The organism is Bacteroides uniformis (assembly GCF_025147485.1).
Classification (GTDB): domain Bacteria; phylum Bacteroidota; class Bacteroidia; order Bacteroidales; family Bacteroidaceae; genus Bacteroides; species Bacteroides uniformis.
Window position 1 is genome coordinate 3,158,061 of sequence record NZ_CP102263.1, and the last position, 230,686, is coordinate 3,388,746.

General features: G+C 46.9%; 194 protein-coding genes, 1 tRNA gene, 2 pseudogenes and 3 riboswitches (2 of these 200 only partly in view). Of the genes and pseudogenes, 116 read left to right on the forward strand and 81 right to left on the reverse strand.

Annotated features, from left to right (window positions below):
- On the forward strand, positions 1-241 hold the 3' portion of the coding sequence (locus NQ510_RS12520) for a hypothetical protein (protein ID WP_005824667.1). The gene continues 215 nt to the left of window position 1, outside the view; 241 of the gene's 456 nt are visible here — the last part of the coding sequence; its start codon lies beyond the left edge, outside the window; it ends in the stop codon at positions 239-241.
- A 13-nt stretch (positions 242-254) separates the two neighbouring features.
- A complete protein-coding gene (locus tag NQ510_RS12525; protein WP_005824666.1) occupies positions 255-791 on the forward strand; it encodes a GNAT family N-acetyltransferase in 537 nt (178 codons plus the stop codon).
- Here NQ510_RS12525 and NQ510_RS12530 read toward each other — a convergent pair.
- Positions 784-1,377: a YqgE/AlgH family protein gene (locus tag NQ510_RS12530; protein WP_008663291.1), complete on the reverse strand. Its 594-nt coding sequence runs from the start codon at positions 1,375-1,377 to the stop codon at positions 784-786. The genes NQ510_RS12525 and NQ510_RS12530 overlap by 8 nt on opposite strands.
- Positions 1,378-1,517: 140 nt before the next feature.
- On the opposite strand from NQ510_RS12530, the gene NQ510_RS12535 reads away from it, so the two are divergent.
- Together NQ510_RS12535 and NQ510_RS12540 are read left to right on the forward strand one after the other, a co-directional pair.
- Positions 1,518-4,625 (forward strand): SusC/RagA family TonB-linked outer membrane protein, encoded by a 3,108-nt coding sequence (locus NQ510_RS12535; RefSeq protein WP_005824660.1) that lies wholly within the window; start codon positions 1,518-1,520, stop codon positions 4,623-4,625.
- A 20-nt stretch (positions 4,626-4,645) separates the two neighbouring features.
- A complete protein-coding gene (locus NQ510_RS12540; protein ID WP_005824658.1) occupies positions 4,646-6,226 on the forward strand; it encodes a SusD/RagB family nutrient-binding outer membrane lipoprotein in 1,581 nt (526 codons plus the stop codon).
- Positions 6,227-6,253: 27 nt separating this feature from the next.
- On the opposite strand, the gene NQ510_RS12545 is transcribed toward NQ510_RS12540, so the two are convergent.
- Complete coding sequence (locus tag NQ510_RS12545; protein WP_005836540.1) at positions 6,254-7,570, reverse strand: aminotransferase class I/II-fold pyridoxal phosphate-dependent enzyme; 1,317 nt, start codon at positions 7,568-7,570, stop codon at positions 6,254-6,256.
- Positions 7,571-7,735: 165 nt separating this feature from the next.
- Between NQ510_RS12545 and NQ510_RS12550 the strand changes: the two genes are divergently transcribed.
- From NQ510_RS12550 to NQ510_RS12575, 6 genes are all read left to right on the forward strand, one after another.
- Positions 7,736-7,809: transfer RNA gene (locus NQ510_RS12550), tRNA-Asp, on the forward strand.
- A 404-nt stretch (positions 7,810-8,213) separates the two neighbouring features.
- Positions 8,214-9,434, forward strand: a complete 1,221-nt coding sequence (locus NQ510_RS12555; protein WP_005824651.1) for a site-specific integrase — start codon at positions 8,214-8,216, stop codon at positions 9,432-9,434.
- Between the two features lie 14 nt (positions 9,435-9,448).
- Positions 9,449-10,042 (forward strand): site-specific integrase, encoded by a 594-nt coding sequence (locus NQ510_RS12560; protein WP_005824649.1) that lies wholly within the window; start codon positions 9,449-9,451, stop codon positions 10,040-10,042.
- Positions 10,043-10,086: 44 nt separating this feature from the next.
- Positions 10,087-10,518 carry a virulence RhuM family protein gene (locus NQ510_RS12565; protein WP_005824647.1) on the forward strand — a complete coding sequence of 144 codons (432 nt, stop codon included), beginning with the start codon at positions 10,087-10,089 and terminating at the stop codon, positions 10,516-10,518.
- Between the two features lie 99 nt (positions 10,519-10,617).
- The gene (locus tag NQ510_RS12570; RefSeq protein WP_005824645.1) at positions 10,618-11,523 is read left to right on the forward strand and encodes a phosphoribosyltransferase; all 906 of its coding nucleotides are present in this window, start codon (positions 10,618-10,620) and stop codon (positions 11,521-11,523) included.
- A 21-nt stretch (positions 11,524-11,544) separates the two neighbouring features.
- Complete coding sequence (locus tag NQ510_RS12575) at positions 11,545-12,378, forward strand: hypothetical protein (protein WP_005824643.1); 834 nt, start codon at positions 11,545-11,547, stop codon at positions 12,376-12,378.
- Positions 12,379-12,706: 328 nt separating this feature from the next.
- On the opposite strand, the gene NQ510_RS12580 is transcribed toward NQ510_RS12575, so the two are convergent.
- The gene (locus tag NQ510_RS12580) at positions 12,707-12,991 is read right to left on the reverse strand and encodes a hypothetical protein (RefSeq protein WP_005805442.1); all 285 of its coding nucleotides are present in this window, start codon (positions 12,989-12,991) and stop codon (positions 12,707-12,709) included.
- Between the two features lie 577 nt (positions 12,992-13,568).
- Between NQ510_RS12580 and NQ510_RS12585 the strand changes: the two genes are divergently transcribed.
- Both NQ510_RS12585 and NQ510_RS12590 read left to right on the forward strand, forming a co-directional pair.
- The gene (locus tag NQ510_RS12585) at positions 13,569-13,799 is read left to right on the forward strand and encodes a hypothetical protein (RefSeq protein WP_005824632.1); all 231 of its coding nucleotides are present in this window, start codon (positions 13,569-13,571) and stop codon (positions 13,797-13,799) included.
- Positions 13,800-13,818: 19 nt separating this feature from the next.
- Entirely contained in the window at positions 13,819-14,412 is a 594-nt protein-coding gene (locus tag NQ510_RS12590; protein WP_005824631.1) for a hypothetical protein, read from the forward strand.
- A 178-nt stretch (positions 14,413-14,590) separates the two neighbouring features.
- Here NQ510_RS12590 and NQ510_RS12595 read toward each other — a convergent pair whose 3' ends face one another.
- The 17 genes from NQ510_RS12595 to NQ510_RS12675 form a co-directional block, all read right to left on the reverse strand.
- The gene (locus tag NQ510_RS12595) at positions 14,591-15,157 is read right to left on the reverse strand and encodes a hypothetical protein (protein ID WP_005824627.1); all 567 of its coding nucleotides are present in this window, start codon (positions 15,155-15,157) and stop codon (positions 14,591-14,593) included.
- The gene (locus tag NQ510_RS12600) at positions 15,154-15,597 is read right to left on the reverse strand and encodes a DUF3872 domain-containing protein (protein WP_005824625.1); all 444 of its coding nucleotides are present in this window, start codon (positions 15,595-15,597) and stop codon (positions 15,154-15,156) included. Before NQ510_RS12600 ends, NQ510_RS12595 begins: the two co-directional genes overlap by 4 nt.
- Before the next feature lie 9 nt (positions 15,598-15,606).
- Complete coding sequence (locus NQ510_RS12605; RefSeq protein WP_005824623.1) at positions 15,607-16,191, reverse strand: conjugal transfer protein TraO; 585 nt, start codon at positions 16,189-16,191, stop codon at positions 15,607-15,609.
- Position 16,192: 1 nt separating this feature from the next.
- The gene (gene traN / locus NQ510_RS12610) at positions 16,193-17,197 is read right to left on the reverse strand and encodes a conjugative transposon protein TraN (protein ID WP_005824621.1); all 1,005 of its coding nucleotides are present in this window, start codon (positions 17,195-17,197) and stop codon (positions 16,193-16,195) included.
- Between the two features lie 50 nt (positions 17,198-17,247).
- Positions 17,248-18,672 carry a conjugative transposon protein TraM gene (gene traM / locus NQ510_RS12615; protein ID WP_005824619.1) on the reverse strand — a complete coding sequence of 475 codons (1,425 nt, stop codon included), beginning with the start codon at positions 18,670-18,672 and terminating at the stop codon, positions 17,248-17,250.
- A 5-nt stretch (positions 18,673-18,677) separates the two neighbouring features.
- Positions 18,678-18,968, reverse strand: a complete 291-nt coding sequence (locus NQ510_RS12620) for a TraL conjugative transposon family protein (RefSeq protein WP_005824617.1) — start codon at positions 18,966-18,968, stop codon at positions 18,678-18,680.
- Between the two features lie 2 nt (positions 18,969-18,970).
- Entirely contained in the window at positions 18,971-19,594 is a 624-nt protein-coding gene (gene traK / locus NQ510_RS12625; RefSeq protein WP_005824615.1) for a conjugative transposon protein TraK, read from the reverse strand.
- Positions 19,595-19,623: 29 nt separating this feature from the next.
- Positions 19,624-20,625 carry a conjugative transposon protein TraJ gene (traJ, locus tag NQ510_RS12630; protein ID WP_005824613.1) on the reverse strand — a complete coding sequence of 334 codons (1,002 nt, stop codon included), beginning with the start codon at positions 20,623-20,625 and terminating at the stop codon, positions 19,624-19,626.
- A 6-nt stretch (positions 20,626-20,631) separates the two neighbouring features.
- Positions 20,632-21,261: a DUF4141 domain-containing protein gene (locus NQ510_RS12635; RefSeq protein WP_005805469.1), complete on the reverse strand. Its 630-nt coding sequence runs from the start codon at positions 21,259-21,261 to the stop codon at positions 20,632-20,634.
- Between the two features lie 58 nt (positions 21,262-21,319).
- Positions 21,320-21,592: a DUF3876 domain-containing protein gene (locus tag NQ510_RS12640; protein ID WP_005805471.1), complete on the reverse strand. Its 273-nt coding sequence runs from the start codon at positions 21,590-21,592 to the stop codon at positions 21,320-21,322.
- 6 nt (positions 21,593-21,598) lie between these two features.
- Positions 21,599-21,958, reverse strand: a complete 360-nt coding sequence (locus NQ510_RS12645; protein ID WP_005824611.1) for a DUF3876 domain-containing protein — start codon at positions 21,956-21,958, stop codon at positions 21,599-21,601.
- Between the two features lies 1 nt (position 21,959).
- On the reverse strand, positions 21,960-24,464 hold the full coding sequence (locus NQ510_RS12650) for a TraG family conjugative transposon ATPase (protein WP_005824609.1): 2,505 nt from the start codon (positions 24,462-24,464) through the stop codon (positions 21,960-21,962).
- Positions 24,461-24,778 (reverse strand): DUF4133 domain-containing protein, encoded by a 318-nt coding sequence (locus tag NQ510_RS12655; RefSeq protein ID WP_005805476.1) that lies wholly within the window; start codon positions 24,776-24,778, stop codon positions 24,461-24,463. The genes NQ510_RS12650 and NQ510_RS12655 overlap by 4 nt, the downstream gene beginning before the upstream one ends.
- 38 nt (positions 24,779-24,816) lie before the next feature.
- The gene (locus tag NQ510_RS12660; protein WP_005805478.1) at positions 24,817-25,119 is read right to left on the reverse strand and encodes a DUF4134 domain-containing protein; all 303 of its coding nucleotides are present in this window, start codon (positions 25,117-25,119) and stop codon (positions 24,817-24,819) included.
- A gap of 61 nt (positions 25,120-25,180) precedes the next feature.
- A complete protein-coding gene (locus NQ510_RS12665; protein WP_005824604.1) occupies positions 25,181-25,921 on the reverse strand; it encodes a hypothetical protein in 741 nt (246 codons plus the stop codon).
- Entirely contained in the window at positions 25,918-26,313 is a 396-nt protein-coding gene (locus NQ510_RS12670; RefSeq protein ID WP_005824601.1) for a DUF3408 domain-containing protein, read from the reverse strand. The genes NQ510_RS12665 and NQ510_RS12670 overlap by 4 nt, the downstream gene beginning before the upstream one ends.
- Positions 26,314-26,315: 2 nt before the next feature.
- Positions 26,316-27,065 (reverse strand): ParA family protein, encoded by a 750-nt coding sequence (locus NQ510_RS12675; RefSeq protein ID WP_074668527.1) that lies wholly within the window; start codon positions 27,063-27,065, stop codon positions 26,316-26,318.
- A 659-nt stretch (positions 27,066-27,724) separates the two neighbouring features.
- Here NQ510_RS12675 and mobA point away from each other — a divergent pair.
- From mobA to mobC, 3 genes are read left to right on the forward strand one after another with little or no spacing between them, the layout of a single operon-like run.
- On the forward strand, positions 27,725-28,156 hold the full coding sequence (gene mobA / locus NQ510_RS12680; protein ID WP_034525451.1) for a conjugal transfer protein MobA: 432 nt from the start codon (positions 27,725-27,727) through the stop codon (positions 28,154-28,156).
- On the forward strand, positions 28,141-29,397 hold the full coding sequence (mobB, locus tag NQ510_RS12685) for a conjugal transfer protein MobB (RefSeq protein ID WP_005825460.1): 1,257 nt from the start codon (positions 28,141-28,143) through the stop codon (positions 29,395-29,397). The genes mobA and mobB overlap by 16 nt, the downstream gene beginning before the upstream one ends.
- Before the next feature lie 42 nt (positions 29,398-29,439).
- Positions 29,440-31,455 carry a conjugal transfer protein MobC gene (gene mobC / locus NQ510_RS12690; protein WP_005825459.1) on the forward strand — a complete coding sequence of 672 codons (2,016 nt, stop codon included), beginning with the start codon at positions 29,440-29,442 and terminating at the stop codon, positions 31,453-31,455.
- A 32-nt stretch (positions 31,456-31,487) separates the two neighbouring features.
- Here the strand turns inward: mobC and NQ510_RS12695 are convergent, their stop codons facing one another.
- The 13 genes from NQ510_RS12695 to NQ510_RS12755 all read right to left on the reverse strand — a co-directional run bounded on the left by NQ510_RS12695 (position 31,488) and on the right by NQ510_RS12755 (position 46,466).
- Positions 31,488-32,090 (reverse strand): RteC domain-containing protein, encoded by a 603-nt coding sequence (locus NQ510_RS12695; protein WP_005805496.1) that lies wholly within the window; start codon positions 32,088-32,090, stop codon positions 31,488-31,490.
- Positions 32,091-32,191: 101 nt separating this feature from the next.
- Positions 32,192-33,049 carry a helix-turn-helix domain-containing protein gene (locus NQ510_RS12700; RefSeq protein WP_005825458.1) on the reverse strand — a complete coding sequence of 286 codons (858 nt, stop codon included), beginning with the start codon at positions 33,047-33,049 and terminating at the stop codon, positions 32,192-32,194.
- Positions 33,050-33,072: 23 nt separating this feature from the next.
- Positions 33,073-33,531 (reverse strand): MutS N-terminal domain-containing protein, encoded by a 459-nt coding sequence (locus NQ510_RS12705; protein ID WP_005825457.1) that lies wholly within the window; start codon positions 33,529-33,531, stop codon positions 33,073-33,075.
- Positions 33,528-34,817: an RNA-directed DNA polymerase gene (locus NQ510_RS12710; RefSeq protein ID WP_175522678.1), complete on the reverse strand. Its 1,290-nt coding sequence runs from the start codon at positions 34,815-34,817 to the stop codon at positions 33,528-33,530. Before NQ510_RS12710 ends, NQ510_RS12705 begins: the two co-directional genes overlap by 4 nt.
- A 269-nt stretch (positions 34,818-35,086) precedes the next feature.
- Positions 35,087-35,461 (reverse strand): four helix bundle protein, encoded by a 375-nt coding sequence (locus NQ510_RS12715; protein WP_005825454.1) that lies wholly within the window; start codon positions 35,459-35,461, stop codon positions 35,087-35,089.
- A 69-nt stretch (positions 35,462-35,530) separates the two neighbouring features.
- Complete coding sequence (locus tag NQ510_RS12720) at positions 35,531-37,084, reverse strand: fimbrillin family protein (RefSeq protein WP_005825453.1); 1,554 nt, start codon at positions 37,082-37,084, stop codon at positions 35,531-35,533.
- Positions 37,085-37,095: 11 nt separating this feature from the next.
- Positions 37,096-39,012: a fimbrillin family protein gene (locus NQ510_RS12725; RefSeq protein ID WP_034525450.1), complete on the reverse strand. Its 1,917-nt coding sequence runs from the start codon at positions 39,010-39,012 to the stop codon at positions 37,096-37,098.
- Positions 39,013-39,168: 156 nt separating this feature from the next.
- Positions 39,169-39,624: an HU family DNA-binding protein gene (locus tag NQ510_RS12730; protein WP_005825449.1), complete on the reverse strand. Its 456-nt coding sequence runs from the start codon at positions 39,622-39,624 to the stop codon at positions 39,169-39,171.
- Between the two features lie 167 nt (positions 39,625-39,791).
- Positions 39,792-40,796 carry a fimbrillin family protein gene (locus tag NQ510_RS12735; protein WP_034525449.1) on the reverse strand — a complete coding sequence of 335 codons (1,005 nt, stop codon included), beginning with the start codon at positions 40,794-40,796 and terminating at the stop codon, positions 39,792-39,794.
- Positions 40,797-40,996: 200 nt separating this feature from the next.
- On the reverse strand, positions 40,997-41,908 hold the full coding sequence (locus NQ510_RS12740; RefSeq protein ID WP_005825443.1) for a fimbrillin family protein: 912 nt from the start codon (positions 41,906-41,908) through the stop codon (positions 40,997-40,999).
- Positions 41,909-41,965: 57 nt separating this feature from the next.
- The gene (locus tag NQ510_RS12745) at positions 41,966-42,892 is read right to left on the reverse strand and encodes a FimB/Mfa2 family fimbrial subunit (RefSeq protein WP_005825441.1); all 927 of its coding nucleotides are present in this window, start codon (positions 42,890-42,892) and stop codon (positions 41,966-41,968) included.
- A gap of 73 nt (positions 42,893-42,965) precedes the next feature.
- The gene (locus NQ510_RS12750) at positions 42,966-44,144 is read right to left on the reverse strand and encodes a DUF3575 domain-containing protein (RefSeq protein ID WP_034525448.1); all 1,179 of its coding nucleotides are present in this window, start codon (positions 44,142-44,144) and stop codon (positions 42,966-42,968) included.
- Positions 44,145-44,609: 465 nt separating this feature from the next.
- Positions 44,610-46,466, reverse strand: a complete 1,857-nt coding sequence (locus NQ510_RS12755) for a helix-turn-helix domain-containing protein (protein WP_005825435.1) — start codon at positions 46,464-46,466, stop codon at positions 44,610-44,612.
- Positions 46,467-46,698: 232 nt separating this feature from the next.
- Between NQ510_RS12755 and NQ510_RS12760 the strand changes: the two genes are divergently transcribed.
- The 8 genes and pseudogenes from NQ510_RS12760 to NQ510_RS12795 all read left to right on the forward strand — a co-directional run bounded on the left by NQ510_RS12760 (position 46,699) and on the right by NQ510_RS12795 (position 60,694).
- Positions 46,699-48,180, forward strand: coding sequence for a DUF3945 domain-containing protein (locus tag NQ510_RS12760; protein WP_034525456.1), 1,482 nt, complete (start codon positions 46,699-46,701; stop codon positions 48,178-48,180).
- Positions 48,181-48,207: 27 nt separating this feature from the next.
- The gene (topB, locus tag NQ510_RS12765; protein ID WP_005825426.1) at positions 48,208-50,289 is read left to right on the forward strand and encodes a type IA DNA topoisomerase; all 2,082 of its coding nucleotides are present in this window, start codon (positions 48,208-48,210) and stop codon (positions 50,287-50,289) included.
- On the forward strand, positions 50,289-50,810 hold the full coding sequence (locus tag NQ510_RS12770) for a DUF1896 domain-containing protein (protein ID WP_005825425.1): 522 nt from the start codon (positions 50,289-50,291) through the stop codon (positions 50,808-50,810). The genes topB and NQ510_RS12770 overlap by 1 nt, the downstream gene beginning before the upstream one ends.
- The gene (locus NQ510_RS12775) at positions 50,797-56,739 is read left to right on the forward strand and encodes an N-6 DNA methylase (RefSeq protein WP_005825422.1); all 5,943 of its coding nucleotides are present in this window, start codon (positions 50,797-50,799) and stop codon (positions 56,737-56,739) included. Before NQ510_RS12770 ends, NQ510_RS12775 begins: the two co-directional genes overlap by 14 nt.
- A gap of 173 nt (positions 56,740-56,912) precedes the next feature.
- A pseudogene (locus tag NQ510_RS12780) lies at positions 56,913-58,015 on the forward strand (ATP-dependent nuclease); the annotation flags it as partial.
- A 78-nt stretch (positions 58,016-58,093) separates the two neighbouring features.
- A complete protein-coding gene (locus tag NQ510_RS12785; protein ID WP_259818289.1) occupies positions 58,094-58,987 on the forward strand; it encodes an ATP-dependent endonuclease in 894 nt (297 codons plus the stop codon).
- Between the two features lie 2 nt (positions 58,988-58,989).
- Complete coding sequence (locus NQ510_RS12790; protein ID WP_259816785.1) at positions 58,990-60,450, forward strand: UvrD-helicase domain-containing protein; 1,461 nt, start codon at positions 58,990-58,992, stop codon at positions 60,448-60,450.
- An 82-nt stretch (positions 60,451-60,532) separates the two neighbouring features.
- Positions 60,533-60,694, forward strand: coding sequence for a 3'-5' exonuclease (locus NQ510_RS12795; RefSeq protein WP_259818259.1), 162 nt, complete (start codon positions 60,533-60,535; stop codon positions 60,692-60,694).
- A 179-nt stretch (positions 60,695-60,873) separates the two neighbouring features.
- Here NQ510_RS12795 and NQ510_RS12800 read toward each other — a convergent pair whose 3' ends face one another.
- The gene (locus NQ510_RS12800) at positions 60,874-61,152 is read right to left on the reverse strand and encodes a hypothetical protein (RefSeq protein ID WP_005825417.1); all 279 of its coding nucleotides are present in this window, start codon (positions 61,150-61,152) and stop codon (positions 60,874-60,876) included.
- Between the two features lie 193 nt (positions 61,153-61,345).
- Between NQ510_RS12800 and NQ510_RS12805 the strand changes: the two genes are divergently transcribed.
- The 3 genes from NQ510_RS12805 to NQ510_RS12815 all read left to right on the forward strand — a co-directional run bounded on the left by NQ510_RS12805 (position 61,346) and on the right by NQ510_RS12815 (position 63,944).
- A complete protein-coding gene (locus tag NQ510_RS12805; protein ID WP_005825416.1) occupies positions 61,346-61,612 on the forward strand; it encodes a hypothetical protein in 267 nt (88 codons plus the stop codon).
- Between the two features lie 213 nt (positions 61,613-61,825).
- The gene (locus NQ510_RS12810; RefSeq protein WP_259816789.1) at positions 61,826-62,839 is read left to right on the forward strand and encodes an ATP-binding protein; all 1,014 of its coding nucleotides are present in this window, start codon (positions 61,826-61,828) and stop codon (positions 62,837-62,839) included.
- 64 nt (positions 62,840-62,903) lie between these two features.
- On the forward strand, positions 62,904-63,944 hold the full coding sequence (locus NQ510_RS12815) for a hypothetical protein (RefSeq protein WP_259816791.1): 1,041 nt from the start codon (positions 62,904-62,906) through the stop codon (positions 63,942-63,944).
- 204 nt (positions 63,945-64,148) lie between these two features.
- Here the strand turns inward: NQ510_RS12815 and NQ510_RS12820 are convergent, their stop codons facing one another.
- The 5 genes from NQ510_RS12820 to NQ510_RS12840 all read right to left on the reverse strand — a co-directional run bounded on the left by NQ510_RS12820 (position 64,149) and on the right by NQ510_RS12840 (position 69,481).
- Positions 64,149-65,234 carry an RloB family protein gene (locus tag NQ510_RS12820; protein ID WP_005825413.1) on the reverse strand — a complete coding sequence of 362 codons (1,086 nt, stop codon included), beginning with the start codon at positions 65,232-65,234 and terminating at the stop codon, positions 64,149-64,151.
- The gene (locus NQ510_RS12825) at positions 65,218-66,579 is read right to left on the reverse strand and encodes an AAA family ATPase (RefSeq protein ID WP_005825412.1); all 1,362 of its coding nucleotides are present in this window, start codon (positions 66,577-66,579) and stop codon (positions 65,218-65,220) included. The genes NQ510_RS12820 and NQ510_RS12825 overlap by 17 nt, the downstream gene beginning before the upstream one ends.
- A gap of 133 nt (positions 66,580-66,712) precedes the next feature.
- Positions 66,713-67,093, reverse strand: coding sequence for a helix-turn-helix domain-containing protein (locus tag NQ510_RS12830; RefSeq protein WP_005825411.1), 381 nt, complete (start codon positions 67,091-67,093; stop codon positions 66,713-66,715).
- Complete coding sequence (locus NQ510_RS12835; RefSeq protein WP_005825410.1) at positions 67,090-69,162, reverse strand: toprim domain-containing protein; 2,073 nt, start codon at positions 69,160-69,162, stop codon at positions 67,090-67,092. The genes NQ510_RS12830 and NQ510_RS12835 overlap by 4 nt, the downstream gene beginning before the upstream one ends.
- Positions 69,152-69,481, reverse strand: coding sequence for a helix-turn-helix domain-containing protein (locus tag NQ510_RS12840; RefSeq protein WP_005805547.1), 330 nt, complete (start codon positions 69,479-69,481; stop codon positions 69,152-69,154). The genes NQ510_RS12835 and NQ510_RS12840 overlap by 11 nt, the downstream gene beginning before the upstream one ends.
- 708 nt (positions 69,482-70,189) lie before the next feature.
- Between NQ510_RS12840 and NQ510_RS12845 the strand changes: the two genes are divergently transcribed.
- The 7 genes from NQ510_RS12845 to NQ510_RS12875 all read left to right on the forward strand — a co-directional run bounded on the left by NQ510_RS12845 (position 70,190) and on the right by NQ510_RS12875 (position 76,832).
- Positions 70,190-71,185: a flavin reductase gene (locus tag NQ510_RS12845; RefSeq protein WP_005825407.1), complete on the forward strand. Its 996-nt coding sequence runs from the start codon at positions 70,190-70,192 to the stop codon at positions 71,183-71,185.
- Positions 71,186-71,196: 11 nt separating this feature from the next.
- The gene (locus NQ510_RS12850) at positions 71,197-72,012 is read left to right on the forward strand and encodes a carboxymuconolactone decarboxylase family protein (RefSeq protein WP_005825406.1); all 816 of its coding nucleotides are present in this window, start codon (positions 71,197-71,199) and stop codon (positions 72,010-72,012) included.
- 129 nt (positions 72,013-72,141) lie between these two features.
- Positions 72,142-72,732, forward strand: coding sequence for a cyclophilin-like fold protein (locus NQ510_RS12855; RefSeq protein WP_005825404.1), 591 nt, complete (start codon positions 72,142-72,144; stop codon positions 72,730-72,732).
- Between the two features lie 21 nt (positions 72,733-72,753).
- Complete coding sequence (locus tag NQ510_RS12860; RefSeq protein ID WP_005825403.1) at positions 72,754-73,317, forward strand: sugar O-acetyltransferase; 564 nt, start codon at positions 72,754-72,756, stop codon at positions 73,315-73,317.
- A gap of 22 nt (positions 73,318-73,339) precedes the next feature.
- Positions 73,340-74,206: a DUF3737 family protein gene (locus tag NQ510_RS12865; protein WP_005825401.1), complete on the forward strand. Its 867-nt coding sequence runs from the start codon at positions 73,340-73,342 to the stop codon at positions 74,204-74,206.
- A gap of 19 nt (positions 74,207-74,225) precedes the next feature.
- Positions 74,226-75,659 (forward strand): MATE family efflux transporter, encoded by a 1,434-nt coding sequence (locus NQ510_RS12870; protein ID WP_005825399.1) that lies wholly within the window; start codon positions 74,226-74,228, stop codon positions 75,657-75,659.
- 3 nt (positions 75,660-75,662) lie between these two features.
- Entirely contained in the window at positions 75,663-76,832 is a 1,170-nt protein-coding gene (locus NQ510_RS12875; RefSeq protein WP_005825397.1) for a MalY/PatB family protein, read from the forward strand.
- Here the strand turns inward: NQ510_RS12875 and NQ510_RS12880 are convergent.
- Both NQ510_RS12880 and NQ510_RS12885 read right to left on the reverse strand, forming a co-directional pair.
- A complete protein-coding gene (locus NQ510_RS12880) occupies positions 76,809-77,228 on the reverse strand; it encodes a pyridoxamine 5'-phosphate oxidase family protein (RefSeq protein ID WP_005825395.1) in 420 nt (139 codons plus the stop codon). The two genes, NQ510_RS12875 and NQ510_RS12880, sit on opposite strands and share 24 nt — an antisense overlap.
- Before the next feature lie 94 nt (positions 77,229-77,322).
- A complete protein-coding gene (locus NQ510_RS12885; protein ID WP_005825393.1) occupies positions 77,323-78,207 on the reverse strand; it encodes an AraC family transcriptional regulator in 885 nt (294 codons plus the stop codon).
- 153 nt (positions 78,208-78,360) lie between these two features.
- Here NQ510_RS12885 and NQ510_RS12890 point away from each other — a divergent pair, with 153 nt between their 5' ends.
- Positions 78,361-79,578 carry a sugar MFS transporter gene (locus tag NQ510_RS12890; protein ID WP_005825389.1) on the forward strand — a complete coding sequence of 406 codons (1,218 nt, stop codon included), beginning with the start codon at positions 78,361-78,363 and terminating at the stop codon, positions 79,576-79,578.
- Here NQ510_RS12890 and NQ510_RS12895 read toward each other — a convergent pair.
- The gene (locus tag NQ510_RS12895; protein ID WP_005825387.1) at positions 79,570-80,094 is read right to left on the reverse strand and encodes a chromate transporter; all 525 of its coding nucleotides are present in this window, start codon (positions 80,092-80,094) and stop codon (positions 79,570-79,572) included. The genes NQ510_RS12890 and NQ510_RS12895 overlap by 9 nt on opposite strands.
- Positions 80,091-80,642 carry a chromate transporter gene (locus NQ510_RS12900; RefSeq protein WP_005825383.1) on the reverse strand — a complete coding sequence of 184 codons (552 nt, stop codon included), beginning with the start codon at positions 80,640-80,642 and terminating at the stop codon, positions 80,091-80,093. Before NQ510_RS12900 ends, NQ510_RS12895 begins: the two co-directional genes overlap by 4 nt.
- Positions 80,643-80,834: 192 nt before the next feature.
- On the opposite strand from NQ510_RS12900, the gene NQ510_RS12905 reads away from it, so the two are divergent.
- The 5 genes from NQ510_RS12905 (at position 80,835) to NQ510_RS12925 (ending at position 85,322) form a co-directional block, all read left to right on the forward strand.
- Positions 80,835-81,230, forward strand: a complete 396-nt coding sequence (locus NQ510_RS12905; RefSeq protein ID WP_005825381.1) for a hypothetical protein — start codon at positions 80,835-80,837, stop codon at positions 81,228-81,230.
- A gap of 2 nt (positions 81,231-81,232) precedes the next feature.
- Positions 81,233-82,522, forward strand: coding sequence for a DUF3440 domain-containing protein (locus NQ510_RS12910; RefSeq protein ID WP_008663311.1), 1,290 nt, complete (start codon positions 81,233-81,235; stop codon positions 82,520-82,522).
- Positions 82,519-83,052, forward strand: coding sequence for an IbrB-like domain-containing protein (locus NQ510_RS12915; protein WP_005825377.1), 534 nt, complete (start codon positions 82,519-82,521; stop codon positions 83,050-83,052). Before NQ510_RS12910 ends, NQ510_RS12915 begins: the two co-directional genes overlap by 4 nt.
- 165 nt (positions 83,053-83,217) lie before the next feature.
- Positions 83,218-84,153: a UDP-glucuronic acid decarboxylase family protein gene (locus tag NQ510_RS12920; RefSeq protein ID WP_005825375.1), complete on the forward strand. Its 936-nt coding sequence runs from the start codon at positions 83,218-83,220 to the stop codon at positions 84,151-84,153.
- A gap of 41 nt (positions 84,154-84,194) precedes the next feature.
- Positions 84,195-85,322 carry an ATP-binding response regulator gene (locus NQ510_RS12925; RefSeq protein WP_005825374.1) on the forward strand — a complete coding sequence of 376 codons (1,128 nt, stop codon included), beginning with the start codon at positions 84,195-84,197 and terminating at the stop codon, positions 85,320-85,322.
- A 121-nt stretch (positions 85,323-85,443) separates the two neighbouring features.
- Here NQ510_RS12925 and NQ510_RS12930 read toward each other — a convergent pair whose 3' ends face one another.
- The 4 genes from NQ510_RS12930 to uvrB form a co-directional block, all read right to left on the reverse strand.
- Entirely contained in the window at positions 85,444-88,335 is a 2,892-nt protein-coding gene (locus tag NQ510_RS12930; RefSeq protein ID WP_034525445.1) for a PD-(D/E)XK nuclease family protein, read from the reverse strand.
- A gap of 43 nt (positions 88,336-88,378) precedes the next feature.
- Entirely contained in the window at positions 88,379-91,678 is a 3,300-nt protein-coding gene (locus NQ510_RS12935; protein ID WP_005825370.1) for a UvrD-helicase domain-containing protein, read from the reverse strand.
- A 132-nt stretch (positions 91,679-91,810) separates the two neighbouring features.
- Positions 91,811-92,866: a linear amide C-N hydrolase gene (locus NQ510_RS12940; protein ID WP_005825365.1), complete on the reverse strand. Its 1,056-nt coding sequence runs from the start codon at positions 92,864-92,866 to the stop codon at positions 91,811-91,813.
- Positions 92,867-92,953: 87 nt separating this feature from the next.
- Complete coding sequence (gene uvrB / locus NQ510_RS12945; RefSeq protein ID WP_005825363.1) at positions 92,954-95,014, reverse strand: excinuclease ABC subunit UvrB; 2,061 nt, start codon at positions 95,012-95,014, stop codon at positions 92,954-92,956.
- A 116-nt stretch (positions 95,015-95,130) separates the two neighbouring features.
- Here uvrB and NQ510_RS12950 point away from each other — a divergent pair, with 116 nt between their 5' ends.
- The 5 genes from NQ510_RS12950 (at position 95,131) to NQ510_RS12970 (ending at position 98,736) form a co-directional block, all read left to right on the forward strand.
- On the forward strand, positions 95,131-96,429 hold the full coding sequence (locus tag NQ510_RS12950) for a phenylacetate--CoA ligase family protein (RefSeq protein ID WP_005825361.1): 1,299 nt from the start codon (positions 95,131-95,133) through the stop codon (positions 96,427-96,429).
- Positions 96,430-96,481: 52 nt separating this feature from the next.
- A complete protein-coding gene (locus NQ510_RS12955; RefSeq protein WP_005825359.1) occupies positions 96,482-96,907 on the forward strand; it encodes an amino acid-binding protein in 426 nt (141 codons plus the stop codon).
- 189 nt (positions 96,908-97,096) lie between these two features.
- Positions 97,097-97,915, forward strand: coding sequence for an outer membrane protein assembly factor BamD (locus NQ510_RS12960; RefSeq protein ID WP_005825357.1), 819 nt, complete (start codon positions 97,097-97,099; stop codon positions 97,913-97,915).
- A 24-nt stretch (positions 97,916-97,939) separates the two neighbouring features.
- On the forward strand, positions 97,940-98,275 hold the full coding sequence (locus NQ510_RS12965) for a DNA-directed RNA polymerase subunit omega (RefSeq protein WP_005825356.1): 336 nt from the start codon (positions 97,940-97,942) through the stop codon (positions 98,273-98,275).
- Entirely contained in the window at positions 98,275-98,736 is a 462-nt protein-coding gene (locus NQ510_RS12970; protein ID WP_005825355.1) for a DUF4293 domain-containing protein, read from the forward strand. Before NQ510_RS12965 ends, NQ510_RS12970 begins: the two co-directional genes overlap by 1 nt.
- 169 nt (positions 98,737-98,905) lie before the next feature.
- Here the strand turns inward: NQ510_RS12970 and NQ510_RS12975 are convergent, their stop codons facing one another.
- The gene (locus tag NQ510_RS12975) at positions 98,906-99,607 is read right to left on the reverse strand and encodes a porin family protein (RefSeq protein ID WP_005825354.1); all 702 of its coding nucleotides are present in this window, start codon (positions 99,605-99,607) and stop codon (positions 98,906-98,908) included.
- A gap of 80 nt (positions 99,608-99,687) precedes the next feature.
- The gene (locus NQ510_RS12980; RefSeq protein ID WP_005825353.1) at positions 99,688-101,478 is read right to left on the reverse strand and encodes a LysM peptidoglycan-binding domain-containing protein; all 1,791 of its coding nucleotides are present in this window, start codon (positions 101,476-101,478) and stop codon (positions 99,688-99,690) included.
- 189 nt (positions 101,479-101,667) lie between these two features.
- Here NQ510_RS12980 and uvrA point away from each other — a divergent pair, with 189 nt between their 5' ends.
- The 3 genes from uvrA to NQ510_RS12995 all read left to right on the forward strand — a co-directional run bounded on the left by uvrA (position 101,668) and on the right by NQ510_RS12995 (position 106,642).
- A complete protein-coding gene (uvrA, locus tag NQ510_RS12985) occupies positions 101,668-104,499 on the forward strand; it encodes an excinuclease ABC subunit UvrA (RefSeq protein ID WP_005825352.1) in 2,832 nt (943 codons plus the stop codon).
- 25 nt (positions 104,500-104,524) lie between these two features.
- Positions 104,525-105,004 carry a Cys-tRNA(Pro) deacylase gene (gene ybaK / locus NQ510_RS12990; protein WP_005825350.1) on the forward strand — a complete coding sequence of 160 codons (480 nt, stop codon included), beginning with the start codon at positions 104,525-104,527 and terminating at the stop codon, positions 105,002-105,004.
- Positions 105,005-105,121: 117 nt separating this feature from the next.
- Positions 105,122-106,642: a peptide MFS transporter gene (locus NQ510_RS12995; RefSeq protein WP_005825349.1), complete on the forward strand. Its 1,521-nt coding sequence runs from the start codon at positions 105,122-105,124 to the stop codon at positions 106,640-106,642.
- Positions 106,643-106,731: 89 nt separating this feature from the next.
- On the opposite strand, the gene NQ510_RS13000 is transcribed toward NQ510_RS12995, so the two are convergent.
- Positions 106,732-107,229 (reverse strand): GNAT family N-acetyltransferase, encoded by a 498-nt coding sequence (locus NQ510_RS13000; RefSeq protein WP_005825348.1) that lies wholly within the window; start codon positions 107,227-107,229, stop codon positions 106,732-106,734.
- A 107-nt stretch (positions 107,230-107,336) separates the two neighbouring features.
- On the opposite strand from NQ510_RS13000, the gene NQ510_RS13005 reads away from it, so the two are divergent.
- From NQ510_RS13005 to pseI, 15 genes are all read left to right on the forward strand, one after another.
- A complete protein-coding gene (locus tag NQ510_RS13005; protein WP_005825346.1) occupies positions 107,337-108,797 on the forward strand; it encodes a monomeric [FeFe] hydrogenase in 1,461 nt (486 codons plus the stop codon).
- Between the two features lie 16 nt (positions 108,798-108,813).
- Positions 108,814-109,872, forward strand: a complete 1,059-nt coding sequence (gene hydE / locus NQ510_RS13010; protein ID WP_005825345.1) for a [FeFe] hydrogenase H-cluster radical SAM maturase HydE — start codon at positions 108,814-108,816, stop codon at positions 109,870-109,872.
- A gap of 52 nt (positions 109,873-109,924) precedes the next feature.
- The gene (gene hydG, locus NQ510_RS13015) at positions 109,925-111,343 is read left to right on the forward strand and encodes a [FeFe] hydrogenase H-cluster radical SAM maturase HydG (RefSeq protein WP_034525452.1); all 1,419 of its coding nucleotides are present in this window, start codon (positions 109,925-109,927) and stop codon (positions 111,341-111,343) included.
- An 11-nt stretch (positions 111,344-111,354) separates the two neighbouring features.
- Positions 111,355-112,545, forward strand: a complete 1,191-nt coding sequence (gene hydF, locus NQ510_RS13020) for a [FeFe] hydrogenase H-cluster maturation GTPase HydF (protein WP_005825342.1) — start codon at positions 111,355-111,357, stop codon at positions 112,543-112,545.
- A gap of 215 nt (positions 112,546-112,760) precedes the next feature.
- Positions 112,761-113,087, forward strand: coding sequence for a PadR family transcriptional regulator (locus tag NQ510_RS13025; RefSeq protein WP_005825341.1), 327 nt, complete (start codon positions 112,761-112,763; stop codon positions 113,085-113,087).
- A 76-nt stretch (positions 113,088-113,163) separates the two neighbouring features.
- Positions 113,164-114,273: a PspC domain-containing protein gene (locus tag NQ510_RS13030; protein WP_005825340.1), complete on the forward strand. Its 1,110-nt coding sequence runs from the start codon at positions 113,164-113,166 to the stop codon at positions 114,271-114,273.
- Between the two features lie 542 nt (positions 114,274-114,815).
- On the forward strand, positions 114,816-115,352 hold the full coding sequence (locus tag NQ510_RS13035; RefSeq protein WP_005825336.1) for a UpxY family transcription antiterminator: 537 nt from the start codon (positions 114,816-114,818) through the stop codon (positions 115,350-115,352).
- Between the two features lie 35 nt (positions 115,353-115,387).
- Positions 115,388-115,876 carry a UpxZ family transcription anti-terminator antagonist gene (locus NQ510_RS13040; RefSeq protein ID WP_005829506.1) on the forward strand — a complete coding sequence of 163 codons (489 nt, stop codon included), beginning with the start codon at positions 115,388-115,390 and terminating at the stop codon, positions 115,874-115,876.
- Between the two features lie 13 nt (positions 115,877-115,889).
- Complete coding sequence (pseB, locus tag NQ510_RS13045; RefSeq protein ID WP_005836599.1) at positions 115,890-116,912, forward strand: UDP-N-acetylglucosamine 4,6-dehydratase (inverting); 1,023 nt, start codon at positions 115,890-115,892, stop codon at positions 116,910-116,912.
- Positions 116,909-118,072, forward strand: a complete 1,164-nt coding sequence (gene pseC / locus NQ510_RS13050; RefSeq protein ID WP_005829502.1) for a UDP-4-amino-4,6-dideoxy-N-acetyl-beta-L-altrosamine transaminase — start codon at positions 116,909-116,911, stop codon at positions 118,070-118,072. The genes pseB and pseC overlap by 4 nt, the downstream gene beginning before the upstream one ends.
- Entirely contained in the window at positions 118,069-118,752 is a 684-nt protein-coding gene (gene pseF, locus NQ510_RS13055; protein WP_005829500.1) for a pseudaminic acid cytidylyltransferase, read from the forward strand. Before pseC ends, pseF begins: the two co-directional genes overlap by 4 nt.
- Before the next feature lie 4 nt (positions 118,753-118,756).
- Complete coding sequence (pseG, locus tag NQ510_RS13060; RefSeq protein WP_034525825.1) at positions 118,757-119,734, forward strand: UDP-2,4-diacetamido-2,4,6-trideoxy-beta-L-altropyranose hydrolase; 978 nt, start codon at positions 118,757-118,759, stop codon at positions 119,732-119,734.
- Between the two features lie 23 nt (positions 119,735-119,757).
- On the forward strand, positions 119,758-120,660 hold the full coding sequence (locus tag NQ510_RS13065; protein ID WP_254782586.1) for a hypothetical protein: 903 nt from the start codon (positions 119,758-119,760) through the stop codon (positions 120,658-120,660).
- Positions 120,657-121,796, forward strand: a complete 1,140-nt coding sequence (locus tag NQ510_RS13070; RefSeq protein ID WP_005829494.1) for an ATP-grasp domain-containing protein — start codon at positions 120,657-120,659, stop codon at positions 121,794-121,796. The genes NQ510_RS13065 and NQ510_RS13070 overlap by 4 nt, the downstream gene beginning before the upstream one ends.
- A 7-nt stretch (positions 121,797-121,803) precedes the next feature.
- The gene (gene pseI, locus NQ510_RS13075; protein ID WP_005829491.1) at positions 121,804-122,820 is read left to right on the forward strand and encodes a pseudaminic acid synthase; all 1,017 of its coding nucleotides are present in this window, start codon (positions 121,804-121,806) and stop codon (positions 122,818-122,820) included.
- Between the two features lie 137 nt (positions 122,821-122,957).
- On the opposite strand, the gene NQ510_RS13080 is transcribed toward pseI, so the two are convergent.
- Genes NQ510_RS13080 through NQ510_RS13090 form a run of 3 tightly spaced genes read right to left on the reverse strand, consistent with a single transcriptional unit; the run spans position 122,958 to position 124,013 of the window.
- Complete coding sequence (locus NQ510_RS13080) at positions 122,958-123,371, reverse strand: N-acetylmuramoyl-L-alanine amidase (protein WP_034525799.1); 414 nt, start codon at positions 123,369-123,371, stop codon at positions 122,958-122,960.
- 2 nt (positions 123,372-123,373) lie between these two features.
- On the reverse strand, positions 123,374-123,481 hold the full coding sequence (locus NQ510_RS18910) for a smalltalk protein (protein ID WP_005829485.1): 108 nt from the start codon (positions 123,479-123,481) through the stop codon (positions 123,374-123,376).
- 46 nt (positions 123,482-123,527) lie between these two features.
- The gene (locus NQ510_RS13090) at positions 123,528-124,013 is read right to left on the reverse strand and encodes an HU family DNA-binding protein (RefSeq protein ID WP_005829481.1); all 486 of its coding nucleotides are present in this window, start codon (positions 124,011-124,013) and stop codon (positions 123,528-123,530) included.
- Between the two features lie 208 nt (positions 124,014-124,221).
- Between NQ510_RS13090 and NQ510_RS13095 the strand changes: the two genes are divergently transcribed.
- Positions 124,222-124,440: a DUF4248 domain-containing protein gene (locus NQ510_RS13095; RefSeq protein WP_005829478.1), complete on the forward strand. Its 219-nt coding sequence runs from the start codon at positions 124,222-124,224 to the stop codon at positions 124,438-124,440.
- A 124-nt stretch (positions 124,441-124,564) separates the two neighbouring features.
- Here NQ510_RS13095 and NQ510_RS13100 read toward each other — a convergent pair whose 3' ends face one another.
- Together NQ510_RS13100 and NQ510_RS13105 are read right to left on the reverse strand one after the other, a co-directional pair.
- Positions 124,565-126,340, reverse strand: a complete 1,776-nt coding sequence (locus NQ510_RS13100; protein WP_005829475.1) for a DUF3987 domain-containing protein — start codon at positions 126,338-126,340, stop codon at positions 124,565-124,567.
- A 51-nt stretch (positions 126,341-126,391) separates the two neighbouring features.
- Positions 126,392-127,024 (reverse strand): BT4734/BF3469 family protein, encoded by a 633-nt coding sequence (locus NQ510_RS13105; protein WP_005829473.1) that lies wholly within the window; start codon positions 127,022-127,024, stop codon positions 126,392-126,394.
- A gap of 566 nt (positions 127,025-127,590) precedes the next feature.
- On the opposite strand from NQ510_RS13105, the gene NQ510_RS13110 reads away from it, so the two are divergent.
- The 19 genes and pseudogenes from NQ510_RS13110 (at position 127,591) to NQ510_RS13200 (ending at position 147,893) form a co-directional block, all read left to right on the forward strand.
- Positions 127,591-128,343 carry a pyridoxal-phosphate-dependent aminotransferase family protein gene (locus NQ510_RS13110; protein ID WP_005829465.1) on the forward strand — a complete coding sequence of 251 codons (753 nt, stop codon included), beginning with the start codon at positions 127,591-127,593 and terminating at the stop codon, positions 128,341-128,343.
- Positions 128,340-128,714 carry a hypothetical protein gene (locus tag NQ510_RS13115; RefSeq protein WP_005829463.1) on the forward strand — a complete coding sequence of 125 codons (375 nt, stop codon included), beginning with the start codon at positions 128,340-128,342 and terminating at the stop codon, positions 128,712-128,714. The genes NQ510_RS13110 and NQ510_RS13115 overlap by 4 nt, the downstream gene beginning before the upstream one ends.
- Before the next feature lie 24 nt (positions 128,715-128,738).
- Positions 128,739-130,049 (forward strand): phosphoenolpyruvate mutase, encoded by a 1,311-nt coding sequence (aepX, locus tag NQ510_RS13120; protein ID WP_005829461.1) that lies wholly within the window; start codon positions 128,739-128,741, stop codon positions 130,047-130,049.
- Positions 130,050-130,083: 34 nt separating this feature from the next.
- The gene (aepY, locus tag NQ510_RS13125) at positions 130,084-131,211 is read left to right on the forward strand and encodes a phosphonopyruvate decarboxylase (RefSeq protein WP_005829459.1); all 1,128 of its coding nucleotides are present in this window, start codon (positions 130,084-130,086) and stop codon (positions 131,209-131,211) included.
- 3 nt (positions 131,212-131,214) lie between these two features.
- Positions 131,215-131,943 carry a metallophosphoesterase family protein gene (locus tag NQ510_RS13130; RefSeq protein WP_005829457.1) on the forward strand — a complete coding sequence of 243 codons (729 nt, stop codon included), beginning with the start codon at positions 131,215-131,217 and terminating at the stop codon, positions 131,941-131,943.
- Positions 131,944-132,939 carry an NAD-dependent epimerase/dehydratase family protein gene (locus tag NQ510_RS13135; RefSeq protein WP_005829455.1) on the forward strand — a complete coding sequence of 332 codons (996 nt, stop codon included), beginning with the start codon at positions 131,944-131,946 and terminating at the stop codon, positions 132,937-132,939. It abuts the gene before it with no gap.
- Positions 132,936-133,676, forward strand: a complete 741-nt coding sequence (locus NQ510_RS13140; protein ID WP_005836616.1) for a DUF6564 domain-containing protein — start codon at positions 132,936-132,938, stop codon at positions 133,674-133,676. The genes NQ510_RS13135 and NQ510_RS13140 overlap by 4 nt, the downstream gene beginning before the upstream one ends.
- 8 nt (positions 133,677-133,684) lie before the next feature.
- On the forward strand, positions 133,685-134,158 hold the full coding sequence (locus NQ510_RS13145; protein ID WP_234129825.1) for an acyltransferase family protein: 474 nt from the start codon (positions 133,685-133,687) through the stop codon (positions 134,156-134,158).
- Between the two features lie 522 nt (positions 134,159-134,680).
- Positions 134,681-135,868 (forward strand): Rossmann-fold NAD(P)-binding domain-containing protein, encoded by a 1,188-nt coding sequence (locus NQ510_RS13150; RefSeq protein WP_005829450.1) that lies wholly within the window; start codon positions 134,681-134,683, stop codon positions 135,866-135,868.
- A gap of 642 nt (positions 135,869-136,510) precedes the next feature.
- Positions 136,511-137,817, forward strand: a pseudogene (locus NQ510_RS13155) (Gfo/Idh/MocA family oxidoreductase).
- A gap of 44 nt (positions 137,818-137,861) precedes the next feature.
- The gene (locus tag NQ510_RS13160; protein ID WP_005829445.1) at positions 137,862-138,938 is read left to right on the forward strand and encodes an EpsG family protein; all 1,077 of its coding nucleotides are present in this window, start codon (positions 137,862-137,864) and stop codon (positions 138,936-138,938) included.
- Between the two features lie 22 nt (positions 138,939-138,960).
- Positions 138,961-139,935, forward strand: a complete 975-nt coding sequence (locus NQ510_RS13165) for a hypothetical protein (RefSeq protein WP_034525798.1) — start codon at positions 138,961-138,963, stop codon at positions 139,933-139,935.
- A 19-nt stretch (positions 139,936-139,954) separates the two neighbouring features.
- Positions 139,955-141,205, forward strand: a complete 1,251-nt coding sequence (locus NQ510_RS13170; protein WP_005829442.1) for an oligosaccharide flippase family protein — start codon at positions 139,955-139,957, stop codon at positions 141,203-141,205.
- Positions 141,205-142,041: a LicD family protein gene (locus NQ510_RS13175; protein ID WP_005829440.1), complete on the forward strand. Its 837-nt coding sequence runs from the start codon at positions 141,205-141,207 to the stop codon at positions 142,039-142,041. The genes NQ510_RS13170 and NQ510_RS13175 overlap by 1 nt, the downstream gene beginning before the upstream one ends.
- A 13-nt stretch (positions 142,042-142,054) precedes the next feature.
- The gene (locus NQ510_RS13180; protein WP_229031910.1) at positions 142,055-143,242 is read left to right on the forward strand and encodes a glycosyltransferase family 4 protein; all 1,188 of its coding nucleotides are present in this window, start codon (positions 142,055-142,057) and stop codon (positions 143,240-143,242) included.
- Positions 143,243-143,280: 38 nt separating this feature from the next.
- Positions 143,281-144,111 carry a glycosyltransferase gene (locus NQ510_RS13185; RefSeq protein WP_005829436.1) on the forward strand — a complete coding sequence of 277 codons (831 nt, stop codon included), beginning with the start codon at positions 143,281-143,283 and terminating at the stop codon, positions 144,109-144,111.
- A 121-nt stretch (positions 144,112-144,232) separates the two neighbouring features.
- Positions 144,233-145,228 carry an NAD-dependent epimerase/dehydratase family protein gene (locus NQ510_RS13190; protein WP_005829435.1) on the forward strand — a complete coding sequence of 332 codons (996 nt, stop codon included), beginning with the start codon at positions 144,233-144,235 and terminating at the stop codon, positions 145,226-145,228.
- 23 nt (positions 145,229-145,251) lie between these two features.
- Positions 145,252-146,202: an MraY family glycosyltransferase gene (locus NQ510_RS13195; RefSeq protein WP_005829433.1), complete on the forward strand. Its 951-nt coding sequence runs from the start codon at positions 145,252-145,254 to the stop codon at positions 146,200-146,202.
- 128 nt (positions 146,203-146,330) lie between these two features.
- Positions 146,331-147,893: an ATP-binding protein gene (locus NQ510_RS13200; RefSeq protein WP_005829431.1), complete on the forward strand. Its 1,563-nt coding sequence runs from the start codon at positions 146,331-146,333 to the stop codon at positions 147,891-147,893.
- A gap of 78 nt (positions 147,894-147,971) precedes the next feature.
- Here NQ510_RS13200 and NQ510_RS13205 read toward each other — a convergent pair whose 3' ends face one another.
- The 6 genes from NQ510_RS13205 to NQ510_RS13230 all read right to left on the reverse strand — a co-directional run bounded on the left by NQ510_RS13205 (position 147,972) and on the right by NQ510_RS13230 (position 156,277).
- Positions 147,972-148,760 (reverse strand): N-acetylmuramoyl-L-alanine amidase-like domain-containing protein, encoded by a 789-nt coding sequence (locus NQ510_RS13205; RefSeq protein WP_005829430.1) that lies wholly within the window; start codon positions 148,758-148,760, stop codon positions 147,972-147,974.
- 97 nt (positions 148,761-148,857) lie between these two features.
- The gene (locus NQ510_RS13210) at positions 148,858-152,079 is read right to left on the reverse strand and encodes a glycoside hydrolase family 2 TIM barrel-domain containing protein (protein WP_005829426.1); all 3,222 of its coding nucleotides are present in this window, start codon (positions 152,077-152,079) and stop codon (positions 148,858-148,860) included.
- An 8-nt stretch (positions 152,080-152,087) separates the two neighbouring features.
- Positions 152,088-152,975, reverse strand: coding sequence for an alpha/beta hydrolase (locus NQ510_RS13215; RefSeq protein ID WP_005829424.1), 888 nt, complete (start codon positions 152,973-152,975; stop codon positions 152,088-152,090).
- An 18-nt stretch (positions 152,976-152,993) separates the two neighbouring features.
- Positions 152,994-154,985, reverse strand: a complete 1,992-nt coding sequence (locus tag NQ510_RS13220; RefSeq protein WP_005829422.1) for an OPT family oligopeptide transporter — start codon at positions 154,983-154,985, stop codon at positions 152,994-152,996.
- Between the two features lie 97 nt (positions 154,986-155,082).
- Positions 155,083-155,478, reverse strand: a complete 396-nt coding sequence (locus NQ510_RS13225; protein ID WP_005836647.1) for a DUF1573 domain-containing protein — start codon at positions 155,476-155,478, stop codon at positions 155,083-155,085.
- 91 nt (positions 155,479-155,569) lie between these two features.
- A complete protein-coding gene (locus NQ510_RS13230; protein ID WP_172681014.1) occupies positions 155,570-156,277 on the reverse strand; it encodes a precorrin-2 C(20)-methyltransferase in 708 nt (235 codons plus the stop codon).
- A 122-nt stretch (positions 156,278-156,399) separates the two neighbouring features.
- On the opposite strand from NQ510_RS13230, the gene NQ510_RS13235 reads away from it, so the two are divergent.
- From NQ510_RS13235 to NQ510_RS13265, 7 genes are all read left to right on the forward strand, one after another.
- Entirely contained in the window at positions 156,400-157,257 is an 858-nt protein-coding gene (locus NQ510_RS13235; RefSeq protein ID WP_008663399.1) for an AraC family transcriptional regulator, read from the forward strand.
- 90 nt (positions 157,258-157,347) lie between these two features.
- Positions 157,348-157,938, forward strand: coding sequence for a DUF417 family protein (locus NQ510_RS13240; protein ID WP_005829413.1), 591 nt, complete (start codon positions 157,348-157,350; stop codon positions 157,936-157,938).
- A 4-nt stretch (positions 157,939-157,942) separates the two neighbouring features.
- Positions 157,943-159,298 (forward strand): FAD-dependent oxidoreductase, encoded by a 1,356-nt coding sequence (locus NQ510_RS13245; RefSeq protein ID WP_005829411.1) that lies wholly within the window; start codon positions 157,943-157,945, stop codon positions 159,296-159,298.
- Positions 159,299-159,400: 102 nt separating this feature from the next.
- Positions 159,401-160,570: an ABC transporter substrate-binding protein gene (locus tag NQ510_RS13250; RefSeq protein WP_008663401.1), complete on the forward strand. Its 1,170-nt coding sequence runs from the start codon at positions 159,401-159,403 to the stop codon at positions 160,568-160,570.
- A complete protein-coding gene (locus NQ510_RS13255) occupies positions 160,570-161,607 on the forward strand; it encodes an iron ABC transporter permease (protein WP_034525821.1) in 1,038 nt (345 codons plus the stop codon). The genes NQ510_RS13250 and NQ510_RS13255 overlap by 1 nt, the downstream gene beginning before the upstream one ends.
- Complete coding sequence (locus tag NQ510_RS13260; RefSeq protein ID WP_005829404.1) at positions 161,600-162,619, forward strand: ABC transporter ATP-binding protein; 1,020 nt, start codon at positions 161,600-161,602, stop codon at positions 162,617-162,619. Before NQ510_RS13255 ends, NQ510_RS13260 begins: the two co-directional genes overlap by 8 nt.
- On the forward strand, positions 162,616-163,995 hold the full coding sequence (locus NQ510_RS13265) for an MATE family efflux transporter (protein WP_005829402.1): 1,380 nt from the start codon (positions 162,616-162,618) through the stop codon (positions 163,993-163,995). Before NQ510_RS13260 ends, NQ510_RS13265 begins: the two co-directional genes overlap by 4 nt.
- Positions 163,996-164,008: 13 nt before the next feature.
- Here the strand turns inward: NQ510_RS13265 and NQ510_RS13270 are convergent, their stop codons facing one another.
- The 17 genes from NQ510_RS13270 to NQ510_RS13350 form a co-directional block, all read right to left on the reverse strand.
- The gene (locus NQ510_RS13270) at positions 164,009-165,094 is read right to left on the reverse strand and encodes a linear amide C-N hydrolase (RefSeq protein WP_005829400.1); all 1,086 of its coding nucleotides are present in this window, start codon (positions 165,092-165,094) and stop codon (positions 164,009-164,011) included.
- Between the two features lie 67 nt (positions 165,095-165,161).
- On the reverse strand, positions 165,162-165,833 hold the full coding sequence (locus NQ510_RS13275; RefSeq protein WP_005829398.1) for an outer membrane beta-barrel protein: 672 nt from the start codon (positions 165,831-165,833) through the stop codon (positions 165,162-165,164).
- Entirely contained in the window at positions 165,830-167,725 is a 1,896-nt protein-coding gene (gene cbiD / locus NQ510_RS13280; protein ID WP_005829395.1) for a cobalt-precorrin-5B (C(1))-methyltransferase CbiD, read from the reverse strand. Before cbiD ends, NQ510_RS13275 begins: the two co-directional genes overlap by 4 nt.
- 32 nt (positions 167,726-167,757) lie before the next feature.
- Positions 167,758-169,611 carry a precorrin-4 C(11)-methyltransferase gene (gene cobM, locus NQ510_RS13285; protein ID WP_005829394.1) on the reverse strand — a complete coding sequence of 618 codons (1,854 nt, stop codon included), beginning with the start codon at positions 169,609-169,611 and terminating at the stop codon, positions 167,758-167,760.
- A gap of 11 nt (positions 169,612-169,622) precedes the next feature.
- Entirely contained in the window at positions 169,623-170,888 is a 1,266-nt protein-coding gene (locus NQ510_RS13290) for a bifunctional cobalt-precorrin-7 (C(5))-methyltransferase/cobalt-precorrin-6B (C(15))-methyltransferase (protein ID WP_008663405.1), read from the reverse strand.
- Between the two features lie 99 nt (positions 170,889-170,987).
- Complete coding sequence (cobJ, locus tag NQ510_RS13295; RefSeq protein ID WP_034525814.1) at positions 170,988-172,397, reverse strand: precorrin-3B C(17)-methyltransferase; 1,410 nt, start codon at positions 172,395-172,397, stop codon at positions 170,988-170,990.
- Between the two features lie 99 nt (positions 172,398-172,496).
- Positions 172,497-173,396: a helix-turn-helix domain-containing protein gene (locus NQ510_RS13300; protein WP_005829381.1), complete on the reverse strand. Its 900-nt coding sequence runs from the start codon at positions 173,394-173,396 to the stop codon at positions 172,497-172,499.
- Between the two features lie 209 nt (positions 173,397-173,605).
- Positions 173,606-174,430, reverse strand: coding sequence for a sirohydrochlorin cobaltochelatase (locus NQ510_RS13305; protein ID WP_005829379.1), 825 nt, complete (start codon positions 174,428-174,430; stop codon positions 173,606-173,608).
- Between the two features lie 34 nt (positions 174,431-174,464).
- Positions 174,465-176,534, reverse strand: a complete 2,070-nt coding sequence (locus NQ510_RS13310; protein ID WP_034525790.1) for a TonB-dependent receptor plug domain-containing protein — start codon at positions 176,532-176,534, stop codon at positions 174,465-174,467.
- 115 nt (positions 176,535-176,649) lie between these two features.
- Positions 176,650-176,982, reverse strand: a complete 333-nt coding sequence (locus NQ510_RS13315) for a DUF2149 domain-containing protein (protein WP_005829376.1) — start codon at positions 176,980-176,982, stop codon at positions 176,650-176,652.
- Between the two features lie 21 nt (positions 176,983-177,003).
- The gene (locus NQ510_RS13320) at positions 177,004-177,609 is read right to left on the reverse strand and encodes a MotA/TolQ/ExbB proton channel family protein (protein WP_005829373.1); all 606 of its coding nucleotides are present in this window, start codon (positions 177,607-177,609) and stop codon (positions 177,004-177,006) included.
- Between the two features lie 33 nt (positions 177,610-177,642).
- Positions 177,643-178,200, reverse strand: coding sequence for a hypothetical protein (locus tag NQ510_RS13325; protein ID WP_005829371.1), 558 nt, complete (start codon positions 178,198-178,200; stop codon positions 177,643-177,645).
- A 12-nt stretch (positions 178,201-178,212) separates the two neighbouring features.
- The gene (locus tag NQ510_RS13330; protein WP_005829370.1) at positions 178,213-182,127 is read right to left on the reverse strand and encodes a cobaltochelatase subunit CobN; all 3,915 of its coding nucleotides are present in this window, start codon (positions 182,125-182,127) and stop codon (positions 178,213-178,215) included.
- Between the two features lie 15 nt (positions 182,128-182,142).
- Complete coding sequence (locus NQ510_RS13335) at positions 182,143-183,657, reverse strand: PepSY domain-containing protein (protein ID WP_005829369.1); 1,515 nt, start codon at positions 183,655-183,657, stop codon at positions 182,143-182,145.
- 69 nt (positions 183,658-183,726) lie between these two features.
- Positions 183,727-184,674 (reverse strand): sirohydrochlorin cobaltochelatase, encoded by a 948-nt coding sequence (locus NQ510_RS13340; protein WP_005829367.1) that lies wholly within the window; start codon positions 184,672-184,674, stop codon positions 183,727-183,729.
- Between the two features lie 17 nt (positions 184,675-184,691).
- Complete coding sequence (locus NQ510_RS13345; RefSeq protein ID WP_005829365.1) at positions 184,692-185,996, reverse strand: hypothetical protein; 1,305 nt, start codon at positions 185,994-185,996, stop codon at positions 184,692-184,694.
- Between the two features lie 21 nt (positions 185,997-186,017).
- Entirely contained in the window at positions 186,018-188,378 is a 2,361-nt protein-coding gene (locus NQ510_RS13350; RefSeq protein ID WP_005829363.1) for a TonB-dependent receptor, read from the reverse strand.
- A 122-nt stretch (positions 188,379-188,500) separates the two neighbouring features.
- Positions 188,501-188,708, reverse strand: a riboswitch (cobalamin riboswitch).
- 42 nt (positions 188,709-188,750) lie between these two features.
- Positions 188,751-188,955, forward strand: a riboswitch (cobalamin riboswitch).
- A gap of 135 nt (positions 188,956-189,090) precedes the next feature.
- On the opposite strand from NQ510_RS13350, the gene accC reads away from it, so the two are divergent.
- From accC to NQ510_RS13370, 4 genes are all read left to right on the forward strand, one after another.
- A complete protein-coding gene (accC, locus tag NQ510_RS13355; RefSeq protein ID WP_005829359.1) occupies positions 189,091-190,602 on the forward strand; it encodes an acetyl-CoA carboxylase biotin carboxylase subunit in 1,512 nt (503 codons plus the stop codon).
- A gap of 31 nt (positions 190,603-190,633) precedes the next feature.
- Positions 190,634-191,149, forward strand: a complete 516-nt coding sequence (locus NQ510_RS13360) for a biotin/lipoyl-containing protein (protein ID WP_005829357.1) — start codon at positions 190,634-190,636, stop codon at positions 191,147-191,149.
- 54 nt (positions 191,150-191,203) lie between these two features.
- Complete coding sequence (locus NQ510_RS13365) at positions 191,204-192,736, forward strand: acyl-CoA carboxylase subunit beta (protein WP_005829355.1); 1,533 nt, start codon at positions 191,204-191,206, stop codon at positions 192,734-192,736.
- 127 nt (positions 192,737-192,863) lie between these two features.
- On the forward strand, positions 192,864-194,549 hold the full coding sequence (locus NQ510_RS13370) for a putative transporter (RefSeq protein WP_005829353.1): 1,686 nt from the start codon (positions 192,864-192,866) through the stop codon (positions 194,547-194,549).
- A gap of 95 nt (positions 194,550-194,644) precedes the next feature.
- Here NQ510_RS13370 and NQ510_RS13375 read toward each other — a convergent pair whose 3' ends face one another.
- Both NQ510_RS13375 and NQ510_RS13380 read right to left on the reverse strand, forming a co-directional pair.
- The gene (locus tag NQ510_RS13375; RefSeq protein ID WP_005829351.1) at positions 194,645-195,385 is read right to left on the reverse strand and encodes a nucleotidyltransferase family protein; all 741 of its coding nucleotides are present in this window, start codon (positions 195,383-195,385) and stop codon (positions 194,645-194,647) included.
- Between the two features lie 25 nt (positions 195,386-195,410).
- A complete protein-coding gene (locus tag NQ510_RS13380; RefSeq protein ID WP_034525811.1) occupies positions 195,411-196,841 on the reverse strand; it encodes a RapZ C-terminal domain-containing protein in 1,431 nt (476 codons plus the stop codon).
- A gap of 185 nt (positions 196,842-197,026) precedes the next feature.
- On the opposite strand from NQ510_RS13380, the gene NQ510_RS13385 reads away from it, so the two are divergent.
- From NQ510_RS13385 to NQ510_RS13445, 13 genes are all read left to right on the forward strand, one after another.
- Positions 197,027-198,415, forward strand: coding sequence for a cobyrinate a,c-diamide synthase (locus NQ510_RS13385; RefSeq protein ID WP_005829348.1), 1,389 nt, complete (start codon positions 197,027-197,029; stop codon positions 198,413-198,415).
- A 168-nt stretch (positions 198,416-198,583) separates the two neighbouring features.
- On the forward strand, positions 198,584-199,465 hold the full coding sequence (locus tag NQ510_RS13390) for a tyrosine-type recombinase/integrase (RefSeq protein ID WP_005829346.1): 882 nt from the start codon (positions 198,584-198,586) through the stop codon (positions 199,463-199,465).
- A 429-nt stretch (positions 199,466-199,894) separates the two neighbouring features.
- On the forward strand, positions 199,895-200,788 hold the full coding sequence (locus NQ510_RS13395) for a phage integrase SAM-like domain-containing protein (protein WP_004289225.1): 894 nt from the start codon (positions 199,895-199,897) through the stop codon (positions 200,786-200,788).
- Positions 200,789-200,834: 46 nt separating this feature from the next.
- On the forward strand, positions 200,835-201,164 hold the full coding sequence (locus NQ510_RS13400) for a site-specific integrase (protein WP_004289226.1): 330 nt from the start codon (positions 200,835-200,837) through the stop codon (positions 201,162-201,164).
- Between the two features lie 386 nt (positions 201,165-201,550).
- Positions 201,551-201,742: riboswitch (cobalamin riboswitch) on the forward strand.
- Positions 201,743-201,885: 143 nt separating this feature from the next.
- Positions 201,886-202,803, forward strand: coding sequence for a DUF4465 domain-containing protein (locus NQ510_RS13405; RefSeq protein ID WP_004289228.1), 918 nt, complete (start codon positions 201,886-201,888; stop codon positions 202,801-202,803).
- 64 nt (positions 202,804-202,867) lie between these two features.
- Positions 202,868-204,649, forward strand: a complete 1,782-nt coding sequence (locus NQ510_RS13410; protein WP_004293827.1) for a PKD-like domain-containing protein — start codon at positions 202,868-202,870, stop codon at positions 204,647-204,649.
- Between the two features lie 14 nt (positions 204,650-204,663).
- Positions 204,664-206,754, forward strand: coding sequence for a receptor L domain-containing protein (locus tag NQ510_RS13415; RefSeq protein WP_004311297.1), 2,091 nt, complete (start codon positions 204,664-204,666; stop codon positions 206,752-206,754).
- A gap of 28 nt (positions 206,755-206,782) precedes the next feature.
- Positions 206,783-207,883, forward strand: coding sequence for a YncE family protein (locus NQ510_RS13420; RefSeq protein ID WP_004293828.1), 1,101 nt, complete (start codon positions 206,783-206,785; stop codon positions 207,881-207,883).
- Between the two features lie 18 nt (positions 207,884-207,901).
- Complete coding sequence (locus NQ510_RS13425; RefSeq protein WP_004311295.1) at positions 207,902-209,980, forward strand: TonB-dependent receptor plug domain-containing protein; 2,079 nt, start codon at positions 207,902-207,904, stop codon at positions 209,978-209,980.
- A gap of 11 nt (positions 209,981-209,991) precedes the next feature.
- Positions 209,992-211,131, forward strand: a complete 1,140-nt coding sequence (locus NQ510_RS13430) for an ABC transporter substrate-binding protein (RefSeq protein ID WP_004289233.1) — start codon at positions 209,992-209,994, stop codon at positions 211,129-211,131.
- Positions 211,132-212,112, forward strand: a complete 981-nt coding sequence (locus tag NQ510_RS13435; RefSeq protein ID WP_004311292.1) for a FecCD family ABC transporter permease — start codon at positions 211,132-211,134, stop codon at positions 212,110-212,112. It abuts the gene before it with no gap.
- Positions 212,109-212,867, forward strand: coding sequence for an ABC transporter ATP-binding protein (locus NQ510_RS13440; protein WP_004289235.1), 759 nt, complete (start codon positions 212,109-212,111; stop codon positions 212,865-212,867). Before NQ510_RS13435 ends, NQ510_RS13440 begins: the two co-directional genes overlap by 4 nt.
- The gene (locus tag NQ510_RS13445; RefSeq protein WP_004289236.1) at positions 212,864-213,430 is read left to right on the forward strand and encodes a DUF2284 domain-containing protein; all 567 of its coding nucleotides are present in this window, start codon (positions 212,864-212,866) and stop codon (positions 213,428-213,430) included. The genes NQ510_RS13440 and NQ510_RS13445 overlap by 4 nt, the downstream gene beginning before the upstream one ends.
- A 583-nt stretch (positions 213,431-214,013) precedes the next feature.
- On the opposite strand, the gene NQ510_RS13450 is transcribed toward NQ510_RS13445, so the two are convergent.
- Positions 214,014-214,223 carry a hypothetical protein gene (locus NQ510_RS13450; RefSeq protein ID WP_005829337.1) on the reverse strand — a complete coding sequence of 70 codons (210 nt, stop codon included), beginning with the start codon at positions 214,221-214,223 and terminating at the stop codon, positions 214,014-214,016.
- A 121-nt stretch (positions 214,224-214,344) separates the two neighbouring features.
- Here NQ510_RS13450 and NQ510_RS13455 point away from each other — a divergent pair, with 121 nt between their 5' ends.
- The 10 genes from NQ510_RS13455 to NQ510_RS13500 all read left to right on the forward strand — a co-directional run.
- Complete coding sequence (locus NQ510_RS13455; RefSeq protein ID WP_004327094.1) at positions 214,345-214,761, forward strand: DUF3408 domain-containing protein; 417 nt, start codon at positions 214,345-214,347, stop codon at positions 214,759-214,761.
- 29 nt (positions 214,762-214,790) lie between these two features.
- Entirely contained in the window at positions 214,791-215,195 is a 405-nt protein-coding gene (locus tag NQ510_RS13460) for a DUF3408 domain-containing protein (RefSeq protein WP_004315818.1), read from the forward strand.
- Positions 215,196-215,270: 75 nt separating this feature from the next.
- On the forward strand, positions 215,271-216,059 hold the full coding sequence (locus tag NQ510_RS13465) for a ParA family protein (protein WP_004311277.1): 789 nt from the start codon (positions 215,271-215,273) through the stop codon (positions 216,057-216,059).
- Positions 216,060-217,316: 1,257 nt separating this feature from the next.
- The gene (locus tag NQ510_RS13470; protein ID WP_034525778.1) at positions 217,317-219,197 is read left to right on the forward strand and encodes a carboxypeptidase-like regulatory domain-containing protein; all 1,881 of its coding nucleotides are present in this window, start codon (positions 217,317-217,319) and stop codon (positions 219,195-219,197) included.
- Positions 219,198-220,107: 910 nt separating this feature from the next.
- Positions 220,108-222,978, forward strand: coding sequence for a TonB-dependent receptor (locus NQ510_RS13475; RefSeq protein ID WP_004311273.1), 2,871 nt, complete (start codon positions 220,108-220,110; stop codon positions 222,976-222,978).
- Between the two features lie 13 nt (positions 222,979-222,991).
- A complete protein-coding gene (locus NQ510_RS13480; RefSeq protein ID WP_004312956.1) occupies positions 222,992-224,263 on the forward strand; it encodes a DUF4876 domain-containing protein in 1,272 nt (423 codons plus the stop codon).
- A gap of 23 nt (positions 224,264-224,286) precedes the next feature.
- Positions 224,287-225,849, forward strand: a complete 1,563-nt coding sequence (locus tag NQ510_RS13485; RefSeq protein WP_005829321.1) for a DUF6850 family outer membrane beta-barrel protein — start codon at positions 224,287-224,289, stop codon at positions 225,847-225,849.
- A gap of 30 nt (positions 225,850-225,879) precedes the next feature.
- On the forward strand, positions 225,880-228,054 hold the full coding sequence (locus tag NQ510_RS13490; RefSeq protein WP_005829319.1) for a HEAT repeat domain-containing protein: 2,175 nt from the start codon (positions 225,880-225,882) through the stop codon (positions 228,052-228,054).
- A 6-nt stretch (positions 228,055-228,060) separates the two neighbouring features.
- A complete protein-coding gene (locus tag NQ510_RS13495) occupies positions 228,061-230,262 on the forward strand; it encodes a HEAT repeat domain-containing protein (protein ID WP_004311266.1) in 2,202 nt (733 codons plus the stop codon).
- A gap of 2 nt (positions 230,263-230,264) precedes the next feature.
- Positions 230,265-230,686, forward strand: the start of a protein-coding gene (locus tag NQ510_RS13500; protein ID WP_004311265.1) for a hypothetical protein. It continues 1,771 nt past the right edge of the window; 422 of the gene's 2,193 nt are visible here — the first part of the coding sequence; it begins with the start codon at positions 230,265-230,267; the stop codon falls past the right edge of the window.

Here is a 230,686-nt window from a genome sequence, read left to right on the forward strand (position 1 = left end):
ATTGATCAGGAAAATAGATGTAGTGACGCTTCCCGAAGCCCTCCGCCTCTATGCGTTGTGGAGTGGCGTGCGGCTGGCATTGCTTGCCATACCGGTGCTTGCAGGCTTTTTCACCTATTATATAGTGTTGAGCAGTACGGGTGTACTGTGCGCACTGATAGGACTGACGGCTTCTCTGTTCTGCCTGCCGGGTGAGGGACGCCTGCGTAAAGAACTGCATATCAATAAAGAAGAAATGTAACCGACTGGAAAATATGAATAAATCCTATTTCTGCAATGAAAGGGTGCGTCTCCGTGCTATGGAGCCGGAAGACCTGGAAGTGATGTATGCCATGGAGAATGATTCCCAGACTTGGGATGTGACGAACTTCACCGTGCCCTATTCCAGATTTGTCTTGAAACAATATATTGAGAATTCCGAATGCGATATGTTTGCCGACCGCCAGCTGCGTATGATGATTATACGTGTAGAGGATGATGCGGTGATAGGCACTATCGATATTACAGAGTTTTCTCCCATGCATGCCCGGGGAGAGGTGGGTATTGCCATACGGAAGGAGTATCAGGGCAATGGTTATGCCAAGGAAGCGCTGCGTTTGCTGTGCGACTATGTTTTCAGTTTCTTGTATCTGAAACAGTTGATAGTCCATATCTCGGTGGATAATGAGGCAAGTATCCGCCTTTTTGAATCCTGCGGTTTTGTGCGTTGTGGGCTTTTGAGGGAGTGGTGGCGCGTAGGAGGGTGCTATAAGGATGTCGTACTGTTGCAACTTCTCCGCAGCACTAATTGAACGTTGGAATCTGGGGGAAGCGCGACCATATTTCATATTTTGCTCCCAGCTTGCACAATGCCTTCTTCCAGAGTGTGCCGCTGGCCGCCTCGTCCATTAGCGAACTGATGTTTTCTTTGCCTACCAGCCAGGTGTTTTCTTCAATTTCCCGGCCCAGCTGTTCGTACTCCCAGCCGGAGTACCCCAAAAAAAATCTGATTCTGCCTTTAACGGGATTTCCCTGCATGATGTAGTCTTTAATGGCTTCAAAATCACCGTTCAGGTAGAAGCCTTTGCCGATGGGCAATGCTCTGGTAATGCCCTTGAGCGTGTGTAGATAGAACAACGTATCTGTGCTGAGCGGTCCTCCTTTATAGATAGGTATGTTTTCCGGGCAGTCGAAGTCTTTCAGCACATCATTCAAGAATAGGGGGAGCGGTTTGTTCAGAACCAGTCCCATTGTGCCGTCATGTGTATGGTCCACCAGTAGAATGACGGATCGCCCAAACATATGGTCACACAAAAAGGGTTCGGAAATCAAGACCTTTCCCCGGGCAGGAACCACATGGTTTGTTTCTATCTTGAATAGATCTATATTGCTATACATGCCCCTAATATACATAATATTCCACAATAAACAAAAGTTCTTCGCTGTTTTTCATTTTAAAAGTTTCTTTTCTCAGATTTTATGGCTTTTTTTATTCGGAGAAAATACTTAAGTTTGCAAGTAATTGGCAATTTAATGCAATGAAATATACTACATTATATACGTTAATTTTAGGGCTGTTTTCTATAGGATGGACGGATTGCCCGGAGGATTTTATGGAGCGTATGCAGCGTCCGGGACATTCTGAAATACAGCTTTCTAAAGTGACGATAAGTGGCCGTGTGCTGGATGAAAGCGGGTTTCCGCTGGCCGGTGCCACTATTCAAGAGAAAGAAACTGCCAATGGTGCGATAGCGGATTCGGAAGGAAAATTCACTCTGGTGGTTGCCGATAATGCAGTGCTTCGTGTTTCGTTTATCGGCTACATTTCCCAGGATATTGAGGTGGAAGGACGTTCGACCTTTCATATCACGCTAAGAGAAGATATGATAGAGCTGGATAACGTTATTGTTACCGCTTTGGGTATCGAAAAGAAAGAAAATTCTCTTTCTTACGCCACAGATTTAATAAAAAACGAGGAGTTGACGCGAGTAAAAATGCCCAACTTAATTACTTCGTTGACCGGCAAGTCGGCAGGTGTGCGTGTTAATCAGGTTTCTTCCGGTCTGGGAGCCTCAGCCAAAGTCAGTATCCGTGGAATCCGCTCGGTGGCGAGTGACAACCAACCGCTGTATGTGATAGACGGTGTTCCCATTCTGAACTCCACTTCCGAGCAAGCATACTCTGCCATAGGTGGAACGGCCAATGCCGGCAACCGTGACGGAGGAGATGGCATTTCCAATCTGAATCCTGAGGATATAGAGAGTATCAGTATCCTGAAAGGAGCTCCAGCGGCAGCTTTGTATGGTAGTCAGGCCGCCAATGGGGTGATACTGATTACTACAAAGAAGGGGCAGTCGCACGGGCAGCGCAGTGTTTCTTTCTCGACGAGCCTAATGTTCGACAATGCTTTTGCGCTACCCAAGATGCAGAACCGCTATGGAGTAAGTGACGGTGTGGACAGTTGGGGAGAACGGGCAAACCTTCCCGAATACGATAATCTGAGAGACTTCTTCTCTACTGGTGTCACCTCCATAACTTCCATCTCCTTGAGTCACGGCAATGAGAAGTTGCAGAACTATTTCTCCTATGCTAATACTACGGGGCATGGCATCATTGGGAAACATAACCTTTCGAAGCACAACCTCACTTTCAGAGAGACTTCCGTTCTATTGAATTCCCGTCTGAAGTTAGATGGCAGTATGAACCTGATGCGCCAGGTGGTGAAGAACAAGCCTACCGTGGGTGGTTTCTACATGAATCCTTTGGTGGGGCTCTACCGTTTTCCACGGGGTGAGGATATTGCTTATTATAAGGAGAACTTCGAGGTTTATGATGAGGGTAGAAACTTGAACATACAGAATTGGCATACCTCCTACGAGGATTTTGAGCAGAATCCCTACTGGATTACCAATCGCATATTGAGCAAGGAGAACCGCATGCATGTCATAGTCTCCTTATCCGCCAATCTGAAGATAAACGATTGGTTAAGCCTGCAGGCCCGTGGCAATGTAGACTATATTAACGACAAGGTGCGCCAGCAGTTCTATGCCTCTACCGCTCCGGCGTTGGCGGGAGCCAATGGGCGTTATATCGAGATGGACTATCAGGAAACCCAATATTACGGAGACGCCATACTGATGATGAAAAAGCAGTGGGATGCATTCTCTCTCAACGCGGCGCTCGGTGTCAGTATCAATGACAAGACTGTGAACTCCACCCGCTATGACTCTAAAACAGCTTCGCTGAAATATGCCAATGTGTTCAATCTGGCCAATATCATCATGAATGGTTCTGCCGGGCTGGACCAGAAGATTGATGCGCGGCGCCAATTGCAGTCCTTGTTTGCGACGGCACAACTGGGCTACAACGAGTTTGTCTATCTTGATTTGTCGGCCCGTAATGACTGGTCTTCCACGCTGGCTTATACATCTCATGAGAAAAGCGGGTTCTTCTATCCCTCCGTGGGATTTTCGCTGATATTCAATAAGCTGATGACTTTACCCCAATGGGTGTCACTGGCAAAGATAAGGGGGGCATACAGCATGGTGGGCAATGATATTCCCATGTTCATCACAAATCCTTCCTCGCATATCACGGCGGGCGGAGAGTTCCTGGCAAGTGATGCCGCGCCGTTCAAGGATATGGAACCGGAGATGACGCACTCCTTTGAGGCGGGTATAGAAGCGCGTTTTTTAAAGAACCGCATTGGTTTGAATGCCACTTTCTATAAGACGAATACCCGGAACCAGTTCTTCAAGCTTCCTACTCTGTCGGGCGATAAATATGCCTACCGTTATGTCAATGCGGGTGATATACAGAATGTGGGGTGGGAGATTTCATTGGATGCCGTTCCTTTGCTGACAAACCATTTCAAGTGGAAAACAGAGGTGAACTTCTCCACCAACCGCAACAAGATAATTTCACTGCACGAAGCGCTGAAGGAGTTTCTTTACGGTCCTACCAGCTTCTCGTCCAGTTATGCCATGAAATTGGTGAAAGGGGGCTCTATCGGTGACATCTACGGAAAAGCTTTTGTACGTGACGATGCGGGCAATATCGTTTACGGCACGGAAGGAGACAATACCGGCATGCCTTTGGTGGAAGGTGATGGCAATACGGTGAAAGTGGGCAATGCCAATCCAAAACTGATGCTGGGCTGGAATCATATGCTGTCTTACAAGAATTTTTCTTTCTATTTTCTGGTGGATTGTCGCTTTGGAGGCGATATTTTGTCCCAGACGCAGGCGGATATGGATATGTATGGCGTTTCTGAAGTCACGGCCCGGGCCAGAGACAAAGGTTATGTAATGCTTGAAGGTAACCGGATAGATAATGTGAAAGGATTTTATAAGAATGTTGTAGGCGGACGGGCCGGGGTGACGGAATATTATATGTATGATGCCACGAACATCAGGCTGCGTGAGCTGTCCGTGGGCTACCAACTGCCTGCTGCCTGGATGGAAAAGACCAAAGTCCTCAAGCGGGCACAACTGTCCTTTTCGGGACGCAACTTGTTCTTCTTCTACAAAAAGGCGCCTTTCGACCCTGACCTGGTACTCTCTACGGGCAACGATAACCAGGGAATTGAAGTCTACGGTATGCCTACCACGCGTAGTTGGGGATTTTCTTTGAAGTGTGAATTTTAAGAGGGGGAGGGAGACTTGATATGAAGAGGATTATAGTACTGATTGGCATGGTTTTCGTGTTTCTGGCTTGTACGGGAGACTTTAAGGAAATCAATACGGACAAGTCCGGCGTGACGGACGAGGACTTGCAGGCCGACTATAACGAACATGGCATCCGTCTTGGAATCATCCAGCAAGGCATCTATTTCAATTACGACTACGGAAAGGGGAAGAACTGGCCTTTTCAGTTGACCCAGAATTTGAATGCCGATATGTTCAGCGGTTACATGCACGATGCCAAGCCTCTGAATGGAGGTTCGCACAATTCGGACTACAACTTGCAGGATGGATGGAACAGCGCCATGTGGGGACATACCTATGAGTATGTTTTCCCGCAGATATATCAGTCGGAGAATGCCACACGTGATCGCATGCCTGCCTTTTTCGGCATTACCAAGATACTGAAGGTGGAAGTGATGCACCGTGTCACGGACTATTACGGCCCTATTGTGTATAGTCATTTTGCCGATCTCGAAGCCCGTTATATGCCCGACACGCAGAAAGAGGTCTATAATGCATTTTTCTGTGAACTCGATACGGCTGTAGCTGTACTTTCCGATTATATTGTCGAGCATCCGGGAGCTTCGGAGTTTGCGCGTTTCGATATGTTGTTGGACGGTGATTATGACTCTTGGATAAAGTTTGCCAACTCGTTGAGGATGCGGCTTGCCATGCGCATTGCGGTAGCCAGTCCGGAGAAGGCAAAAACGGAATTCCGTAAAGCGATGGATAATGAATACGGAGTCATTCGGGAGGCGGACGAGTCGGTGGCGGTTTCCACGGCGAGTGGATATACCAATCCGTTGGGCGAGATAAACCTTGTTTGGAATGAAGCTTATATGGGAGCGCCGATGGAGTCCATACTGAACGGATATGAAGATCCCCGTCGTGAAATCTATTTTGCCACTTGCCAGGATGAACAGTTTGCAGGCGAGTATCGCGGCATTCGTCAGGGTACATGCTTTGCACATAACTATTATAATACACTCTCAAAATTGAAAGTTACCCAGCAGACTGATGCAGTGTTGATGCCGGCAGCAGAAGTCTGGTTCCTGCGTGCCGAGGCTGCCCTACGGGGATGGACCGATGAGTCGGTGAAAACCTGCTATGAAGAAGGGGTAATGGCTTCTTTCCGTCAGTATGGCATCTTGCAGTCCGATGCTTATCTGGAGAGCGACTTGTTGCCTGCCGATTTTGTGGATACCTACGATATGGAGAATGATATTACCGCCCGTTGTCAGGTTTCGCCACGCTGGCTGGAGTCAGCGGATAGGGATACGAAACTGGAGAAGATTATTACCCAAAAATGGATTGCCATGTTTCCCGAAGGGTGTGAAGCTTGGGCGGAACAGCGCCGGACGGGGTATCCCCGGCTATTCCCCGTGCGCTTTAATCACAGTAAAGACGGGTGTATAGATACTGAGACAATGATTCGCCGTCTGAACTTTCCCGGCGGACTGAAGACGGAGAATGCCGAGCAGTATGCCGCTTTGGTAGAGGCACTGGGTGGAGATGACAATGCCGGTACCCGATTGTGGTGGGATACCGGCATCAACTGGTAGAGATACCTTATTATATAGGGATATTTTTTATTGGATGGGGTGATTCTCGGCAAAAATTGCCATACGTTCGTCCAACTGGTCGTACTGATGGTCTTGGATAAAGGAAGTGCAGGCACGTAATCCTTCCTGATGGCTTCCGGTGGTCACCAGTGAAATGGCGCTTACACCGTAGTACATTAGTTCCCGCGCAAGTTCTCCGCTACTCATGCCCGGGTAACCGATGGTGAAATAGAAACCGTCGGCAACGGGATCACCCAAATCATTGTCGTATACCAAGTGGAAACCGTGGCGCAAGAAGATTTCTTTCAGGCGGCGGGCACGTTCACCGTATACTTTCACTTCATCAAGAAAGTTGTATTGATCTTCATTAGCTGCTTTAAGCATGGCGGCAAGAGCATACTGAGCAGAGTGGCTGGTGCCGGAGGAGAGTGCATAGAGTACGCGGTGGATGAATACTGTGCCGAAGGTGCCGCCGCCGTAGCGTTGTGTCAGCCCGGGATAGGCCCGGTGATACAGTTTGTCCGAAATGCAGCTGACACCGATACGTTGACCGGCATAGCTGAAAGCTTTGGAACCGGAAATGAGCAGCACGTAATAGTCCGTATAGTGTGCCACAGAAGGTTGGTAAGGCGCTTGGAACGGTTTGCTCAAGTCTTGGCGGAAGTCCATGGCAAAGTAGGCGAGGTCTTCCAACACAATGACGTCATATTGGGTTGCCAGTTCGCCGATGATGCGCAACTCTTCTTCTTTCAGGCAAATCCAGCTGGGGTTGTTGGGATTGGAATAGACGATGGCAGAGATATTGCCTTTGCTGAGGTAACTTTCCAGCTTCGCTTTCAACTTGTCGCCACGGTAGTCATATACGTCAAAGGTTTCATATTTCTGTCCCATCACGACCAGCTGCTGCTTCTGTACCGGGAAACCGGGATCGATGAAGAGAATGGTATCCTTTTTCTCATCGCACTGGCTACATGTGAGGAATGAAGCGAAAGTTCCTTGCATGGAGCCGGTAACTGGTACACAACCTTCGGGGGCTACATCTACATTGATAAAGGCTTTGATAAAACGTGATGCTTCCTCTTTCAAGGCGGGAAGTCCGTTAATGTCCGGGTAGAGGCTGGCAATACCATTCTGCAATGCCTCCACCTCGGCCTTTACGCCGACGGCTGAGGGGGGGAGTCCGGGTACACCCATTTCCATTTTTATGAATTCCACACCCGATGCCGCTTCGGCATTGGCTGCAATGGCTTTTACTTCACGGATGGTTGCTTTGGCAAAGTCTGTGATATGAAAATCTGCGATAGTTTCATCTATCAACTTACGTTCAATAGGAGTATTTCTCATGATTTCAATATTAATTTAGTTTTGCAAAGGTAACATAAATCTCTTATAATCAAGCTATGTTAAAAAAAAGATGATTTTTTTTCTTTCAAGCTATTGCAGATATAAGAATTTTGTCTACCTTTGCAACCGCAATCGAGAGAGATAGCAACGAAAGAATGAAATAATGGTGCGTTAGTTCAGTTGGTTAGAATACATGCCTGTCACGCATGGGGTCACGGGTTCGAGTCCCGTACGCACCGCAGATACACTAAGACAACAAAGTGTCAAAAGTAAGTAAATCAGCTCTAAATCATGGATTTAGGGCTGTTTTTTTGTTGTCCCTACGACAACCCAATACTCCCCTAAAAGCCATCTTGCAGACAAAAAGCGTTTCTAAATCGTTACCCAAAAAATAAACGCCAAAAAAAGTAACGATTTCATAGATATGTCGCTGATTTGTCGCAATTTAGACCTTCAAAAACGTATCTAAGAAAAGTAACGATTTGAATATAAACCAATAGCGATGGCAACCGATATATATTCACTAAGACGTTTTTTCAATATTTCCTTTAAAAGTCTCCGATAATACCGTTAAGTGTCTTGGCATAAATAATTCATTTGCAACACGTTGAGATTAATTTTGCAACCCAAAAAAACAAAAGTTATGCGAAGTACATTCAGAGTTTTATTTTATTTAAAGAAAGGTGCTCCATTAAAGAATGGAATGTTACCTATTATGGTTCGTATCACCATTGACGGTGAGAAAGTCGAGTTCAGTACCAAACTGGAAATAGAAGAGAAGAAATGGGATATAAAATCTGCTAAAGCGGCAGGACGTACCCCGGCAGCTAATGAAATCAATTTGAAACTGGATAAAATGCGCGTGGAGTTCAACAACCACTACGAGAAAATCCGTTCAGTAGGAAGTTTCCCCACCCCCTTAATGTTGAAGAACGCCTATTTGGGCATCAAGGCAAAGAGTCACACGATGCTTACCGTATTCAAGAAGATAGTAGATGAAAAGGGCAAACAGCTCGGCGTGTCCATATCCAAATCCACTTACAGCAAATACGAATTAGTCTATCGCCGTTTGCAGGAGTACATCAAGCAAGAATACAAAAACACCGACCTTCCCCTTTACAGCATCGATGACGATTTTGTGAACGGTTTTGAAATCTTCCTCCGTGTAGATAAGAAAGTCGGTCATAACGCCACCGCCAAGATGATGCAGAAGTTAAAGACCTCGACTACCTATGCAAAATCCCACGGCATGATGCAGGAAGATCCCTTCTACGATAAGAAAATCACGTTTGAAGACGTGGATGTTCCCTATCTGACAATGGAAGAACTCCAAGCCGTCATGGAAAAAGACATTCAGAACGCCCGTTTGCGTCGTGTCCGTGACATCTTCGTCTTTTCCTGTTTCACCGGTTTGGCGTATTCAGACACCTATTATCTGACCGAAGAACACCTGTACAAAGCCAATGACGGGAAAATGTGGATTAAGAAACCCCGTCAGAAAACAAAGGTCATAGCAGATATACCTTTATTGGAAGTCCCCCTTCAAATATTAGACAAATATCGTGGACAACAGACCGGCGGACGCCTGCTTCCCGTATGCAGCAATCAGAAAGTCAACCAATACCTGAAAGAACTCGCCACCGTGTGCGGCATCAACAAAGAGTTGACCTATCACGTTGCAAGATACACATTTGCCACCTCGCTTACCCTGCTGCATGACGTACCGATGGCAAGTATCGCGAAGATGTTGGGACACACCAATATCCGCCAGACACAGCACTACGCCAAAGCCACCAACATACTACTCAGCCGTAGTATGCAGAATCTTTCAGAACAGTTGAATTTACGCATGGAAATAAAATAAAGGAGAAAAAACAAATGTATATAGATTATCTAAGTAACAGCCGTACAAACGGGATGAATACCGGTCGTGAATACCTGACGATGGAAGAACTTGCAGCAATTATAAAACGGGAATTTGACAGTTCCCGTTTAGAAAAAGTCCGCGACCTGTACCTGTTCGCCTGCTATACCGGTCTGGTTTATCAAGACATCAAGAACTTGCAGCCATACAACATCATTACGGCAAAGGACGGTACACGCTGGTTATCAATCCGCCGACAGATGCACAGCAGTTCGTGGCAAATCCCCCTATTGGAAAACGCCTGTCAAATCATCGACAAGTACAAAGACAATGGAACAGAGAATCTTTTGCCCGTTCCGAGCATCCAAAAGGTCAACGCCTACTTGAAAGAGATAGCCTCACAGTGCGGTTTAGACCGGAATCTAAGTTTCCAGTCCGCCCGTTCCACCTTTGCCGTGACGATTGGCATAGCCAACAAAGTCTCCCCCGTGACCATTTCCAAACTGTTCGGCTTCCGGGACTACACCACCCGTTCCTCCCGTGTCTCCGACAAGCAAATCAGCAAAGAAATGCTTGAACTGTCCAAGAAACTTGCAACTAACAAATAAATTCAAGATATAAATAACTAATTTTACCCCCAAACAAAATCATTATGGAAAGAGGATACATACAAATCACAGAAGAAGAAATCGGCAAACCCATTGTCGAAGTCAAAATAGTAAACGGAACCGTGTGGATGTTCAAGCACGAAATCGCTCGTCTTTTCGACGTATACCTCCAGACGGTGGGCAACAACTTCCGTTCCATCTTTAAGTCCGGCGTGCTTCGTGAAGACGACGTAACGATGGAGCGCAAGATGAAGAACGAGAAAGGTCAGGACATCTACGTCACCTTTTACAATCTCGAAGCCATCATCTTCCTTAGTTACCGTATAGACTCCCGCTATGCCAAAGCCTTCAGGGAATGGGTGATGAACGCCCTTTGCGAATACAACCGCATGGACAAGAAGGCAACCGAGGTAATTGTCGTGTTCAATGCCGACACCCGCCATGCCTCCATCCAGTACCCGCAGATACCCAACTAAAATCCCCTAACACGGTAAATCAAAGCCTGATGCACAAATAAATGTATCAGGCTTTTTTCATATCCCCAAAAACCTCTACCTTTGAACAAACTATTGATTATGATTGAAAATCTTGTTGTTTCCGTCCCGTTTGAGGATTTAGACGACGCACCCATATACAACTATTTCCGGCTTTCAGAAATGCCCGGCGAGTTCCTGGTCATACAGAAAGAGAACGGCATGTTCTACTTCCTCTGTTCCCACGACTGCCCGATTGAGAAGATAAGCCGTTCCTTCGACTGGTACATTGTTTCCAAAGACAAATTCAACGACCACCTGACAATCGGCATCGGGTTGGCAGACAAAGAACCGATAGAGGGCGAACTCTACCGCCTTCAAGACGAAACCACCCTGAACCTTTGGCGTGACATACTCCGTTTTACATTCGAGGGTGACTTCGTCCGCCAGTTCTTTCCCTACGATACCTATTTCAAAGGCAAGGTGCGCTATGACGAAGCCTTGTGCTTCTATATTCACGATTATTACCCGACCCGGACAAAAGACCTGACCCCACATCAAAAAAAGGTCAGCAACTTAGTGTTCCGCTTTAAAGAAGGAACCGAGAACGCCGCCCCCTTGCTTGCCAAGATTTTCTCCCTCTGCATCGGTCGTATGCCCTTCTTCAAAGAAATGAAATCTCCCGTCCTGATACCTATCCCAGCCGCCACGCGCGAGCGCAATATTGCCCGCTTTGCCCGTTTTTGCAGCCTTCTGTCCCGCCGCCTGAAAATAGCGGACGGATTCCGTGCCATCTGGATTAAAGAAGACCGGGAACAACTCAAAGGAACTACCGGACACAATAAACTTTCCAATCTCATTTTCCACTCTGAATACATCAGGGGGAAAGATGTAATTTTGGTGGACGACATCGCCACCACCGGTCAGAGCTTCATCCAGATGAAACGTAAATGTATGCAGTTGGGTGCCAATTCGGTGGTGGGAGTATTTTTAGGAAAAACGGTTTAATTAATATAAAATATTATCTTTATGGCTAATAATGAAATCTGTGATTGTAAGACAGTTATCAAAGAATTATCTTCTTTGGATTTATTAAATTGTAGTGATAAAGACGTTCAGGCGATATTACAGAAATTATATGCCAAACCTATTGCTGCACCACTTTGTGATTATCCGGCTGATACTGTAATTGTTCGTGGAAGACCTATTACTTCAGCGGAACAAATAAAATATAAACATGAACTTTCCTACGTTCCTGCGGATAAAAACAAAAAATACCAGAGAGGGAGTACCCCTAACCAAACAATGTTTTATGGTATTCTTAGTGATACTAATGATACTCAATTAGTTGGATGCTTAGGAGAGATATGTGACTGCTTAAGAGAACCAAATCCACAAGATGGTGAATATTATGCTATTATTAGTTTTTGGATTGCTCGCGAAACTATATCGTTGTTTACAATTATAAATCCAGAATCACCAAGTAACAAATCTGATAATTTAAAGAGAATGGCAGAAGAACTTAATTTATTCATGGAAGAATACAAAGATTATTTTGATAAGGAAGATGTAATATCTTTGCAAAAATTTATGTATCACCAATATAATAAGAAAGCTCTTACAGAAAACGATTATTGGATACCAGCTCTTTTTACAATGGATTTAATAAAGTCGGAAAATATAGATGGCATTTTATATGAAAGTGCGCAAGTTGCTGATGAACAATTAGACAATGTATTATGCTTGGCAATAAAGCCGGAAAGCGCAGATAAAAAATTAAGTTTTCTATCGGCTGTAAAAGTAACAATTACAATAAAAGATGGAAAAGCAACGGTAAAAGGTGAACCCATTGACATTCAATAGATACCCATTGAAAGACAAGATAAATCCCGAAATCGTTACTCAAAATATATCCGAATTGAAAAGTAACGATTTAGTATATAATCAACTAATTAACAGATAGTTTACAACTCTTCCAGCGGTATAAAAGCCGTTTATCCGTCAAAAAGCCATTCCCCGTACTTTGTACTGGAAATCCCATTTTGCCTACCCATAACCGCAGAAAAGTATTCCGTTGGCCATCTGAATATGAATCTTCATCAGCCACCGGAACACCTTTCTTTTTTCGGTTATGCCAAAAGGTTGTTTTTATGATTGTTTTTATCCCATCCGGATAACAGCCGGAGCGGAATTATTTCTTTTCCAGCTTCCTCATAGCGTCAGCAAGAGCGACATCCATCGCTTCGTAATGATCGCTATCGTACTTCATTAGTCCGGCAAGCAGTCCGTTCAGCGTGTTTATGGCACTTGTCCCTTCTTCTGAACTTCCAGTCTTTGAAATCAGGTCGATAGCCGCACTCAAATCCCCCCGTAACTTTACGAGGTCACTAACTTTCTCAATTGGTAAGAGGTAGAACAGTTCTCCTTTATCTGTTCCTACAATCCCCTGCAACGGGGTTTCATGTAAATGTTCCATTATCATATGTATTAAAAAACGTGACACTGCCAATCACAGTTCCAAAGGCATCGCCAAACGCCCAACACAAAAGCAACTGACAGGTCACGTTAGTATATGACCGAGCTAGTTTACTTACCTTTGTGTTTTGAAATTGGCGATTTCTTGGAACGGTAAATAAACTTACTAAAAAGCGGAGGACTATTTATCCTCTCGTTGCAAAAGTAGGAAAATAATAGGATATTCCTTTGTGATTAAGATAAAAAGATAAAGCCAATATCTTATAAGATAACGGATAGCTCCCGGCGAGCTATCTTTTTAATGGTTATCACATGGCTTTTTTCTTCATTTTTCTCTCTATAATTTCTTCCTCGATTGCTCCTGCCAATCTAAAGGAAGCCAACTGTTAAGCTATGTTTCTTGTGCGAAGATAAACGGCAGTCTATTGCCGTTCAAATTTTTATTTGCAAAATCTCCAGCCCTACGGGTAGTATTTTACAAAAAAAATTTGCCCGTTCATATCCAGCCATCTTCCGATGCACACGAAACACAGCTCAACAGCCGGCTCCGATAAGGCATAAAAAAAAAGTCAGAAATTATGAAAAATGAAGAAAAAAATAGGAAACAGCAGCTTACGAGCCTTCCAATCAGCATAAATATTTTGAAAGTCGTTTTGATGGCGGCTGGTGTCTATTACTTCGGAGTGAAGTTCCTTTTTGCCATCCTTTTGTGGTGGGCAGTCCGTCAGATACTCCGTTTGTTCTTCATTACCCTTAAACTTCTGTTTTGGGGACTGATAGCCCTGTTCATTCTATACGCAATTATTTAATCACTAAACAACATATAATATGAAAGCCATATCCCAAATGACACAAGGAGAAAAGTTACAGACGATTTCAGAGTATACCCCATGCAAGATAGAACGTGAAATAGTGCTCCGTTACCTTTTGGCGGTACGCCATAACGATATACAGCAGATAGAATATTTTGAGAAATTCGGTAAAAGCATACGCCAGATTATCCTTAATGTCCATACCTACGAAAGAGCATTGCTTTTCGGTTATACAAGCAAGGATTTAAACGAACACGGTTGGTTAATTGGTATGTTACCCATCGTTGAGAAAATCGAAGTGGATAACTTTAACTGCATCCACATCGGTAAATCCCAAAACGGAACGTATGCCGTAGCTGTAGATTGGTGTACGGGAAGTGCCGGAGGTGGAAGCCATCCATCCGTATTTGACGAACCCATCAAAGACTACAAAGAGGCCGTCAGACAGGGTATTTGCCAGTTGGAACAGCAATACAGCAAGGCAGAACGCTATTCTGTTACCGATAGAAGCAATTATAATCCCAAAGTGATAAGCAAACTCAAAAATAAACTATTGGAACTGAAATCCCGGTACACCCAGCCCCAACAACTTACATTGGCGCTATTCTAAAAACAAAACCCTCTTGCCCATTATCAGGCAGGAGGATTTTTATTTTTATATAAGGGAAAAGCCTATTCAACCTCTTCTCCCCATAACTCCATATCAGTCGGCGCATGATATAAATCCCATCCGATGCACCCCCATATAGCAATAAGGAAGCCACAATAAACAAGCAAAGCAGTCATTACTACCTCAATTTAGTTAAAGGTTCAATCAACCTCTTCATGTCCTCACTCATCCGGCTTTGCTCATATTTGGATCGGCTTAAATTCTCAAAGACAATTTGTTTAGGCAGAACCTTATAACAAAAATAACTTGAACCGAAATAAGCCGCATTTTTCTCCGTAAACTGGATACGTTTGTCAAACAAAAGCATTTGCATCTCTTTATCCTTGAACAGACGTGCCGGAGCACTGCTGTTCAACCATAAATTAGATAAAATCAGTGCAAAAGGCTTTCCGAAAGATAAGCAACGTTCCACTACTTGCTGCTTTTTGCTGAAAGGAGGATTTGATACAATCATATCCCATTTCATTGGCTCATAATTAAAAAAGTCTTGCCCGGTGCAAATATGGGAATGGACAGTATTTATACCGGCAGCTTTCAGAGCAAGTATAAATTCGCTGTTTTCCGTATCAAACGGACACCATACGGTTTTATCCTTTGGTATGTACTTTATAATAGGAGCAACCGCATAAGCAGGAGTATATTGCTCATCACTGCTAAAGCGTGGATTATACCCGGCATAAATCATTCTTCCTCCTCCTTATCCTGACTTTCATTATTGAAGCTGAAAGATTTCTGTATCATTTGTCCGAAAGAATCGACCACATAAATATCAATCGTCTGCTGGTCAGTACTCATAGATTTATAATACAGACGGAATGTTTCCCTTTCCAGCGGATAGAGGTCATTCGGGAGAAGAACCGTCCCGTCTTCCAAGCGTAACTGCCCCTTGCCATCCGGTTGGAAGTAACGGATAAAATACTTCGTTTCCACATACGTGCCGCCTCTAACCAACTCACAACGTATTTCCGCTTCCTCGCCTATTACGATTTTATTCTGTACCGGCAGTGTCGCCATATCAAACTCATACACCTGCTGCACGTCCAACTTGTCGCTACAGGCTACTACACACACGATACCCGTCAACACAAGACCGAGCACGAATATTGTTTCAAACATCTTCTTCATATACCTTTATTAATTGATTAAGAATTTAAGCCCCAGACCGAACTGAAAATGAAACTTACCCGTATCACTTCCCCACAAGCACCGCTCGCGGGCGTTCAGTAGCAGCACCACCCGGTTACTCAGATAACTTTCCAGTTCCAGCGATACAGCACCCCCATAGACAAAATTATCACCGCTTCGCAGGGTAGAACCGTCATAGAGCAGCTTTTCTCCCCAATTATTGGTTTCATATCCCGCCAATGCCGATCCGCCCAGCGAAAGCAGAAATACCTTGTTCGCATCCGAAAGAAAAGTATAGTAATACCCACCCTCCGCAGTAAATTGCGAGGTAGGTATGCGGATAGCCTTATACGGATGATACTTTTGCAGATACTCCGCACCGAACACCCACCGGTTGCAATGTCTGGTATAAGTATCCAGCGACAACCCGAAAGAATACCCCAGCTCATTACGTTTATCGGGCGAATGGAAACCGTCCGCCATTCCTCCCGTAACCCGGATGCCACGCATACCAGGCAGGCAGCGTTGGGCGTATGCCTTGTCCGTCAGGACAAAGCACACTACCATACACAATAAAAATAGAACCTTCTTCATCTTATTTCATTTTCAGTTCGTTAATCACTCTTGCACGGATTAGTTCCGCATTTCCGATTACAAATTTCTGATGGCGTCCGCCCGCCTGCTCATTCATTTCCACCACCAGCTCCTTATCGTCCGGCAACGTAAATTTAGGCAATGTAAAGACCGTTCTCTCCCTGCTCTTCCCGTTGACCACCGTTACATAATTGTACGCACGCAGCGGAACAATCACCTGTTCCTGAATGGCTGTACGTTTCGCAATCTTTCTGTCCACCACCTTAAAAGTGATATAGTCCACATGAAAAGGCACGTTGGACGAGTTTTTCAACTCCGTATGGAAATACAGTAACCCGTTGTGCGTATAAATCCCTTTCAACGTATATTGAATACCGAACCTTTTACAGCCGATATGCTTCACCAGTCTGTCATTGTTGGCATGGATAGACTTCATTATCAGCCGTACCAACAACGGCGATTCGCTGCCCAATTCTTTCAGATAAACCTCCATCGAGTTATTCGGTCGGTTCACCGCTTCGCCGTCATGGATAAAGTCCTTCATCTCGATATTCAACTTCGTAGGCTCATCCGCATACTTGACATTAAACGTGTAATAACTGCCATCCTCCGTAATCACCGCAAGATTGGTTTCCCGTGAGAAATCACGCAGTGCCGCTTTCACACGCAGCACATTTTCCGAACCGTCCGCTTTTCCGGCGATAATGTCCGCAGAACCCAAATCCACATAACGGATAGCCGCAGGAAAAATCAGATGTACCGTTTTACTGAAAGTCACTTCTAACCCATAGGGAGGAACCATCCGGTCAAAAGTCACCGTCCGGGTAAGTCCTTCGTACAAATCCCCCGTAGAAGGACTTTTGCGCACCTCTTCCTCGCTTGCATCTTCCTCTTCAGCGGCAACCGCTTCCGTTTCCTGTTGCACCTTTTCCACTTTCACTGTCTTTTGTGCGTATGCACCCGATACACTTGCACAAAAGGCAAGCATCAAAATCAACTTTTTCATAAATACTTCTTTTTAATTTGTTTATAATTGGATTTTTTAGTGGTATATCTCTACTGTCCCGGCAGAAGATAAAACTCATGGTTAGCTTTGAGCGTCACCTTTACCGTTCGGAACTTCTTCGCCAGATATTGCGACGCCCCCTGAATGACACCCTTTCCCAAGTCCGCAGCCAGTTGTGCTCCGGCATCTTCCGTGATGGTGATACTCGTTCCGAGTGACGACCCCATGTTCGCCGCCATCTCCTTCACCGCGTTCAGTTCCTCCGATTCAGGCACAAACACCCCCTTCATACCTTTTGTATCATATACATCCAGATTGATGGGCGTCACACTCTCCCCGTAACTGACCGAACTCACCTTTATCTCCATCCGTTCACCGTTGACTTTTGCTGTACCGGTAACCATTGTTCCCGATGGCACATACTGTTCTCCCGCCATCATCGGCTCCAACAACCGGAGTTGCACTTCCTTCCCGTCCGTCAGCGTGACGGTCTGGTACACACAGGCACGGATAGTATTCTTCGCAAGACCCTCCACCTCCGTTTGTACCGTATTGAATCCCAGATTACGAGGCTTACTGTACACCCTCACAAAATCCGCATCACTCATCGGCGGAGCCAGTAGCGACACCACTCTCTCCTTTACCTGTCCCACCGGCACAGTGACAGTTCGGGCATTTCCCGTGCCCTTGTTCCCGGCGGTGGCAACCTCTGCCTTTTCCGGTTGCCCGTTACCGTTCTGTCCCGGCATATACTTTGCCGCCAGTTGGTACGACTTCTCCATCAGTTCCAGTTGTTCATCCGCAGCCGTTTTTCTCTGCTGTTCTTCCTCCTTCATCCGTTCCAGTTCCTGAATCCGCCATTCCAGTTCCAACTGCTTCTGGTCATCTTCCGGCTCCTTCTGTTCCTGGTAGAAAGTACCCAACTGCTTGTTTATATCCTTATAAGCAACCGCCGAAGAACGGATCGGCGAATTACCCGTGCGTAGTGCAGGTTCCGGCGGCAGTTCTTCCATTGAATCCCCGATAGGGGCTTCCTCCGTCTGCCCGATGGCAATCTCAAAGTCCTGCAAAGTCCCCATTTTCGACTTCTGCTGTTTCTCGAAGGCATCCCGCTCGTATGCTTCCTTCTTGTCATCCAGCAATCCCTTTTCTTTGGGGAGCGGCACGTCGATATTGAATCCCTGCTGCTCTTCCTTTTCCTCTCCACCCGAAGAAGGAGCGAAAATCAGCCACATGGCACCCGCGAACACGAGAAACATCAGCGGATACACCAGCATCTTCTTTCTCCGTTGGGCTTCCGCCGGTGTCAACTCCTTGCGTTCCTTCTCTTTCGGCTTCTCCTTTTTCTCTGCCGGTTGTCGGGCTGCATCCTCTCCGGCAGTTTCCCGGACTTCCTCCGTCACCGTTTCCTCTTCTATCTGTACGATACCTTCCTCCAGTACCGTACCTTCCTCATTGATATGATTATCTTCCATTTTTTTTACTTTATCATATTATTACTCCCTGAACTCTCCCGAACGGGATAAGGGACACTATCCGCCTGCTGATGCAGTTTCATTTGTTCGATATGCTCGATCTGCAACCGTTCGCCTTCCTCTTTTCCCATCCGGTAAATACCCGAAACCGTGAAATAGATAGACAACGCACTGAATCCTAACAACATCGTGAGCGTGACTGCCAACTGCTTTCCCGGCGTCAGCCTTCCGCACATACGGCGCAGACCATCATCCATCCGGTCTTGCCATTCATTGATTTTCTTCCGTATCATCATGCCTATCTTTCCAGTACCCGTACATCCTTGTTTTCCAGAATCTCGAACCGCTCCATCGTGAACCCGTGCGGGTTATTGTCCGACCGTACCGAATTGATTAATCCGCACCGGGTAACAAGGCTTCGTTCCGTCACATTACTTGCACGGATAATCATCTGCCGCGCGTACATCGTCACCTGATAAGGATAGCGGTCAAAGTCGCACGCCATGCTGTCCACCTGCAAAGTCTGGTTGATATTCGCCGAGATAATCCGGTTATAATATCCCTTCTCGCTCCAATCCTTGTAGTACCTGAAAGCACTCTCATCGCAGAGGAACAGCGCCCTTCTGATATTTCCCTCTATCGCATCCTTGTCCGGCGAAAGCGTGAAGAACAACTCATGAAACCGCTTCACGTGCTCTTTCGCCTCCACCGGTCTGTTTTGCGAAAGGTCTTGTGACAGAGCCAGCATCAGCGACTTACCGTTATCCAATACATAAATCTTCTCCCTCTGCTTTTGCGCAAAGCTGTACGAACTCCAGATGCTGTACCCCGCCACCAGCGTACACAGCACGAGGAATACCAAAGCAATCATCCGGATTTGCCGGAAACTGCTCTCTATATTCTTTAAACTCTTAAATTCCATCTTAATAAGATTATTTGATTTTCAACTGATTATTTACCTCTTAACTTTCCCGAAACATGACCGACGGCAGCTCCCGTCACTGCCGCAGCCCCTTTGCCGCCTTTCAGTCCCCACGAATTGACCTGCTTCCCGTAACTTCCCGCACCACCGTTCTGAATGATCCATCCCGATACGGTCGGAATCGTGAAATACCCGATAATCCCTATCAACATGAATATTATGTAAGCCGCATTCGAAGCATCCGGTATAAAATTCGGGTCTTCCAGTGCCACAATATCCTTTTCCAGCATCAATACCTGAATACGGGCAAGCACCGCACTGAACAAGTCCGAAACCGGCAGCCACAAATAAATCCCGATATACCGGGTGAGCCATTGCGTCAGCGTCGCCTGAAATCCGTCATAGACGGAAAGAGCGAAGGCGAGCGGCCCCAAAATGCTCAACACGATTAAGAAAAATGTCCGTATCGTGTCCAGTATCAGCGAAGCAGCCTGAAAGAGCAGCTCCATCACCCAGCGGAAAGCATCCCGGATATTCTTCTTCAGTTCATACCCCGTTCTTTTCATTTGCATCCCCATCATGATACCCAGCGATTCCGGCGACCATCCCAGCTCGTCGATCTTCTTGTCAAATTCAGCGTCCGAAACGAGATACGCCGTTTCCGGATTCCTCACCATCGCCTCATATTCCAGTTTCTCCCGTTGCTGGCTGTACTTCTCTATATTGAGCGTCTGCCCTTGCAGGATATTGTTGCAGCCCTTGACCACCGGACTCAGCACCGTATTGATAGTCCCCAATACAAAAGTGGGAAAGAACATGATGCACAGCCCCACCGCAAACGGACGCAACAGTGGATATACATCCACCGGTTCCGCCCTCGCCAGAGCCTGCCATACTTTGGCAGCGATAAAGAACAAGGCACCCAGCCCGGCAACGCCCTTTGCCACCCCAATCATATCACCGCAGAGCGGCAACATCTCCGCGTACAGATTCCGCAGAATCTGGTGCAAGTTTTCAAATTCAGCATCCATGACCGTTTACCAATATCTTTCGTTAGCACTTCCATACAAGGACAAAATCCTTTTGGTATCATTTTTCTCTTTCGCACGCAGGTAAGAAACCGAGATGTTCCGGTTCGTGTAGTACGCCACCAGATTGCGGTAATCCTTCACATCCCTGTACACCCGGTCTATCACGTCCATGCGTTCCTTGTCGCTCATCGACAGCCCGTTTGCGTTGACTACCGTTTTCAGTTCCTCCAACAGTCCGCTGCTTTCTTCCAGCAACTTCGTATATCCGAAAGCGATGGCGTTCAGTTCCCCCGGTGTAAAATTCGGGTCGGATAGCATCTTCTGATAGTTCGTCACATACATTTCCGAAATATCCCCGACGAGCAATACCGTCTGTTGCACCTTCCGGGCATCCTTCACTAAATTGTGTACAGATTTCAGTGCGTCGTAATATTTTTTTCCCTGTTCAAACACCTTTGCCGTTTCCTTGAAACCGTTCAGCGTATTGTTGGCAGTCGTCGAAGTCTGTATAATCTGCTTGGCAGAATTGATGATACCTTGCGCCAGATTTCCGGGATCGGTAACCACCCATTGCGCTTTCGCCTCATGGCAGAAGCACGCTGCACTGATGCAGAGCACAAATAAGATTCTTCTCATAAATACATCTTTTTAATTGTTCGTAATTGGATTTTTTAGTGGTAACGGCAGAAGAGCATCACAGCTCGTCCGCCCGGACATATTCCCCTTCCGTAGAGAGGTATAACAGATCCTTTTCCTCGTCATAGCCTAACAGTATTTCCCCAAACAGATCAACGGATAGTCCCCGCCCGGTTTGTTCTATTTTGTTTACTATCACCGTATCGGGATTATAGACTATGGCAAGGCAGAAATTCCTGCCGTCGTGGAACACCTGCACCGGTGGGGAGTGCAGGTTACTTTTCCATGCGCCACAGATATTTCTGACCGGAAACCTACGGTTAGCTTTCATGGCTTCCTACTGTTTCCGGACATACTCCCCATTGGTTGAAAAGGTCAATATATCCCTTTCCTGATGGTAAGTCATATCAATATGAAACCCCGTGTCGATAAACATAGCCCCACCTTTCTGTTGGATCACATACGTTTCCGGCACCGTTCTTCCCGTCATTCCCCTTTTGGCAAAAAGGGTCAGCTTGTAGCACTTCCCGTCTTTGGCAATCCGTATATCCGGTTTCCCGATGGCACTTTTCCATTCCCCGCACAACCGGTTCATATCCGTTTGCGGTTCGGTGCAGGCTTCCGTCAGCAGGCACATGACCCCGGCGAGCAGCACCGACAATGTTCTCATCTGTTTCTCATTAAATAGATACTTCATTTCAATCCTGTTTTTTTTGTTTTTTACTTTCCGCCAGTTGCTTGATAGCCAGTTCGATATTCCCCCCTAATTTCTCCGCCAACTGCATCACTTCCAGTTTCTCCGTTTCCTCCGTCGTATAAGTCAAATACTCCTGCATCGACACCTCCGTGGCATAGACCGCCGACTGCACGCCGCCCAGCCCGAACCACACCTCCTTATACTTCCTCGATGCCGCATTTGCCATATTGATAGAGAGGATTTGCGCCTTCTCCTTGTCCGTCAGCCCCAGCAACTCCTGAATTTTCGAGAACTTGTTCATGTACTTGCGTTGGTCGAGCAGAATCTTGCAATCCGAGTTATTGATAATACTCTCCTTGACAATAGGCGAAGAAATAATATCGTCCACCTCTTGCGTTACCGTCACCGCCTCCCCGAAAAACTTTCGGACAGTCTTGTACAGATAGCGCATATATTCCGCCATCCCTTCCCGTGTCAGTGCCTTCCATGCCTCCTCGATGATTATCATCTTTCTTACCCCTTTCAACCGGCGTAACTTATTGATAAACATCTCCATAATAATGATAGTAGTCACCGGAAAAAGGATGGGATGATCCTTGATAGAATCGATTTCGAATACCACGAACCGCTTGTCCAGCAAGTCCAGCTGCTTGTCCGAGTTCAGCAGAAAATCATACTCGCCGCCCTTGTGGTAAGGTTCCAGTACATTCAGGAAATTGGTGATGTCGAACTCCTTGTCGCGTACCCCCTTCGCATCCAGTATCGCCCGGTAGTCCGTGTCCACAAACTCGTAGAAAGTGTCGAAAGACGGCACAAGGCTGTCATCATACTTGATCCGGTCAATGAACAAGGCAACCGCATTGGACAGCGCTACCTCTTCCGAGCGCGACGCCGGTTCATTGTCCTTCTTCCAGAGCGTCAGGAGCAATGTCTTGATAGATTCCTTTTTCTCCACGTCAAACACCTTGTCCTGCGTAAAGAAGGGGTTGAAACTGATCGGGCTTTCCTCCGTATAGGTGAAATACACCCCGTCGTCCCCGTGCGTCTTTCTCCGTATCATCTCGCACAGCCCCGAATACGAATTACCCGTATCCACCAGCACGATGTGCGCCCCCTGTTCCCAATACTGCCTCACTAAATGATTCATAAAGAATGACTTCCCACTACCCGAACCGCCCAGCACGAATTTATTGCGGTTCGTAATGATCCCCGTCTTCATCGGCAAGTCCGAAATATCCACATGAATCGGCTTCCCGCTAATCCGGTCAGCCATCTTTATCCCGAACGCACTCGGCGAACTCTTGTAATTTGTTTCCTCGATAAAGAAACAGAGAGCCGGTTCGATGAATGTATAGAAACTTTCCTCCTCCGGAAAGTCCCCCGCATTTCCCGGCATCGCCGCCCAATACAGCGTAGCCGCGTCCACCGTGTTATGCCTTGGCTTACATTCCATCAGCGCCAACTGGCTGCCCACATCGTTGCGAATATTCTTCAGTTCCTCCGCATCATCCGACCACGCCATCACATTGCAGTGGCAGCGTACCGACGTCAGCGAATAACTGTGCGCCTCGTTCAGATAGAGGTCTATCCATTCCTTGTTAATCTGGTTCGACCGGCTGTAGCGGGAGAGCGACTGCATGTTTCGTGCCGTCTTCTCGAACTTCTTCAGGTTCTCGTTGCTGTCATCAATGAAAATATATTGGTTCACAATATGGTTGCACGACAACAGCAGCCCGATGGGAGCCGCAAAGCACAACCGGCAGTCCGAGCGGTCAGTCGATAACTTCTCGTACCGCATATCCGTGCCCACCTTTCCCGGCACATCGTCCACGTCCGAGAGCGTATGCACGCACAGCTTCTTGTCGCCGATGCGCAGCCCGTCCGTTCCTAACTCCATATCTTCCAGTGTCGTCGTATCTTCCAGCGAGAGCGAGAAATATTTCTCGATCAGTCCCGCACCCTTGTCCGTACCTACGATTTCATCCGTGCCCAACCGTACCAGCCGGACAAGTCCCGAATCGTTCACGATCTGTTCGAACTGTCCCACCGCTTCCAGAAAGCGCGTAGTCATCTCCTTGTTCACCTCTTTCGGCACGATAAACCCGCGGCACAGCGATGAAAAATTACTTTGCATCCTTGCCCGTTCCTTCGTCGTTTTCGTCAGGAACAGATAACACCCGTGATTGAGGAACGGACGTTCATTGAAGTGCATCTCGTAACAACGGGAGAGGAAACTAAGGCTATCCTTATCCGTTTTCGGCTGGTAATTCTCCTTGATAAACCAGTCCTGCTTGTGTACCACCGAATAGTTCGGCAATACCTTGATTGCTTTCGCCCATGTGGAATGTATCGTTTCATATTCCGGTGTGGTGACCGTGAACAACTCCGGCAGTTCCACCCGGAAGGCGACGGTAATATCCGCATCCTTGCTGATGATGCAGTCCCGTTCCACCGCAAGCAACGGGAATTTGCTTTCTATCGTGGCAGCTTTTAGTACATTTCTCATTTTCTTCTCTTTTTGAATAATTTTCGGGGAGTGATCCTGTTAATCAGGAAGCGGGGATGCTGCCGGGACGAGAGCAGTTTCATCAGTCCGTGTTCGCCGTATTTCTCATTCAGCGCAAATGTAGCCCATACCAGTACCGAAGCCGTGACAACACCGAACCCGATGCAAATCCACTGGTTGATACCCACCATATACAGGATGATGAACACTACAAATACCGCGAGCAATCCGGCAGCGAACAGGAACAGATATTGCGCTTTCAGTCCTTTAAATTCAGCACTTTTCCCAATCCCCTTGTTTAGTTCAAATTCCATTCTCTATTTTCATATATTGTACGCGTACATTATATAAATTACAAGAAGAACGACCTCAAAATAGTAGCCGCCACAATCAGGAAAATACAAGCTCCAAACCAACTTGCGGCAACTTTACTCGTGTCGGGATCGCCCGATGAAAATTTGTTATAGACTTTTACCCCGCCAATCAATCCGCAGACCGCTCCGATAGCGTACACTAACTTCGTCCCCGGGTCAAAATATCCCGTTATCAGGTTCGTTGCCTCCGTTATCCCTGCTTGTCCGTTACCCTGTGCATAAGTAGCGCCCACAGCCACAAACAGAGCGGCGGCAGCTAAAAGAAATTTCTTTGTATTCATAAACACTTGTTTTTTATGGATGCAGGGCTGGATAACCCCGCATCCGGTTATTAATAATTGGTTACACAATGTCATATATATTGAAGTCTTCCGGAACCTCCCCGTCAGCCTCATTGCCGTTATCATCCGTTCCGTCGGACTGTTCCTGCCGGTAGTTCTCCATGTGCAGGTTTATCAGTTCCGTCACCCTTTCCGCCCGTTGCGGGTGGCTGGCAACCAACTGCTCGAACATGTCCGTATGTTGCAGTTCCGTCAGTGTCCTTCCGGCTTCCTGTTCCTCCTGTTCGCTCACCGTTTCCTTTGCCTTTCCCAGCACTTTCACGGCGGCGCACATATCCTCAAAACTCACCCCCGAAGCCATTGCCCCCGGCTCGCTGCATCCTTGCAGTTCCTCGTCTTCCTCCTCATAATCCAGCGACACATCAATGTCCATCGGTTCATTGTCTGCCCCCTCCGGTAGTGCATCGTTGAATATCCCATCCAGTTCTTCGTCAGGCACTTGCAACGGGTGTTTTTCCGGTTCGGCGACAAAAGTATCATCTTTTTCAACTCCTTTTTCGCTTTCATTTTCCGTGGCTTTGAGTGGCTTCAAAGTGGCATCGAGTGGCACCGTTACCGGAAGTACAAAATGGCTTTTCCCCAGAATCCCGGCTACCGGCGCATCCTTTCGGGGCAATATCGCCGCAGCGTTTCGCGCCGCCTTCCGTCGCTTCCATTTCTCATAGTGCAGATAGACCGCAGCCCATAGCACATACAGGATGGCAAGCCCGAACAGCAGTATAAGTTCCACATCCTTGCTCATATCAGATCCTCCCTCTTTTGCCGGTACAGTTCGTTAATCTCTTCCTTGTGCCTTTCCAGATGTTCCGCCAGTACCGTATCTATATAGCCGCCCACCGTTATATCCTTGTCCGCTATCACATGCACCAGTCGGGAGATGACCGCATGAATCTGCCCGCTGATATACACGCACTGCCGTGTTTTCAGCTCGTTCCGTTTCAGGAACTTTTCGCCGTACTCCGACAGTCCCCGTTTCTTTCCCTTTCCCGCTTCCCGGTTCTCCTTCGCCCGTTCCACCGCTTGCAGTGTTCCGCCCGTTTGTTGCGGTTCCGTCGTCTTGAACGACGAGATGATGAAGTTCTCGTCAATCTCATCCAGATTGACGTCCTCTTTCAGTTTCTTCGCCATACGCATCCCTATTGAATCAGTTCCAGTATCTCATCAATAATCTCGTTCAGGTTGCTGCCCCTCACCAGTGCCTTGTCCGCCGGAAAGATAGTCGAGCGGAACAGCGCCTTGTGCCCGGCGGACAACTCCCGCCGGAACCGCTTGCTGTCCGGCAGGAAAGTCTTCAGTACCGACAACCCCAAGTCACGGATCACCTCCTCATACACATCGTACAGTTCCGACTTCTCCCGTCCGTCCACCATGTTCCAGAGCAGGTGCATCCCTTGGATTTTCGACTTCCCCGTAGTAATCAGCGTATCGTTCAGCACCACCACGAAGCGGAGCGTGCTCTCCATCACCACCCGGTCAGCCGATATAGGGGAGAAGATATAGTCCATCCGTGCCAGTGTGCGCACCACGCCGCCGTTGTTGATAGTTCCCGGCAGGTCAAAGAAGATAAAGTCAAAGTCCGTGTCCGCCAGTTCTGCAGCTCTCGTCACCGCATCCTCCGGTGTGCTCTCGATCACCGGATACGCCTTCTTTTTCAGTCGTTGCACCTGCTCGTATGCCATCCGCTTGTAGTACGGATCGTCCATTGCCATTTTCAGGTCACGTTCCCGCATCTCCACGATGCTGTGTTGCGGATAGTCACAGTCCACCACGGCAACATTATAATCCATTACATAGTGCAGGTAACTTGCCACCAATACGGTCAGCGTTGTTTTACCGGCTCCTCCCTTTTGGGTGGAGAAAGCGATGTACTTCGGTTCCTTTTTCATACGTTCAATTTTTAAATCGTTCATTATTCAATTCATTATCTCAATATTTCCTTATCTCTTTACGTCATCCTTTCCCTGTTTCCGTGTAGCATTGCATCACCACTGTACCGTTTCATCATGGAAGAACTTCTCCGTTTCACCACTGACGAACTTCATCATTTCCATACGTCAGTACGACAATGCTTCACTACAACAGCACGTCAGTACATCACCATTGGAGAACATCACCGCCTCACTGTTTCCGTGCCTCAAAAGAATGGCAGCGCAAATAAACGACTAATTGAACTCCCCTGTATCACTTTGAAAATCAGTGGCATCAACTGGCACCAAAGTGGCACCGAGTGGCACCGTTACGGGTTCTTCCGCCCGTTTCCGTCCCCCTAACTTTGCATCGTTAAGCAGTCCGGGTTGCAACCGCCGCCCTTGCCGTCTGTCGCTAACCCTAATCTGACCGGGTACGGTCAGATTTTTATGTTCACCCGAACATAGCAAGCTGTGTTTTTTGCTGCACGAAACAAGTTCTGCCGCAAAAAACGCTTGCCCCTTTTCCGATGGAGAAAGGGGAACAATTACCTCCGAAGTCGGTAATTGTGGGGAGAGAGTGGCAGGGCGTAGCTACTCCGCCGGGCTGTCATTGTACCACTAAAAAAATCGTATGTATGAATGATGAAAAAGAAAAAAGCCGCCGCAAGGGTGGCAGAAATCACAAGACCAACCCCGCCGTTTACCGCTACACGGTCAACTTCGATGCCGTCGAACACGCCCGTTTCCTTACACTTTTCGAGCAGTCCGGCTTGCGCTCTATGGCACAGTTCATTGCCGCCCGTGTCTTCTCCGAAGAATTTCGGGTAGTCCGTACCGACCGTGCCGCGCTCGAATACGTCGCCAAGCTCACCGCATTGTACCAGCAGTTCCGTGCCGTGGGCGTCAATTACAATCAGGCGGTGAAGGAACTCCACGTCCATTTCTCCGAGAAAAAAGCCCTCGCCATGCTTTACCGATTGGAGAAATCCACACTGGAACTGATAGAGTTGAGCCGTAAGATTGTCGAACTGTCCAATACCTTTGAGAGCCGATGGTTGCGAAAATAAGTACCGGACAATCCCTTTACGGTGCCCTTGCCTACAACCAGGACAAGGTGGACGAAGGTCATGCCCGTGTGCTTGCCGCCAATCTCGTCCTGCAACCCGAAGACGGGCAGTTCCGCATCGGCGACTGCATGGACGACTTCCGGCGGTGGATGCCGTCCCACTACCGGACGGAGAAGCCCGTTATCCACATCTCCCTCAATCCGCACCCCGACGACGTGCTCACCGACGAACAGCTCACGGCCATCGGCGAAGAATACATGCGTAAATTGGGATATGGCGACCAGCCCTATCTGATTTTCAAGCACGAGGACATCGAGCGCAGGCACATCCATATCGTCAGCCTCCGGGTGGACAGCACCGGCAGGAAGATCAACGACAGCAACGAGTACCGCCGCAGCAAGGCAATCACCGAAGAACTGGAACAGAAGTACAACCTCCATCCGGCGGAAGGACAGAAACAGGGCGACGACTGGCAGCTCACCGCCGTGGACAGCAGCAAAGGCAACCTGAAAAAACAGATCGCCAATGTAGTGAAACCCCTCTTGAAGATGTACCGCTTCCAGTCCGTGGGCGAGTTCCGAGCCTTGCTTTCCCTGTACAACATAAGTATGGACGAAGTCAAAGGCGAAGTCGACGGCCGCCCTTACCACGGCATCGTGTACTCCGCATTGGACAAGGACGGCGAAAAGACCGGCACACCGATCAAGTCCTCCGTCCTCGGCAAGACCACCGGCATTGCCGCCATCGAAAAACAGATGCAGCAGTCCGCCACGGCAATCCGGGACAAGCAGCTCAAAGAGCGTACCCGCCGCATCGTTTCCGCCGCCATGCAGCGCACCCGGACAGAGTCCGCTTTCCGCAGGGAACTCTCCGCACAGGGCATCGACCTCGTATTGCGTCGCAACGAAGACCACCGTATCTATGGCGTTACCTTCATCGACCACCATAGCCGGGTAGTCCTGAACGGCTCCCGTCTGGGCAAAGACTTCTCCGCGAATGTCTTCAACGAATATTTCAGCAGCGGAGAGGAACCGCAACCGCAGCAGGAACAGCCAACCGTCACCGGCAACCATACCGGACAGCGACCATCAGCAGATACTCGCACCGGTACGACTGCCGCAACATCCGCCGACGGCGGTCTGCTTTCCCTTTTCTCTCCCGACCCCGTACTGCCCGACCGCGAGCCTCCGCTTCCCCGGAAGCGCAGGAAGAAGCGTCGCCGTTACGGACGTCAGGACTAACCCCATAACATATTGTATCACACTATTAAAATTCAAAATATTATGTCACAAGAAGATGATTTAAGAGGATTGGCACGGGTGATGGATTTCATGCGTGCGTTGAGTATTCTGTTTGTAATAATCAATATCTATTGGTACTGTTACCCCGCCATCAAGGAATGGGGGATAAACATCGGAGTGGTGGACAAGATACTGCTCAACTTCCACCGCACCGCCGGGCTGTTCACCTGGTCGCTCTACACCAAACTCTTTTGTGTGGTGTTCCTTGCCCTTTCCTGCATCGGCACCAAAGGAGTGAAAGAAGAAAAGATAAAATGGGTACATATAGGAGCAGTCCTTTCCGTGGGCTTTGTACTGTTCTTTTTCAACTGGTGGTTACTGGACATGCCCGTGTCGTTTGTCGTCCGCACCGCGTTCTATATCCTCACCCTTACCGTCGGCTACCTCTGCCTTTTGGCGGCAGGCATCTGGATCAGCCGCTTGCTGAAGAACAACCTGCTCGATGACGTTTTCAATAATGAAAACGAGAGCTTCATGCAGGAAACCCGGCTCATGGAAAATGAATATTCCGTCAATCTCCGCACCCGTTTCTTCTACAAGAAGAAATGGAACGACGGATGGATCAATGTTGTCAACGTTTTTCGTGCGAGCATCGTATTAGGAACACCGGGCAGCGGCAAATCCTTCGCCGTGGTCAATTCCTACATCAAACAGCAGATTGAAAAAGGCTTCGCGATGTTCATCTACGACTTCAAGTTTCCCGACCTTACCACCATTGCCTACAACCACCTGCTCACCCATCAGGACGGCTACAAGGTCAAGCCGCAGTTCTACATCATCAACTTCGACGACCCCAGCCGCAGCCACCGGTGCAATCCGCTGAACGCCCGGTTCATGACCGACATCTCCGATGCCTACGAAAGTTCGTACAATATCATGTTGAACCTCAACCGTTCATGGGCGGCAAAGCAGGGCGACTTCTTCGTCGAATCGCCCACCATCCTGTTTGCCGCCATCATCTGGTTCCTCCGCATCTACAAGGACGGACGGTACTGCACTTTCCCCCATGCCGTCGAGTTTCTCAACAAGCCCTACGAGCAGATTTTCCCCATCATGTCCTCTTATCCTGAATTGGAGAACTACCTCAGTCCCTTCCTCGACGCATGGCTCGCCGGAGCCGCCGACCAGCTCATGGGGCAGATTGCATCCGCCAAAATTCCCTTGTCCCGTATGATTTCCCCCGCCTTGTATTGGGTCATGTCCGCCGACGAGTTCACCCTTGACATCAACAACCCCGATGCACCCAAAGTCCTCTGCATCGGCAACAACCCCAACCGGCAGGCAATTTACGGTGCCGCTTTGGGACTTTACAACAGCCGTATCATTAAGTTGGTCAATAAGAAAGGAATGTTGAAGAGTTCCATCATCATCGACGAGCTTCCCACCATTTTCATCAAAGGGTTGGACAATCTGATAGCCACCGCCCGAAGCAACAAAGTCGCCGTACTTTTGGGCTTTCAGGACTTCTCCCAGCTCATCCGCGACTATACCGACAAGGAGGCGAAAGTAATCATCAATACCGTCGGCAATCTCTTTTCCGGGCAGGTTGTCGGTGAAACCGCCAAGACGTTAAGTGAGCGTTTCGGCAAGATATTACAGAAACGGCAGAGCATGACCATCAACCGCAATGACAAGTCCACCTCCATCTCCACCCAGATGGACAGCATGATACCGCCCAGCAAGATTTCCGGGCTGACGCAGGGCATGTTTGTCGGTTCCGTCGCCGACAACTTCTCCGAGCGCATCGAGCAGAAGATTTTCCATTGCGAGATAGTGGTGGATGCCGCTAAGATAGCCGAGGAAGAGAAGAGTTATCAGAAAATCCCCGTTATCACCAACTTCGTGGATGACAACGGAGTCGATCACATGCAGGAGATGGTACAGGCTAATTACAACCAAATCAAAGAAGATGTCCGGCAGATTGTCGCCGATGAATTGGAGCGTATCAAGAACGATCCCGCCCTCTGCCATCTGTTGGAATTGGGTAAGAAGGACTAAACCCCTCAAAACAGGCAGGAGGAAAAAGCAAGTTACTTTTTCCTCCTGTACAGTTTCTCGTCGTCCTTGTCCATCCTTTCCAGCAGGGCGTCCCTCATGCTGTCTATATAGGTGGTTCGGCTCTCCTGCACCCGTTCCCGCATGTTCACATAACAGCCCGACGGGTCTTTGATTTCTATCCCTAACATCTTGCCGAAGTGCGCCGCCACCTCCTTGATGGTCACCTTGCCGTCATTGAAATTCTTCAGTGTGTCCGAGCCGTAGATAAACTCCATCAGATGGATGACCTTTCCCGTCCATACAATCGGCGGCAGTGTTTCTTCTCCTTCTTCTTCCTCCGTTCCTTCCGCGTTCCCTTGCGTGCCGCCCTTTGCCCATTCGATGGCGGCGTCCACAAATGCGATGCCCCCGTTGGCGGACAGCTTGCCGCCCGTTTCCGTCCTCCTGTCCTCGATATGGATCAGCAGTGTCCGCAAATGATGCAGGGAAAAGTAGATGAATGTCACATTCTTTTCCTTCATGCAGAACTCATAAATCCGGTGGGTAAAATCACCTAACGCTTCTTCTAATTCCTCGCTTGTGGCATCCCCTTGGGAGAGTAGCCGTATATAGGGTGTTGTCTTAAATTCCTCCATGTATGAAAATATCCGTAAATACCTATTTTGCTTTAAATTGGCTGCAAAGGTACGGATATTCCCGTTTCGGCATGTTACCGAAAATAATCATAAATTCATCATTATTGCCCATGTTTTTTCCGCAGGTTCGTTGGGCTGTCGCCGAGGTTCGCCTTGCAGAAACGGTAGAATTGCTGGGGCGAGGCGAAGTTGAACTCCTCTATGATGTCATGGAAGGGGATATAGGGGAAAGAGAGCCGGTACAGGATATGTTCCGAGCGTTTCTTCAGCAGCCATTGATAGACCGCCGTTCCGAACTCCTCCTTGAAGATACGCCGGAAGGTCGTTATTCCGTAGCCGCATAGGTCGGCAAGTTCCTGCGTGTCGTTGGCTTTCATGTAGTGCGCCAGTACGAGGCTCTTGAACGGCACCTCTTCCCCCGTCATCGGGTGGAAGAAGGCTTGCAGCTCTTCCGGTGTATAGTAGCGGCTGAACAGCCGGATCAGTTCCTTATGTTTCAGGTGCCATAGCTGTATATCCTCCGTGCCGTCCGTCAGATAATGGCGGATGCTTTCCATGAACAGCACGATAGCCTCGTGTGCCGGTAGCTTGCAGCAATAGGTGGTGGGGTTGCCGCCCTCTTCCTTCTTTTTGTGCGTGTACAGGTAGTTCAGTATGCAGTTTTCCGGACGGCAGACCGTGTTGTTGAAGGTATGGATCACCGCATGGGTATCTTCCAGTATCTCTCCCTGGCAGTCAGCCATGCGGGGTAGGAACAGGATGTCGCCCCCGTGCAGCATTTCTTTGCGGAACAGGCTGCTTGTCAGCCGTACTTCACCTTTCTGGCAGAATACGATGTAATTCATACCCTTGTCCGTATTGCTGAATGTTTCCCCTTTCCGGAAACTTCTCAATAGGAAATTACAGTTGTCCGGCGTTTCGTTGCAGGGCAGGTGATGATAGGTTTTCGTTTCATTCATAAATTGGATAGATGGATAAGGTATTATTTGTTTTTCAGTTCTTTCTGGATGCCTGCCAGAAAGTTCAGTGCATCCAGTGGAGTGGTACACGACAAGTCGTAGTCCATTATTTTCCGTTCCCATTCACGGGTGGGATTCTCCGGGACGGTTTTCTTCGTGTCTGCCGGTATGTCGTCTATCAGCGTGGCGTCTTCCGTGGCGTCCAGCCCCGCAAACTCCACCCATGTGTCCGTTTTCGCCAGTACCTTGCCGCCAGCCGCCGCAATGCGTTCCGCCACCGTCGGCAGGCTGTCCGCCGGGAATCCGGCGACCAGCACCTCCCGTCCGCCTTTCCTTGCCTTGCGCTTCACCCGGTAGTGCATCAGCCGTGCCAGTGCAAATGCGCCCGCATCGTAGGCATGGAAGAACATGCCCACTTTCATCAGATAGAGGGTTTCGTTGCCGCCCTCTTCCTGCTTCCTTATCAGTTCTTGTTCCGTCATACGGCTTCTTTCCTTATCAATTGATAACTTACGATTTCCCGCCGCATCTCCCGGCGCAGGCGGGCACGTGCGGTATATCGCTTTTTCAGCACCGTCTTTTCCAGATGTCCAGACACATACATCACCTTCCACCATTGCGGGGCGATGCCGCCTTCCAATAACAGCTTTTTCCGGATGTTATAGGTGGCGAAGTGCTTCATCTGTCCTAAGTACGAATTTACCGACGCCACGAACTGCTCGCCGTGCGTTTCCACATATCCCGGTTCTTGTGCCAGATGGTTGTAGTGCGCCAGCGTGTCACGGAAATACCCCACCGTGCGGTTGCTGATGTACGTCCGTCCCGGTTTCACCACGCCGCCGATATATGGGATGCCCTTACTGTAATGTTGCAGGTACATCTTCCGGGGATGCAGGGTCAGCCCGTTTGCCGCCAGCCATTCGCGGATGCGCTTACGCCTCTCCAGCAGGTATTCCTTGCTGGTATGCACCAGTGCCATGTCGTCCACATACCGCCCGTAGAACGGTATGCCCCACAGCTCCGTAATCAGGTGGTCGAGCGGGCTCAGGAAGAAATTCCCCGACATCTGGCTCGTCAGGTTGCCGATGGGCAGCCCGTGCATCCCGTCCGAATGGAACAGGCTCTTGTCCCGTGGCAACCCTTTCCAGTGGCTCGCGGGACAGCGGCGGATGCAGTTCTTCTCCGGCCGGTTGAAGATCGTTTCGCGCAGCAGGTAGAGTAGCATCTCCAGGTCGTTCGCCCGGTAGGTTTCCCGCAGAAACTTCTCCATCCGCTCGTAAAGTAGCTTCTTGTGTATATCCATGAAGAACGAGCGGACGTCGAGCTTCATCACGTAGCAGTCCTTGGTGTAGTTCTCCGAACATTCCCGGACAAATTCCTCTACCCGGCGGATGCCGTACAGTGTCCCTTTTTCTTTGCGGGTGCTGTAGCTGTCGTCTATAAATTCCGCTTCCAGCAGCGGCTCTATCTTGCGGGCGATCAGGTGGTGTACCACCCGGTCGCGGAAGTCGGCGGCGAATACTTCCCGCTGCACCGGCTTGAATACAATGAAGGCGACAGAGCGGGAAGGCTTGTAGGTTCCGGCGTTGATTTCACGCCACAACCGGATGCACTTCCGCTCATAGTCCGCCTCGAAGGCAAGGGCGTTATGCGTCCCCCGTTTCTTGCGACGGCAGGCGAAGTAAGCCTCAAAGACTTCCTCCAACGAGATGCCGCCCGTTTCTTCGGGAGCGAATAAGCTGTTTGTTTCCATTTTTTTTTGTTTCATAGGTTTTAATGTAAAAGCCAAAGAAGAACGAACCCTATTGTTGTTGTCGTTGTTCTTATTGTCGTTGTTCACGTTGCCGTTGTTGAAATTCACGTACCACGCGTTGTTCGCCGGATTGTTGTTGTTCTCCGAACTCGACCAATTATTGTTATCAGTTTTGTCTTTACAAGAAGTCCACTTCCTGTCGATAACCCTTTTTCATTTTAAAACCGGCTCTCTCCGGTAAGCCTTGACCGACCGGACTCACGCCACAAAAAATATGCTTGCCTTTATCTTCTGTTCTGTTCATTGTTTTGTTTTCCTTTCTCATTATATTGTTTCCATCCCGTGGCTTGTTTCCCTATCTTTTCCATTTCAAGGGCAAACACTGCCACCTTTTTGGTATCTATCACCTTTTGTTCGGCACACACCCGGAGCAGCATCTGCAACATACCGAATTTTCCGAGAAATTCCCGAAGCGGTTCCGTTTTCTCGTAGCTGCTGTTCGCTTTATAGAGCAACATCGACATATCCAGACACACATCTACCATCCTTGTCCCCAAACTATATTTATAGAATCGGGGAAAGTCCTGCGTGGCACGGATCAGCATGTTCAATAACCGGTACGTGGCGCGGTAAATAGGTAATTCTTCGGTCAGAGCCATAAAAAAATAGTGCGACCCGCTTCGCGGGATTGATTTTAATAGATAAATAGTCTAAATTGATAAATAAGATCAAAAAGCCAAAGAAGAACGAACCCTACGGTTGTTGCGGTCGCGCTTACGGTCGTCGTACACGTAGCCGCCGTCGAAACCCACGTACCACGCGTAGCCCGCCGGATAGTAGTCGCTCTCCGAACTCGACCAATAGTAGCTCTGCCATCCATTTCCTCCGACTTTCTGCATACTTGTCAATAATAGGTCTCTATTTTTATACCAATACCAGCACTGACCGGCAGAAGGCAAAAACCAACCACTACTATTGCTGGGAGAAGGATAACTCTGTTCGTAACCTTCCGAGGCATAATAAGCGGCAGGGAAATCTTTCTGTAGAGTTTTACCGGCATTTGCAGCGACATACTCTTTTATCTTCTGCGTATTGCTGTAACCACAAAAAAGGGTGTACTGCGCTTGGTCAGTATGTATTTCTTCACCGTAAGAACCCCACGCACAAGTATTTCCACTATTACCATCTTTTAAGGCAAGAACATAACCATGAATGATACCCATCTCTGTTGTTCCGTCTTTTAGCTTGTAGATGTCTTCATCTTTCCAATCACCGCTATCATCTTTACCGACTTTCAGCACGATACCAAGGCAAGCTGCCTGCTGGTCTGCGGTAAGGGAAGCGATCTCACCGGGAATCAGATAACCTTCGTTACTATTGTTCTTGCAATAAAAATCGCCCACTTGAGCATTGGCAAGGCTATACGATCCGGCATTTACCCTCTGCGTGGAGCTGTATCGGGTATTTGCACCTGCCAATGATACCGTCAAATCCTTACTGTATGTCTTATTATCACAGGTATAGAAACAACGTACGCTACTATTCGTTAAGCCGGAACGAAGAATACACCGGTAACTACCGTCGGCCGCCTTATATGGATAGACAATTTCATCATCCATTAAGAAGTTCACATCAGAGATGGCTGGAGACGGATGAACAAAATCATCACCGTTATCCAATGTATAATGCACTTCCGGCAAAAGGGAAACAGAATTATAGGCATGGGTCAGGGTGGCGGCAAGTGTCTTTTGCGGAGCAATACCGGCTGTAGATTGCCATATCATCAGGTCGGAAGCACGGTAGTCGGCTTCTGACTGCTGGTCTGCTTTGGGAATGAATTTACTCTTCAAACCGCCATCGCCTTCAATAGAGGTAACATCGTTGGCATCGGTGCTATACGGGAAATAAACGATATAGGTGACATTCGTTGCCTTGTTGTCGTAATAATATACGCTCTTGCCGGTGCCTTCGCTGTTTACCGTAGCTGCATCGAAAGACCAACTGCCGCCATTGTATTTATAGGGAAGGTTGTTGCCTTTCAACGTACCGTCCTCCAATACGATGACGCCTACACGGTCACCGTTCTCGAAAGTGGTGGCTGCGCCATTATCGGTGGCACGGGTGCCGGAAGCGCTACTATCGGTTATAAAGCCTCCTGCGCTCACTGTCAGTTCCAAAGCAGGGCAGGGCTGCTGCGCTACGGCAGGCAACTCTTCGTCACTGCTGCAAGCGCAAAGCAGGGCGAGGGAAAGAAAGAGATATATTTGTTTCATCTTCATCATGGATGCGGAGTTTAAAAGGTTAATATGGCACGGACATAAGATACTCGCAGATAGCCATTATCACTTTTTGCATAACTGCCGGAACCGCTGCCGTTAAATTGATAATACCATGCGTCATATTCGTTCTTTTCCGTCGAAGACCAATAACGGCCGTTGTTATCCGTGGTCTTGAAATCAGTACCTCCGGCTCCTTGAAACAAACCGGTACGGTTATTCATGCTATAAATGTCATTGAGCTGACCGATGGAAGGCAGGTACCAGCCACTGGTATTGGCAGGAGAAATCGCGCTGTACCCGGATGCAACCTTAAATGCCCAATACTGACCATCGGCTGTAGGGCTGTTTACATCGGTACTCTTATATGCTTTCAGCAAACGGACAATGGCGGTATTGCTGTAACCGTCATACTTATTGACATAAGACCCCTCATCAGTCAATCCGTCCACATTGGTCAATCGTATTCCCCAGGCACCTGCATTGTCATTCGCATCGTTCAATGCAACCACATAGCCGTGAATGGTATTATCCATAAAGAAGAAATTATAGTTGCCTACATTATCTCCTGCTCCGGCACCCACCTTGAAGACAATGCCGATGCAGGGATTGGAGGTATTTGAGGAATATGTACTTGACCATGTACCGTTCGCATAAAAATAATCACCTACATTCGGAGAGGCAGGGCTCGTGCCGGCTGCTCCGGCTTCCGCCTGTATGTTGTCCAGCCACAAATCTGAATGGATGTCATAGAATGTATAGGTATAAGTGCGTGTATCGGCTGTGTATGCTACTTTCTGTTTGCAGATACCGGCAGTTACCTTAGTCAGAAACTTCCTTAGGGTATAACCGTCGTCAGCCGACAAGGAAATGTTTATTGCACTGGAAGAAGTTGTATATATGTTATCGTTGGCTGTCAAGGTGGTGCCGTTAGCATCCGTCACTTTATAATCCGATGTATTTGTCGGTGCAGAGAAATCTGCCAGATGTATTCTGAAAGTGGCTTTCTCCGCATCACCGTCTTTTGCGCTATCATCCTTCCACGAAGCGGTAACCGACTCTACTTGCAGTCCCGTTTTCTTCACGGTGATGGTATAGGTATATTGCTTCCCGGCTTCGAGGTTGGCATCGGTGCTGCCTGCGGGGGTATAGAAGTAATTACGGGCAGCACCATCTGCGCCGATAGTTACTTTGATAAACTTCTTGCTCTGCATCTGCTGCGGGATAACGAGGGCGGTGTAGGTGGGGGCGCCTCCGCTGGCTGTTTCCGTTTTCGGGGTGATGTCGCCGTTGCTGCCGCTGCCCGTCATGCCGTTGTAGCCCAAAGAGCCGGCGGTATAGCCCGTAAAGGTGACGGTGGCGGCGGACAAGTCGTCGTCTGTAATGCCGTCGCCTTTCTTTAGCGTGACCTTCACCTTTGCCAGCGCGTGGCGGAAAGTGAAGGCGACGGGATTGCTGCTACTGTATGTATAATCCTGTGCCGGGGCATGAAGGATATTCTCCAAAGCCCCGAAACCGGTATTCTGGTCGGTGATGTCCACTTCACCGCTACCGGTGTTACTGCCGACGGTGTAACTCACCGGATACCATGCCGCAAGGGTTTCCTGCCGCTTGCTCCAATAGAGGATGTTTCCATCGCCATCGGGAATCATCGCACCGGTGTTGGCATCGCTTATCTTATACTGTTTATGGTTCGCTCCGCCGTCCATGCTGATGGCTACGGGGTCTTCCGCTTGCCACGTGGTTTTGCCGTTGTTATCCGTCGTGGCACGCGTAGCGGTCAGCCCGTCCACGCTGGCGGTGAAGGTCATGGGGCATGCGCCGTCGGGCAAGCGGCTGCCGTCGTCAGTATCGTCCGTACAGCTTGCCGCCGTCAGTGCTGCCATGCAGGCAAAGCACAGGCCGATACCCAAATTCATCATTTTTCTGTTCATATTCTTATCATTTTTATTTCTTGTCTTTCGTCTTTTTCTGTCTCTGTTTATTCTTATCTGCGCCACCGGCAGCGGCGAGGCTGCCAGCGTGCTACCTTATAGGCGGCTCGTTCCGGACGTTAACGCTTGCGGTGTCCGGCAGTGGCTGTGCGGCGGTTATGCCGTCGGGTCTATGACATCTCCTCCGTCACCGGCGGGGTCCTGGTCCTCGGTTTCGGGCGAAAGCTCTATCCATTCCAGCTCGTCGCTATCCACGAGGGCGCGGGTGTAGGCACCGCTGCTCAGCCGGGTGCGTTCGGGCACGAACTCCACACGCACGGCCTGCACCTGCTTGTCGAAGTTGAAATCATCAAGGTTTTTCACTCCACGGGTGTCCAGCACGTAGCGGAAGTAGCCCAGCCCCTTGATGTGGACGCTCTTGCCCTGGGACATGCGGGTGTGCATCACGCCTGCTATGTCGCCCAGTACGGCCTGGACGTCGGAGTTACTGACGGTGGAAATCTTCGCCAAATCCTTGGCGATGGTTTCCGTTTCCACGGGTTTGCCCTGCACGATGGCGCGGGGGTAGTAAACCGCTTGTTGTTTGTTAAACATCTTTTTCCAGAATGGCATAATTCTTTTGTTTTTAATTGTTATTATGGAATGCCGCCGGGGGCTGTTTCTCTTGTCGCCGACTCGGGGCGGTCGAGTCGCTGACTCGACGTCGTCTTGTCGCCGACAAGTGAAAAGGACTTCGGAACGGCTGTTTTCACTCTGTCGGGATGGCTGCCGCCAAAGGGTTAATCCATTACGGCATCGCCGGTCTTTGCACTGACCGGTGTCCAGTCGCTGATCTCGGAGGTTACCGTCAAGCCACTCTGGTTGACGGTGATTTTGTATTGGTACTTTTTGCCGCTTTCAAACGTAATACCCTCCGCATCGGGGATGCTGTAGTAGAATTCGCCGCCGGTCGTGAGTGCTACTTTGATGAATTTGGTATTCTGCGTTACTTTTTGCGGCACGATGATGGCGGCGGCATAGGTGGTTCCGGTGGAGAAATTGTCCGTAGTTATGCTCGTGGCGATGGTAATCGGAGCCGGGTCGTTACTGGACGTTGAGCAAGTGACCAACCCGGCACGGGCAGTTTGTGCGGTTCCCAGGGTTGAGCTGTTGATTTCAGCAGTCTTGCTGGGGGTAAACTCGGCTTTCAGCTTGGTGTTTTCGATGGTAACGGTCGCATCGGTCAGGTCGGGATTTCCTGCACCCGACTTCAGAGCCACTTCCACCTTCGACAGCAGATGGTAGAAAGTCAGGTTCACCGCACTTGCGCTGCGGGTCACATCTTTCTTTAATCCATACAGCAGGTCGGATTTCAGGTAATTGTCGCCAAGGTTTTCGCTTTGGTCAGCGTTCACGGCATGGGTAATTGCTGATGCGGGGAAGGTGCTGGTATTCTCGGTGAAGGCAGCGAAGTTGCCGTGCATCGCGTAGAAGTTGAGGTTTGCGTTGTCGGTAGGATAATACTGGGAACTGCCGGTAAAAGTGCCGTCGCCCTGGGCGGTGAGTGTCCATGCCTGGATGTATCCCTCGGAGCCGCCGACTTTGTCCGCCCAGGCGTAAACCGTCTGGCTGTTGGCTATCTGCTTGTCGGGCACGTCGCTGCTGTTGGCGCGTGTCTGCACGGTTACTCCGCTCGTGAGGCGTATCTCGCCGTTCCAGTTGTCTGTTACCTCGTTCTCGTCGTTGCTGCAACCTGCCAGTATCATCGTGGCGGCTGCCATTGTCATAAATAACTTTGCTTTCATTTTTAATTTCTTGTTTATAATACAATACATACGTTTTGGTTATTTCTTATTGAGTCTGCTTCGCATCCTCCATAATCCTCATGTTCGGCATATCCGAAGCAAGCTTCGTCTCTGCCTCGCTTAATCGGATATTCCCTTCGGGCATAATCCTCACGCTCGGCATAATTCAAGCAAGCTTGATTCTGCCTCGCTTAATCGGATTATTCAGCGTTACCCGTTTCGCCGCCGCCGTTGCCCGGTGTCCAGTCCTCCACTTTGGAACTGACTTCCACACCGGCTTTACTGATGGTGATGGTGTACAGGTATTTGCTTCCGGCTACAAACGCCTTTGACTGCGCGGCGCTGTTCACGTCCCAGTGGAACGCTTGACCTTCCAGCCCGGGCACGGTAAACGTCAACGCCATGCCTGCCGTACTCGCCGCGGGCAGCACGATGCCTTCGGCTTTCAGTCCGTCGGTATGCAGGACGATCTCCTTTGTGGTGCCAGTGGTTACGGTCGCGTCTCCGCCCGTCACCACGTTGTAGGTGGCAGCCGTCTGCTGGTTGCTGATGCTGACAGTGGTGCCTGCCAAGTCAGCATCCGTCAATGATGTCCCGTCCGCCTTGATGGTGATGTCTAACTTCACTAACTTATGGGTAAAGACGAACGCTACTTTCGGGTCAGTCTTGTCCTTGCCCTCCACTTTGGCGGCGCCCATCAGGTCGATGTCCTTCTGCGGGGTCTGAACACTCACATCGACGGTGTACACGTTGCCGTCCGCCAATGTTTCCCGGTAGGGGTAATAGGCGACAAAGTCGCGCTGTGAGGCATCCACCGGGAAGTAAATGGTTTGTCCTTCGGCAGCGGTGAAACTTCCGTTTTCCGCCGTCTGGGCGGTGGTGTACTTGCGGTTGCCGTTTCCGTCCGTCGCATCGCCGTTCAGCATATAGATGCCGATGGCGTCGCCCGCTTCCCAAGTTTTGTCGTAGGCGCGGGTGTTCATCCGGATGCCGCTGGTGGCTTCGAGGGCAACCCGTCCGTCGGTGGGTTGCGGTGTGTTTTCTCCGTCTTCGCTGCATCCCGGCAACAGGACGGTTGCCAGCAGTGCGCAGATTAATGCTTGCTTTTTCATACTCTTATCTTGTTTTTAAATTCAATTATTCGCTTTTTCTAATTGTTGTCACCCGCTTTAATGGATAGTGATATCGCCGTTGTCCACTTCCGTCCAGCCGGTGATGGTGCCGCCCATGCTGCTTGCCGTGGGCAGGTTGAGCAGGGCATCCAGCGTCAGGGGTTTCCTGTCCGTTCCGCCGAAATCCTTCAGCATTTCAGTCAGGTCTGTACGGATGGTCTGCACGCTGCCGTCCGTCAGGGTGACGGCGAGGGTGAGCGTCTGCCGTTCGCTGGTTATCACGCCCATCAGCCGGAGCATGGCGGCAAGCGCCGGTTTGCCCTCCGCACGGGTGGGCGTCACGGTGCCGAACCTGAACTCCGGCGCAACCGTCCGTCCCGTCTGTCCGGCGGTCTGTTCGCCCGTTGTCAGGTCAAGGCTGTGCGCGATGCCTGTCAACGTGGCGGCGGTTCCGGCGATGCGTTCCTTGTCGCCCTCCGCCAGTTGCAGTGTCAGTGTCAGGCAGCGGATATACTGTTGCATCGGCAGGGTTATTTTCAATGTATCGTCAGCCGCCACGTCCAGTTCCTTTCCGGCGGAAAACAGATACCCCGGTTGCGGAGTGAGTGTGCCGTCGTCTTTCGTGTCCACCGTGGCGGTATTCCCTGTCACGGAAACACCTTCGGGGGTATTGTACGCTAACAACCGGTACGTGCCCGGCGCCAGCAGGCTTTTGAAGGTGTTGGTTTCCGCCGTCACCTCCTGGCTCTCTTCTCCGATGCGCAGCAGGTAGTTTTCGGGCTGCACGGCTTCTTCCGAGCGTCCCGTCCAGTCGGTGGTTACCCGCACCGCGCCCTTGTCCGGATGCGGGGTGTTGTGCAGGTCATCTTTCACGCAACTGCCGAATGACTGGCATACGGCTGCAAATATCAGCAGCTTGCAGATGCCGGACAAATTTATTTTTCGGTTGCCCCTTATCATTTTATGAATGGCTGTTTTCTTCATCTGTCTCTCAATTTTTAATTAACTTCGTTCAAAACCTTATTTGATTTTCAACATTAAAGTATAGTCTCAACTCTCAATTTACCGACCATACCAGCGTGACGCCAAGTTGGTTGATGCCCCAATGGTTTTTCGTTTGGTTCTCTCCGCGTACACGCACCCCGTCCGTCACCCGGTATTTGTCATACTCCGCATGGGTATAGCCGATGCCTGCATGGAAATCCAGCGACAGCCGGCTGTTCAGTGGCAGCGTATAGCCGCCCGTGATGCCACCGCCCTGATAGTCGCCCTGCTTGCCCGTTTCGCCGAGCTTGTAGTTGAACTCGCCGATGTGGTACATCACGCCGAGATAGCCCCGTTTCTCCTTATCTATATAATAGCGCACTTCGGGCGATACTTTCCAGAGGGCATATCTTCTGTCTTTGTCGCTCCACGACCACGAAGTCCACGAGCCGTTTACGAGGATGCCCACGTGACGGTTGACGCGCCATTCGATGCCGAGGTCGGGAGTGAGCGTAGCCCAGCGCAGCAGGTTGGCACGCAGGGCAAAGGTGTAGGGCTTGGCTTCGGCTGACAGACGTGCCTGCTCTTCGGCTTCAAGGCGTCGGCGTTCGTCCTCTGTCCGGCGTTGTTCCTCCGCTTCGGCAGCCTTCCGGAGTGCAGCTTCCGCTTCACGGCTCGCGGCGGCTTCGCGGGCGGCAAGTTCCTGTTGTTTCTGTTGTTCGGCGGCAAGCCGGGCATGGGCTTCGGTTTGTTGCTGTTCCTCAATCTCGCGGTAATAGCTCCGCACCGTCTCGGCGGCTTTCGTTCCGGCAATCCGTTCTATCTTTTCCACACCGGCGGGGAAGGCAACCACCACCACTTCCCGCAGGCTGTCGGCGTAGGGAGTGGCAATGCGGCGGTCGGTGACGAACATCTGCTCGGTGATGCCCATGCGCTGTATCAGTTCCGATTTCACCCGGCTGCTACGCAGGTAAGCCATCCGTTGTGCCGTTGTCTCATCGTTGCCCGTGGCGGCATAACTGCTCACCGAGATGTACATCCGCCCTGCACGCAGGTGGTCGATGTGGGCTTGCAGCACGGCGCAAAGGCGGTTCAACTCCGTCTGGTTGCCGGCGTAGGGCACATAGAACACGTCTTTCCGCGGCACAAAGCGGAACACAAAGGCGGTATCCGCTGTTGCTGCCGCTTTGTCCTGTGCCTTGCCTGCCAACGCAAGCAATGCGAGCAAGAGGGTAAATCCTGTTCGTTTCATTCTTCTTATCATAGTCTCTTTATGGATTGATTTCACATACTCCGGAAGGAGGGATAGGAACATAAAAAAGCCACAAAAAGAAAAGATATTCTCTTTGTGGATATATATTGTATTTTGTTGATTTTTAGATATACTACGCGCGCACGAACTTTGTTTATATGCGTCTGCTCCTGTGTGTGTGTGTGTGTGTGTGTGTGTGTGTGTGTGTGTGTGTGTTAGAAAATTATTTCTAACAGCCAAATAAAAAGAGTTAAATATATCCGCACACCTTTGTTTCATTACCTTTGCTTCGTTTGAACAATACCGGCTAAAATTAATAGTCAGTTCAAAGGTAGCCCTTATGGAAATATCATCCAAGAAAAAAAGGATTCGGCATGTATCACTTTGGCACAAATATATACCACTTTGGCACAAGCCATTTTCGTTTTGTCCGGTTTTCTTTTTATCTTCCTTATTTCCAGTTATTTACATTATTTTTCGATATTCACTGGGTGTCATGCCGAATTTGCTCCGGAACAGCCGGTTGAAGGTAGGGACATTGGGCAATCCACATTTTTCGGCGATAGTCGGTATGGTGTAATCAGGATTGTTTTTTAATAACTTTGCCGCAAATTCCAGCCGTTTTTTATTGATATATCCCGTTGTGTTCAGCCCCGTATTCTGTTGTACCATCTTTCCCACTCTGGTTTTGTTCACCCCCGTGAGCTTTACAAAATCCTCCCGTGACAAGTCCGGGTTCAGATATAGTTTGCCACGTGTGACCGTATCGTCCAGCTTTTCAAACAGCATCCGGTTTTTCTCTTCCTCTTCCGTGTCGGTTACCGTTTCTTCACATGCCTCCGGGCACGGTTCATCTGTCCGTCCGTCCGCTTCTTCTGCATCGTCCGCACCCGTTATTTTCTCCTTATCCGCTATCGCATCGTTATCCGGTACGATGCGAGTATCCGGCAAGTCGGCAGTACCGTTATTTTCTGTCACTTTGCGCAGTTTCTCCTTGGTTTCTTCCAACTCATCCTTATAACTTAGCAGGTCATCAATCGTTTTCACCATGGCCGTATTCTTCCGGTGGATGGTACGGGTATGCCGCACATAGAATACGAACAGCATCACTAAGATAACAAGAACCACCCCGGAAGAGAGCAGCAGCGTGGTGCGCCTTTTCACCCGTTCCGTCTGTTCCTGTAGTGCCGCTTCCTTTTCGTGCGTTTCATAGATGGTCGCCAGTTCGATGGCGGAGCTTTGCTGTTCCCGTGCCTTCAGGCTGTCCGTCAGGATGGCGAGGGCTTCATAGTAGCGCGATGCTAACTTATGGTTCCCTTTGCCCTCGTAGGCTTTCGCCAGCGAGCGTTTCGCCGTCATCATGTGGTAGTTGATGGTATCTTTGTTGGCATAGAGGAAGGCTTCGCGCGGTGTGTACATCTCTATCACCTTGTCATAGCGTTTCCTGTCCATCAGATAAGGGATAATCAGGTAATCGTCTTTGGTATATGCCTCACCGATGGCTTCCCATTTCCGGTAGGCTTCGTCCGCTTCGCTGATCCGTCCCATCCGGGAGAACACCACCGCACGGTGCGCATACAGCGTTTTCTTCTCCTTCTCCGCCAGATTGCCGATGCCCGGTTCCCCGTCGGTTGCCTCCGTCACCACCTTTTCCAGCTCTTCCAGTGTTTGCAGCGCATCCTTGTAGTGCTTGTCCCGTTGCTGCATGATGAACAGCGAATTGTAATCGTACCGCAAGTTGTCATATTTATAGGTATAGTCCGTCTGCTTCATCAGGGCGATGGCTTCCTTTATCATTTCGTAGCCCCGTAGCTTGTCCTCCTGGTAATAGATCATCTTTCCCATATTGAACAGGGCGATGGACTTCATTTCCATATTGCCGCACTGCTCCGCCTTCTGCAACAGCAGCCGTACATAGCCCGCTTTCTTTGCCTCGTCGTGCAGGCAGTCGTAGCAGGAAATCATGCGGTGTACCTGCTCCATATATTCCTTGTCGCTGTTTCGCACCGTGTCGCTTTCCAGTACCCGTTTGTAGTATTTCAGTGCTTGCAGGTAGCGTCCCGTATTGAAATACAGGTCGCCTTCGGTCACGTCCAGCCGGTAGGATGAATAGCTGTTCCGCTTGCGCAGTTCCTTGATGATCCGCACCGCCTTGTCGAAGTCCGAGAAGGTATATTCATAAACGTAGTCGTCGGTCAGCAGGCTGTCCGGCAACACTTCCGTTTTTTCGGTTCCTCTTTCCGCTGCCATCGTGCCGGTGGGCAGGTTGCCCGCTAATACGAAGCAGGCAAAACAGAGGATATAGTAATAAATTTTATTCATAATTCGTGTTTTAGTATCATGCCACGCGACACAACCTTTGGCAAAATTAAGATAAAATTAATCACGGGAGAAATAAATGCCCGGTGAAAATCAATTTTATTCCGCCGGTGCCACTTGCTTCCACTTGGGTGCCACTCAATGCCACCCCTGCAAGAATCCATTGTATTACAACTGCTTGCATCTACTTTCGCCCCGCATTGCAATTGATGCAAGTTACATAAAACAAAAGACAATGGAAGAAAACCAGAATGAAGAAGAAGTATTGCTCGTGGCCGACAAGAACGACGATGGCAAACTCAAGGCAGTGGACAAGTCCGCTGCAAAGGAAGGGATATGGCGTTTATTGCTGCCCTCGATGGAAAATCTCGATGACTTTCTGAAAGTGAACAAGCAGTCCTCCATCTTAGAGGACTTTTTTCTCAATTTCAGGCATCAGTACCAACAACCCACCGACTTTCCTTTCTACCGTATTCCCGCCTCCCTGCTGGATACGCTGGACGTGTTTACCGACATGCTCCGACATCCCGAAGACAACAAGGCTTTCATCGACCTGTACAAGATCAATCCGAATGATTATCCGATACTGGCACAGGAGCAGGAATCTCCCTCCGAAACGGAACAGCAGGCGCAGCCGTTGGCTTTTGAGAGCCGCGTGGATTGGGAACAGCTCGCCCGTCTGGGCATCACGCGCCAGTCGTTGGAACAGGGCGGCGACTTGTCAGCCGTCCTCTCCGGCGGCAAGTCCGGTCTGGTCACCATCTCCACCGAGATAGAGGGCATCCCCATCACCACGCAGGGACGCATCCATTTTCAGGAAGGCGCGGACGGCAAACTGGACTTGAAGATCGACTGCTACCGTCGCGAAGCCGCCCTCGACCTGCCGTTCCACGGCGTACTGTTGGACAAGGAAACAAGGGACAATATCCTCGCCACCGGCAACGCCGGTCATCCCGTCCTTCTCCCGTTGGACGGCGGCGACCCCAAGCCCTGCCTCGTTTCACTGGACAAGTTGACCAACAACCTCGTCGCCGTTCCGGTGGACGACATCCTTATCCCGATGGAGATCAAGGGCGTCACCCTCACCCCGGAGCAACACCGCCAGCTCTCCGAAGGCGGCAAAGTACTGATAGAGGGCATGGACTCGCAGTGGAAAAGCAAGTTCGACGCCTACATGCAGTACAACGTAGCCAAAGAAAAGTTCGACTACAACTTCGACGGGCTGGACAGGAACCGCTACAAGAAAATGGAACAGCAGCAAAAGGCATCCGACGCACAGTCGCAGGGCAACGTACCGTCCCAGGACAATGCACAGACCGCCGCCGCCAAATTCTTTGTCCCCAAAAGGCTGCTCGGCAAGGAACTCACCCCCGAACAGCAGGAGAAATTCGGCAAGATGGAGACTATCTACGTCACCGGCATGAAAGACCGCGACGGGCAACCGTTCAATGCCTATGTCCGCATGAACCTCGACCGGGGCAAGCCCGACTTCTTCCGCTACAATCCCGACAAAGCCAAAAGTCAGGCAAGGGAAATCACCCCCACAGCCGACCACAAGACACAGGTAGCGGTGAACAACGGTGCAACCGACGAAGCCACCAGGCATGTGCAACGACCGCTGAAACCGGCGGCGGCACAACCGGCGCAAGTCGAAGCCGCCAAGCAGGAGGAAAAGAAAGAAGTGAAGAAAAAGAGCGGCAAAGGAAGAAAATTATAAAAACGTAAAACCTAAAAAAGTAAAGTTATGAAAGTCATTATTGCAGAGAAACCGAGTGTGGCACGGGATATTGCCCTCATTGTGGGCGCTAAAGAGCGCAAGGACGGATACATGGAAGGTAACGGCTACACCGTTACATGGGGATTCGGTCATCTGGTGGGATTGGCAATGCCCGAAGCCTACGGCTTCGAAGGCTTCCGCCGGGAGAATCTCCCCATCTTTCCGGAGCGTTTCCAGCTTGTCCCCCGTCAGGTGAAGGACGGCAAGCAGTACAAGGACGACCCCGGAGCAGTCAAACAACTGGCCGTTATCCGGTCACTGTTTGACAAGTCCGAGAGCATCATCGTAGCCACCGATGCCGGGCGCGAAGGCGAGTTGATCTTCCGCTACATCTACCATTACCTCGGTTGTACCAAGCCCTTCTCCCGTCTTTGGATCAGCAGCCTTACCGACAAGGCGATCCGTCAGGGCATGGACAACCTGAAAGACGGCAGAGAATATGACAACCTCTACCGCAGTGCCAAGGCACGCAGCGAAGCCGACTGGCTCGTCGGCATCAATGCTTCCCAAGCCCTTTGCCTCTCCGCCGGGCGTGGTGTCTTCTCCCTCGGCAGGGTGCAGACACCCACCCTGATGATGATATGCAACCGCTACATGGAGAACAAGAATTTCACCCCGCAGAAATACTGGCAGCTACGGGTGCAGTCCGGCACCGGCAGCATCACCTTTTCCGCCCTCTCCGCCGCTAAGTATGACCGTCAGGACGAAGCCGCCGCACACTTGCAGCAAATCCAGTCCTCCGGCACCCTGCAAGTGACCGCCGCCGAGAAAAAGGAAGCGTCGCAGGAGCCTCCATTACTCTACGACTTGACTGCCCTCCAGAAAGAAGCCAACGTCCGGCACGGCTTTTCCGCCGACAAGACCCTCTCCATAGCACAGAGCCTATACGAGAAGAAAGTCACCTCGTACCCCCGTACCGGCAGCCGCTATATCTCCGACGATGTATTTGAGATTATCCCGGATCGCATCCGCCTCTTGACCTCATACCCCCGTTTTGCAGCCTATGCCGCTACATTGGACGGTCAGCCGCTCAACTCCCGCAGCGTCAATGCCGCCAAGGTCACCGACCACCATGCGTTGCTCGTCACCGAGAATCTCCCCGGCGACCTCTCACCGGACGAGCGCACCATCTACGAGATGATAGCCGCCCGCGTGCTCGAATCCTTCTCCGCCAAATGCCTGATGGAGCGGACAGCCGTCACCTTGCAGTCTGCCGGTGTCACCTTCTCCGTGCGTGGCAGCATCATCCGGGTTCCCGGCTGGCGTTCCGTGCTCAACCTTCCCGATGAAGACGAAGAGGACAATGCCACTCTGCCCGAACTTCACCAGGGCGACTCCCTACCTATATATAATAGCGAAGCATTGGAGAAACAGACCAAGCCCCGCCCGCTGCATACCGAAAGCACCCTGCTTGCCGCAATGGAAAGCGCAGGCAGGGAGTTGGAGAACGAAGAAGAACGTCAGGCAATGAAAGAGGCGGGCATCGGCACGCCTGCAACCCGTGCCGCCATTATCGAGACATTGTTTAGCCGTGACTACATCCGCCGTGAGAAAAAATCCCTCGTCCCGACTGAAAAAGGGCTGGCCGTCCATTCCATTGTCCGGGACAAGAAGATAGCCGACATCTCCATGACCGGCAGTTGGGAGAGTGCCCTTGCCAAGATCGAAACCGGCGGGATGGATTCCGACACCTTCCACCGCGGGATAGAAGTCTATACCGCACAGATAACCACCGAATTGCTCAATGCCACTATCTCCATAGCGTCCGCAACGGACAGTCCCGTTTGCCCCAAATGCAAGCAGGGGCATGTGCTGTTCTTCAACAAGATAGCCAAATGCAGCAATGTGGACTGCACCCTGAAAGTGTTCCGCGGCATCTGTAACAAGCAACTGACCGACAAACAGATCACCGAACTCGTAACCAAAGGCAAAACCGGTGTTATCAAAGGCTTGCAGGGTAAGAGCGGCAAATCATTCGATGCCGCCCTTGCCTTCGATGCACAGTTCAATGTTACCTTTTCCTTTCCAACCTCTAAAAAATCCAAGTAATGAATAAGAATAAGAATAAGAAAAATAAGAACAGACAACAGTTCCAGCAACAAGGAAAGCAGCAGCAACAGCAGCAGAAACACCCCGGACAACAACCGCAGGAATTGTCCTATTACCGTTTATTATTGCTTTCTTTCCTCAAAGAATCCCATCCCGAATTAGCCGGTGACAGCGACTTTATCGCCGCCCGTGCCGACAGTGCCGCCGAAGAGTATAGCGAATCTGTCCGTTCCGGCTCTACCCACGATGCCGCCGCCGAAGCCGCCAATCAGGTTTTGTTTGCCGGTCTTCACTTTTCAAAGTACGATGTGATCGTCACCGTCCTTTGGAACGAGTTCAGCGATGAAGTGCCGCAGGGCAGTGCCAAGACCCTTGCCGTGCAGCTCCTTCCGGTTTGTGAAGAAGTGTTTGCCAAATACCCCCTTTCCGATGATTTTCAGTTCGAGCCTGCTTTCGACAACCTCTATACGGAAATCACAGGTACCATCTTAATCTGGTTGGACGAGAATGGCATACAATAAGAAAGCGCACCTGAAAGACAATATCGAAGCAATCAAACTGGCATTTGCGTTGGAGCGTGAAGGGCGCACCGCCACCCCCGAAGAACAGGCAGTCTTGCGTGCCTATTCCGGTTTCGGTGGGATCAAGGCAGTGCTCAATCCCGCTTCCAGCCTTGCCGACGTTGCCCGTTGGACAAAGAGCGACCGCGAGTTGTTCCCACTTGTTTCCCAGCTCCACAGCGTCATCCGCAGCCATTCAAAAGACGAAGCGGAATACAAGCGTTACTTTTCCAGTTTGAAAAACTCTGTCCTGACGGCGTTCTACACGCCGCAGGACATTGTATCAGTTCTTGCTTCCGAATTGGGCAACTACGGAATTGCCCCGTCCCGTTTCCTCGACCCGTCGAGCGGAACCGGAGTATTTGTCGATGCTTTCCAACAACATTCCGCACAACAACAGCTATCTGAACAGCAGTCCGCCAAACAGCAGTCATCTGAACAGCAGTCATCTGAACAACACTCATCCGAACAGCAGCCCTCTCGCACCGGATTATCCCCAGCCGGATTATCCCGTCCCGAAATAGTCTGCTTTGAAAAAGACCTCCTGACCGGCAAAATTCTCTCTCACCTTCACCCCGAAGCCAAAGTAGAAATTACCGGTTTCGAGGATAGCGGGCTTCGTTACCTGAACCGTTTCGACATCACCGCTTCCAACATTCCCTTTGGCGATGTGGCGGTTTTCGACCCCTCATTCACCAAGAGCAAGAGCCTTGTCCGTCAGCACGCCGCCAAGAGCCTGCACAACTATTTCTTCCTGAAGGGACTGGACAACATTCGCGAAGGGGGCATATTAGCTTTTATCACCTCGCAGGGCGTACTGGACTCCCCGGCGAATGAAAACATCCGCTACCAGCTCATGCAACATTCCCATTTGGTGTCCGCCATCCGTCTGCCCAACAACCTCTTTACAGACGGTGCAGGCACCGAAGTAGGCAGTGACCTGATTATCCTTCAAAAGAAATCCGATAAGACAGAGCCGCTTACCGATGACGAACATGCGTTCATCGCTTCCAGCCCGCGACCGGAGGGGTTCAGTACGAATGACTACATCTTCCGGAATATCCCCATCATCCATACCAAAGCCTGTGTAGATACCGACCCCTACGGGCATCCCGCAATGGTTTACATCCACGAAGGAGGTTTGCCCGGTATCACTTCCCAGCTCCGGAGCTTGCTTCGCAATGACTTCTACCGCCGGTTGAACGTCCCCCTCTATCAACAATTCCTCCCGTTGGAAGAACAGCAGAGCAGGGTACAGATGCAACATACCCAACCCACACGGTTGAATGAAGCACCGGAACAGAGCAAAGAAGCGGAACAAGTACCGGCACCGAAACCAGTACCAGAGCAAACTAAAGCTCCCGAACCGGAAAATAGATCCGAACCGACAACCGCTACCGTGGAAAAACCGTTGCCCGAACCGAAAGAAGAAATCGAACTTTCCCTTTTCTCTCCACCGGTATTGAGCCTGTACGACCTCTTTGAGTTCACAGCAGAAGAGCGTACCCAGATAACCCCGAAACGCGGCAAACGCCGTTCCGCATCCTCCTCCCGAAAACAGCCCGTACAAGGCAACCTTTTCGGCGAACCGGCTACCGGTACAGCCCAACCCACCGGCAAGAAGCCCAAAGGAAAGTCCGTAGTGAAACCCACCGTTACCCCGGCAGCCTCCGGTGTCCCCAGCGATGATAACAAAATCCTGCTTCGGACAGAAACCAAAATCGAAGACCAGGCAGCAACAGAAGCAGCAAGAATCGCCGCCGAAGAGGAACGCAAACAGCGGATGCAGCCCCGTCCATACCCCAACGAAATCCCGTCCCATTACAAAGACGGCTCATTGGTAGTTCTGGGCAACGGCATCGGCTATATCCGCGACACCCAAATTGCCCCGATGTTCCACCCCCTCGAACTGCCCGACCGACAGCTCCGCAAACTCTCGCTCTATGTCGAAATCCGTGATACCTATCACGACCTCTACAACAGCGAAGCCACCGAACGCAAAGAAAACACCGTCCGGCGCGACCAGCTCAACGCCCTGTACGATGATTTTGTCCGTCAGTTCGGCAACCTTAACAGCCCGAAGAACATAGACCTGATCCGTATGGACAACGACAACCGGACAATCCTCTCACTGGAACGCTACAAAGACGGTCAGGCACTCAAAGCCGACATCTTCGACCATCCCGTAGCCTTCAACAAGAACGAACTGACCCACGTCGATACCTCGGACGAAGCCCTTTCCGCCTCACTCAACAAATACGGCGAAGTCAACCTCGAATACATGGCAAGGCTCACCGACAAGACCGAAGACGCCCTGCTCGATGACCTCAAAGGGCGTGTATTCTTCAATCCTCTCATCAAAGGTTACGAGATAGCCGACAAATTCATTGCCGGTAACGTCATTTCCAAAGCCGAAATGATAGAGGACTACATCGCGAACCACCCCGGCAACGACCGTGCCTCACAGTCGCTCGATGCCCTGCGTGCCGCCTTTCCCGTACCCATCCCGTTTGAAGAACTCGACTTCAATTTCGGCGAACGCTGGATACCAATGGGCATCTACGAGAAATACGCCTCCCGTCTTTTCGATACCGACGTCAAGATTACCTACGCCGCCAGCCGCGACGAGTTCAGCGTCAGCGCATCCGCCCGTGGCAACGTCCGCATCCGCGAACAATATTGCGTCAAGGCCGAGAGCCGCCGTTACGACGGACTCAACCTGATGAAACACGCCATTCAGAACACCTCGCCCGACATCACCAAAAAAGTATTGGTAGGCGACGATGTAGTCAAAGTCCGCGACACCGAAGCCATCCAGCTTGCCAATAGCAAGATAGACGAAATCCGCAACGGCTTCAGCGATTGGTTGAAAGAACAGTCCCCGGAGTTCAAACAGCGGCTCACCGACATGTACAACCGCAAGTTCAACAACTCCGTCAAACCCAAGTACGACGGCTCCATGCAGTCCTTTCCCGACCTTGACCTCAAAGCATTGGGCATCCCTGACCTCTACGGCAGTCAGAAAGATGCCATCTGGATGACCAAAATCAACGGCGGTGGCATCATTGACCACGAAGTAGGCGGCGGCAAAACCCTGATTATGTGTGCCGCCGCCTACGAAATGAAGCGTTTGGGATTGGCAAACAAACCGATGATTATCGGTCTGAAAGCCAATATCCACGAGATAGCCCAGACCTTCAAGACCGCCTATCCCAATGCCCGTGTCCTCTATCCCGGCAAAGAAGATTTCACCCCCGAAAACCGTGTCCGCATCATGCGTGAGATGCAGAACAACGATTGGGACGCCATCATCCTGTCTCACGAACAGTTCGGCATGATCCCCCAATCCCCGGAGATACAGAAACAAATCTTGCAGCAGGAACTGGACAGCGTAGAAGAGAACCTCGAAGTCCTCACCCAGCAAGGCGAAGACGTTTCCAACGGTATGCTCAAAGGCGTAGAGAAACGCAAGGCGAACCTCGAAGCCAAAATCAAGGCACTCACTTTCGACATCGAGAACCGCAAAGACGACGTCGTGGACTTCAAGCTCATGGGCATCGACCACCTGCTCGTGGACGAGAGCCACAAATTCAAGAACTTGATGTTCACCACCCGCCACGACCGTGTAGCCGGTCTGGGCAACAGCGAAGGCAGCCAGCGTGCCCTGAACATGCTTTTCGCCCTCCGCACCATTCAGGAGCGTACCGGCAAGGATTTGGGAGCCACTTTCCTGTCCGGCACCACCATCTCCAACAGCCTGACCGAGTTATATCTGCTTTTTAAATACCTCCGTCCCAAGGAACTGGAACGTCAGGGCATCAACACCTTCGACGCATGGGCGGCGGTCTTTGCCAAAAAGTCCATCGACTACGAGTTCTCCGTCACCAACGAAATCATCCAGAAAGAGCGGTTCCGTTACTTCATCAAAGTCCCGGAGCTTGCCGCCATGTACAACGAAATCACCGATTTCCGTACCGCCGAAGACATCGGCATCGACCGCCCCAAGAAGAACGAGATATTGCACAATATCCCGCCTACGCCCGACCAGCAGGACTTCATCCAGCGATTGGTTGCATTTGCCAAGTCCGGCAACGCCACCGTCCTCGGACGTCCCCCGTTAAGCCGCCGGGAAGAAAAAGCCAAGATGCTCATTGCCACCAACTATGCCCGCAAGATGTCCCTCGACATGCGCCTTATCGACGAGGACAAATACGACGACCACATAGATAACAAAGCCACCCATTGCGCCGCCCTGATAAACCAATACTACCAGAAGTACGACGAGCACAAAGGCACCCAGTTCGTCTTTTCGGACTTGGGCACCTACAAGCCCGGTCAGTGGAACACATATAGCGAAATCAAGCGCAAATTGGTGGACGACTACGGCATCCCGGCAGACCAGGTACGCTTCATTCAGGAAGCCAAGACCGAAAAGTCGCGCATGGCAATGATTAATGCCATGAAAGAAGGCAAAATCCGTGTCCTCTTCGGTTCCACCGACATGCTCGGCACCGGCGTAAATGCCCAGCACAAGTGTGTCGCCATCCATCAGCTCGACATTCCCTGGACGCCCAAAGATTTGGAGCAACGCAACGGCCGTGGCGTAAGAAAAGGCAACGAGATAGCCAAACTCTTTGCCGACAACAAAGTCGATATTATCAACTACGCCGTCGAGAAATCCCTCGACAGCTACAAATTCAACCTGCTTCACAACAAGCAGTTGTTCATCACCCAGCTCAAAAAAGGCACGATGGGTGCCCGTACCATCGACGAGGGCAGCATGGACGAGCAGGGCGGCATGAACTTCTCCGAGTACGTTGCCATCCTCTCCGGCAACACCGACCTGTTGGACAAAGCCAAGTTGGAGAAACAGATTGCCTCCCTCGAAAGCGAGCGCAAATCCTTCCACCGTGGCAAATCCTCCGCCGAAGCCAAACTGGAAAACATAATGCAAACCGTCACCAAAAACGGCGACCTGATCACCCGTATCAGCACGGACATACAGCACTTCCAGCAGCGCGTCCAGCGCGACGGCCAGGGCAACCCTCTCAATCTCATCGAACTGGACGGTGTCAAAGGCAACGACCCCAAACTCATCGCCAAAAAGCTCGCCGAGATAGAGGACAAATCCCGTACCCACGGCACATCCCAGCCCATCGGCAAGCTCTACGGCTTCGACCTTTTAGTAAAGACCGAAGCCAGCATGAAAGACGGCTTCGACTTCATCGAAAACCGCTTCTTCGTCCGTGGCGAAGGCAACATCCTGTACAACTTCAACGGCGGCAGACTGGCAAAAGACCCCAACATTGCCGCCCAGATGTTCCTCCGCACCTTCGAAACCGTTCCCCCTCTTCTGGAGAAATACCAAAAAGAAGTGGAACAGATTTCCAAGGACATCCCCATCCTTCAGGAAGTCGTCAAAGAAACATGGAAAAAGGAAGACCAGCTCAAACAGCTCAAATCCGACCTTGCCGCCCTTGACCGCAAAATCCAGCTCTCCCTCAAACCCGTCAAACAGAATGAAGACAGCAACAGCAAGGACGAGAGCCAAACCGAGAACCAAGGTCACGGCACAAATGAAACCGCAGGCACCATCCAGCCGCTATCGGCAACCATCCAGCCCCCGGCATCGGGAACATCTCCGGCATCACCGATAACGTCCCCCGCATCCGACGGCAAGCCCTACGTCCATCAGCCGCCCGACTTCCTTTCCGCCCCTCCGGAAAAGAAGCCCCCGCACCTGAACCAGCCCCCTGTCAGTTTCAGCATCAAAGATGCCATGAACTCGTTAGGCAGCAAACTCGTCATCGGCGGCATCCCCAAGCCCGGCAACAAGGACGACCCGAACACCGCCCATATCCCCAAGTCCCCAAAAGGTTTCAAAATCTAACTAACAAGTCACTACTGCTGTAATAATGCAGTGTAGTGACTTGTTTTTTAACAATAACTATCCTACAAAAATATAAAAGTTACTCCCCTGATTATTTCTTAAAAATTCAATGGTAAAAAATTATATAATTGCTATATTTGTAAGCAGTAGTAATAAAAAGGAGGACACCAATAATGTATATATCAAAAGTTTCACTAGTCAATTATCGCAATTTTGAAAATGCTTTTTTCCTTTTCAATAAAGGGATAAATACTATAATAGGAGAAAACGCATCTGGTAAAACTAATTTATTTCGAGCTATTCGTCTAATTTTAGATGACAGCTTGTTATCTTCAGCATATAAACTAAATGAAAACGATTTTAATCGCAATTTGAAAAGTTGGAAAGGAAAATGGATTATTATTAGTTTAGAGTTTAATGAAATATCTAATGATGAAGCAATCCAATCTTTATTTATTTACGGAAGTGGAGTTGTAGAAGGAGACATTACAAAGAAAGCAACATATAATTTGTTTTTTAGGCCCAAACCTGAAATAAGGAAACAGCTTGCAGAATTGGAGACTGGCGATAAAGATGGTTTGAATGGCATATTAGATAAAATAACGATTGAGGATTATGAAACATTTTTCACAGGGAAAAGTACTGCTGACTTCAATGATAAAAATGTTCAGCGTGAATTAATGGGGGATTTTGATAATGTTATTTTTAATTTTGATATGGATGAATCAAAATATGGAGGTCGTATTCCACATCAATTATCTATAAGTCGAGAAGTTTCATTTACTTTTATTAAAGCATTAAGAGATGTCGTGTCAGACTTCCAAGACAATAGAAAAAATCCATTATTAACATTGCTTAAAAATAAAAGTGAAGATATAAAGGAGGAAGATTTTAAACCTATATCAATAAAAGTTGATGATTTAAATAAATCCATAGAGGAATTGGATGATATACAGATGATTACAAATAATATATCTGAAACTATAAAGGAGGCTGTAGGTACTACATATTCTCCATCTTCACTATCTATTAAATCCAACTTACCTAGTGAAGCTGAAAAATTACTTCAGTCATTAAAATTATTTATAGGAGAACCAGAAGAAGACTATGAAGGTGGTATTCATGAATTGAGTTTAGGGGGAGCAAATCTTATATTTCTAACTTTAAAACTACTTGAATATAAGTATAGAAAAAAAAAGATAAAATTGCAAATTTTCTTTTAATAGAAGAACCAGAAGCTCATATTCATACACATATACAGAAAGCATTATTTGATAAGCTAAATTATACTGATACACAAATTATTTATTCGACACATTCTACCCATATTTCTGAAGTATCAAATATTTCCAGCATGAATATATTAGGAAAATATCGTAATTATTCAGAAGTATATCAGCCATTTATAGGACTAGGCGAAGAAGAAATAATGAAAGTGCAAAGGTTCCTAGATGCTATAAGAAGTAATTTATTATTTGCAAAAAGCGTTATATTAGTGGAAGGAGATGCTGAAGAAATACTCATACCTATTATGGTGAAGCAAACCTTAGGCGTTAGCTTAGATGAATTGGGAATAAGTCTGATAAATGTACGAAGTACTGGATTTGAAAATTTAGCACAGCTCTTTCATAATCATAGAATAAAGAAAAGATGCGCAATTATTACAGATTTAGATGTCTCGATTACAGGAGAAAAGACGGAAGCTTCGAAAAGAGGAAAGACTCGAAAAGAAAACTTGGATGCTTTAAAAAAGAAAAATAAGTGGATAGGAGCATTTTATGCACCTCATACATTTGAAATAGATTTTTTGGAAGCTGGTAATAAAAAAGCTGTTTTGTCAACAATAAAAAAGGTGTATATTGATGAACAAGCTATTCAAAAATCTAAAGAAGAGATAGAATCAGAAGACATAAAAAAATACGGAAAAAGAATTTTAACAATGGCTAATAAAATGGGAAAAGGATGGTATGCTATACTTTTGGGTAAGTATATAACATCATCCACTCATATTCCTAATTATATATTGGATGCCATTATCTTTGCTAAACCTGAATTTTCCAAGGAGCTATTATTACAGATTTTCACATATGTATTAAGCACATACAAACAAAGTGAAGAAATTGACAAACTGAAAAACGATCTGCTTACATATAAAAAAGATGAAATTACCTTAGGTGAATTAAAAGAGTGTTTAGGAAAAGGGATACAAAAGACAGAACCTATTTTATATATATTAAATCGACTTTAAATATGTTTGTGTGGAAAAATGGAGATCTGAATCCAGAGCAAGAGAATGCTATATTTTATGAAGATAGTGTTTTATTAGTAGCATGTCCAGGTAGTGGTAAAACAAGAACTCTAACCTATAAAATTGCTTATGAATTATCTAAATTGAATTCAAATAAACAATATATAATAGCCATTACATATACAAATCGTGCAGCAGATGAGATAAAAGAACGAATCGAATTGTTAGGAATAGATACTAAACAATTATGGATTGGTACTATTCATTCATTTTGTGTTGAATGGATACTCAAACCTTATCATATGTATATTGAAGAACTTAAATATGGATATACTATTATTAACGCACACGATACGGAATCCTATTTAACTTCTTTATGTGTTCCATATGCATCTACAAAGCCTAAAATTACATATTGGGATTGCCAGTGTTTTTATTTTACATCACGTGGATTGGTTGTAAAATGTACAAATTCTCAGAAAAAAGAATCAGTAGTGTCTATAATTAAAAGCTATTTTCAAAATCTAAAAGAAAATAAAGAAATTGATTTTGAACTGATCCTATATTATTCATATCTCCTTTTAAGAGATAATAAAGGCATTTGTAAAACATTGTCACATATTTTCCCTTTTGTATTAGTTGATGAATATCAGGATACAAAAGAATTACAATATATGATTCTAGGTGCCATTTTAAAGATTGGAAAGAATAATAAGGCTTTCATTGTAGGAGATCCCAATCAATCTATATTTAGTAATTTAGGTGGATTTCCTATGACTAAAGTTGATTTAGAGAAAACAACTGGATTACATTTTAATGAATTATCACTAACTAAGAATTATAGGTCATCATCTCTTCTTGTATCGTACTTTGATTATTTCAAGACCTATGATAACACGATAGAAGCGGTTGGAAAATATAAAGATTATCAAAGCATTATTCGTTATAACAAAATAGTTTCAATTAATGATTTAGAGGATGAAATAATTCGCATAATTCAATTCAATATTGATGAATGTGGTATTTCTCCAAATGAAATATGCGTTCTTGCACCATGGTGGATTCACTTATCTGGGTTGACAAGAAATCTAATGGCTCGTTTACCTCAATACAGTTTTGATGGTCCTGGTATGGCGCCTTTTGCACGAGATATAGATAACTTTTGGTATAAATTATCACGTATTATATTAACAGATGCAACACCATCTTTATATATAAGAAGGCTTCGTTGGGCTAATGAAATAAAAACAGATCTAATATCAATAGGAATTGATAGAAATCTATCTGCTAAAAAGATATTATATATTTGCAACAGTATATCTGTAAATGAACAAGAAGGCTTAGAGTATTTAAGAAAGTTTTTCTTTCAGTTTCTCCGTGAATTAGATGTCGATTTACATCAATATAACTATTTAGAATTGCATTATAATGCTTTTTTTGATAGCTCTGCTAAAAAAGAATAGAAAAGTTAAGAAAAGATGGTTCAGAATTTATTTCGCATGTTGATACTTTTAGAAAGGTATTTCGTCAAAAGAAGGAATTACTATTTCAACTAATCATGGAGTAAAAGGAGCTGAGTTTGATACAGTAATAGCATTTGGACTTTTAGAAGATTATGTTCCCCATTTTAGTGATGTTAATAAAATAGAGAATGCAAAACGTATTTTATATGTTATAGCTTCGAGGGCTAGAAAAATTTATATTTAATATCTGAACAAGATAGAGGAAAAATTCCTACGATCATACTAAATGAATACAAATACAAATATTAGTAATATATGCGAATCAGAGGGGGAGGTAGACACTGATTCGCATTATTACAGTCTCTAGAAATTATAAAAAAGTTAGGCTGAATGGCTTCAAGTCTAATCTTTTTTATTTGTTCATTATCCCACTGCCTTTTGAATGATACGTTGAGTTTCCTTTTTATAACTCAGCCGATTGTAACGTTCACCCTGACAAATCATACAACTACAAGGAGTACCAGTAGTTTTATAGACTTTCCAACATCTCAATTTTGCCAATTCAAACCAGTGAGGTGAATGAATCAAATTACCTTCATCATCAATAACATCATGTTCAAAAGATGCATAATAAATCATTCTCGCCTTAAAGACACGCTTGCATTGTTGTTCTCTCCAAAGTTTGTTTCTTTTTTGTTCCATCGTCTCTTTCTATTAAAATTAAGATGGATGATGATTTTACTTTTTTGAAACAATATGTATCCATAACGATATTTTTTATGATTATGGTAATGCTACTACAAATAACACTCCAATAATAGACTTTATTTTACGAAATGATAGAAAGGCATACAAACAGACATTTTAGACTATCGCCCGACATTACTAAAAAATAATGGTAGGTGAAGACGTCATGTACAACCGCAAGTTCAACAACTCTGTCAAGCCCAAGTACGACGGCTCCATGCACCCCTTACGTCCACCAGATGCCCAACTTCATGAAGAATGCGTAGCACCCAAACGTGCTGTCCTACCACCCTCCATCAGCATCAAAGCTGTCCTAAATCGCATCCCCATTGCCGACATAGGAGCCATCCCCCACAAGGACGCCCCCAATGCCCTCAATCAGGTCAACAAACTCTCCAAAGGCTTTAAACTCTAAATGAACAGCCGCTACACTGTGATTGGCAGTTGTAGCGGCTATTATATTTAGAAGTGGGGACATCATTTAAAATCTTTAAATGATTATCAACTTAGCTTCTTGAGAGAAAAATCCCTAAATCTTCTTTCCTTTATTTTATTTCTATTCTGTTCATATAGGAATCCAATACTTTTGCTAATTTTGCATATCCTTCAATCCTTAAACATTTTGAATATGTATGAGATTTTAAAAAACGGACATTTTGTAAAACAAGATATTGCATACAAATCTTTAATGAAGCGGCATATTAAAAAACATACTTCATATCTTCAACCTATATTTGAGGCAATAAGTAATGCTCTTGAGGCAACTTCTGGCTCTAAAGACACCATTACCATTCGATTGAAGTTCTCTAAAATGCTTATGAAAGATATTTTAGAGTTTAACTCCATTGAAATTTCTGATACAGGGATAGGGTTCAATGAGGAAAATTTAAAGAGACTAAGAAGTATTTATGATGAATCTAAGAGTTTCAATAATTTAGGTACAGGAAGGATACAATATTTGCATTTTTTTGATAAGACAGATATATATAGTACGTATCAGGAAAATGGAGTCTTAAAAAAGAGAAGGATTGTTTTATCTGCTAATTTCTGGGATAAGGAAAACGCTGTTATTTGGGAAGGCGATCCTATTGTTACCTCAGATGAACAAACTGGTACTAATATATCTTTTTACTTTCCTTTATATGAAGAAGATAAGATTAGATATACAGAATTGTCAACATCTGAATTATATGACAAAATATTTCTTCGCTATCTTAGCCGTTTTTGTTTAAACAAGAAAAATCTTCAAAAAATAAAAATTCAAAGATATATTAATGACATACATGATGAAGTTAATGATAAAGAAATTACTGGGGATAAAATTCCCTCTTCGGATTATGAGGACTCATTTACATTAAAATATCAGTCATACGATAAAGATAAAAAAACATTTGTAGACCATAAAAGGACAGAAACTTTTAATATAAGATCATATTTACTTGATCCCAAAATACAAAAGAAAAATGATGTAAAATTGACTAGTAAGAATGAAACTGTAGATATATGTGGTATGGATTTTTCATTCATGGATAACTCTTCGAAGATAGATAAGCGTTATATGCTTTGTTTAATATCCAGTGATTTCATTACAAATCAGGATAGTGATCTTCGAGGTAAATTAAGAATTTTATCCAAAAAATGAATTCTTAAAAAAGAATGATATTTTGAAATGGAAAAGGAACACATATTCATAGATAATATACAGAATGAGGTTGTTAATAAAATTGTTTGCTAAATACCCTCAAATAAAGAAGGTAAAAGAAGATTTGGATAAAAATATAAACGAATTAATTGAATTATTTGCTTTAGATCGAAGTATAGTTGAAAAAATAGGTTATACATTAGGAGAAGATACAGCCACTTTTTTGAGAAGATATAAAGACTATAATGCGGAATTATCTTCTAAAAAGGAAGCGAAAATAAAATCCGTAATAGACTCGTTGAAGCATCTTAATCCAAGTGATGGAAATTTTAGAGAACATTTTAAAACAAAAGTCAACGAAGTAAGCAAGTTAATTCCTCAAAAGAATCGGGCAGATATTGTAAATTATATATCTGCTCGGAAATCTGCTATTTCTATTCTAAATTTTATATTAAAAAAACAAATGGAAATACAGAATTTGCAGGTCGTTGGGAAGAGGAAGAATAATGAGCGTTTAATTCATGATTTACTTTTTAAACAACATACTGACAACACTCTTGATAGTAACTTGTGGATACTAAATGAAGATTTTATTCATTATAAGGGTATTTCTGAATGCGAATTACGAAACGCAAAGATTAATGGAGAACTATTTTTGAGAGAAGATTTGACAGAAGAAGAAGTTAATAAATTGAAAGCATACAATCGGGATCAGTTAGGTAAACGTACAGATGTTTTGTTATTTCCCGAAGAACATAAATGTATTATAGTTGAATTGAAAAGCACAGATGCAGATGTTGGAAAATACTTAAATCAAGTGATAGACTATGCAGGCTTGATTAGGCAATATGCAAAAGATAAATTTGAGATAACAAACTTCTATGCTTACCTAATTGGTGAGAGTTTCGATTTTGATGCTATTATTAACGCAAATCCTAATTTTATAGAACCTCCATATTCTGACTATGTTTATATTCCAGACCAGAAAATTAATGGTGGTAAGAAACGTGAGAAAGGAACTATGTATTTTGAAGTGCTAAAGTACTCAACTCTATTGCAAAAGGCCGCACTTCGTAATAGTGTCTTTTTCAATAAGCTGTTTTGACAGAATGCTGTCTTTTATTTCAATGGTAAGTAACTTAAGACCTCTCATTAAGAAGACAGACTTCCTAAATTGTGTAAACAAGCCCTCTTAAGAAATAACCGCTACATTCCAAGGCATAAGAAAACTTTCAAAAGCCCTTAAATTCTAAATGAAAATAGCCGCCATACTTCAATAAATGAAGTTAGGGTGGCTATTAGATATATGTCAATAAGGGAAAAAGATATATTCGGGATGTGTCTTCTTTTTCTCAATCAATATGACTTCTGGTTCCTTAAGAGTGAATATCCAAAACGTATATTCATTTGCTGGTAAAATACATCGGTCATTTAAGCTTTCATATTTATCTATTTCCCAGTTATATTTTTTTAGCAATCCTTCAGGAATGACGACCGTGTGTGACGACTTGTTACAAACGATAATAACGTTTTTGTGCACTCTGATAAACAACTCATCTCCGGAATCCTTGAATAGACATTCCTCATGGTAGGGTATAATTTCTGTATGAATTAGCCTGCATACTAATTTATCCACATTTGTATAAGGGTTTCTATCATAAATAGGACAGTTCTCTTTACTATTGCTCTCTATTCTTAGCCTCTTGGCATTGATGATACCTGCCTTTAAACGTTTTTCAATTAATGGAAATGTTGATTGGGAGGTTTTGGTCTCATTCCAGTATTTTTTCAATCTTGCATAACCATTAATGCACTTTTCTCCATGACAGGCATTTTCTTTGGATTTTTCCGTCATGCAGTTATAATTGACCTTTTTACCATCTATCCGTTCACCACATTCGGTAGCGTGGAACGGGTGATATAAGTACTCAAAATGCAGAAGCAGATAATATTCAAAACTACGGCTGGAAAATGCAATATTCACTTTCTTGTCGTCAATAAGTTTTTCTGCTTCTTCAAAAGCGTCCTTTCTTGCCGGATGTTCATCTTTATCAAAGACAGCCCATGCCTCATCAACGCCTTCATTGAGCTTCTTACGTGAAAGACGAATCCAGCTGAGAGGAGGTTGTCCCTGTACTTCTGGTTGCAGTTTGTCTTTTTTCCCCTTAACTCTTTTCTTTTTGTTCTTGTATAAACCTCGGTCTGCCATTGACGGCTTTTCCTCTGGTATGTCAGGTTGAGGGATAGTCTTGACATCCCATTCTTCCTCACCACCATTTTCATCAAGTAGTTTGTCGCATAGGGATGTAAAAAAAAGGGGTTCGGTCTTTTCTCCCTCACAGATAATACGAATTACGTATTTGCTATGTCTGCTGTCTTCACTTTGACGTGCCATCTGTCATAAATAATTTTTCTAACGATCTTAATGTCGGAACAGCTCCGAACTTGTTGTTCATATACCATTTTGCGAAAGGAGTGTCTTCTCTTACATCTCCAAAGTCCGATAGGGAGAATAATTCAGAGGAACCGAACTCGTTTTTTTCTACGAACCATATTTGGTCCCGGCGAATATTCTCTTGATCCAGCAGGTTCACGTCATGTGTAGTGAATATCAATTGGGCATTCTTTTTGTTTATGCGTGTGTTCTTGAATATATCTACAATCAACCGGGTAATATATGTATGAAGCCCAGAGTCTATTTCATCCACCAGTAAAGGGCTTCCGCTTTTAAGCGATTGCAGGATATAGCAGCCAAGCAGAAAAAGTGCCCGGGTACCAAAGGATTCTTCCGTGAACGGCAAATCTGTTTTTCCAACGAACTGTCCATTATTATACCGACGATGTAGACTTTTAACTTCATAAGACTTGTCAGAGTGCCGTTTTTCCAGTTCGAAATCTTTCACTCCAGTATCAGCGAAGGCCAGCAACTCACCTAATTTCTTTTTATCTTCAGGATGTTGAGCAATCCATTCCATCATATCATTATAAAGACCTAATTTAATATCTTCATGGTATCCATTGGAAACGACTAAATCCGCCAGATATTTGGCAGCTTCAGTGATATTTTCTCCTGGAGTGTCTATAATGAACTTGGACAATATTAACTGGTTTGGGAAGACAGTGAAAGGTTTGATACCAGTCACTTTGGAACCGAATCTGACAGTATGTGTCAATGCTTTAGAACCGGATCGTACTCTTTCAAACAAAGAAGCAGTTTTTCCGTTTGGAAAATAACTGAGGCTTTCAGACAACACCTCCCTGCGGCCGAATTTTAATTGATAATTATAACGCAAATTATTCGTTATAAACTCAATGAAGAATTCAATGGGAGCATTCGTTGTTTCATCGTCAAACTTGAAAGGATCATATAGAGGGATATTTTCTCCCATACGGTTATCCAAATTCTGCACCCAACGTTTTAGCCCGTATAAGAATCTCATGACATTCGTTTTTCCAGATGCATTAGCACCGAATACTATCGAAACTTTAAGTGCCTGCTTGATTCCTTCACCTTGTGTCCTACTGTCACATAAGTTCGCCGTTTTTGCTTTGGACTTTCCTGGCTCAGTAGTAAATATACAATCATTCTTGAATGAACGATAATTGCTGAATTTTAAATTTAAAATCATTTTCTTGAGTGTTTTATGCAAAAAAACGCATTTAAATCGAAAAAAGCAAATTAAATAATCGCTATTTTCATATTTCACGTAAATCGTGATATATTTTTGCAGGCTTTTCATTGTCTTTAGTGGATATTTAGTAATAATTGATAAAAAATGATTTAATGTTTATTTTCTGCATGTTTTTTGCAAGAAAATAGATTTGAGTGAAAAAACACTGCTTTTAAATTCTACATGGGATATTTTAACAACGTCAGGTTATCGCAGGCTCGCTCTCGTCATCAGATAGTATACCTCCCTCTGCCTGTCCATCTTCTTCGCATTCTTCCGTCTTATCTTTCCCTACATTCTCCCCGTCGAAATATCTCCGTATAAACTCATGCAAGTCTTTCTCCCTATAATACGTCTTATGCAAGATCGTGTAATACTTCAGCCCGTTGTCTCTGTACCGTTGTAGTGTTCGTTTGCTGATGTTCAGCAGCAGGCAAACGTCCTGGTTATCGTACAGCCGTTCCCCGTTCAGGTAATTTTGCGGCTTCTTGTTCTTCTTGTCCAGTGCGCCTACAACCCTTTCCACTTGTTCGAGCAACCGTTCCATATACGCCTCGAATGTTTCTTTATCCAATGGTATCATAAGCCCGCCTGTTTTAAGTTCCCGATGATATAATAACTCTGGTTCGACGGGTCTTTCCGTATGATTTCCTTCTCCCGCATGAACTTGATATAACTTTTCGCCGTGCGTTCCTTCACGTCCAGTATCGCTTGAATCTGCTCTGCCAAATCCACATAAGTGATAAAGTCCTGCCGTCCGAAAATATCCCGTGCCACTGCCACGAGTTCATCCTCTTTCCGCTTCTCCTTTTCCTCTTTCGGCTTTTCTCCCAGATACACGTGCATCCCGGCATCCTTATCCCATGCAAACTGCATGATAGGCACATCCAGCGGACTGCCGTCGCGTACCTTCAGCGCTTTCACCACCGACACCGACGGATCAGTATCTTTCTCGATAGAAAGAATTGCTGCCGCCTTTCGTTGCAACTCACTGCCCAGATGCCCGCGCAACTTCAACCCCGAAGGAATAAAATGTAGGATAGTAACGATACAAGTATTGTAAATCCCCGCCAGCCGGTACAATTCCTCCACCACGGCAATACTTTCCGTTTCATCATTCGCACCCTTTATCAAGTCCGCAATCCCGTCAATCACCACCATGTGAATCCCCCGGAACTGATAATGAAACTTATCCATGCTTTGGATAATCGCCTGCAAACGCTCTTTCCGGCTCATTCCCGTCAGGCAATACGCTTTCAGGTATTCCGGCATCGTTTCCCGTCCGCAACGTCTTAAAAGGTTTGTAATGTTCTTGTACGTCTGCACCTCCGACTGTTCTGTATCATAAAACAGAATCGCCTTTCGCTTGCTGTTTTCACAGACCGACACCCCCAACGTATCCATCACCTTATTCTTATCGGATTGTCCGATGGCACCGGCTATCAACGCCGTCACATAATTACTTTTTCCGGTTCCCTCGCCACCGGTAATACAGAGGATATTCCCTTGCGTGCCTAACGGCACATCATTCACCGACACAACCATTTGTGCCACGGGCGGCGGATTATTAAAATCCACCTCACAAGATTTCAGAGCAGACATAGTTTCGCTGTATATTGTATCCAGATAATCCAGAAATAGTTTAATCAAATCCTCCCGGCTATTTCCCAAACGGAAAAAGTCCGAAATATCCTTTTCCACCTTCGTTCCCGCCAGTGGCAGCAACAATCGTTTCACCCCGTAGTTCTTCAACGCCAGTTCTTGTTTTGCCGAACTGTCCAGCCCCGCTTTATCGACATCATAGAGCAGGACTATATGCTTGAACCGGAAAGAGAGCCTATGAATAATCCCCACGGGAATAGTCACCGTTTCCGAATTGAAGCAGATAGCATGGAACCCGTGAGCCGTCAGGCTCATCACATCCTTCTCACCACCCGTAATAAAGAGCAAATCCCCCTTAGCAGGCAACTGTTCCAACCCGAAGCAATAATTCTCCCCAAAATCCCCGGCATATAAAAAGCGCATCTCCGAGTGCGGGCGGTACACCTTCACATATTGCTTTGCCGTATATCCGAACACCGGTTCTTTATCCGTCGCTGCGATACTGAACGGTTTCCCTTCGTTATTCTCGCTGCTGAACTTCATCAGCGAAACCACCCGGAACAATTTCAGCACCTCTTGCGTGATACCGCTTTCTCCCCAAAAGGCAAGTTCCGCAGCCGTAAAGCTCTTTTGCGCTAACGTATAAGGTCTTGCTTTCTTTACCTTTTGTGCAAGTATCGTTTCTGAAACTACCGGAATAGGAGCAGGAGGTAAATTCACCTCATAGCTATCCATCAGCCCCAGATGCAAATCCCGGTCAATGACAGCCATAATCTCCACAAACTCCTTTGCCCTCTTGCAATCCAGTCCGTGTAGCTTCCCGACCAGTGCAAAGCAGTCTCCCGAATAATCATCATTCCCGAAATCCTTCAACTTGTACACACTACTTTTCCGCTCATAATACACGTTGCACGAAGCCCGTTTATCCTGATAGAACGGATTAAGGAAATTCTTTCCCAACCGGAAAGCCACCGGTATATAATGCTTGAATACGGACAGACCTCTATCCGTCAAGCGGAGAATATCCTCCTTATCAATTTTATTCTCCACGTAGCAATACATTTTTGCGGAACTCGTCAATCAGATGCGGTTCACAATTAATAATTTTCTCGTTCACCTTCCGTTCAATTTCCGAGAATCGGTATTTGCATTTCCCTCGTTCAAACGTATAATCAATCAGATTATCTGTTCTCAGCCGTTGTAAGGTTCGTGTGCTGATATGCAGCATATCCGCCACTTCTTGGCTATCCAGCCAAATATCTTCCTCCACATCAGGAGCATTTCCTTTTCGGAAAACATATTCCGCAATCTTCTCAATTTTGGTCACCAGACCTTGATAAGCGGCGGATTCCATTGTAATAACTTCCATAACTTATTATTTTTGAATATGCCGCAAAGTTCATCTAATCGCACCGGAGCATTTGCCAACTTGTTACCAACTTGGCATAACTTTTTTTATAGGTAGGTTGATTGTCAACGCAATAGGGCAGTGAGGTAGGGCAGCCAGAGGTCGGTGCAAGGTGCAAGCCTATCTCTATATATAGGCTCGCACCTTGCACTGAAGAAAAAAATATATCAAATTAATAATCAAATATTTGGTAGTCTCGGAAAAAGTGTATAATTTTGAACCCGAAATCAAAGAGAGACACAACGGTGTCACGAAAGACAAAATTGAAATTTTGAAAATCGTTTCTAAATCGTTACTTTTAGAAATTTTTACAGTGTTTTTGCTGTATGTAAGTAACTGATTTAGAGCTGATATAAAGAAATAGCGGTGTAGTCCCGTACGCACCGCGAAAGCAAATAGCAAATTAAAGCAAAGCTCTGAAATTCAAGGATTTCAGAGCTTTTTTTGTTTTCTGTATCGGCAAGAATAACGATTAAAAACAAATCATGCGTGGGATTATTCGTGGGATTTCTGCCAGTCTTACTATACTCATCTGATGAACTTGAACTTTCTTGCGGTATAATCGGGAATTCGGGTACAAATATCCGTAAATCATATACACCTTCGCTTGTGCTATCGCGGTACCTTTGTCATCAGAAGTTTAGCAAGAAAAATAGAGTAATATAACGTATGACAAAAACAATTTTAGGAGTTCTGTCACTGCTTGTCATAATGTCGTGCAGTATTCCCGTAAAGGAGAACACCGTTCAACCCAATATAATGGAAACGAACAAGAAAAATCTCGGAAATCTGTTGGCGCTCTATCCCAAGCCGATGACGGTTGTCGGGGCAGAGGTTGAAGGGAAAGTAAACTGGCTAGTGGTAGGGCATACGGGTGTTATTGGACATGACCGGATACTCATCAGCATGAGTAAAAGCCATTACACTAATCAAGGGATAAAGGACTCAAAACGACTTTCCGTCAATCTAGTGAGTCGTGAAATATTGCCGAAAGCTGACTATGTGGGAAGTGTAAGCGGTGCGACGGTCGATAAGTCGGAGGTGTTTGCCTACCATATTGGCGAAAACGGTACCCCCGTTATAGACGCATCACCCCTCACCATGGAGTGTGAGGTGGTAGACATCTATGAAACTGAAGGTTTCGACAATTTCATTTGTGCGATAGTCAATACATACGCTGCTCCTGAAGTGCTTGATAATAACGGGAAACTTGACTATACGAAGCTGAAACCCGTATTGTTTGAATTTCCGACCTATTCCTACCTTGCCACGGGAGAGATTATCGGCAAATGCCTGAATCTGGATAAGCGGCCGGGTATGTGCGCCAAAGAGCCGATGAGTGCTGACGGTATCGTGCGGTTGTCGAAAATCGAGGTTTATCCGCAGTATCTCGACGAGTATATGAAATACGCAACCGAAGTAGGCGAAATCTCTCTGCGTACCGAATCGGGCGTGCTGACTATGTATGCGGTCGGCGAGAAGGAGAATCCCTGCAAGGTGACTATTCTCGAAACCTATGCGAGCCATGCGGCTTATGTAAAACATATTGCATCAGAACACTTTCAGAAATACAAGCAAGGAACGTTGCGCATGGTCAAATCATTGGTCTTGTCTGACCAGACGCCACTAAATCCGGCTAACAAGCTCAATAACTTCATGCAATAAATAGAACGACTATGAACAAGATTTTTTTAATTTCAGTATTCAGCATTTTAACACTCAATGTTATGGCACAAGAAAAGATAGTACAGACAGCAGGACGCACCCAGTTGGGTGAGTTTGCTCCTAAATTTGCGGAACTAAACGACGATGTCCTCTTTGGCGAGGTCTGGAGCCGCACCGACAAACTCGGTCTGCGTGACCGTAGTTTAGTAACCATTACCTCTCTTATCAGTCAGGGTATCACGGATAATTCGCTCGTGTTCCACCTTCAGTCGGCAAAGAAGAACGGTATTACCCGTACGGAGATTGCCGAAATCATCACCCATATCGGTTTTTATGCCGGTTGGCCCAAAGCGTGGGCAGCGTTTAATCTGGCCAAAGGTGTATGGGCAGAGGACACTGCCGGTGAAGATGCCAAAGCCGCATTCCAGCGTGAAATGATTTTCCCCATTGGGGAACCGAACGCTGCATATGCACAGTACTTCATAGGCAACAGTTATCTTGTTCCCGTTTCACGCGAGCAGGTTTCCATCTCTAACGTCACTTTCGAGCCTCGTTGTCGCAATAACTGGCACATACACCGCGCTACTAAAGGCGGTGGGCAGATGCTTATCGGTGTTGCCGGTCGTGGATGGTATCAAGAAGAAGGCAAGCAGGCAGTAGAGATTCTACCCGGTACGGTTATCCATATCCCTGCAAATGTGAAGCATTGGCACGGTGCCGCTTCTGATGGTTGGTTTGCCCATCTTGCTTTCGAAGTTCCCGGTGAGGATACTTCTAATGAGTGGCTGGAACCGGTGACGGATGAAGAATACGATAAACTTAAGTAATACCATCCAAACTCCTGTAATTTAAACGATTGCGGGAGTTTTTGCTTTATAGGACCATGATTTAGTAGCCGGAGGAAAAGCATAATCCGTAATTTGGGTATAGATACCGGGGATTTGTCTACACGGCATATGACGGATACTGCCTATTTTTGCATCATCATTAATAATCCTAAAGATAATTATAAAATCAACAGAAAGATGAATATGAAAAAATTACTATTAATTTCTATGATGCTGATGACCGTTCTGGCAATGGCAGCCTGCGAAGATTCAGGTGATGAACCGTTTACACCCGAACATCCTGAACTTTCCGGACCATCGGGTGGGGAAGATGAGAATGAATCCGAAGTTCCGGATGTATCTTCATTGCAGGTAAATATCATGGTTAGCAATCGTACCATTACTGCCACTATGGAGGACAATGCCGCCACACAGGATTTTCTTGCTCGTCTGCCATTGGAGGTTACGTTGAATGATTACAATAATACTACAGAAAAAATCTTCTATCCCTCTCCGGCTCTGGCAATTGAAGGTGTTACGCGTGGCTGTGCTCCTATTGCCGGTGATATAACCATCTATGCCCCATGGGGAAATGTGGCAATTTTTTGTAAGAATGGGTCTTATAGTGATACTTTGATTAAAATCGGTCGTGTTGATGGCAATGGCATTGAAATGTTGAGTGTGCCCAGAGATATACTTGTGAGATTTGAAAGAAGATAAGAATGGATTAATAAGGGCACTATGACTACGAACGAATTCAAGGAATATGTAAAGACGCGTCAAGCGCTTGATACGGAGGAGATACATCGCTTTATGGACAAAATGAGCAATGAAGCCAGACGCATCACTTTCCGGCTGAACACGGCATATCATACACCGGACGAGGTACGTGGGTTACTCTCCGAATTGTTCGGTTATCAAGTCCCGTCATCGTTCCGGGTATTCCCACCGTTCTATACCGATTTCGGGAAGAATATTACAGTGGGCGAAGGCGTATTTATTAATGCCTGCTGTCATTTTCAGGACCATGGTGGTGTGATAATCGGTGACGGATGCCAAATCGGGCATAATGTAGTCTTTGCAACGCTCAATCATGGTTTGCCTCCGGAAGAACGCCAAACTACCTATCCGGCACCGATTGTATTGGGTAGGAATGTCTGGGTAGGTTCTAATGCGACGATTCTTCCAGGAATGACAATCGGTGACAATGCTGTGGTGGGAGCTGGAGCGGTTGTGACGAAAGATGTGGAAGCGAATACAATAGTAGGCGGTGTCCCCGCGAAATTGATAAAGAGAATAGAGTAATAATTATAACATTGAAAACAAGATGAGAATAATATCAAATACAGCATTCGGTGGAGAAAGACCTTTGTTTGAATCACATGACTTACGTTTGGAGAATGTAATTATCCATGCCGGAGAATCAGCCATCAAGGAATGCAGCAACATCGAAGCTGTCAATTGTCGATTCGAAGGGAATTACCCCTTCTGGCATGTTCACGGGTTTGTAATCGACCGTTGTTTTTTCGATGTCGGCGGGCGTTCGGCACTGTGGTATTCCGACCATCTGAAAATGACCGATACGCGTATCGACGCACCCAAAATGTTCCGCGAGATGCACGACATCGAAATTGAGAATGTAGAGATGAACGATGCCGATGAAGTATTCTGGCGTTGCCAGAATCTGAACATCAGAAATCTGAAGTTGCATGGAGGAACTTATCCGTTCATGTTCAGTAGCGACATCCGCATAGACGGATTGGAGAGCGACAGCAAATACGTTTTCCAGTATGTGAAGAATGTAGAGTTGCGCAATGCCAAAGTCACTACAAAGGATGCTTTCTGGGAGGTGGAGAATGTGACAATCTACGATTCCGAACTCAATGGCGAATATCTCGGCTGGCATTCGCACAATCTCCGGTTGGTGAACTGCCATATAACCGGTGAGCAACCGCTCTGCTATGCCCACGACCTCGTATTGGAGAATTGTACCTTTGGTCCCGACTGCGACCGGGCTTTCGAATACAGTTCGGTGCAGGCAACCATCAAGGGGGCGATAGGTGGGGTGAAGAATCCACGGACAGGCAGTATCACTGCCGAAAGCTATGGGGAAATCATTCTCGATGAAAATATAAAGGCACCTGCCGACTGTGAGTTGAAGCTTGGGGACGAGAAAACTTGTTTCACCGACTGATGCCTTTGCAAATAGCCTGATGGGAATAAAAAAGGGAAAGACCGATTACTTGTTGTCGCTTATCCGCGAAGGGAAGAGTATGACGCTGGGGCAGCAGTTACGCCTGACTGCATACCTCAGTGTCCCTGCTATTATGGCGCAGGTGTCCTCCATCGCCATGCAGTATATCGATGCTTCGATGGTTGGTAGCCTGGGTGCGAATGCAGCGGCTTCCATCGGATTGGTTTCAACCACGACATGGCTGTTCTGGGGATTGTGTGCCGCCGCTGCAACGGGATTTTCTGTCCAAGTGGCACACCGGATTGGGGCCGGAGATTTTGCAGGAGCGAAAAAAATACTCCGCCAATCGGTTACGGCTACACTTGTTTTCAGTTCTTTGTTGGCGGTTGTCGGCATTTCTATCAGTGGTGTGCTTCCCGGCTGGCTGGGTGGTGATGAAATGATACGGAGCGATTCATCCTTCTATTTCCGGATATTTTCACTTTTCTTACCCGCCTTGCAGTTGAATTTCCTTGCGGGCGGCATGTTGCGGTGTAGTGGGAATATGCGTGTACCCAGTATGCTAAATGTACTGATGTGTTTTTGGGATGTCGTGTTCAACTTCTTCCTTATTTTCCCGACACGGCAGGTAGACTGGTGGGGATGGGAGTTCATCGTTCCCGGCGTAGGTTTAGGTGTGGAAGGTGCGGTATTGGGAACCGTGTTGGCCGAACTTATCACTGCCGGTGGGATGATGTGGTATCTTTGCCGTCGCTCGTCCATGTTGAGACTATCCGGGGGGCAGGGCAGTTTTCTTCCCCGGAAAGAGACGCTGCGCCAGGCTGTCCGCATCTCCCTGCCAATGGGATTCGAGCATATTGCCATTTGCGGAGCGCAGATTATGACGACGGTTATCGTCGCACCGCTCGGCATCGTCGCCATTGCCGCCAACTCATTTGCCATCATCGCTGAAAGCCTTTGTTATATGCCCGGCTACGGTATATCGGAGGCTGCCACGACGTTGGTAGGCCAGAGTCTTGGAGCAAACCGTATCCGGTTACTCAAGCGTTTTGCCAACATTACCGTTTGGTCAGGGATGCTGATTATGGGAGTCATGGGAGTGCTGATGTATGTGGCGGCCCCTCAGATCATCGGAGTGATGACGCCTGTGGAGGAAATCCGCATGTTGGGAATCGGGATTCTGCGGATAGAAGCTTTTGCGGAGCCGATGTTTGCGGCATCTATCGTCGCCTACGGTGTATTTGTGGGTGCGGGCAATACATTTGTTCCCAGTCTGATGAATTTTGGCAGTATCTGGGGTGTCCGGCTGACACTGGCAGCATGGCTTGCCCCTACGATGGGGCTACGGGGCGTATGGCTTGCCATGTGTATTGAGCTTTGTTTCCGGGGAGCGATTTTTCTTGTCAGGCTTTGGAGTGGTAACTGGATTTATAAGTTGCGAATAAAAAGATAAATTATGAAATACGATTTCGATACAATCATCCCGCGTCGCGGGACGAATTCTTATAAATGGGATACTCCCGAAGAGGAGAATGTACTGCCCATGTGGGTGGCAGATATGGATTTCCGTACAGCACCCGCTATTATCGATGCCTTACAAAAGCGGGTGGCGCACGGTATTTTCGGTTATACAAAAGTACCCGAAGCCTATTATGATGCGGTCGTCCGGTGGTTCGATGACCGGCATCGCTGGCAGGTTGATTCCCGGTGGATTATCTATACGAGTGGTGTCGTGCCGGCTCTGTCAGCCATTATCAAAGCCTTGGCCATGCCGGGTGATAAAGTCATCGTTCAGACTCCTGCCTATAATTGTTTCTACTCATCTATCCGTAATGACGGATGCGAGTTGTTTGCCAATAATCTCGTTTATCAGGATGGCCGCTACGTAATCGACTTTGCCGATCTTGAAAGGAAAGCTTCCGATCCGAAAGCAAAAATCCTGCTGCTGTGCAATCCTCACAATCCGGTCGGACGGGTCTGGACTCCGGAAGAACTGCAGCATATAGGTGATATTTGTTTACGGAATGAGGTGTTTGTCGTGGCGGATGAGATTCATTGTGAACTGACTTACGAAGGATATGACTACACACCCTTTGCCTCCTTGTCCGAACGCTTTTTGCAAAATTCCGTCACTTGCGTTTCGCCGAGTAAGGCGTTCAACCTTGCCGGGTTGCAAATCGCCAATATCATCGCAGCCGATGAAGAGGTGCGCCGCCGTATTGACAGAGCCATTAACATCAACGAGGTATGCGACGTCAATCCGTTCGGCGTAATCGCCACAATGGCAGCTTACAACGAAGGTGGGGAATGGCTCGATGCCTTGCGGAAATATCTGCGGGGGAATTACGAATACCTCTGCTGCTTTTTCAAGGAACGGTTACCACAATATCCCGTGCTGCCACTCGAAGGAACTTATTTGGTTTGGATAGACTGCCGTGCTTCCGGTATCAGCTCAGATGTTGTCGCCTTGCGTTTGCAAGAACAACAGCATCTGATGGTCAATTCCGGTACGATGTACGGTCCCGGTGGAGAGGGCTTTATCCGGCTGAATATCGCTTGTCCCCGGGCTCTGCTTGCTGATGGACTGGAACGGATGGCCCGTTTATTCTATCGTGAAGTCTTCTGATTTAAATCCGCTGTAATACCTACCGGAGAAGGCGGTGAACTTCAGGACACAATAATCGGGATCAGTCACTCCTTCGGGATAGTACATAGTGTCGCCTTCCTGCCATATCATTTCCTTACTGGTGCTGTCCGTCAGTATCTCCATCGTGCCGCGCAGCATTACGCCCTTGAAGAAGCGTGTGTTGCAGACGTAAAGGCATGCCCGGTTATTTTTGAGAAATTGCGAAACGCGCATCGACGAGGTGTTCGTTGATAGGTAAATGTGTTTGATCCCTTCCCTTTTGCGGGTTTGCAACATGGCCTTGATGTTGGGAAAGCCTTCGGCATCCACCGAACCGACAAAGATGGTTTTTTCCTTGTCAATCATGTTTCCTACTGTTTTTTCTGCATCTCTCATTGTTTGTTTTTTTTATGGGTTATTGTTTCAAGGGCAAAGATAGCCGGTAAGTGGAACTTTTGTACAATAAAAAAGAAGGAGGATATGTCACTTTTCACGGTTTCTCCATTTTCCGGTAGGCGAGGGGAGTATACCCTATACATTGTCGGAAACTACGTACAAAGTAGGAGACGGTTGAGAAATGGAGTTCGGAGGCTATTTCTGAAATGGGGAGGTCGGTGTAGGTGAGCAGACGCTGGGCTTCGTCTGTAACCTTGTTGAGTATGTACTGCTTGGCGTTGATGTTTATGGCCGAAGAGAGGATTTCGTTCAGATAGTTGGGAGTGATGCATAGTTTATCGGCATAGAATTGTACAGAATGCTGCTCCCGGAAGTGCTCCCCAACCAATTCGAAGAATCGGCTGAGGTGGAAGCTGCTGATATCTTTATGTGGCTCCTTACCCGTCTCCGGAGGGATAGAGGTGCGGTAGGCACGGTTGAGTAGCATGAGGACTTCGTAAAGTAAGGCGCGTAATATGCCCGTATCGTGTGGGTGGAAAGAGTCGATTTCGATTTTTATGTCGTGCAGAAGTTGGAGTATTCGTGCATAGAGCCCGTTCGGCAGTTGGAGTTTGTCTACCATTTTTCCCATTCGGAAGAACGGGAGGTGCTGCACGAATAGTGGGTCTTTGAAGAAAGAGGTCAAAAAGGTATCCTCAAAAATTAGAGCATGACCGTTGCCGATACGGTCTGTGTCCCAACTGCGCACCTCACCTGGTTTGGAGAAGAATACATCACCGGGAGCTGCCAAGTGTGTCCGGTTACCGATAGTGAATTCTCCTTCTCCTTCTGTGATGAAGGTGATGTCATAGTAGGTCAGAATATGTACTTTTCCCTGGGTCAAGAATTTCCGGGTATACTGCAAATCAACGACATCTATCAGAAGTTCGCTTCCGTACTTAGTTTTGTAGAAATTGTATCGTGGGATGGCATTTTTCATGGCTTAACATTGTATGATGGCAGTAAAGTTAGAGAAAAAGCTGCTCCGTACAATAGCGAATAGGAAAATGTTGGGTAAAGACCGGGAGTTTTGTTTATCTTTGCACCCGCAATTATCAATCGCCTTGCAACGATTGTCTGGAATTATCATATTATGAAACAGAAACGAATACCATTGGTGGGCAGACAATACCTTGTGCCCTTCATTTTGATTACCTCTCTTTTCTTTTTGTGGGGATTTGCCCATGCCATTCTGAATGTACTGAACAAGCACTTTCAAGAGATACTGGATATCACGAAGACACATTCGGCCTTTATACAGATGACGATGTATATGGGATACTTCATTATGGCCATTCCTGCAGGATTTTTCATCAGTCGCTTCGGATACCGCCGGGGTGTGGTATTCGGTCTGTTGCTTTACGGCGTCGGTTCGCTGCTCTTTATCCCCGGGCAGCATTATCTGTCTTTTAATCTTTTCTTGTTTGCATTGTTCGTGATAGGCTGTGGACTGACGTTTCTTGAAACTGCCGCCAATCCTTATGCCACAGAATTGGGCGCAAAGGAAACTGCTGCCAGCCGGCTGAATTTCGCGCAATCCTTCAACGGTCTGGGATGTATCTGTGCACCGGTACTGGCTGGACTGCTGCTCTTCTCGAAGGATGGGCAGACGGGCTCGGGTAATGTCGCATTGCCCTATATCTGCATGGGGGTAATTGTGTTGCTGGTAGCGTTGGTCTTTTCAAGAATCAAGTTGCCCGAGATTGAACATAGTGTGGAGGTGGACGAAGCTGGTAATAAGGTCGGATTGTGGTCACACCGGCTTTTCATTTTCGGGCTGATAGCCTTGTTTGCCTATGAGGTCGGCGAGATTTCCATCAACAGCTTCTTCATCAACTACGTGGTGGAGCAGAATTGGATGAATGCCCGCGAAGCTTCCGTAGTGCTTTCTTTCGGTGGACTGGGATTATTTATGTTAGGACGTTTTGCCGGTAGCTGGATTATGGGACGTGTGCGTGCCGAGAAGATGTTGCTGGTTTGTGCTACGGGCACTGTGATGACTACCTTGTTGGTGTTGCTGGATGTAGGAATGGTGTCGCTTGCAGCTCTGTTGTGCGGATATGCATTTGAGGCTATTATGTTTCCCACGATTTTTGCACTTTCCTTGCGCGGGCTGGGCAACCATACCAAGAGGGCTTCCTCTTTCCTGATGATGTCTCCCGTGGGAGGCGTGGTAGGTCCGCTGTTGATGGGACTGGTGGCAGACCATACGACGATGGTGTGGGCGTTCATCGTACCGCTGGTTGCCTATTGCGTGGTGTGGGCATATGCCCGCAAGATGGTGTCCGTCTCTACCGCTTCTTCAATATAGAAGGAAGCCTGCGACTCCGGCAAGGATTATCAGTAAGATAGGGTGGAGGTTCCACTTCCACGTCACGCCGAAAGCGGCTGCAAAGATAAGTATGCTTTTGTAATCTATGAAATTTTCCTTGTTCATCAGCAATAGGGCAGCAGCAGCTATCAATGATACGGACATGGGCAGCAGTCCCGACATTGCCGCCTTGATGTATTTGTTGTCCTTGCATTTCACGAAGAAGTAAGAGATGAGCAATACCAGGATGAACGAGGGAAGACATACTGCAATGGTGGTCACGACAGCTCCCCACACGCTTTGAGTAACTGCATAGCCCACATAGGTGGCACTGTTGATGCCTATCGGACCAGGCGTCATCTGCGAGATGGCCACTACGTCCGTGAATTGTTGCAGGGTGAGCCAGTGATGGTGGTCCACCACCTCATATTGGATGAGGGACAACATGGCGTAACCGCCTCCGAAACCGAACATTCCGATTTTTAGATATACCAATATCAGCTGCCAATAAATCATATCTGTAATTTTCTCAGTTTATCTTTTAACCATAATGTATAGAGCATTCCTCCTGCAATTCCTGCAAGGACAATGTATACGGGGGATAGCCCGAATTGCCAGATGAGTATGGTGGCGATGGCTGGAAGCACCAGTTGCCAATACTTCAGCTTCAGTGCCCGTGCAGCCGAAATGCAGGGTATCACAATCAGTGCGACTACTGCCGGACGGATACCGTTAAAGATGCGTATCATCACCTGGTTGTCCTGAAAATGAGCGAAGAACATGGCTATCAGCATCATGATGACAAAAGAGGGGAGGATTGTGGCAAGTGCACACACCAGGCTACCTTTTACTTTATGCAGCTTGTAGCCGACGAATATGGATATATTGACAGCAAAAACACCGGGAAGTGACTGGGTCAACGCAAACATTTCCATGAAATCTTCTTTACTCATCCATCTCTTTTTTACGATTTCCCGTTCAATGAGAGGTATCATAGCGTATCCGCCACCGATAGTGAACATTCCTATCTTGGCAAAGGTCATAAAAAGCAGTAAATATTTCATTATTTCTCTTCGGGTGACTTTCTTTTGCAAAGAAACCCAAATTAATCAACATATACAAATTAGGGGGATAATATTTATTTATTAATATTTTATATTACAGGGCTATATTCTTAAATCTATTTAAAAGGAGAATATTCCGTCGTAAATAAGCTTTATCTTTAACACGTAATTACAAATAATATAAATGTAGATATGATACAGATAGTGCAATTACATGGTACGGATAAAAAGCTGTACGAGCTTGTAGCCCCTTTGGTTATGAGCCCGGAAGTGCTGAAACAGAACTACAATTACCCTTTCCGGACATCGGAAGAGTACGAGTGGTTTGTTGCTCTGGATAATAAACATGTTGTAGGTTTTGTGCCGGTGGAGCACAAGAAGTATGAATGTGTCATCAACAACTATTATATTAAGGAAAGGAATGTTGACACGCTAAAATTGCTTCTGGAAAAGGTACTTGAGAAGCAGGGCGAGGAGAGTAGTCTGACGGCTGTTAGCTTTGTTGAAGATAGGGATGTCTTCAGCGAGCTGGGCTTTTTGGAAGACAAGGTATGGACCCGTTATGTGAAAATGAAGAAAAACAGATAATTATGGCTACACCCAAAAATGTGTATGAACTGGCGCAAGAACGTCTTGATGTGATTTTTAGGGAATTTGACACGATATGCGTCTCTTTTTCGGGAGGAAAAGATAGTGGAGTGTTGCTGAATTTGTGCATAGACTATATCCGCCGGAACCGGCTGAACCGTAAACTGTGTGTATTCCATATGGACTATGAGATACAGTACAGCATGACCATTGATTATGTGGACCGGGTATTGGAGGCGAATAAGGATATATTGGAGGTGTATCGTGTTTGTGTGCCTTTCCGTGTAACGACTTGTACGTCGATGTACCAGAGTTACTGGCGTCCGTGGCAGGAGGATTTGGAGGACATTTGGGTAAGGAAGATGCCGAAAGGCTGCCTCACTAAAGAGACGTTTCCTTTCTACACTCCCGAAATGTGGGATTATGAGTTCCAGATGCACTTTGCCAAATGGCTGCATGAGAAGAAGGATGGAGTGCGTGCCTGCTTTCTCATAGGCATCCGTACGCAAGAGAGTTTTAACCGCTGGCGCAGCATCCATCTGAACCGGAAGTATCAGATGTACCACAATTACCGCTGGACCTCGAAGATAGGCAATGACATTTTCAATGCTTATCCCATTTATGATTGGAAGACGACGGATATCTGGACGGCCAATGGCAAATTCGGCTTTGACTATAACCATTTGTATGACCTATATTATAAAGCCGGAGTCAATATCGAACGCCAGCGTGTGGCAAGCCCTTTTCTTTGTGAGGCACAAGAGAGCCTGAAGCTGTATCGTGTCATCGACCCGAATACTTGGGGAAGAATGATAGGGCGGGTCAACGGGGTGAACTTTACCGGTATTTACGGAGGGACGCGTGCTATGGGGTGGCAGACGGTCCGACTGCCCGAAGGGTATACGTGGAAAGGCTTTATGCAGTTCCTGCTTTCCACCTTGCCGGAAGAGACCCGGAGGAACTACTTGAAAAAGCTTACCGTCAGCATTGAATTCTGGCGTACAAAAGGGGGGTGTCTGGCTGACGAGACCATCCAGAAGCTGAGGGATGCAGGAGTGTCCATTGAAGTGATAAATACCACGAATTACAAGACAAACAAGAAGCCGGTGCGCATGGATTATCTGGATGATATTGACATCGCGGAATTCCGGGAAATTCCCACTTATAAGCGGATGTGCATATGCATCCTGAAGAATGACCATGCCTGCAAGTACATGGGTTTTGCCTTGAACAAGGAAGAGGCATACAAAAGAGACAAGATAATGGAACAATTCAAAAATATGATGTTATGAGCGTAGATAAAAGTCCGGTATATAACGTAAGGGCAATTCCAATAGAGAAAATACAAGCAAACGATTACAATCCGAATGTAGTGGCACCGCCCGAAATGAAGCTTCTGGAGCTTTCCATCTGGGAAGATGGTTTCACCATGCCTTGTGTCTGTTACTATGATGAGGAAGAGGATAACTACATCCTGGTGGACGGTTACCACCGTTATCAGGTGTTGAAGACATCCAAAAGAATTTATCAGCGCGAAAACGGGTTGCTTCCCGTGGTCGTGATTGACAAGGAACTTTCCAACCGTATGGCGTCCACTATCCGTCATAATCGTGCCCGTGGTACGCATAATATCGAGTTGATGTGCCATATTGTTGCGGAATTGGACAGAGCCGGTATGTCTGATGAATGGATAATGAAGAATATCGGAATGGATCGCGACGAAGTGTTGCGTTTAAAGCAAATTTCGGGTCTGGCAGACTTGTTTGCGAACAAGAACTTCAGCATTCCGGATAAGAAAGAAGAGTATGTGGCGGATAAATAAATGAATATTTCAGGGGTGGATTTTTTAATCTGCCTCTTTATATTCATTAACAAGTGAAATATTTCGTTGCAAACTTGCATAATTTAGTCAAATCGCCTACATTTGTCAGCATCAAAACAAACAGAATAGGTCCTATGTGCTTTAAGGCACTATAAAAAACATTACATGAAGAAAATTTTGGTTAGTGGCGGTGCTGGTTTTATAGGTTCTCATCTTTGTACCCGATTGATAAACGACGGGCATCAGGTGATTTGTCTGGATAATCTTTTCACCGGTTCGGAAGGAAATATCACTCATCTGAAGAGCAATCCCCGCTTTGAATTTGTACTGCATGATGTGGAAACCCCTTATGAGGCAGATGTGGACGAAATCTATAATCTGGCTTGTCCTGCTTCTCCCATCCACTACCAATATGATGCCATTAAAACCATCAAGACTTCTGTATTGGGCGCCATCAATATGCTGGGACTGGCCAAAAAGACGAATGCCAAGATATTGCAGGCTTCTACCAGCGAAGTGTACGGTGACCCCGTTATTCATCCCCAAGTGGAAAGTTATTGGGGAAATGTAAATCCAATTGGCCTCCGTTCTTGTTATGATGAAGGGAAGCGTTGTGCCGAGACATTGTTTATGGACTATCACCGCCAGAATGGAGTGCGGATCAAGATTATCCGTATATTCAATACGTACGGTCCTCGGATGTTGCCGAATGACGGACGGGTGGTTTCCAATTTCGTGGTTCAAGCATTGCAGAACCAGGATATTACAATATACGGTTCGGGTAATCAGACGCGAAGTTTCCAATATGTAGATGACTGTATAGAAGGTATGGTGCGGATGATGAACACGGAGGACGATTTTATCGGTCCGGTAAACTTGGGAAATCCGAATGAATTCTCCATATTGGAACTGGCGGAAAAGGTCATTAGGCTGACGAATTCCAAGTCGAAACTGATTTTCAAGCCACTGCCTCATGATGATCCCAAACAGCGTCAGCCGGACATCACTCTGGCAAAGGAAAAGTTGGGCTGGGAACCGACTATAGAGCTGGAAGAGGGTTTACAGTATATAATAGAGTATTTTAAGGAATATCGTTCCTAACTAAATAGTAATTTTGATAACGGGAAAAACAATATAGAAAGATGAACATGGAAATAAATCCTTCCGAATACAAGATTCTCATCGTTGACGATGTGATGTCAAACGTTTTATTGTTGAAAGTGCTTTTGACAAATGAGAAATTCGCGATTGCTACTGCAAGTAACGGGCGGCAAGCGTTGGAACAGGTGGAAAAGGAAAATCCTGATTTGGTTTTGCTTGACGTAATGATGCCGGACATGAGTGGTTTTGAAGTAGCTCAACATTTAAAGTCAAATCCGAATACAGCTGATATTCCAATCATCTTTCTGACCGCACTGAATAGTACGGCAGATATTGTGAAGGGGTTTCAGGTTGGCGCGAATGACTTCATCTCTAAGCCTTTCAATAAGGAGGAATTGATTATCCGTGTTACCCACCAAATATCTTTGGTAGCTGCCAAACGGTTGATTTTGAGTAAGACGGAAGAACTGCAACGTACTATTGCCGGGCGTGACAAGCTTTATTCGGTGATTGCCCATGACTTACGTTCTCCGATGGGATCCATCAAAATGGTGCTGAATATGCTGATATTGAACTTGCCATCTGAGAAAATTGGCGCCGAAATGTACGAGCTTCTGACGATGGCTAATCAGACTACGGAGGATGTGTTTTCATTGCTGGATAACCTGCTGAAATGGACAAAGAGTCAAATCGGTAAGTTGAACGTGGTTTATCAGGATGTGGACCTCGTCGAAGTGACAGACGGTGTCATTGAGATTTTCAGTATGGTGGCAAGCCTGAAGAAGATAAGAATCCACGAGATGAAACCGGAAAAAATGATGGTCAACGCTGATATTGACATGCTGAAGACAGTGGTCCGTAACTTGTTGAGTAATGCCATTAAGTTCAGTAAGGAGAACTCAGAGGTACTGGTGAAGATGGAGGAAGTAGATGGTATGGCAGTTGTCAGCGTTCAGGATTATGGCTGTGGCATCAGCGAGGAGGGGCAGAAGAAGTTGTTGCATACTGATACGCATTTCAGCACGTTCGGCACGAACAACGAAGAAGGCTCGGGACTGGGCTTGTTGCTATGCAAGGATTTTGTCGTGAAGAATGGCGGTAAACTGTGGTTTACTTCCAAGGAAGGCGAAGGCTCCATATTCAGCTTCTCTATTCCGGTGAAGAAGTGATAACGAAGAAAATAGAACGGATGGTCCGTTGAAGTAAAACAGACCATCCGTCAGACTCAAATAGACCGTCTGTTACGGTCGTGCAGACCATCTGTTTCTTATGAACGGATGGTCTGTTTTTTTATCTCTTACACAGACTGCGGAAATCGCAATATTCACATTTCCGGGTATCCTCTGTTTGGCTGAATGTTTCTTCTTGGCTGAATATCTCCTGCAGGAGTCCGTGCAGCCGTTCGCGAAACTCGTCTTCGAAGAAAGCGAAGTTGTTGACCGGTACCTTGGGTTGTCGCGGCGCTCCCATTTCGATGACCGGGGAGTAGCTTTCGGAAGCTGCCCGGTGGATGTAAAGTAGGGAAGGGGCTACCTTCAGCGATTGCTTGCGGCAGAGGATGGCGGCGTACAGAAACGTCTGGAAAATATAGTTGGGACGGTTGTCGGCGGGAGTAAACAGTTGTTCTATATTTTCAGGAGTCTTGGGAGTACCGCCTGTCTTGTAGTCCACGATACGTAGCGTGTCTCCTTTGCTGTCCAGGCGGTCGATGGTACCGCCTATCTGTAAGGCAAGCTTTCCTTGCGGAGTATCTATTTCCATCATTTCTCTGACGTCCTGTTCCATACCCTCCATACGGAACGGGGCATATTGCAGGTCATTGCGCAGAAGCTGGCGCAGGTAAGAGGCAATGACTTTGGAATGGATAAGCTGCGTACCGTTATATTCCGGTTGCTCCGTAAGGGGCACATGGAAGAACTTTTCTTTAAAAGCATTGTCCACATAGGCTTGCAGGCGAACATCGTCTTTCAGTAATTGTTCCAGGTCGTCTTTACGTATCTCCCGTCCGTTGGCTGTCAGTTCGTTGTACACCAGTTCGGCGGAACGGTGGAAGATGGTGCCGAAGAGGGTGGAGTCTATCTCGGCGCTTACTTCATCGGGAGCTTTCAGGCCGGCTACGTATCGGTAGTAGAATTTCAGGCGGCAGTCCAGATAGGCATTGAGGGCAGAGGGGGAGAAGAACGCTTTGGGACGTTGGTGGATGTTGTAGGCGTCGAACATCTGTTGCAACATCTCCGGTGTCTTGTGAATCTCAATTTCCCGGGCTTGCTGTGGAGATTGTCCGGCTTCAAGGTACTCAAGGGAGATGTTGTGCGGCGACTCTACCTGGAATTGCAGCATGAAGCGGGACATCTCCCCGCGGTTCAGTCCGTCCGAAGAGATGTTATATAATAAGGTGACGTTTTCTGCCCGTTGGATGAGGCGGTAGAAGTAGTAGGCATAGACGGCATTCTTGTGTTCTATGGTGGTCATGCCGAAGGCCTTCCTCAGGTTGTAGGGAATGAAGGAGGAGTCGCCTCCGGCTTTGGGCAATTGCCCTTCGTTGAGGGAGAGCATGATGAGGTTGCGGAAATCGAGGTTACGCGTTTCCAGCACCCCCATTACTTGCATGCCGATGGCGGGTTCTCCGTGGAAGGGAATGTTGGCAGAGGTAAGCAAGCGGTTCAGCAGTCGCTTCAGCGTGTCTGTGCGCACACTACTCAATTCGCCGGTCTCTATCAGGCTGAGCAGGCGGTTGACGAGGGTGTAGCTTTTGAACAGAGACTCGCGGTACAGCTGGTTGAAGATGTCTTCCACGTCTTTTTCCTGGCGGTAGAGGACGGCCACTTCGCGAAGCAGTTCGGTGAGGTAGCTGCATAGGGCGGCGATGCCGTTCTGTGGTGTAAAGACTTGTTCAAGGAATGCGTCCTGCTTCAGCTCCGAGGGAAGGGGATAGAAGCGGTTGTCCCGGGTAAGCTGTTTTTCCAGTGTTTCGGCATTGGGGGAAAGTTGCCGGGTGTAAGGGTGTTTCAGCAGCGTGATTACGGTTTCGTAGATGTATCGTCCGGTACCTGCATGGTAGCCGGTAGTCTGTAGCTCTACAAGGGCGTTGATAAAACTGTACACCGGAGTTTGGGCAAGGGGAAATCCCATTGTGATGTTGACGTTCTTTACCTCTGCCGGAATGGAGTGGAGGACGGGAAGCAGTAGGGATTCGTTGCAAAGGACAACGGCAGTGTCTTTGAATGAAGAAGGGGTTCTTAATTCTTCATTCCCCCTAATCCATTGCGGCAAGTAGCGGGCTTGTGCATTTTCGGTAGAAGCGGAGATAAAGCGTACGTTCTTGGGTTTCCGCAGTACATCAAAAGAAGTTTCGGGCAGTTGGTTGGGAAACAGCTTTAGGTTGCGGAGGATGAATTCGCCTGCTTCGTGGGTATAGGGCGGCTTTTGCTCAAGGGGAAGACGGGTGTAGAACACGTCGTAATCCCAATAGAACATTGCTTTTCCGGCATCCTGCAAGAGCTGGAAGAAACGGGTTTCTACTCTATTCAGCACGTTGAAGCCGACAAATACATAGCGGTCGTAGCGCAGTCGGTCGGTGTCGAGTTGCTCCATGACATTGCGGTACATCATGCCTTCGTAGGCGATGCCCAGTTCTGTAAGATTGCGGCGGTAGTGGCGGTAGATGTCGCCCAGTTTATCCCAGAGGGAGATGAATTTGGCTTTCAGCTCCGTGCGCTTTTCTATGGAAAAGTTCTGGAAGAACTGGCGGATGGCTTCTTCTTGTTCTTGGTCGAGGAAGTCGTAATTGTCCATAATGTTCTTCAGTTCTTGCAGGTTGCTGAAGAGTTTGTCGGCATCTACAAGGTTTTTGTCTACGTCATCGAAATCGCTGATGAGCAGTTCTCCCCAGAAGTAGAAGTCATCCAGAGTTTCTTCGCTGCGGGTCTCTTCGCGGAACACCTTATACAGTTCGCATACCAGGCGGATAGGGTCACCGGACTTCAATGGAGAGAGTTGCCGGAACAGTTCGCTGATGCTGACGTAGGCAGGCGACCACAAAGGGCGGTCCGTTTCAGCTGCCAGATATTCGTTGAAGAACAGACTGGCACGTTTGTTGGGGAAAACGATGGCGGTGCGCGAGAGGTCGTTTCCTATTTTGGCGTAAAGGTCGCGGGCGACCAGTTGGAGGAATGTTTCCATGATTTAGTTGATAATTGATAATTAATAGTGGATGGGGAGTGAGTTATACCGGTTCTATGTTGTTCTCCTCTACATACCACAAGTAACCCCGTATATTTTCTGCGACATACCCCATGCGGACCAGCAGTTGCATGTATCCCTGCACCTGCTTGTTGTACTTCTTGTTTGGCTTTCCGAACTTGAAGTCCACCACTACGATTTCTTCGCCACGCATCATCACGCGGTCCGGGCGGCGTGTCCGCAGTTCACCGTTTTCCTGCCAGATGATGTCGCATTCATTGAATAGCTGCCACGTTCCTGAATACCAGTCCTTGACTTGAGGCAGGGAGAAAGCGCGTTGGGTGAGATTGCGTATTTCTTCTTCCGTCTCACTCCGTCCAATCACACCTTCAAAGACGAGCTGGCTGATGGCATTGTCAATGTCTTCTTCGGTTTCGATAGCGGAGAATAGGGTATGCAGCAAACGTCCCCGGTTGATGAAACGCCAGCTGGACTCTGCTTCGTCTACTCCTGCTATGAAGTCTGCCGAACGGTTGGATTGCCGGAACTCGATGTCGTGGAGCATACTCTCCATGTGGACGGGCAGTTTGACCGGCTTTTGCGAAAGTCTGTTGACCGGTTGCTGTTCATAAACCTCAGGTTTACGTTCGCAGTATAGAGGTTTACGTTCGCAGCATAGAGGTTTGGCTTCGTCATCAGCAGGGTTGTCTGCGTCATGCTGTGAGACGGGGACGGAGGAGGGACAAATCCTGCCGTTCTCGTATATGGCAGCCTCTTCGTCCCAACTGCCTGCTCCGTCTTTGGCTATGCGGGGCAGGGTGTTGGCAAGGAGTTCGGACATGGTTCCCTTCTGTTCCTTCCGGCTCCAGAGGATGAGGTTCTTGCCGGCACGGGTAAAGGCCACGTACAGCAGATTCAGATTGTCCACCCACAGCTGAAGACGTTCGTGCAGATAGTCCTGCCGGTATATGGATTCCGCCATGGTGGTGGAATAGTTCACCGGCACTAAGCTGATGGCATTATAAGGCTCTTCCGGTGGGACGCACCACACCAGCTGGTTGTTGGTTTCGTTCTCCAGCTTCCAGTCGCAGAAGGGAATCAGTACGGTATGGAATTCCAGTCCTTTGGACTTGTGGATGGAGAAGATGCGTATGCCGTCCATCTCACCGCTGGGGATGGTTTTGCTGCAAAGGGTTTCGTCCCAGTAGCGGATGAAGCTGTCCAGTTCGGAAGAATTGCTTTGCAGATACTCCGTCACAGCATCGAAGAAGGAGAAGAGGTAGGCATCCTGCTTTTCAATGCGGCTCATGCCGAAGATGCTGAACAGTTCTTCCAGTAACTCATACAAAGGCATCAAGCGCAGCGTTTCCCGTCGGGAGGTAAAGGTTTCGGGCAGGGGAGTGGCTATGATGAATCCCGACTGCTCGTCATTTGTCATTTGTAATTTGTAATTCTCCATCAGCGCAGCCTCCGCAATCTTGTTCTCCGGATTCGATAGGCAGCGCAGGGCATCCATCAGCATGCAGATGGCAAGGGAGGCATCCAGACGGAAAGCTTCGTCGGACACGACAGAAAGATGCAGTTCTTTGTCAAAATAGTCGGCTATCGGCGGGATATTCTTGTTCTTGCGGACAAGGATGGTGATATCATTCAGTGTTACGCCCTCTTCCAGCAGCCGTTGCACCTCTTCTCCTAAAGCGAGAAGGGTCTGCTCTGTATAGTTGTGTTCATCGTCCGGTTCAAGGAAGGTGGCTTTTACGTAGCCGTACTCCGTGCTCTTGGGCGATTCCTGCACTACGTCGGCATAAGCGCGTTTCAGGGGTAGGCAATCCTCTTTCAGTTCGTTCAGGTGTAATGCATTGAGGTAGTCTATGGCAGCGGTAAATACCTGGTTGTTGAAACGGATAATGTTGGTTTCGCTACGCCGGTTTGTTTTTAGGGTTTCCACACGGACGGGGAAGGAGTTTAAGTTTAATTCTTTATTTCCCAAGCTGTTCAGTATTCCCCAGTCCCCGTTCCGCCAGCGGTAGATGGACTGCTTCACATCTCCCACAATCAGACTGTCAGCTCCTTGCGAAAGTCCTTCGAGCAACAGCAGACGGAAGTTGTCCCATTGCATGCGGCTGGTGTCCTGGAATTCGTCAATCATGACGTTGCGTATGTTGGCGCCGATTTTCTCGAAGACGAACGAAGAGTCACCCTCGCGCACCAATTTGTGCAGCAGGGCGTTGGTGTCCGAAAGTAGAAAGCGGTTATGTTCTCGGTTCAGTGTACGTACCTCTTCGTCAATATGGTTGAGGAGTTGTAGTTTGTTGAGATGCTGGAGCGAGAGACGGCAACTGTTCAGGGTGCGGTTGCGTTGCGGACGCATTCTTTCGGCTTCCTGCAGTAGAGGTATCAGGCTGGTTTTTGCCAGACAGATGATGTCGTCCTTCCGTGAGGATGTTTTCGTTGCCCAGTTTTTTGCATCTGCCAGGCTGTTTTGCAGGGTGGCGTTCAGCACATCTTTGTCAGACAGTCTGCCGTCGCGCAGTTTGCGGAAGTAACTGCCGATGCCTCGGGCACCTCCTTTCAAGTCTTCGGGAGTGAGGGCATGCCCTTCCAGTTCGCCTTCAAACTGGTCGTAGAAACTTTTCATCTGTTCCAGAGCCTCGGTTTCCATATCGCGCAGCACATCCCGGTAGAGTTTCAACGTGTTCGGAGTACGAAGGCATTGCCGTAGTTTTTCGCCGCGTTCTATGTAGCTTTCATCGAAGATGTTTCGTCCGAAACTTTTCACCTCATTCGATACGTTCCAGCGTTTGTCGTCGCGGATGCGCTCGTCGATGTAGTCCAGCAGCCATGCCAGCACGGGAGAAGTGGGGGTAAGCTTCTCGATGAGGCTGTCTACGGCATCACTCAGCACTTCACTGTTGTTCAGCTCTATGTTCAGGTTAGGACTCAGTTCCAGTTCGCGGGCAAGGTTGCGCATCACAGATTGAAAAAAGGAGTCGATGGTTTCCACGCGGAAACGGCTGTAGTCATGCAGCATGTATTGCAGTGCCATGCCGGCCCGTTGACGAATCTCCCCGTCCGTCAATCCGTCCCCGCCTTCTTCTTTAATTTTTAATTTATAATTTTTAATTCTCTCCAAGTATGCTTCGGAAGAAGGTGCTCCCTTCCAGATACCGTAAAGCTGTGTCAGTATGCGCTCCTTCATCTCTGCCGTAGCCTTGTTGGTGAAGGTTACGGCAAGTATCTGCCGGTAGGCGCGTGGATTGATTATCAAATGCTTGATGTATTCCACAGCCAGCGTAAAGGTCTTGCCTGAGCCGGCAGAGGCTTTGTATACTAATAATTCCATGTAAATTGCTGCATTGAGTATGTATCTGCAAACGTACACAAAAATAATGAGAAAAATAAATGCTTCCCTGCTTTCTCTTATAGAAAGAAGTGGGAAGCATCCATTATTGAGGGGCTATGTGTAGGGGCTGTGCTACATTACCGGCGTCTGGAAAAGAAATACAAATCCTTTGCTGTCTTTCAAATCCTTTATGGCATCTCCGGCATAGATTTCTCCGTTTGTCAGTGAGAGTTTCTTGATTCCTGCATTCGGGCTAAAATCGATTTTTTTCAGGTCGAGCCAGAACAAGTTAGGGGTCAGTGTGGACTCAAAATAATATACTTTGTTCTTCTGGTCGGATACAGAACGCCAACGGGTGGAGGAGATATGGGGCTTGTCCGGTGTGGTGATACCGAACGGTACAGAAACATTGCGCATTACGCTCAATACACTGGGTACGGCAATCTTTGCATCCGCTGTTTGCGGAATGGCATTGATGTAGAACGATGCGCGTACAAAGCGGTCACTGGAGCGGTTGGTTCCCGGCAACATATTCAGCCCGCCTACCTCTTTCCAATAGTCGTTGATAGCCAGCTGGAGTTCATATTTGGGAGAGTTGGTCATTACTTGATACTGCTTGCCTTCATGTATCTCAAGGTTTCCGTCTATGTATTCCAGGACAGCCGTGTTTCCGGTTTCATCTGTGATGGCCAGATGCAGGGTGGAAGCGGCTCCGTTGGGCAGGTCTGGTGCATCAATGCGGAAGGATTCTTTTTTCAGTTCATCCACAGCTTCGCGTACGGTTGCAAAATTGTCGAGTACGTATTGCGTCCAGATACTGATGCCCATAATCGGGCGGTTGTCTCCCGGGCGGTGGTAAACGGACTCCGGAAGGAAGAGCAGGCTGGCAACCAGACCTTTCTCGTTCATACCGTCGCAGGTACCTATGTCATAACCGGCGGCAATGACGCTACCGTACTTGGAAGTCCAGTTCACTGTATTCCCTTTGTTGTAGCCTGCCCTTTGCATGCCTCTTGGGAATACATAGATGTTACTCATAAGGTCTTCTTTCCAGTCCATCGTACGTCCTGTAATGACTGTATTGTCAGGACCGATGTAGGTGGCTCGGGTACACGCTTCTGTTTGTTGCACACTCATGGAGGCTATGGCAGCCAGTGCAACAGCTATTGTCTTTATTGGTTTATTCATCTCGCTTTTGTCTTTATGAATTAATACTCTGTTTCATAGAATAACAAAAGGAGGGGAGTATAGTTTGAGAAAAAGAGGGGAAATCCCTTACTCGTCTTTTTCTTTCAGCAATTCCTCCATCTTCAGCACCTCGTCCCGATACTGTGCGGCTTCGATAAAATCGAGTTTCTTGGCAGCCTCCTGCATAAGCTTCTTGGTACGTTCGATACTCTTTTCCAGTTGCTTGCGGCTCATGTACTGTACTATAGGGTCGGCAGCCATCGTAGATGTACTTTCTTGTTCCACATAGGGGCGGGGAGTGCTGGAAGTGAACTTCTCGCTGCTGAGGACGGCTTCGCCGGAAGCCTCGTTGGTGGCAAACACATTGAGGTTCTTGGCTTTCTTGATTTGCTGTGGTGTGATGCCGTGCTCTTCGTTGTACTTCAACTGCTTCTCGCGACGGCGGTTGGTCTCGTCGATGGTCAGTTGCATGCTGTCCGTTATTTTGTCGGCATACATGATGACCATACCGTTCACGTTACGGGCGGCACGTCCGGCAGTCTGTGTCAGTGAGCGGTGGGAACGAAGGAAACCTTCCTTGTCTGCATCGAGAATGGCAACGAGAGAGACTTCAGGCAGGTCGAGTCCTTCACGCAGCAGGTTGACACCAACAAGTACATCGTAAACGCCCTCGCGCAAGTCACCCATAATCTTCACACGTTCCAAAGTGTCTACGTCGCTGTGGATATAATTACACTTCACGTTGTTGTTCAGCAGATATTCCGTCAGTTCTTCAGCCATTCGTTTGGTGAGGGTGGTGACGAGGGTACGCTCGTTCTTCTCGATGCGTACTTGGATTTCTTCCATCAGGTCGTCTATTTGGTTGTGGCTGGGACGCACCTCAATAATGGGGTCTAACAGTCCCGTCGGGCGGATGACTTGTTCTACTACGATGCCTTCGGATTTCATCAGCTCATAGTCTGCCGGTGTGGCGCTGACGTAAATCACTTGTTTGGCCATCTCTTCGAATTCATCGAATTTCAGCGGGCGGTTGTCCATGGCAGCCGGCAGGCGGAATCCGTACTCCACTAGGTTTATCTTGCGGGCGCGGTCACCTCCGTACATGGCACGTATCTGCGGGACGCTGACGTGGCTTTCGTCAATGACTATCAGGAAATCTTCGGGGAAGAAGTCCAGCAGGCAGTAGGGGCGGGTACCGGCAGCACGTCCGTCAAAGTAGCGAGAATAATTCTCAATGCCGGAGCAATGTCCCAATTCGCGTATCATTTCCATATCATAGGTTACCCGTTCCTGCAAGCGTTTGGCCTCGAATGGGCGGCCTTCGTTTTCAAACCATTGCACCTGCTTGTGAAGGTCATCCTCTATTTCGTGTATGGCACGCAACGTGGCTTCCTTGGTGGTCATGAAGAGGTTGGCGGGATAAATCTTGTAGGCATCGAACTTGGCGACGGTAACGCCGCTCATAGGGTCCACTTCCTCAATACTGTCTACCTCGTCTCCCCAAAAGGTGACGCGCAGCAAGTTGTCGGCGTAAGCCAGATAAATGTCCACCGTATCGCCTTTCACGCGGAAATTGCCGCGGTTCAGGTCAATGTCGTTGCGTACATAAAGACTGTCCACCAAGCGTCGCAGGAAGACATTGCGACTGAAATTCTTGCCTTGCTGTACTTCGATGACGTTGTTGTAGAAGTCTGCCGGATTCCCCATGCCGTATATGCACGAAACGGAGGATACCACCACTACATCTTTCCTGCCCGAAAGCAGGGCAGAGGTGGCGGCAAGGCGCAACTTGTCTATCTCGTCGTTGATGGCGAGGTCTTTTTCTATATAGGTGTCCGATGATGGCAGGTAGGCTTCGGGCTGATAGTAGTCGTAGTAGGACACATAGTATTCTACGGCATTGTTCGGGAAGAATCCCTTGAACTCGCTGTATAACTGGGCAGCCAGCGTCTTGTTGTGGCTCAATATCAGCGTTGGCTTGTTGATGTTGGCAATGACGTTGGCTATGGTGAATGTCTTTCCGGACCCGGTGACACCAAGCAGTGTCTGTGCGGGAAGTCCCTCGCGCACGCCCTCGGTCAGCTGTGCGATGGCCTCCGGCTGGTCACCGGTGGGCTGGTAAGCGGATGTCAGTTCGAATTTGTTCATTTTCTCTTCTTAGGAGCGGCAATATTCGGTAAAATCTTTGAGATAAACAAAATTTTTTTGTTTACTTTGCAGCTATATTGATAACAACCATTAATAATTGTAATACAACGAAGAACATGATTTGGAATGAAAGCATCGAATGCATGGATCGCGAAAGCCTTCGTAAAATCCAGAGCATTCGTCTCAAAAAGACTGTGGAGCGTGTGTATCATGACACTCCTTTTTATCGTAAGAAAATGCAGGAACTGGGAGTTACTCCCGATGACATAAACAGTATAGATGATATTGTAAAACTGCCTTTTACTACCAAGTACGACTTGCGGGACAATTATCCCTTCGGCCTCTGTGCCGTACCTATGAGCCAGATTGTGCGTATTCATGCCTCTTCCGGCACAACCGGAAAACCCACTGTGGTAGGCTATACCCGAAAAGACCTTTCAGCATGGTCCGAATGCCTTTCACGGGCCTTTACCGCCTATGGTGCCGGTAGCTCGGATATTTTCCAGGTGTCCTACGGTTACGGACTTTTTACCGGCGGACTGGGTGCGCATGCCGGTGCCGAGAATATCGGCGCTTCCGTCATCCCGATGTCCAGCGGCAATACGGAGAAGCAGATTACACTGATGCATGATTTCGGTTCTACCGTACTTTGCTGCACGCCCTCATACGCCCTCTATCTGGCAGATGCCATCAAAGACTCCGGTCTTCCCCGTGAAGAGTTTAAGTTGAAAGTGGGAGCTTTCGGCGCCGAGCCGTGGACCGAAAGTATGCGTCGGGATATTGAAACCAAGCTGGGTATCAAGGCATTTGATATTTATGGGCTTAGTGAGATTGCCGGTCCCGGTGTAGGTTACGAATGCGAGTGCCAGCACGGTACCCACCTCAATGAAGACCATTACTTCCCCGAGATTGTAGACCCGAAGACCCTCGAACCGGTTGCCCCTGGAGAAACCGGCGAATTGGTGTTCACTCACCTTACCAAAGAGGGGATGCCGCTGTTGCGCTACCGTACCAAGGACCTCACCGCCCTGCACTACGATAAGTGCTCCTGCGGACGTACACTGGTTCGTATGGACCGCATCTTGGGACGTAGTGATGACATGCTGATTATCCGTGGTGTCAACGTGTTCCCCACGCAGATAGAGTCCGTTATCCTCGAAATGCCGGAGTTCGAGCCTCACTACCTCTTGCTGGTAGACCGCAAGAACAATACCGACACCATGGAGTTGCAGGTTGAGGTTCGTCCCGAATACTATTCCGATGAAATCAACAAGATGCTGGCTCTGAAGAAGAAGCTTGTGGCCCGCCTGCAGAGCGTACTCGGTCTCGGCGTAGATGTCCGTTTGGTAGAACCGCGCAGTATTGAGCGCAGCGTAGGCAAAGCCAAGCGCGTCATCGACAACCGCAAATTGTAAATCGCCAAATTGTACATGGTAAATCGTAAATCGTCAAATAGTAAATAAACCTATGGTAGCAAAACAACTTTCCATTTTTCTGGAGAACAAGTCCGGTCGCCTCACAGAGGTGACTGAAGTTCTTGCAAAAGAAGGTGTCAACCTTTCTGCTCTATGTATTGCAGAGAATGCCGATTTCGGTATCCTTCGTGGCATTGTTTCCGAACCGGATAAAGCATATAAGGCTTTGAAAGATAATCACTTCGCAGTGAACGTAACGGATGTAGTAGGCATCAGTTGTCCCAATATCCCCGGCTCATTGGCGAAAGTGCTCCGTTTCCTCTCCGATGAAGGCGTGTTCATCGAGTACATGTATTCCTTTGCCAATGGTGAAACGGCCAATGTCATCATCCGTCCCAACGACATGGATAACTGTATCCGTGTATTGACAGAAAAAAAGGTCGATTTGCTGGCGGCAAGCGAACTCTATAAACTGTGAAAACGAAGGATTAGGGAGGAAGGATTAGGGATGAGGACTATGCAGTTGATAGCACAGTCACTAATCCCTAATCCTTCACCATTCATCCCTAATTCCTGCCCGTTCGTCTGGTTTTTGAAAAATTAAGGCTCGTATCGTTGCTTTATTCGATGCGAACCTCTATCTTTGCGCATTATTTGAACAAAAGTAATGAAGAAGAACATCCTAATAACTCTGCTTGCAGCATTGCTGCTCTCCTCGTGTGGAGAATACAACAAATTGCTGAAAAGCACAGATTACGAATACAAGTACGAAGCGGCAAAAAATTACTTCGCAAAAGGCCAGTACAACCGTGCTGCTACTTTGCTCAATGAATTGATTGCCATTCTCAAAGGTACTGATAAGGCGGAGGAATCCCTCTATATGCTGGGCATGAGTTACTATAACCAAAAGGATTATCAGACTGCTGCGCAGACTTTCATTCAATACTACAACGTTTATCCCCGCGGCACATTCACTGAACTGGCACGTTTCCATGCCGGTAAAGCTCTATATTTGGATACTCCGGAGCCGCGTTTGGACCAATCCGGTACGTATAGCGCCATCCAGCAGTTGCAGATGTTTATGGAATACTTCCCGCAAAGCTCCAAGAAAGAAGAAGCGCAGAACATGATATTTGCCTTGCAGGACAAGCTGGTGATGAAGGAGTATCTGTCTGCAAAACTTTATTATAATATGGGTAATTATCTGGGCAACAACTATCAGGCTTGCGTTATCACTGCGCAGAATGCTTTGAAGGATTATCCCTATACCAACCTACGTGAAGATTTATCCATTCTTATCTTGCGTGCCAAGTATGAGTTGGCTGTGTATAGTGTGGAAGATAGAAGAGCCGAACGTTACCGTGAAGCGGTGGATGAATGTTATGCCTTTAAAAATGAGTTCCCCGAAAGTAAGTATATGAAGGAAGTCGACCGAATCTTTAAGGAAGCACAGAAAATGCTGGGAGAAGGAAGTGAAGAGCAATAATATAATAATACAATAGATAAATTTATGGATTACAGAAAGACAAATGCTCCTACTACTACGGTGACCCGTGATATGATGGAGTTGTGTGAGGATACCGGTAATGTATACGAAAGCGTAGCGATTATCGGAAAACGTGCCAACCAGATTAGTGTGGAAATCAAGAATGACCTTTCCAAAAAGCTTGCTGAGTTTGCCTCTTACAATGATAATTTGGAAGAAGTGTTCGAAAACCGGGAACAGATTGAGATTTCCCGCTATTACGAAAAACTGCCGAAGCCGACATTGATTGCAACGCAAGAGTATGTGGAGGGTAAGATTTACTATCGTAACCCGGCTAAGGAAAAAGAAAAATTACAGTAATGATACAACGTATTCAATCTGTTTATTTGTTGTTGGTAACTATCCTGTTGGTTGTGGCAATTTGCATGCCTGTAGGACAGTTCATCGGAGCGGACGGAGTGACAGCACATGTTTTCAAACCTCTGGGAGTGGCTTTGGCCGACGGAGGATTTCAGTCTACTTGGGGCTTGTTCGGGATATTGTTGCTCAGTGCACTTGTTGCCTTCTGTACGATATTCCTTTTCCGTAACCGTATGTTGCAAATACGCATGACGATTTTCAGCAGCATTCTGCTGATAGGCTACTACATAGCCTTCTGTGTATTTATGTTTATTTTGAAGGGTGATTTGGATGCAATGACTTTCCAGTTGGGATGGGCGCTTTGCCTTCCGGTGGTAGCCATCATCCTCAACTATCTGGCCTTCCGTGCCATCTACAAAGATGAGGTGATGGTGAAGGCGGCAGACCGTTTAAGAAGATAAGAAGGTTTATCTACTTGATAATAACAAAAGGCAGACCACGTATTTCATTCGGAATACGTGGTCTGCCTTTTTTATCGTTTCCTCTTGAGGTTACAGTCGTTCCATTATACTGTTCCCATTAGAGGAAATTGTCGTTCCTACGTGTGGAAACGGGTGTTTCCTATAAGCATTACTTCTTCAAGTCGAAGAGATAAGTTATCTTGGCCGTAATGACTCCGTGTGCGGAGCGTGAGAAAAAGTCCTTCTTGGTGCTACCATAGAAATCGGATAAAGCATAGTAGTATCTTCCTTCTACGATGAAATTGCCTGCCTTGGTGCGCAGCTCTATGCCTGCTCCACCTGCAATGCCGTAGTCGAATTTGTTGTCTATGGCCTTGCCGTGCTGTTCCACGGTGATGTTGGTGTAGGATTCTGCTACAGTGCCGTCCCAGTCGCCGTCTATCTTTTCGCTGTCGCCAAGCAGGAAACCTATCTGCGGACCGGCATGGATGAAGAATTGCAAACCGCGGTCCTTGCCGAATGCCAGATGCGCCAGGAACGGTATTTCCACATAGTTCATGGTGCGGGTGTAGCTCAGTGTGGGATAGTCCTCGTAATACTCGTCCCAACCGTGTTGTGAGAAGTTCAGCTCGATTTGTGCACCGCAAATCATACTGAAGTATTTTTCGGAAATGTATCGGGTTGTTACACCGCCGTTGATACCCATCAGATTCTTCTGCTTGACAGAGGGAGAGAAGCTTACGCTATTCAGATTGATGCCTCCATTGACGCCCACAGCGAAGTTGTGGCGTTGCTCGCCCACCTGCGCATGCAGGGGCAATATACATGCACACACCAGCAGGGCGAATATGATGATTGTTCTCAGGTTCATGTTATAAGTTATAAGTTACGAGTTACAGGCTACAAGTTGATAGTTATATAGTGGATTATCAGATGATTAATCCTTAATCCCTAATCAAAGTCCAATTTCACCAGCTCAAAGTTCTTGGTGAAGTGCACGAAGAACACCTTCTTGTTGATGAAGCCTCCCCAGTTGTTTACCCGTTGGAACTTGAAGCCGGTCTGGATGGGAATCAAATCCAGTCCCTGCATGTTCTTCTCGAAAGAAGAGCCATAGCGCGCAAGTCCTTTCAGGAAGAAATAACCGGTATCGAAGCCCAACATGCCGAATTTGGGATAGCGTTCGTCCATCTCCTTGCCATACCATCTGCGGTAGCTCTTGGTGAAGTTGATGGCGGCAGGAAGCAGGTTGTTGGTATAGAAAGAGGAATAGAAATAGGTGTCCAGTTCGAAGAAGGCTTCCAGGTGGTCTTTGGTGTAGGTCTGCCACTCCGGATAGCCGAACAGATGGACACGGCTTTCGGGTTGCTCGCGTACCAACAGCGTCAATTGGGGAAGTATCTTAATCAATGTCAGGTTACTGCCGGATGTGGGGATAAAGATATTCTCACGGTCCGTGCGTAATACTGTTTTCAGGGATTCTACGGTGACATCCTCTTTCAGGCTCTTCATCGGGATGGAACGGTTGCGCAGTTCATCTTTCAGTCCCTTGATGAATTCTGCCTTGTCCTTGGTGCCCTGGCTGGCTTCAATGAAGATGACGTTGGCATTGGGGAACTGGCGCACAAAGTGGTCGTACACCTCGGAGTACAGATAGGATTGGGGGGTATTTATCTGATAGACCGCCGGATTCTGGAATACCGTGTTGTCTTTCGATGTGAATGGTATCACCAGGCGTGTGTCTTGTTTCTTGGCAAACTCGGCCAGCGGTTTGATGTGCTGTTGGTACAGAGGCCCGAAGATGATGTCCATGTCCTTCATCTCGCTTTTGCCCAGGATGGAGTTCAGCGAGGCACTTTCGGGACCAGAATTGTAAGTGTACAAGTCAATGGAAGTGCCAGTACGTTTCAAGCTGTCTACGGCCATCAGCAGGCCTTCGTAGTATTCCACCATACGGGAAGACTCGCTCTTTGATACCCCGTCCAGGAAGGGAAGGATGACGGCAGCCTTGATGGTGCTGAAGCGTTCTGTCTTTTTCCGGTTTTCACGGAACAGTTCGCTGTCGGTAGGTATTGCCTGCGACTGGATATTTTGCTCCGTCTGTGCTTTGGGATAGGGAATGCAGAGGAAGGTTCCCTTCTTTATTTTGTTTTCGCCTTTTAATTCCGGGTTGGCGGCTATCAGTTCGGCTTCGCTGATGCCGTATTCACGGCTGATGCTGAATACGGTTTCTTTCCGCTTCACTTTATGCATGTCACGGCATCGTGACTCTACGGGGCCGAGAATATTGTTGTTGGCAACCACAGTGCTGCTTTGTGTCTCAACCGGGACCATGGTTTGGGGCTCGGTTGTGGAAGGGATACGGATTACTTGTCCGATACGGAAATTCTCGGCGCTCAGTCCCGGGTTGGCGTCACAGATGGCTTTGGCAGATACATTGTATTTCACGGTCAGTCGGTAAAGGGTCTCACCGGTTTCGATGGTATGGTATGTTTCTTTTTGTATGTTGGCAGCGCTGCGTGGAATACGCAATGTGCGTCCGATGAATATTTTCTCGTCACTGCCGGGGTTCAGTTTGATGATGTCCGACTGGCTGACGCCGTACATGCTGGCGATGGAGTAGAGACTTTGTCCTTTTTCGATAGTATGCAGAAAATAAGATTGATTCTCTTGTGCTATTGCACCGATACTGCATGCACTGGCAAGCAGCAGGGAGCAGATAATGCGGTTAATCGTTTTCATTCAGTAATCGTTGGTTTATGTTTACAATTTCCCAAAGTAGCTGCAAAGGTACGAATATTGTGGCATTCAAACCAAAGGATTGCGTTAAGAAATAATATTGTGCATTTCAAAACTGAAAAATAGCGCTTTTCGGCTGATATTCGGGGGGAAACAGTTATTTTTGCAGTTAAAACGATAGGATAAATCAACATGCAAGAAGAAACAGAATATATCAATGTATATGGTGCGCGCGTGCACAACCTCAAGAATATCGATGCCGAGATTCCCCGTAACAGCCTGACTGTGATTACAGGCCTGAGCGGAAGCGGCAAGTCCTCTTTGGCATTCGATACTATTTTTGCCGAAGGGCAGCGCCGCTATATCGAGACCTTTTCAACCTATGCCCGTAACTTCCTGGGAAATTTGGAACGTCCGGACGTGGATAAGATAACGGGACTGAGTCCGGTTATCTCCATCGAGCAGAAAACCACGAATAAGAATCCACGTTCCACGGTGGGTACAACGACAGAGGTTTATGATTACCTTCGTTTGTTGTATGCCCGTGCGGGAGAGGCTTATTCTTATCTCTCCGGCGAGAAGATGGTGAAGTATACCGAGGAACAGATACTTGATCTTATCCTGAAGGATTACAAAGGAAAACGCATTTATATCCTTGCTCCGCTGGTGCGCAGCCGTAAGGGGCATTACAAGGAGCTCTTCGAGCAGGTGCGTAAGAAAGGCTATCTCTACGTACGTGTGGATGGTGAGGTGTGCGAAGCCTTGCCAGGCATGAAGCTGGACCGCTATAAGAACCATGATGTGGAGGTGGTGATAGACAAGCTGGTGGTGACGGACAAGGATGACACACGCCTGAAGAACAGCGTGGCCACTGCCATGCGTCAAGGTGACGGATTGCTGATGATACTCGATGCGCAGACGGATAGCGTGCGTCATTACAGCAAACGGCTGATGTGTCCCGTGACGGGGTTGTCCTATCGGGAACCGGCGCCGCACAACTTTTCCTTCAATTCGCCGCAAGGTGCATGCCCTAAGTGTAAGGGATTGGGGGTGGTCAGCCAGATTGATATTGACAAGGTGATTCCCGACCGTGAGCTCTCCATTGCCGGAGGTGCCATCGCACCGTTGGGGAAAGCCAAGAACAGCATGATCTTCTGGCAGATTACTGCCTTGCTGGAGAAATATGAAGCAACGCTGAAAACACCGGTCAAAGACTTACCGGAGGATGCCATCGACGAGATTCTCTACGGCTCGGACGAGCGTATCAAGATAAAGAGTTCACTGATAGGCACCTCTTCCGATTATTTTGTGACGTTTGAGGGGGTTGTAAAGTATATCCAGATGTTGCAGGAGAAGGATGCTTCTGCCACGGCACAGAAGTGGGCGGACCAGTTTGCCAAGACTGCCGTTTGTCCGGAGTGTCATGGCGCCAAGTTGAATAAGGAAGCGCTTTCATTCCGCATTCACGACAAGAACATCTACGAATTGTCTACGATGGACATCAATGAACTGTATGACTGGCTGGTAAACGTAGACCCGTATCTTAGTAGCAAACAACAGCAGATTGCCGGTGAAATCCTGAAGGAAATCCGTACACGGCTCAAATTTCTGCTTGATGTAGGTCTGGATTATCTTTCGCTGAACCGTAGTTCCGTCAGCCTTTCCGGTGGTGAAAGCCAGCGTATCCGCCTGGCTACGCAGATAGGTTCACAGCTGGTGAATGTGCTGTATATATTGGATGAGCCGAGTATCGGCCTGCACCAACGCGACAACCAGCGCTTGATACACTCTTTGAAGGAACTGCGTGACATTGGCAACTCCGTCATTGTGGTGGAGCATGACAAGGATATGATGCTTGCCGCCGATTATGTCATTGATATGGGGCCGAAAGCTGGTAGGCTGGGAGGGGATGTTGTCTTTGCCGGTACTCCCCGTGAAATGCTCCGGACGCATACGCTGACTTCCCAATACTTGAATGGTGAGCGTGCCATTGAGGTGCCTGCCAAGCGTCGCGAGGGCAATGGACACAGTCTGTGGCTGCGTGGCGCCAAGGGTAATAATCTGAAGAATGTGGATGTGGAGTTCCCGCTGGGCAAGCTGATTTGCGTTACCGGTGTTTCCGGCAGTGGCAAGTCCACGCTTATCAACGAGACGTTGCAGCCTATTCTTTCGCAGAAGTTCTATCGTTCACTGCAGGATCCTTTGGACTATGACAGTATTGAAGGGCTGGAATATATAGACAAGGTGGTGAATGTGGACCAGTCTCCTTTGGGACGAACGCCGCGTTCCAATCCTGCCACTTATACCGGTGTGTTTTCCGATATCCGCAATCTGTTTGTCGGCTTGCCCGAAGCGAAGATACGTGGATATAAGGCGGGACGCTTTTCCTTCAACGTCAGTGGCGGACGCTGCGAAGCTTGCCAAGGCAATGGGTACAAGTGCATTGAGATGAATTTCTTGCCGGATGTGTATGTGCCTTGCGAGGTATGTCACGGCAAGCGTTACAACCGAGAGACGCTGGAAGTGCGTTTTAAGGGAAAATCCATTGCCGATGTGCTGGATATGACCATCAACCGTGCGGTGGAGTTTTTCGAGAATGTGCCTCAGATATTGAACAAAATTAAGGTTATCCAGGAAGTGGGATTGGGTTATATCAAGTTGGGCCAGTCTTCCACCACGCTCTCCGGAGGTGAGAGCCAGCGCGTGAAGTTGGCTACGGAACTTTCCAAACGTGATACGGGCAAGACTCTGTATATCCTTGACGAACCTACTACCGGACTTCATTTCGAAGATATCCGCGTTTTGATGAACGTGTTGAACAAACTTGTAGACAAAGGGAATACCGTCATCGTCATAGAGCATAATCTCGATGTCATCAAGATGGCGGACTATATCATCGATATGGGGCCAGAAGGCGGTAAGGGAGGGGGAGAACTCCTTTCCTGCGGAACCCCGGAAGAGGTTGCTAAAAGCAAGAAAGGCTATACGCCTAAGTTCCTGCGTGAAGAATTGAATATCAAGTGATAATTATCTCATCATAGAGAATATTATGAAAATCAATAAGACGAATGCAGCAAGGCTTCTCGACAAGGCCAAGATTGCGTATGAGCTCATTCCCTACGAGGTGGATGAGAACGACTTAAGTGCAGTGCATGTAGCTGCCAGTTTGGGTGAGGACATCAATTGCGTGTTCAAGACGCTGATTCTTCACGGTGATAAATCCGGTTATTTTGTCTGTGTCATCCCGGGTGAGCACGAAGTGGATTTGAAGCTGGCGGCAAAAGCGTCAGGAAACAAAAAATGTGACCTTATCCCGGTTAAGGAACTTTTACCTCTGACTGGCTATATCCGGGGTGGGTGTTCACCCATCGGCATGAAGAAACCTTTCCCTACCTATATCCATGAAACGTGCCTGCGGTTTCCGTATATCTATATCAGTGCCGGACAACGCGGTTTGCAGCTTAAGTTGGATCCGAAGGATTTGGTAAGGGAAGTGCATGCAGAGGTTTGTATTCTTTTTAATGAATAAATCTTCTATTTCTGCCGAGATATTTTAATTTTATAAGGAAATCTTCAATAGAATTTATATATTTGCAGGAATTATTCAAGAAATCAATCCAATTACTAATTCTAAAAACTAATTTTTATGTTCAACAAACACCCTAAAGGTCTGATTGCCGCATCTTTTGCTAATTTGGGCGAGCGTTTCGGCTTTTATACCATGATGGCCATTCTTGTACTTTTTCTGCAAGCCAAGTTCGGACTGGATGGAAAAGAGGCAGGTTTGATCTACTCAACATTTTATTTTTCTATTTACATTCTAGCATTGATAGGTGGTATTATTGCCGACAGAACCCGTAATTACAAAGGTACCATCTTTGCCGGTATTGTTTTGATGGCGGTAGGTTACTTGATGCTGGCCATCCCGTCTCCTACACCGGTTGCCAATAAGACCTTGTTTCTGGTGATTACTTGTGCAGCCTTGTTTGTCATTGCTTTCGGAAATGGTCTTTTCAAGGGAAATCTTCAAGCGCTCGTAGGGCAGATGTACGACAATCCTCAGTACTCCAGCATGCGCGATTCCGGTTTCTCCTTATTCTATATGTTCATCAATGTAGGTGCCATCTTTGCCCCGTTTGCCGCAGTAGGCGTGCGTAACTGGTGGTTGTCCACATTCGGCTACAATTATGATGCCGACCTGCCTGCCCTTTGCCACGGACATCTGGCAGGAACGCTGACTCCCGAGGCTGTGGACACTTATAGCGCATTGGCAGCCAAAGCCACTATTTCCGGAACACCCGTAACGGATATGACGGTATTTGCCAATGAATATCTGAACGTGTTCACCACTGGTTTCCATTATGCATTCGGTGTAGCTATCCTGGCTATGGTTCTCTCTTTGGTAATTTTCGTCATCAACAGAAAGAAATTCCCCGATCCCAGCAAGAAGGTTGCTGCAAAAGCGGGCGATGCCACTGCAGTGGAGATGAATGCACAAGAGGTAAGACAGCGCATGTATGCATTGTTTGCCGTATTCGGTGTGGTAATTTTCTTCTGGTTCTCGTTCCATCAGAATGGATTGACACTGACTTATTTTGCCAAGGAATATACAGATTTGAATTTGTTCGGCATGGCTATTTCAGCTGAGCTGTTCCAGTCTTTGAACCCGATTTTCGTTGTGTCTCTCACTCCGGTCATCATGGCTGTCTTTGCAGCACAGCGTGCCAAGGGTAAAGAGCCTTCCACTCCGCGGAAGATTGCCATCGGTATGGGTATTGCTGCCACTGGCTTCCTTATAATGGCTATCGGTTCTTATGTAAGCAACTTGCCGATGCACAAGGATATTATCGCTTTGGGTACCTCTCCGGTGAAGGTGACTCCGCTGTTGCTGATGGTTACCTATCTGATATTGACTGTTGCCGAGTTGTACATTTCTCCGTTGGGCATTTCATTCGTATCCAAGGTGGCTCCTCCCAAATATCAGGGTATCATGCAGGGCGGTTGGCTCGGTGCTACTGCCATTGGTAATCAGTTGCTCGTTATCGGTGCTATCCTCTACGAAAGTATTCCTATCTGGATGACGTGGACGGTATTTGTAGTAGCGTGCTGCATTTCCATGTTCACCATGCTGTTCATGCTGAAATGGCTTGAAAAGGTGGCGAAGTAATCGGAAACGAAAGATAAAACTAAAGGCTGCGCAATGTTCGTAATGAACTGCGCAGCCTTTAGTTTTTGGAGGGCTTTTAATGCCGGGACTCAGATTTCCAGTCCCATGATGTAGTCATTCATGTAATATCCGTTTCCTATCGGGAAATCCCCTTCACGGAGTTTTCGCATTCCCATATGTTCGTAAAACTGCAGTGCCTTGTTGTTGCGGTTTACATTCAATTCCATCAGACAAGGGCCGGGATGTACTTCCTTGATGTACTTGATGGCTTCTCGAAAGAGGAAACTGCCGCAATGTGCACCCTGGTAATAGGGGAGCACATAAATCTTTTGCAGGTGGAATAAATCTTCTCCTTGCTGCTGTACGGACACATAGCCCGCCGCTTCACATTCTTCGTAGGCCAGGAAGTAGACGTGGCCTTCCTCTTCCATTTGCTTGCGGATATTGTCCAATGAATACATCCATTCCATCATGTAGTCGGTCTGTTCGGGAGTAAGGATATCCTTATACGTGACGGGGAATATTTGCTGCGCAAGTTTCTGAATCAGTGCGCAGTCTGCTGTCGTTGCTTTTCTTATGGTAAACATATCGGTTGTATTTATACTGTTTGGGGTGTAAAGTTAAGCCTTTTTTGTGAAACAATCGTTATCTTTGCAGACCGTTACCGAACTAACTAATTTTGATTTTAAAAATTATGGCATTTACGAGCAACATTATGATTGTCCGCCACAGATTACTGAAGGAACTGGTAAAGCTGTGGAATAACAACGAACTTGTGGATAAAATAGACCGGCTGCCCATCGAGCTGAGTCCGAAGAGGTCCAAGCACGCGGGACGCTGCTGTGTGCACAAAGAGCGCGCGGTGTGGAAGTACAAGTCATTGCCGCTTCTGGGACTCGATATGGAGGACGAGACGGATGAGCTGACCCCCTTGTCGGAGTACGCTGCCCGTGCACTGGACAGAGCGGAAAATGGCAGGCCGAAAGACAACATCATGTGTGTGATTGACGAAGCTTGTTCGGCATGTGTGCAGATTAACTACGAGATTACGAACCTCTGCCGCGGATGTACGGCACGCAGTTGCCAGGTGAATTGTCCCAAGAAGGCAGTGCATGTCAAGGAGAGCGGTCAGGCATGGATTGACCATGATGCATGTATCAGTTGCGGCATCTGCCATAAGAGTTGTCCCTACCATGCCATTGTTTATATTCCCGTACCTTGTGAGGAAGCTTGTCCCGTGAAAGCCATCAGTAAGGATGAGAAGGGGATAGAGCATATTGACGAAAGCAAATGTATCTATTGCGGAAAGTGTCTCAATGCATGTCCATTCGGAGCAATTTTCGAAATATCGCAGGTGTTCGACGTGTTGCACAGAATCCGCAAGGGTGAGCAGGTGGTGGCTATCGTGGCTCCGTCCATCCTGGGGCAGTTCAAGACGACTATTGAACAAGTATATGGCGCATTGAAACAAGTCGGTTTTACGGATGTCATTGAGGTGGCTCAGGGTGCGATGGATACCGTCAGCAACGAGGCGCACGAGCTGATTGAGAAGCTGGAGGAGGGTCAGAAGTTTATGACGACTTCCTGTTGTCCGTCTTATATAGAGTTGGTGAACAAGCATATTCCTGCCATGAAGCCTTACGTGTCGGGCACCGGTTCGCCAATGTATTATGCTGCCCGCATTGCTAAAGAGAAGTATCCGGATGCGAAGGTGGTCTTCATAGGTCCTTGCGTTGCCAAGCGCAAAGAGGCGCAGCGCGACGAGGCGGTGGACTTTATCATGACTTTCGAGGAGGTGGCTTCCGTGCTTGCCGGGCTGGATATTCAGATGGAGCAGGCAAAGCCCTATTCCATGAGTTTCACTTCCGTGCGCGAGGCGCATGGTTTTGCGCAGGCAGGAGGCGTGATGGGTGCCGTGAAAGCCTATCTGAAGGAAGAGGCAGATAAAATCAATGCCGTACAAGTGGCTAATCTGGATAAGAAGGCTATCGGTGCGTTGCGTGCTTACGCCAAGTCGGGCAAGGCTCCGGGGCAATTTATTGAAGTGATGGCTTGCGAGGGCGGTTGTATTACCGGGCCATGTTCGCACAATGAAATAACTGCCGGAAAGCGCCAGCTGACGCAGGAGTTGGCAAAGAGGAAAGAGACGTATTAGCCCTTTGTCCGTTTATATGAAGCATTTGATTGACAAACTGCGGAGCAACCGCAGGCTGGATGCCGAAGAGTATAAAGCCATGCTTCTTTGCCGGGACACAGAACTTGCAGCCTACCTGCAGGAGCTTGCTCGGGAAGAAGCGCTTGCCCGCTTTGGCAATAAAATCTTCATTCGCGGACTGATTGAGATAACCAACCGTTGCCGCAATAACTGCTACTATTGCGGCATACGGAAGGAGAACCGGAACATAACCCGTTATGAGCTGACGCAGGAGGAGATTCTTTCGTGTTGCCATGAAGGCTATCGGTTGGGCTTCCGTACCTTTGTGCTGCAAGGGGGCGAAGCGCCGGCGGTGAAGGATGAGGGGATGGTGGAGGCAGTTGCCGCTATCCGGCAATCCTTCCCGGATTGTGCCATTACCTTATCCTTGGGCGAGAAATCGCGGGAAGCCTACGAACGTTTCTTCCTGGCAGGTGCCAACCGCTATCTGTTGCGGCACGAAACCTGCAACGAAGGGCATTATCACCGGCTTCATCCTGCGGAGATGTCCCTTTCCCATCGGTTGCAATGCTTGGACTGGCTGAAAGAGATAGGCTATCAAGTGGGAACCGGAATCATGGTGGGCAGTCCTTACCAGACGGTGGACCATTTGGTAGAAGACATTCTCTTCATCGAACGGTTTCAGCCGGAGATGATAGGCATGGGACCTTTTCTTCCGCATCACGATACTCCGTTTTCCTCTTTTCCGCCGGGAGATATGGAGTTGACGTTGAAGTTGCTTTCTATCTTCCGGTTGATGCATCCCGCGGCACTGATACCTGCTACCACTGCCCTGGCCACACTTGCTCCGGACGGACGGGAACGGGGAATATTGGCTGGCGCCAATGTCGTGATGCCTAATCTTTCGCCTTCTCATCAGCGGGCGAAGTACTCCCTCTATGATAACAAAGCTTCTGCGGGTGCCGAAGCGGCAGAAGGTTTGCTAAAATTGGAGGAACAACTGAAAGGGATAGGCTACGAGGTATCAAGAGAGAGAGGAGATTATGAGAATGGAGAATTGACCGTTGATAATTGATAATTTTCAAATCTTCATTCTTTATTTTAATTACCAATTATCAATTTACGAAGTGTATAACATAAAGTCAAGACAAGCAGAAGAATTCATCAATCACCAGGAGATATTGGATACATTGGAGTATGCGCAGGCAAACCGCAACAACCGTCCGCTCATTGAAAGTTTGATTGACAAGGCTGCTTTGTGCCAGGGGCTTTCCCATCGGGAGGCGGCCCTGCTGCTGGAATGTGACGAGCCGGAACTGGTGCAGCGCATCTATCATCTGGCACGTGAAATCAAACGGAAATTCTATGGCAACCGCATTGTGATGTTTGCCCCGCTTTACCTTTCCAACTATTGCGTGAACGGTTGCGTCTATTGCCCGTATCATGCCAAGAACCGTACCATCCCCCGCAAGAAACTCTCGCAAGAGGAGATACGCCGCGAGGTTATCGCCTTGCAGGACATGGGGCATAAACGCCTGGCGCTGGAAGCCGGAGAAGACCCTCGAAACAACCCTATCGACTATATCTTAGAGTCTATCCGCACCATCTACAGCATCCATCACAAGAACGGGGCCATCCGCCGGGTGAATGTCAACATAGCCGCCACTACAGTGGAAAACTATCGGTTGCTGAAAGAGGCAGGTATCGGCACTTATATCCTTTTTCAGGAGACTTACAGCAAAGAGCATTACGAAGCCTTGCATCCCACGGGACCGAAAAGTAATTATGCCTACCACACCGAAGCGATGGACCGCGCTATGGAGGGTGGCATCGACGATGTAGGTATCGGTGTATTGTTCGGTCTGAATACCTATCGCTATGACTTTGTAGGACTGCTGATGCATGCCGAACATCTGGAAGCTACCTTTGGCGTGGGTCCGCATACCATCAGCGTGCCGCGCATCTGTCCGGCAGATGATATTTCGACCGAGGATTTTCCCGATGCCATCTCGGATGAGATGTTCTGCCGTATTGTGGCGGTTACCCGCATTGCGGTGCCTTATACGGGAATGATTATTTCCACCCGTGAGTCGGAAGCCGTACGCCGTCGGGTGCTCGAACTGGGCGTTTCGCAGATAAGCGGCGGTTCGCGCACCAGCGTGGGAGGCTATGCCGTGCCGGAAGCCAAAGAGGAAGATTCCTCCCAATTCGATGTGAGCGATCGGCGCACGCTGGATGAAGTGGTGAGCTGGCTGCTCGATCTGGGACATATCCCCAGCTTCTGCACCGCCTGCTATCGCGAGGGACGTACCGGAGACCGCTTCATGTCGCTCGTTAAGCGCGGACAGATAGCAAACTGCTGCCAGCCCAATGCACTGATGACATTAAAAGAATATCTGGAGGACTATGCCTCCTCCGAAACCAAGGAGAAGGGCATACAGCTGATTCGTGAGGAGATGGAGCATATCCCGAACCCCAAGATACGGGCGATAGCCGAACGTAATCTTCAGGAGATAGGGGAGGGGAAAAGAGACTTTAGATTTTAGATTTCGGATTTATGAATAATACACCTCGTTCCAACCGCCTGCACATTGCCGTCTTTGGACGACGGAACAGCGGAAAGTCCAGCCTTGTCAATGCCTTGACCGGGCAAGACACGGCATTGGTATCCGCAACGCCCGGCACTACTACCGACCCCGTGACCAAAGCCATGGAAGTATATCCTTTGGGCCCGTGCCTCTTTATCGATACCCCCGGTTTTGATGACGACGAAGGCGAACTGGGCGGTATGCGCGTGGAGCGTACCTTAAAGACGGTGGAGAAAGCAGACATCGCCCTCTTGCTTTATGAAGCTGACGGAACGCTGGAACAGCAATGGCTAAAGCTACTGGCTGCGCGCGAAATCCCCGTGATACTGATACTGAATAAAGCCGATTCCCGTCAAGACACCGCTTCCGTGGTTCTTCGGATTGAAAAGGAGTGCGGGCAGGCTCCCGTTGTGGTCAGTGCCAAAGAGGGTACCGGCATTCAAGGCATTTTCGATACTATCCTCGAAAAGCTTCCCGAGAATTTTGGTGAGCAGACTATCACGGGCAATTTGGTAAGTGAAGGAGATGTCGTCCTGCTGGTGATGCCCCAGGATATACAAGCCCCCAAAGGTCGTCTCATTCTTCCGCAAGTGCAGACCATCCGCGAACTGTTGGATAAAAAGTGCTTAGTGATGAGTTGCACCACCGATAAGCTGCAAGCCTCCCTGCAAGCCCTTGTCCGTCCGCCTAAGCTGATAATCACCGATTCACAAGTATTCCCCATCGTCTATCAACAAAAGCCTGCCGAAAGTAGTCTTACTTCCTTCTCGGTTCTTTTTGCCGGTTACAAAGGAGACATCAATGTCTTTGTAGAGGGAGCTGCCGCTATTCATAGTCTGACACCCCAATCGCGTGTACTGATAGCCGAAGCCTGCACCCACGCCCCGCTGACCGAGGACATCGGCACCGTCAAAATTCCCCGCCTGTTACGAAAGCGCATCGGCGAGGAATTGCAGATAGACTTTGTATCTGGAAATGACTTTCCCAAAGACTTGTCCCGATATGATTTAATTATCCATTGCGGCGCTTGCATGTTCAACCGGAAGTACGTTCTCAATCGTATAGTCCATGCCCGCGCACAGCACATCCCCATAACCAACTACGGAGTAGCAATTGCGAGTCTGACCGGTATATTGGATAAAATTGTTATCTATCGGTAAATATCCCTTTCCCTCTCTGTTCACGTTACTGATGTTATAGAGTAGTGTGAACTACTTTTCTTGTTAATAATGTTTAATATAAAGTACTTTGTAATGCAAGGTACTGGTATAATACATATATTTGTGCCATACAAGGAACAACAATAGAATTAATAAGGACACTCATTACTCTATTGCGCAGCCAAATAGTAAATTGTCAAATAGTAAATACCATTATGGATGTAAACAATGTAAAGTCGCAAATGCGCAAGGGCATGCTTGAATATTGCATCATGCTGCTGCTTCACAAAGAGCCGGCTTATGCTTCGGATATCATTCAGAAGTTGAAAGAAGCCAGACTGATTGTGGTGGAAGGTACACTTTATCCGTTGCTCACCCGTTTGAAGAACGACGACCTTTTGGGGTATGAATGGATTGAGTCTACACAAGGGCCTCCCCGTAAATATTACCGGTTGACGGAAAAAGGAGAAGTCTTTCTCGGTGAACTGGAAACATCCTGGAAAGAGTTGAACGAGACGGTGAATCACATCAGCAATTCTTGAAATAGCTGAAGAGAATATACCGTAATTCGCCGGATGGTAAATCGTAAATAGTAAAATTGTAAATAAATAATGTGTTATGAAAAAGACATTAACTGTAAATTTAGGTGGAACCGTTTTCAATATTGATGATGACGCATACCGTCTTTTGGATAATTATCTGAGTAATCTCAAGATGCACTTCCGCAAGGAAGCCGGTGCCGACGAGATTGTAGATGATATTGAACGCCGTATTTCCGAACTCTTTGCCGAGAAATTGTCGGCCGGTTCACAAGTAATCACGATAGCCGACGTGGAAGAGGTGATTGCCCGCATGGGAAAGCCGGAAGATATGGAGGCAGAAGGAGAGAGTGCTAGTGCCGATTCCGGCAGCACGAGTGCCGGGGGCGGCTATGGTGCCGGTGCTTGGAACAGCAATACCGCTTATGGCACTACACGCCGTCGTCTATACCGCAATCCGGATGACAAAATGCTGGGTGGTGTCATCAGTGGAATGGCTGCCTACCTGGGATGGGATGTAACTTTACTTCGACTGTTACTGCTTGTCATCTTGATTTGTGGGGTAGGGACATTGATACCGGTCTATATCGTGTGTTGGCTGGTTATACCGGAAGCCCGCACAGCAGCCGAGAAGTTGAGTATGCGTGGCGAGGCCGTTACGGTAGAGAATATCGGAAAGACGGTGACGGACGGTTTTGAGAAGGTTGCCAATGGGGTGAATGATTATATGAGGTCGGACAAACCCCGTACTTTCTTGCAGAAGTTGGGAGATGCATTGGTGATGATTGTCGGCTGGTTCTTGAAAATCTGTCTGGTGATATTTGCCATTATCTGCAGTCCGGTACTGTTTGTATTTGGAGTGGTATTTGTGGCGTTGTTGTTTGCTGCGATAGCGGTGGCTGTTGGTGGCGGTGCGGCTCTCATTTCCTTTTTCCCGATGGCTGATGTGGTACTGCCTACTTCTCCGTTGTCTGCCATTGTGATGTACATTGCAGGAATCTTGCTGGTAGGAATTCCTTTGGTCAGTCTTGTATGGGCCATCTTCAGTCAGATATTCAAATGGCAGCCGATGAATTCCGGTTTGAAGTGGACGCTGGTTATTCTTTGGATTGTAAGTGCGGCTTGCTTCGGAATCTGTTTTGCAGTGCAAGGGGCTACTTTCCCGGAATTGGGTATCTTTAACTTCTGAGAATAGTAATTTCTTTTTTAATTGATATCGTGTTTGTAGGAATCTGATTTCTATAAACACGATATTTTTTATTTCAATGTAATTATTTGTTATACAGTGGAATATTTCGTTTGGAAAAGGTGTTTTTTAAACGTTCGTTTAATGAACGCAAAGATAACGTGTATTTTTGAATCTCGCAAAATGTTTAATAAAAATATTCTATAAATTTCTTTTTAGTGAGTATAATACTTTGTCAGTAAGCCTATTGCATTGTATTTCTCTAACTTCTTCCTTTTACTAATTTTTAAGTAATCTTCCCTCTTTAGTTTTCTTAAATATTGACGTTCAAAAAACGAACGTCTATTGAACGCTTTTTGCTTGCAATAGATTCGTTTACAGCATTTTACCTGACAGGTAATGAATGACTGCAAAAAATCTGTTGACAAGAAGGGCATAAAGCTTGTCGTATTCTACATAAAGTGTCCGCAAGTAATTGAATTTCAAGTGTATGCAAGAGGTTCAAAGCCCCAGGAGAACACCCTTGTCTGAACAAAAGCATAAAAATGGGAATAGAGAAAGAGGTCGAAATCTGGTATGCTATGCGTGCCACCTACCGCAGAGAACCGGATGCCATGCATCTGCTCAAGAAAGAAAATTTGGGCTGTTTCATTCCTATGCAATACAAGATATGTATAAAAAAAGGGAAAAAAGTCCGTGCTCTGGTTCCGGTCGTTCATAATCTGCTTTTTGTCCATGCCCGTCCTTCCGATGTGCAGCGTGTAAAATCTCAAGTCACTTATCTGCAATATATCACCGATACCCGCAGTGGGCAGAAGATTATTGTCCCAGACGGTCAGATGCAGCGTTTCATTGCCGTATCCGGCACTTACGATGATCATCTTCTTTATTTTCAACCGGATGAATTGAACTTGTCCAAAGGCACCAAAGTCCGGATTACCGGCGGTGAATTTGAGGGGCAAGAGGGTGTGTTTCTGAAGGTGAAAGGCGCACGTGACCGTCGCGTGGTTATCGAAATACAAGGTGTCATAGCTGTTGCCATGGCCACTATCCATCCCGATCTTATAGAAGTAATCGGCTGAACTTTAATTTTTAATTCTTAATTCTATAATTGCTTATGTCTCTTTCCGAAGAAGCAATCACTCTTCAGCGTGCTGCGCACGAACTGATGTATTTGGGTATGGACGGCAGTCCCGTCTATAGCGATGACTTGTCACGGCGGAACGGTGAGGTCTACCGTCTTACCATGGCTTTATACCGGTCGGGTGTAAAAGGCACTACCATCGAAGAGCAGGCAAATGTCTGTCTTGCCCTTCTTATGGGTTACAGCGCCTCTTTTGTGGACCATGGCGAAAAGCAGCAGCATGTCCAGGAAGTGCTGGACTGTTGTTGGGATGTGCTCGACGCCCTTCCCGCTTCCTTACTGAAGCTCCGTCTGCTTACCGCCTGCTACGGTGAAGTGTTCGACGAGTCTTTGGCCGACGAAGGCCGTTCCATCATCGCCTCCTGGGATTCCTTATCACTTACTCCCGAACAGCAGGAAGCGGTTGATGAATTTCAGAATGTGACAGACAATCCCTATCCATGGGAATATATCGATGAATAAAACTTTTCATATAATGCTTAACAATAAATCCGTATTGATTACCGGAGGAACGGGTTCCTTCGGAAAGAAGTTTGTGGAAACCATTCTCCGTGATTATCCGCAAGTAAAGAAAATTATTATTTACTCCCGCGATGAGCTGAAGCAATTTGAGCTGAAACAGAAATATCCCGGTCATAAGTATCCGCAACTGCGTTTCTTTATCGGTGATGTCCGTGACCTCGAACGCCTGACGCGGGCTTGCGAAGGAGTGGACGTGATTATCCATGCAGCCGCCATCAAGCAGGTGGATACCGCTGAATACAATCCCGAAGAGTGCATCAAAACCAATGTACACGGTGCGCAGAATGTGATAAAGGCTGCTCTTGCCACCGGTGTACAGCATGTGGTGGCCCTTTCTACTGACAAGGCTTGTGCCCCCATTAATCTTTATGGCGCCACCAAGCTCACTTCCGACAAGCTGTTTACTGCCGCCAACAATATCAGCGGTTCCAAGGACATCAGGTTCTCCGTAGTCCGTTATGGCAATGTGATGGGTTCCCGCGGTTCCGTAATCCCTTTCTTTATCAACAAGCGTGACAACGGGGCGAAGGAACTTCCCATAACCGATATGCGCATGACCCGTTTCAACATTTCACTGGAAGCCGGTGTCGCTTTGGTCATGTATGCCATCGGACATCACCTGGGTGGTGAAATCTTTATTCCTAAGATTCCTTCCTATCATATCCAGGACGTGGCTACTGCCATTGCACCCAATCTGCCGCAGGTGGAAGTGGGCATCCGTCCGGGAGAGAAACTGCACGAGGAGATGATTACTGTAACCGATGCTCTTGATACAATCGATTTGGGCAGATATTATGTCATTCTTCCTTCCGTATCTTTCAAGCACAGTCGCGAAGAGTTCATCAGACATCACAATGCAGTACCCGTTCCCGACGGTTTCCACTACAGCAGTGACAACAATACGGAGTGGGAGACAGTAGAGACTATGCGCGAGAATATCAAGAAATACGTTGACCCTAATTTCGAGGTGAAATGATAAGCAAGCCTATTCCATACGGTCGTCAGCATATCACAGATGAGGACATCCGGGCAGTCATCGATACCCTGAAAAGCGATTACCTGACACAAGGTCCCAAAATCAGGGAATTTGAAACGAAATTTGCCGAATATGTAGGTGCACAATATGCCGTAGCGGTGAACAATGCTACTTCGGGGCTTCATCTTGCAGCTACCGCACTGAATGTAAAGCCGGGTGACAAGGTGATTGTCACTCCCATGACCTTTGCTGCCAGTGCCAACTGCATTCGCTATTGTGGCGGCGAGGTGGTATTCTGTGATATTGACAAGGATACTTACCTCATGGATATCCGTAAACTCGAAGCCATGCTTAAAGCTTCTCCTCGCGGTACTTACAAAGGTATTGTTCCGGTTGATTTTGCAGGCTATCCTTTGGATCTGGAAGAGTTCAGAAAGCTTGCCGACGAGTACGGTTTGTGGATTATCGAGGATGCCTGCCATGCTCCCGGCGGCTATTTCATGGACAGTAAAGGCAAGAAACAACATTGTGGTAACGGTTGTTTTGCCGACTGTGCCGTATTCTCTTTCCATCCCGTGAAACATATCGCTACGGGTGAGGGAGGCATGGTGACCACCAACAGCAAGGAGCTCTATGACAAGCTTTGTCTTTACCGTACGCATGGCATTACGAAAGACCCTGCTTTATTGCACGAGCATCATGGTGGCTGGTATTACGAGATGCAGGAGTTAGGGTATAATTACCGTCTGACTGATTTTCAGGCTGCCTTGGGTATTTCTCAGCTGGAGCGTGCGAAAGCAGGTCTTGAACGTCGTCATGAAATCGTAAGACGCTATAATGAAGCGTTTTCCGGAATAGATGGTATCAAGACTCCGTTCAATACTGCCGATGTCTATCATGCTTATCACCTTTATATCATTCAAGTAGCTGACCGCTTGGGTCTTTATAATTATCTGCACGAGAACAATGTCTATGCGCAGGTTCATTATGCTCCGCTTCATCTGATGCCTTACTATCAGCAGTGGGGCAATAGGAAAGGCGATTTACCTATAGTAGAAGAGTATTACGAACATTGTCTGAGTCTTCCGATGTATCCCACGCTGACGGACGAGGAACAGGAGTATGTGATTGAAAAGGTTATAGAATTTGTAGCGAAATGAAAAATATAGCAATCATTCCTGCACGTGGCGGCAGTAAACGTATTCCGCGTAAGAATATCAAGCCCTTTATGGGTAAACCTATCATTGCATATTCCATAGAGGCAGCTTTACAAAGCGGTCTTTTTGAGGAGGTGATGGTTTCTACCGATGATGAGGAGATTGCCGGAATAGCTTGTAAGTATGGTGCCAAAGTTCCTTTTATGCGGAGTGCCGAGATGTCAAATGACTATGCCGGTACTGATGATGTAATTCTTGAAGTACTGAGGAAGTATAAAGAGCAAGGCAGGGAGTTTGAAACGGTTTGTTGCATTTACTCAACGGCTCCTTTTGTCACTCCCGAAAGACTCCGGGAAGCATACGGAAAAATGAATTCGGAGATAGATTCCGTTTTCACTTGTGTGGCTTATTCCTATCCTATACAGCGCAGCCTTCACATCGTGGATGGAAAAATTAGTATGGTTTATCCCGAATACAAAAATGCACGTTCCCAAGATTTAGAACCGATTTATCACGATGCCGGTCAGTTCTATTTCTCTCGCACTGCTCCCTTTGTGGAGAGCCGGACTTTTTGGGGTGAGAATACAGCCGGGTTGGTGCTTTCCGAACTTGAAGTGCAGGACCTTGATACACAGACTGACTGGGCATTGGCAGAGATGAAGTATGAGTTGCTTCATAAATGATGTAATGCAGAAAATCTATCTCCGTGCCGATGCAAGTGCTGCCATCGGCTACGGTCACTTTATTCGTACTCTGGCTTTGGCCGATATGCTGAAGGACGATTTTGATTGTACCTTCTTTACTTGCCATCCTACCCCTTATCAGGTGAGTGAGATGGAGAAGGTATGTCCTTTCATCCCCTTACAGGAAGAATCACATTATGATGAGTTCCTTTCCCTTTTACAAGGTGACGAAATTGTGGTACTTGACAACTATTTCTTTACTACTGATTACCAGCGTGCCATCAAGCAAAAAGGTTGCTGTCTGGTGTGTGTGGATGATATGCACGACAAGCACTATGTGGCTGATCTTATAGTCAATCAGGGATTGGGTTACACGCGTGATGACTATTCGTGTGAACCATATACTCAATTTGCCTTTGGGCTTCAATTTTCATTGTTGAGGAGGCCTTTCTTCAATGTTGCGCTGCAGAATCAACGGAACAATTATTCAGGAGGTTTATATGTATTGGTGGCTTTTGGTGGTTCTGATTTCTTGAATTTGACGTATCAGACCATTCATGCAATTAAAGCCAAGGACAATGTGAAGAAGATAACGGCAATTGTCGGTGATTCGTATGCAGCCGAGAATATGGTTGATGACCCCAAAGTAACCTATCAGAAGAATTTGTCTGCCGGTTCCATTGCAGACTTGTTTAGTACTGTAGATGTCGCCATATTGCCTGCCTCTACGATGATGAATGAGGCATTGGCCTGTGGAACTCCTGTTATAGGAGGGTATTATGTTGATAATCAGGAGCACGACTATTATATGTTTTTGCGTGAAGGGCTGATTCAGGGGGCGGGTGATTATACCGATGCCGCTGCCTTTACTCTTGTTGCTGAGAATTTGGATAAGATGGCCATTCGTAAAAGACATGCCATCACTCCGGATATTCCCAAACGGTTTGTCAATTTGTTTAAAAGTCTGTTGATATGCAAGTAACTTCACAAAGAGCTTCGGCCATATTGTATAATTATCTGTCTGGCAACCATTTTGATAAACCGTTCTTATTGCCGGCAAATGTGTGTCCTGTAGTGCCCCTGTCGTTTATGAAAGCAGGTGTCGGTTTTGAGTTTATAGACATAGATGAAAGCCATGCCATGTCAACCGAGAAATGTTTGACAGCTATAGAGGCGGGAAAATATTCCGGTCTTGTATTTGTGCATGCCTACGGGAAAAAGTATGACAACAAAGAATTTTACCGGGCAGTGAAAAGTCTCGATCCAAATCTTTGTATCATTGATGATTGTTGCTTGTGCATTCCCGAATTGGCAGATTCCTTGCCTGAAAATGTGGATCTCTGCCTTTACAGTACCGGATATGCCAAATTCATAGAACTTTCCTATGGTGGCTATGCAAGTTTTAGGGGGGGGTACGAAGTTGTTGATTATCAGTATGATAGCATTAGTGAACAAAAGCATTCGGTATATATAAGGAAATGTCTCCTGGAGAATGTCAGATATATGCTTCCGGCTGACTATCCTTGGCTGGACGCCTCAAATTTGCAAATGACCGATGAGGAATATTTTGACATCATTGAAAGAAAGCTCCCAAAAGTGATTGCGGAAAAAGAGAAAATAAACAAGATATACAGGAATCTGCTTCCTGAATCGATTCAGATGGGAGATGATTTCCAGAACTGGAGGTTCATGATTGTCATCGAGAACCGGCAGAAGGTTCTTGACGCAATATTCAAGGCCGGTCTGTTTGCCGGGACTAATTTCCCTTCGGTTTCATACATGTTCAAAGGTGTTTCTTCTCCTGTTGCGGAAGTGGAGGCGAAGCATATCGTCAATTTGTTTAATGATTTCCGGTTCAGTGAAGCACAGGCAAGAAAGATCTGTGATGTGATAAATTCGGTTATATGAATAAAAGATTATTGATACTGGGCGCAGGTGAAATGCAGGTTCCTGTCATCCGAAAGGCGAACGATATGGGATTGCATACCATAGTCGCAGATATGGATGCGAATGCTCCGGGAATGGGGTACGCCTCGGAACCGGTTCTTGTCAGCACGATGGATAAGGAAGGTGTTTTGGAATGTGCCAAACGTCACTCTGTTGACGGCATACTTACTACAAGTGACGCGCCTGTAAATGTGGTTTCCTATGTCGGGGAACAGCTGGGGCTTCCGTCCATGTCCACTGAGGTCGCAAAAATCTGTACAAACAAATACTTGCAGAGGGAAATGTTTGCGGCCAACGGGATTGATGTACCATTTTTCATGCTTTGTGATAAAGATACGGACTTGGGCACATTGCAAGATTATCCATATATTGTCAAACCGGTAGATTCCTCTGCAAGCCGCGGAGTAAAAAAGGTTACAAATCATAAAGAACTTGTACTTGCTTTTTCCGAAGCTCTCGGTTATTCCCGTACCGGAAAGGCCATTGTCGAGGGCTTTATAACAGGCCGTGAATTCAGTGTTGAAACATATACGCAAAACAATAAAACTACCGTTGTCACTATTACGGAGAAACTTTGTATCGGTGAGGCAGAAGGCTTCTTTGTTGAAGATACGCACATTGAACCGGCGCGGATAACGAAACAGGAGTGGGAGCTGGTTTCGGAGACCGTATCAAAAGCACTTTGCCTGATTGGACTTAATAATTGCCCCTCGCATACAGAAATAAAGCTGAATGAATCGGGCGCTTATATCATAGAAATTGCTTGCCGGCTTGGAGGAGATTATATAACCTCTGATTTGGTTCCATTGTCAACCGGGATAGATATGCTGAGAAATCTGGTGAACTGTTCTCTTGGTTTGCCCGTTGATGTCCTTCGCAAACATGAAAAATGCTCAGCGGTACAGTTCCTTAATCCGCTCAACTATCAGCGTTGTGTGGATTTTCTAAGCTCTTCCCGGTCATCGGCTGTTTTTCGGTCTGAAATAAGACCTTATTCTGAAAAAAAAATAAAAAACTCTTTAGACCGTTTAGGGTATATCATACTTCAGACTGATAGTATGGAAGAGCTTGAAAGTATTCTAAGGACGATTAAATAGTAAAGACATGAGAGATAAGTGTATGATTGTGGCTGAGATGTCTGCCAACCATAACGGTAAGAAAGAAACAGCCATTGAAACCGTCAGGGCTGCAAAACGTGCCGGAGCCGATGCCGTCAAGTTGCAGACCTATCGGGCTGATACCATTACGCTTCGCTGTGACAAGCCTGATTTTATAATTAATGAAGGCTCTATATGGGACGGGCAATATTTTTATGATTTGTATGAACAGGCTTATACTCCTTGGGAGTGGCATGAAGAGTTGTTCCATGTGGCCAAGGAAGAAGGACTGATCTGTTTTTCTTCTCCTTTTGATAAGACAGCCGTCGATATGCTTGAGGCTTTGGACTGTCCCGTTTATAAGATAGCTTCTTTCGAAATTACGGATATTCCATTGATAGAATACGCGGCTTCGAAGCATAAGCCGATGGTACTTGCTACAGGCATAGCCACCGAAGAAGATATTCAATTGGCTGTTGAAGCTTGCCGCAGAATGGGAAATAATGATATTACGGTTCTTAAGTGTACCTCTTCTTATCCGGCTCCAGTTGAGGAAGCCAATCTTTGTATGATTCGTGATTTGGCAGAACGTTTCCAGGTAAAAAGTGGACTTTCCGACCATACCCTGGGGAGTGTCTCTCCCATTGTGGCGGTTACTCAAGGTGCGAGTATGATAGAAAAGCACTTTATTTTGAATCGTTCCATCGGTGGTCCGGATTGTTCTTTTTCTATGGAAGAGAAAGATTTTGCCCAAATGGTAAAAGATGTGCGCATGGCTGAGTTATCTTTGGGGAAAACGACTTACGAATTGACGGAGAAAATGAGAGGTAGCCGTTCCGCATCACGTTCTCTCTATGTGGCCGAGGATATGAAGGCCGGAGAAGTGATTACGGAGCGGAACGTTCGCTCCGTCCGTCCGGGCTTCGGCCTGCACCCCAAATATCTGAAAGATATATTGGGAAAGAACGTGAACCGGGATTTGGAGAAAGGGACGAGGTTTGCATTGGAGTACGTGAATGGTTAGCCTGATAAAAATAAGAAGATAAAATAGAGGTCTGGAATTTATTTTTCTATCTTTGTTCGTAGGTAATGGATATGGAAAAGTTGATTACTTTAGGTTCTGAAATATAAAGACTCAAATAAAGGATTATAGGGAGCCTTTTACAGCCCCCTATACTCCTTTTCCGCATCGAAGCACGGACACGCTTTCGTCGGATTCAAGTCATGGTGCCCCACAATCAGCGCCCGTGGAAAGATACGCTTCAACTCACGTAGCAGTGCCAGTAACGAAGCCTTCTGTTCCAATGTACGGGTATCGGCAGGAAAACTTGCAGCATCCAGTCCTCCTTCATAACAGATGCCGATAGAATGGCGGTTGTGATTGAGGCAATGCGCACCTATTTTTTCCAACGGGCGGCCGCGGTGTATTTCGCCGTTGCGGGTCAGATAGAAATGATAGCCGATGTCACGGAAGCCGCGGTGGTGGATGTGGTCGCGGCGGCAATCCTCAAAGCCCAGGGCCACGCCTTGAGGCGTGGCTGAGCAATGAACAATGAGCAGGGTAATCGTACGCATGGCTATTTGCAAGCGCCCAGACCTAAAGCTCCCGCTATGGCGGTAGCTACGGTGATGATTACTTTGAGGACAATGCCCCACACGGATTTTGACTTTTTGTCTTCACTCATGATGATTGGTAATTGATAATTAGTAATTAGTAATTTGTAATTATTCTCATCCTAACGGATTCTCGCCCTGATTGCCGTCACTTCCTCCGGAACCGCCGTCGGAACCACTGCCATCGGGAGCTTTTCCGCCTACGGTGTACAGGGAAGATTCCTTCAGCTGTCCATCCAGGTTGATTTGGGCATTACTCAGTTCGCCGGTGGCACGGGCGCGGAGCTTCAGCCCCTTCACGTTGTTGGCCAGCGAGAAGTCGGCAGCGGATTGCGCCCCTTTCTTGCTGACGATTCCTACGGAGAAGATGGCAAGGTCATCCAGTTTCACGTTCTTGCCGTCCAGAATCAATTCTTTGGTGCAGGAAACCATGTCTGCCAGTACCCCCTTGATGACACCACTCGAATAGGGGGTGTTGTGATTGGACATGTGCTTGGCCAATTTTTCGATGTCGAAGGTTTCTTCGATTACGGGGCGTGCATACCAGAGGCCTTTCAGTGGGCTGTCTTCGCCCGTCACTTGATACTTTTTGTAACGAATCATACAATTAAAATTTAGAAGTTAAAGGATAAAAACATTTGCTGTGTTGAACTCAACGATGCAAAGATAAGGCTGTGGATACGGGCGTTTGTCGGTTTTTGCAGGTTCTCGTCTGTTTGGGTCTGTTTTAGTCGGTTATTTACGCTTGTAAGTTTGATAATATCATGATTTATAGTTACTTTTGATGAAATATAAATCGTAACTGTCAACTATGGATTCTTTTGTCATACGTACATACGGGCGTACCGAATTGGCCCAAATCTATTGTCCCAATCTTTGTCCGGAGGCTGCCTTCCGCAAACTGAAACACTGGATAGACCTTTGTCCCGATTTGCGTGACGGACTTTCCGCTTTGGGCGGTTCTTCCCGTTCCCGCTCTTATACGCCTGCCCAAGTGCGGCTGATAGTGGCTGCACTTGGAGAGCCTTAAACCTGAGGTTGGATGGCGTAAAGGTCAGGCCGGGAATCGTAAAGGTGAGGTTGGTACACTTGGTACAGAGGTTCATCCATCCTTTCGCCTCACACACATACGCGTGCGTGAAGCGAAGTGAATGTCAGACTTTTGGTTTCCGGTAGTTTCCCTTGCCATCTACATTTTCCACCAGCCCGTGTTTCTGCATACGTTTGAGCCAGGTGGAGGCGGTTTCCGATTTGATGCCCATCTCTCCGGCTTTCTGCAGGAAAGAGGCCCGTGTGAATTCTTCTTCCATGCTGTCTACCAGTGCATCCCGGTCGGCATTGCCGCGGCTTGTCACTTCGGTGTTGGGCAGGAAGGAGAGGATATGGGTGGTATGCCGATAAAGGCTTTCGGCCAGTGAGAGTACGGCATGAAAGTCATCGGAAGCAATAAGGAGATTCCATCGGCTGACAATGTGGTCTTTCAGATTGTCTGTGGCTGTGTGAGGGTCGGGCGACACGTAAGGCGAGGCGGTGATTTCCCCTTGTTCCATTGCGCGGAGCATGGCCACCACTTCCATGATGCGGCAGATGTTGATGGCCAGACGTGCCACGCTGCTTGACATCTCGTTTCCGTTGGCTAGTCCGGAGCGTACGAAAAGCCGGGAGAAGAGCCGGTTGAATTCATCTTTCTGTCCGTCCGTAAGGTGAAGGGTGAATATTCCGTTCATGACAATGGTTTTCAGTTTGTCCTTCCATTCCATGCCCAGAGCCTTGAAGGTATCTTCAAGATCGCTGTCATTGCGGTCGAACTGGTTTTGCCAATGATGTATGGCAGGCATGTAGTAGAATACCTGGCGAGAAAAGAGCCCGTTCTCAGCAGTGGGAATCAGTGGTTTCACTTGTGAGGGGGTGCCTGACAGAAGTACGGAAAGATAAGTTTTCTTTACCTCTCGGTATTCGTGGTCGGTGCGCCGGTTGTAGGACAGTCGGTCGTGGTCGAAGGCTTTGCGCATGGTGTCGCTCCAGTGTCCGTATTCCGAACCGATGGCGGTGGAGATGGTGTCGGCTTCGCTTTCGCATATCAGTCCGGTACCGTCGGAGTCCATCAGGTTTTGCAGGATGCCGGTTCCGGTGTTGTTGCCCGAGATGAGGAACATCTTGTTGAGAGGCATTACGGGAGTCTCCGTTTTTCCACGTTCCTTGCCCAGTGTGTCGTATTTTGCTTTTTCGCGGCGGTAACATGCCATGCTTTCGTCTACCTGCCCACGTATTTCATCGTGAATGGGCTCGGCAAGCAGGCGTACCAAGGAGAGCACTCCTTTGCCGGATGCAGGTAGGGCTACTACAAAGGTTTGCAGGCAGGGGGACATCATTTTTCCTCCGTAGGAACATCGGACGTGTTTTCCCATACTGGCACCCAATACGGTGATGGCACCCAGTAGCAGTACATCGTATTGGGCGAGGGAGGTTCCGCAGCTCATGATGCGATTCAGGGGATAAGGCCAGTGGAGGTGTTCGTCGAAAGTGGGTAATGGAGACAGTGGTTCAATGCCCGATGCGGACTCTTCCTCGCGTGCGCGTGTGTGTGAGGTAGAAGAGAGGGGTGAACTTTGTGTACCAAGTGTACCAATGGCGGGTGCGGCTTCATGCTGAATCTTCACGCCGCAAAGCTCGGCCAGATGAAAGGCGGTTCCTAGATGCACGTCGTTACGGCCGGTCTTCAAGGCATTGCTGAAGAGCTTGTCGGCTGCCCGTCGGTCGTACTTGGACGACAGGCTGCACAGACTTAAAAAATCATGCCGTCCTGCTTCTCCGCAGTCGGTGGCAATGGCAAATGCCAGTTGTATATATTCTTGATAGGTTGGAGCAATGTCTGCTCCTGCATTTCTGACTGCTTCGGCCAGAAGGTGCAATGAAGATAGTGGTTCCATCGGATTTGGTAATTTATAATTAGTAATTTGTAGTCGGTGATTTGCAATGACTCATAATTCGAAGTTCACAACTTTTCTGAGCAGTGCTTTCGGGTCATGGCAGAGGAAACAGGCGCGTACGAGGTCTTTCCCCGAAGTGTCCACTCCTTTTCCGGGTTGTGTGTTTTCTGCGTCATACATGCAGTGGACGTAGTTCATGGCCCAGCGCACCGCCTCCGTGCTGTCTTTTCCGATAGGGCAGGGTACAAAAGCCTTTACACCTCGTCCGGTAGGGCTGATGAACACCAGTACCGGTGCGAGGTAAGGGTCTTTGAACAGTAGTTGCTTCAGGCGTCCGGCTTCGTCAGGTGAGTCGAGATGGTCTACGTCCACCACCACCAGTCCGGAGGGTAGCTTTAGGCAGTCGCTCCGTCGTCGGGTGAATACGCCGCAGGGGGTGACGTAGGGTAAGGTTTGCTGTTTCAGCATCCGGCAGTTGTTATCATCGCCTTGTAGGGCAGCTTCGCGGATGGCTTGTGTTAGGGTGATCAGCCGTTTGTTGGCTGTGATGAGTTGGTAAACTTCGTTCAGTTCTAAAGTACGCAGGGGGGTAAGCGTGGCGCTTTTCACGATTTTCCTGGTCGCTCCGTCCTTCATCGGTGAGATGGGTGGCATGAAAAGCGACATTTTAAAAGATTTTGGCATATTATACGTTTAAATAGTTGGCTCAAAGGTATTCATTCTCTTTCGTTGAATCTTTCCCACATGTAAGAAAGATTTTAAAGGAACAAAGTAAATAATAACAATATATAACATAATATTCTATCTAATTACTTAAAATTTATCTAAATGGGCAAAAATTTTATTCACCCTTCATTGGGCTTTTTTATCGAGCGAACGAGAAAACAGAGTGGAGTCACTATTGAAACTCTTTGCAAGGATTTGCATATTTCTCCATCCACGTACATAGACTTAAAAAAAAGGGTGTAACGCCTCACTTAGTACATACGAAACTCTTCTGCGATACTATATCGATGAACTGGAGGAACTGGATGATGACGAAATCAGGAAATTGGCTGGGGAATGGGTGGAAAAATGGCTGGAGGTTAGGAAGAAGGGGGAGTGGTGATTGGATTGGTTGATTATTACTGATAATTAAAGGAATCTATATAAATGATTAATTTTACAGTAGGTCCGGTGCAATCTTCTGATGCTGTACGGGTCATAGGTGCCGAACAGGTACCATATTTAGAACAGCAGAGTTTTCAGAAATGATGCTTGAGAATGAGCGCCTTGTTAAGAAATTTGCTAATGCGACTAAAGATAGTAAGGTTGTTTTCATGACATGTTCTGGCTCTGGTGGTATGGAGGCTGCCATCATAAATTGCCTTACGCCACAGGATAAGGCTCTTGTAATCAATGGTGGTAGCTTTGGTGAGCGTTTTGTGGAATTGCTTACCCTTCATAAAATTCCTTTTACGGAAATTAAGCTTAAGTATGGTAGAGCTTTGAAGCCTGAACATCTTGCTGAATATGAGAGCAAGGGTTACACTACTTTCCTTATGCAGAAGCACGAAACTTTTACGGGGGTACATTACGATATCAATCTTGTTTCTGATTTTTGCAAACGTAATAATTGTTTCTTGATTGTTGATATAATCTCTACCTTCCTTTGCGATTCATTTGATATGGTGGCAATGGATGTAGGGGTGATGATTACTGGAAGTCAGAAGGCTCTTGCTTGCGCTCCGGGTATTGCAGTTATGCTTCTTGCTCCTTCGGCTATTAAACGTATAGAAAAGGTCCAATGTTGCTGTCAGTATCTTGATTTGAAGCTTGCTCTTAAAAATATGGAGAGAGGGCAGACTCCTTGTACTCCTGCTGTTGGTATCCTTCGTCAAATTAATGTCCGTTTAAAAGAAATTGAGTCTGCAGGTGGTGCGGAGGTGGAGATTGCGCGTTGTGCAGAATTGGCTAAGTATTTTCGTGATAAGCTTGTTAAGAATAATCTTCCACTCTTTTGACTTATCGTCAGGTTGGAACAAATAGCTTTACAGTTAAGTATTATGTTGAGAAGTTTATTCTTGACATGAATACGATGAAGATAATTAGGGTTGACGAGTATCGCGACAAAAAGAAGATTAATCGTCCCGCAGGTTCGTTATTCTCTGTAGATGGAGAAATTTATCGAGTGGCACAAAAATGCAGTCGTGCATATGGAGAGTCGATCTTTGTGTATAAGACAAGTAAGAATTTTGATTTTATTAAAGATAAAAAGGTAGCAGAACTCACTGGTCAGAGTATAGTCCTGAGTGATGGTAGAAAGCCGATTTTGTTGCACACTTATTCTCAAGCAGGAGGGATTGAGGTGATTGACTATAGATGCTCTTTATAATAATTTGAAAAATGTTAAATAATAATGGCAAAGACAGTTTATCTTGGTATGATAGGTGATATCATGCATCCGGGTTACATTAACATCATTAACAAAGCTACTGAGTATGGCGATGTGATAATCGGTTTGTTCACTGATAAGGCGATTGCTAACCACCGTAGACTTCCTTATCTCACTTGGGAGCAAAGAAAGAACGTTGTTGAGAGCATCAGGAACGTATCAAGGGTGGTCCCTCAGGATGATTGGAGCTATGTCTCTAATCTCCTTAAGTACAAGCCTGATTACATCATTCATGGTGATGATTGGCAGGTGGGTCCTGACAAGTATATCCGTGATGAGGTATTCAAAGTAATGGAAAAGTTGGGTGGTGAGGTTATCGAGATTCCTTACACCCAAAACATCTCTGCTTCTGGTATCAAACAAGAGATTGATGCTCTTGGTGTAACTCCTCAGATGCGTCTTTCTTCTCTCCGTCGCCTTATTGCAGCTAAACCGATTGTACGTATTCTTGAAAGTCACAATGGTCTTACTGGCCTCATAGCAGAACATACTAAGGTAGAGGTGAATGGTCAGGAGCGTGAATTCGATGGCATGTGGGCTTCCTCCCTTACCGACTCTACCTCTAAGGGTAAGCCTGATATTGAGGCTGTCGATTTGACTACCCGTCTCCATGACCTCAATGATACCCTTGAAGTAACCACAAAACCTGTTATCTTCGATGGCGATACTGGTGGCAAGATTGAACACTTCGGTTTTACCGTTCGCACCCTTGAGCGCTTGGGAATCTCTTGCGTTATAATTGAAGATAAGGTAGGTTTAAAACAGAATTCACTTTTTGGTACTGATGCTGTACAGACTCAGGATACAATCGAAGGTTTTCAGGCTAAAATTCGTGCAGGTAAGGAAGCGCAAATTACTCGTGACTTCATGATTGTCAGCCGTTGTGAGTCTCTCATTGCTGGTAAGACTGTAGATGATGCTTTGGAGCGTTGTCATGCTTACGTAGAGGCAGGTACTGACGGTATAATGATCCACTCCAAAGAGAAGTCTGGAGAGGACATCAAGGAGTTTTGCTTGCGCTTTCGCGAGAAGAATGCTCATACTCCTATCATCGTTGTGCCTACTACTTATAACCAGTTCACAGAAGAGGAACTTGCTGAATGGGGTATTAATGTAGTGATTTATGCTAATCACATGCTTCGTTCTGCTTATCCTGCAATGGTTAAATGTGCAGAAACCATCCTCTATACTAGCCGTTCGCTTGAAGCATCTGAGCAGTACTGTATGCCTATCAAACAGATTCTTAATCTTATTCCAGGCACAAAGAAGAAGTAAACATTAATTTCTTACCCCTTAAACTATTTTACAAATGGTAAGACCCGAATTTTTTGTAAATATACTCAAGGAACAAGGTATAGACTTTTATGCTGGTGTTCCTGATTCGTTGCTCAAGAACATTTGTGCATATATTACCGACCACCTTCCTGCTGAGCAGAATATTATTGCTGCTAACGAAGGAGGGGCCATGGGTATTGCTGTAGGTTATCATTTGGCAACAGGTAAGGTGCCTGTAGTTTATATGCAGAACTCTGGTGAAGGCAATATCATTAATCCGTTTGCCTCTCTTACCGACAAGGACGTTTATAACATTCCTGTGCTCCTCGTTATCGGTTGGAGAGGGCGCCCTGGAGTTCACGATGAACCTCAGCATGTGAAGCAAGGTAAGGTGACAATCGGTTTGCTTAATACCATGGGTATCAACTATGCTATTCTGCCAAAGGATGAAGAGGGAGCTGCAAAGCAGATAAAAATAGCTGTCGACTTCATGAAGGCAACCAACGAGTGCTATGCCCTTGTGATAGAGAAGGATACTTTCGATACCTATAAGCTTCAGAGCGTTGAGGTAAACGAACTGGCAATGTCTCGCGAAGAGACGATTCAGAAGGTGGCTTCAAACATTGAAGATAATGCTTGTATCGTATCAACTACTGGTATGATTTCTCGCGAGCTCTTTGAGGCACGTACTGCTTGGAGCCAAGGTCATGAACGTGATTTCCTTACTGTAGGGGCGATGGGCCATGCTTCCCAGATAGCTCTCGGCATAGCTCTCCAAAAGCCTGAGCGTCGAGTATATTGTTTTGATGGTGATGGAGCCAGCATCATGCACATGGGTAATATGGCTATTACAGCCAGCATGAAATGCAAGAATTATGTGCACATTGTGTTCAACAATGGCGCACACGATTCTGTTGGTGGTCAGCCTACTGTTGGTCTCAAGATTGATTTTTGTGCAATTGCTCAAGCTGTAGGCTACAAGGCTGCTTATAGTGTAGAAACTATGGAGGCACTTGAAGCAAAACTTGCAGAATTCAAGAACGCAGAAGGTCCTGTTTTCCTTCAGATTTGCGTAAAAAAGGGAAACCGCAAGGACCTTGGCCGTCCAACTACAACTCCTATTCAGAACAAAGAGGCTTTTATGGAATTTCTTAACAAGTAAAGTATGAAAGTAATTCTGTTTGCTGATATACACGCCAATCTTTCTGCTTTTGAGGCGGTTCTAGCTGATATTGAGAAACACTATCAGCCAGATGCCATGATTAGTCTAGGTGACTTTATCGACTATGGTATGCGTTCAAATGAAATTATTGAACGTATACAAACTGTTAATATTCCATTACTTGCCAATTTGAAGGGCAATCACGAGAAGGCTTTGATTGATGGGGAACTCTCATGTTTCTCTTCAGAAAGAGCTCGTGTGATGTCCAAATACACAAGAAACCATCTCACTCAGACATCTATTGATTATATAAGCAATGTGATGCAAGAGCCAATGCAAGAGTTGGAAATTGGTGGTAAGAAAGTACTTCTTTTACATGGAACTATTGATGATCCCTATTGGGGAAAACTGACTCCAGCAAAAGTGGAAGATGAAAAGTATCAGGATTTTGACTACGTATTGAGCGGTCACATTCATCAACCTTTTAAGATAGATGTATTCTTCAAAGTTGACAATCCAATCATGCGCAATCAGAAACGTACGACTTTTATCAACCCAGGTTCAGTTGGACAACCTCGCAATCAGAATCCATATGCACAATATGTGTATATCAATTTTAAAACGGGGGAAACCCATTTCAATGCAGTTCCTTACGATATTGAAGCTGAACAATCTCTTTTCCCCAAAGAGATAGATACTTTTTACAGCGAACGATTAAAATTTGGAATATAAATGAAGAACTTATATGTAATAAGTGGTGTTACTGGCATGACGGGTAGTGAACTGTCTCGTCAGTTTGTTTCTCAGGGTCATACGGTAATCGGTTTCGACAACTTCTTTGCAAGTTCTATTGATACCGTTAAAGACATTATTGACAATCCCTCGTTCATCTTCTATAATTACGACATTAACAAAGTCGCTCAGATGGATGAAGTATGCGATAAGGCGAAAGAACTCAAAATTGAGTGCGATGGCCGTCTGGTGTTTATCAATTGTGCTGCTGTTGTCCATACAAAGCATTTCTATGAGGTAGAGAGTACTTTTCAGACTAACGTCCTTGCTATGAAGGATTTCTTGGAGCGTGCCATTTCTATGAGGGCTGATACTTACATTAATTGTTCAACTTCGGAGGTTTACTCAATGCAGTCTTGGAATGAGAATGGCGGTGTGAAAGAATCTGATTATTTGGCAATGTCAACAGCGGAACATAGCCAACGTACAAGTTATGCTTGCGGCAAGTTGATGACTGAATTCTTTATGAAAGATGCTGTTGGCAAGGGACGAATTAAAGGTTGTTCTATTCGCTTTGCTAATGTATATAGCAGGCACGAGCGTTTTGCAGAGCACATTATCCCTCATATCATTGATAATCTGCTTGAAAGCCATACCGTAACCCTTCTTGAAAACTCGAAGGTGAACAAACGTACCTTCCTTCATAATATTGATAGCTGTCGTGCCGTTATGGAGCTCATCGCTTCTGAGGATGCTCTTGATGGTACTGTTTATAATGTGGCTACTGAAGAGGAAATTGCCATTATTGATCTAGTCAAGACGATTGCAATAAAAATGGGCATCAACGATGTGGATATCCGTTTCGAAGGTTACCGAAAGTCTGATCCTGAGCGTCGATTGCTCAATACGGACAAGATTCGTACCCGTACTAGCTGGAAACCTATCATCACTCTCGATGAAGGCCTCACGATGTGTGTAAATAGTATCAAGAAATGAAATATTTGATTATAACTGTTGCTGGAACGGCTACGCGTTTTAATCGCGACACTAAGGAAGAAACCCTCAAATGCTTGTATTATACCGATGAACCTCAATACGCTCTTCTTGCTCAATTGCTGAAGAATTGTGGTGAGTACGATAAATATATCCTTGTGGGGGGCTACCTTTATGAGAAGTTGGGAAGATTTGTAAAGAACGAACTCTCTGGTTATGGCAAAAAAATAGAACTTGTTTACAACGAGCATTTCAAAGACTATGGCTCCGGCTACAGTTTATACAAAGGTATAGAGGCAATAAAGGAGGCAGGTGATGTGACTTTCGTAGAAGGCGACTTGTTCTTTATGGCTACAGATTTCAGGCAAGTGTATAATTCGCCAAAGAGTGTGATTACCATTAACCGAGAACCAATCTACTCGAATAAGGCAGTTGCGTTATACATTAACGTTGATGGCAAACCAAGGTATTTATATGATACGAATCATCAGACATTAACTGTATCAGAGCCATTCAAGGCAATCTTCAACAGTGGTCAGATGTGGAAATTTTCTTCATCTGAGAGGCTTTTGAAGACTGTTGATTCGCTTACAAAAGAACAACTTCAAGGTACTAATCTTGAAATAATTCAGGCTTACTTTAGTGATATGAATAGTGAAGAGTATGATGTAGTGACTTTCACTGACTGGTTCAACTGCAATACTGTTGCAGATTATGATATTGTAAGAAAATTGATGTAAAAATGAATATGGCTGTATTAGAAAGAGATTACAGAATAGATGGAATAAAGTGGTTGCTCATTGTATTAGTTACATTCGGTCATGTAATAGAACCTGCTTTAAGCAATCCTATTGCCAATAAGCTCTATTCTATAATCTACATTTTTCATATGCCATTATTTGTCTTTATCAGTGGTTATTATGCAAATGTTAAGGATAAAGAAAAACTGATTAGTAAAGGTTTTATGCTTTTGGAAACATTTTTGGTTGTGATGATTCCTCAATGTTTTTATTATGGAAGTATCATCCCTTTACTAAATCCGGAGAACTCAGGCTGGTATTTAATCAGCCTAATAACTTGGTATATTATTTTTCTGTTGATTATCAATAAGCTAGTTGGCAAAATTGTCGTACAATATAATGGGTGCGGGGGGGCAGTTATTGATATTCAGTTGCTTGTTGGCCGTATTTGCATACATGCTTCCGTTGAAACAATTTGGTAACCTGCTATCGTTCCAACGGTCGTGTATGTTTCTACCATTCTTTATGATGGGTTTCTTGAGAAGAGTAAAAGGCCTGCCTATTATTCCTGATGTTTCAAAATGCATAAAGCTTGTTTTGGCTATAGCCTCTTTAGTATGTTTTGCTTTTTGTCTCATCTATAGTGGTCGTATACTACATGTATTAGAGTTTAATAATGCCAATGTGTGGCACATGTCAAATTTGTACAATCAAAATATAGGAATGCTTCTTGTTTTGAAAGTATTGGTTTATATTGGATCAATTATTACTACATTCGCTGTTTTAATGTTTGTGAACCTCCCCAAGTCGATATGTGCTTATGGATCAAAGACTTTAGCATATTATGTAATACAAGGCATGTTTGCACACATATTATCAACCTATTTGCAAGTTAATTTTTACCAGGCCTTGTTTCTCTGTGTTTGCATATTAATCCTTACAACAGTTCTATTACGATTTGTTGATTCTAAATTTATTACAAACCCGTTTTCTACTTTATTAAAATGGAAATACTGAACAGAAAACTTTCCCTTCTCAAAGGGAAGGTTGAAAATAGTCAGCCAATAACTATTATGATTATTGGTTTGGGTAGCGTTGGATGCTACTTGTTGGATTATCTTGTATCACTAGGTGATTCACAACTTCGTCTTGTTGTGGTAGGACGTAATGCCGAAAAGATGCAGATGGATATAAATATTATTCGTACTGCTTCAACCATTCGTCACCAGTGCCGTAGCGAGATTAAGGTGGTTGATAACTGCGACCTTAACGATGTGAACAGCATTGCAGCTGTACTTGAAGCAGAAAAGCCTGACTTCATAGTAAATAGTAGTCGAGTTTACTCTGGTTTGAAGTATGGTAGCATCTCATGGAGTAATCTTCGTGCATACGGCATTTGGACTCCGCTTTCTATTCGATATGCAAAGAATATAATGGAGGCATACGATAAGGCCAACTGTGAGGCAATCTCAATCAATACTTCATATTCCGATGCTGTTATTCCTTGGCTAAAGTCTGCGGGTAAGGCTTATTTTGACTTTGGTAGTGGTAATTTGAATCATCTTGTGCCTCGTATAAAATTCTATATTGCAGAGAAATATGGTATAAAGAATTTTAATGACATTGATGTAACTATTGCGGTATCACATTTTCATGATGTTGTCATTTCTAAGGAAGGTCATGCAGAAGGTCAGGACATCTTGCTTGATATAAAGTTTCAAGGCAAGGATATGGATTTTAATAAGGAAGAACTTCTTAAATCCTGTTCTATAGCAATGCCTGTAGATCAGAAGCGCAATATGATGAATGCTTCCAGTAATTTTGATATCATATTCTCTGTTCTTACTGCTCTTCGAGAGGAAAAACAAGTCAAAATACATACTCCTGGGGTAAATGGTGAAATTGGTGGTTATCCTATAATTATTGATGGAGTAACTGCTACTGCCAAGTTTGATGAGTCTGTATGGACTATAGACCAGATGCGTAAAGCTAACCGTGAGTCAATTTATTGTGATGGAGTAGAGAATATAACTGACGCTACTCTCGTCTATACTGATGAACTTGTAGCTAAGGTAAAGAAGTCGTTTAATGTTGATTTGCCTAAGTCGGTAAAGTTTGTGGATATTGAAAATGTAGCAGATTTAATTATCAATCAGATAATTAAACCTCAAGTGCTTATTTTTGTGCAATAATTTGTAAACTAATGGCAGATAATAGATTGTTGTTAATTTTCTGTATAATCTTTAACTTATAGTTTTATGATATACACAGCTATGTAAGCACTTTAAAAAGTTCAAAATGAAATGTTAGCCTTCGTTGTAAATTAAAATTAGCAAGATATGTATAGCAGCGAAGATTTAGCAAGTTTTTATTTTCAGTACCAGACCAAGGCTTTACCTCATGTCAAGTTCCTCCAGTCCTTTTGTATGAAGCATAAAGTTCCTATAATATTTTTCATAAGTGGTATAAGGATACGCGTAATAAAATAATTACAGTTCTATATCTCCGATTGTCAAATGAAAAATGTAATAAATATGGATATCACAACAAAGATAAAAAGAAGTAAATTACTTTATTACGTCTACTATTACGTAATGTCAGGTTTGGTAAATTTGTACAAGTTGTTCTTGAAGCCAGACGGTAAACTCATGCTTTTTGTATGTTATGGTGGACGTCATTATTCCGATAGTACGCGAGTGATTTATGAGGCCATGTTGAAGGATGAACGTTTCAAGGACTATATAGGATTACGACAAACTGATTGCTGCATTTATTGATTTAAGAGAAAAGCGATTTATCTAAGGTTATGAAGAAAGTTATTAGGAACATACGATTTGTTTCATCAGGGGCATTATAACCTCTTAAAACGTGCGAAAGCTTTAGGTGATTACCTCATTGTGGGTGTTACCACAGATAATTTCGACTTGGAGAGAGGCAAGATGAACACGTGCAATAACGTGATGGAACGTATTGAAGCGGTTAAATCCACTGGTCTTGCAGATCAATTGTGATAGAAGAATATCGTGGGCAGAAGATTGATGATATACAGAAATATGGAGTGGATGTTTTTGCAATCGGTTCAGATTGGGAAGGCTATTTTGACTATCTCAATGAGTTCTGTAAAGTCATTTACCTTCCTCGCACTCAGGGTGTCTCATCTACTTTGCTTCGCCAGAAGCGTCCTATTGTTAATATTGGCATTATTGGTACTGGCAGTATTGCTTCACGTTTTGTTCCAGAGCCGAAAAATGTGAATAGTGCGTCCGTTTCTGTTGCATACAATCCTAATCAAGAAGAATGTGTTTCGTTCTGTGAAAAATTCTTGATTCCTATAGTTGCTCGTGATTTAGAAGAGTTGTATGAAAATTGCGATGCCGTTTATATTGCATCTCCACACTATACTCATTATGAATATGCAAAGTCTGCTTTGAACGCGGGAAAGTCTGTTCTTTGTGAAACTCCATTTGTATTTAGTAAGAAGCAGGCAGAAGAACTCTACTCGATTGCAGAGAAAAAAGGGTTATTGCTTCAGATCGCACTCAAAACTGCTTATTGTCCTGCTTTCGGGCACTTATTCTCTCTGCTCAACTCCGGTGTGATTGGTGAGATCGTTGAGGTAAATGCTTCTGTGACCACTCTTACAGACGAAAATTCAGCAAAGCTTGACAGCAAATACTTTGGCGGTAGTATGAGTGAAAATGCTTGTTTTCCTCTGTTGCCTATCTTTAAGTTTTTGGGAACAAAGTTCCGAAACATTAATTTTTATTCCAAGATGAAGAATGATGTGGATATGTTCACTAAGGCTGTTTTTCGTTATGATCATGCCGTTGCTTCATTTCAAGTAGGCTTGGGCGTTAAGACAGAAGGTTCTTTGACTATTGCAGGAACCAAGGGGTATGTGTATGTACCAGCTCCATGGTGGAAGACTGATTACTTTGAGGTTCGTTATGAAGACCAAAATTATAATAAGAAGTATTTTTATCCATATGTAGGTGAAGGTTTACGTTATGAAATAAAAGACTTTGTAGTCGCAATCTTAACGGATGGTTATTACTTTAGTAAGGTGTCGAAGGAAGAGAACCTTATGATGGCAGAGGTTCAGGAAATATACATATTGGGGAAGAACGTGTACAAGTTGTAGTATTGTTTTTGACAAGTTAGGGCAGTTAATTTGTAATCAAGTAAATGGGGATTTATTATTTTTTATTGTGGATAGGTGTTATAGGAACATTTCTGAGTCAGGATAGCAGATTGAAGAGAACGGGGTTTTATATTATTTTCATATATATTCTTGCACTTTTCGTAATGGTAGTATTTAGGTATGACGTAGGAACTGATTACTTGGAATATACGGATTATTATTATCGAATTCATTCTTTGTTTGAATTGACGAGTGAAGATTTTTTTGTGGAACCTGGTTATGTGCTGTTATCCTCCTTGTTGCGTTCTATTGGTGCTCCATTTGAACTCCTTTCATTTATTCTTTTTTTGATAATAGTTTGTAATCTAAAAAGAGCCATTGCTTTTTTTTCAGATAATATACCTTTGTCAGTCGTATTATATGTATTTCTATTCTTTTTATCTTTCCATTTTAACTTGATTCGTCATGGGGTGATGGTGAGCTTTGTTTGGAAAGGGTATTCCTGGTGGTTTGTCGGTAAAAAGAAAAGAGCATTTATTTCTCTTGTTTGTGGTGCCATGTTTCATGCGTTAAGTCTTTGCTTCTTATCATTATTGTTTATCCATTTAAGAAAATATCCCATCTATATATATGCAGGTGTTTTGGTGTTTTCTTTTATTATATCTGCTCATCCCGATTGGCTCCTTTCTCTATTTGATACGTTGCTTTCTTCTATAATAGGTACTGACAATAGATTGTTTTTTTATTTAAATGGGGGACATTCAGGAGTTTTGAATGAGACAGGGGTTACGATAGGAATGTTCTTTAATCTCACTCTTTTTTGTGTTTCTTATTTTCTACTTATAGACAAAAAAAGTATATTTCTCTATAATATCTTATTTATAGGTATTACTTTTTTTTTATTATTCAATTCTTTTGGTGCTATTTCAGAACGTATAGCAAGCACATGTTATGTAGCAAATATTTTTATTCTCCCATCTGTTTTAAATCTGATGTATGTTAATAAATGGCGTTTTTTGTGTTTAGCTGTTATTCTTTTGTATGGAATTTTAATGTTCAACAAAGAAGTGTCAAAGGAATCAGCTAATTATATACCTTTTACTACGATTTTTTCAATGTAACCTAATTGAAGGATTTTGCAAAATGTTTCGTTCTTACTTTTCACGAGTGCTTAAAGAATCATTCCTTTTATTGTCACTCTATAACACTTATTATCGCCTGAGAAACAAGAAACGGTTTTGGAAAGAGATTAACCGTCGTCAGGCATTGAGCATGTTTGATTATAAGGAATTAGTAAAACCTATACCTTATTATCCAATAGAGGCTATTAAGGATTCTAATTTTTATGGTCAGGCTTATGCTTTGAAACAATACTCTGGTGTAAATAAGTTTGGATGGTCAATAGAACATGGACTTTATGTAGATGATTATGTGCCTATGGCCGCGTGGTGTAAAACGACCAAACGTATCATGACTTTCAGCAACATACGAGTGAAGGGGCTTGGAAGTTTACATAAACCCGTGATTGCTATTGGCCCTTACATACATTATGCTGAATGTATGTTGAATAGTGAAGAGATGAATTCCTTGAAAAAGGAATTAGGCAAAACTCTTCTTTTCTTTCCTACACATACATGCTGTGAGGGTGGCTTAGAATATGAAATACATTGTATGATTGATGAATTGCTAGAACTTAAAGAGAAGCTTGGATTTGATACTGTAATTGTGAATATGTATTATTTAGATGAAAATAAAAACGGTTTTGGTGATTTATATAATAAAGCTGGATTTAAAGTGACCACTGCTGGTCATCAGTTGGATATAAACTTCTTGAATCGTCTGAAAACGATTATCTTATTATCTGATTATACTTGTTCAAATAGTATTGGTACTCATACAGGATATTGCGTATATCTCGGCAAACCTCATCTTGTAATTAATCCTGTACAAACCTTGGAAGAAGTGAATCCTTTATGGCGTGATTTATGGGAAACTTTTGAAAAAGATTCATCACAAGCACAAGTGGATAAACGACTTCTTGCCTCCAAATATTGGGGATTTGATTGTATTAAAAGTAGGGAAGAAATGAGGGCTCTATTAATAAATAATGAATGTTGAATATCTTAAATAGGTAAAGTTGAAACGGGTAATAATAGATAAAATATTATCAAATAAAATCTTGGTAAAGAACTATTTTTTTGTTTCTATACTTAATGTATTAGCTTTGTTTTTACCATTAATTACTTATCCTTATATTATTAGTAAACTGGGTGATGAATTATATGGCTACATTGTATTTTCGTTTACGGTAATTACATATATTGAAATGGTGGCTGCATGGGGATTTGATATCTCTGCGGTGAAAGATGTAGCCCAATATCAACATGTCAAGCACAGATTGAATGAGATTGTATCATCGGTGCTTTACATTCGCTTTATATTTTGTATGTTTTTGCTGTCGCTATTAGTGGGAGCATTAATGTTATTTGATGTAAAGATGAAAATGCTTTATATCCTTTTTTCAGGACATTGCATAGCTTCTGTATTATTCCCGGGTTGGTTTTTTCAAGGAATACAAGAACTGAAGTATGTTACCTATTTTCAGTTGATTTGTAAACTTGTTTTTGTGATATTGATGGTTGTGTTCATTCATTCGAAAGCCGACTATCTGTATTATCCTATTTTGTTCAGTCTTGGTAGCTTGTTTGGCACTGCTTATGGATTGTATGTGATGTTTGAGAAATATAAGGTTAGGCTGATAGGGGTAAAAATGCGCAATGTGGTGTATCGTTTCAAACGCTCTACTTCCATTTTTTATTCACGTATTGCTGATATGATAATAGAACGAAGCAATGCTATTTTGCTTGGCAATTTTATTGGTATGCAGGAAGTGGCATATTATGACTTAGCTAATAAGATAGTTCGTTTAGGTTCTTTTCCTATAATGATTCTTAATCAAGTTCTCTATCCTAAAGTGGCATCTGAACGTAATTTTCGATTAATGCGTAAGGTTATGGCAATATCTTTTTGGGTTGCTATACTGATATGGGGGCTGTGTGTGCTGCTGGCACCTTGGGGAGTTGAACTTTTGGGCAAAGGGTTGATGGAACCCTCTGTTGAAATAGTATATATTCTTTCTCCGCTGATAGTTACCAATTCTATCATTTATTTGCAAGGTAGTCCCATCTTGGTTGCAGCTGGCTATTTTAAAGCATTTAACATAACCATGTGGTGCTCTTTTGGGGTTTACGTTGCATGCATGTTATTTGTATTTATTTTCAACTTGCATACCAATCTTTTATCAATTTTGATTATACAGCTTATAACTAATATTTCATTATTAGTGGCAAGAGCATATTACATTAGAAAATTTAAAATATTAAGATAATGCTGAAAGATGACCGTGAAAAAGGTAAGAATGTGAATGAGCAAGCCAGACTTATTATGCTTAAATTACTTAGAGAGTTAGATCGCATTTGTACAAAATATGATATTCCTTATTGGCTTGATGGAGGAACTTTGTTAGGAGCTATTCGTCATGGTGGATTTATTCCTTGGGACGATGATATTGATGTAGCGATGTTGCGTAATGATTATTATCGTTTTTTAGAAGTTGCAAAAACTGAATTACGCGATGATATCTACCTGCAAACCAGAGAAACAGATTCTGATTATCCCATGTTTTTTGCGAAATTACGTGATAAATACAGTACTTTTCATGAGCCAATGTATGAACGATTGAAATGTCATAAAGGTATATTTTTAGATATTTTCCCTTTTGATTATGTAAAACATTCATGGTGGCAATCGCATCTGAAATTATTTCTTCACGATACCAATTATTCAGTAGTAAGACATGGAGCTTTTTTGCAACGTACAGTGGGGTATTTGATGAAACGTTTTATTAGATATTCACATATTCCTCTTTATAATTGGCTCAATGACTTTTTCCATGCTGAAACAATGGAGGAAGCCGATAGCTTGGCTTGGGCCATGGAAATAAATGAGTATAAGCTTTTATCCAAAGATGTTCTTTTCCCTTTGAAACGTCACGAGTTTGAAGGAGAGATGTTTAATATCCCATGTAATTATGATACTTATTTGCGCGAATATTTTGGCGATTATATGCAATTGCCTCCTCTTAACAAACGAGTCAGTCATAATAATGGAATAGAACCTTTTACACGCTGTAATCACAAAGAAAGTTTAGAATGGAATGAATGAAAATAGGAGTATAATGAAAAAAGTAACGATTATTTTCCCCGGATGGATAAAAGCACCTAATGGGGCTGCACGGTTTGTCTTTGGGTTAAGAAGTTGCATCAATGATTTTGCGAATCAGGGAATCGGACTATCAACTTTCACACTTGACGATGTACATGGTGAAGTAAGAAATTTTTCTAACAATGATAAAATCAAGAGGAAAGCGTCACTAAAAAACAAGTTGATGAGATATGCTAAATATAGCCATCTCATGACGTATGCTATGATTTATTTTTCTGGATTACGATATTCCAAACGGATAGTAGAAGCCTTCGATGAAATACCCAATGATGAATTGCCGGATATTATTCATTTTCAAGACTTGTTTACTTGTTATTACTATTTGCGTAAAAGAAAAAACAAAAAATCTGTGTATTTGACACTGCATAGTAATGGCTCTTTATGGTCAATGTATGAAGAGTATTACCCTTTGTTTCGTTCTTGTTTTTTTGGTATTATGAAACGTAGGATAGAGGATGTTGTACTGAATAGAGTGGATAAAGTAAATTTTGTAGCCGATTTCCCACGTTGGAATTTTTGTCATCTTTACCCCCACATATCTTCGCAAAAGACTTCATTTGTCTATAATGGCATCCCTGATATTGAAGGTGGAAGTAAGGGTATATCTTCAACCAATCAGACTAGGTTAGTATGCGTAGGAACATTGTGTAATCGTAAAAATCAAATAGGCATACTTCATGCATTATCTAAATTGACCTCTGAACAACAAAAATCTTTTTCCATGACTTTTGTCGGAGATGGTCCTTCGCGTAATATTTTGGAAAAAGTAGCAGCTACACTTTCTGCTGATATTTATTTTGTGGGCAACTCAAACCAAGTAAATGACTATTTGACTAACTCGGATGCTTTTATTTTGTTTTCTAAAGACGAAGGATTGCCAATATCAATTATTGAAGCTATGCGTTGTGGTTTGCCCATTATATCTACTCGTATAGCAGGTATTCCAGAAATGATTGTTGAAGGTATTTCAGGCTATTTGGTAGATGTAGATGAACAACAACTCTCTGAGTTGTTTGAAAAGATATTGATTGACAGACCTGATTTTGTAAAAATGGGGGAAAAGTCAAGAATTATTTATGAAGAAAAATTTTCTCAAAAAGCTATGATATTATCTTATGCGAAATTATGGCAGAAGGCTTGAGAATAGCTATGGATCCTTAAATAATTCATCTTATATAAATGTCACCTAACTATTCTGTATTGATTTCGGTCTATTATAAAGAAAAGCCGATTTATTTGAAGTCTGCACTTGATAGTGTACTGAACCAAACGCTTCCTCCTTCTGAAATCATATTGATTAAGGATGGACCTCTCACTGTTGAATTAGAAAAAGTTCTATCTTCTTACGATACTAATTTGCTTAAAATTATTCCTTTGCCTAATAATTTAGGATTAAGCAAGGCACTTAATATAGGCTTAAAGCATTGTAGCTATGAGTTTGTGGCTCGTATGGATACAGATGATATTTGCTATCCATCTCGTTTTGAGAAACAAGTTCTTTTTTTGCAATCACATCCTACGATAGATATTGTGGGGGCCTATGCGACTAAAATTGACGAATGTGGAAATAATCTTGAAGAGGTTATAAAGGTTCCAGTTTCGCATGAGGATATTGTTCGTCTGGTCTGGACTTGTCCCTTGAATCATCCTACTGTGATGTATCGAAAAAATGCAATCTTATCAGTAGGTGGGTATAAACCTGATGCCGGTCCGCGTCAGGATGATTATGATTTATGGTTCAGGTGTGCAGAAAAAGGATTGCATTTTGCCAATATTTCGGAACCATTGTTGCATTATCGCTTCTTTGCTGACAGTGTGAGAAAAAACAGTATAGAAGTAGGGTGGCATAGAATGAAAATAGGTTTACGTGGCTGTAGAAGACTTCATTTGTCTTTCATTGCATATATTGGAGTTTGTATACCCTTTGTCCGTTCTTTATTGCCATATCCTTTAAATGTTTATTTTCAAGGGCTGATGAATCGCATGAATCCCCGTAAAATGAGAGAGTAAATAGGAATATCTTATATGCTATTTCTGGCAAGTAATAAATGACCTACCTTTGTCCTCGGTAAAGGCTTTGTCCCTAACTGGTAATCACGTTTCTGGTCAGTATATTTTATAGAATAATTCCATGAACATATTAATCACTGGAATCCACGGCTTTGTGGGCTCCAATCTTGTTGTTGCCCTAAAGGAACGTCATAGCCTTTACGGGCTGGATATTGTCGCTCCTGAAAAGGAGGGGGTGGTAAAGACTTTTTTCTGGAAGGATATTGAACCGGCTTCTTTTCTGATGTGGGATCTTCCTGAATTCGATGCCATTATTCATCTGGCTGGTAAAGCCCATGATATGAAAAATCGGTCCGCAGCCCAATCCTATTTTGATATCAATACGGGATTGACCCAAAAGATATTTGATTTCTTTCTGGAATCGTCTGCGAAGAAGTTCGTATTCTTCAGTTCTGTGAAAGCCGCTGCAGACAGTGTGGTGGGTGATATGCTGACTGAAGATGTGGTGCCTGCTCCGGTAGGGCCTTATGGGGAAAGTAAGATAGCTGCCGAGAATTACATCCTTGACAAGTTGAAGGTTGAGAATGGGAAATTGAAAGCTAATCCTTATGATGACAAGCAGGTTTATATCCTGCGTCCCTGCATGATTCATGGTCCCGGTAACAAAGGCAATCTGAATCTTCTTTATAATGTGGTGAGGAAAGGTGTTCCCTGGCCTTTGGGGGCTTTTGAGAACAGAAGGTCTTTTACTTCGATAGACAATCTCTGCTATGTGGTGGAAGGTCTTTTGACCAAGGAGGTAGCGAGTGGTATCTACCACATGGGAGATGACGAAGCCTTGTCCACGAATAAGCTGATAGCTTTGATGTGTCGGGCTTTGGAGCGCAAGCCGCATATCTGGAAGATAAACAGAGGACTGATGGAATTCTGTGCCCGGCTTGGGACTCTGCTCCATTTGCCTTTAAATGAAGAGCGTCTGCACAAGTTGACTGAGAATTATGTGGTGAGTAATGCGAAGATAAAGGCTGCCCTGGGTATTGACAGAATGCCGGTGAGGGCAGAGGAGGGGATAGTGAGAACGATAAAATCGTTCTCAAATATAAAAGTAAACAATTAAAAATTAAAGAGGAAAATACTGTTATGTATTATCTGATTATATTGGTTCTGCTGTTTTTGGCAGAACTTTTTTATTTTAGAGTGGCTGATAGGTGCAATATCATCGACAAGCCCAATGAGCGGAGTTCCCATACGAAAGTGACTTTACGCGGTGGTGGGATTATTTTCTATTTCGGGGCGTTTGCCTATTTCCTGACGAGTGGCTTTGAATATCCCTGGTTCCTGCTTGCCTTGACACTGGTGACGTTCATCAGCTTCGTGGACGATATAAAATCCACCGGACAGATGACAAGACTGCTTTTTCATTTCTCTGCTATGGCTATGATGTTTTATCAGTGGGGGCTGTTCTCTTTGTCCTGGTGGTGGATAGTCATAGCCTTGATAGTCTGTACGGGCATCATCAATGCCTACAACTTTATGGATGGGATTAATGGGATAACGGGAGGTTACTCGCTGGTTATACTTGCGGCATTGGCATACGTCAATAAGGAGGTGGTAACTTTTGTAGAATCGGACTTCATCTATACCGTGATTTGTTCTGTTGTTGTCTTCTGTTTCTTCAATTTTCGCAAGAAGGCGAAGTGCTTTGCCGGTGATGTAGGCTCTGTGAGTATCGCTTTTATTCTACTTTTCCTGATAGGCAGGCTCATCATTGAAACGGAAGATTTCAGCTGGATAGTCCTTTTATCCGTTTACGGTGTGGATAGTGTGCTGACTATCATTCACCGCCTGATGCTTCATGAGAATATCGGGCTACCGCATCGCAAGCATCTGTATCAGATTATGGCGAATGAGCTGAAGATTCCCCATATAATGGTTTCTTCTATTTACATGGCAGTACAGGCAATCATTATCGTAGGATATATAATGTGTTTAGGTTACGGTTATTGGTATTTGACAGGTATAATTCTTTTGCTTTGTTTTTCTTATACCTGCTTTATGAAGAAGTATTTCGGATTGCACCAGTCTACGTGAGTAATACTGAAATGATGATTAGTAAAATAATGAAAGGCGATGGAAACTAAAATCTCCATCGCCTTTCGTCTTATTTTTGAAATATAAATCGTACCTTTGTCATATACCAATCAGGTTATAATAATAACATGGAACAGATGCGTAAACTGCCGATTGGCATACAGACTTTTGAGGAAATACGTAGGGATGGTTATCTCTATGTAGATAAGACGGCTATGGTTTATCAAATTGCAAATGTAGGTAAACCTTATTTCTTGAGCCGTCCCCGTCGTTTTGGCAAGAGTCTGCTTCTTTCTACCTTTGAAGCCTACTTTCAAGGACGCAAGGATCTGTTTCAAGGTTTGGCCATCGAACAGCTGGAAAAGGAATGGGAAGAATACCCGGTTTTGCACTTGGATTTGAATGCCCGGAAATATGAAGCTGCTGCTGACTTGACGGCTATGCTTAATCAGTATCTGGAGAAATGGGAGCTGCTCTATGGTCAGGAGAAGAAAGACCGTAGTCCGGAAGAGCGTTTTGCTTACGTGATAGAGCGGGCATGCACTCAGACAGGAAAGCAGGTTGTTGTGCTGATTGATGAGTATGACAAGCCATTGCTTCAAGCGGTCTTGGATGAGAACTTGCTGGATGAGTATCGGAAAATATTGAAAGCGTTCTACGGTGTCTTGAAGAGCGCTGACCGTTATCTTCGTTTTGTTTTCCTGACCGGAGTGACCAAGTTTGCGCAAGTAAGTGTGTTCAGTGACTTGAACCAGCTGAATGATATCAGCATGAAGTCTCCTTACGCTGCTTTGTGTGGTATTACCAAAGAGGAGTTGGTGAAAACCTTTCTGCCGGAACTTGAGAGACTGGCTAAACGAAGAGGGATATCTTTACAAGAAGTGATTGATTTGATGGAACGTCAATATGATGGTTACCATTTTCATCCGGAAGGTGTAGGAATGTTCAATCCGTTCAGTGTATTGAATGCTTTTGATGCAGAAGAGATGGGGTACTATTGGTTTCAGACCGGCACACCTACTTACTTGGTTGACTTGCTGAAGCAGAGTGATTACGATATACGTCTATTGATAGATGGAGTGGAAGTGCTGGCTTCCGCTTTCTCTGAATATCGTGCGGAAACAAATAATCCTCTTCCGATGATTTATCAAAGTGGTTATTTGACCATAAAAGGGTATGATGATGATGTGAAGCTATACACTTTAGGCTTTCCAAATGATGAGGTTCGTTACGGCTTTCTGAATTTTTTGGTACCCTATTATACCAATGTATCCAATGATGAGACTGGTTTCCACATCGCTAAATTCATGCGTGAATTGAAGAGTGGAGATGTGGAGGCGTTTATGGAGCGTCTTAAGATATTCTTCTCCGGTATTCCGTACGAGTTGAGTGATGATACGGAACGTCATTATCAGGTTATTTTTCATGTAGTGTTTACTTTGCTGGGACAGTTTATCCGGTCCGAGGTTCGCAGCAGCCGTGGTCGTGCGGACGCAGTAGTTCATACTCCTACCGCTATTTATGTTTTTGAGTTCAAACTGGACGGTACAGCCGACGCAGCTCTGAAGCAAATAGATGAGAAGGGGTATCTGATTCCTTATACCTTGGATGGCAGGAAATTAGTGAAAGTAGGTGTGAACTTCAGTAAAGAAACACGGAATATTGATGAATATATTGTCGTGGAGGAATAGGAACGAACAATCCTATATACGGAAAAGGCGATGAAGATTTGATTCTTCATCGCCTTTTCCATATTATAGTATTTCATTTTATTTCTTCATCCTCAGCACCCGTATTCCCGTCCACTTATTATTGTCTTTCAGCATTTGGGACAAGGGGACTTTGGAGACGACCACTTTCTTGTCGGTAGAGGAAGCGTGTACCAGCAGGAGTTTGTTATCCGCATAGAAAGCGATTCCCATGTGGGCTACGTCCAGCCCCGGAGTGTTGGTGGTGATGGCTATGATATCGCCGTCTTTAATCCACGGGAGACCATCGGCGGGAAGTTTGGCTTTGGGAAGATAGTGAACTTCCTTGCCGGACAAGGATTGCTCAATCTTCTTCATTTTGGCTACGTTCTCCGGCGAATTGGCCAGCTGCTTGTAAAGTTGGGGATGGGAAGACATGTAGGAGATAGACAACCGTTCGGTGTCGGGACTCATGGCGCCCGTTACATCTTGAAGGAAGCCGTTGCGTACGCCATTGTTTATCCAGTCGGCAATATAATGCAGGCGGGAAGTGTACCCGTCGATTTTACCGTCACGGTAACGGATTTTTTGCAGGTTATCGGCGAAAGCGCTTTCCGAGATGTCCCCGTCGGCTAATTTGGGAGTGAGTGTCTCTGCCAGCACATATTCCACCAGCGTGGTGCAGTCTACCTCATCGCAGTTGATGACGAGTTCCTCGGGACCATCTGCCTCCAGTGTATGGGCTACGTATGGCACATCCAGATACTTTATTCCATTGCTCAACATATCTTTCCCTCCCTGGGCAGAAACGGAAGTTACCATGGCTGCGGCGCAGAGGGCGCTGAACATAAATTTAGTCATTGTTTTCATTTTTCTCTCTTTTGATTATTATTGTTCTTAAACGTAAAAAGGATGCAGCAAATTTACTACATCCTTTTTATAAAAGCTTAATCCGGAGGGATTAAATTCAATATTGCCGGATTAAATATTTATAATCCTCCTTTTTATCGAACGGAACAAGGGAGAAACCGTATTCAATGGCGTTCTCTTTGCCCGGACGAATCAGATAGGGCTCATGGGCGGTTGCGCCCCAACTGTCGTCTCCACCGACACCCATCATGCGGTAATCAATGAACAAATCGACCATCTTTTCCGGCAGAGGGTCGGTGAGGTGGCGGTGATGGGTCTTTTCGGTACGCGGAGCGCCGTTGTCAATCGTATCGCCGCTGTCCATACTTTCCAGGGGATAGTTGGAGGCGTTCAGCTCAAAGGTGCGGTCGGCGATGAGCAGCAAACCACGTTGCGTCTTATCGGTAAGGGCGCACCAATAGATGTCCGTGCGATGGTTGTTCTCCTGTGGGCGGACATACGGCTCGTACATATCCTTGACCGGGATGGCGTACTCTCCGATGAACTGGGAGGTACGGCGGTCTCGGTAATTCTCTTTCGGACCGCGACCGTAGTAGGTCAAGTCTGTAAAGCTTTCCGGCAACTGCATCCGCAGGCCCACACGCGGTATCATCGGAGCTTGGTCTCCTTCGGCCATGAAGCGGTTGTCTACCTTGATGACTCCGCTGGCATATATCTTATAGGTGATGTTCCAACGGGCCTCTGTCTGCGGAAAACGGTAGGTCACCTTTACTGTCGTGGCATTGCTGCCCGGAGTCACTTGGAAGCTTTCGGCTTTCGGTTCCTGATAGCTTGCCTCTTTCCAGGCTTTGAGGCGGACGGGGAGGTTGGCTCCATAGTCGTTGTCCGTCGGTGCACGCCAGAAGAAGGGACGGGGACCTTGACCGTTCAGTATGTACTCGTGCTTCTTGTATAAATAGGAGGTGAGCAGACCGCTTTGCTTGTCGAAGGTGGCTTTGAAGTCGGGACCGGAGAACGCCACCAAATTTCCCTCTTCCTTAGAAGTGGCGGGCTGCTGTGCCGTAGCCTCTTTCTTGTAGAAAGTATGGACGTAGGTCTGTTCGCGTGCGATGACCGTGCCGGCCGGGAGGAAAGGCTCTGCCGTCTTGATGGCTGCATAGAACTCGATACGCACATCTCCCGTTGTCTGTTTCTCTTTGGGTATGCCGTTCAGGAAGCCGGTGGTTACCGTCTTGCCCGGTGCAGCATGGATATTTTCAATCTTGCCACGGTAGACTTCCTTTCCATGGTCGCGGATGATGTAGTAGAAGTCGTACTTGTCGAGATTGGTGAAAGAGAAATCATTGCGGATTTTCACGGTGGAAGTCTGCTTGTCGAAGTCGAGGAACTTGATGTTCTGGTAGACCTTCCCCATCTCTTCCGTCTGCGGTTTGACACTGCGGTCGGGATATACCACGCCGTTGATGCAGAAATTACCGTCAGAGGGAGTGCCGTTCTCGCCATAGTCGCCGCCATAAGTCCAGTATTTACGGCCATCGTCAGTCTTGGCGGCAAAGCCCTGGTCTACCCAATCCCAGACACAGCCACCCTGGAGGATGGGATATTTTTCGATGATGTCCCAATACTCCTGGAAGTTGCCGAGGCTGTTGCCCATGGCATGGGCATACTCGCAAAGAATGAGGGGACGCGTCATCTCCTTGTTCCGGGCATACTTCTCCAGATAGGAAGGGGAAGCGTACATCGGGCAGTAGATGTCCGTATTCCATTCCAACAGTGCGCGTTCATACTGGATGGGACGGCTGTCGAGCGTCTTCAAGGTGTTGTAGGTGACGTAGAAATTCAATCCGTTTCCGGCTTCGTTGCCCAGCGACCAGATGATGACTGACGGATGGTTCTTGTCCCGTTCGTACATATTCATGGTACGGTCGAGATGGGCATTCATGAAGAGCGGATTGTTTCCCAGCGTACCGCCTACCCGCAAGTCGTAACCCATGCCGTGACTTTCGATATTGGCTTCGTCGATGACGTAGATACCATATTCATCGCAGAGTTCGTAGAAACGTTCCTGCTGGGGATAGTGGCAAGTGCGTACGGTATTGACATTGTATCTCTTCCAAAGCTCGAAGTCTTTCTTCATCAGTTCTTCGGAGACATAGTGACCGGTGTTCTCGTTGTGTTCGTGATAGTTCACGCCTTTCACGAGGATGGGTTGCCCGTTCACCAGCAATTGCTTGTCCTTGATTTCCACTGTGCGGAATCCTACTTTGCAGCTTGTCGCTTCAATCACATCCCCGTTAGGTCGCTTTAGGCTGATGACGAGGGTATAGAGGTTGGGCGTTTCGGCTGTCCATTGCAAAGGTTCCTGGATGGTTTTCTTAGTGAACTCCACTTCTGTCTGGTCACCGCTGACCTGGGTAGAGGACTGGGCTATCTGCTGGTCGTTCTTGTCCAGCAGGCGGTAGCCAACGAGAAATGGGGAATTTTGTCCGCTTTCATTGGTAAACTGCACCTTTACCTTGAGGATACCGTTCCGGTAGTTCTCATCCAAAGGAGACTCCACCTTGAAGTCCGTGAGATGGATTTGAGGCTGGGCATATAAGTAAATGTCCCGTTCGATACCACTGATGCGCCAGAAGTCCTGGCATTCCAGATAGTTGGCATCGGAAAAGCGGTGTATCTGAATGGCAATGACATTCTTCCCTTTCTTGGCAATGGCGCTGACGTTGAAACGCGCCGGAGTCTTTGCATCTTTACTCATGCCTACAAACTTGCCGTTGAGGTAGTAGAAGGCTGCCCCGCGTACGCCGTCGGCACTCAGGAAAATTTCCTTATCGTCCCAGTCTCCCGGAAGAGTGAACTCGCGGCGGTAGGTGCCGGTGGGATTCCATTCTTGGGGAACGTATGGAGGATTGGGCTTGTCCCAATAAGGAGGATAGCCCGAAGAACAGAATTCATAAGGCTGGTTCACATAGATGGGCGTACCGAATCCCTGCAACTCCCAGTTTCCGGGTACATTGATGTCCGGCCAGCGGCTGGCGTCCACACGGTCCATCATGAAGTCCGTGGGGCGGTCGGCGAAGGTTTCCACATAATGGAATTTCCATTTCCCGTTAAGGGACAAGCGGAAGGTTCCGTTCTTGCGGTCATTGATGACGGCATCAGCCTCCGTGACGTAGGAGGTGAACGTGCTGCGGGCAGGCTCCCGGTTGATGCTTGTCAGCTTGGGGTTGGTAATCTCTTCGTAGCGATTGTTCTCCTGAGCAGTCAGGGCAAAGGGAAACGCTGCGAGGCAAGTGAGTAAAAAATACTTTTTATTCATAATTGCTTTTATTTCTTTGTGGTAGGTTCAGAGACCGGGAATACGAGCCCTTCACGCAACCACTTCTCCAGTTCTTCCGTCCATTGACGCTTGTAGGTGAAGTTGTCCCAGAATCCCCAGCCATGTCCGCCGGTAGGGTAGGCATGCAGGCTGGCAGGCACTTTGTGGTCGCGCAAGGCGAGGAAATAGCCAATGCCGTTGATGGGTGGCACTGCGTCGTCGTCCGAAGAAAGCATGATAAAAGCCTGCGGAGTGCGTGGGGACACTTGTCTTTCGAGGGAGTATTTTTGTTCCAGCTCCTGAGATGGATTTTCTCCGATAAGGTTCTTACGGGAACCTCCATGGGTAACGCCTTTCTGCATGGAAATCACCGGATAGAACAAGATCTGGAAGTCGGGACGGGTCTTGTCACCGCTGTATAGTGTGGCAAGCGAAGCTGCCAGATGGCCGCCGGCAGAAGCGCCCATGATGCCTACACGCTGAGGATTGACACCCCATTCGGCGGCATGTTCGCGTACCATGCGGATGGCTTGTTCGGCATCGGAAAGGGGCACTTCATGGTGCCCGTTGGGCATACGGTATTTCAGTACTGCATAGGTGATGCCTTGTGTGTTGAACCAGGGAGCCATGTCGTGTCCCTCGTGCTTCATGGCCAGCCCTCCGTAGCCACCTCCCGGACACATGATGATGGCCATGCCGTTGGGGTGGGAGGCAGGATACACCGTAAGGGTAGGGGTGGTGACATCGGACACCCATTCGTTGTTATGGTTCTGTCCGGAATTGGTCAGTTCGTTGTTATTGGGGGCACCGTTGGGCCATAGGGGCAGCTCAACGGGCTTTTGTGCAGATAACATGGTCGCTGCAAATAGAAAAGATAAAAGTAGAATCTTTTTCATGTTCTTGGTATTTAAAAGTTATTTGGTTTTCATGGAAGCTTTGATGAGGTAGAATATCAGAATGGCATAAGCACCCAGCGCCAGCACTTCGGACCAGGTGTTCTGCAACCATGCATCGTTTACGAGGTTGATTCCTCCGAAACGCATGGCAGCACTTGCCACACCCATCAATGCACCGCCGGCAATGAAACCGGAGGCAAGCAGGGTACCTTTCTCCCCGCGTTCGGCATTGAGAGCGGCATCCTTGCTGCGGCTGGTCACGTACCAGTTGATGGCACCGCCCACTACCAACGGAACATTCAGTTCCAATGGGATGAACATACCCAATGCAAATGCCAGTGCGGGAATCTTGCAGAAATTGAGGATGACGGCCAGCACTGCACCGATGCCGTAGAGCAGCCAAGGAGCACCCACACCGTTCATCAGAGGTTCGATAACGGCCGCCATGGCATTGGCTTGCGGAGCGGCCAGCTGTCCGCTGGTGAAACCGTATGTCTTGTTCAGGATAATCATTACACCACCTACGGTAGCGGCAGAAACGATGGTTCCGAGGAACTTCCAGGTCTCCTGCTTGGCAGGCGTGCTACCCAGCCAGTAACCGATTTTCAAGTCTGTGATGAAGCCTCCCGCCATGGACAGTGCCGTACATACAACACCGCCCATCACCAGTGCCGCAACCATCCCTTCGGGACCTTTCAGCCCTACGGCTACCATGACTACGGATGCCAGGATTAATGTCATCAGCGTCATTCCGGATACGGGGTTTGTGCCCACAATCGCAATGGCATTGGCTGCCACGGTGGTGAACAGGAAAGCGATACCTGCAACAAGCAGGATAGCTACAATGGTATGTGTCAAGTTGCCCTGCATCACATCGAAGTAGAAGAAGAGAACAACCAGCAGCAGCGTGATGATGGAACCGATGGCGATAATCTTCATGGAGATGTCCCGCTGTGTGCGTTTCACACTGGCTTCCACGTTGGACTTACCTCCCATTTCCTTGGCAGCCAGTCCTACGGCACTCTTGATGATGCCCCAAGACTTGATAATGCCGATGATACCTGCCATGGCAATGCCACCGATACCGATGCTCTTGGCATAGTATTTGAAGATTTCTTCCGGAGCCATAGCGCCTATGGTTGCCGTGATTTCGGGGTTCCATTGGTTCAGTACGGAATCTCCCCAAATCATGGACATACCGGGGATGATAATCCACCATACGGCCAGTGAGCCGGCACAGATGATGGACGCGTATTTCAGTCCCACAATATAACCCAGACCGAGCACGGCAGCACCCGTATTAACCTTGAATACCAGCTTGGCTTTCTCGGCCAGCATTTCGCCGAAGCCGCATACGCGGGTAGTGAAATTCTCGTTCCACCAGCCGAAGGTTGCCACGATGAAGTCGTATAGACCTCCGATAATACCAGCCATGAGTAATGGTTTTGCCTGGCTGCCGCCCTTTTCACCGGAGACGAGCACTTGTGTGGTGGCTGTCGCCTCGGGGAAGGGATACTTGCCGTGCATGTCGCTCACGAAATATTTGCGGAAGGGGATAAGGAAAAGAATACCCAGCACACCTCCCAGCAGGGAACTGATAAAGACTTGTGCAAAGGTGACGGTGATTTCTTTCGGATAGGTCTCTTGGAGAATATAGAGTGCCGGAAGGGTGAAGATGGCACCTGCCACGATGACGCCCGAGCTGGCACCGATAGACTGGATAATGACGTTTTCGCCCAATGCGTTTTTGCGTTTGGCGGCACCCGATACGCCGACGGCAATGATGGCGATGGGGATGGCGGCTTCGAATACTTGTCCCACCTTCAGCCCCAGATAGGCGGCTGCGGCCGAAAAGAGGATGGCCATCAGAATACCCCATGTCACCGACCAGGCATTTACTTCTGAATACTTCTTATCCGGGCTCATCAGAGGGTTGTACACTTCTCCCGGTTTCAATTCACGGAACGCATTTTCCGGTAGTCCGGTAATAGGTTCTTCTTCTTGTTTCATAGGTTTTGTAGTTTTATGTTTTTCTTTAATAGACTTCAAAGAAAGCAAAAAAAAAGGAGATTTAAAAAAATCTCCTTAATTCTGTATGGTAAAATGCTTATTTGGCATCTTTAGCGGTCATGTCCCCTTCGATAAACAATCGCATGATTTCCGTTTTGGCATTGGTGCGCAGGGTAATGGATTTCTTGAAGTGTCCGGGGTATCTTCCGGTTCCATTATAAGTTACTTTCACTGTTCCAGTCTTTCCCGGTGCTATCGGTTCTTGTGAATATTCGGGAACGGTACATCCGCAGGAAGCTACAGCCTGATGGATGACAAGCGGAGCATCGCCTACGTTCGTAAACTTAAAGGTGTAGCTGACCACAGGACTGTTTTCGGAGAATGTGCCGAAGTTGTGGGTGGTCTGTTCGAATTTGATGTCTGCCTTTCCTTGTGCATAGGCATAACCGATGCTCATAACCAGCAGCATCATATAAAAAACGACTTTCTTCATGTTCTTATCTTTTTTATATTTCAACGGCGCAAAGGTAACCCATTTTCATTAAAATAATGCCTATGGCGTGCGAAATTGTATTAAATCGGACTCAAAAGGTCTCTGTACGAATGATAAGCAGGGAAAAATAGGGGAAGCGGATGGTCGCTATCCGCTTGCTGTCATTGATATACTTCTCTTCCGGAGTGCCTACATTCTCAAAATAGTGATACCGGTATTCGGGATGCAGGCGGATGCAGCGGTGAATCTCATCGGTGCATCTGGACAACTTCATGATGACAACCGCACTGTTTTCGCTTGTCAGTTTCTCTATCTCTTCTGTCGTAGTAATGCCGGGTATCACCGTCAGCCGCTCTTCCTGGCTGGCCACATGGAGCCTGCCCAGTGCGCCGGCGGCAATGAAGGCGGGGATACCGGGGATGTGCTTCACGGGGATGCCGTCTGCCTGCAGTTTGTCATATACATAATGTATGGAAGAGTAGAATCCGGCATCTCCTTCGGCAACGATACAGACCTTCTTTCCTTGTTGCCGGAGGGTGGAGCTCTCCATATAGACCTCGTCGTAGGCGCTCAGGGCTTTTTCGCGCTGTTTGCTCATGGGGAGTGGAAAGCGGTGCACCGTGTTTTCCGGAATGTCGAGTTGCAATAGGATGTCGGCTGCGCGTGAAACTCTGTTTCCATCTTTGGCCAGTGTCTCGGGACAGAATATACAGTCGGCTGTCTGCAGGGCTTTCAAGCCTTTTACGGTAATCAGTTCCGGTTCGCCGGGACCGAGAGATACAAATATGACGGGGAACATTTGCATGAAGACATTAAAGTTAAAAATTAAAGAACAGCAAAACGGCTACAAAAGTGGGGAAATAATCAGTAGCAAACAAGATATTCGCTATCTTTGTTATTTACTAAAACAATCTGTTTTTTATGGATTATCAACTGAACACCCGCTTGAATGGCAACATAGCCATGACTTCCAGCTACCATGAGCGTGCGTCGCTGCAACGTGACAAGACTCTGTATAAATTCATTTGGGTACAGATCGGTACGCTCACTCTGGAAATAGACCATATCCCCATGCGCCTGGAAAAGGATGAAATCGTGACCTTGACCCCGTTGCATCACCTGGAGGTAAAAGAGGTGGACGGTGAATACCTGACGTTTGTATTCAACAGCAATTTTTATTGCATCTATGGACATGACAACGAGGTCTCTTGCAACGGACTCCTTTTTTATGGCTCTTCCAGGGTGATGAGACTGGCGCTTTCTGCCGGGCAGTCTTCCAACTTGCATGACATAGTCCGCATTTTCCGGCAGGAATCGGTCATCCATGACAACCTGCAGGAGGAGATGCTGCGGATTGTCTTGAAACGTTTCATCATTACCTGCACACGCATTGCGCGCCAGCGTTTTGGGGTGGGGCAGGAGAAGGAAAAGACGTTTGACATCATCCGGCAGTATTACGTATTAGTGGACCGGCATTTCAAGGAGAAGAAGCAAGTGCAGGATTATGCCGATATTCTTTGCCGTTCTCCCAAGACACTTTCCAATCTGTTCTCGACCTGCGGGTTGCCTTCCCCTTTACGGGTGATTCATGACCGCATTGAGGCAGAAGCCATGAGATTGCTGCTGTATACCCACAAAAGCGCTAAGGAAATCAGCTCCATTCTGGGCTTCGAAGACTTGTCCGCGTTCAGCCGTTTTTTCAAGAAAATGACCGGCGAGAGTGTCTCGGACTACCGGAAAAGAGTGAAACGGGAAGAATTGCCAACTGTTGCGGAATAATTGCCATTTCGTACGTGGTGGAAAACAAGGAACTTTGCAAAAACAAAAATCAAGTCATATTACTGAAACCATTTAAAAAGTAGAACAAAGATGAAAACGAAATTGCAAAACTTGTTTATGGCTGCGTTGACGCTGGCCGCTTCCACTCAAAAGTTGGGTGTTAATTTGATTCGTGTAGCCATCCTGGTTATTTTCGTATGGATTGGTGGGTTGAAATTCTGGAATTATGAGGCTGAAGGGATTGTCCCTTTTGTGGCGAACAGCCCGTTCATGAGCTTCTTTTATACAAAGAGTGCCCCGGAGTACAAGGAGTATAAGCTGAAAGAGGGCGAGTTCAATGAGGCGAAACATCAGTGGCACGTGGAGAACAATACGTATGGTTTCTCTCACGGTCTGGGCATTCTGATTATGACCATCGGCATTCTGACATTTCTGGGGATATTCTCTCCGAAAATCGGACTGGCGGGAGCTGCACTGGCCATTGTCATGACAATAGGTACCCTCTCTTTCCTGGTGACAACCCCTGAGGTGTGGGTGCCCGACTTGGGAAGCGGGGAGCACGGCTTTCCGTTGCTGACGGGGGCAGGGCGCTTGGTCATCAAGGATACGGCCATTCTTGCCGGTGCCATTGTCGTACTGTCTGACAGTGCAAAAAGAGTATTGAACCAATTAAGGAAATAGACGTATGAAACAGTATGATGTCATTATCATCGGATTCGGCAAAGGCGGAAAGACATTGGCTGCCGAGTTGGCAAAACGGAAGCTGGACGTTGCCGTAGTGGAGCGTTCGGAAAAGATGTACGGAGGGACATGTATCAATATCGGTTGCATTCCCACAAAAACATTGGTGCATGCGGCAAAGCATGCGGACAAAGACGCTTCTTGGGAGGTCAAGAAGGCATACTATCGTCAGTCCATTGCAAGGAAGGAAGAGGTCGTCTCTTTCCTACGTCAGAAGAACTATCACAATCTGGCCGACAATCCTCATATAACGGTCTATACGGGTATCGGCTCCTTTGCAGGTCCGGATGTGGTGGAAGTTGGGATGGTGGAAGGGACATTACAATTGCAAGCTCCCCGGATATTCATCAATACGGGTGCCGAAACCGTCATTCCACCGATAGAGGGGATACAAGGTAACCCACGGGTATATACCAGCACCTCCATTATGGAACTGACTGAGCTGCCGGCACAGCTCGTCATTGTAGGTGGGGGATACATCGGACTAGAATTTGCTTCCATGTATGCTTCATTCGGTTCGCAAGTCACGGTGCTCGAGGGCTCTTCCGAACTGATATCCCGGGAGGACCGGGACATTGCGGACAGTGTCCGGGAGGTATTGGAACAGAAAGGAATCGTTTTCAGGCTGAATGCACGCGTGCAGTCCGTGAAAGACTCTGACGTCATTTACCGGGATGCGGTCACGGGAGAGGAACATCAGTTACACGCAGATGCCATCCTGCTGGCTACCGGCCGGCGTCCGAATACGGCTGGCTTGAATCTGGCGGCGGCAGGTGTAGAGGTGAATGAGCGCGGTGCTATTGTGGTGGACGACTATTTGCAGACTACCAACCCCAAGATACATGCTATCGGTGATGTAAAGGGCGGTTTGCAGTTTACCTACATTTCTTTGGATGATTACCGCATTCTGCGCGAAGACCTTTTCGGGGCAGGAGAACGCAAGGTGTCCGACCGTGACCCGGTGAGCTATTCGGTATTCATCGACCCGCCGCTTTCACGCATCGGGCTGAGCGAAGCGGAAGCACGCAAGAAAGGATTGAATATAAAGGTCAACAAACTGCCGGTAGCCGCTGTTCCGCGTGCCAGGACTTTGGGCGATACGAACGGATTGTTCAAGGTGGTGGTGGACGCCGATACGGACAAGATAGTGGGATGTACGCTGTTTGGTCCGGAATCGAGCGAGGTCATCAACCTGGTGGCAATGGCCATGAAGACCGGGCAGGAATATACCTTCCTCCGTGATTTTGTCTTTACACATCCCAGCATGAGCGAAGCGCTGAATGACTTGATGGGCTTTTAAAGATTATTTAGGCACAATATCCACCAATTTGCGGGAAGAGCATTTGCGTATTTCCCCAAAAATGACGAATATTGTGCCCGAATTCTATAAACCCCAATAGTCATGACCCGGATATCTGCCATAGGCATTGCACTGCTGTGCATTTTATGCGTAACCTCTTGCGGCTTAAAATCAAGACAGACTACTACCGAATCTTCTTCCGAAACGGGCTATTCTCCGGTTACGACAGACACGGCAGCTACCATTGTACCGTGCTATGCCAAAGGCTATACGGTGAAATATCTTCCGCACCATGTCCGTCTGGTGGATATACACGACCCTCAAAAAGAAAGCAGCAGCACTTTCCACTATGCGCTGGTACCGAAAGGCATAAAGCCTGTCGGTATACCGAGCGACTATACGGTGATTGAAACGCCGGTAGAGCACGTTATGTGTATGACATCCCTGCAACTTTCCAACTTCATCCGTCTGGATGCCTGCGATTATGTGGTGGGCATCACCAGTACGCGCCATCTCTTCAACAAGGAGATGAACGACCGTTTGAAGTCCGGCGAGACCGTGAAGATTGGTATCGAAGGGAACTTTGATAATGAAGTGATAATGAGCATGAATCCGGATGTTATCTTTATCTCTCCTTTCAAGCGGGGCGGATATGATGCCATGCGGGAAATCGGTATTCCACTGGTTCCCCATTTGGGATATAAGGAGATGACCCCGTTGGGGCAGGCTGAATGGATAAAATTCATCGGCATGTTTATAGGCCAGGAAGTGGAGGCGAATGAAAAGTTTGCTGCGATAGAGAAGCGCTATAACGAATTGAAGGAGCTGGCTGCCAACGTGAAGAAGCGTCCGATGGTATTCAGCGGCGAGATACGGGGTGGCAACTGGTATGCAGTGGGAGGAAAGAGCTTTCTTGCCGAACTGTTCCGTGATGCCGGTGCGGATTATTTCTTGAAAGACGATCCCCGTTCGGGAGGTGTCACGCTGGATTTTGAAACCGTATATAGCCAGGCGGAGAGTGCCGACTATTGGCGCATTGTCAACAGCTATGACGGGACGTTCACGTATGATGCCTTGAAGTCCCTCGACCCGCGTTATGCCGACTTCCGTGCGTTCCGTGAGAAGGGAGTGGTATACTGCAACATGCGTGAGAAACCCTTCTACGAAAGTATGCCCATGCAGCCCGAAATTGTATTGGAAGACCTGATACATGCTTTCCATCCCGATTTGTTGCCCGACTATAAACCGACTTACTACGAACTGCTGAAATGATAAAAAGACCCATACTTCCGTTGATGTTGCTGACACTGGCATCTATCTTTCTTTTTTTCCTGCTGAACCTGCTTTTTGGGTCGGTTCACATTCCTCTGCGCTCTGTGTGGAATATATTGTGGGGAAATACGGATGAATCCGTTATTTGGCAGAATATCATCTGGAAGTCCCGCGTGCCCCAGGCGTTGACGGCATTGGTGGCGGGAGCAGGGCTGTCAGTCAGCGGTCTGCAGATGCAGACGGTGTTCCGCAATCCGCTGGCAGGGCCTTCGGTATTGGGCATCAGTTCAGGTGCCAGCCTGGGTGTGGCTTGTGTGGTATTGCTGTCCGGGGCGATGGGCGGTGTGGCATTGAGCCGTTTGGGGTATATGGGCGAGGTTGCCTTGTCGGTTGCCGCCATTATCGGTGCGCTGGCTGTGATGGCGCTCATTGTCTATGTCTCCCAGAAGGTGAAGGGCAACGTGACGCTGCTGATAATCGGTGTGATGATAGGCTATGTGGCAAGTGCCGTCATCGGCGTATTGAAATATTTCAGTGTGGAGGAAGATATACGTGCATATGTCATTTGGGGATTGGGTAGCTTTGCCCGTGTTTCGGGCGACCAGATGGTGCTGTTTGTCTGCATCATGGCTGTGCTGCTTCCGTTGTCCTTCCTGCTGATAAAGACGATGAATCTGTTGCTGCTGGGCGATGGCTATGCACGCAATCTGGGACTGAACATCAAGCGGGCACGCCTGCTGGTTATCTCATGCTCCGGTGTGCTGGTGGCTATTGTAACGGCCTATTGCGGTCCGATTATGTTTATCGGATTGGCGGTTCCCCATCTGTGCCGTGCCATCTTCCACTCTTCGGACCATCGGGTGTTGATGCCTGCCACATTGCTGGTAGGCGCTTCCCTGGCATTGGTCTGCAATCTGATAGCCCGTATGCCCGGCTTCGAGGGAGCTTTGCCGGTCAACTCGGTGACGGCACTGGTAGGTGCGCCGGTAGTGGCTTCTGTACTTTTTAGAAAACGGAAAGGAGAATTGAATGAATAAGGAAACCATACATATAGAGAATCTTTCCATCGGTTACCCCGGCAAGGGGGATGTGAAAGTGGTGGCAGACGGCATTTGCGCCGGAATCAACAGTGGTGAGCTGACTTGCTTGTTGGGAGCTAATGGAGTGGGGAAGTCCACGCTGCTTCGTACGTTGTCTGCCTTCCAGCCAAAACTTGGAGGAAACATATTTATTGAAGGAAAAGAGATTGGGGACTATACCGACAAGCAGCTTTCGCGCGTCATTAGTGTGGTGCTGACGGAGAAGTGCGATATACGCAATATGTCCGTCGTAGAACTGATAGGTCTGGGGCGTAGCCCCTACACCGGTTTCTGGGGAACTCTTTCGAAAGAGGACAAGACTGTGGTGGACAAATCCATCGCCCTGGTAGGCATTCCCCACCTGGCGCACCGCATGGTGCATACGCTGAGTGACGGTGAACGGCAGAAGGTGATGATAGCCAAGGCGCTCGCCCAGGAAACTCCCGTCATCTATCTGGATGAACCGACAGCTTTCCTTGATTTTCCCAGTAAAGTAGAGATGATGCAACTGCTTCACCAGCTCAGCCGGCAAACGGACAAGACGATTTTCCTTTCTACTCACGACTTGGAACTGGCCCTGCAGATAGCGGACAAAATATGGCTGATGGACAAGGTGAACGGCGTAACTATCGGTACTCCCGAGGACCTTTCGTTGAACGGCAGCCTGAGCAATTTCTTTGCCCGTAAGGGTATTGCCTTTGATTTGGAAACGGGACTGTTCAGGGTAGCCAATGAATATACCTCCCAGATACGCTTGGCGGGCCACGGGCAGAAGTATGCCATGGTGCGCAAGGCACTCCAGAGAAACGGGATTCTGGCAAACCGGAATGTTGAATCGGAGATTTATATCGAAACCGGAGATTTGAAGGGAGACGGCAGCTTCGTATTCCATCGACCGGGCAAGGAGCCGGTAACAGTGTACTCCATTGAGAAATTGCTGCAAATAGTCTTGTCATTCCATTCCCTATGATGCACCATTCTGCAAAGGATAATTATGTCCACTTAACGACGACTCCGGTCCCCCGGCTGATTACGTCATTGGCTGTGCCGACCATCATCAGCATGCTGGTGACGTCCTTCTACAACATGGCAGATACCTATTTTGTGGGTAAAATAAATACCCAGTCTACGGCTGCCGTAGGTATCGTGTTTTCTGTGATGTCCATTATCCAGGCTGTGGGATTCTTCTTCGGTCATGGTTCGGGGAACTACATCTCCCGTAAGTTGGGGGCGCAGGAAACGGAGAGTGCCGAGAAGATGGCATCCACCGGCTTCTTTTTTGCCTTGTTTATCGGAGCGGCTCTGGCTGTGCTGGGATTGCTGTTCCTTACACCGCTTTCCCTTGCTTTGGGGTCGACGCCTACTATTCTTCCGTATACGGAGCGCTATTTGGGAATCATTCTGCTGGGTACTCCTTTTATGACCGCCTCATTGGTGCTGAATAACCAAATACGTTTTCAAGGTAATGCGGCGTATGCCATGGTGGGGATTGTGAGTGGGGCGGTCATCAACGTGGTGCTCGACCCTATCCTGATTTTTGTATGCGATATGGGCATATCCGGTGCCGCACTGGCCACAGTAGTCAGCCAGATATGTAGTTTCATCCTTTTGCTATATATGGGGCGCAGAGGAGGAAATATACGTATACGTTACAGAAACTTTACGCCTACACTGGCTTTCATCAAGGAAATTATTGGGGGTGGAACTCCGTCACTCACCCGGCAGGGACTGGCAAGCGTGGCAACCATTTTGCTGAACGTGGCGGCCGGTGCATATGGTGACGCAGCTATTGCAGGGATGTCCATTGTGACGCGTATCTCTATGTTTATCAATGCTTTCCTAATTGGTTTCGGGCAAGGCTTCCAACCGGTATGCGGATTCAATTATGGTGCCGGGCTGTATGCCAGAGTGCGCCAAGGATTCTGGTTCTGTGTGAAGGTAGGCTTTTTCTTTTTGCTGGTTTGTGCGGTGGCAGGTATGGGATATGCCGAGGAGATTGTCTCCATCTTCCGCAAGGGAGACCCTGCTGTTGTAGCTACCGGTGCGGCAGCATTGCGCTGGCAGTTCATCACCTATCCGTTGGGTGCATGGATTGTGGTCAGCAACATGATGCTGCAGACTATCCGCAAGCCCGTACGCGCTACGATACTTTCCTCTGCCCGTCAAGGGCTGTTCTTCATCCCCCTCATCTTCATTCTTCCTTATTTCTTAGGACTGAAAGGGGTGGAGATGTGCCAGGCGGCGTCGGACATGCTGACCTTCTTCCTCGCCATTCCATTGACCTGCGGGGTGCTGGCGGAGATGAAGAGGAAGGAGGCGGAACAACTGCAACAGCGGCAATCTTGAAGTTTCTGCGTCCCTATTCAATTTTCACGGGAGCTATCGGTTGCCGCTTCACTTTATCGAGGGGAGCTGCATGGTACTCGATGCGCCCGAAGTCTATCTGTCTCAAATCAATGCTTCTGATTGTACTGTTGTACATGGTGCGATAGTAGATGATACCGTTTGTCATATCTGTGGCCGATGTCCATTGGGTGGCACTTGGAATATTGGCAGGAACCTGGCCGAGGGGAAACTCGATGCCTACGGGTATATCAAAGTTATTCAGTATCTGAAAACATTGGAGAACGGTTTCCTGTGCGGTATTCTGTGGTGGTGTAGAAGTCTGGTAGAAAGCGGCACGGATAAAGCGGGAAGGGGGAGTCACATCTCCCGGAATTCCCAAAAAGCCGCTTCCCGAACCGAAAGGGGCTATAGTCACATTGCCCAGCGATTTGCTTTCGGCACTGCCCGGGTAGAGGTTCACATAATTGTTTAAGTTGGTCATCTGCCAGTCAAAGCCGGGGGAGTTTGTCAATACTCCCAGTTTGTTTTCATAGAAACGGGGCTGTCCGTCGATGAACTCCAATACCAGTTGGCGGCCGGTCTTGTCTGCAATCCGCCAATGTACGGTGGAGGCGCGTGGGTCAATGGCTATGACCGTTACATTTTCAATAGCCTCCTTTACCTCGTCCACAGTAGAAAAGCTTCCCAACAGCCATGATACCAATTGTAAATCGGCTATGCTCGACGCTTTTCGTGTGGGGTCGTACTCCTCATATTTGCCATATCCGGGAAAGTAGAACAGCCCGGCGGAGAGCCCGGCTTCATTCAGACCTTCGGCCACGAACTCCTTTTGCTCCACTGCCAGGCCTACGTAGCCATAGCGTGAGGTGAACTCCATGCCGGACAGACTGCCTCCGGGTGTCAGTGATTGTTGCGAATAACCGCGCGGTACGATGACGTACTGGCTGTTCAGCTCACTGCCTCCCCATTCGATGGTGCGGGCTACGACGTGCGCATTGTCTTTGGCCGTCAGGGTGATACCGGTACATGCCTCTGCTGTTTGAGGGGCGAAGGTGAGGGCTGTCATTGCTGCCAGCAGGATAGGAATTCTTTTTGCCATATTATTCAGTTTATATTGTTGAGTATCTGTTTGTATACTAAACAACTCTGTATGGCAAAATGTTCCCTTACCAGAACCGGTACCCCAGCGTGAAGAATGCGGCGAAGTTCTTGGGAAAATATCCTCCTTCTTCCGAATGACCTATCATCTGGTTTATCTGCTCATTGACTTTTACCAGTCCCACTTGTGTCTCTGCACCGATGATGAATCTTCTGTATTCAAAAGTAAGTCCCAAGGCAATACCTGCATCGAAACGGTTGTTACCCATTTTCCCGTCTACCATGCTGCCGAAAGTGTCTATCTTGAACTGGTATCCTCCCTGGATACTGCTACTATATTCGTAGGTTTCGCCGGAGGTCTTGCCTGCCACACCTATGGCCGCATAAGGGCCGACACTCAGCGAGGCATGATAATCCTTGCCCAGATGGAGGCGGGCCGCTATCATGAGGGGGATTTGCAGATACAGTTCATGCATTTTGGCCTTGCCGATGTGGCTTATCTCGTCTTTACCGCCGATGGACACGAATTCCAATGCGGATTGCAGCACCCAGGTCTTGTTGAGGACATATTCTGCACCGACACCAGCTTTGTAAGCTATTTGGGTGTCACTACTGGAGTGTTTTCCATGAAAATGGGAGGTACCGATTCCAGCTTTTGCATGAAAGGACAGCGGGCTTTGTGCCAGACCGGTCAGTACGGTCATTGCCATACAGACGGTAATGATTATCTTCTTCTTCATGAGTAAATTTTTCCGTTTTCGGTTATGAGTAATACTGTTAGTTCGCTGTTGGGCAGCAAGGGGTCACAGTGCCGGTGACAGAGCTCAATCAGTGCCTTGCCAAACTTTTCCAGCAGCTCTTCGGGAATGATGTCCCAGAGTTCACGCGCCAGGTTCATCTGTCCGATGGCGGCAAGTGTTTCTTCGCTGCATCCCGTCTGGCGTGCCAGGTCTTGAATGAATTCCTTATTCATGGTCACTTTCTTGCTGTGGGTATCCAGATTGCCTTCGGCCAGTTTCACGGCCTTTCCCATCATCACGCCGAGGGTGACGTGCGGTACTTGCTCTTCGGCTGCTATTTTCAAGGTTTCGCCGATAAAGTTGCCGTAATGCACGAAAGCCTGGGTGGGGAGGTCGGGATAATACGCCTTGATGAAACGTTCGCTCTTTGCGCCGGAGCTGATGACGATACGAGGGTTCCGGGTTGCCTTTGCCACTTCCATGGACTTCCGGATGGAATTGATGAAGGCTTCCGAGGAGAATGGCTTCACGATGCCGGAGGTCCCGATAATGGAAATGCCTCCTTCGATACCGAGGCGGGGATTGAAGGTGCGTTTGGCTATTTCTTCTCCACCGGGGATGGAGATGGTAATGAGAATAGGATTGGGCTGTTTGGCAATATGGAGGCGTTCAAGCCATAGCTTGACGTTCTTCTTTATCATTTCGCGTGGGGTGTCGTTGATGGCAGAGCTACCGAGCTCAAGTCCCAGACCGGGCATGGTGATGACACCTACGCCTTCGCCGCCGCAGACGATGATGTTGTAGTCGTCCTGGGGAGTGTCTTCCGGCAGCGGGTCGTCTATGCGGAAAGGTATGGCTATATTGGCCACAACTTTCATCCCGTTGGTGATGTCCGGGTCGTCGCCGGCATCCTTGATGACGGTAGCGCTTGTCTCGAACATGCCGTCACCGTTTTCCAGAAGGTCGGAGTGGGGAATATGGTGCTGCGGCTCTACGGGAACCTGTATGGTTTCTCCGTTGGGAAGAACTACCGGAAATTCCGTAGGACGCTTTTTGAAGTAGATATTGAATACATCCCAGGTGGCGGCTACGGCGGCAGCGGCGGCACATGTTCCGGTAGTCAGTCCGCTGCGCAGGGGGAAGAAGTCGGGTAAATGTTTCTCGACTATGCGGCGCAGGCCATGCTCGCCGTTTACACAGATAAACTTGCCGGATGTCTCGGGGCGTCGGATGGCAAAGATGCGTATACCCAGTTGCCGGGCAGCTTCCACCTTCTCGCAGAATCCACCGGATATCCCGCTTTCCTTGAGGAGTATGGCTTCGGGATGAAGCTGTTTCATCAGGACTTGCTCGTCTTCTCCGGGTGTGTAGTAGTAGAGGTTCTTCTCGGAGAAGCCCTGTTCCCGGGCGAGCTTGCGCGAGCTGTTACGGTCGAGGATGCGGAAGTAACAGCAGGCATTCTGCCACAAAGGCTTCAGCTTACCTATGGTCTGTACGCCGGTCAGTGCAAGTAAGATGAAAATCTTTTCTTTCTGTATCTTCTCGATGGCATCGTCATAATCCCTGCACCAGGTGATGTGTTCTTCATCGCGTTCCGGGAAGATACGCTCGAAACGGATGACGGGGATATTCGATTCCACGGAGACTTGTTCCAGAGTCTCATGCAGCTGTGTGGCAAAGGGGTGCGCGGCGTCTATCAGCAGCTTTATGTGATGCTGTGCACAGAATGTTTCTATTTCTATTGCATCCATCGCGCCTTGCAGGCGGATGCCATTATGCAGAAGTACGTCCTGCTCATCCCCTTTGGTAGAATAGTAGAAAGTTTTTCCGGCTTCTTCAAGGGTTTGGATGGCTATGCGTCCTTCGGTGGTTCCGCCAAATATTAATATCATGTTTGAATGTTTATGGGTGATTAATCGTTGATTTATTTCCGGTACAGATGCTTGAACTCGTGTGCATAGAGCCGTGACAGACCTTCACGGTTGCCGATGGCTTCGCCTACGACAATCATGGTTGTCAAGGTGAGGTTATTTTCCTTCACTATTCTGGCAAGGTCTTTGAGTTCCCCCCTGAATATTTGTTCGTCTTTCCATGTCAAGTGGTAGCAGACAGCTACGGGGGTAGTTTCCGGATATTCCTGCAACAGTTCTTCCTGCACCTGCTCCGCAATGCTTGCACTGAGGAAGATGCACATGGTACTTTGTGAGCGTGCCATGAGATGTAGCTTTTCGCGTTCGGGCATGGGCGTACGTCCTTCGCCGCGTGTTAGGATGATGCTTTGCACTTTTTCCGGAATGGTGAACTGCGACTTCAAGGCAGCTGCCGCCGCCTGGAAGGAGGATATGCCGGGGGTGATGTGGTAGCTCATGCCGTGCTGGTCAAAGTAGTTCATCTGTTCCTGAATGGCACCATAGATACATGGGTCACCCGTATGCAGGCGTACGATGAATTTTCCCTTGTCATAGAACTTCTTCATCACTTCAAATTGTTCTTCCAAATCCATGGAAGCGGAGCTGAGTACGGTAGCACCGGCCTTGGCACAGAGAGTCAGCTCCTTGGGAACGAGGCTGCCGGCATACAGAATGAGGTCGGCGCGTTCCAGCATTTGGCGTCCGCGTACGGAAACCAGGTCCGGGTCGCCCGGGCCGGCACCCACTATTTCGATGTGGCCCTGGCGCACAGTTCTTATGTCAAGGGCGGCGGCCACGGTATAGTTCTCTCCTTTCTTCTTGGGCACCAGCAGCCGGGAGTTGTTTGCACTCAGTAAGGCGGCGGCTTCACTGACGCTGGGGGTACCCATGTGCTTCATGACGGTTTTGCTGGGATGGGGCACCTCTATCTCTGCCAGTTCCTCGGCTGTATAGAAGTAGACCGGGAACTTCTTTTGGAGCGCTTTCACTACCGGTTCGTCACTTTTAGCTTTAATCGTGGAGATGGAGGCGATGCTTTGGGGCATGATGCCGTATTCCTTCAGTGTGTTCATAATCTCTTTCTCCACTTTCCGCACGGGACCTGCCAGCCGGGCAAGGCCGATGCCGAGGTGTACGACACAGGGCACGTAGCATATCATAGGCATTTCCGGGAAGTTGGGGACTTGGGGAGATACGCACAGAATCAGTTTGAAGCGTGAAGGTTTAATGTCCTGCACCCGGTAGAATACTTCTACATGAGGCGGCAGGTGCGCCTCCATCCAGTCCGTGCCTTCATTGCGCACCGTGAGCAGCAGGGCGGTGGGCTTGCCGGAAACGAAGAGGCTGATATGCTCGTTCATGCATACTCTTTTTTTCTCTTCGGGCGTCTTGGCAAGTTCTGCCAGCAGGAGGGTGGAGGGTTCGGCGTTGATGACCGGAAACCACCCGAAACGTTGGGGCAGGGTATCGAGTCCCCATAGACCGGTGCAGTCGCTTTGCGTGGTGACTACCGGTTCGGCCCCGAGGATATTCGCTACCTGGTGGGTCAGTTCGTTGGCTCCTCCGATGTGTCCGGAAAGTACGGAGATGGCAAATTTACCGGTACTGTCCACGCAAATCACGGCAGGGTCGGTATATTTGTTCTTCACGCAAGGAGCGATGGTGCGGACACAGATTCCCATGGCGCCAATGAAGACAAAGGCATCATAGCGGTTGAAGTTTTCCGCTGTGAATTTGCCGGCGGATTCTATATGTGTGCATCCCTCTTCGTGCCTGAGGGTGAAGATTTCGGAGTCGGGAAGTTCGTTGAGCAGTGATTGGGCTATGCTCAAACCGGCTTCGGAGATTAGAATAATAGCTGTTTTCATAATGGGTATGTTTAAGAAAGCGTGGCTTTCATAATTTCAATGGGGTTATATTCGTTCAAGGCGATATGGGTGGAAGGGTGGAGCACCATTCCGTTCCGCTCGATTCCTCGGCAGAACGCCTCCTTGCTTTCTGCCGATACGGAGTTGAAGACGATGCAGCCTTCGGGGTGCAGCACTTGTTTCACTTTCTCTATCATTTCCTCCAGATGTCCGCCGTGTCCACCGATGAAGACGGCATCGGGGCGGGCAAAGGGAGTGAGGTCGGTGTGCAGGAAATCTCCGGTTATCGCCGTAATGCCCGGCGCGCCGAAGCGGCGGGAGTTGGTGTCCATCAGCTCTTTTCCTTCGGGGCGTATCTCGAAGGAGATGACGGCGAGATGAGGAAATTGCAGGCGGGCTTCGATGGAGACGGAACCGGTACAGAAACCGATGTCCCAGAAGACGCGGCGGCGGTTCAGTTCCAATGCCTGCAGGGTGAGCAGGCGGATGGGAGCCTTGGTTATCATGCGGGCGCGTCCGTCAAGATGTGCAAACTCTTCATCGGGGATGCCGAAGGGACGGACTGGAAAGTCTGGGGCTTCGCTACCGTGCAGGGAGTTTGTGCGGCATTGTCCGGGATGGCTGTCCAGCAGCAGGCAGTTGGGATGTTCGAAGTCACCGGAAACCGCTTCCTGGGGTGTCATCCGGCGTATGCGTTCCTTTTCGGGATTGCCGAGATGCTCGCCGATGTATAGTGTGTAGTGGGAGTACCCGTATTCCAGCATGCGGGCGGCAATGGTGGCCGGGGTATGTTCGCGGTCGGTGAGGATGCCTATTTTGGGGGCACGCTCTATGAGGGCACGGTCGAACTCCTGCCAGGGGCGTCCTGTCAGGGAGACGGTGCGTATGTCGTCATACGGCATGACGAGGCGGTGTGCCAATGTCTGCAAGGAATTGAAAGCGGGATAGAGCAGAATGTCTGCCTCGGGAAGCTTACGCTTTATGGTATTGGCAAAACCGAAGAATAACGGGTCGCCGGACGCGAATACAATGATGGAGTCGTCCGTAGCCGTCTCTTCGAAGCGGGTAAATATTTCTTCATAACGGGAAAAGACACGCTCCAGCGGTACGGTGATGGAAATCCATTCGGCCCCGGCAGGCAGCAGAGGACCGACAATCTCCTTATGCCGTATGCCACCGGAGAAGACCTTCCCCTTCCGTATCTGTGCCAGTGCTTCCGGTGGAAAGAAGGGGGAACGGTTGTCATCCATTCCTATGATTATAAATCTGTGTTTCATTCAATGAGTAATCTTATGAAAATATCAAGTAATGTAAGGGGGCATAACAAGTAATGTTATCGGTCGTAACAAGTAATGTTATGGAATGTCTCTTTTCACTTACACATCCCTGCCCGGGCGCAACTGCTCCGCATCGTTGTAGCACAGCACGGAGTTCACCAGCGTGGCAGCTAAGTTACTGCCTCCCTTACGTCCTTCTACGATAATCTTGGGTATTTCCGTAAAGGGTTTCACCATGTGTTTGGACTCCTGCACATGCACGAAGCCTACCGGTGCAGCAACAATGCCCGCCGGATGTGCCTTGCCCTTACGTATCAGGTCGCAGAGTTCCATAAGTGCCGTAGGTGCATTGCCGAATACAAAGAAAGCATCGGGATGCTCCTCCACAGCCAGGCGGATGCCTGCCTGGGTACGGGTGATGCCTTTCTCTGCAGCCATCGTCGCTGTGCGCGGGTCGCCGAGGTAACATTTCACCTCTATGCCCAGCCGCTGCAAAGCTCCTTTGCGGATACCGCTGGCTGCCATCGTGACGTCTGTGACAATCGTCTTGATTCCGCCTTTCTCGATGGCTTGATACAAGGAAGCCACGGCACCTTCGTCCGTATGCAGCAGATGCTCCATTTCAAAATCGGCGGTGGTATGTATGGCATGGAGTAAAGCCCATTTATGGTCGAGGGGAATATGCTTGTTCTTCAGTTCCTTTTCGATGGTACGGAAACTACGAATCATGATGTCTTGCCCGATGCCCGTGGCTTCGGTATTCGTGTCCCGGTAATAGCCGCGCGGAGTGATGAAGGCTCCGTTCCATTCGTAGGACTGTGAGTTGCCTATCAATACGACTGTAAACATATCCACCTCTTCGGGATTGAAATCTCCCAGCGTGGTGATGTGTACCGCTTGTTCCGGGCGTCCTGCCTGGCGCACATATCCCACGGGCGTTTCCGGTGAGCGTCCTTCCTGCAGAAAGAGTTCTTTCAAGCGGTAAAGCTGCCAGTAGCGTCCTTCACTTTTGGGGTTGTAGACTGCCGTCACGAAGTCGGCGGCAGCGGCTGCGATGATACGCCTTTCAATACGCTCCCAGGGAGTCATCAGGTCTGAAAGGGAGATGACGCAGAAGTCATGTCCCACGGGAGCTCCCAGCAGTGAGGCTGCCTTTTGGAAAGCGCTGATGCCCGGCAGCGAAACGATTTCCACGTTGCTGTTCCTTTCCCGCTTCATCTCGTAGACAAGCGGCGTCATACCATAGATGCCCGCATCCCCGGAACTGATGACGCAGACCGTCTTTCCCTGCTCTGCCAGCTCGAAAGCCTGCTCGGCACGGGCGCGCTCACGCTTCATGCCGGTATCTATGCATGTTGTTGAGGGGTGGAGATAAGGGATTACAAATTGGAAATAATACTTATATCCCACCACTACATCTGATTCTTGCAAAGCGGAAATTACGGCGGGAGTTATATCCGATTCATTGCCCGGTCCGATGCCGGCAACAATTATTTTGGGGTGTTTCATATCCATATGTTCTATTGGCATACAAAGATAGAACTTATATTTGACGAAACCGAAAAAACTCTGTGCTAATCCGCGTAATCTGTGGTGAAACTTTATTGTCTAAACCTGCAAGTGCCGGTATTCGCTCGGAGTATAGCCTACGTTTTTCTTGAATACTCGGTTGAAGTGCTGCGAATACTGGTATCCCAGCTCATAGGCAATCTGGCTGACTGTCTTCCCGCTTCCTATAATCATTTCTTTGGCCAGGTCGATGATTTTGTTCTGGATATATTCTTGCGCCGTCTTTCCGGTTTCCTTCTTCACCAAATCTCCGAAATAGTTAGAAGAGAGGAACACTTTGTCTGCGAAGTATTTCACGGAAGGCAGTCCTTCGGTCTGCGGTTTGTCGCTCTGGAAATAGTCGTCTATCAGTGCTTCAAATTTCATCAGGATGTCTTTGTTGGCTGCCGAGCGGGTGATGAACTGGCGTTCGTAGAAACGCATGCAGTAGTCCAGCAGCAGTTCGATGTTGCGTGCAATCAGACCCTTGCTGTGCTTGTCGATGGGGCGTTGGATTTCCATCTTAATCTTCTTCAGACAGTCGAGGAAGATTTCTTTCTCGTCTTCGGACAAATGCAGTGCCTCGGTAGAGGAATAGGAAAAGAAGGAATACTGCTTTATTCCCTGTCCCAGCGAGGTGCCTTTTATCAAGTCGGGGTGGAACAGCAGGCCGGAGGCGCTGGGCTGCATACCTTCCAGCATGTTGACCTCGGTCACCTGGCCCGGGGCGAAGCTGGTTACCGTGCCTTCCTGGTAATCGTAAAACTGTTTTCCATAGCGTATATCTCCGCATTTGGTATTTTTGAGGAAAAGGGCGTATACGCCATAGTTCAACGTGAAATGTCTGGGGTATCCGGTGGCTTCGGACAAGTCGACTACGCTGACCAGCGGGTGCAGGGTTTCGAGACCGAACATCTTGTTGTATTGGTCTACTGCATTGAGCTTGATTACTTCTTCCATAAACGTTCCTGTTAGTTTTGTACAAATGTAGAGAATAATCCGGAAAGTACCATATCGCAGGAGGAGGAATCCGTAATATGGTTACAAATGTCCGTAATCTGTGTACATTGAAAAGAGCTACACCCTTTGTCCGGGATGGTGTAGCCATCCGGAGCAAAGGGTGTAGCCTTGGTATGTAAAAGGTGTAGCCCTTTTACGCTTGCTGGTTATCAATCTTTTAGCATGGCTTTGATGTGTTCCATATAGAGCTGGCGGATGGCTTTGTTTTCGCCCAGTCCCTGCATGCGTACATTCACTTGATAGCCTTGCTTTTCAAGTTCCGTCTTCCACACGCCGGCAATATCTTCCTTGGTATGGTTGCCGCATACCAACAGCAACGGAACCAATGTCACGCTCTTGGGGCGTGTCTCTTTCAGTTGCAGCAGGGTTGCGTCCAGGGTGGGGTATCCTTCAATGGTGCTGACGTGGAAGTTCTTCAGTCCATGGGCTTTCATCATGAAGTCGAGCATGGCGTAAGTAGCCGTGCTGGGTAGCTGGTTGCCGTGCCCCACATAGACAATGTCTTCTTTCTTTCGCAGCTGTTCGGCGGTCAGTATACCGATTACCTTCTCGCAGTCTTCGACGGAGTAGAGCAGGGGATTTCCCACTTTTATCTCCTTGAAGAAGGGACGGAGCTTGTCTGCATCCCTGCGGACGGAGGTCATCTCACTGCCTTCTATCAAGGTGGTGCTCTGGACGTAGATGGTCCGGTAGCCTTCGGCGCGAAGTTTCAGCAGTGCATCCGTAGGGCTGTCTTTGTACACACCCTCCTTGGCAAGTCTTTTTCGTACAATCGGCGAGATGTATGCTTCGCGCACTGTAAACTGCGGAAAGGCTTCTTGTGCCTCACGGGTCACGACGTCGAGCGTCAAGGCACGTGTCTGAGGGTCCGAACTGCCATAATGGGTGATGAGCAGAGCCGCCTTCTCCTCTTGTTGTGCGGAGGAGAAGAGGCTGATGCCGAGTAAATAGAGAGTGATGAAAAAATGTTTCATAATTGTTGTTGTTTCTAAATGCGTTATGGAGAGATTATTTTAGTCTGAGTGCCAGGCTGATTACTACCGAACGTCCCGGAGAATACAAGGCGAAGTTCTTGTTCAGCGGGCGGTTGTCTTTCTTGTTGAAGATATTGTCTATGCCGATGCCCGGTTCGATGACAAAGTTGCGGAAGCCGTCGAAGGTATGGCGGGTATTGAGGTTCCAGATGCCGTAACCCGGAGCATTGCCGTCCGCGTCACCCGGATAATAGACTTTGCTTTGCAGACGACCGTTCAGGTTGAGGTTCAAGGTATAGTCGCTCCAGCTGTGTGTATAGTTTCCGGTGATGGTGGCTGTATGGCGTATGCTGCGCTCGATGTTTTGCCATTCGCCTCCTTCGTTCAGACCGCGTCCATAGGCGTAGGTATAGTTTCCGGTCAGGGTGAAGCCCGGGAATAGATTGCCGTTCAAGTTCACTTCAAAGCCTTTGACGGTAGCTTTCTCGAAATTGAAGTAGTTCTTGACACTTAGGTTTTTCGTGGATGAAAGGTCACCGATTTCGGGGAACTCTTCACGCAACTGGTTCTGCTCTGCTTCCGGTAGGTCATCGAATTTAGTGGATTTGGAAGTTACCATGTTCTTTACATAGTTCAGGTAACCGGTGACGGAAGCACTGAAACGGTTGGTGCGGTATTCCATGTTGATGGAGTAATAGTTGCTGCGTTCGGGGTCGAGGTTCTCGTCACCCAATGAGATGGTGGCTCGTGTACCCATTGTCTTCTTGAACATGTGGTAGTAGAGCTCGTCAATTCCCGGAGCGCGGAATCCGGCAGCATAGGTGGCACGTACATTGAAGTTGCCTATGTTGTACATGGCTGCCACTTTGGGGGTGAAGCGTCCGCCCGTCTGTTCGTGATGGTCGTAGCGTACACCCACAACACCGGTCAGATGGTTCCATAGCTTCACTTCATGCTGGCCGTAGGCTGATGTCGTATAGACACTTTTGTCCAAATCGGAGTCGGGACGGCGGAGCACTTCACGGCGATAGTCTACACCGAACACCGTAGTGCTGTTGGTTGTAAAACCGAAGATACCTTTCAACTCGGCATCATGGAATTTCTGAAGCTTGGTAAGCGCATACTGTCCGGGCAGGTATCCGCTGTTTTCTATCAGGTATTTGTAGCGTGATGCGTAATTGTTTCCTGAATAGTCGAACTGGATAACGTTGCGTTTACTCAGTTTGTATTTGGCGCCTGCCCCCCAGTTGTAACCTTCGTAGGTAGTGTTGTACTTGCTTCCGCCGGTGATGTCTTCGCGTTCTACCGGACGTTCGAGTCCGCGGTTATAGTATCCGCCGTTGGCATAGAAGGAAAGCTGGTCCGTAGCATCATAGGTAAACTTCTGCGAAAAGTTATTCGAGCTGTAGCCCAGGGAGAGCGGGGCAATCGTTTCGATGATGTCTTCTCCATCTTCTGTCAGATGGCTGTTTTGCCAACCGTCGGAGTGGTCGTATTTATAGGAAGTATAGGACCCTATTTTTCCTTGGGCGATGTCCAGATTCAAGCCTTGGGAGAATTGATTCTTTCTCGTATAGCTGCTATTGCTGCTGAAGGCTACCACATCTTTAGGTTCGTTGGTAATGATATTGATTACACCGCCGATGGCATCCGAACCATAAAGGGAAGAAGCGGCTCCGTTCAGCACCTCGATGCGCTTGACGCGGGTCATATCTATTTGGTTGAGGTCGATGTTACCGGTGATGTCTCCCGTGACCTTGCGTCCGTTCACCAATATCAGTACGTGTTTGTTGGAGAGTCCGTTCATCATCAGATAGGACCCCATCGCGTTCGGACGGAAGGAGAGCGAGGGTACCATCATGGTCAAGGCCTGCTGGAAGTCGGTGATACCGGCACGCTTTATCTCGTTGGCAGTGATAACCGATACGGGAGACGGGGTATTCTTCAGTCGCTGATGTGTACCTGTACCCGTTACTACCACCGGGTTCAACTCGTGAGTTTTCTTGGTCATATCGTCGCTGTCACCTTTTTCTGCTTGTGCATAGGCACCGGTGGCGATGATTCCTCCCATAAGGAGAGCTGTGAGAAGTCTTTTCTTTATCATATATTGTTTTATTTTATATAACGCTGCAAATGTACATACCATTATCGGAGGGTGAAATACTTAATAGTTGTTATACTGCGATGGCCAAATAGCTATTAATAGGTACTGTATTCCCTTATTCCGGCACATAGATAATCTCTCCATTTTCAAGCTGATAGGCAACTCCCACTTTCTTTCCTCTTTTACCGGAGGTCTTTTGGTCTTCGCTGGGAGTGTATTTCTTGATTTCCTGCCCTTCTTTGGTAATGATTTCCATATTTTCCTTTCCGGGATTCTTCACCATGGTGAAGTCTTCTTTAGAAAACATCTCCGTCATATTGAAGCGGGAGACGAGAGCCACCATCAAGGCTACGGCAAAGACCATCGCTACGTCAAAAAGATTGGCTACCGTACCCATGGGGTCGGAGTCCGAATCGCTGTGCAGTAATCTGTTTCTCTTACTCTTCATAGTTTTCGTATCGTTAGTCCGTTATTCCTTTTCGGCCGTTTGGCGGCTTATCACTTTGTACAGATATTCCAAGTCGTTCATTTCGCGGGCATACCAGCGTTGTTTCACTTGCAGGGTAATGACGCCGACAGCAGCAATGACCAGCCCTACCACTGTAGTGGCAAAAGCCACCTGCATATTGTAGGCCATGGAGGAGATGTCTCCTTGTGCCAGCCCCACCAGTGCGGGACCCATCGGGATGAGGGTACCCATCAGTCCCAACATGGGACCCAGTTTGATGAATGTACGCGAACGTCCCAACTCCTTCTCGGCTTCCATTTCATAGTTGGCAAGCAGGTGTTCGCAGTAGGCAGCGTCGTCCCGGTGTGCGGACAATTTGGACAAGTTGCGGAGGAGAGGGGAGTTGCCTGCCGATGGGAGTTGCTGCAGCAGTCCGTCTATATTCTCTGGGGTGATGTTCTCCAGTGTTTCAGTGAATTGCTTCTGTAATTTCATCCGCTGGTAGAACTCGCCGAAGAAACCTCCCGCAAGGATAATGGCACGTAGAAAGAATAGCAGCAGCAGGACTACGACGGGAACCAGCAGCCCGTTTGAAATCCAGAACAGTGTGTTTGAGATTGTTTCCATATATCTTTTTAGTTTTTAATTCTTTAATTTATTTCAATAGCCCGTAGCAATGATGCTCAATATAACAATGAAAATATTAACAATGAACAGTACTTCCAAGCGCAGCGGCTTGTCACCGATAGCATATCGCAGCAAATGGCTACCGGCACCGACTGCAAAGAAAGTAACACCGGCTGCTATCCATGAGAGACTGCCGAAATCTATTCCGGGAAAAGTGAAAAGCAGCAGTGCCAGGACATAGCATATTACTCCGCCTATCAGTATGCCGGGGTATAACTTCAGGAAGAGGGTGACCGCTTGTTTGAAGGCCGTGTTGCGGGTACGCATTTTTGCGAAACAGTCGAAACAGAAAGTTATCATTATGGCGGCTTCCAGAGTGACACATACCGACAAGTTCAACATCTGTGGACGGGAGGCAAAGAAAGCTGCCACCACGGTCTTGGACTGTTCCGTCATCCATGGAGTCACCAGCCACGCAAAAAAGGCACAGCCTGCGGCAACCGTCCACATTCCCCAGCGTGGATAGAACCCCACCTTTAATAGAAAATTGAGGGCGATGAATAGGGCTAACAGATGAATGACGTATTCCATAATACTCTGTTTCTATTTATTCTTTTTTCTTTTCTTCAACAGTACGACCAGTCCGATGAAGGTGATGACGACAAGACTGCCTGCAACCACTCCGTTCACCCTGTTCTTACGTACCGTTTGTTCGGAAGTCAGTTTGTGTTCTTTCAGTACGACATCCTTGCCATCGGTTGCGGATGCTTCGTGTACCTCCTTCATGTTCTGGGTATAGGTCTGCTTCTCGCTATTATCCAACTGGTCGGCAACGAACGACTGTAGCTTGTCATTGTCGCAAACGAATTCGGTACAAGCGGCACCTTTTTCGCGTGTGATTTGTGCATGCAGGGAAGCAGTGGTTTTCAGTTGCTCATCAGATGCTTTCCAGTAACCTTTGCGGGCGCTTTCCAGCATGACGGCTGTCATAGCCTGGAATGCGGCGGGATTGACGCGGAGGAAGTACTCGTGAATGCCCAGCTTATTCTCATCCTTTATATACATTCTATACAAGTCATTGAACAGTTCTTTGTCCATGGCCGACGGACGCATGACGTGCCAGCCGAAGATGTTGCGGAAGATTTCGCCGAACATCTGCGCCGAACCTTCCCCGCCTTTCATCCGCTCTTGTATAAAGGTAGGGTTCAAGATGGTGGAACGTGTCTCTACGGCAATGGCCTCTTTGGCATCCTGCATGCGGCGGTTGGTCCGGTTGCGGTAGTCTGCCATATAGGCATCCGGTTCCTTGCTGGTCACGGTTTTGACGGTGAGCGAGAGTCCACCCGTAAATTCGTATACATGATCCAGGGAGATGGGGCCCCATGTGTTACTTTGACGGGGCTGGATGACAACATCCGTTTCGGACAGTGCCGAGGCAAACAAACCTTCCTGGACGTCTCCCCAATTTTCGTCGTCCCCATAAGAGGCACCCATATTGTTGAGGTATCCTTCGGCTATCTCCTTTTCGCTTTCCCACGAGCCGCTGTGCTCGGTATAGGCCATCATACCGGTACTGTATCCGCTGTTGACCGGTCCGAATACACGCATCACAGACATTTCACGGGCACGTTTGGGGGAAGTTCCCTTTTCTACCAGTAATTTTTCCTGCAACAGTGTACCCGATGCCACATAGTTGGGATAGGTCTCATCTCCGGCTTCCGATGTCAGACGTATAGCATCGGTCAGTAACTTCAAGCGGGAACCGGCTATGTCGCGTAGCTGTCCGGACACTTGTACCAGCACATTGATGCGCGGACGCCCCAGTTCTTCACTGGGCACCAGTTTCAGGTCAACCACTCTGCCTTGGGCGTCGCGTACGGGTTCTACTCCCAGCATCCAGAATACCTGGGCCAGCGTAGCTCCTTCCGTATTGATGAATTCGCCTGCCCAGAAGGTATAGCTTACTTTCCGGGGATATTCGCCGTGCTTGCTGATGTACTGTTTTAAAGTCGCTTCTGCCAATCGCTTTCCATCTTCCCAAGCCCTTGGGTTGGGAGTATTCTCGGCGTTGATGCTGTACATGTTGCGTCCGGTGGGCAGAACGTTCGGGTTCAGTACGGGGTCACCTCCCGGCGCAGGGAATACGGTTCCTCCGCTGAGTGCACGCACCATGGCATTCTGTTCGTTGACGGGGGAGGCAAGCAACTGTTCGCGATAGAGTAGGGCGGGGCGAAGCTCCGGTGCTACAGATGCAGTATCCTTGGGTGGATTCTGGAGTAAGGCGGTCAGCCTTTTCCTGGCGGCAGGCAAGTAGTGGTGGGCTATATAGGTGAAGTCTTGCAACTGCTCTGTGGTGATTTTGCCTTTATCGCGGTCCTTGCGGGCCGTTTCGTATGCCAGCGGGTCGGCAGCGACGGCGAGAGTGGTAGTCAGCAGGTCGCGGTCAGAATAAGGCTCGTTCATGGTGTAGTACGCACCCAGTATCTTTTCGTTGGCTATCTCTTCGGTGAAGGCATCCAGACGTTCCAACTCCTTGGTTGTGTAGGGGTCACTGGAGATGGAGTCGAGGTTGAGGTCGCGATGCAGTCCCAGACGCATGGCTTCTTTTTTGATACTTATTCCTAGGGTTCGGTGTTTTTCGGTACCTTCGTCCAGCACTTTGTGAATATCTTCGAGCAAGGCCGAATAGCGTTGGCGCATACCGCTCTCCACGTAGGGCGGAGTGAGATGGGTGACCAGTACGGCATGTGTCCGGCGTTTGGCAATGATACCCTCGCCTACGTTTCCGGTGGTATAGAAATAGAAGTGGGGGAGGTTACCAATCAGTACATCCGACCAGTCGGCCTGCGACTGTGCCACATTCTTTCCGGGCGTGTATTCCAAGTTGCCGTGGGTGCCGAAGTGAATCACTGCATCTGCCTTGAATCCTTTTTGCATATACAGATAAGGAGCCAGGTAGCTGTGGGGCGGCGCTACCGGCATTCCATGCACCAGTTTGAACTCATCATCTCCCAATGCCGGGCGGGGCTGGGGGAAGAGTAGGATATTGCCGAATTGCAAGCAGGCAATGGCAATACTGTCCTCTGTTACCAGCAGATTGCCGGGCGCATCTCCATATCTGTCTGTTACTTCCTGATATTTCTCGGGAAGGAGTACTTCGTGTGCCCATTGTTCGTATTGCTCGGTAGAAAGCCATATCGGGTGTGCCGTTTTCAAAAACTGTTCTTGTGCTCCTTTGGCATACGAACCCATGACGGCACCGTCACGATGTATCCGCTTGCCGAACTCCTCTACAGTAGCAGGCAGTCCACTGACGTCGTACCCTTCCGAACGCAGGCGTTTCAAGAAGTTATAGAGTGAAGGAATCACTTCCATACCGCTTGCCAGCAGGGCGTCTTTTCCCGGAGTCTTGAAGTAACAGATAGCAACGCGCTTTTCTTTGTTGGACATGTCTCTCAAGGACATGTACTTGGTAATATGGTCCACTACGGCATCTATCCGTTCATTTTCAGCGGTGTACAGATAGTATCCGTGTTTGTTTTCGTTTTGGGTAGCGATGCAGAGGGGTAGCATGCCTCCATCTATCTCAGGCACCACTACACGGGCGGTCAGTGTGCCACCGCTGACGGGGGTATCCGGGTCCAGCCATTCCTCGTGGGGCTGAATCAGCGGGAAGGGCATGAATAAAGGAATGTTTTCCTGGTGCAGCCAGTTGATGAGTGAGTCATTGCCCAGCCGTCCCATAGGCAGGTAGACTACTGCATCGGGATGGAGGGTACGTATCATATCGGCACGCGGTTGACCTCCGGCTGTGAAAGGATAGACATTGAAGCCTGCTTGTGTCAAGCACGTGATGAGGGAATCTACGTGGGCACGGTTTCCTTCCATCGGAAAGTTGAGTCCGGAAATCAGGGCAAGGTTGCGTCCGTCCTCATGGTAGAGATTTTTTTCTTTCAGATAGGCGGTCACCTCTTGCGGAGTACTGAAGTAGCGGCCGTATTCGCGGTGGTAGAACATGTTCTCCAGCAATGGGATGGGAGGCTCGTAATCCTGGTGTCCCCACCGGTGGGGAGTGGCGATGTGGCGCAGGTAGAGTAAGGCATTCCGGTAGTTGTGCTTGTTGCCGTTCTTGAGATACTCCCGTAGCGTATGCTGTTGTTCATTGGTAACATTGTGATTGAGGGAGAGGGTGAAATTTCGTAACGTATTCGTAAAGACTGGTACTCCGCTGGCACCCACCCGTTCCACTTCGGCAATCTGGCCGTCGTCAAGGTATAGCCCTCTGCTGTACATCGCGATGGCATCATAGCCGGAAAGGTCCTTCACCTCTTCTTTTTTTATGCAGGTGACTTCTATCCGGGCGCAGTCATTGTTCAGGGCAATGTCGGCAGCTTGTGCCAGGGTTGCGTTGATAATAAGTATACGTGTAGGAGCAAGCCAGTACTGATAGGCCGCAAAGCTGCAGACAATCAATAGGGCTATGCTGCCGAGGAATATTCCAAGTCTTTTCTTATTCATACAAGTTTATTCTCGTTAATAGCGTTTTTGTCTTTTACAACATTTTCTTCTTATATAATTCACACTTAACGCCACACCCGTGATGCAAACGGCTGTACCTCCAAGCAGCAATACCCAAAGCACAGTCTTGCGCAGGGTGGCATTGGAGTTCAGACCGGGCAGACGCATGCGGTGCAGGGCTGTATAGCTCCAGTATTTCCAGCGGGAGGAGGTGTCTACATGGCGGATGATTCCCGTTTCCGGGTGAATGTAATAGACGCTCCGGTCCGGGTCGTCCACCGTTATCTTCCAGACGGGAAGCTGGGGTCGTCCGCGATACATATTGCTCATGTCGCGATAGTAGGTCTCGAAATGTTCGAGCCGGGAGATACGTATGCCGGGGATATGTTGTGAAGAATCACGCTGGGAGGTATAAATGCTTTCCACGCCTTTCAGGATTTCTTCTTCGGAGAGTTGTAACGGACGCGGCAGGCTGTCGGCGGCATCGATGTAATACTCGTTTTTTCTATCTTTTACGATGTAGTAGGGATGTTCGCGGAAGTTGCGCCACTCTATCTGCAAAGCTTGGGGATAGGCAGCTATGACACGGCGGTAGTCCAAGGGGTAATCCTCCGGTTGTGGGGCACGGGCATGGAGCGTGCGTGTGGCGCTGCCTTTCTTCAGTGCCGGTTTATGAATCCATTCGGGAATGTCTGCCAGAGACATCATGCCGCTGAAGGTGAAGGTCAGTACGAAGATGCCGAAAAAGATTCCGCTGACGTAGTGCCAGTGATACCATCTTTTTCGGTAGGGGGAGAACTTGGGATGGCGGCTTCGGTGCGTCTTACGCCATACATCCACAGTTACCCAAATGCCGGCAATGACCATGAGACAACCCAGAGCTGTGAGCCAGATGACGGTCTTAGTCCAAAGGACGGTGTCCTGCCGCAGCCAGGTGAAGTATACCCAGTGGGGAATGGCACCCAGCCATGCCCAGAAGCGTTCGCTTCTGTTGGAGAACTGCAAGGCCTCACCGTTTTGTGAACTCAGATAGAGCTGTGTCCCAGCATCGTCGGCAAAGTATATTTTATAAATGGGCATTTCCTTTTTCAGTTCAGCGAAGGGAATCCATTGGTCCAGAGAGTGGAGGGTGTCGATACGGGTAATGGAAGAAGAACACCACAAAGCTGCTGTCCGGTGCAGGTGTTCACTGTCCAGAGAGGGTCGTGAGATGGTGGAATCGGCAAGGAAATGAAGCGTGCCTTTTGTGGTACTAAAGCTGAACTCGGGGTGTCCGGCATTGAGGTTCAGTATCGTAGACCTGACCTTTACGCCACGGGGCAGGCGGGCTGTGACGGAGGAGATGTCCGGAAGTGAGTCTCCGGTTTGGGAGAGCATATCCAGCTTTTGCATTTTCTCTTTGGCGCTGACACGGGGAAAGCGGTGGTACATCATCACGAAGGCGGAGAGGAACCACATGAGAAATAGGATACAGAGCAAAGTGCCCAGTATCCTATGAATAGAGTACATCAGTTTGGTGATAACATTCATTGTCGTTCGCGTTTTTCCTGCAAAAGTACAAGATGATTCAAGAACACTAAATACCCACTAATGGGTATATTATTCTGTGTCTTTTCCGGCAGCATAGGCCGCCTTCTTCGTCATGATGTCCAGCATGCGGTGCTTCAGTCCGAAACGGATATGGTCAATGAATATTTCTTGAATTTCCGGAATTTGTCCCAGTCCTTCCAGTTGTGCACTGACGGTGAAGCCTTCTTTCTCGAGCATCTCCTTCCACTCTCCGGCAATGTCGTTTTTGGCATGGTCTCCGGCAACAAACATGAAGGGTATGAGGGTCACACGTTTGGCTTTCCCGGCTTTCAGTTGTGCCAGCATGGTGTCAAAGGTTGGATAACCTTCGATGGTGCCCACATGGAAATTGGTCAGTCCGCCTGCTTTCAGCATATAGTCCATCTGACTGTAGATGGCGGTACTGGGGGTATAGGTGCCGTGGCCCACAAGGACGAAGTGTTCTTTGGTAGCTTTCTTGCTTTGTGCCGGGGCGTTGTAGCGGTTCCCCAGAATACTTGCCACTTTCTCTGCATCTTCGATAGAGTAGAGCAGGGGAGTACCTACACGTATTTCCTTGAAGAAGGGTAGTGCGTTTTCCACATCCCGGCGGAGGGATTCCATTTCTACTCCGTCAATGATGTTGGTACTCTGTACGATGAGGTGTGTGTAACCTTCGCTGCGCAGTTTCAGCATGGCATCCAGTGGAGTCAGCTTCGTGATGCCGCGCTCTTTCAAGCGGCGGATGATGATGCGCGACGTATAGGCTTCTTGGAACTTCAACTCCGGGAAGGCGGCTTGTGCCTTGGCGTTGATGGCATCAATGGTGAGGGCGCGGGTATCGTCGTGCGTAGTGCCGAAGTGCACCATGAGCAGGGCGGCTTTGTCGCCGGGTTTCATACTTGCAAGCATATCGCTGTGCTCGTAGTTGCCTCCCCCGTGCGCATGGCAGAGGAGGAGGAAATTACAAAGGAATAAAAAGACAAACAAATTCTTCATAAATACTGATGCTTGTTTTAATCGTTCTCTATGACACGTATCATATCGAAGTAGAAGCGTCCGTCCACTTCGGCTCCTTTCTCTACATTACCGGTCTTGATGTCATAGATGTAGATAACGGCGTTGGCATCTTCTTCAGTGTTTACACCAATGTATGCTTTGTTGTTGAAGATGACAGAACGCTGTGAGAAGCGACCGCCGCTGTAACCGATTTCCTTGCCATCATAGCTTAAGCGTGTCTTGGTTCCGGTGGTAAGATCGAGGATGGCGTAGTAGTGAGAGTAAGCGTCGATGCCGGGTTGCTTATCTGCAGCGGGTCTATCGGCATTGTCATTACGTGCATACACTAAGGCTTTGTTCCCTTCCAGATATTGAATGGTCAGCAATTTGCCGTCGGCATTGGGATAGCCGTTGTAGGAAGCGTCGAATTCTGTTTCGCCTTTGTTGATACGTAGCAGGATGCCTTTGAAAAAAGCGTTATCTTCTTCGTGGAAACAAGCTAGGTAGAGATTGTCTGCTTCGTCGTACATTACGCAGTTTTGCATCAGTTCTCCGTAAGCGCTTCCTGCCATTTCGCATTCGATGGGAGAGAGTACATCTTTTTCTACTTCCATGGTAGAGGGGTTGATAATGGCTGTATGGAAGTTAGGCTCTTGCTGGTCTATATTCGTCAAACCGTCTGTCTCTTTCCAATAGTAGAAGTAGTACAATCTGTTGTCTGATTTGCGGTAGGTGAGGATACCGGAGCTTGTCAGTTTGAGCCAGTTGGTGGGGGCTGGTATGTTGAGTTCACCTTCAGCAAGGATAGTCAAGTCCTCTGCGTTCAGTTTCGTATAAAGAATCTTGTCCTTCTTACCATTGGTAGACATGATGACGAGTGTGTTGTCATCAATCCAGGCATGTGTGTAGGAACGTACCTTATAGCTGTTGGCCTTGAAAGGACGTTCTGCAATAACCTGAACTGCATTGTTCTTGATTTGATATTTTACGAAACGGTCGTTGGTTGCGGGTATTTGGTAGTAATATTTTCCTTTTGAGATAGTCTCCATGGAATAATCTCCCAGTTCCGAACCTTCTCTTTTCACAGTGATGACACCCTGCTCTGTGGCCAATGAGTTGACGCTATGGACAATAGTGGTATTCTTGCTACTCATCCCACCGTGTTTGTCTACGGTGACAAATAGGTCGAAGTGATAGTTATCCTCATTGACTTCCGGGTCGGGATTAGGATTAGGTTCCGGGTCATCATCGGAACACGCTGTGAATGACAGTGCCATCATGGCAGCCATAAAGGCAATCAGTGTAAATTTGAATTTTCTCATTTTGAATGAATTATTAAATGATTAGTTAATGAATAGTCTGAATTTAGCAAAAAAAGCACGTCCGGGCTTCTGCAGCTTGTAGTTGTCATAGGCTGTCTTGTCGAGGAAGTTGGTACACTCCAAAGCCAGATTATAGCGTCCGCGTCTCCATGAGTAAGTGATGTCGGCATTACAGATGTGCTGGGCGGGAATGCGTGCCTTGTTATCATATGCGCCGTAAGCTTCCCAGGTCAGGAAGTACCAGTGTACCCATTGATAGGTACAACCCAGGCGCAATCTGCTTTCGGGCAGGGCAATGTTGCGGAAGGTATAATAAGCCTCTACGCTACCGAATAGCCACGGGCGGTTGGGCACACGGTTGTTATAGGTGGCAGAGGGCTTTCCGTCACCCTTGTACTTCTGCTGGTCGCGAGTGTCCTGGTAGCTGACGTTTGTGGCGAGTTGCAGTCTGCCTTGCCAGTCGTAGCGCATTTCCCCTTCCGCACCTTTTACATGGACAGCCGGGACGTTGGTATATTGCATTGTACCCTCTTTCTCGGCAATGCTGGTCTGAATGTAGTTGTCTACCTTACGGAAAAATCCGCTCATCTCATAATAGAATGTATGTCCATTGCCCGGGTGCCATGTGCCGAACAGAGAGGCATTGAAGTTGTTGCTGTTTTCCGGTTTCAGTGCCACGTTGGCATAGATGGTGGTACCGTTTCCCAACAGCTCGCGGGCGATGGGTAGTCTCACACTATGTTCGTAGGATACTTTGATGGATAAAGGTTCTACGATGGTGTATCGAAGTCCAGCACCGTAGCCCAAGTAGTTCTTGGTGGTGGAACCTTGCACATCCTTCGAGCCGGTCACGCTGGATTGGTCGGTCTGCCGGATATTGGGATGGTTGATGTAGTCTTTTATGAAGAATACGTTTTCCATCTTGCCATCCAACAGAGACTGGTTGTAGGAGAGTCCCAGGATATGTTTGGTAACCACATCTTTTGACGGCTCGAAGCTGGTATCAAGGTCATCGAAGCGGTCGTTTCCGGTACGGCTCAAATGGTAGTTCAGATTAAAGCTGTGATGGGTATTCAGCTGATAGTCCAGGTTGGTGCGCATAATGGTGAGCGGACGCTTGTAGTGGCGCATGGATGGTTCTTTGCCCATAATCTCGTTGCGCTGGCTCACGATGTATCCTCCATCCCAATAGTACTTCCGATAGGCAGTGTCCACGGTCAAGGAATGGTCCCAGGTGTGGGAGAGGGAGGCATTCAGTTGCATGTTCTTCAGGATGAAGTTGTACTTCTGATAGCGGGCAGAGATGTTCCAGGAATCGGAATTCCTTTCTGCCATTCCGTATACTTTGTTTTGGACAGACCCCGTCTGCAGTTCCTTGTCTGTTTTTGAATAGGAGGCGGAAACAAAGAAGGCATCAGCCCAGGATTTGTTGACAAATCCGGCTTCCACCTGTGCCAGTAGCGAGAAGTAGCCGTCATGAAAACGCTTGGGATTGCCATATATGAAATTGTCTCCGCTTTCGTCGCGCATCTGCACATTCTTCATTCTATAATCGTTTTTGGAGTAGTTGATGCCAACGGTTGGCCGGACTATTAGTCCGGTTCCCTTTTCTACGAACTGGGTGTTCAGGTCCGTCTTGTGTGTATGGAAGGAGCCGATGCCGTAAGATACATCCAGATAATTCTTCTTCTCCTGCTTTGTAATGATATTGATGGCACCGCCCAGTGCATCTGTTCCCAAGCTGGCAGGGACTACTCCTTTGTATATCTCAATCCGGTCTATGATGTTAATGGGTAAGTTGGCGAGGGAAACACCGCTTCCTTTGGTGTCCAGTGGCATTCCGTCCAGAAAGTAGCGGATTGAATTTCCGGACAAGCCGTTGATGGAGAGGTCGAAGTCCGAGCCAACCCCGCCTTCCTCTCTCACCTTGATGCCCGTTGTACGGTTCACCAGGTCGTTGAGGTTATTTAGTGAGTTTACTATCGGCTTGATGTCGAGTGCATTGACAGCAAAGGCCCCTTCCTTCACTTTCTGCGTTTGGGTCTTTCCGTATACTTCGACAGAATTCAATGCCACGGCGCTTTCCTGCAATGTGAAATTCTGTTTTTTATCCTGCCGGATGTCGAGGGATTGTTTCACGGTTTGGTAGCCCAGGAAGGAGACGACGAAGGTGTGTTTGCCCGGAGCGACTTGCAGTGAATACTTCCCCCGGTCGTCCGTATAGGTGCCGGAGGTGGTGTTTTCCACAGCGATGGTGGCTTGGGCTATCGGTGTCCCGTGCTGGTCTATGACTTTTCCGGATAAGGTGACCTTATTCTGTGCCATACTACCTGCAGGCAGTAGGCAGATAAATGTAAATAGCAGTCCTGTGATGAATCTCATTTCAGTTCCTTATAAGCGTTCGTAACTTGCCCTCAAGGAAAAATGAACAAAGAGAAAGATTCCTTTATATGGATAAAGAATGCCTCGACTCAATGTTTTGTTGCTTTATTCCCCGAAAGCACTAAAACTATGTTGTCTTGGCAGGTCTTCTGACTTATCCCTCTTTGAATGCCTTCCCATCCGCCGGGCGGACAGTGGCTTGTAGAATATTCAAAGATTTTGGAAGGACTTACAGCAGCGGGTCTGTTCAGGATTTGCACCTGATTCCCTTTTTCATCACTCATCTCCAACAGAACCGGGAGAGGTGAAACCAAAACTGGGACAAAGATAACAAAAACTATTAGGTTTGCGAATACTCCTGATAATTTTTGTTATCTTTGCCCGCGAATTGGTTCCGGATGCATGTTTCCATCATCTGGATTAAAAGGGAATCGGGTGTAAATCCCGGACAGTCCCGCTGCTGTGAAGCTCCGTTTATATCATGAAAAACACCCTTGCCACTGATATGCATTGAAATATCGGGAAGGCTTCAGGATTAGGAGTCAGTCAGAAGACCTGCCATTCATTAAAGGCTGCCTTTGCTCGTGGGTTAGGAAGACAGTACGAAGATATTAGTTGAACATTTAAACAAGAAATGGAATGCCTTTGTTAAAGGTATGTCCGCATTGTGGTGTGACTATATATATCCTTTATATATTAAAGAAAAAGTAAAATGATTAAGAAAGTATTGATTGCCAACAGAGGTGAGATTGCCTTGCGCGTCATGCGTTCGTGCCGGGAGATGGGACTGCTTACGGTTGCGGTCTTCTCCGAGGCCGACCGCACCTCTCATCATGTGGCATATGCCGATGAGGCTTATCCGATAGGACCGGCCGTGGCAAAAGAGAGTTATCTGAATATTGAAAAAGTGATTGCCACGGCAAAGCGATGCGGTGCCGATGCCATCCATCCGGGTTACGGCTTTTTGTCGGAGAACTCGGAGTTTGCACGCCGTTGCAAGGAGGAAGGGATTATCTTTATCGGTCCCGCCGCCGAGACGATGGAGGCGATGGGCGACAAGATAGCTGCCCGCAAGCGAATGATTGCGGCAGGCGTACCCGTGGTTCCCGGAACGGAACAACCTTTGCAGAGTGCCGAAGAAGCCGTGCGCATCTGCAACGAGATAGGTTATCCCGTGATGCTGAAGGCGTCTATGGGTGGCGGTGGTAAAGGTATGCGCCTTATCCATAACGAGAGCGAAGTGGTGGAAGCCTACAACACGGCACGCTCCGAGTCCATGTCCTCCTTTGGAGACGACACGGTCTATCTGGAAAAGTTCGTGGAAGAACCCCACCACATCGAGTTCCAGATATTGGGCGACAACCACGGCAACGTCATCCACCTCTTCGACCGCGAATGCTCCGTGCAGCGTCGCAATCAGAAGGTGGTAGAAGAAAGCCCGTCACCCTTCCTTACGCCGGAATTGCGCCGGGAGATGGGAGAGAAGGCGGTTGCCGCAGCCAAGGCAGTAAACTACTCCGGTGCAGGTACCATCGAGTTTCTGGTAGACAAGAACCGTCGGTTCTACTTCCTCGAAATGAATACGCGCTTGCAAGTAGAGCACCCCATCACGGAAGAAGTGGTAGGCGTGGACCTGGTGAAAGAGCAAATCCGCATTGCTAACGACGAGGTGCTGCACCTCAAGCAGGAGGAACTGTTCCAGCGCGGCCATGCTATAGAGTGCCGCATCTGTGCCGAAGATACGGAAAACAACTTCATGCCGTCTCCCGGTGTCATCAAGCAACTGACGGAGCCGAACGGAATCGGTGTGCGTATAGACAGCTATGTGTACGACGGCTATGAGATTCCCATCTACTACGACCCTATGATAGGTAAGCTCATCGTATGGGCAACCACCCGCCAGTATGCCATCGAGCGTATGCGCCGTGTGCTCTACGAGTACAAAATTACGGGCGTAAAGACCAACCTTGCCTATCTGAAGCGCATCATGCACGTGCCCGACTTTGTGAAGGGAGAGTACAACACCCTCTTTATCGAGAAGAACGCCCGCATGCTGGTACGCACCAACACTGCCAACGAAGAGTTGGAGAACATAGCCATGATAGCTGCCTATATGGACTATCTGGTTAATCTGGAGGAGAATGTTTCGGCACAGCTACCCGATGCCCGCCCCATCAGCCGTTGGAGGGAATTTGGCTTGCAGAAGGGAGTGCTCAGGATTTAAGGAATGGATAATTGATAATGGATAATTAATAATGGAAATACATATAGGAGACCGTATCGCAGACATTACCCTGGTGGGTAAGGAAGGGAATAAGGTACAACTTACCATTGACGGAAAGCCCTACGAAGTGGACATTGTGATGGCAGAGAACGGAAGTTGCTCCATCCTGCACAACGGAAACTCGTTCAACGCAGGCCTTGTGCGCGGCGAGGGCGGCAAGAGTTATGACATCAGCATGCTCCAGCGTTCCTTCCACGTAGACATTGTAGACACGCAAGCCAAGTATCTGCACATGAAGAAAGGAGCCGACGAGAAGCAGGGCGACAAGATTTTGGCTCCGATGCCGGGCAAGGTGGTAAGCATCCCCGTCAAGGTGGGCGACCGACTGGCTGCCGGCGACATTGCCGTGGTGCTGGAAGCCATGAAGATGCAGAGTAACTATAAGGTAAATGCCGACTGCATCGTCCGCAACATCCTCGTGGGCGAGGGCGAACCGGTAAATGCCAACCAAGTATTGATTGAATTGGAGTTGATAAAGGAGGAATAATCCCGAGTCGCATTCAGTCCGTATATTATAAATCACTAAATTGTAAATGCAAATATGAACAGAGAAGAAATATACCGCCAGTTTGAGGAACTGGATAAACGTGCCTCGCTGGGTGGGGGCGTAGACAAGATAGAGAAACAACACGCCTCCGGCCGCATGACTGCCCGCGAACGTATTGACATGCTGCTGGACAAAGGCTCGTTCAATGAGCTGGACAAGTTCGTGAACCACCGTTGCACCAACTTCGGCATGGAGAAGAAACAGATTGCCGGAGACGGCATGGTGTCCGGTTACGGAAAGATAGACGGCCGCCTTGTATTTGTCTATGCCTACGACTTCACGGCGCATGGCGGTTCGCTCAGCGAGACGAATGCCGCAAAGATTGTAAAGGTGCAGCAGCTTGCCCTGAAGAACGGTGCTCCCGTCATTGCCCTCAACGATTCGGGCGGCGCACGCATCCAGGAAGGTGTGAACAGCTTGGCAGGCTATGCCTCCATCTTCTATCAGAACACCATTGCGTCGGGTGTCATTCCGCAGATATCCGCTATTCTGGGTCCGTGTGCCGGTGGGGCATGCTACTCTCCGGCGCTTACCGACTTTATCTTCATGGTAAAGGAGCAGAGCCACATGTTTATCACCGGTCCGGACGTGGTAAAGACCGTGACCCACGAGGAGGTGGACAAGGAGGAACTGGGCGGTGCCTATACGCATAGCAGCAAGAGCGGCGTTACCCACTTCATGTGCAATACGGAGGAGGAGACACTGATGAGCATCCGCGAGCTGCTGAGCTTCCTGCCGTCCAACAATATGGAGGATGCTCCCTTCACTCCCTGCTCCGACGATATCCATCGCCGGGTAGAGGCGCTTCAGACCGTCATTCCTGAGGACCCGAACATGCCCTATGACATCAAGGATATTATAGAACCGGTGCTGGACAACCAGTACTTCTTCGAAGTGATGCCTCACTTTGCCAAGAACGTCGTTATCGGTTTCGGTCGTCTGAACGGGCGTTCGGTAGGTATCGTGGCAAACCAACCTGCCTATTTGGCGGGTGTGCTCGATATTGATGCCAGCGACAAGGCGGCACGTTTCATTCGTTTCTGCGACTGCTTCAACATCCCGCTGATAACCTTCGAAGATGTTCCCGGCTTCTTGCCCGGAACGATGCAGGAGCACAACGGCATCATCCGCCACGGCGCCAAGATTGTCTATGCCTATGCCGAGGCCACCGTGCCCAAGATAACGCTGATTACCCGCAAGGCATACGGCGGAGCCTACATCGTGATGTCCAGCAAACCGACGGGTGCCGACGTGAACCTGGCTTATCCGCAGGCGGAAATCGCCGTGATGGGTGCCGAGGGTGCGGTGAACATCCTCTACCGTAAGTCCTCTGCCGAAGAGAAGCAGGAGATTATCAAGGAGTACGAAAGCAAGTTCTCCAACCCTTACCGCGCTGCCGAGCGTGGCCTCATAGACGAGGTCATCATGCCGCGCGATACCCGCTACAAGCTGGTGCAGGCATTGGAGATGGCGCACAACAAGAATCAGAGCAATCCACCGAAAAAGCACGGCAACATGCCTTTATAATAGTAGTTATTTTTTATGTGTGAAATGCGTATCCCCGGAGAAGTGATTTCTGTGGGGATACACTTTTTAAATAGAGAATTAAGAATTAAACAATAAGGCTGAAAAGTAAAAACTAAAGATAGAAACTATGGAACTATTAAGAAACCTCTTTGAGGGTTATCCCAATCTTTGGGGCGGAGGAGTGGCACACTCTGTCCTGATTCTGTCCCTGGTCATCACCTTCGGTATCATGCTGGGCAAGTTGAAGGTGGCAGGCATCTCGCTGGGTGTCACCTGGATTTTGTTTGTGGGCATTGTCTTCGGACATTTCGACATGAACCTCGACGAACATCTGCTGCACTTCCTGAAGGAGTTTGGCTTGATACTGTTTGTCTATTCCATCGGTCTGCAAGTGGGACCGGGATTCTTCTCCGCTTTCAAGAAGGGCGGACTTACGCTGAACATGGTAGCAATGCTTTCCGTCTTTCTCAGCGTGCTTATCACCATTGTGTTGCACTTTGCCACCGGAATCCCCATTACTACGATGGTGGGTATCTTGTCCGGAGCCGTGACCAATACCCCCGGTCTGGGTGCTGCCCAGCAGGCAAACAGTGACCTCAACGGGGTGGATGCTCCGGAAATCGCACTCGGATATGCCGTTGCCTATCCGCTGGGTGTGGTGGGCTGCATCCTGGCGCTGCTAGCCTTGAAGATTTTCATGCGGATTAATACCCAAAAAGAAGAGGAGGATGCCGAGCACGGGCTGGGTCATCTGCAGGAGCTGACCGTGCGTCCCATATCGGTAGAGATACGCAATGAGGCAATAGACGGCAAGCGGATCAGAGATGTGAAACCATTGTTGAACCGTGCGTTTGTCATCTCCCGCATCCGGCACACCGGCAGTCAGGAAACAGAACTGGCGAATGCCGATACGGTGCTGCACATGCAGGATGAAATTCTGTTCATTGCCAACCCGAAAGATGTGGAGGCCATTGTTGCCTTCTTCGGAAGAAAAATTTCGGTGGAGTGGGAACGGGAGGACAAGAACTTGATTTCACGCCGCATCCTCATCACCAAGCCGGAACTGAACGGCAAGTCTCTGTCTCAGCTCAAGATACGTAACAACTTCGGTGCCTGCATCACCCGTATCAACCGTTCGGGCGTGGATCTGGTGGCAACTCCCCACTTGCAGTTGCAGATGGGAGACCGTGTGACGATTGTAGGCAGTGAGCTTGCCGTGAGTCATGCGGAGAAGGTGCTGGGTAACTCGCTGAAGCGTCTCAACCATCCCAACTTGATTCCTATCTTCCTGGGTATTGCCCTGGGATGTATCTTGGGCAGTCTGCCGTTCATGTTCCCCGGCATTCCCCAACCCGTGAAACTGGGACTGGCCGGTGGACCGTTGGTGGTTTCCATCCTCATCAGCCGTTTCGGGCCTCAATATAAGCTGATAACCTACACGACGATGAGTGCCAATCTGATGATACGCGAAATCGGTATCGCCTTGTTCCTGGCCTGCGTGGGGTTGGGTGCAGGAAAGGGATTCATCGATACCATTATCTACGAAGGCGGCTATGTGTGGATTGGCTATGGGGCCATCATCACGGTCGTTCCGTTGCTGGTGACAGGATTCATGGGGCGCTATTTCTGGAAGCTGAACTACTATACGCTGATAGGTGTGCTGTCCGGAGCTAACACCAATCCACCTGCATTGGCCTATTCCTCGGACTTGACATCCTGCGATGCCCCTGCGGTGGGATACGCCACAGTCTATCCGCTGGCTATGTTCCTGCGGGTGCTGACGGCTCAGTTGCTGATACTGGCACTGGCATAGTTTCACCATAGATAATCTATGGTACATAGGTTGATTTGATAACAAGTAATGTAAAGAGAGCTAACAAGTAATGTTAGGCTGCTTTACATTACTTGTTATTTTTGTTTGTAGTATTCCTCCGCTTGTGCCAGTGTCTCCGGTTTGCCGATGTCGAACCAGCGGAATCCTTGCAGCGGATAGCCTTGTATGTGCACCTTTGTGCAGGCGGACGAGTAGAAAGGAATGATGGAGAACTTGCCGTCCCATTGCTCATCATCCATCAGGCGGAAGAGGGAGGGGGAGATGACATGGATTCCTCCGAAGGCGAGTTCCCGGTACTTCGTTTCCCGGTAGTCGAAGCCTGCCGGTTTCACCTCTCCGGTGGACTTGTTTATCCAGCCGTGCAGGTGGTAGTCGTCGTCAAAAAGGAGATAGCGGGAAGTCTTGCGCTCGCTCACAAGCAGGGTAGACTCCGCATCGCTCTCCAGATGGTGGCGGTAGAGACCTGCAAGGTCAATGTCCGTCAGAATATCCGCGTTGTGCACCAGAAAAGGTTCTTGTCCGTCCAGAAAGGGGCGTGCCTTTTTGATGCCTCCTCCGGTGTCGAGCAGCATGCCGCGTTCGTCGCTGATGTGAATCTCCGTGCCGAAGTTGTCGTGGGTACGGAGGAAGTCGATAATCTGCTCCCCGAAGTGGTGGATATTGACCGTTATCTCGTTGAATCCTGCTTCCTTCAACCGCAGTATCACCCGTTCCAGCATGGGCTTTCCTGCTACGGGAACGAGGGCCTTGGGCATGTGGTCCGTCAAGGGGCGCAACCGGGTGCCCAGGCCGGCGGCGAAAATCATGGCTTTCATATTGGCATATTCTCACATTAGCACATTAAACTTTGGCCTTAAACGTCTGTTCAATATTCTGTTCTCTATGTATCAGGTTCACTTGCACGCCGAACTTCTTGTGCAGATGTTCCGCCAGGTGTTGTGCTGAGTACACGGAGCGGTGCTGTCCGCCGGTGCAGCCGAAGCAGACAGACAGATTGGTGAAGCCGCGTTCCATGTAGCGCTTCACGGAAGCGTCGACAAGGGCGTAGGCATGCTCCAGGAATACGGCTATCTCGCCGTCGTCTTCCAGGAAGCGGATAACGGGTTCGTCCAGTCCCGTGAAGGGTTTGTAACGCTCGTACTTGCCGGGGTTGTTCACAGCGCGGCAGTCAAAGACGAAACCTCCTCCGTTGCCCGTGGAATCTTCGGGGATACCTTTTTTGTAGGCAAAGCTGGTGACTTTCACCACGAGGCGGCGCTTTTGCAGGTCGTCTGTAAACTGTTTCAGCTCGGTAAGTTCGCGCAGAATCCGGCAGAGGTAGGGATATTCGGGATAAGGCTCTTGGAGCAGCTGGCGCAGGTTCTCGATGGCGAAGGGGACACTTTGTATGAAGTGGGGCTTCTTCTCGAAGTAACCGCGGAAACCATAGGCACCCAGCACCTGCATGGTGCGGAACAATACGAAGTGGCGAAGCTGGGCATAGAAATAAGCCTCGTCCACGGGCTGGTACTTGCGCAGGGCGTCGATGTATTCCTTCAGCAACTCTTGGCGCAGGCTGTCGGGATAGTTTGCTTTGGCTTGCCACAAGAAGGAGGCTACGTCGTAGTAAACCGGACCTTTGCGTCCGCCCTGGAAGTCGATGAGCCACGGCTCGCCGTCCTTTATCATAACGTTACGGCTCTGGAAGTCGCGGTACATGAAGGTGGCGGAGCTGCTACGGAGCAACACGTCTGCCATCTTCTGGAAGTCGTCCTCCAGCCGGTCTTCCTGAAAGTCCATCCCCGTAGCCTTGAGGAAGCAGTATTTAAAGTAGTTCAGGTCCCACAGAATGCTGCGGCTGTTGAACTCTGCCTGCGGGTAGCAGTAGGAGAAGTCCATGCCGTCGGCTCCGGCAAACTGCACGGCGGGCAGCAGACGGATGGTCTTGCGCAGTAACTGCTTCTCATCCTCGCCGAATACGCTGGTCTTGCGGCCTTTCTCGATGGCATTGAATAGGAGCGAGTCGCCCAGGTCTTCTTGCAGATAATAGATATCATCTTCGGAGCGGATGAACACTTGCGGTACGGGCAGTCCTTTCTGGCGGAAATGTTCTGCCATGTAGAGGAAGGCGCGGTTCTCCTCCACAGACTCTCCGCTGACGCCGATAAGTGTAGGGTTTCCGGTGAGGCGGAAGTAGCGGCGGTTGGAGCCGGAGGAGGGGAGTTCGTCAATCTGTTCCGGTTCGTGTCCGGTATGTGCGATGTAGAGTTTCTTAAGTTCTTCGGTTATCATGGTGGTATGTTTTATTTTGGCAGCTAAGATAAAACTTTTGTCGGAGATATGCTTATCTTTGCACGTTGAAAATGTGCTAATGTGCCAATATGCCAATGTGCCAATGACCTGCGGCATGGGGAAGTAGCGCAAGTATAGCGCAGCCGATTAGCACATTGGTACATTAAATCATTAGCACATTAATTATGCGTTCCATCCCTCAGTTTCTCATAGCCGCCCCTACATCGGGCAGTGGAAAGACCACCGTCAGTCGTGGACTGATGGCATTGTTTATGAAGAAAGGTCTGAAGGTGCAGCCTTTCAAGTGCGGTCCCGATTATATAGATACTAAGTATCACGAGGCGGTATGCGGCCGTCCTTCCGTCAATCTGGATACTTTCATGGCATCTCAGGAGCACGTAAGCAGTCTGTATGCACGCTATTCGGCGGATGCGGATGTTGCTGTGGTCGAGGGGATGATGGGGATGTACGACGGGTACGACCGCGACCGGGGCTCGTCGGCAGAAGTGGCTCGGCTCTTGGGTATTCCTGTGGTGCTGGTGGCCGATGCCAAGTCGGCTGCCTATTCCATGGCTCCTTTGTTGTCGGGGTTCATCAATTTCCGTCCGGATATACGTATTGCGGGGGTTATCTTCAATCGTGTCGGCTCGCCCCGCCACTACCGGATGCTGCAGGAGGTCTGTGAAGACTTGAACGTGACTTGTCTGGGCTATCTGCCCAAGCAGAAGGAACTGGAGCAGGAGTCGCGCCATCTGGGGCTGGATTTCAGCCGTTCTAAGGAGACGGAGGGACTGGATATGCTGGCAGGCTTGCTGGAGGAACATGTGGACTGGGAACTGCTGCTCTCGACAACCGGGCTTCCATTGCCTGCGGCGGCAGTGAAGGAGAAGCCGGTACTATCAGAGCCGGGGAAGCTGCATGTCTCGGTAGCGCGCAACGAAGAGTCCTTTTCCTTCCTCTATGCGGAGCATCTGGATATTCTGCGCCGTATGGGCACGGTCACTTTCTTCAATCCGGAGCATGACCGGCCTATTCCGCAAGAGACGGATTTGCTCTATCTGCCCGGCGGCTATCCCGAGAACCGTCTGGAGGAACTTGCCGGGGCAAGGCTTGCCAGGGAGTCTATCCGCAGCTATATAGAGGCCGGTGGCAGGACGCTGGCAGAATGCGGGGGGATGATATATCTTTCGCAGTCCGTTCTTTCTGATGGGGATACGGACGGGGGAAGCGCCGGGAGCTGTGTAGGCAATATTGGAAATGAGATGGTAGGAGTATTGCCTTTCAGCATTACGAACGAGCGTAAACGCAGGAAATTGACATTGGGATACCGCCGGTTCGACTATAACGGATGGCGGCTTAAAGGACACGAATTCCATTATACGCAGTTTGCCGTGCCCGAAACCGATGGAAAAGAAGGTGGTGCGTGCAGTCTTCCTCTTTCGATAGCGCAGGTCTACAATGCCAAAGGAGGGAAGGTAACCACTCCCGTCTTTCGCTATAAGAACCTGATAGCCAGTTATACGCATCTGTATTGGGGCGAGGTGGATGTGATGGCTTTGTTCGGTGAACTCTAATCTTGCAGAACCTCCTTTGAACCGGTTTGTTTTAGTGAACAAATTTATTTATCCTTATATATTCTTTATAATTTTCTTATATAATTTACTTTGTACTCATAAATTTTTCCCATCAACGTGGCCTTTTTAGGATATGCGTAGGGTGCGGATTTGAAAATCAGATTTATTATGAGTAAAAAAGAAAAGAATGTAGAAATGGGGAGCCCCATGAAGATGCCGGATTTGGCATCTTATATGCAGACGGTGATTGAGCAGTTGGAAGCGGATAAGAAGCGCTCGGCGGCACATACCTATACGTATGCGTTGAAATCTATCGCGGAGTTTTACGGTGGGGCAGGAATGCCGATGCCGGTGGATGAGGTCTTTACGCCAGGCAGGTTGAAGGAGTATGAAGAATGGATGAGACGGGAAGGAATGAGGAAGCGGAAAAGAGAGCCTAAAGGGTTGAGCTTGAATACCATTTCCACCTATATGCGGAACTTGAAGGCGGTATATCACCGGATGGTCGGCGAAAAGGTGCTGCCCTATAACCCGAAATTGTTTGATGACGTGTACACAAAAGTGGAATCACAGACTAAACGGGCGTTGGAACTGGAACAGATGAATACGTTGCTGTGTACAGACTTAAGAAAATTGCCTTCGGATCTGCGGTGTGTGCTGGCTTATTTTTTATTGATGTTCCTATTCCGAGGAATGCCGTTCATTGACCTCGCTTATTTGCGTAAACAAGATGTGAAAGGGAACCGCATTGTATATAGCCGCCACAAAACAGGACGGCAGATGACGGTGCGTATTCCCAAAGAAGCGATGGAACTGATGAAAGAGTTTAAAAGCAAGAATCCGGATTCCATCTATCTCTTTCCGATTCTACACAGACAAGAGAGCAAGAAGAAACGGGCCGGGAAGGTGAAAAAGGATAAAGAACTGTATATGGATTATCTTCGGGCTCTTCGTGGCTTCAATCTGAAACTGGAAAAAATAGCGTCTCTGTTGCTGCCAGGTGTGAAGCTCAGCTCATATGTGGCGAAACATCATACAATCTCTATCTAATTGAAAATTAAACAGTTATTTCTGTTTAATTAATATCAGGTAACGATTTAGAAACGAGCGAATTACAATATTCTGTTTTCTTTTGCCTCTGTCAAAGAACGATTCTTTCAATGCAAATATACACTTTACTTGTGACAAAAGCAATCTTTTTCTACATTTAATCGACTTACAGTCAGCCTTAAAGAGGGTATCTGGTCTCATTCCATCTTCTTCCTCAAAAATAACATAGCAGTCTAAATTGGTTTATGTATGGGATAGGTCTTGTTCATTCGATCCGGTAGACTACTATACATAAAAGTATAAAGGCGAGATACGACAAGGAGATGCCATGCTTTTGTGTAAGGGGAATCTCTCTTAGCTTATCGCAGACCATGTATAGCTAAGTGTTTTGAGAATAAACAGTCTGTAAAAAACGGAAAGACACCGATTATGGGCCGTATCACCATCAATGGAACCCAAGCCGGTTTCAGTTGTAAGAAAGAAGTGTCCCTCGCTTTGTGGGACGTCAAAACCAACCGGGCCAAAGGCAAGTCCGAGGAGGCCCGTACACTCAATCAGGAGCTTGACAATATCAAGGCGCAAATCACCAGGCACTACCAGTACATCTGCGACCACGACAGTTTTGTTACAGCCAAGAAAGTCTATAACCGCTATGTCGGCTTCTCAGAGGAATGCCACACCCTTATGAACCTTTTCAGGGAACAGCTGGAACCGTATAAAAAGAAAATCGGCATAGAGAAAGCCGAAAGCACCTACTGCGGTCTGGTTGCCGATTACAAGAGTCTCCTGCTTTTCATGAAAAGCAAGAAGAATGCAGAGGATATTGTCATCGAAGAACTTGAGAAATCATTCATCGAGGATTACTACAACTGGATGCTCGGTACATGCGCTTTGGCAAACTCCACTGTCTTCGGGCGTGTCAATACCTTGAAGTGGCTGATGTATATCGCGCAGGAAAAAGGCTGGATACGGGTTCATCCGTTCGCATCATTCGAGTGTATGCCCGAATACAAGAGGCGTTCTTTCCTTTCCGAAGAGGAACTGCAAAGGATAATCCATATAGAACCGAGATACAAACGCCAGCGTGCCATGCGCGACATGTTCCTGTTCATGTGCTTCACCGGTCTTTCCTATGTGGACTTGAAAGCCATAACATACGATAATATCCATACCGACTCCGACGGCGGTACATGGCTGATGGGCAACCGTATAAAAACGGGAGTGGCGTATGTCGTAAAATTATTGCCCATTGCTATTGAACTGATTGAAAAATATAGGGGTACGGATGAAAAGAAAGACTCCCCGAATGTGTCTTTCCGGTAGGTGAATACAATGCCATGCGGCTCAGTCTTGGAATCATAGGCAGGAAATGCAACTCCGGGGCGAGGTCACCCCGCACATCGGACGCCACGCATTTGCCGTTCTGGCCATACTCAAGGGGATGCTGCTGGAAACTCTTCAGAAAGTGTTTGGGCATAAGTCCATCACATACGTCCTGCGCATCCATTCACTTGTCCGGCGCAGGCGGGGCAATCTTTTTCTGGAAGTCGCCCATCTGTACGACCAGCGTGCTGACCAGCTTTCTCAACTCCTAATACGCGCTTGTTTCAATAATTGTCAGTTCCATACTAAAATTCTTTTTAAGATTCTGAATATGCGACAAAGTAACGCACATCCTATATCCTTTCCAAACAGATAATATCAGAGTCTTCCGTTGGCGTGCATTGGCGTATCCAACGTTAAAAGAGAAGGTCCTTCACCTGCATCCATGCGGCAACGGAACTTCCATTCCCTTACTTGTTTTCCATAAATTTATAGGATTAATTTCTGGTGCATGATATTAATAGTCATTATTCTGTCTGCTTTTTTTGCTTGCATAATTGCAGCTAACAGTTATCTATTCCAGAACGCATTGTTATGGAAAATGGCAAGCTGTTTTGTTGGTTTATGGATATTGTGTATGATAATTACCGTCTTCGTTTGTCGTAAACTTGAATGCTCTAATTAAAACAGTACGGTTGTCATGCTTTGTGTGTTTTATTATAAATATTATGAATTATTTGGAATTGATATGTAATATAGATAATTTTGCAGTCGGGAAATGGTTTCGGGAGGTTTACGCCTTCCGAATGAAAAGGGAACCCGGTGAAAATCCGGGACAGTACCCGCTGCTGTGAGTCCACAAAAACGGACATCGAACTTTTGCCACTGGTGTAATACCGGGAAGGCACGATGACCGGGACGAGTCAGAAGACCTGCCATGACCGGAATGAGATTTACACCTGCGGGATATACGGGTCGTAATCAAATAAGGAATAGCTCATCGGCCATTCAATATTTGAAGACAGACATATTCCCGTTCGTGTAAGTCCGCACGAACGGGAATTTTTTGTGTTTGTTAATAATATGTTTAGTGACCTATGAAAAGAAAATTACGCTTTCTGGCAGGTGCCTGTCTATTTACCGCAACCGCCTTGTTCTCTGGCTGTAGCTCGGACGATGACTTTTTGATGGACCCGGTTGATTCCGGAACTTCGCAAACCCGTGCTGTGACAAATTCGGACGGTACTTTAACTATCACTTTCGATGATTTCGATCCCGGCATGTTAGCAGGACCTACCTCGGCCGGAGAAAATCTTTATTCGTACCAAGGGTATCCTCAAGTAACCACCATTTACGACAATACTCCGGAAGAATATCTCTTCCTTTCAATGTTTAATACTGTAGGTGGAAGCACAGAGTATTCCAGCGGCGGCATCGCACTTTCCAACTGGAACATCCGCTCCAATCAGTCGGGAAATACCGGAGACTGGTGGTATTCTTATCTAAACCAATGTTCTGTCTATAACACTGCGGTGGAAGCGGAAGGACAGAATAAGGAAGCCGGGCACAGCGGTTCCAATTTCGGTGTCGTTTACGGATATGTGGATGCTTACAATCAGGCATGGATGGCTAAACCAGAATTTTATTTCAATGTTCCCCGGAAATTGGTCGGCCTGTGGATCTGCAACACCTCATACACTTATGGTGTCATTACTTATGGTAATCAGTTCGGTTCTACGGGGGTAGCGACTCCTCTGAAAGAGATGAAAGGGTATTTCCAAGTGAATCTGGAATGTTATGATGCGAATGGCGGTCTGATCCGCACTTACAAACGTCTTTTAGCCGATTATCGTAACGGCCAACAACAGGTTGATCCTATCACGACATGGGATTATTGGGAAATCAATGCCGAAGGGGTGCAAAGTGTGAAATTCAACTTCGAGGGTTCGGATTCGGGAGCATACGGTTTGAATACTCCGGCTTATATCTGTATTGATGATATCACCATACAATAAAAAGAATACAAGGATATCCCTTCTGTCGGGGGTATCCCTGTTATTTTTCTAAAATCCACACATCATGCATCGTTTTCACTATTTTATTATTTCTGCCTGTATGCTGTTCACCTCCTGCAACAAGGATGAAGTCATTACCGAAGAAGTAGGAGGACAACCTATAATAGAACTTGACAGCGAGACCGGTATTTACACGGTCAAGGTCGATCACGAATTGACTATCGCCCCGACATACCAGAATGTTGAAGATGCTCTTTTTGCTTGGACGATAGACGGTACGCTGGTTTCTTCGGGTCCGTCTCTTCAACGTACATGGAATGAATGCGGGGATTTTTATGTCAAACTAAGAGTAGACAATGCGGAAGGCTATGCCGAAGAGGAACTGAAAGTAGAAGTGAAAGAACTCACCCCTCCGGTCATCTCACTGGCACTACCTTCGCAGGGGCTAAAAGTCGTCCGGAATACCGATTACACATTTACTCCCGATATTCAGCATTCGGATGTCGAAGGGTTCAAAATCGAATGGGTACGGGAAGGAAAAATCGTTTCCACCGAGAATACTTATACTTTCAATGAAAAAGAACTCGGTGTTTATACGGTGACAATCAACGCTTCCAATATAGATGGGACAACAACGAAAGACGTAAGCGTAGAGGTCGTGGAAACGATGCCCTACGTTGTCAAATTCCCGACCCCGTCTTACCTGCAAACATCCACGGACAGGTACACTTTTGCCGACCGTCCTGTTTTCCTGCGTCCGTTGTTGGAGTATTTCGACAATCCCCGTTTTGAGTGGAGTGTGGACGGTCAGGTCATGGAAGGAGAAGTGGAACGCATGTTCAAGTTCACGCCGTCCGCACCCGGAGAATACACCGTCTCCTGTACTGTGTCGGAAGACACACCGACGGAAAAAATAAGCAGGAATATCGACAAAGGGAAAACGGCTGTCACTGCCACCGTAAAAGTCGTTTGTGTGGACAAAAAGGAACAAGACGGCTTCCGGGCTTCGGGAAGTTCCAAGCTCTGGAATAAAGTCTATGAATATACCCCAGCTCCCGGCCAATTTATCAACGAGACGAGCACGATAGGCGGTATGACCGGCAACGAAACATCCCCTGAAGCGGCTGTCGCATGGGCAACACAGCGTTTGAAAGACAAACTGCACGTCTCTTTAGGTTCTTTCGGGGGTTATATCATCGTCGGCTTCGACCACAGTATTCCCAATTCGGGTAACCAATATGATTTCTGTGTTCAGGGGAACGCCTTTGACGGCAGTTCCGAACCGGGTATCGTATGGGTCATGCAAGATATAAACGGAAACGGATTGCCGGATGACGAGTGGTACGAACTGAAAGGATCTGAAGCAGGCAAGGAAGAAACAATACAGAATTTTGAAGTGACCTATTACCGTCCGGAAGGCAAAAAAATGGATGTCCAATGGATCAGTTCCGACGGTAGAAACGGCTGGGTAGACTATCTGTCCGCTTATCATACACAAGACTATTATTATCCGGCTTGGATTTCGGAAAACAGTTATACCCTGACAGGCACTTGTCTGGCCGCCCGCAACACCCAAGATTCTCAAACCGGTTATTGGGATAATCAGAGTTATGACTGGGGGTACGTGGATAATTTCGGAAACGACCAGATAGAAGGCGGCAGTACGGTGGATGGAAGCGGACAAAGGAACGGTTTCAAAATTTCCAATGCCATCCATGCCGATGGAACGGAAGCCAATCTGCAATATATTGACTTTATCAAAATACAATGCGGTGTTCTGGCCAAAAGCGGCTGGCTGGGCGAAGTTTCTACGGAGGTATTTTCTTTTGAGGATCTAACCAAATAATAAAAATTACAAGTATGAAAATTTATTTTCTTCCCATGCTCCTATCCTTGTTCTTTTTGGGAGCGTGTGACAAAAACGATGAAATTATACCTGAAGATGCAGATGAAAATTTCATCACATCGGTCGTGATGACCGTGGACGGGAAATCGTACACGGCCGACATTACGGACAATACAGTAACAATAACCGTTCCCTATACGGTATCGCTGAACAACGCCGAAGTGGAATTCAAGTACACAACTTCTGCAACAATCATACCTGATCCTGAAACGGTAACGGACTGGGATAACGAACGAACCTTCCGGGTGACATCCTATAACGGAGATGCCCGCGAATATACCTATAAGGTCGTGAAAAGCGAGATAGAATCTGACGGAGATGTGGAGTTGAAGACCACCGAGGAGGTAGCTTCTTTTGCCGCAACCAAAACAACCGTTGTCAAAGGGAACCTGATTATCGGCTCTGATGCGGAAGAGGCAGAAAAAATCACTGACATATCTGCATTGGCATCTTTGAAAGAGGTTACTGGCAACATTGTCATTCGTAACAGTTACAACGGTGCAGACTTGACAGGGTTGGATAATATCGTTTCTGCCGGAGGTTTACAGGTAGGTTCGACCGATGTCGCCTCGAAAGCTACGGAACTTCACATGATTTCCATGAAAGCATTGGAAACGCTCTCCGGAGACATATCGGTATATAACGACCAAGTGACGTATGTCCTATTCGAGAAACTGGCAACTATTGAAGGAAGCGTGATGTTCAATGCGTCGTCGTTACAGAGTTTTGAGTTTCCGGTTCTGACTACTGTAGGTCAGGATCTGAATCTTCAAGGACTCAATGAAGAGAACACAGCAGCCGGTTCGATTGCGTCTTTGGAAATACCGGAACTGACAAGTGTCGGAGGGGTCTTGTCCGTAAACAATCTTGCCAAGCTGACTTCCATGAGCTTCCTTAAGCTGAAAGAGACCGGTGGCCTTGATTTCCATACCGTCCCCGTGATGTTGGAAACCATCAACCTTCCGGAAATCGAAACAGTAAACGGAAGTATTATTATGGAAGCCAATATGGAAGCTCCTCCTACCGGTAGTTTTGTTCCCCAACGAAATGACGTGCTTCAGGCTTTCGGTGGAATGGACAAACTGACAACGATAAAGGGACAGATAAAGATAAAGAATTTCACGGCACTCAAACAACTTCCCGACTGGAGCAAGATCACCACACTTGGAAGCATCACGCTGGATTATCTTGAAGATGTGAGCGGAACACTGCTGTTGCCGAACGCCCGATTTGAAACCTTCGGAGAAACAGCGCCCCAGATTGAAATTATAAACAAGGTGCAGCTCTCCAAAATTGAAACAGCCGAAGATTTGTCAAATGTAAATTTTGTCATCACCAGTCTCACGAATAATAAGTTCCCTGAAATCACGTTCAAGAATATCAAAGACTTCACTTGTAAGCCAACCACCAACAATACCGATTATACCATATCGACAATTCAACATGTATATGGAAATCTAAATGTGACAGGCCAAATGCGAAGCAATGCCAAATTTCCCGACTTGGAAATCATAGATGGATATGGATATATCCAAATACCCATGTTTGCTTCAATCACAATGCCAGTCTTGAAAGAAGTGGGAGGACAGTTCTATTTATCTGGAAATTTTACCAGTTGTAACTTGCCCTTACTATCCAAAGTTTGTTGTTCAGCTTCTCCTGTATATTATAAAGAGGGAGAGGGTTCGTTAGCAATATCTTTACAAAGTAAATCGCTGGATATTCCGGAATTGCTTCACGTAGGAGGTGAAGGGTTGTTCGTTAATAAAGCAACAGGCATTACTTGTGATAAATTACAGACTATAGATGGTACGCTACAGATAAAAAGTGCGACTTCTCTTTCTCAGGAAACACTTTCCATGGAGAAGTTGGAGACCTTGCATGGGGTTGTTTTTGACGGTTTGACGAAATTTACCGACTACACTTTCTTCGGCAAGTTTATAGAAAACGGAATGATTACGGGGGAAAGTTGGAGCGTGACGAAATGTGGGTATAACCCAACCTTCCAAAATATGAAGGACAAACAATATACGCAGCAGGATTAAACCTTATACCTTAACCAGAGTACCCGTAATGATTCGGGTACTCTTTTTTATCCGAATGACAATGAGCAGAACAATACAACGGATTTGCCTTTTTCTTTTCTGCCTGCCAGTTTTCGGCAGTTGCATGAAATGGGATTACGGAGAGATGGAAGATTTCTCTGTATCGGCCTCTGGTCTTTTCATTACCAACGAGGGGAATTTCCAGTACAGCAATGCCACGCTTTCCTACTACGATCCCGCCACGTGCGAAGTGGAGAATGAAGTGTTTTACCGTGCCAACGGGTTCAAGTTGGGCGATGTGGCCCAGTCTATGGTTATCCGGGACGGTATAGGCTGGATCGTGGTGAACAACTCGCATGTGATTTTCGCCATCGACATCAATACTTTCAAGGAAGTGGGCCGTATCACAGGTTTCACCTCACCCCGGTATATCCATTTTCTGTCGGATGAGAAAGCCTATGTGACGCAGATATGGGACTACCGTATCTTCATCATCAACCCCAAGACATACGAGATTACCGGCTATATCGAATGTCCAGACATGGACATGGAATCGGGTTCCACCGAACAAATGGTACAATACGGCAAGTACGTCTATGTGAACTGCTGGTCGTACCAGAACCGCATCCTGAAAATCGACACGGAGACGGACAAGGTCGTGGACGAACTGACCATCGGCATACAACCTACTTCGCTGGTCATGGACAAATACAACAAGATGTGGACCATCACGGATGGCGGTTACGAGGGCAGCCCATACGGTTACGAGGCACCGTCTCTCTATCGTATAGACGCCGAGACTTTCACCGTAGAGAAACAGTTCAAGTTTAAGCTGGGCGACTGGCCTTCGGAAGTCCAGCTCAACGGTACACGGGATACACTTTACTGGATCAACAACGATATTTGGCGAATGCCGGTGGAAGCCGACCGTGTTCCCGTCCGGCCTTTTCTGGAGTTTCGGGACACCAAATACTACGGCCTTACGGTCAATCCCAACAACGGGGAGGTATATGTGGCCGACGCTATTGATTACCAGCAACAAGGTATCGTGTATCGCTATTCGCCGCAAGGCAAGCTGATCGATGAATTTTACGTGGGAATCATTCCGGGAGCTTTCTGCTGGAAATAACGAGGAAGGAGGACAAAAATGAAAAGACATCTTATTCTATTGTTCGTGGGGGTAAGCCTGCCCTTTCTGCTTGCCGCCCAGCAGAAAAATTCCGTCAGCATTACCAAAAGGGTACTACGTATTCCGGAGGTTACGGTGGTGGGCAAACGACCTATGAAGGATATAGGCGTGCAACGAACCCGTTTCGATTCCATCGCCATGAAAGAGAACATCGCCTTGTCTATGGCCGATGTGCTGACATTCAACTCATCCGTTTTTGTCAAGAACTACGGACGCGCCACGTTATCCACCGTGGCTTTCCGGGGTACCTCTCCCTCGCATACCCAAGTGACGTGGAATGGTATGCGCATTAACAACCCGATGCTGGGCATGACGGATTTTTCCACCATCCCTTCTTACTTTATCGATGATGCCTCGCTGCTGCACGGAACGTCATCGGTAAACGAAACGGGCGGCGGCTTGGGTGGTCTGGTCAGGCTCTCCACTTCTCCGGCCAACCATGAAGGGTTCGGGTTGCAGTACGTGCAGGGAGTGGGGTCGTTCAGCACGTTCGACGAGTTTCTCCGCCTGACCTACGGTGACAAACACTGGCAGTCCTCCACCCGTGTGGTGTATTCCTCTTCCCCCAACGACTACAAATACCGAAACCGGGACAAGAAGGAAAACATCTATGACGAGGACAAGAACATCATCGGTTCCTATTACCCGACGGAACGCAACCGCAGCGGGGCTTATAAGGATCTGCACGTCTTGCAGGAAATTTATTATAACACGGGCGAAGGCGACAAGTTCGGGCTAAACGCCTGGTATATCAATTCCAACCGGGAACTGGCGATGCTCAGCACGGATTACGGGAACGACATGGACTTCGAGAACCGCCAAAGGGAGCAGACGTTTCGCGGCGTCCTCTCGTGGGATCGCGTGCGGGAGAAATGGAAGGTCGGTGTAAAAGGCGGCTATATACACACATGGATGGCCTATGATTACAAGCGGGACAAGGGAAACGGCGAAATGGCTTCGATGACCCGCTCACGCAGTAAGATTAACACGTTCTACGGAAGTGCGGACGGGGATTATGCTCCTTCAGAGAAATGGCTGTTCACGGCCGGTGTTTCCGTACACCAGCATTTGGTGGAAAGCGCGGACAAAAATATCATCTCGCAGGAAGGTAACAAGGCTGTTGTCGGGTATGACAAGGGACGTGTCGAGTTTTCCGGTTCCGTTTCTGCGAAATGGCGGCCTGTCGATCGTTTTGCCGCCTCGCTTGTCCTTCGCGAGGATATGTTCGGTACGGAATGGGCCCCGGTTATCCCGGCTTTCTTCATCGACGGGGTACTGTCGAAAAAAGGCAATATCGTGGCGAAAGCATCCATCTCCCGGAACTACCGTTTTCCCACGCTGAACGACCTCTATTTTCTGCCGGGCGGTAATCCCGACCTGAAAAGCGAGCACGGCTTCACATACGACGTGGGGTTGTCGTTCTCGGTGGGGAAAGAAAATGTATATGCTTTGAGCGGTGGTATCAACTGGTTCGATTCGCACATCGACGACTGGATCATCTGGCTACCCACAACCAAGGGATTCTTCTCCCCCAGAAACCTCAAAAAGGTACATGCTTACGGGGCAGAGACCAACGCCCACCTTGATATAATGCTCGGAAAGGACTGGAAACTGGATATGAACGGAACTTTCTCGTGGACTCCCTCGATCAACGAGAGCGAACCGATGAGTCCGGCAGACCAATCCGTCGGCAAACAGTTGCCATACGTGCCGGAGTTTTCCGCAACGGTGACCGGACGTCTGTCATGGCGGACATGGAGCCTGCTTTACAAATGGTGTTATTACAGCCAGCGTTATACCATGTCGAGTAATGACTATACCCTGACGGGCTATCTGCCCCCTTACTTCATGAATAACGTGACACTGGAAAAACAGCTCTCTTTCCGATGGGCCGATCTGTCGCTAAAGGGCAGCATCAACAACCTGTTCGATGAAGAATACCTTTCCGTATTGTCCCGTCCCATGCCGGGCATCAATTTCGAGATATTCATCGGCATAACACCCAAGTTCGGAAAAAACAAAAATAGTAAACGATAATCTGCATCAATATGAACGCATTAAAGAATTTAAGCCTGATTTTGTTGCTTTCTCTGGCATTTACAGGCTGCCACAACAAAAGCTCAAAAATCAATGATTTCAACCTGCTGCTTTATGCTCCCGAATATGCCTCCGGCTTCGACATCAAAGGGGCGGGCGGGAAGGAAAGCGTACTGATAACCGTCAGGAATCCCTGGCAGGGAGCGGACAGTGTAACCACATGGCTGTTTATCGTCCGCAACGGTGAAGAGGTTCCCGAAGGGTTTGCAGGACAGGTACTCAAAGGAGACGCCAAACGTATCGTGGCGATGTCTTCCACTCATATCGCCATGCTTGACGCAATCGGTGAAGTCCGGTGTATAACCGGCGTTTCGGGAATCGACTACATTTCCAACCCAGACATCCAAGCCCGCCGCGACAGTATTGGTGATGTCGGCTATGAAGGGAACATCAACTACGAGTTGCTGCTCTCGCTCGATCCCGACCTCGTTCTGCTCTATGGGGTGAACGGCGCAAGCGCAATGGAAAGCAAACTCGAAGAACTCGACATACCGTTCATGTATGTCGGCGATTATCTTGAAGAGTCGCCTCTCGGCAAGGCCGAATGGATGGTAGTGCTTTCAGAAGTCACAGGAAAACGTGAGAAGGGTGAAAAAGCCTTTGCCGCAATCCCGGTCAGATACAACGCCTTGAAAAAGAAAGTGGCCGACAGTACCCTCGGCACTCCTTCGGTTATGCTTAATGTTCCCTATGGCGACTCGTGGTTCATGCCTTCAACCCAAAGTTATGTAGCCCGCTTGATTACTGATGCGGGAGGCCGCTATATCTACCAGAAGAACACGGGAAACGCTTCTATCCCCATTGACTTAGAAGAAGCATATCTGCTCGCGTCGGATGCGGACATGTGGTTGAACGTGGGAATGGCGAACTCCCTTGACGACTTGAAGGCATCATGTCCGAAATTCACCGATACCCGATGTTTCAAAAATGGAGAGGTGTATAACAACAACGCCCGTACCAACACAGCCGGGGGTAACGACTATTACGAGTCTGCCGTCGTGAATCCTGACATCGTGCTCCGCGACCTCGTGAAGATATTCCATCCTGAACTGGTGCAGGAAGAGTGTGTGTATTACAAGCAACTGAAATAGATGCGTTCCCGTTCGACTATATTATTCTCCATATTGATTACGCTCACGGTCGGTCTTTTTTTACTGGACTTGGCCGTGGGAGCTGTCAACATTCCGATCCGCGATGTATGGGCAGCACTGACCGGGGGAAATTGTTCCCGTGCCACGGAAAAAATCGTACTCAACATACGCCTCATAAAAGCTATAGTGGCACTGTTGGCCGGGGCTGCCTTATCGGTCAGCGGTCTTCAGATGCAGACCCTCTTCCGTAATCCTCTTGCCGGTCCCTATGTCCTTGGCATCAGTTCCGGTGCAAGTCTCGGTGTGGCACTTGTGGTACTTGCCGGGATCGGTTCATCAATAGGCATTGCCGGAGCAGCGTGGGTGGGTGCGGCTGTCGTGTTGCTCGTGATAACTGCCGTCGGACAGCGAATAAAAGACATCATGGTAATCCTGATTCTGGGCATGATGTTCTCATCGGGCGTAGGTGCTGTCGTGCAGATATTGCAGTACCTCAGCAAAGAGGAATCGCTGAAAGCCTTTGTCATTTGGACGATGGGGGCTTTGGGTGACGTCACCTCCGGACAACTTCTGATTCTTGTTCCATCGGTGTTTGCCGGACTGCTGTTGGCTGTACTGACCATCAAACCGCTTAACCTCCTGCTGTTCGGAGAGGAATATGCCGTAACAATGGGACTGAATATTCGGCGTTCACGCAGCCTGTTGTTTCTCTCGACAACGCTGCTCGCCGGAACGATAACCGCTTTTTGCGGTCCGATAGGTTTCATAGGTCTCGCTATGCCTCATGTCACAAGAATGCTTTTCCAAAATAGCGATCATCATGTCCTTCTGCCCGGAACAATTCTTTCGGGAGCATCGATATTGCTTCTTTGCGACATCATTTCTAAAATATTCACCTTGCCGATCAACGCCATTACAGCTCTATTGGGAATCCCAATCGTCGTATGGGTGGTTTTACGCAACAAATCCATCACCGCATGATAGAATTACAGCATTTTTCCATAGGTTACAAAGAAAACTCGTTGCTCCACGAGGTAAATGCCACGATAAAAAAAGGTCAACTGACAGCCCTTATCGGAAGAAACGGGACAGGAAAATCGACGTTGCTCCGCGCCATAGCCGGTCTGAACCGGTGTTATTCCGGAAAAATCATTCTCGACGGGCACGACATCGCCTGCATGAAAACCGAAGATATGGCAAAAACGCTGGCTGTCGTCACGACCGAGCGCACGCGCATCGCCAACCTGCGGTGCAAGGATGTCGTAGCCATAGGCCGTGCTCCTTATACCAACTGGATAGGTAGGATGCAAGAAACAGATAAGGAGATAGTCATGCAATCGCTCATTTCGGTGGGAATGGAGGCTTATGCAAACCGCACGATGGATAAAATGTCGGATGGCGAATGCCAGCGTGTGATGATTGCTCGTGCATTGGCACAGGATACTCCTATCATTCTCCTTGATGAACCGACTTCCTTTCTTGACATGCCTAATCGCTACGAACTTGTGGCGTTGCTTCGTAGGCTTGTCCACGACGAGAAAAAATGTATCATGTTCTCGACACATGAACTTGACATCGCGTTGTCCATGTGCGATTCGATAGCATTGTTAGATACCCCGAATTTAAGTTGCTTGACCGCGTCTGAAATGCAGAAAAGCGGATACATTGACAGACTTTTCCAAAATGAAAACATCCGTTTCGACTCCTTATGCGGTACAATGATTTTGAAACAATGAGTATATACACTGTAGAAAATTTTACTTCAGACATCACTGTTGAAGGATACATCGCCGAATTCCGTGACGAACCACATTTTCTTGAACTTTGCAAACAATGTACCAATTACGGTAAAAGTTGGGGGTGTCCTCCATTTGATTTTGATACGGAATCGTTTCTCCGACAATACAAGTATGCACATCTTATGGCAACGAAGATAATCCCTGAAGACAAAGATATTCCGATTGAATATACACAAAAACTCATTTTACCGGAACGGATACGAATCGAGAGCGAATTATTGGATATGGAACGGAAATATGGAGGGCGTTCATTTGCCTATATAGGTAAATGTCTTCACTGCTCAGATAACGAGTGTACGCGTAACTGCGGCACACCATGCCGACACCCGGAAAAAGTGCGTCCGTCACTCGAAGCCTTCGGATTTGACATAGCCAAAACGCTTTCTGAACTTTTTAACATCGAACTTCTTTGGGGAAAGGATGGCAAATTACCTGAATATCTTGTTCTCGTAAGCGGATTTTTTCATAATGAATACGAACTTTGCAACATAGCATACTAATGATTCGGACATGAAATAAACAGACAAACTAACCACATTCGGTTCAATCTGTTTTGTGATTTCAAATGAATTATAATTAGATATGTAAAAAGCGACGCTGGAGCTTGAAATAAGTAACGGTTTATCGGTGTATTCTCCGTTAAACCGTCCTGTTTTCGTTAAACGAAAACACAACTTGCTGTCCGCAGGAGCGGACCACATTTATCCAATAATTATTGTGTATTAGCCCATTGTATGGCTATTCTCCTGTGATTTACGAGGCATTTCCATCAGGTGTTTGCCGGCTGCTCTCCCCATAAAAGGGTGGATATCTCTCCATAATCATATGACTTACGTCCATAATTCGGGAATAAGGAGGCGAATATACGGGAAATCTGCCCTTTACATGCCCTATTGTCCATTAATGGATTGTTACTTCTACACATCTACAAATGGAGAGCGGCAGTGAGCCGTATATGGTTTATGGTTTTTCTGCATTATCTTCATTAATGGATTACTACTTCTACACTTCTGCAAATGGAGAATGTAGCCGTGTACACCTTATGGTCTTCCTTCATAATTCTCCATTAACGGATTAATACTTTTACACTCCCATAGACCGATAATTTAAGAATCCGTATCCGGACGGATGCGCGCTCTCACGCCTGCCCATAAGGATTAAAAAGGAACGGTGGACAAGGAAACGGAATCCCGCTCGCTTTTCCACACCACTACGGGCCTCTGATGTCGCCTCCGCATAGGAAGAACCGTCCGAACGGAACGGCATCTCCGTCCCCCCCGTCATGTGTATCATGACAATAACTGACTTTGGATGACTATAAGTGACAGGTGGTTTCATCCTGTTCTCTTCTTCCTTTATTTTGTATTCCGAGACAATACCAGTTGTGTAATTTAATAATTTAAGATTTTAAAATATGGATTCAGAAAAGGAAAAGAACCGGCTTTCCGATATCGTTCTCGAGAGGGTCGGACTCACGGGGAACCTTCTGTCAGCTCCCGTTTCCCCATCCCTGGAACCAGTGGTGGAGATACCAAGTCATGGAAGTCAGGTCCGGGCAGGGAAAGTGACAGGTCCGGAGGAATACAAGAGGAGGTTTCTGGTTCCCGCTCCCAGAGCCGCTGAGTGGAAGACCGCCTACATTGATGGGAGACTGCACCGCCGGATCGCCATGCTGGTCAGGGCCGCCGGCTGCGGCAGCATCTCCGGTTTTATCATCCGGTTGTTGGAACTCCATATGGAGGAACACAGGGAGGACATCGCCTCCCTGCTCGGTGAGGTCTACCGTCCCTGGGATGAGGACGGACAGCCGGGAGGAACACCTCGCCGATAAAACGTTGTCATTGTCCAAGAAGGCATATCATGACAGGAAAGAACGTAAAAGAGCGGATTGGTCTTGGCGGGATGGACGCGGACCGCATCCGTGAGATCATGGGGGAAGCGCCTGCCTGTCCCCGGAAGAGACGTGGAACGTCCGGTAACGACATTATACGTCCCGCAAGGAAAAATGGCCCCATGCAACCGTCCGTCTACGGGGAGGAATACCTGCATGGCATTGCGGGCGTGCAGCGTCGGTCGCTGCATATTCCCGCCGCCCTGCACCGGAAACTGTCCATCCTGGCGGGAGCCTCGAGAAACGGAAAGGTCACTCTGGAGGGGTTCATCAACCACCTTGTCTCGCGGCATCTGGAAGAATACAGGGAAACGACGGACATGATTCTGGAGGAGTCCCTGCCCGGCCCGGTCATAAAGGCTCGTCCCCCATGACAGGGGATCTCCCCCGATGGGAGCATTATTTTTGTTTCTGAAACAATAGTGTTTAACTTTTAATGAAAAAGAAGTATGATGAAAAAAGAAAAAGAGTTGTTGGTTGCCATCGCCAGCCAGAAGGGTGGCGTGGGAAAATCCGTCTTTACGGTACTGCTGGCCAGTGTCCTGCATTACCGCAAAGACGTGCGTGTGGCGGTTGTGGACTGTGACTCCCCGCAGCACAGCATCGCCCTGATGCGTGAGAGGGACATGGAGAATGTCATGAAAAATGATGACCTGAAGGTGAACCTGTACCGGCAGTACGAAAGAATCCGTAAGCCTGCCTATCCGGTCATCAAAAGCGACCCGGAAAAGGGGGTGGAAGACCTGCGGCGTTATATGGACGAAAAAGGGGAGACTTTCGATATCGTGCTCTTCGACCTTCCCGGAACGCTCCGCAGCGAGGGGGTGGTTCATACCGTTGCCGCGATGGACTATATCTTTGTCCCGCTCAAGGCGGACAATATCGTCATGCAGAGTTCCCTGCAGTTTACCAAGGTGCTGGAAGAGGAGCTGATCGCCAAGGGGAACTGCAACTTGAAAGGAATCCGGCTGTTCTGGAACATGGTGGATAGAAGGGGACGGAAGAATTTGTATGATGCCTGGAACCGGGTCATCCACAGGATGGGGCTGCGGCTGCTGTCCTCACACATTCCGAACACCCTCCGCTACAACAAGGAGGCGGACCCTGTCTGTAAGGGTGTCTTTCGTTCCACGCTGTTTCCACCCGATCCCCGTCAGGAGAAAGACTCCGGCCTTCCTGAACTGGTGGAGGAGATATGCCATGCCATCGGTCTGGAGGAATCCGATACCGAGCGGTAGCGGATGATAGGATACAGACACCTTGAATAAGGGCTTTTAGCCTAAGATAAAGTAAGATAATTGCATGATAATAAGTTTTTTACAGATGTGACTTCTCCTATAAAAGCATTACCTTAGTAGTGTAATGTGCGCCAAGAGGTCACACAAGTAATTGTTCAGCATCGTGTCTGAACCTATTGTTCCATCAATAGTAGCCTGAAGAGGCGTACGTGACTGGCAACGGTCGGGTGCGAAGCCCTCTTGACAACGACGTTCCAACCTAAGCATCATAGGCGAAGAATGTCAAAGCTGACTGATATGAGTAACCTAAGTGAATCGCCGTACCATCGTGACTATGAATTAGCTCACGGATATTTATGGGCCATTCCAAAAGGCAAGCAGTCAGGATAGTACGCTGTTACATCGTGCTACACGGATGTCGCACTGCTGGTGGATAGGCGGAGTCTAAGTCGGTCGTCAGTTATTTGTGCGAAACTTGGTAAGCCCGTATCTCTCCCGTCAGCCAATAACCGATGGGTGGCCAATTGTAAGAGCGGCCGAATGAGGTGCGGGTAAAGGATTGTGGAGAAAGCGAATGCCATGGTGTAATGCCCTGGATAAAGGTTTCAACGTCACCCTACGCGAAAGCGGGCAGACTTCCACAGGGTAATTCTTTGTGAAACGAATTGTAGAACTTCAAGTATAAAGAAACAGCAAAGGAACAAGGCGCAAGCCGAGTGTGCATCTTCAGCCGGACGCAAAACCGTGTGGAAAGGAATAGACTTCGCACGATGCGAACGTAAGGTATCAATCGTTCACTGACTGCTATGTTCGGTATTAATGCAGACTGAATCCTTAATCATTTATCCAAACTCTTGAAATATCAAAGCCTGATTTAAGTGCAGATAACTGATAGAGTTTGGATAAATGGAAAGTTTGAATAAAATACATTATTATCAATTTCTACAGATATTTTTCCTTGCGCTCACACCCCACTGCATATTTGAGAAAACAGAATGATTTAACATACTATTTTTCATATCCAATCTTTTTTAATACTCCCCATGATAATACTCACTATAAAAAGTCCAATCGAATAATTTTACGCGGTGATAAATGAAATTAATAGAAAGCGATTACCTTTGAAGAAAAAGTCTGTAATTTGGTCAAGAGAAAAGTACAATAGGTCAAAACATGGATATTATAATTCGCTTTATTTGCACTACCATTTTAAATCTAATTGTATTAATCCTTATTATAAACTTTAATATCTGCACTATGAAGAGAAAAGTACTATTAAGCACATTGTTTCTAATACTACATTTCACTGTAGCATTAGCACAGCAAGTAACTATTTCAGGGCAAGTGTTGGATGAGAAGAGTGAACCTCTTATCGGTGCCACGATAAATATCGAAGGTACCACCAATGCAGTAATCACCGATTTAGAAGGAAAGTTCACGATAAAAGTACTTCCTTCTGAAAAACTGGTCATCAGTTATCTGGGATATAAGCCCAAAACTATCACTATCGGAAAGAACCGAAGATTTGATATCATTCTAGACCCTTCAGTCACAGAGATGGATGAGGTGGTTGTTGTAGGCTATGGTAGCCAGCGAAAAAGTGATATTGCAACCGCCGTTGCTTCTGTGAATATAAAAGATATTGTAAACAGTAGTTCTACGCAGACGTTGCAAGCACTACAAGGCAAAATCAGCGGAGTACAGATTATCCCCACAGACGGTTCATTGTCAAGCGGAATGACTTTCAGAATCAGAGGTGTCAACTCCGTCACAGGAGGAACCCAGCCTCTCTTCGTCATTGATGGTGTACCAATGCCTACTCAACAGATCACCAATGAAGATACCGAAACGGTAAACAATCCTCTGCTGGGACTGAATCCAAATGATATTGAATCCAATTTGAATTATTGGAATCCTCGTCCTATCAAAAAGGATAATCCATATTTGACCGTCCAAAGGAAGCTCTCTCCACAGACTGTGGAGGATTTCGCCAATAGACTGTTCATCTACCAGGTAGGAAAAAACAATCATATCGGCTTTCCATTCCGCAAACCCTCCCAGATGGAAATCCTTAACTTTGAAATGAGGAACTATTTTGCAGAGACCAATACCAATTATAAAGCCTTTGCCACGGGTGGTGACAAGGCACAAAGCTGTTGGATGGCCAATTTTGTTCCTTTTGACAAGGTTACAGACATATATCTCTTTGAATCCGCTATTGACGCAATGAGTTTCTACGAAATAAACCATTATACTAAAGAAACCACATGCGCATTCATAAGCACGGGGGGATATGTCACCAAATCCCAAATAGAGAATATAAGCCGTATATTCCCATCTGATAAGGTAAAGTGGAATTGTTGCTATGACAATGATGCCAGCGGTAATGGTTTTGACATCACCACAGCATATTATCTCAAAGGTGAGGAATGTAAAGCTTTTGCAAGGACCAACACTGGAGACACATATAAGACCATCTATTTAAGTTTCCCGGATGGAAACACACAGACCTTCAAAGAAGATGCATTTTCCTCCGGCGAGTATCTTAAACAACATGGTATAGACAATGTAAATATCATCAAACCTTCACGGTACAAAGATTGGAATGAGCTTCTTGTCTATTACAAAAGATTTGATTTGAACCTGGGTCCAGGAATGAAATTCATCCCGGCTATCGAAAAGACCATATCCCAACTGAATCTAAGAGGATATGAACAATTGGCCAATAGTATCAGTTCTTCCACAAAAGAACTGGCGGATTCTCTGCTTGAGCAAGCCAATTACTGCATTTCCGCACCTCTTGCCGAGAGCGGCGCTTATACTCTTATGGTAGACTGTAATATCTTCATGGGGCTGGACACGATGGTACCGGTACCAAGCAACTTATATGTTATAGAAAAGTGCACGCAAAAAAAGATATCGGCACATGCCATAAATGAATTTCTTAAAAAAGAATATATAAACATTTTTAGAGACATGAGTTCATCTGATTTCAAAAATTTTCTAGAGAAAGACATCCTAACTTATACAAAGGGTGCTGTAGAAAAGAATTTTGAGAAAGTGATATTGACTTTCGGATGGAGCCTTAAACCTTCAATTCTAAAAAAAAAGAGTTTTGACTTAGAACATGGTATATAGCATAACAATACAGCATGATACCATAATAGTAGCTGTTTCAAGCAGACATGTTGTCACAATTCCTGCCAGGTTTAATGGAATGATTCTCGGGCTTTGGAACTTGATACAGATTTTCGTTGCCTACTGTAATGAGAATCCGAATTGGGTGAGTAATGTCCGGTCACTGTGGGGTGACCGATTCAAATAGGGACAGGTATGGAACGGATGCCTATTCATGCCCCTATTATAGCTGACACATGGACTTTTATACATTCTTGCACTTTTTAAGTGGGTAAAAAAGTACTATTTGTATTTTATACAAAAAATTGTTTGCTTAATGAAATGGAACATACATTGCCAATGATATTTAATACCTATATATAGGTATTAGATGCGTTTTTATACCCAAAAAATGGTATTTTTATAATCTTTTGTAATATCTAATTTTGCGTCCTAAAATAGATCTTTTATCGAAGAGAGATACAGTTTCCTTATATTTGAACTGGGGCTTCTGTAAAGTGCGATAAATATGAGGCTGGAACGGAGCTATCAGAAGAATTTTGGAGAAAATCCGTTTTTTAACTTAGTTAGATCTATCAATGAAAATATAAGTATTTATCTGCGTTGTATTAAGATATAGCATATCAGAACTACAACCATCCCGTTTTTTATTTAGATTTGCAGTTTGCTTTTAATCACTCAAGATCCGTATTACTATGTATGGAACTTAAATAAAGTACTAATATATATTGGATTTTCCTAAATATAATGCAGTTGCTATATTGTTAGACAACAGACGGTTGAGGTCTGTGAGATTATGCAACGGCACCAACAAAAACAACATGTATTTTTAATAATTTTAGTTTTGTTACACACAATGGTTTGTTTTAATTTAAAATTTACATATAATTTTGCATTGTTAATAAATATGATGTTACTTATGAAAAAAGGTATTTTGGGGTGTAATATTATATACTTGTTTATACTTATTTGCATAGGAATTGCCCTCCCTATCAAATCGCAAAACAATTACAAAGTAAAACTTACAGGCACTGTTTATGAGTACGACCACAACAACAAGCGTTTGCCTTTAGAATTTGCAGCTGTGTCTATTCCTGAAATTGCACTAGGGACAACCTCTGATGAAAATGGTAGATACATACTGGAAAACGTACCTACTGGTAAAATTCGTATGCAAATTCAATATTTGGGCAAAGTCTCCATTGACACCTTAATAAATGTAAATAAGGATTTGGTTCTTAATTTTACAATGAGGAATGAGGATTTTAAGTTGAAAGAAGTTACAGTAACTGCAACCAACAGCCGTTCAGGCAAATCCACATCTTCTCACATTTCCCGCTCTGCTATGGACCATATGCAAGCGACCAGTTTATATGATGTAATGTCATTGATGCCAGGTGGAATTTCACAGAATCAAGATATGAGTTCGGCACAACAGATTAACATCCGTCAAGTTTCCAGTTCCAGTGGTCCGGAAGCTCCGATGAATGCTATGGGCACCGCAATAATTCGTGATGGTGCCCCCATCTCAAATAATGCTAATCTATCTGCGATGAGCCCTACGGTATTAAGTGGTACGGAAACACCCGCTTCATTGGCCGGAGGTGCCTCGCCGGCTGGTGGAACCGATGTTCGTAGTATTTCTACTGAAAATATAGAGTCTATACAAATCGTTCGTGGTATCCCTTCTGTTGAATATGGTGATCTGACCTCAGGAGCAGTAATTATTAATACAAAAGCTGGTCGTGAGCCGCTACGTGTCAAAGCAAAAGCCAATCCCAATATCTATCAGGTGTCTATGGGAACCGGTTTTGAACTTGGAAAAAAGAAAGGCGCTTTAAATGTAAGTGCAGATTATGCTTATAATACGAATAATCCAATATCCAGTTACCAGCACTATCAGCGTGCCACAACAAAGTTGCTCTATTCAAATACTTTCTTTAATAATAAGTTACGTACCAATTCCAGCTTTGATTTTATTTATGGTAAGGATCAACGTGAACGTAATCCTGATGATGAACAAACTAAAACAGCTTCGGAAGGCCGCGATATAGGTTTTACTTTGAATACCAATGGTACATGGAATATAAATAAGGGCTGGTTAAAAACACTACGCTATGTATTGTCAGGTACGTATATGGATAAAGACAGTTATTATGAAACCGTATACAGTTCTGCTACATCTCCTTATTCCATGACCACTACAAACGGTGCGGTACTTAGTAACTTTGCAGGTCAGCATATCTATGATGCCAATGGTAATCAAATTACTAATTTTGGACCGGAAGACATAAATCATTATGCTGTTTATCTACCAAGCAGCTATTTGGGACACTATGAGATCGATAGTCGTGAAGTTAATTTGTTTGCTAAAGTGACGAGTTCTCTATTCAAGGCGAGCGGTCATGTAAACAACCGCATCTTGATTGGTGCGGATTTCCGGAGTGACGGTAACGTTGGTAAAGGAAAAACTTATGACCCAAGTACTCCTCCTTATCGTAGTCAATACGGTCATAATTCATCTTTCCGTCCACGTAACTATAAGGATATTCCTTTCATTAACCAATTTGGTGCATATGTGGAAGATAATTTCAAATGGTCCATAAGCGGTACGCATGATTTGAACATTCAGGCTGGTGTGCGTTATGATCATACCTCAGTAGTAGGAGGCATTTTCTCGCCACGTGTAAATGCATCCATTGATTTGATTCCGAATCTATTAAGTCTTCAGGGAGGTTACGGTATTGCTGCAAAGATGCCTTCTCTTCTCTATTTATATCCAGAAAATGCATATTTTGAATATATCAATATAAATGAGCTTACCAATGAAAATATTCCGGAAAGCCAGCGCTTGTTTATGACTACCACAGAAGTTCGGCAAGTAGATAACTCAGATTTGAAGATTGCCCAAAATCATAAAGCAGAAGTCGGTTTTAATTTACGAGTGGGTAAAACCAATCTGAATGTAATAGCTTATAAGGAGCGTCTGAAGGATGGTTATGTAATGAGCCAAACCTTCAACACCTTCAATACATTTATCTACAATGAATACCAGCGCACAGAAAACGGGATAGAGCTTAGTAGTAGCCTACCGGTATTGTCTACTTATGCAAAACCAACTAATAATTTAAATATAGAAACTAAAGGTTTAGAATTTGATTTGAATATCGGACGTATTGATGCTATCCGTACGGCCTTCCAAATAAATGGCTCATGGATGCGTACTAAGAGTTGGCGTCAGGGTTATAGCTTCTATGACAATAGCGAAGATGCTGCTTCAGCCCGTAAACCGGTGGCCATTTATTCTCAAGAAGGCAATGCAAGTTACAAACAACAATTTGTAACGACTTTACGTGCCACTCACAATATCCCGCGTATCGGTTTTGTTGTTACGATGACAGCACAAGCTATTTGGCAGCAGTCTAATTGGAATACATTTGGAAACGATTCTATACCTGTGGGCTATTTAGCATTGGAAGATGCGTCTGTAAATATGTTTCCCAAGGGGAAATATACCACTACCCAGCAAGTAAAGGATGCAGGATATGGATATATGTTGAATAATGTAAGTCATAATAATGCTATAAAAGAATCATACAGTCCTTATTTTTGTTTTAACTTGAATGTAACTAAAGAAATTAGCAATATGCTACGTGTTTCTTTCTTTGCCAACAATATGTTCAGAAGTTATCCGCGCAGAGAATCCAAACGTAATCCGGGTTCATATATTCAATTGAATAACCGATTTTTCTTTGGGCTGGAATTATCACTCACTTTATAATGTTTAGGAAGTTATGAAAAAATATTTAATATATTTGTTTACATTGGCAAGTACCCTTTTGATAGGATGCGATTCGTTCAGGGACATGTCTGGCACAGCAGAAGTGAATCCTATCACAGTGGATGTATATTTGGATATTACCGTTGAAAATATATCCACACTGAAAGATCTGACTGTAAAGTTCGACAATTACGATGAAGATTTACATTATGTAAAAGAAGTAACTGATAATAGTGTGAAAGTTGACGGAATTATCCCCGGAATTTATTCGGTAACAGTATCCGGTACAGCGATCGATACAGAAAACAATGAATACTACATCAATGGCAATTCTGTAAATGCGGCATTATTTAAGCATGGTAGCGCATTGAATATTGAAGTACAAGGGCTTAAAGTGAGCCCATTAATATTCAAGGAGATTTATTATTGCGGTAGCCGTCCGGAAAAAGGAGGAGTCTATTTCCGAGACCAGTTCTATGAGATATACAATAACTCTGCTGACATTTTGTATTTGGACGGTATTTATTTCGCAAATTTAACTCCGGGTACAGCTACCACTAAATTACCTATTTGGCCGGAAGCGGACGGTAATAATTATGCATATGGAGAACGTGTGTGGAAATTTCCAGGAAATGGAACCGAATATCCGTTAGCGCCAGGTGAATCTTGCATCATTTCTCAATTTGCCGCTAACCATCAGTTGGACATCTATAACCCTCAAAGTCCTATAGACGGCAGTAGTTCTGAGTTTGAGTTTAATATGAATAATCCAAACTTCCCTGACCAGGCAGCTTATGATATGCAACATGTTTTCTACCAAGGAAAAGCAGAGATGGGAAGTATACCACAATATTTGACATCCGTATTCGGAGGTGCTTATGTGATTTTTCGTGTTCCTGAAGGAGAAGCTTGGGATCCGGTCAACGATGAAAATATGAAGACAACAGATCTTAGCAAACCGAACAGCAATGTTTATTATGCAAAAATACCTATTAAATATGTATTGGATGCTGTTGAAGCAGTAAACAATGAGTCAAAGATGAATGCAAAACGTGTCCCCGGTGTACTTGATGCAGGTATTACTTGGGTAGGAGCTACTTATTGCGGTTTAGGTATTGCTCGCAAATTGTCCACAGACGAAGAAGGTAATCCTATTATTCGCGAAGAAACAGGTACATATATATATCAGGATACAAACAACAGTACGGATGACTTTGAACGTGGCGTTGTTCCTGTAATGCGTCGTAATGGAGCAAAAATGCCTTCATGGAATCACACATTGTAATAATTAACTAAAAAGACAGAACAATGAAAAAACAATATATGAACTATATGAAAAGCTGCCTGCTGGTAATGATAGCCTGCCTTGTAAGTATGGTGGGAGCGGCACAGGGCTTCTCTCCCGCCGCTATGGAACAATTGAAAACAAGACGACTATGGTCTCATTCACAGAATGCTGCCGGTATGCCATTCGATGATATTCAGAATTATTCGAATGTTATATTGGGATATGACTTACAGGACGGAAACTATTGCCGTCCGCAAGAGGGGCAGAAAGAGGCTATCGTAGGTGTATCCAGTGAAGGCTTTATCAATCTGAAAAATGCATATGTGTGGGGAGCATTTAATTTTGCACAAAAAAATCTGACAGATGCCGGATATAACGCCTCCATTGCCGATCCATTCAGGGGAATGCCTTACTATGTCGCAGACCAGCACTTAAGTAAATGGAGAAATCAATATTACGATCTGAAGTTTCGTGCAGCTACTCCTTTACTTGGTAATCATTGGGCATTGGGGTTGGAAGGTAATTATGTAGCTACATTAGCTGCCAAACAGCGCGACCCGCGTGTGGATACCCGTTTTTATACGCTGGGACTGACGCCGGGGATTACTTACAAGTTGAATAATTCACACAAGTTTGGTGCAAGTTTCAAGTATAGTTCTATCAAGGAAGACTCAAGAATGAGTAATGTCAACTCTTATGTGGATCAGGACTATTATATATTATACGGTTTGGGAACAGCCATAAAAGGAATAGGCAGCGGTGTAACCAGCAATTATATTGGAGACCGTTTCGGTGGAGCTCTCCAGTACAACTTCAGTATGCCCTCTTTCAATTTACTGCTTGAGGGCAGTTACGATGTAAAAGCGGAAACTGTTCAGCAGAGCTATACGACTCCTAAAAAAATAGCCGGTGTAAAAGATAAAACTGCTCATGTTTCTTTAACGATGATTCAGGAAGGAAAGGACTATACCAATTATATGAGAACCACATATACAAATCGTAACATCGATGGTATTCAGTATATTTCTCAACGCGATAACTCTGAATCACAAAGTGGCTGGGTGGAATTATATAATAACATCCGTTCTACGTACAAGGCACAAACCGCTTCTCTTAATTATGCATTAAGCAGAAACCGCGGGAATGAATATAGTTGGAAAGCAGAATTAAATGTGAATTATACCAAGCAAGACGATGGATATTTAATGCCTAATTCTGTACAGAATGCAGAAAATTTATCTTTAGGCTTAGGTGGCAAAAAAAATTTTGTTTTAGGCAATAGTTTGAATCGCAGGCTTTTAATAGATGTTCATGTTGCGTATAACAATAATCTGGGAGGTGAATATGTATATGGTGGCAGCCATGCAGACTATCCAACTGTAACCGAATTACAACAAGGGCTGACTAATTATTATACCTGTGATTACTATCGTATTGGCGGGTCGATAACGTATTCGCAACAAGTCAGAGAAAACAGACGTATGAACTTATTTGCAAAAGTTGTATTCGATCGTGTAAATACCTCTGACTATGATTATGATGGGCGTACTCATTTATCGATAAGTTTAGGATGTAATTTTTAATGCTACATAACGAAATCTATATTACAAAACATGCGTAAATTAATAACTGGAAGTTTGATGCTCTGCAGCATATTATCTCTGCGGGCACAGACATTTGTTAAACCGGCTGTGAAAGTAAAGGACACCTCTTTTGCTGTAATTACAGATAAAGGGACATTTCAGGCTTGTGAAGCCGAGCTTAAAGCCTATCAGGAGATTCTAGGAAAGGAAGGGTTGCCTACGTTCATCGTATACAATGAATGGAATAAACCGGAAGATGTAAAGAAAGTTATTGTTAAACTCTACAAAAAGGATAAATTGGAAGGAGTGGTATTTGTCGGTGATATCCCTATTCCAATGCTCCGCAAAGCCCAGCATATGACTTCCGCTTTTAAAATGGATGAGAAAAACAATGACTGGAGAGATTCTTCAGTGCCCAGCGACCGTTTCTACGATGATTTCGACCTACAATTCGATTTTTTGAAACAGGACAGTGTCGAAAATAATTTCTTCTATTATAATTTGGCTATAAAATCTCCACAGCAAATTCGGTGTGACATATATTCTGCACGTGTCAAAGCTGTTGATAACGGCGAAGAACCGCATGCGCAAATCAGCCGCTATTTTAAAAAAGTGGTGGCTGAGCACCAGATAAACAATAAATTAGACCAATTCTTCTCCTATACAGGTGATGGCTCTTACTCTAACTCATTGACTGCATGGACACCGGAAACCTTTACTATTCGCGAACAAATGCCGGGCGTATTCGATAAAGAGGGACGGGCCCGTTTCATCCGTTATAATTTCAGCGATTATCCCAAGGACGATGTCATTAATATGCTGAAACGCACAGATCTGGACTTGTCTATTTTTCATGAGCATGGTATGCCCGAACGTCAATATCTTTCCGGTAGTCCCGCTACTAATAGGTGGAATGCTCATGTAGATGCAATGAAGTACTATTATCGTGGTTTAGCGCGTAGAAAGCAAAACAACAAAAAGTCTTTCGACGAAATGCTGGATATGATGAAAAACACATACGGTTTGGACACTACTTGGATTGCAGGCTATGATGATCCCAAAGTAATTGCAGAAGATTCTTTACTAGACCTGCGCACCGGTATTATCCTGTCGGAAGTTACAGAGTTTAAGCCTAATAGCCGTATGGTAATTTTCGATGCATGCTATAATGGTGATTTCCGGGAAAAAGATTACATTGCCGGACGTTATATCATGTCGGAAGGAAAATGCGTAACTACTTTTGCCAATTCAGTCAATGTACTGCAAGATAAAATGGCAAACGAAATGCTCGGCCTGTTAGGTATGGGAGCACGAGTGGGGCAATGGGCTAAATTGACGAATATTCTCGAATCGCACATTACCGGTGACCCTACTCTACGTTTTCATTCTATCAATGAGGTAGATGCCAATGCTTTGTTCAAAGAACCATATAGCGAGTCCCGCATGTTGGAGTTATTACAGTCGCCCTATGCCGACATACAGAATTTTGCTTTGCACAACCTTTATCGCAATGACTATCCGGGTATTTCTGATTTATTAAGAAAAACTTTTGAAACTTCCTCGTTCATGATGGTACGTTTCACCTGCTTGGCATTGCTTGAGAAGATTAGTGACAAAAACTTCCGGGAAGTCTTACACTTGGCCATTACGGATTCCTATGAATTTATTCGTCGCACCTCCGTTCGTATGATGCAACATGTGGGACTGAACGAGTATGTTTATCCGCAAATCAAAGCCTATGTAGAAGACAACCTATCCGAGCGTGTGGCATTTAATGTGAGTTTGGGGCTTCAAGTCTTTGATCAGGCAGCCGTACAGGCGGCAATTGATAAAGTAATGGCTGAGACCTATGTGTTGCAAGACAAGGAGGAGATGCGTAAGGTTTTGGAGAATGCCAATAATAGTCGTAGCATGCAAAAAGAGTTATTAAGCAAAGAAACTTCCGAACGTTGGCGCATCCTTTATTGCAATTCTCTGAAAAATCATATGGCACATGCCTGTGTAGACGGCCTCTTGGCTTTACTTACCGACTCCAGTGAAAGTGAAAAGCTAAAAACCTGTTTATTGGAGGCTTTTGCTTGGTTCACTCATTCTTATCGGAAGCCTGACATCCTTCGGGTATGCGATCAACTGAGAAAAGATAAGAGCTTATCCGAGAACCTTCGTGAAGAAGCCGACCGTACATATTACAGACTTAAAAATTAATTGGCCATGATTAAAAAAATAATATATCTGGCATTTCTTTTGCCATTGGCAGGAAATGCACAAACAACAGTCATAAAGCCATTGGTCAAACAACCTACCGCTTTTGCTATCATAACAGATAACCAAACTTATGCAAATACCAAAGATGCCATGCATCAGTACAAAACTGCGGTTGAAGATGATGGTTTGGCAACTTATCTGATCAGCGGTGACTGGCAAAATCCAGATCAAGTCAAACAGATAATCATCAAAACATATCAAGAATGCCCTTCATTGGAAGGTCTGGTTTTAATCGGCGATGTGCCTGTCGCATTGGTACGTAATGCGCAACACATGACTACTGCATTCAAAATGAATGAGAAAGCCTTTCCTTGGGATCAGTCTTCCGTACCTACCGACCGCTTTTATGATGATCTGAACTTAAAGTTTGAGTTCATCAGGCAAGACTCAGTAAATCATCAGCATTTCTACTACAAATTGACAGAAGACAGTCCCCAGCGGCTAAATCCTACTTTCTATTCAGCTCGTATCAAGTATCCGGAAAAAAAGGAAGGGGATAAATATGCGGCCATTGCCTCATATCTGAAGAAAGCTGCTGCTGCCAAGGCAGATAAGCATAATCAATTAGATCGGGTATTCTCATTCAATGGTGCTTCTTACAATTCCGATTGCCTGATTGTATGGATGGATGACGAAAAAGCTTATATGGAGAACTTTCCATTAGCTTTTGGTCGTCAAATGGGATTCAAACATTGGAACTTCCGAATGAAACACCCTATGAAATATAAGTTATTCAGCGAATTGCAACGAAAGGACCTTGACTTATTTATGTTTCATGAACATGGAATGCCAACAGGGCAGCTTATTAATGATGAATTGGCATGCACTGATTTCAATAATCGTTATAAAATGTTGAAGAGTACACTTTATAATGCAGTCATGTCCCATGTTGGAAAACGTGACAAAGACACCTTACGTATTCAGATGCAGGAAAAACGACAAGTGAATGAGGTGTTTTTTAAAGACCTGGACAATCCTAAGTTCTGGGAAGCAGACTCTCTTCACTACGCTGATGAACGTATCGTAACGGAAGATTTAATGAAGAGAAATCTTTCCACTAATCCGAAGATGATAATGTTTGATGCGTGCTACAACGGTTCTTTTCACGAAAACGACTATATAGCAGGACAATATATCTTTAATGACGGTCAGACATTAGTAGCACAAGGAAATACCCGTAACGTATTGCAAGACCGCTGGACTATTGAAATGATTGGTTTGTTGTCCCATGGTGTACGAGCCGGGCAATACAATAAGCTAATCGTATCACTTGAAGGTCATTTGTTTGGTGATCCCACTTTCCGTTTTGCTCCTATCGAAGCCAATACTTTAAGTACCGATATAACAATACACAAAGATGACAAAGCCTATTGGAAGAATTTGTTAAACAGCCCATACGCTGATGTACAAAGTTTGGCCATGCGTATGCTGGCTGACGCCGATACCCAAAAGGAATTATCTCCGTTGCTCCTGAAGAAGTACCGGGAAAGTGGCTTCAATACGGTTCGTATGGAAGCTATCAAGTTGTTGAGCCGTTATCAGGACGACAACTTCATCGAAGCATTACGCGAAGGTTTGAACGATACTTATGAAATGGTAGCTCGCCAAAGTGCCATTTATGCTGGATTTGTAGGTGACGATTCCTTATTGCCCGCTATTGTGGAAGCATTGGTCGAACATAATGAACGCTTACGCGTACAAATGAGTGCCAACAAGGCTTTAAGCCTTTATCCGAAAGAGAAAGTAGAAAAGACAATAGAAGACTTTTATGCAAAAGTTGACCGTTTGAATGAAAACGAAGAGAAAAAACGATTACTAAGAAGCCTGGAAAGAATGTTTGTACAAGAGGCAAAAGTCCATCAGACCTTGATGGATGTAGCTGCACCGGAAGCAAAACGTATCAGTGCAATCCGCAATGTGCGTAACTATACATTCCATTTCCACGTGGATGATTATTTGAATGTAATTCGTGATGCCGGTAATCCACAGGAAGTACGTGTAGTAATGGCCGAAGCATTAGGTTGGTTTACTAATTCTGTACAACGGCCACACATTCTTGAAGAAATAAAGAAGATGCAACAAACAGCCAATCTTCCGGAAGATTTAAAAGCAGAGCTTGAACAGACAATCAAAAGATTAAGTTTATAAATATGAATAAATACATCCTTTTGGCAATTACCGCTTTGTGCTTACAGGATATGCAGGCGCAAACAGTTGTACATCCTAGTATAAAAACAAAGACTACTTTTGCAATTGTAGTCGATCAGAAAAGTTATGATGAAGCGAAAAGTGAAATTGATGCTTATCGTACCAGTATAGAAAAAGAAGGTTTAGGTACTTACTTGCTAATTGATGATTGGAAAAGGCCCGAACCTATTCGTGAGCAACTTGTCAAATTGCATGAGAATGAGAAAACGCCTTTGGAGGGTTGCGTATTTATAGGTGACATCCCTATTCCAATGATTCGTGATGCACATCATCTATCTTCGGCTTTCAAAAGGTCTCCCAAAGCCAATTGGCAGAAATCAAGCGTTCCTTCCGACCGTTATTATGATGACTTCGGATTAAAATT

Coding starts and splice junctions, on each gene's coding strand:
- NQ510_RS12525 (WP_005824666.1), top strand. CDS start 255: ATGAATAAATCCTATTTCTGCAATGAAAGGGTGCGTCTCCGTGCTATG.
- NQ510_RS12530 (WP_008663291.1), bottom strand. CDS start 1,377: ATGTATAGCAATATAGATCTATTCAAGATAGAAACAAACCATGTGGTT.
- NQ510_RS12535 (WP_005824660.1), top strand. CDS start 1,518: ATGAAATATACTACATTATATACGTTAATTTTAGGGCTGTTTTCTATA.
- NQ510_RS12540 (WP_005824658.1), top strand. CDS start 4,646: ATGAAGAGGATTATAGTACTGATTGGCATGGTTTTCGTGTTTCTGGCT.
- NQ510_RS12545 (WP_005836540.1), bottom strand. CDS start 7,570: ATGAGAAATACTCCTATTGAACGTAAGTTGATAGATGAAACTATCGCA.
- NQ510_RS12555 (WP_005824651.1), top strand. CDS start 8,214: ATGCGAAGTACATTCAGAGTTTTATTTTATTTAAAGAAAGGTGCTCCA.
- NQ510_RS12560 (WP_005824649.1), top strand. CDS start 9,449: ATGTATATAGATTATCTAAGTAACAGCCGTACAAACGGGATGAATACC.
- NQ510_RS12565 (WP_005824647.1), top strand. CDS start 10,087: ATGGAAAGAGGATACATACAAATCACAGAAGAAGAAATCGGCAAACCC.
- NQ510_RS12570 (WP_005824645.1), top strand. CDS start 10,618: ATGATTGAAAATCTTGTTGTTTCCGTCCCGTTTGAGGATTTAGACGAC.
- NQ510_RS12575 (WP_005824643.1), top strand. CDS start 11,545: ATGGCTAATAATGAAATCTGTGATTGTAAGACAGTTATCAAAGAATTA.
- NQ510_RS12580 (WP_005805442.1), bottom strand. CDS start 12,991: ATGGAACATTTACATGAAACCCCGTTGCAGGGGATTGTAGGAACAGAT.
- NQ510_RS12585 (WP_005824632.1), top strand. CDS start 13,569: ATGAAAAATGAAGAAAAAAATAGGAAACAGCAGCTTACGAGCCTTCCA.
- NQ510_RS12590 (WP_005824631.1), top strand. CDS start 13,819: ATGAAAGCCATATCCCAAATGACACAAGGAGAAAAGTTACAGACGATT.
- NQ510_RS12595 (WP_005824627.1), bottom strand. CDS start 15,157: ATGATTTATGCCGGGTATAATCCACGCTTTAGCAGTGATGAGCAATAT.
- NQ510_RS12600 (WP_005824625.1), bottom strand. CDS start 15,597: ATGAAGAAGATGTTTGAAACAATATTCGTGCTCGGTCTTGTGTTGACG.
- NQ510_RS12605 (WP_005824623.1), bottom strand. CDS start 16,191: ATGAAGAAGGTTCTATTTTTATTGTGTATGGTAGTGTGCTTTGTCCTG.
- traN (WP_005824621.1), bottom strand. CDS start 17,197: ATGAAAAAGTTGATTTTGATGCTTGCCTTTTGTGCAAGTGTATCGGGT.
- traM (WP_005824619.1), bottom strand. CDS start 18,672: ATGGAAGATAATCATATCAATGAGGAAGGTACGGTACTGGAGGAAGGT.
- NQ510_RS12620 (WP_005824617.1), bottom strand. CDS start 18,968: ATGATGATACGGAAGAAAATCAATGAATGGCAAGACCGGATGGATGAT.
- traK (WP_005824615.1), bottom strand. CDS start 19,594: ATGGAATTTAAGAGTTTAAAGAATATAGAGAGCAGTTTCCGGCAAATC.
- traJ (WP_005824613.1), bottom strand. CDS start 20,625: ATGGATGCTGAATTTGAAAACTTGCACCAGATTCTGCGGAATCTGTAC.
- NQ510_RS12635 (WP_005805469.1), bottom strand. CDS start 21,261: ATGAGAAGAATCTTATTTGTGCTCTGCATCAGTGCAGCGTGCTTCTGC.
- NQ510_RS12640 (WP_005805471.1), bottom strand. CDS start 21,592: ATGAAAGCTAACCGTAGGTTTCCGGTCAGAAATATCTGTGGCGCATGG.
- NQ510_RS12645 (WP_005824611.1), bottom strand. CDS start 21,958: ATGAAGTATCTATTTAATGAGAAACAGATGAGAACATTGTCGGTGCTG.
- NQ510_RS12650 (WP_005824609.1), bottom strand. CDS start 24,464: ATGAGAAATGTACTAAAAGCTGCCACGATAGAAAGCAAATTCCCGTTG.
- NQ510_RS12655 (WP_005805476.1), bottom strand. CDS start 24,778: ATGGAATTTGAACTAAACAAGGGGATTGGGAAAAGTGCTGAATTTAAA.
- NQ510_RS12660 (WP_005805478.1), bottom strand. CDS start 25,119: ATGAATACAAAGAAATTTCTTTTAGCTGCCGCCGCTCTGTTTGTGGCT.
- NQ510_RS12665 (WP_005824604.1), bottom strand. CDS start 25,921: ATGAGCAAGGATGTGGAACTTATACTGCTGTTCGGGCTTGCCATCCTG.
- NQ510_RS12670 (WP_005824601.1), bottom strand. CDS start 26,313: ATGCGTATGGCGAAGAAACTGAAAGAGGACGTCAATCTGGATGAGATT.
- NQ510_RS12675 (WP_074668527.1), bottom strand. CDS start 27,065: ATGAAAAAGGAACCGAAGTACATCGCTTTCTCCACCCAAAAGGGAGGA.
- mobA (WP_034525451.1), top strand. CDS start 27,725: ATGAATGATGAAAAAGAAAAAAGCCGCCGCAAGGGTGGCAGAAATCAC.
- mobB (WP_005825460.1), top strand. CDS start 28,141: ATGGTTGCGAAAATAAGTACCGGACAATCCCTTTACGGTGCCCTTGCC.
- mobC (WP_005825459.1), top strand. CDS start 29,440: ATGTCACAAGAAGATGATTTAAGAGGATTGGCACGGGTGATGGATTTC.
- NQ510_RS12695 (WP_005805496.1), bottom strand. CDS start 32,090: ATGGAGGAATTTAAGACAACACCCTATATACGGCTACTCTCCCAAGGG.
- NQ510_RS12700 (WP_005825458.1), bottom strand. CDS start 33,049: ATGAATGAAACGAAAACCTATCATCACCTGCCCTGCAACGAAACGCCG.
- NQ510_RS12705 (WP_005825457.1), bottom strand. CDS start 33,531: ATGACGGAACAAGAACTGATAAGGAAGCAGGAAGAGGGCGGCAACGAA.
- NQ510_RS12710 (WP_175522678.1), bottom strand. CDS start 34,817: ATGAAACAAAAAAAAATGGAAACAAACAGCTTATTCGCTCCCGAAGAA.
- NQ510_RS12715 (WP_005825454.1), bottom strand. CDS start 35,461: ATGGCTCTGACCGAAGAATTACCTATTTACCGCGCCACGTACCGGTTA.
- NQ510_RS12720 (WP_005825453.1), bottom strand. CDS start 37,084: ATGATGAAGATGAAACAAATATATCTCTTTCTTTCCCTCGCCCTGCTT.
- NQ510_RS12725 (WP_034525450.1), bottom strand. CDS start 39,012: ATGAACAGAAAAATGATGAATTTGGGTATCGGCCTGTGCTTTGCCTGC.
- NQ510_RS12730 (WP_005825449.1), bottom strand. CDS start 39,624: ATGCCATTCTGGAAAAAGATGTTTAACAAACAACAAGCGGTTTACTAC.
- NQ510_RS12735 (WP_034525449.1), bottom strand. CDS start 40,796: ATGAAAGCAAAGTTATTTATGACAATGGCAGCCGCCACGATGATACTG.
- NQ510_RS12740 (WP_005825443.1), bottom strand. CDS start 41,908: ATGAAAAAGCAAGCATTAATCTGCGCACTGCTGGCAACCGTCCTGTTG.
- NQ510_RS12745 (WP_005825441.1), bottom strand. CDS start 42,892: ATGAAGAAAACAGCCATTCATAAAATGATAAGGGGCAACCGAAAAATA.
- NQ510_RS12750 (WP_034525448.1), bottom strand. CDS start 44,144: ATGAAACGAACAGGATTTACCCTCTTGCTCGCATTGCTTGCGTTGGCA.
- NQ510_RS12755 (WP_005825435.1), bottom strand. CDS start 46,466: ATGAATAAAATTTATTACTATATCCTCTGTTTTGCCTGCTTCGTATTA.
- NQ510_RS12760 (WP_034525456.1), top strand. CDS start 46,699: ATGGAAGAAAACCAGAATGAAGAAGAAGTATTGCTCGTGGCCGACAAG.
- topB (WP_005825426.1), top strand. CDS start 48,208: ATGAAAGTCATTATTGCAGAGAAACCGAGTGTGGCACGGGATATTGCC.
- NQ510_RS12770 (WP_005825425.1), top strand. CDS start 50,289: ATGAATAAGAATAAGAATAAGAAAAATAAGAACAGACAACAGTTCCAG.
- NQ510_RS12775 (WP_005825422.1), top strand. CDS start 50,797: ATGGCATACAATAAGAAAGCGCACCTGAAAGACAATATCGAAGCAATC.
- NQ510_RS12785 (WP_259818289.1), top strand. CDS start 58,094: ATGAATATATTAGGAAAATATCGTAATTATTCAGAAGTATATCAGCCA.
- NQ510_RS12790 (WP_259816785.1), top strand. CDS start 58,990: ATGTTTGTGTGGAAAAATGGAGATCTGAATCCAGAGCAAGAGAATGCT.
- NQ510_RS12800 (WP_005825417.1), bottom strand. CDS start 61,152: ATGGAACAAAAAAGAAACAAACTTTGGAGAGAACAACAATGCAAGCGT.
- NQ510_RS12805 (WP_005825416.1), top strand. CDS start 61,346: ATGGTAGGTGAAGACGTCATGTACAACCGCAAGTTCAACAACTCTGTC.
- NQ510_RS12810 (WP_259816789.1), top strand. CDS start 61,826: ATGTATGAGATTTTAAAAAACGGACATTTTGTAAAACAAGATATTGCA.
- NQ510_RS12815 (WP_259816791.1), top strand. CDS start 62,904: ATGAGGTTGTTAATAAAATTGTTTGCTAAATACCCTCAAATAAAGAAG.
- NQ510_RS12820 (WP_005825413.1), bottom strand. CDS start 65,234: ATGGCACGTCAAAGTGAAGACAGCAGACATAGCAAATACGTAATTCGT.
- NQ510_RS12825 (WP_005825412.1), bottom strand. CDS start 66,579: ATGAAAAGCCTGCAAAAATATATCACGATTTACGTGAAATATGAAAAT.
- NQ510_RS12830 (WP_005825411.1), bottom strand. CDS start 67,093: ATGATACCATTGGATAAAGAAACATTCGAGGCGTATATGGAACGGTTG.
- NQ510_RS12840 (WP_005805547.1), bottom strand. CDS start 69,481: ATGGAAGTTATTACAATGGAATCCGCCGCTTATCAAGGTCTGGTGACC.
- NQ510_RS12845 (WP_005825407.1), top strand. CDS start 70,190: ATGACAAAAACAATTTTAGGAGTTCTGTCACTGCTTGTCATAATGTCG.
- NQ510_RS12850 (WP_005825406.1), top strand. CDS start 71,197: ATGAACAAGATTTTTTTAATTTCAGTATTCAGCATTTTAACACTCAAT.
- NQ510_RS12855 (WP_005825404.1), top strand. CDS start 72,142: ATGACGGATACTGCCTATTTTTGCATCATCATTAATAATCCTAAAGAT.
- NQ510_RS12860 (WP_005825403.1), top strand. CDS start 72,754: ATGACTACGAACGAATTCAAGGAATATGTAAAGACGCGTCAAGCGCTT.
- NQ510_RS12865 (WP_005825401.1), top strand. CDS start 73,340: ATGAGAATAATATCAAATACAGCATTCGGTGGAGAAAGACCTTTGTTT.
- NQ510_RS12870 (WP_005825399.1), top strand. CDS start 74,226: ATGGGAATAAAAAAGGGAAAGACCGATTACTTGTTGTCGCTTATCCGC.
- NQ510_RS12875 (WP_005825397.1), top strand. CDS start 75,663: ATGAAATACGATTTCGATACAATCATCCCGCGTCGCGGGACGAATTCT.
- NQ510_RS12880 (WP_005825395.1), bottom strand. CDS start 77,228: ATGAGAGATGCAGAAAAAACAGTAGGAAACATGATTGACAAGGAAAAA.
- NQ510_RS12885 (WP_005825393.1), bottom strand. CDS start 78,207: ATGAAAAATGCCATCCCACGATACAATTTCTACAAAACTAAGTACGGA.
- NQ510_RS12890 (WP_005825389.1), top strand. CDS start 78,361: ATGAAACAGAAACGAATACCATTGGTGGGCAGACAATACCTTGTGCCC.
- NQ510_RS12895 (WP_005825387.1), bottom strand. CDS start 80,094: ATGATTTATTGGCAGCTGATATTGGTATATCTAAAAATCGGAATGTTC.
- NQ510_RS12900 (WP_005825383.1), bottom strand. CDS start 80,642: ATGAAATATTTACTGCTTTTTATGACCTTTGCCAAGATAGGAATGTTC.
- NQ510_RS12905 (WP_005825381.1), top strand. CDS start 80,835: ATGATACAGATAGTGCAATTACATGGTACGGATAAAAAGCTGTACGAG.
- NQ510_RS12910 (WP_008663311.1), top strand. CDS start 81,233: ATGGCTACACCCAAAAATGTGTATGAACTGGCGCAAGAACGTCTTGAT.
- NQ510_RS12915 (WP_005825377.1), top strand. CDS start 82,519: ATGAGCGTAGATAAAAGTCCGGTATATAACGTAAGGGCAATTCCAATA.
- NQ510_RS12920 (WP_005825375.1), top strand. CDS start 83,218: ATGAAGAAAATTTTGGTTAGTGGCGGTGCTGGTTTTATAGGTTCTCAT.
- NQ510_RS12925 (WP_005825374.1), top strand. CDS start 84,195: ATGAACATGGAAATAAATCCTTCCGAATACAAGATTCTCATCGTTGAC.
- NQ510_RS12930 (WP_034525445.1), bottom strand. CDS start 88,335: ATGGAAACATTCCTCCAACTGGTCGCCCGCGACCTTTACGCCAAAATA.
- NQ510_RS12935 (WP_005825370.1), bottom strand. CDS start 91,678: ATGGAATTATTAGTATACAAAGCCTCTGCCGGCTCAGGCAAGACCTTT.
- NQ510_RS12940 (WP_005825365.1), bottom strand. CDS start 92,866: ATGAATAAACCAATAAAGACAATAGCTGTTGCACTGGCTGCCATAGCC.
- uvrB (WP_005825363.1), bottom strand. CDS start 95,014: ATGAACAAATTCGAACTGACATCCGCTTACCAGCCCACCGGTGACCAG.
- NQ510_RS12950 (WP_005825361.1), top strand. CDS start 95,131: ATGATTTGGAATGAAAGCATCGAATGCATGGATCGCGAAAGCCTTCGT.
- NQ510_RS12955 (WP_005825359.1), top strand. CDS start 96,482: ATGGTAGCAAAACAACTTTCCATTTTTCTGGAGAACAAGTCCGGTCGC.
- NQ510_RS12960 (WP_005825357.1), top strand. CDS start 97,097: ATGAAGAAGAACATCCTAATAACTCTGCTTGCAGCATTGCTGCTCTCC.
- NQ510_RS12965 (WP_005825356.1), top strand. CDS start 97,940: ATGGATTACAGAAAGACAAATGCTCCTACTACTACGGTGACCCGTGAT.
- NQ510_RS12970 (WP_005825355.1), top strand. CDS start 98,275: ATGATACAACGTATTCAATCTGTTTATTTGTTGTTGGTAACTATCCTG.
- NQ510_RS12975 (WP_005825354.1), bottom strand. CDS start 99,607: ATGAACCTGAGAACAATCATCATATTCGCCCTGCTGGTGTGTGCATGT.
- NQ510_RS12980 (WP_005825353.1), bottom strand. CDS start 101,478: ATGAAAACGATTAACCGCATTATCTGCTCCCTGCTGCTTGCCAGTGCA.
- uvrA (WP_005825352.1), top strand. CDS start 101,668: ATGCAAGAAGAAACAGAATATATCAATGTATATGGTGCGCGCGTGCAC.
- ybaK (WP_005825350.1), top strand. CDS start 104,525: ATGAAAATCAATAAGACGAATGCAGCAAGGCTTCTCGACAAGGCCAAG.
- NQ510_RS12995 (WP_005825349.1), top strand. CDS start 105,122: ATGTTCAACAAACACCCTAAAGGTCTGATTGCCGCATCTTTTGCTAAT.
- NQ510_RS13000 (WP_005825348.1), bottom strand. CDS start 107,229: ATGTTTACCATAAGAAAAGCAACGACAGCAGACTGCGCACTGATTCAG.
- NQ510_RS13005 (WP_005825346.1), top strand. CDS start 107,337: ATGGCATTTACGAGCAACATTATGATTGTCCGCCACAGATTACTGAAG.
- hydE (WP_005825345.1), top strand. CDS start 108,814: ATGAAGCATTTGATTGACAAACTGCGGAGCAACCGCAGGCTGGATGCC.
- hydF (WP_005825342.1), top strand. CDS start 111,355: ATGAATAATACACCTCGTTCCAACCGCCTGCACATTGCCGTCTTTGGA.
- NQ510_RS13025 (WP_005825341.1), top strand. CDS start 112,761: ATGGATGTAAACAATGTAAAGTCGCAAATGCGCAAGGGCATGCTTGAA.
- NQ510_RS13030 (WP_005825340.1), top strand. CDS start 113,164: ATGAAAAAGACATTAACTGTAAATTTAGGTGGAACCGTTTTCAATATT.
- NQ510_RS13035 (WP_005825336.1), top strand. CDS start 114,816: ATGGGAATAGAGAAAGAGGTCGAAATCTGGTATGCTATGCGTGCCACC.
- NQ510_RS13040 (WP_005829506.1), top strand. CDS start 115,388: ATGTCTCTTTCCGAAGAAGCAATCACTCTTCAGCGTGCTGCGCACGAA.
- pseB (WP_005836599.1), top strand. CDS start 115,890: ATGCTTAACAATAAATCCGTATTGATTACCGGAGGAACGGGTTCCTTC.
- pseC (WP_005829502.1), top strand. CDS start 116,909: ATGATAAGCAAGCCTATTCCATACGGTCGTCAGCATATCACAGATGAG.
- pseF (WP_005829500.1), top strand. CDS start 118,069: ATGAAAAATATAGCAATCATTCCTGCACGTGGCGGCAGTAAACGTATT.
- pseG (WP_034525825.1), top strand. CDS start 118,757: ATGCAGAAAATCTATCTCCGTGCCGATGCAAGTGCTGCCATCGGCTAC.
- NQ510_RS13070 (WP_005829494.1), top strand. CDS start 120,657: ATGAATAAAAGATTATTGATACTGGGCGCAGGTGAAATGCAGGTTCCT.
- pseI (WP_005829491.1), top strand. CDS start 121,804: ATGAGAGATAAGTGTATGATTGTGGCTGAGATGTCTGCCAACCATAAC.
- NQ510_RS13080 (WP_034525799.1), bottom strand. CDS start 123,371: ATGCGTACGATTACCCTGCTCATTGTTCATTGCTCAGCCACGCCTCAA.
- NQ510_RS18910 (WP_005829485.1), bottom strand. CDS start 123,481: ATGAGTGAAGACAAAAAGTCAAAATCCGTGTGGGGCATTGTCCTCAAA.
- NQ510_RS13090 (WP_005829481.1), bottom strand. CDS start 124,013: ATGATTCGTTACAAAAAGTATCAAGTGACGGGCGAAGACAGCCCACTG.
- NQ510_RS13095 (WP_005829478.1), top strand. CDS start 124,222: ATGGATTCTTTTGTCATACGTACATACGGGCGTACCGAATTGGCCCAA.
- NQ510_RS13100 (WP_005829475.1), bottom strand. CDS start 126,340: ATGGAACCACTATCTTCATTGCACCTTCTGGCCGAAGCAGTCAGAAAT.
- NQ510_RS13105 (WP_005829473.1), bottom strand. CDS start 127,024: ATGCCAAAATCTTTTAAAATGTCGCTTTTCATGCCACCCATCTCACCG.
- NQ510_RS13110 (WP_005829465.1), top strand. CDS start 127,591: ATGATGCTTGAGAATGAGCGCCTTGTTAAGAAATTTGCTAATGCGACT.
- aepX (WP_005829461.1), top strand. CDS start 128,739: ATGGCAAAGACAGTTTATCTTGGTATGATAGGTGATATCATGCATCCG.
- aepY (WP_005829459.1), top strand. CDS start 130,084: ATGGTAAGACCCGAATTTTTTGTAAATATACTCAAGGAACAAGGTATA.
- NQ510_RS13130 (WP_005829457.1), top strand. CDS start 131,215: ATGAAAGTAATTCTGTTTGCTGATATACACGCCAATCTTTCTGCTTTT.
- NQ510_RS13135 (WP_005829455.1), top strand. CDS start 131,944: ATGAAGAACTTATATGTAATAAGTGGTGTTACTGGCATGACGGGTAGT.
- NQ510_RS13140 (WP_005836616.1), top strand. CDS start 132,936: ATGAAATATTTGATTATAACTGTTGCTGGAACGGCTACGCGTTTTAAT.
- NQ510_RS13145 (WP_234129825.1), top strand. CDS start 133,685: ATGGCTGTATTAGAAAGAGATTACAGAATAGATGGAATAAAGTGGTTG.
- NQ510_RS13150 (WP_005829450.1), top strand. CDS start 134,681: ATGGAAATACTGAACAGAAAACTTTCCCTTCTCAAAGGGAAGGTTGAA.
- NQ510_RS13160 (WP_005829445.1), top strand. CDS start 137,862: ATGGGGATTTATTATTTTTTATTGTGGATAGGTGTTATAGGAACATTT.
- NQ510_RS13165 (WP_034525798.1), top strand. CDS start 138,961: ATGTTTCGTTCTTACTTTTCACGAGTGCTTAAAGAATCATTCCTTTTA.
- NQ510_RS13175 (WP_005829440.1), top strand. CDS start 141,205: ATGCTGAAAGATGACCGTGAAAAAGGTAAGAATGTGAATGAGCAAGCC.
- NQ510_RS13180 (WP_229031910.1), top strand. CDS start 142,055: ATGAAAAAAGTAACGATTATTTTCCCCGGATGGATAAAAGCACCTAAT.
- NQ510_RS13185 (WP_005829436.1), top strand. CDS start 143,281: ATGTCACCTAACTATTCTGTATTGATTTCGGTCTATTATAAAGAAAAG.
- NQ510_RS13190 (WP_005829435.1), top strand. CDS start 144,233: ATGAACATATTAATCACTGGAATCCACGGCTTTGTGGGCTCCAATCTT.
- NQ510_RS13195 (WP_005829433.1), top strand. CDS start 145,252: ATGTATTATCTGATTATATTGGTTCTGCTGTTTTTGGCAGAACTTTTT.
- NQ510_RS13200 (WP_005829431.1), top strand. CDS start 146,331: ATGGAACAGATGCGTAAACTGCCGATTGGCATACAGACTTTTGAGGAA.
- NQ510_RS13205 (WP_005829430.1), bottom strand. CDS start 148,760: ATGAAAACAATGACTAAATTTATGTTCAGCGCCCTCTGCGCCGCAGCC.
- NQ510_RS13210 (WP_005829426.1), bottom strand. CDS start 152,079: ATGAATAAAAAGTATTTTTTACTCACTTGCCTCGCAGCGTTTCCCTTT.
- NQ510_RS13215 (WP_005829424.1), bottom strand. CDS start 152,975: ATGAAAAAGATTCTACTTTTATCTTTTCTATTTGCAGCGACCATGTTA.
- NQ510_RS13220 (WP_005829422.1), bottom strand. CDS start 154,985: ATGAAACAAGAAGAAGAACCTATTACCGGACTACCGGAAAATGCGTTC.
- NQ510_RS13225 (WP_005836647.1), bottom strand. CDS start 155,478: ATGAAGAAAGTCGTTTTTTATATGATGCTGCTGGTTATGAGCATCGGT.
- NQ510_RS13230 (WP_172681014.1), bottom strand. CDS start 156,277: ATGTTCCCCGTCATATTTGTATCTCTCGGTCCCGGCGAACCGGAACTG.
- NQ510_RS13235 (WP_008663399.1), top strand. CDS start 156,400: ATGGATTATCAACTGAACACCCGCTTGAATGGCAACATAGCCATGACT.
- NQ510_RS13240 (WP_005829413.1), top strand. CDS start 157,348: ATGAAAACGAAATTGCAAAACTTGTTTATGGCTGCGTTGACGCTGGCC.
- NQ510_RS13245 (WP_005829411.1), top strand. CDS start 157,943: ATGAAACAGTATGATGTCATTATCATCGGATTCGGCAAAGGCGGAAAG.
- NQ510_RS13250 (WP_008663401.1), top strand. CDS start 159,401: ATGACCCGGATATCTGCCATAGGCATTGCACTGCTGTGCATTTTATGC.
- NQ510_RS13260 (WP_005829404.1), top strand. CDS start 161,600: ATGAATAAGGAAACCATACATATAGAGAATCTTTCCATCGGTTACCCC.
- NQ510_RS13265 (WP_005829402.1), top strand. CDS start 162,616: ATGATGCACCATTCTGCAAAGGATAATTATGTCCACTTAACGACGACT.
- NQ510_RS13270 (WP_005829400.1), bottom strand. CDS start 165,094: ATGGCAAAAAGAATTCCTATCCTGCTGGCAGCAATGACAGCCCTCACC.
- NQ510_RS13275 (WP_005829398.1), bottom strand. CDS start 165,833: ATGAAGAAGAAGATAATCATTACCGTCTGTATGGCAATGACCGTACTG.
- cbiD (WP_005829395.1), bottom strand. CDS start 167,725: ATGATATTAATATTTGGCGGAACCACCGAAGGACGCATAGCCATCCAA.
- cobM (WP_005829394.1), bottom strand. CDS start 169,611: ATGAAAACAGCTATTATTCTAATCTCCGAAGCCGGTTTGAGCATAGCC.
- NQ510_RS13290 (WP_008663405.1), bottom strand. CDS start 170,888: ATGAAACACAGATTTATAATCATAGGAATGGATGACAACCGTTCCCCC.
- cobJ (WP_034525814.1), bottom strand. CDS start 172,397: ATGAAACACCCCAAAATAATTGTTGCCGGCATCGGACCGGGCAATGAA.
- NQ510_RS13300 (WP_005829381.1), bottom strand. CDS start 173,396: ATGGAAGAAGTAATCAAGCTCAATGCAGTAGACCAATACAACAAGATG.
- NQ510_RS13305 (WP_005829379.1), bottom strand. CDS start 174,430: ATGAAACATTTTTTCATCACTCTCTATTTACTCGGCATCAGCCTCTTC.
- NQ510_RS13310 (WP_034525790.1), bottom strand. CDS start 176,534: ATGATAAAGAAAAGACTTCTCACAGCTCTCCTTATGGGAGGAATCATC.
- NQ510_RS13315 (WP_005829376.1), bottom strand. CDS start 176,982: ATGAAGAGTAAGAGAAACAGATTACTGCACAGCGATTCGGACTCCGAC.
- NQ510_RS13320 (WP_005829373.1), bottom strand. CDS start 177,609: ATGGAAACAATCTCAAACACACTGTTCTGGATTTCAAACGGGCTGCTG.
- NQ510_RS13325 (WP_005829371.1), bottom strand. CDS start 178,200: ATGGAATACGTCATTCATCTGTTAGCCCTATTCATCGCCCTCAATTTT.
- NQ510_RS13330 (WP_005829370.1), bottom strand. CDS start 182,127: ATGAATAAGAAAAGACTTGGAATATTCCTCGGCAGCATAGCCCTATTG.
- NQ510_RS13335 (WP_005829369.1), bottom strand. CDS start 183,657: ATGAATGTTATCACCAAACTGATGTACTCTATTCATAGGATACTGGGC.
- NQ510_RS13340 (WP_005829367.1), bottom strand. CDS start 184,674: ATGAAGAATTTGTTTGTCTTTTTATTCCTTTGTAATTTCCTCCTCCTC.
- NQ510_RS13345 (WP_005829365.1), bottom strand. CDS start 185,996: ATGAGAAAATTCAAATTTACACTGATTGCCTTTATGGCTGCCATGATG.
- NQ510_RS13350 (WP_005829363.1), bottom strand. CDS start 188,378: ATGAGATTCATCACAGGACTGCTATTTACATTTATCTGCCTACTGCCT.
- accC (WP_005829359.1), top strand. CDS start 189,091: ATGATTAAGAAAGTATTGATTGCCAACAGAGGTGAGATTGCCTTGCGC.
- NQ510_RS13360 (WP_005829357.1), top strand. CDS start 190,634: ATGGAAATACATATAGGAGACCGTATCGCAGACATTACCCTGGTGGGT.
- NQ510_RS13365 (WP_005829355.1), top strand. CDS start 191,204: ATGAACAGAGAAGAAATATACCGCCAGTTTGAGGAACTGGATAAACGT.
- NQ510_RS13370 (WP_005829353.1), top strand. CDS start 192,864: ATGGAACTATTAAGAAACCTCTTTGAGGGTTATCCCAATCTTTGGGGC.
- NQ510_RS13375 (WP_005829351.1), bottom strand. CDS start 195,385: ATGAAAGCCATGATTTTCGCCGCCGGCCTGGGCACCCGGTTGCGCCCC.
- NQ510_RS13380 (WP_034525811.1), bottom strand. CDS start 196,841: ATGATAACCGAAGAACTTAAGAAACTCTACATCGCACATACCGGACAC.
- NQ510_RS13385 (WP_005829348.1), top strand. CDS start 197,027: ATGCGTTCCATCCCTCAGTTTCTCATAGCCGCCCCTACATCGGGCAGT.
- NQ510_RS13390 (WP_005829346.1), top strand. CDS start 198,584: ATGAGTAAAAAAGAAAAGAATGTAGAAATGGGGAGCCCCATGAAGATG.
- NQ510_RS13395 (WP_004289225.1), top strand. CDS start 199,895: ATGGGCCGTATCACCATCAATGGAACCCAAGCCGGTTTCAGTTGTAAG.
- NQ510_RS13400 (WP_004289226.1), top strand. CDS start 200,835: ATGCAACTCCGGGGCGAGGTCACCCCGCACATCGGACGCCACGCATTT.
- NQ510_RS13405 (WP_004289228.1), top strand. CDS start 201,886: ATGAAAAGAAAATTACGCTTTCTGGCAGGTGCCTGTCTATTTACCGCA.
- NQ510_RS13410 (WP_004293827.1), top strand. CDS start 202,868: ATGCATCGTTTTCACTATTTTATTATTTCTGCCTGTATGCTGTTCACC.
- NQ510_RS13415 (WP_004311297.1), top strand. CDS start 204,664: ATGAAAATTTATTTTCTTCCCATGCTCCTATCCTTGTTCTTTTTGGGA.
- NQ510_RS13420 (WP_004293828.1), top strand. CDS start 206,783: ATGATTCGGGTACTCTTTTTTATCCGAATGACAATGAGCAGAACAATA.
- NQ510_RS13425 (WP_004311295.1), top strand. CDS start 207,902: ATGAAAAGACATCTTATTCTATTGTTCGTGGGGGTAAGCCTGCCCTTT.
- NQ510_RS13430 (WP_004289233.1), top strand. CDS start 209,992: ATGAACGCATTAAAGAATTTAAGCCTGATTTTGTTGCTTTCTCTGGCA.
- NQ510_RS13435 (WP_004311292.1), top strand. CDS start 211,132: ATGCGTTCCCGTTCGACTATATTATTCTCCATATTGATTACGCTCACG.
- NQ510_RS13440 (WP_004289235.1), top strand. CDS start 212,109: ATGATAGAATTACAGCATTTTTCCATAGGTTACAAAGAAAACTCGTTG.
- NQ510_RS13445 (WP_004289236.1), top strand. CDS start 212,864: ATGAGTATATACACTGTAGAAAATTTTACTTCAGACATCACTGTTGAA.
- NQ510_RS13450 (WP_005829337.1), bottom strand. CDS start 214,223: ATGATACACATGACGGGGGGGACGGAGATGCCGTTCCGTTCGGACGGT.
- NQ510_RS13455 (WP_004327094.1), top strand. CDS start 214,345: ATGGATTCAGAAAAGGAAAAGAACCGGCTTTCCGATATCGTTCTCGAG.
- NQ510_RS13460 (WP_004315818.1), top strand. CDS start 214,791: ATGACAGGAAAGAACGTAAAAGAGCGGATTGGTCTTGGCGGGATGGAC.
- NQ510_RS13465 (WP_004311277.1), top strand. CDS start 215,271: ATGATGAAAAAAGAAAAAGAGTTGTTGGTTGCCATCGCCAGCCAGAAG.
- NQ510_RS13470 (WP_034525778.1), top strand. CDS start 217,317: ATGAAGAGAAAAGTACTATTAAGCACATTGTTTCTAATACTACATTTC.
- NQ510_RS13475 (WP_004311273.1), top strand. CDS start 220,108: ATGTTACTTATGAAAAAAGGTATTTTGGGGTGTAATATTATATACTTG.
- NQ510_RS13480 (WP_004312956.1), top strand. CDS start 222,992: ATGAAAAAATATTTAATATATTTGTTTACATTGGCAAGTACCCTTTTG.
- NQ510_RS13485 (WP_005829321.1), top strand. CDS start 224,287: ATGAAAAAACAATATATGAACTATATGAAAAGCTGCCTGCTGGTAATG.
- NQ510_RS13490 (WP_005829319.1), top strand. CDS start 225,880: ATGCGTAAATTAATAACTGGAAGTTTGATGCTCTGCAGCATATTATCT.
- NQ510_RS13495 (WP_004311266.1), top strand. CDS start 228,061: ATGATTAAAAAAATAATATATCTGGCATTTCTTTTGCCATTGGCAGGA.